This window comes from Pantoea sp. SGAir0175, from assembly GCF_043547855.1.
Genome location: NZ_CP028081.1, coordinates 3,316,137 through 3,546,822, shown reverse-complemented (window position 1 = coordinate 3,546,822; position 230,686 = coordinate 3,316,137). Strand labels below are relative to the sequence as shown.

General features: G+C 58.3%; 200 protein-coding genes, 1 tRNA gene, 2 pseudogenes and 1 riboswitch (2 of these 204 only partly in view). Of the genes and pseudogenes, 111 read left to right on the top strand and 92 right to left on the bottom strand.

The window, feature by feature from the left end; translation table 11 throughout:
• The 4 genes from pnp to C1N56_RS16640 form a co-directional block, all read left to right on the top strand.
• A protein-coding gene (pnp, locus tag C1N56_RS16655; protein WP_058770684.1) for a polyribonucleotide nucleotidyltransferase crosses the window boundary here: on the top strand, positions 1 to 584 show its 3' portion. 1,549 nt of this gene lie to the left of the window's left edge; 584 of the gene's 2,133 nt are visible here — the last part of the coding sequence; the start codon falls outside the window, past its left edge; it ends in the stop codon at positions 582 to 584.
• 192 nt (positions 585 to 776) lie between these two features.
• A complete protein-coding gene (nlpI, locus tag C1N56_RS16650) occupies positions 777 to 1,661 on the top strand; it encodes a lipoprotein NlpI (RefSeq protein WP_021507697.1) in 885 nt (294 codons plus the stop codon).
• Between the two features lie 105 nt (positions 1,662 to 1,766).
• Positions 1,767 to 1,823, top strand: a complete 57-nt coding sequence (yrbN, locus tag C1N56_RS16645; protein ID WP_098053093.1) for a protein YrbN — start codon at positions 1,767 to 1,769, stop codon at positions 1,821 to 1,823.
• 16 nt (positions 1,824 to 1,839) lie between these two features.
• Positions 1,840 to 3,735, top strand: coding sequence for a DEAD/DEAH family ATP-dependent RNA helicase (locus tag C1N56_RS16640; protein WP_058759574.1), 1,896 nt, complete (start codon positions 1,840 to 1,842; stop codon positions 3,733 to 3,735).
• Between the two features lie 65 nt (positions 3,736 to 3,800).
• On the opposite strand, the gene C1N56_RS16635 is transcribed toward C1N56_RS16640, so the two are convergent.
• The gene (locus tag C1N56_RS16635; RefSeq protein ID WP_394516886.1) at positions 3,801 to 4,547 is read right to left on the bottom strand and encodes an SDR family NAD(P)-dependent oxidoreductase; all 747 of its coding nucleotides are present in this window, start codon (positions 4,545 to 4,547) and stop codon (positions 3,801 to 3,803) included.
• 181 nt (positions 4,548 to 4,728) lie between these two features.
• On the opposite strand from C1N56_RS16635, the gene C1N56_RS16630 reads away from it, so the two are divergent.
• Positions 4,729 to 5,625 carry an AraC family transcriptional regulator gene (locus tag C1N56_RS16630; RefSeq protein ID WP_394516885.1) on the top strand — a complete coding sequence of 299 codons (897 nt, stop codon included), beginning with the start codon at positions 4,729 to 4,731 and terminating at the stop codon, positions 5,623 to 5,625.
• Positions 5,626 to 5,628: 3 nt separating this feature from the next.
• On the opposite strand, the gene C1N56_RS16625 is transcribed toward C1N56_RS16630, so the two are convergent.
• The 3 genes from C1N56_RS16625 to C1N56_RS16615 all read right to left on the bottom strand — a co-directional run bounded on the left by C1N56_RS16625 (position 5,629) and on the right by C1N56_RS16615 (position 8,645).
• Positions 5,629 to 6,639 carry a luciferase-like monooxygenase gene (locus C1N56_RS16625; RefSeq protein WP_211725286.1) on the bottom strand — a complete coding sequence of 337 codons (1,011 nt, stop codon included), beginning with the start codon at positions 6,637 to 6,639 and terminating at the stop codon, positions 5,629 to 5,631.
• A 116-nt stretch (positions 6,640 to 6,755) separates the two neighbouring features.
• A complete protein-coding gene (locus C1N56_RS16620; RefSeq protein WP_058770682.1) occupies positions 6,756 to 7,640 on the bottom strand; it encodes a U32 family peptidase in 885 nt (294 codons plus the stop codon).
• Positions 7,641 to 7,649: 9 nt separating this feature from the next.
• Positions 7,650 to 8,645 carry a ubiquinone anaerobic biosynthesis protein UbiU gene (locus C1N56_RS16615; RefSeq protein ID WP_058759571.1) on the bottom strand — a complete coding sequence of 332 codons (996 nt, stop codon included), beginning with the start codon at positions 8,643 to 8,645 and terminating at the stop codon, positions 7,650 to 7,652.
• Between the two features lie 205 nt (positions 8,646 to 8,850).
• Here C1N56_RS16615 and C1N56_RS16610 point away from each other — a divergent pair, with 205 nt between their 5' ends.
• Both C1N56_RS16610 and C1N56_RS16605 read left to right on the top strand, forming a co-directional pair.
• Entirely contained in the window at positions 8,851 to 9,375 is a 525-nt protein-coding gene (locus tag C1N56_RS16610; RefSeq protein WP_058759570.1) for a ubiquinone anaerobic biosynthesis accessory factor UbiT, read from the top strand.
• Positions 9,369 to 9,875: a GNAT family N-acetyltransferase gene (locus C1N56_RS16605; protein WP_021507689.1), complete on the top strand. Its 507-nt coding sequence runs from the start codon at positions 9,369 to 9,371 to the stop codon at positions 9,873 to 9,875. The genes C1N56_RS16610 and C1N56_RS16605 overlap by 7 nt, the downstream gene beginning before the upstream one ends.
• On the opposite strand, the gene C1N56_RS16600 is transcribed toward C1N56_RS16605, so the two are convergent.
• Positions 9,859 to 10,146: a GIY-YIG nuclease family protein gene (locus tag C1N56_RS16600; protein ID WP_021507688.1), complete on the bottom strand. Its 288-nt coding sequence runs from the start codon at positions 10,144 to 10,146 to the stop codon at positions 9,859 to 9,861. The genes C1N56_RS16605 and C1N56_RS16600 overlap by 17 nt on opposite strands.
• Positions 10,147 to 10,223: 77 nt before the next feature.
• Between C1N56_RS16600 and C1N56_RS16595 the strand changes: the two genes are divergently transcribed.
• Complete coding sequence (locus C1N56_RS16595; protein ID WP_058759569.1) at positions 10,224 to 10,637, top strand: YhbP family protein; 414 nt, start codon at positions 10,224 to 10,226, stop codon at positions 10,635 to 10,637.
• A gap of 34 nt (positions 10,638 to 10,671) precedes the next feature.
• On the opposite strand, the gene C1N56_RS16590 is transcribed toward C1N56_RS16595, so the two are convergent.
• Positions 10,672 to 11,193, bottom strand: a complete 522-nt coding sequence (locus C1N56_RS16590; RefSeq protein ID WP_021507686.1) for a type 1 glutamine amidotransferase domain-containing protein — start codon at positions 11,191 to 11,193, stop codon at positions 10,672 to 10,674.
• 237 nt (positions 11,194 to 11,430) lie between these two features.
• Between C1N56_RS16590 and C1N56_RS16585 the strand changes: the two genes are divergently transcribed.
• The gene (locus tag C1N56_RS16585) at positions 11,431 to 12,465 is read left to right on the top strand and encodes a permease (protein WP_394516884.1); all 1,035 of its coding nucleotides are present in this window, start codon (positions 11,431 to 11,433) and stop codon (positions 12,463 to 12,465) included.
• Here the strand turns inward: C1N56_RS16585 and nrdG are convergent.
• Together nrdG and nrdD are read right to left on the bottom strand one after the other, a co-directional pair.
• Positions 12,460 to 12,924: pseudogene (gene nrdG, locus C1N56_RS16580) on the bottom strand (anaerobic ribonucleoside-triphosphate reductase-activating protein); the annotation flags it as partial. The gene C1N56_RS16585 and the pseudogene nrdG sit on opposite strands and share 6 nt — an antisense overlap.
• Complete coding sequence (nrdD, locus tag C1N56_RS16575) at positions 12,921 to 15,059, bottom strand: anaerobic ribonucleoside-triphosphate reductase (RefSeq protein WP_394516883.1); 2,139 nt, start codon at positions 15,057 to 15,059, stop codon at positions 12,921 to 12,923. The gene nrdD and the pseudogene nrdG, both read right to left, overlap by 4 nt.
• Positions 15,060 to 15,337: 278 nt before the next feature.
• Between nrdD and C1N56_RS16570 the strand changes: the two genes are divergently transcribed.
• Positions 15,338 to 17,722 (top strand): beta-N-acetylhexosaminidase, encoded by a 2,385-nt coding sequence (locus C1N56_RS16570; protein WP_394516882.1) that lies wholly within the window; start codon positions 15,338 to 15,340, stop codon positions 17,720 to 17,722.
• 112 nt (positions 17,723 to 17,834) lie between these two features.
• Here C1N56_RS16570 and ridA read toward each other — a convergent pair whose 3' ends face one another.
• The 4 genes from ridA to argF all read right to left on the bottom strand — a co-directional run bounded on the left by ridA (position 17,835) and on the right by argF (position 20,959).
• Entirely contained in the window at positions 17,835 to 18,221 is a 387-nt protein-coding gene (gene ridA / locus C1N56_RS16565) for a 2-iminobutanoate/2-iminopropanoate deaminase (RefSeq protein WP_010615965.1), read from the bottom strand.
• Between the two features lie 78 nt (positions 18,222 to 18,299).
• The gene (pyrI, locus tag C1N56_RS16560) at positions 18,300 to 18,764 is read right to left on the bottom strand and encodes an aspartate carbamoyltransferase regulatory subunit (RefSeq protein ID WP_010615964.1); all 465 of its coding nucleotides are present in this window, start codon (positions 18,762 to 18,764) and stop codon (positions 18,300 to 18,302) included.
• An 11-nt stretch (positions 18,765 to 18,775) separates the two neighbouring features.
• Positions 18,776 to 19,711: an aspartate carbamoyltransferase gene (pyrB, locus tag C1N56_RS16555; protein WP_021507680.1), complete on the bottom strand. Its 936-nt coding sequence runs from the start codon at positions 19,709 to 19,711 to the stop codon at positions 18,776 to 18,778.
• A gap of 240 nt (positions 19,712 to 19,951) precedes the next feature.
• Entirely contained in the window at positions 19,952 to 20,959 is a 1,008-nt protein-coding gene (gene argF / locus C1N56_RS16550) for an ornithine carbamoyltransferase (protein WP_136545806.1), read from the bottom strand.
• A gap of 162 nt (positions 20,960 to 21,121) precedes the next feature.
• Between argF and rraB the strand changes: the two genes are divergently transcribed.
• Complete coding sequence (gene rraB, locus C1N56_RS16545; protein WP_010615961.1) at positions 21,122 to 21,541, top strand: ribonuclease E inhibitor RraB; 420 nt, start codon at positions 21,122 to 21,124, stop codon at positions 21,539 to 21,541.
• Positions 21,542 to 21,597: 56 nt separating this feature from the next.
• Positions 21,598 to 22,359, top strand: coding sequence for a tRNA isopentenyl-2-thiomethyl-A-37 hydroxylase MiaE (locus C1N56_RS16540; protein WP_394516881.1), 762 nt, complete (start codon positions 21,598 to 21,600; stop codon positions 22,357 to 22,359).
• Between the two features lie 162 nt (positions 22,360 to 22,521).
• Here C1N56_RS16540 and C1N56_RS16535 read toward each other — a convergent pair whose 3' ends face one another.
• Positions 22,522 to 23,004 (bottom strand): YlaC family protein, encoded by a 483-nt coding sequence (locus tag C1N56_RS16535; protein WP_021507677.1) that lies wholly within the window; start codon positions 23,002 to 23,004, stop codon positions 22,522 to 22,524.
• A 102-nt stretch (positions 23,005 to 23,106) separates the two neighbouring features.
• Positions 23,107 to 24,822, bottom strand: a pseudogene (locus C1N56_RS16530) (flagellar biosynthesis protein FlhA); the annotation flags it as partial.
• On the opposite strand from C1N56_RS16530, the gene C1N56_RS16525 reads away from it, so the two are divergent.
• The 6 genes from C1N56_RS16525 to C1N56_RS16500 all read left to right on the top strand — a co-directional run bounded on the left by C1N56_RS16525 (position 24,812) and on the right by C1N56_RS16500 (position 30,582).
• Positions 24,812 to 25,714: a flagellar motor protein MotB gene (locus C1N56_RS16525; RefSeq protein ID WP_236569444.1), complete on the top strand. Its 903-nt coding sequence runs from the start codon at positions 24,812 to 24,814 to the stop codon at positions 25,712 to 25,714. The pseudogene C1N56_RS16530 and the gene C1N56_RS16525 overlap by 11 nt on opposite strands.
• Before the next feature lie 258 nt (positions 25,715 to 25,972).
• A complete protein-coding gene (locus C1N56_RS16520; RefSeq protein ID WP_021507674.1) occupies positions 25,973 to 26,575 on the top strand; it encodes a hypothetical protein in 603 nt (200 codons plus the stop codon).
• Between the two features lie 125 nt (positions 26,576 to 26,700).
• Positions 26,701 to 28,140 (top strand): circularly permuted type 2 ATP-grasp protein, encoded by a 1,440-nt coding sequence (locus C1N56_RS16515; RefSeq protein WP_058770669.1) that lies wholly within the window; start codon positions 26,701 to 26,703, stop codon positions 28,138 to 28,140.
• Positions 28,134 to 29,063 carry an alpha-E domain-containing protein gene (locus C1N56_RS16510; RefSeq protein WP_394516880.1) on the top strand — a complete coding sequence of 310 codons (930 nt, stop codon included), beginning with the start codon at positions 28,134 to 28,136 and terminating at the stop codon, positions 29,061 to 29,063. Before C1N56_RS16515 ends, C1N56_RS16510 begins: the two co-directional genes overlap by 7 nt.
• Positions 29,060 to 29,860, top strand: a complete 801-nt coding sequence (locus C1N56_RS16505) for a transglutaminase family protein (RefSeq protein WP_058759558.1) — start codon at positions 29,060 to 29,062, stop codon at positions 29,858 to 29,860. Before C1N56_RS16510 ends, C1N56_RS16505 begins: the two co-directional genes overlap by 4 nt.
• A 17-nt stretch (positions 29,861 to 29,877) precedes the next feature.
• Positions 29,878 to 30,582 (top strand): proteasome-type protease, encoded by a 705-nt coding sequence (locus C1N56_RS16500; RefSeq protein ID WP_031279727.1) that lies wholly within the window; start codon positions 29,878 to 29,880, stop codon positions 30,580 to 30,582.
• A gap of 49 nt (positions 30,583 to 30,631) precedes the next feature.
• On the opposite strand, the gene C1N56_RS16495 is transcribed toward C1N56_RS16500, so the two are convergent.
• Positions 30,632 to 31,300, bottom strand: coding sequence for a response regulator transcription factor (locus C1N56_RS16495; protein ID WP_325925163.1), 669 nt, complete (start codon positions 31,298 to 31,300; stop codon positions 30,632 to 30,634).
• Between the two features lie 227 nt (positions 31,301 to 31,527).
• Here C1N56_RS16495 and C1N56_RS16490 point away from each other — a divergent pair, with 227 nt between their 5' ends.
• Together C1N56_RS16490 and C1N56_RS16485 are read left to right on the top strand one after the other, a co-directional pair.
• On the top strand, positions 31,528 to 33,231 hold the full coding sequence (locus C1N56_RS16490; RefSeq protein WP_058780393.1) for a lysophospholipid acyltransferase family protein: 1,704 nt from the start codon (positions 31,528 to 31,530) through the stop codon (positions 33,229 to 33,231).
• A 256-nt stretch (positions 33,232 to 33,487) separates the two neighbouring features.
• Complete coding sequence (locus C1N56_RS16485; protein WP_394516879.1) at positions 33,488 to 36,331, top strand: sensor domain-containing protein; 2,844 nt, start codon at positions 33,488 to 33,490, stop codon at positions 36,329 to 36,331.
• Between the two features lie 63 nt (positions 36,332 to 36,394).
• Here the strand turns inward: C1N56_RS16485 and ftnA are convergent, their stop codons facing one another.
• Positions 36,395 to 36,901: a non-heme ferritin gene (ftnA, locus tag C1N56_RS16480; protein ID WP_394516878.1), complete on the bottom strand. Its 507-nt coding sequence runs from the start codon at positions 36,899 to 36,901 to the stop codon at positions 36,395 to 36,397.
• Between the two features lie 457 nt (positions 36,902 to 37,358).
• Between ftnA and C1N56_RS16475 the strand changes: the two genes are divergently transcribed.
• From C1N56_RS16475 to C1N56_RS16465, 3 genes are read left to right on the top strand one after another with little or no spacing between them, the layout of a single operon-like run.
• Entirely contained in the window at positions 37,359 to 38,027 is a 669-nt protein-coding gene (locus C1N56_RS16475) for a nucleoside recognition domain-containing protein (RefSeq protein WP_021507665.1), read from the top strand.
• Entirely contained in the window at positions 38,017 to 38,490 is a 474-nt protein-coding gene (locus tag C1N56_RS16470; protein WP_021507664.1) for a YjiG family protein, read from the top strand. Before C1N56_RS16475 ends, C1N56_RS16470 begins: the two co-directional genes overlap by 11 nt.
• A gap of 10 nt (positions 38,491 to 38,500) precedes the next feature.
• Positions 38,501 to 39,604, top strand: coding sequence for a M20 peptidase aminoacylase family protein (locus C1N56_RS16465; protein WP_058759555.1), 1,104 nt, complete (start codon positions 38,501 to 38,503; stop codon positions 39,602 to 39,604).
• Between the two features lie 6 nt (positions 39,605 to 39,610).
• Here the strand turns inward: C1N56_RS16465 and C1N56_RS16460 are convergent, their stop codons facing one another.
• A complete protein-coding gene (locus C1N56_RS16460; RefSeq protein ID WP_336699601.1) occupies positions 39,611 to 40,225 on the bottom strand; it encodes a hypothetical protein in 615 nt (204 codons plus the stop codon).
• Positions 40,226 to 40,538: 313 nt separating this feature from the next.
• On the opposite strand from C1N56_RS16460, the gene prfC reads away from it, so the two are divergent.
• From prfC to mrdA, 10 genes are all read left to right on the top strand, one after another.
• Entirely contained in the window at positions 40,539 to 42,128 is a 1,590-nt protein-coding gene (gene prfC, locus C1N56_RS16455) for a peptide chain release factor 3 (protein WP_394516877.1), read from the top strand.
• A 259-nt stretch (positions 42,129 to 42,387) separates the two neighbouring features.
• On the top strand, positions 42,388 to 42,978 hold the full coding sequence (gene osmY, locus C1N56_RS16450; protein ID WP_021507660.1) for a molecular chaperone OsmY: 591 nt from the start codon (positions 42,388 to 42,390) through the stop codon (positions 42,976 to 42,978).
• A 98-nt stretch (positions 42,979 to 43,076) separates the two neighbouring features.
• Positions 43,077 to 43,238 (top strand): DUF1328 domain-containing protein, encoded by a 162-nt coding sequence (locus tag C1N56_RS16445; RefSeq protein WP_007893192.1) that lies wholly within the window; start codon positions 43,077 to 43,079, stop codon positions 43,236 to 43,238.
• 178 nt (positions 43,239 to 43,416) lie between these two features.
• Positions 43,417 to 44,469 (top strand): patatin-like phospholipase family protein, encoded by a 1,053-nt coding sequence (locus C1N56_RS16440; RefSeq protein WP_031279725.1) that lies wholly within the window; start codon positions 43,417 to 43,419, stop codon positions 44,467 to 44,469.
• Positions 44,466 to 45,242, top strand: coding sequence for a TatD family hydrolase (locus C1N56_RS16435; RefSeq protein WP_059009415.1), 777 nt, complete (start codon positions 44,466 to 44,468; stop codon positions 45,240 to 45,242). Before C1N56_RS16440 ends, C1N56_RS16435 begins: the two co-directional genes overlap by 4 nt.
• 413 nt (positions 45,243 to 45,655) lie before the next feature.
• The gene (gene deoC, locus C1N56_RS16430; RefSeq protein ID WP_058770662.1) at positions 45,656 to 46,435 is read left to right on the top strand and encodes a deoxyribose-phosphate aldolase; all 780 of its coding nucleotides are present in this window, start codon (positions 45,656 to 45,658) and stop codon (positions 46,433 to 46,435) included.
• 111 nt (positions 46,436 to 46,546) lie between these two features.
• Positions 46,547 to 47,869: a thymidine phosphorylase gene (gene deoA, locus C1N56_RS16425; RefSeq protein WP_394516876.1), complete on the top strand. Its 1,323-nt coding sequence runs from the start codon at positions 46,547 to 46,549 to the stop codon at positions 47,867 to 47,869.
• Between the two features lie 94 nt (positions 47,870 to 47,963).
• Positions 47,964 to 49,187 (top strand): phosphopentomutase, encoded by a 1,224-nt coding sequence (gene deoB, locus C1N56_RS16420; protein ID WP_159377338.1) that lies wholly within the window; start codon positions 47,964 to 47,966, stop codon positions 49,185 to 49,187.
• Between the two features lie 34 nt (positions 49,188 to 49,221).
• Positions 49,222 to 49,935 (top strand): purine-nucleoside phosphorylase, encoded by a 714-nt coding sequence (deoD, locus tag C1N56_RS16415; RefSeq protein WP_021507654.1) that lies wholly within the window; start codon positions 49,222 to 49,224, stop codon positions 49,933 to 49,935.
• A gap of 216 nt (positions 49,936 to 50,151) precedes the next feature.
• Positions 50,152 to 52,041: a penicillin-binding protein 2 gene (mrdA, locus tag C1N56_RS16410; protein ID WP_058759549.1), complete on the top strand. Its 1,890-nt coding sequence runs from the start codon at positions 50,152 to 50,154 to the stop codon at positions 52,039 to 52,041.
• Here the strand turns inward: mrdA and C1N56_RS16405 are convergent, their stop codons facing one another.
• From C1N56_RS16405 to C1N56_RS16385, 5 genes are all read right to left on the bottom strand, one after another.
• On the bottom strand, positions 52,042 to 52,752 hold the full coding sequence (locus tag C1N56_RS16405) for a GGDEF domain-containing protein (protein WP_021507652.1): 711 nt from the start codon (positions 52,750 to 52,752) through the stop codon (positions 52,042 to 52,044). It abuts the gene before it with no gap.
• A complete protein-coding gene (locus C1N56_RS16400) occupies positions 52,749 to 53,135 on the bottom strand; it encodes a DUF1987 domain-containing protein (RefSeq protein WP_394516875.1) in 387 nt (128 codons plus the stop codon). The genes C1N56_RS16405 and C1N56_RS16400 overlap by 4 nt, the downstream gene beginning before the upstream one ends.
• Positions 53,136 to 53,141: 6 nt before the next feature.
• A complete protein-coding gene (locus tag C1N56_RS16395; RefSeq protein ID WP_058774864.1) occupies positions 53,142 to 53,693 on the bottom strand; it encodes a SiaB family protein kinase in 552 nt (183 codons plus the stop codon).
• Positions 53,694 to 53,703: 10 nt separating this feature from the next.
• A complete protein-coding gene (locus C1N56_RS16390; protein ID WP_262256433.1) occupies positions 53,704 to 54,927 on the bottom strand; it encodes a SpoIIE family protein phosphatase in 1,224 nt (407 codons plus the stop codon).
• Between the two features lie 93 nt (positions 54,928 to 55,020).
• Positions 55,021 to 56,346 carry a methyl-accepting chemotaxis protein gene (locus C1N56_RS16385; RefSeq protein ID WP_058759546.1) on the bottom strand — a complete coding sequence of 442 codons (1,326 nt, stop codon included), beginning with the start codon at positions 56,344 to 56,346 and terminating at the stop codon, positions 55,021 to 55,023.
• Between the two features lie 193 nt (positions 56,347 to 56,539).
• On the opposite strand from C1N56_RS16385, the gene C1N56_RS16380 reads away from it, so the two are divergent.
• Positions 56,540 to 56,615 (top strand) — tRNA-Phe (locus tag C1N56_RS16380).
• A gap of 395 nt (positions 56,616 to 57,010) precedes the next feature.
• On the opposite strand, the gene C1N56_RS16375 is transcribed toward C1N56_RS16380, so the two are convergent.
• The gene (locus C1N56_RS16375; RefSeq protein WP_394517485.1) at positions 57,011 to 57,298 is read right to left on the bottom strand and encodes an integrative conjugative element protein, RAQPRD family; all 288 of its coding nucleotides are present in this window, start codon (positions 57,296 to 57,298) and stop codon (positions 57,011 to 57,013) included.
• 877 nt (positions 57,299 to 58,175) lie between these two features.
• On the opposite strand from C1N56_RS16375, the gene C1N56_RS16370 reads away from it, so the two are divergent.
• Entirely contained in the window at positions 58,176 to 59,522 is a 1,347-nt protein-coding gene (locus C1N56_RS16370) for a nuclease-related domain-containing protein (RefSeq protein WP_394516874.1), read from the top strand.
• A gap of 383 nt (positions 59,523 to 59,905) precedes the next feature.
• Here the strand turns inward: C1N56_RS16370 and C1N56_RS16365 are convergent, their stop codons facing one another.
• The 7 genes from C1N56_RS16365 to C1N56_RS16335 form a co-directional block, all read right to left on the bottom strand.
• Entirely contained in the window at positions 59,906 to 61,639 is a 1,734-nt protein-coding gene (locus C1N56_RS16365) for a retron Ec67 family RNA-directed DNA polymerase/endonuclease (protein WP_394516873.1), read from the bottom strand.
• 410 nt (positions 61,640 to 62,049) lie between these two features.
• A complete protein-coding gene (locus C1N56_RS16360; RefSeq protein WP_394516872.1) occupies positions 62,050 to 64,110 on the bottom strand; it encodes an FAD-binding oxidoreductase in 2,061 nt (686 codons plus the stop codon).
• A 14-nt stretch (positions 64,111 to 64,124) separates the two neighbouring features.
• Complete coding sequence (locus C1N56_RS16355) at positions 64,125 to 64,736, bottom strand: glutathione S-transferase family protein (protein WP_058759678.1); 612 nt, start codon at positions 64,734 to 64,736, stop codon at positions 64,125 to 64,127.
• 162 nt (positions 64,737 to 64,898) lie between these two features.
• Positions 64,899 to 66,254, bottom strand: a complete 1,356-nt coding sequence (celB, locus tag C1N56_RS16350) for a PTS cellobiose transporter subunit IIC (protein WP_021507630.1) — start codon at positions 66,252 to 66,254, stop codon at positions 64,899 to 64,901.
• A 153-nt stretch (positions 66,255 to 66,407) separates the two neighbouring features.
• A complete protein-coding gene (locus C1N56_RS16345; protein ID WP_394516871.1) occupies positions 66,408 to 67,715 on the bottom strand; it encodes a 6-phospho-beta-glucosidase in 1,308 nt (435 codons plus the stop codon).
• Positions 67,708 to 68,052: a PTS lactose/cellobiose transporter subunit IIA gene (locus C1N56_RS16340; protein ID WP_230201125.1), complete on the bottom strand. Its 345-nt coding sequence runs from the start codon at positions 68,050 to 68,052 to the stop codon at positions 67,708 to 67,710. Before C1N56_RS16340 ends, C1N56_RS16345 begins: the two co-directional genes overlap by 8 nt.
• A 59-nt stretch (positions 68,053 to 68,111) precedes the next feature.
• Positions 68,112 to 68,417, bottom strand: coding sequence for a PTS sugar transporter subunit IIB (locus C1N56_RS16335; protein WP_021507627.1), 306 nt, complete (start codon positions 68,415 to 68,417; stop codon positions 68,112 to 68,114).
• Between the two features lie 291 nt (positions 68,418 to 68,708).
• Here C1N56_RS16335 and C1N56_RS16330 point away from each other — a divergent pair, with 291 nt between their 5' ends.
• The gene (locus C1N56_RS16330; protein ID WP_127833648.1) at positions 68,709 to 69,653 is read left to right on the top strand and encodes a MurR/RpiR family transcriptional regulator; all 945 of its coding nucleotides are present in this window, start codon (positions 68,709 to 68,711) and stop codon (positions 69,651 to 69,653) included.
• 16 nt (positions 69,654 to 69,669) lie between these two features.
• Here C1N56_RS16330 and C1N56_RS16325 read toward each other — a convergent pair whose 3' ends face one another.
• Both C1N56_RS16325 and C1N56_RS16320 read right to left on the bottom strand, forming a co-directional pair.
• Positions 69,670 to 70,758, bottom strand: coding sequence for a tartrate dehydrogenase (locus C1N56_RS16325; protein ID WP_058774858.1), 1,089 nt, complete (start codon positions 70,756 to 70,758; stop codon positions 69,670 to 69,672).
• A gap of 16 nt (positions 70,759 to 70,774) precedes the next feature.
• Positions 70,775 to 72,085 carry an MFS transporter gene (locus tag C1N56_RS16320; RefSeq protein WP_394516870.1) on the bottom strand — a complete coding sequence of 437 codons (1,311 nt, stop codon included), beginning with the start codon at positions 72,083 to 72,085 and terminating at the stop codon, positions 70,775 to 70,777.
• A gap of 130 nt (positions 72,086 to 72,215) precedes the next feature.
• Here C1N56_RS16320 and C1N56_RS16315 point away from each other — a divergent pair, with 130 nt between their 5' ends.
• The 4 genes from C1N56_RS16315 to C1N56_RS16300 all read left to right on the top strand — a co-directional run bounded on the left by C1N56_RS16315 (position 72,216) and on the right by C1N56_RS16300 (position 76,378).
• The gene (locus C1N56_RS16315; RefSeq protein WP_031279716.1) at positions 72,216 to 73,124 is read left to right on the top strand and encodes a LysR family transcriptional regulator; all 909 of its coding nucleotides are present in this window, start codon (positions 72,216 to 72,218) and stop codon (positions 73,122 to 73,124) included.
• Positions 73,125 to 73,242: 118 nt separating this feature from the next.
• Positions 73,243 to 73,788 carry a winged helix-turn-helix transcriptional regulator gene (locus C1N56_RS16310; protein ID WP_058759668.1) on the top strand — a complete coding sequence of 182 codons (546 nt, stop codon included), beginning with the start codon at positions 73,243 to 73,245 and terminating at the stop codon, positions 73,786 to 73,788.
• Positions 73,785 to 74,825, top strand: coding sequence for an HlyD family secretion protein (locus C1N56_RS16305; protein WP_058759667.1), 1,041 nt, complete (start codon positions 73,785 to 73,787; stop codon positions 74,823 to 74,825). Before C1N56_RS16310 ends, C1N56_RS16305 begins: the two co-directional genes overlap by 4 nt.
• A complete protein-coding gene (locus C1N56_RS16300; RefSeq protein WP_394516869.1) occupies positions 74,822 to 76,378 on the top strand; it encodes a DHA2 family efflux MFS transporter permease subunit in 1,557 nt (518 codons plus the stop codon). The genes C1N56_RS16305 and C1N56_RS16300 overlap by 4 nt, the downstream gene beginning before the upstream one ends.
• Positions 76,379 to 76,396: 18 nt before the next feature.
• On the opposite strand, the gene uxuA is transcribed toward C1N56_RS16300, so the two are convergent.
• The 3 genes from uxuA to C1N56_RS16285 form a co-directional block, all read right to left on the bottom strand.
• Complete coding sequence (uxuA, locus tag C1N56_RS16295; RefSeq protein ID WP_371221718.1) at positions 76,397 to 77,461, bottom strand: mannonate dehydratase; 1,065 nt, start codon at positions 77,459 to 77,461, stop codon at positions 76,397 to 76,399.
• A gap of 132 nt (positions 77,462 to 77,593) precedes the next feature.
• On the bottom strand, positions 77,594 to 78,298 hold the full coding sequence (locus tag C1N56_RS16290; RefSeq protein WP_215786614.1) for a response regulator transcription factor: 705 nt from the start codon (positions 78,296 to 78,298) through the stop codon (positions 77,594 to 77,596).
• The gene (locus C1N56_RS16285; protein ID WP_394516868.1) at positions 78,298 to 81,549 is read right to left on the bottom strand and encodes a transporter substrate-binding domain-containing protein; all 3,252 of its coding nucleotides are present in this window, start codon (positions 81,547 to 81,549) and stop codon (positions 78,298 to 78,300) included. The genes C1N56_RS16290 and C1N56_RS16285 overlap by 1 nt, the downstream gene beginning before the upstream one ends.
• Before the next feature lie 370 nt (positions 81,550 to 81,919).
• Between C1N56_RS16285 and C1N56_RS16280 the strand changes: the two genes are divergently transcribed.
• The gene (locus tag C1N56_RS16280; RefSeq protein ID WP_288443857.1) at positions 81,920 to 82,882 is read left to right on the top strand and encodes a sensor domain-containing diguanylate cyclase; all 963 of its coding nucleotides are present in this window, start codon (positions 81,920 to 81,922) and stop codon (positions 82,880 to 82,882) included.
• Positions 82,883 to 82,909: 27 nt separating this feature from the next.
• On the opposite strand, the gene C1N56_RS16275 is transcribed toward C1N56_RS16280, so the two are convergent.
• Positions 82,910 to 84,778 carry an amidohydrolase gene (locus tag C1N56_RS16275; protein ID WP_288443856.1) on the bottom strand — a complete coding sequence of 623 codons (1,869 nt, stop codon included), beginning with the start codon at positions 84,776 to 84,778 and terminating at the stop codon, positions 82,910 to 82,912.
• A 162-nt stretch (positions 84,779 to 84,940) separates the two neighbouring features.
• On the opposite strand from C1N56_RS16275, the gene C1N56_RS16270 reads away from it, so the two are divergent.
• A complete protein-coding gene (locus tag C1N56_RS16270) occupies positions 84,941 to 85,849 on the top strand; it encodes a LysR family transcriptional regulator (protein ID WP_394516867.1) in 909 nt (302 codons plus the stop codon).
• On the opposite strand, the gene C1N56_RS16265 is transcribed toward C1N56_RS16270, so the two are convergent.
• Positions 85,850 to 87,439, bottom strand: coding sequence for an MFS transporter (locus C1N56_RS16265; protein WP_211724853.1), 1,590 nt, complete (start codon positions 87,437 to 87,439; stop codon positions 85,850 to 85,852).
• A 215-nt stretch (positions 87,440 to 87,654) separates the two neighbouring features.
• Here C1N56_RS16265 and C1N56_RS16260 point away from each other — a divergent pair, with 215 nt between their 5' ends.
• On the top strand, positions 87,655 to 88,476 hold the full coding sequence (locus C1N56_RS16260) for an alpha/beta fold hydrolase (RefSeq protein ID WP_010616452.1): 822 nt from the start codon (positions 87,655 to 87,657) through the stop codon (positions 88,474 to 88,476).
• Between the two features lie 156 nt (positions 88,477 to 88,632).
• On the opposite strand, the gene treF is transcribed toward C1N56_RS16260, so the two are convergent.
• Positions 88,633 to 90,291, bottom strand: a complete 1,659-nt coding sequence (gene treF, locus C1N56_RS16255; RefSeq protein ID WP_058759659.1) for an alpha,alpha-trehalase TreF — start codon at positions 90,289 to 90,291, stop codon at positions 88,633 to 88,635.
• Positions 90,292 to 90,639: 348 nt separating this feature from the next.
• Positions 90,640 to 91,494: an SDR family oxidoreductase gene (locus C1N56_RS16250; RefSeq protein WP_394516866.1), complete on the bottom strand. Its 855-nt coding sequence runs from the start codon at positions 91,492 to 91,494 to the stop codon at positions 90,640 to 90,642.
• Between the two features lie 101 nt (positions 91,495 to 91,595).
• Between C1N56_RS16250 and C1N56_RS16245 the strand changes: the two genes are divergently transcribed.
• The gene (locus tag C1N56_RS16245) at positions 91,596 to 91,967 is read left to right on the top strand and encodes a winged helix-turn-helix transcriptional regulator (protein ID WP_021507610.1); all 372 of its coding nucleotides are present in this window, start codon (positions 91,596 to 91,598) and stop codon (positions 91,965 to 91,967) included.
• Positions 91,968 to 91,989: 22 nt separating this feature from the next.
• Here the strand turns inward: C1N56_RS16245 and yghX are convergent, their stop codons facing one another.
• On the bottom strand, positions 91,990 to 92,880 hold the full coding sequence (gene yghX / locus C1N56_RS16240) for a YghX family hydrolase (protein WP_394516865.1): 891 nt from the start codon (positions 92,878 to 92,880) through the stop codon (positions 91,990 to 91,992).
• Positions 92,881 to 93,448: 568 nt separating this feature from the next.
• On the opposite strand from yghX, the gene C1N56_RS16235 reads away from it, so the two are divergent.
• The 7 genes from C1N56_RS16235 (at position 93,449) to nhaR (ending at position 99,904) form a co-directional block, all read left to right on the top strand.
• Positions 93,449 to 94,873 carry a cytochrome ubiquinol oxidase subunit I gene (locus tag C1N56_RS16235; protein ID WP_125308900.1) on the top strand — a complete coding sequence of 475 codons (1,425 nt, stop codon included), beginning with the start codon at positions 93,449 to 93,451 and terminating at the stop codon, positions 94,871 to 94,873.
• Positions 94,874 to 95,878: a cytochrome d ubiquinol oxidase subunit II gene (gene cydB, locus C1N56_RS16230; RefSeq protein ID WP_058759654.1), complete on the top strand. Its 1,005-nt coding sequence runs from the start codon at positions 94,874 to 94,876 to the stop codon at positions 95,876 to 95,878. It abuts the gene before it with no gap.
• A gap of 1 nt (position 95,879) precedes the next feature.
• On the top strand, positions 95,880 to 96,047 hold the full coding sequence (locus C1N56_RS16225; protein WP_021507606.1) for a DUF2474 domain-containing protein: 168 nt from the start codon (positions 95,880 to 95,882) through the stop codon (positions 96,045 to 96,047).
• Between the two features lie 296 nt (positions 96,048 to 96,343).
• Complete coding sequence (locus tag C1N56_RS16220) at positions 96,344 to 97,210, top strand: helix-turn-helix domain-containing protein (protein WP_021507605.1); 867 nt, start codon at positions 96,344 to 96,346, stop codon at positions 97,208 to 97,210.
• A 251-nt stretch (positions 97,211 to 97,461) separates the two neighbouring features.
• Entirely contained in the window at positions 97,462 to 97,605 is a 144-nt protein-coding gene (locus C1N56_RS16215) for a hypothetical protein (RefSeq protein ID WP_021507604.1), read from the top strand.
• A gap of 188 nt (positions 97,606 to 97,793) precedes the next feature.
• Positions 97,794 to 98,972, top strand: a complete 1,179-nt coding sequence (gene nhaA / locus C1N56_RS16210) for a Na+/H+ antiporter NhaA (protein ID WP_031279712.1) — start codon at positions 97,794 to 97,796, stop codon at positions 98,970 to 98,972.
• Between the two features lie 29 nt (positions 98,973 to 99,001).
• Positions 99,002 to 99,904 (top strand): transcriptional activator NhaR, encoded by a 903-nt coding sequence (nhaR, locus tag C1N56_RS16205; protein WP_104188083.1) that lies wholly within the window; start codon positions 99,002 to 99,004, stop codon positions 99,902 to 99,904.
• A 51-nt stretch (positions 99,905 to 99,955) separates the two neighbouring features.
• Here the strand turns inward: nhaR and rpsT are convergent, their stop codons facing one another.
• On the bottom strand, positions 99,956 to 100,219 hold the full coding sequence (gene rpsT, locus C1N56_RS16200) for a 30S ribosomal protein S20 (protein WP_013507813.1): 264 nt from the start codon (positions 100,217 to 100,219) through the stop codon (positions 99,956 to 99,958).
• Positions 100,220 to 100,538: 319 nt separating this feature from the next.
• On the opposite strand from rpsT, the gene ribF reads away from it, so the two are divergent.
• The 10 genes from ribF (at position 100,539) to folA (ending at position 114,281) form a co-directional block, all read left to right on the top strand.
• Positions 100,539 to 101,477 carry a bifunctional riboflavin kinase/FAD synthetase gene (gene ribF, locus C1N56_RS16195; protein ID WP_058774845.1) on the top strand — a complete coding sequence of 313 codons (939 nt, stop codon included), beginning with the start codon at positions 100,539 to 100,541 and terminating at the stop codon, positions 101,475 to 101,477.
• A gap of 27 nt (positions 101,478 to 101,504) precedes the next feature.
• Positions 101,505 to 104,324: an isoleucine--tRNA ligase gene (gene ileS, locus C1N56_RS16190; protein ID WP_088516070.1), complete on the top strand. Its 2,820-nt coding sequence runs from the start codon at positions 101,505 to 101,507 to the stop codon at positions 104,322 to 104,324.
• On the top strand, positions 104,324 to 104,824 hold the full coding sequence (lspA, locus tag C1N56_RS16185; protein ID WP_211726696.1) for a signal peptidase II: 501 nt from the start codon (positions 104,324 to 104,326) through the stop codon (positions 104,822 to 104,824). Before ileS ends, lspA begins: the two co-directional genes overlap by 1 nt.
• Before the next feature lie 9 nt (positions 104,825 to 104,833).
• Positions 104,834 to 105,304, top strand: coding sequence for an FKBP-type peptidyl-prolyl cis-trans isomerase (gene fkpB, locus C1N56_RS16180; protein ID WP_021507597.1), 471 nt, complete (start codon positions 104,834 to 104,836; stop codon positions 105,302 to 105,304).
• Positions 105,285 to 106,238, top strand: a complete 954-nt coding sequence (gene ispH, locus C1N56_RS16175; RefSeq protein ID WP_021507596.1) for a 4-hydroxy-3-methylbut-2-enyl diphosphate reductase — start codon at positions 105,285 to 105,287, stop codon at positions 106,236 to 106,238. Before fkpB ends, ispH begins: the two co-directional genes overlap by 20 nt.
• 223 nt (positions 106,239 to 106,461) lie before the next feature.
• Complete coding sequence (gene dapB / locus C1N56_RS16170; protein WP_021507594.1) at positions 106,462 to 107,277, top strand: 4-hydroxy-tetrahydrodipicolinate reductase; 816 nt, start codon at positions 106,462 to 106,464, stop codon at positions 107,275 to 107,277.
• A 470-nt stretch (positions 107,278 to 107,747) separates the two neighbouring features.
• Positions 107,748 to 108,896: a glutamine-hydrolyzing carbamoyl-phosphate synthase small subunit gene (carA, locus tag C1N56_RS16165; protein WP_031279710.1), complete on the top strand. Its 1,149-nt coding sequence runs from the start codon at positions 107,748 to 107,750 to the stop codon at positions 108,894 to 108,896.
• Between the two features lie 13 nt (positions 108,897 to 108,909).
• Positions 108,910 to 112,134, top strand: a complete 3,225-nt coding sequence (gene carB / locus C1N56_RS16160; RefSeq protein ID WP_021507592.1) for a carbamoyl-phosphate synthase large subunit — start codon at positions 108,910 to 108,912, stop codon at positions 112,132 to 112,134.
• 235 nt (positions 112,135 to 112,369) lie between these two features.
• The gene (locus C1N56_RS16155) at positions 112,370 to 113,512 is read left to right on the top strand and encodes a porin (protein WP_394516864.1); all 1,143 of its coding nucleotides are present in this window, start codon (positions 112,370 to 112,372) and stop codon (positions 113,510 to 113,512) included.
• Between the two features lie 286 nt (positions 113,513 to 113,798).
• Entirely contained in the window at positions 113,799 to 114,281 is a 483-nt protein-coding gene (gene folA, locus C1N56_RS16150; protein ID WP_031279709.1) for a type 3 dihydrofolate reductase, read from the top strand.
• Positions 114,282 to 114,488: 207 nt separating this feature from the next.
• Here folA and apaH read toward each other — a convergent pair whose 3' ends face one another.
• The 6 genes from apaH to lptD are packed head-to-tail and all read right to left on the bottom strand — an operon-like array spanning position 114,489 to position 121,335.
• Positions 114,489 to 115,358 carry a bis(5'-nucleosyl)-tetraphosphatase (symmetrical) ApaH gene (apaH, locus tag C1N56_RS16145; RefSeq protein ID WP_394516863.1) on the bottom strand — a complete coding sequence of 290 codons (870 nt, stop codon included), beginning with the start codon at positions 115,356 to 115,358 and terminating at the stop codon, positions 114,489 to 114,491.
• 52 nt (positions 115,359 to 115,410) lie between these two features.
• Complete coding sequence (gene apaG / locus C1N56_RS16140; protein WP_021507588.1) at positions 115,411 to 115,788, bottom strand: Co2+/Mg2+ efflux protein ApaG; 378 nt, start codon at positions 115,786 to 115,788, stop codon at positions 115,411 to 115,413.
• A gap of 4 nt (positions 115,789 to 115,792) precedes the next feature.
• Positions 115,793 to 116,617 carry a 16S rRNA (adenine(1518)-N(6)/adenine(1519)-N(6))-dimethyltransferase RsmA gene (gene rsmA, locus C1N56_RS16135; protein ID WP_021507587.1) on the bottom strand — a complete coding sequence of 275 codons (825 nt, stop codon included), beginning with the start codon at positions 116,615 to 116,617 and terminating at the stop codon, positions 115,793 to 115,795.
• Positions 116,610 to 117,602: a 4-hydroxythreonine-4-phosphate dehydrogenase PdxA gene (gene pdxA / locus C1N56_RS16130; RefSeq protein ID WP_058774961.1), complete on the bottom strand. Its 993-nt coding sequence runs from the start codon at positions 117,600 to 117,602 to the stop codon at positions 116,610 to 116,612. The genes rsmA and pdxA overlap by 8 nt, the downstream gene beginning before the upstream one ends.
• Positions 117,592 to 118,887, bottom strand: a complete 1,296-nt coding sequence (gene surA / locus C1N56_RS16125; protein ID WP_031279707.1) for a peptidylprolyl isomerase SurA — start codon at positions 118,885 to 118,887, stop codon at positions 117,592 to 117,594. The genes pdxA and surA overlap by 11 nt, the downstream gene beginning before the upstream one ends.
• A gap of 54 nt (positions 118,888 to 118,941) precedes the next feature.
• Entirely contained in the window at positions 118,942 to 121,335 is a 2,394-nt protein-coding gene (gene lptD / locus C1N56_RS16120; protein WP_236569440.1) for an LPS assembly protein LptD, read from the bottom strand.
• 182 nt (positions 121,336 to 121,517) lie between these two features.
• Between lptD and djlA the strand changes: the two genes are divergently transcribed.
• Positions 121,518 to 122,330, top strand: coding sequence for a co-chaperone DjlA (djlA, locus tag C1N56_RS16115; RefSeq protein ID WP_394516862.1), 813 nt, complete (start codon positions 121,518 to 121,520; stop codon positions 122,328 to 122,330).
• Positions 122,331 to 122,344: 14 nt separating this feature from the next.
• Here djlA and rluA read toward each other — a convergent pair whose 3' ends face one another.
• The 3 genes from rluA to polB all read right to left on the bottom strand — a co-directional run bounded on the left by rluA (position 122,345) and on the right by polB (position 128,444).
• A complete protein-coding gene (gene rluA, locus C1N56_RS16110; protein ID WP_021507583.1) occupies positions 122,345 to 123,004 on the bottom strand; it encodes a bifunctional tRNA pseudouridine(32) synthase/23S rRNA pseudouridine(746) synthase RluA in 660 nt (219 codons plus the stop codon).
• Between the two features lie 21 nt (positions 123,005 to 123,025).
• The gene (gene rapA, locus C1N56_RS16105) at positions 123,026 to 125,932 is read right to left on the bottom strand and encodes an RNA polymerase-associated protein RapA (protein ID WP_058774837.1); all 2,907 of its coding nucleotides are present in this window, start codon (positions 125,930 to 125,932) and stop codon (positions 123,026 to 123,028) included.
• A gap of 151 nt (positions 125,933 to 126,083) precedes the next feature.
• Complete coding sequence (gene polB, locus C1N56_RS16100) at positions 126,084 to 128,444, bottom strand: DNA polymerase II (RefSeq protein WP_394516861.1); 2,361 nt, start codon at positions 128,442 to 128,444, stop codon at positions 126,084 to 126,086.
• A 168-nt stretch (positions 128,445 to 128,612) separates the two neighbouring features.
• Between polB and C1N56_RS16095 the strand changes: the two genes are divergently transcribed.
• The gene (locus C1N56_RS16095) at positions 128,613 to 129,377 is read left to right on the top strand and encodes a DedA family protein (RefSeq protein WP_021507580.1); all 765 of its coding nucleotides are present in this window, start codon (positions 128,613 to 128,615) and stop codon (positions 129,375 to 129,377) included.
• Here C1N56_RS16095 and thiQ read toward each other — a convergent pair.
• The 4 genes from thiQ to sgrR all read right to left on the bottom strand — a co-directional run bounded on the left by thiQ (position 129,374) and on the right by sgrR (position 134,503).
• A complete protein-coding gene (thiQ, locus tag C1N56_RS16090; RefSeq protein ID WP_021507579.1) occupies positions 129,374 to 130,075 on the bottom strand; it encodes a thiamine ABC transporter ATP-binding protein ThiQ in 702 nt (233 codons plus the stop codon). The two genes, C1N56_RS16095 and thiQ, sit on opposite strands and share 4 nt — an antisense overlap.
• Entirely contained in the window at positions 130,059 to 131,669 is a 1,611-nt protein-coding gene (gene thiP, locus C1N56_RS16085) for a thiamine/thiamine pyrophosphate ABC transporter permease ThiP (RefSeq protein WP_282954738.1), read from the bottom strand. The genes thiQ and thiP overlap by 17 nt, the downstream gene beginning before the upstream one ends.
• The gene (thiB, locus tag C1N56_RS16080; RefSeq protein ID WP_159377314.1) at positions 131,645 to 132,631 is read right to left on the bottom strand and encodes a thiamine ABC transporter substrate binding subunit; all 987 of its coding nucleotides are present in this window, start codon (positions 132,629 to 132,631) and stop codon (positions 131,645 to 131,647) included. Before thiB ends, thiP begins: the two co-directional genes overlap by 25 nt.
• Positions 132,632 to 132,677: 46 nt before the next feature.
• Positions 132,678 to 132,771: riboswitch (TPP riboswitch) on the bottom strand.
• Between the two features lie 70 nt (positions 132,772 to 132,841).
• A complete protein-coding gene (sgrR, locus tag C1N56_RS16075; RefSeq protein WP_058774832.1) occupies positions 132,842 to 134,503 on the bottom strand; it encodes an HTH-type transcriptional regulator SgrR in 1,662 nt (553 codons plus the stop codon).
• Between the two features lie 254 nt (positions 134,504 to 134,757).
• Between sgrR and C1N56_RS16070 the strand changes: the two genes are divergently transcribed.
• Positions 134,758 to 135,939 carry an MFS transporter gene (locus C1N56_RS16070; RefSeq protein WP_021507575.1) on the top strand — a complete coding sequence of 394 codons (1,182 nt, stop codon included), beginning with the start codon at positions 134,758 to 134,760 and terminating at the stop codon, positions 135,937 to 135,939.
• 92 nt (positions 135,940 to 136,031) lie between these two features.
• Here the strand turns inward: C1N56_RS16070 and leuD are convergent, their stop codons facing one another.
• The 5 genes from leuD to leuL form a co-directional block, all read right to left on the bottom strand.
• A complete protein-coding gene (gene leuD / locus C1N56_RS16065) occupies positions 136,032 to 136,637 on the bottom strand; it encodes a 3-isopropylmalate dehydratase small subunit (protein ID WP_021507574.1) in 606 nt (201 codons plus the stop codon).
• Positions 136,638 to 136,640: 3 nt separating this feature from the next.
• On the bottom strand, positions 136,641 to 138,047 hold the full coding sequence (gene leuC / locus C1N56_RS16060; protein WP_058759634.1) for a 3-isopropylmalate dehydratase large subunit: 1,407 nt from the start codon (positions 138,045 to 138,047) through the stop codon (positions 136,641 to 136,643).
• Positions 138,048 to 138,051: 4 nt separating this feature from the next.
• Positions 138,052 to 139,143, bottom strand: coding sequence for a 3-isopropylmalate dehydrogenase (gene leuB, locus C1N56_RS16055; RefSeq protein WP_058759633.1), 1,092 nt, complete (start codon positions 139,141 to 139,143; stop codon positions 138,052 to 138,054).
• A 2-nt stretch (positions 139,144 to 139,145) separates the two neighbouring features.
• Positions 139,146 to 140,708 (bottom strand): 2-isopropylmalate synthase, encoded by a 1,563-nt coding sequence (leuA, locus tag C1N56_RS16050; RefSeq protein ID WP_021507571.1) that lies wholly within the window; start codon positions 140,706 to 140,708, stop codon positions 139,146 to 139,148.
• 93 nt (positions 140,709 to 140,801) lie between these two features.
• Positions 140,802 to 140,885 (bottom strand): leu operon leader peptide, encoded by an 84-nt coding sequence (leuL, locus tag C1N56_RS16045; RefSeq protein ID WP_125308910.1) that lies wholly within the window; start codon positions 140,883 to 140,885, stop codon positions 140,802 to 140,804.
• 72 nt (positions 140,886 to 140,957) lie between these two features.
• On the opposite strand from leuL, the gene C1N56_RS16040 reads away from it, so the two are divergent.
• From C1N56_RS16040 to secA, 22 genes are all read left to right on the top strand, one after another.
• The gene (locus tag C1N56_RS16040; RefSeq protein ID WP_394516860.1) at positions 140,958 to 141,197 is read left to right on the top strand and encodes a hypothetical protein; all 240 of its coding nucleotides are present in this window, start codon (positions 140,958 to 140,960) and stop codon (positions 141,195 to 141,197) included.
• 419 nt (positions 141,198 to 141,616) lie between these two features.
• The gene (gene ilvI, locus C1N56_RS16035; RefSeq protein ID WP_031279705.1) at positions 141,617 to 143,341 is read left to right on the top strand and encodes an acetolactate synthase 3 large subunit; all 1,725 of its coding nucleotides are present in this window, start codon (positions 141,617 to 141,619) and stop codon (positions 143,339 to 143,341) included.
• 2 nt (positions 143,342 to 143,343) lie between these two features.
• Positions 143,344 to 143,835: an acetolactate synthase small subunit gene (ilvN, locus tag C1N56_RS16030; protein WP_010615603.1), complete on the top strand. Its 492-nt coding sequence runs from the start codon at positions 143,344 to 143,346 to the stop codon at positions 143,833 to 143,835.
• A 197-nt stretch (positions 143,836 to 144,032) separates the two neighbouring features.
• A complete protein-coding gene (cra, locus tag C1N56_RS16025; RefSeq protein ID WP_010615604.1) occupies positions 144,033 to 145,043 on the top strand; it encodes a catabolite repressor/activator in 1,011 nt (336 codons plus the stop codon).
• 492 nt (positions 145,044 to 145,535) lie between these two features.
• Positions 145,536 to 145,994, top strand: coding sequence for a division/cell wall cluster transcriptional repressor MraZ (mraZ, locus tag C1N56_RS16020; protein ID WP_021507569.1), 459 nt, complete (start codon positions 145,536 to 145,538; stop codon positions 145,992 to 145,994).
• Positions 145,995 to 145,996: 2 nt separating this feature from the next.
• The gene (gene rsmH / locus C1N56_RS16015; protein ID WP_021507568.1) at positions 145,997 to 146,938 is read left to right on the top strand and encodes a 16S rRNA (cytosine(1402)-N(4))-methyltransferase RsmH; all 942 of its coding nucleotides are present in this window, start codon (positions 145,997 to 145,999) and stop codon (positions 146,936 to 146,938) included.
• Positions 146,935 to 147,255 (top strand): cell division protein FtsL, encoded by a 321-nt coding sequence (gene ftsL, locus C1N56_RS16010; protein WP_021507567.1) that lies wholly within the window; start codon positions 146,935 to 146,937, stop codon positions 147,253 to 147,255. Before rsmH ends, ftsL begins: the two co-directional genes overlap by 4 nt.
• A gap of 16 nt (positions 147,256 to 147,271) precedes the next feature.
• Positions 147,272 to 149,041, top strand: a complete 1,770-nt coding sequence (locus C1N56_RS16005; protein WP_021507566.1) for a peptidoglycan glycosyltransferase FtsI — start codon at positions 147,272 to 147,274, stop codon at positions 149,039 to 149,041.
• Entirely contained in the window at positions 149,028 to 150,515 is a 1,488-nt protein-coding gene (murE, locus tag C1N56_RS16000; protein ID WP_125308876.1) for a UDP-N-acetylmuramoyl-L-alanyl-D-glutamate--2,6-diaminopimelate ligase, read from the top strand. Before C1N56_RS16005 ends, murE begins: the two co-directional genes overlap by 14 nt.
• Positions 150,512 to 151,873 carry a UDP-N-acetylmuramoyl-tripeptide--D-alanyl-D-alanine ligase gene (gene murF, locus C1N56_RS15995; protein WP_058770623.1) on the top strand — a complete coding sequence of 454 codons (1,362 nt, stop codon included), beginning with the start codon at positions 150,512 to 150,514 and terminating at the stop codon, positions 151,871 to 151,873. The genes murE and murF overlap by 4 nt, the downstream gene beginning before the upstream one ends.
• Positions 151,867 to 152,949, top strand: a complete 1,083-nt coding sequence (gene mraY, locus C1N56_RS15990; RefSeq protein ID WP_021507563.1) for a phospho-N-acetylmuramoyl-pentapeptide-transferase — start codon at positions 151,867 to 151,869, stop codon at positions 152,947 to 152,949. Before murF ends, mraY begins: the two co-directional genes overlap by 7 nt.
• A gap of 2 nt (positions 152,950 to 152,951) precedes the next feature.
• Positions 152,952 to 154,268, top strand: coding sequence for a UDP-N-acetylmuramoyl-L-alanine--D-glutamate ligase (murD, locus tag C1N56_RS15985; RefSeq protein ID WP_059010290.1), 1,317 nt, complete (start codon positions 152,952 to 152,954; stop codon positions 154,266 to 154,268).
• Positions 154,268 to 155,482, top strand: coding sequence for a cell division protein FtsW (gene ftsW / locus C1N56_RS15980; protein ID WP_021507561.1), 1,215 nt, complete (start codon positions 154,268 to 154,270; stop codon positions 155,480 to 155,482). Before murD ends, ftsW begins: the two co-directional genes overlap by 1 nt.
• Positions 155,479 to 156,537: an undecaprenyldiphospho-muramoylpentapeptide beta-N-acetylglucosaminyltransferase gene (murG, locus tag C1N56_RS15975; protein WP_059010288.1), complete on the top strand. Its 1,059-nt coding sequence runs from the start codon at positions 155,479 to 155,481 to the stop codon at positions 156,535 to 156,537. The genes ftsW and murG overlap by 4 nt, the downstream gene beginning before the upstream one ends.
• Before the next feature lie 70 nt (positions 156,538 to 156,607).
• Positions 156,608 to 158,083, top strand: coding sequence for a UDP-N-acetylmuramate--L-alanine ligase (gene murC, locus C1N56_RS15970; protein WP_394516859.1), 1,476 nt, complete (start codon positions 156,608 to 156,610; stop codon positions 158,081 to 158,083).
• Entirely contained in the window at positions 158,076 to 158,996 is a 921-nt protein-coding gene (locus C1N56_RS15965; protein ID WP_127833676.1) for a D-alanine--D-alanine ligase, read from the top strand. Before murC ends, C1N56_RS15965 begins: the two co-directional genes overlap by 8 nt.
• 1 nt (position 158,997) lies before the next feature.
• The gene (gene ftsQ, locus C1N56_RS15960; RefSeq protein WP_021507557.1) at positions 158,998 to 159,837 is read left to right on the top strand and encodes a cell division protein FtsQ; all 840 of its coding nucleotides are present in this window, start codon (positions 158,998 to 159,000) and stop codon (positions 159,835 to 159,837) included.
• Positions 159,834 to 161,090: a cell division protein FtsA gene (ftsA, locus tag C1N56_RS15955; RefSeq protein WP_013507861.1), complete on the top strand. Its 1,257-nt coding sequence runs from the start codon at positions 159,834 to 159,836 to the stop codon at positions 161,088 to 161,090. Before ftsQ ends, ftsA begins: the two co-directional genes overlap by 4 nt.
• 71 nt (positions 161,091 to 161,161) lie before the next feature.
• Complete coding sequence (gene ftsZ / locus C1N56_RS15950) at positions 161,162 to 162,316, top strand: cell division protein FtsZ (protein WP_021507556.1); 1,155 nt, start codon at positions 161,162 to 161,164, stop codon at positions 162,314 to 162,316.
• A 101-nt stretch (positions 162,317 to 162,417) separates the two neighbouring features.
• A complete protein-coding gene (gene lpxC, locus C1N56_RS15945; protein WP_031279703.1) occupies positions 162,418 to 163,335 on the top strand; it encodes a UDP-3-O-acyl-N-acetylglucosamine deacetylase in 918 nt (305 codons plus the stop codon).
• Positions 163,336 to 163,607: 272 nt separating this feature from the next.
• Positions 163,608 to 164,114 carry a secA translation cis-regulator SecM gene (gene secM / locus C1N56_RS15940; RefSeq protein WP_058774823.1) on the top strand — a complete coding sequence of 169 codons (507 nt, stop codon included), beginning with the start codon at positions 163,608 to 163,610 and terminating at the stop codon, positions 164,112 to 164,114.
• Positions 164,115 to 164,185: 71 nt separating this feature from the next.
• Positions 164,186 to 166,891: a preprotein translocase subunit SecA gene (gene secA, locus C1N56_RS15935; protein ID WP_125308873.1), complete on the top strand. Its 2,706-nt coding sequence runs from the start codon at positions 164,186 to 164,188 to the stop codon at positions 166,889 to 166,891.
• A gap of 40 nt (positions 166,892 to 166,931) precedes the next feature.
• On the opposite strand, the gene C1N56_RS15930 is transcribed toward secA, so the two are convergent.
• Positions 166,932 to 167,270 carry a winged helix-turn-helix domain-containing protein gene (locus C1N56_RS15930; protein WP_227746431.1) on the bottom strand — a complete coding sequence of 113 codons (339 nt, stop codon included), beginning with the start codon at positions 167,268 to 167,270 and terminating at the stop codon, positions 166,932 to 166,934.
• Between the two features lie 233 nt (positions 167,271 to 167,503).
• On the opposite strand from C1N56_RS15930, the gene mutT reads away from it, so the two are divergent.
• Complete coding sequence (gene mutT, locus C1N56_RS15925; protein ID WP_394516858.1) at positions 167,504 to 167,899, top strand: 8-oxo-dGTP diphosphatase MutT; 396 nt, start codon at positions 167,504 to 167,506, stop codon at positions 167,897 to 167,899.
• A 26-nt stretch (positions 167,900 to 167,925) separates the two neighbouring features.
• On the opposite strand, the gene yacG is transcribed toward mutT, so the two are convergent.
• From yacG to coaE, 3 genes are read right to left on the bottom strand one after another with little or no spacing between them, the layout of a single operon-like run.
• On the bottom strand, positions 167,926 to 168,123 hold the full coding sequence (yacG, locus tag C1N56_RS15920; RefSeq protein ID WP_394516857.1) for a DNA gyrase inhibitor YacG: 198 nt from the start codon (positions 168,121 to 168,123) through the stop codon (positions 167,926 to 167,928).
• An 8-nt stretch (positions 168,124 to 168,131) separates the two neighbouring features.
• The gene (zapD, locus tag C1N56_RS15915; protein WP_394516856.1) at positions 168,132 to 168,875 is read right to left on the bottom strand and encodes a cell division protein ZapD; all 744 of its coding nucleotides are present in this window, start codon (positions 168,873 to 168,875) and stop codon (positions 168,132 to 168,134) included.
• Between the two features lie 4 nt (positions 168,876 to 168,879).
• Positions 168,880 to 169,488 carry a dephospho-CoA kinase gene (coaE, locus tag C1N56_RS15910; protein WP_088516649.1) on the bottom strand — a complete coding sequence of 203 codons (609 nt, stop codon included), beginning with the start codon at positions 169,486 to 169,488 and terminating at the stop codon, positions 168,880 to 168,882.
• 208 nt (positions 169,489 to 169,696) lie between these two features.
• Between coaE and C1N56_RS15905 the strand changes: the two genes are divergently transcribed.
• The gene (locus tag C1N56_RS15905) at positions 169,697 to 170,737 is read left to right on the top strand and encodes a GMP reductase (protein WP_021507548.1); all 1,041 of its coding nucleotides are present in this window, start codon (positions 169,697 to 169,699) and stop codon (positions 170,735 to 170,737) included.
• 30 nt (positions 170,738 to 170,767) lie between these two features.
• Here C1N56_RS15905 and hofC read toward each other — a convergent pair whose 3' ends face one another.
• From hofC to nadC, 4 genes are all read right to left on the bottom strand, one after another.
• On the bottom strand, positions 170,768 to 171,967 hold the full coding sequence (gene hofC / locus C1N56_RS15900; protein ID WP_394516855.1) for a protein transport protein HofC: 1,200 nt from the start codon (positions 171,965 to 171,967) through the stop codon (positions 170,768 to 170,770).
• A complete protein-coding gene (gene gspE / locus C1N56_RS15895) occupies positions 171,960 to 173,348 on the bottom strand; it encodes a type II secretion system protein GspE (RefSeq protein WP_211724832.1) in 1,389 nt (462 codons plus the stop codon). The genes hofC and gspE overlap by 8 nt, the downstream gene beginning before the upstream one ends.
• Positions 173,341 to 173,790, bottom strand: coding sequence for a prepilin peptidase-dependent pilin (gene ppdD, locus C1N56_RS15890; RefSeq protein WP_211724831.1), 450 nt, complete (start codon positions 173,788 to 173,790; stop codon positions 173,341 to 173,343). Before ppdD ends, gspE begins: the two co-directional genes overlap by 8 nt.
• Before the next feature lie 176 nt (positions 173,791 to 173,966).
• On the bottom strand, positions 173,967 to 174,863 hold the full coding sequence (nadC, locus tag C1N56_RS15885; protein ID WP_141496252.1) for a carboxylating nicotinate-nucleotide diphosphorylase: 897 nt from the start codon (positions 174,861 to 174,863) through the stop codon (positions 173,967 to 173,969).
• A 182-nt stretch (positions 174,864 to 175,045) separates the two neighbouring features.
• Here nadC and ampD point away from each other — a divergent pair, with 182 nt between their 5' ends.
• Together ampD and ampE are read left to right on the top strand one after the other, a co-directional pair.
• On the top strand, positions 175,046 to 175,597 hold the full coding sequence (gene ampD, locus C1N56_RS15880; protein ID WP_215800370.1) for a 1,6-anhydro-N-acetylmuramyl-L-alanine amidase AmpD: 552 nt from the start codon (positions 175,046 to 175,048) through the stop codon (positions 175,595 to 175,597).
• A 16-nt stretch (positions 175,598 to 175,613) separates the two neighbouring features.
• Complete coding sequence (gene ampE, locus C1N56_RS15875) at positions 175,614 to 176,468, top strand: beta-lactamase regulator AmpE (protein WP_394516854.1); 855 nt, start codon at positions 175,614 to 175,616, stop codon at positions 176,466 to 176,468.
• Here the strand turns inward: ampE and C1N56_RS15870 are convergent.
• From C1N56_RS15870 to aroP, 3 genes are all read right to left on the bottom strand, one after another.
• Complete coding sequence (locus C1N56_RS15870) at positions 176,450 to 177,403, bottom strand: glycoside hydrolase family 43 protein (protein WP_127833683.1); 954 nt, start codon at positions 177,401 to 177,403, stop codon at positions 176,450 to 176,452. The genes ampE and C1N56_RS15870 overlap by 19 nt on opposite strands.
• Complete coding sequence (locus C1N56_RS15865; RefSeq protein ID WP_394516853.1) at positions 177,400 to 178,806, bottom strand: glycoside-pentoside-hexuronide (GPH):cation symporter; 1,407 nt, start codon at positions 178,804 to 178,806, stop codon at positions 177,400 to 177,402. The genes C1N56_RS15870 and C1N56_RS15865 overlap by 4 nt, the downstream gene beginning before the upstream one ends.
• A gap of 154 nt (positions 178,807 to 178,960) precedes the next feature.
• A complete protein-coding gene (gene aroP, locus C1N56_RS15860; RefSeq protein ID WP_058759500.1) occupies positions 178,961 to 180,316 on the bottom strand; it encodes an aromatic amino acid transporter AroP in 1,356 nt (451 codons plus the stop codon).
• Positions 180,317 to 180,828: 512 nt separating this feature from the next.
• Between aroP and pdhR the strand changes: the two genes are divergently transcribed.
• The 4 genes from pdhR to lpdA all read left to right on the top strand — a co-directional run bounded on the left by pdhR (position 180,829) and on the right by lpdA (position 187,892).
• The gene (gene pdhR / locus C1N56_RS15855; RefSeq protein ID WP_021507539.1) at positions 180,829 to 181,593 is read left to right on the top strand and encodes a pyruvate dehydrogenase complex transcriptional repressor PdhR; all 765 of its coding nucleotides are present in this window, start codon (positions 180,829 to 180,831) and stop codon (positions 181,591 to 181,593) included.
• Positions 181,594 to 181,719: 126 nt separating this feature from the next.
• Positions 181,720 to 184,386 carry a pyruvate dehydrogenase (acetyl-transferring), homodimeric type gene (aceE, locus tag C1N56_RS15850; protein ID WP_021507538.1) on the top strand — a complete coding sequence of 889 codons (2,667 nt, stop codon included), beginning with the start codon at positions 181,720 to 181,722 and terminating at the stop codon, positions 184,384 to 184,386.
• A 14-nt stretch (positions 184,387 to 184,400) separates the two neighbouring features.
• Positions 184,401 to 186,293 (top strand): pyruvate dehydrogenase complex dihydrolipoyllysine-residue acetyltransferase, encoded by a 1,893-nt coding sequence (aceF, locus tag C1N56_RS15845; RefSeq protein ID WP_058770609.1) that lies wholly within the window; start codon positions 184,401 to 184,403, stop codon positions 186,291 to 186,293.
• Between the two features lie 174 nt (positions 186,294 to 186,467).
• A complete protein-coding gene (gene lpdA, locus C1N56_RS15840; protein ID WP_021507536.1) occupies positions 186,468 to 187,892 on the top strand; it encodes a dihydrolipoyl dehydrogenase in 1,425 nt (474 codons plus the stop codon).
• Between the two features lie 149 nt (positions 187,893 to 188,041).
• Here the strand turns inward: lpdA and C1N56_RS15835 are convergent, their stop codons facing one another.
• Complete coding sequence (locus tag C1N56_RS15835) at positions 188,042 to 188,188, bottom strand: Hok/Gef family protein (protein WP_021314460.1); 147 nt, start codon at positions 188,186 to 188,188, stop codon at positions 188,042 to 188,044.
• A gap of 763 nt (positions 188,189 to 188,951) precedes the next feature.
• Here C1N56_RS15835 and acnB point away from each other — a divergent pair.
• Both acnB and yacL read left to right on the top strand, forming a co-directional pair.
• Positions 188,952 to 191,549 carry a bifunctional aconitate hydratase 2/2-methylisocitrate dehydratase gene (gene acnB, locus C1N56_RS15830; RefSeq protein WP_152999258.1) on the top strand — a complete coding sequence of 866 codons (2,598 nt, stop codon included), beginning with the start codon at positions 188,952 to 188,954 and terminating at the stop codon, positions 191,547 to 191,549.
• A 168-nt stretch (positions 191,550 to 191,717) separates the two neighbouring features.
• Complete coding sequence (yacL, locus tag C1N56_RS15825; protein ID WP_031279698.1) at positions 191,718 to 192,080, top strand: protein YacL; 363 nt, start codon at positions 191,718 to 191,720, stop codon at positions 192,078 to 192,080.
• Between the two features lie 39 nt (positions 192,081 to 192,119).
• Here yacL and C1N56_RS15820 read toward each other — a convergent pair whose 3' ends face one another.
• From C1N56_RS15820 to C1N56_RS15805, 4 genes are all read right to left on the bottom strand, one after another.
• Entirely contained in the window at positions 192,120 to 193,439 is a 1,320-nt protein-coding gene (locus tag C1N56_RS15820; RefSeq protein ID WP_021507533.1) for an MFS transporter, read from the bottom strand.
• A 41-nt stretch (positions 193,440 to 193,480) separates the two neighbouring features.
• A complete protein-coding gene (locus C1N56_RS15815) occupies positions 193,481 to 194,434 on the bottom strand; it encodes a phosphoglycerate dehydrogenase (RefSeq protein WP_058770607.1) in 954 nt (317 codons plus the stop codon).
• A 171-nt stretch (positions 194,435 to 194,605) separates the two neighbouring features.
• On the bottom strand, positions 194,606 to 195,490 hold the full coding sequence (locus C1N56_RS15810) for a dihydrodipicolinate synthase family protein (protein WP_394516852.1): 885 nt from the start codon (positions 195,488 to 195,490) through the stop codon (positions 194,606 to 194,608).
• 11 nt (positions 195,491 to 195,501) lie between these two features.
• The gene (locus C1N56_RS15805) at positions 195,502 to 196,656 is read right to left on the bottom strand and encodes an iron-containing alcohol dehydrogenase (RefSeq protein ID WP_058780452.1); all 1,155 of its coding nucleotides are present in this window, start codon (positions 196,654 to 196,656) and stop codon (positions 195,502 to 195,504) included.
• Between the two features lie 188 nt (positions 196,657 to 196,844).
• On the opposite strand from C1N56_RS15805, the gene C1N56_RS15800 reads away from it, so the two are divergent.
• The 3 genes from C1N56_RS15800 to C1N56_RS15790 are packed head-to-tail and all read left to right on the top strand — an operon-like array spanning position 196,845 to position 199,857.
• Positions 196,845 to 198,116: a D-threonate kinase gene (locus C1N56_RS15800; RefSeq protein WP_238561175.1), complete on the top strand. Its 1,272-nt coding sequence runs from the start codon at positions 196,845 to 196,847 to the stop codon at positions 198,114 to 198,116.
• Entirely contained in the window at positions 198,061 to 199,089 is a 1,029-nt protein-coding gene (locus C1N56_RS15795) for a D-threonate 4-phosphate dehydrogenase (RefSeq protein WP_370515548.1), read from the top strand. The genes C1N56_RS15800 and C1N56_RS15795 overlap by 56 nt, the downstream gene beginning before the upstream one ends.
• Positions 199,090 to 199,095: 6 nt before the next feature.
• Positions 199,096 to 199,857, top strand: coding sequence for a DeoR/GlpR family DNA-binding transcription regulator (locus C1N56_RS15790; protein WP_022547144.1), 762 nt, complete (start codon positions 199,096 to 199,098; stop codon positions 199,855 to 199,857).
• Positions 199,858 to 199,935: 78 nt separating this feature from the next.
• Here C1N56_RS15790 and speD read toward each other — a convergent pair whose 3' ends face one another.
• From speD to C1N56_RS15775, 3 genes are all read right to left on the bottom strand, one after another.
• Positions 199,936 to 200,745, bottom strand: a complete 810-nt coding sequence (gene speD / locus C1N56_RS15785; RefSeq protein ID WP_058770602.1) for an adenosylmethionine decarboxylase — start codon at positions 200,743 to 200,745, stop codon at positions 199,936 to 199,938.
• A 19-nt stretch (positions 200,746 to 200,764) separates the two neighbouring features.
• A complete protein-coding gene (speE, locus tag C1N56_RS15780; protein WP_394516851.1) occupies positions 200,765 to 201,619 on the bottom strand; it encodes a polyamine aminopropyltransferase in 855 nt (284 codons plus the stop codon).
• 109 nt (positions 201,620 to 201,728) lie between these two features.
• A complete protein-coding gene (locus C1N56_RS15775) occupies positions 201,729 to 202,076 on the bottom strand; it encodes a YacC family pilotin-like protein (RefSeq protein WP_021507525.1) in 348 nt (115 codons plus the stop codon).
• 177 nt (positions 202,077 to 202,253) lie between these two features.
• Here C1N56_RS15775 and cueO point away from each other — a divergent pair, with 177 nt between their 5' ends.
• Positions 202,254 to 203,867, top strand: a complete 1,614-nt coding sequence (gene cueO, locus C1N56_RS15770; RefSeq protein WP_141496262.1) for a multicopper oxidase CueO — start codon at positions 202,254 to 202,256, stop codon at positions 203,865 to 203,867.
• Here the strand turns inward: cueO and C1N56_RS15765 are convergent.
• The gene (locus C1N56_RS15765) at positions 203,854 to 205,149 is read right to left on the bottom strand and encodes a cystathionine gamma-synthase family protein (RefSeq protein WP_058759511.1); all 1,296 of its coding nucleotides are present in this window, start codon (positions 205,147 to 205,149) and stop codon (positions 203,854 to 203,856) included. The two genes, cueO and C1N56_RS15765, sit on opposite strands and share 14 nt — an antisense overlap.
• A 154-nt stretch (positions 205,150 to 205,303) precedes the next feature.
• On the opposite strand from C1N56_RS15765, the gene hpt reads away from it, so the two are divergent.
• From hpt to C1N56_RS15745, 4 genes are all read left to right on the top strand, one after another.
• A complete protein-coding gene (gene hpt, locus C1N56_RS15760) occupies positions 205,304 to 205,840 on the top strand; it encodes a hypoxanthine phosphoribosyltransferase (protein WP_021507522.1) in 537 nt (178 codons plus the stop codon).
• Positions 205,841 to 206,085: 245 nt separating this feature from the next.
• Positions 206,086 to 207,012 (top strand): ABC transporter ATP-binding protein, encoded by a 927-nt coding sequence (locus tag C1N56_RS15755; RefSeq protein ID WP_021507521.1) that lies wholly within the window; start codon positions 206,086 to 206,088, stop codon positions 207,010 to 207,012.
• Positions 207,009 to 207,779 carry an ABC transporter permease gene (locus tag C1N56_RS15750; protein WP_021507520.1) on the top strand — a complete coding sequence of 257 codons (771 nt, stop codon included), beginning with the start codon at positions 207,009 to 207,011 and terminating at the stop codon, positions 207,777 to 207,779. Before C1N56_RS15755 ends, C1N56_RS15750 begins: the two co-directional genes overlap by 4 nt.
• A 151-nt stretch (positions 207,780 to 207,930) precedes the next feature.
• The gene (locus C1N56_RS15745; RefSeq protein ID WP_058780458.1) at positions 207,931 to 208,938 is read left to right on the top strand and encodes an acyltransferase family protein; all 1,008 of its coding nucleotides are present in this window, start codon (positions 207,931 to 207,933) and stop codon (positions 208,936 to 208,938) included.
• A gap of 36 nt (positions 208,939 to 208,974) precedes the next feature.
• On the opposite strand, the gene panD is transcribed toward C1N56_RS15745, so the two are convergent.
• The 9 genes from panD to thpR form a co-directional block, all read right to left on the bottom strand.
• The gene (panD, locus tag C1N56_RS15740) at positions 208,975 to 209,355 is read right to left on the bottom strand and encodes an aspartate 1-decarboxylase (RefSeq protein ID WP_021507518.1); all 381 of its coding nucleotides are present in this window, start codon (positions 209,353 to 209,355) and stop codon (positions 208,975 to 208,977) included.
• A gap of 85 nt (positions 209,356 to 209,440) precedes the next feature.
• Positions 209,441 to 210,295, bottom strand: a complete 855-nt coding sequence (gene panC, locus C1N56_RS15735) for a pantoate--beta-alanine ligase (protein ID WP_021507517.1) — start codon at positions 210,293 to 210,295, stop codon at positions 209,441 to 209,443.
• Between the two features lie 15 nt (positions 210,296 to 210,310).
• On the bottom strand, positions 210,311 to 211,105 hold the full coding sequence (panB, locus tag C1N56_RS15730; RefSeq protein WP_088516660.1) for a 3-methyl-2-oxobutanoate hydroxymethyltransferase: 795 nt from the start codon (positions 211,103 to 211,105) through the stop codon (positions 210,311 to 210,313).
• Between the two features lie 82 nt (positions 211,106 to 211,187).
• The gene (gene folK / locus C1N56_RS15725; protein ID WP_150360710.1) at positions 211,188 to 211,673 is read right to left on the bottom strand and encodes a 2-amino-4-hydroxy-6-hydroxymethyldihydropteridine diphosphokinase; all 486 of its coding nucleotides are present in this window, start codon (positions 211,671 to 211,673) and stop codon (positions 211,188 to 211,190) included.
• On the bottom strand, positions 211,670 to 213,085 hold the full coding sequence (gene pcnB, locus C1N56_RS15720) for a polynucleotide adenylyltransferase PcnB (RefSeq protein ID WP_206099480.1): 1,416 nt from the start codon (positions 213,083 to 213,085) through the stop codon (positions 211,670 to 211,672). The genes folK and pcnB overlap by 4 nt, the downstream gene beginning before the upstream one ends.
• 38 nt (positions 213,086 to 213,123) lie before the next feature.
• Positions 213,124 to 214,059 carry a tRNA glutamyl-Q(34) synthetase GluQRS gene (gene gluQRS, locus C1N56_RS15715; RefSeq protein ID WP_394516850.1) on the bottom strand — a complete coding sequence of 312 codons (936 nt, stop codon included), beginning with the start codon at positions 214,057 to 214,059 and terminating at the stop codon, positions 213,124 to 213,126.
• A 70-nt stretch (positions 214,060 to 214,129) separates the two neighbouring features.
• Entirely contained in the window at positions 214,130 to 214,585 is a 456-nt protein-coding gene (gene dksA / locus C1N56_RS15710) for an RNA polymerase-binding protein DksA (protein ID WP_021507512.1), read from the bottom strand.
• Between the two features lie 239 nt (positions 214,586 to 214,824).
• A complete protein-coding gene (gene sfsA, locus C1N56_RS15705; protein WP_058770595.1) occupies positions 214,825 to 215,541 on the bottom strand; it encodes a DNA/RNA nuclease SfsA in 717 nt (238 codons plus the stop codon).
• A complete protein-coding gene (gene thpR / locus C1N56_RS15700) occupies positions 215,542 to 216,081 on the bottom strand; it encodes an RNA 2',3'-cyclic phosphodiesterase (RefSeq protein WP_136547259.1) in 540 nt (179 codons plus the stop codon).
• 35 nt (positions 216,082 to 216,116) lie between these two features.
• On the opposite strand from thpR, the gene hrpB reads away from it, so the two are divergent.
• The 6 genes from hrpB to fhuB all read left to right on the top strand — a co-directional run bounded on the left by hrpB (position 216,117) and on the right by fhuB (position 227,454).
• Positions 216,117 to 218,594, top strand: a complete 2,478-nt coding sequence (hrpB, locus tag C1N56_RS15695) for an ATP-dependent helicase HrpB (RefSeq protein WP_394516849.1) — start codon at positions 216,117 to 216,119, stop codon at positions 218,592 to 218,594.
• 98 nt (positions 218,595 to 218,692) lie between these two features.
• Positions 218,693 to 221,224 (top strand): bifunctional glycosyl transferase/transpeptidase, encoded by a 2,532-nt coding sequence (mrcB, locus tag C1N56_RS15690; RefSeq protein ID WP_132466664.1) that lies wholly within the window; start codon positions 218,693 to 218,695, stop codon positions 221,222 to 221,224.
• 328 nt (positions 221,225 to 221,552) lie between these two features.
• Entirely contained in the window at positions 221,553 to 223,751 is a 2,199-nt protein-coding gene (fhuA, locus tag C1N56_RS15685) for a ferrichrome porin FhuA (protein ID WP_394515601.1), read from the top strand.
• Between the two features lie 44 nt (positions 223,752 to 223,795).
• Positions 223,796 to 224,590 (top strand): Fe3+-hydroxamate ABC transporter ATP-binding protein FhuC, encoded by a 795-nt coding sequence (gene fhuC / locus C1N56_RS15680; protein WP_088516628.1) that lies wholly within the window; start codon positions 223,796 to 223,798, stop codon positions 224,588 to 224,590.
• Between the two features lie 9 nt (positions 224,591 to 224,599).
• Positions 224,600 to 225,478, top strand: a complete 879-nt coding sequence (gene fhuD / locus C1N56_RS15675; protein WP_021507504.1) for a Fe(3+)-hydroxamate ABC transporter substrate-binding protein FhuD — start codon at positions 224,600 to 224,602, stop codon at positions 225,476 to 225,478.
• Complete coding sequence (fhuB, locus tag C1N56_RS15670) at positions 225,478 to 227,454, top strand: Fe(3+)-hydroxamate ABC transporter permease FhuB (RefSeq protein WP_211726669.1); 1,977 nt, start codon at positions 225,478 to 225,480, stop codon at positions 227,452 to 227,454. The genes fhuD and fhuB overlap by 1 nt, the downstream gene beginning before the upstream one ends.
• A 35-nt stretch (positions 227,455 to 227,489) precedes the next feature.
• On the opposite strand, the gene hemL is transcribed toward fhuB, so the two are convergent.
• Positions 227,490 to 228,770, bottom strand: a complete 1,281-nt coding sequence (hemL, locus tag C1N56_RS15665) for a glutamate-1-semialdehyde 2,1-aminomutase (protein ID WP_021507502.1) — start codon at positions 228,768 to 228,770, stop codon at positions 227,490 to 227,492.
• A 221-nt stretch (positions 228,771 to 228,991) separates the two neighbouring features.
• Between hemL and erpA the strand changes: the two genes are divergently transcribed.
• Positions 228,992 to 229,339: an iron-sulfur cluster insertion protein ErpA gene (erpA, locus tag C1N56_RS15660; protein WP_021507501.1), complete on the top strand. Its 348-nt coding sequence runs from the start codon at positions 228,992 to 228,994 to the stop codon at positions 229,337 to 229,339.
• A gap of 33 nt (positions 229,340 to 229,372) precedes the next feature.
• On the opposite strand, the gene C1N56_RS15655 is transcribed toward erpA, so the two are convergent.
• From C1N56_RS15655 to mtnN, 3 genes are all read right to left on the bottom strand, one after another.
• On the bottom strand, positions 229,373 to 229,624 hold the full coding sequence (locus tag C1N56_RS15655; RefSeq protein ID WP_021507500.1) for a hypothetical protein: 252 nt from the start codon (positions 229,622 to 229,624) through the stop codon (positions 229,373 to 229,375).
• A gap of 106 nt (positions 229,625 to 229,730) precedes the next feature.
• Positions 229,731 to 230,537 carry a vitamin B12 ABC transporter substrate-binding protein BtuF gene (gene btuF / locus C1N56_RS15650; RefSeq protein WP_150360719.1) on the bottom strand — a complete coding sequence of 269 codons (807 nt, stop codon included), beginning with the start codon at positions 230,535 to 230,537 and terminating at the stop codon, positions 229,731 to 229,733.
• Positions 230,530 to 230,686, bottom strand: the end of a protein-coding gene (mtnN, locus tag C1N56_RS15645) for a 5'-methylthioadenosine/S-adenosylhomocysteine nucleosidase (RefSeq protein ID WP_136546859.1). It continues 542 nt past the right edge of the window; the window shows 157 of its 699 coding nt (coding positions 543-699); the start codon falls outside the window, past its right edge; its stop codon occupies positions 230,530 to 230,532. The genes btuF and mtnN overlap by 8 nt, the downstream gene beginning before the upstream one ends.

The following is a 230,686-nucleotide window of genomic DNA, read 5'->3' as shown; positions in this document are numbered from 1 at the left end:
AAATCATGCAGGTGGCACTGAACCAGGCCAAGGGTGCGCGTCTGCACATCCTGAGCGTGATGGAACAGGCGATCAGCACGCCGCGTCAGGAGATCTCCGAGTTCGCGCCGCGCATCTACACCATCAAGATCAACTCAGACAAGATCAAAGACGTCATCGGTAAAGGCGGTTCGGTTATCCGTGCGCTGACCGAAGAGACCGGCACCACCATCGAAATCGAAGATGATGGCACCGTGAAGATCGCAGCGACCGACGGCCTGAAAGCCAAAGAAGCGATTCGTCGCATCGAAGAGATCACCGCTGAGATCGAAGTGGGCCGTATCTACGCCGGTAAAGTGACCCGTATCGTTGATTTCGGTGCCTTCGTGGCAATCGGCGGCGGTAAAGAAGGTCTGGTACACATTTCTCAGATCGCCGACAAGCGCGTAGAGAAAGTGACCGATTACCTGCAGATGGGTCAGGAAGTGCCAGTTAAAGTGATGGAAGTGGATCGTCAGGGCCGCGTTCGTCTCAGCATCAAAGAAGCGACAGAGCAGAAGCCAGCAGAAGAAACCGCTGCGGTGACGACGCCTGACGCCGAGTAAGCGTTTTTCCTGATAAGCCGCTCCCTGCCAGCTGGCGGGGAGCGGTGTTTGTATACCCGGAATGCGTGGCGCGCTGGTCAGCGTGTCAGTGCAACTGAAGCAGGACGGGTATCATCGCGAGGGCGGGAACCCTTGTGCATAGCAGGCGGATGACAGGATGGTTATCCCAATGTTTGTATTCGGGAGTGGGAAATGAAGCCTTTTTTGCGCTGGTGTTTTGTTGCGACAGCTATCACGCTGGCAGGATGCAGCAACTCCAATTGGCGTAAGAACGAAGTTCTGGCAGTACCTTTGCAGCCCACACTGCAGCAAGAGGTTATTCTGGCGCGAATGGAACAAATTCTTGCCAGTCGGGCCCTGACCGATGATGAACGCGCACAGCTGTTATATGAGCGCGGAGTGTTGTATGATAGTTTGGGTCTGAGGGCATTAGCGCGAAACGATTTCTCGCAAGCGCTGTCTATCAGACCGGATATGCCGGAAGTGTTTAACTATCTCGGCATTTACTTAACGCAGGCAGGCAATTTTGATGCTGCCTATGAAGCGTTTGATTCTGTACTTGAGCTTGATCCAACTTACAACTATGCGCATTTAAACCGTGGTATCGCCCTCTATTACGGCGGTCGATACAAGTTAGCGCAAGATGATCTGCTGGCGTTTTATCAAGACGATCCTAACGATCCGTTCCGCAGCCTGTGGCTCTACCTCGTTGAACGCGAGATGGATGCCGACAAGGCAAAAGTGACGCTACAACAGCGTTACGACAAGGCGGCTAAGGACCAATGGGGATGGAATATTGTCGAGTTCTACCTGGGCGACATCAGTGAAAAAACATTGATGGAACGTCTCAAGGCGGACGCAACGGATAACACCTCGCTCGCTGAACATCTCAGTGAAACCAACTTCTATTTAGGTAAGTACTACCTAAGTCTGGGGGAGAAGGACGACGCGAAAGCGTTGTTCAAACTGGCGGTGGCCAACAACGTCAATAACTTTGTTGAACACCGATACGCATTGTTGGAACTGGCGCAACTCGGCCAGACACAAGACGATTTATCAGAATCTGACCAGCAATAGCTGACGAACTTTTATTGCCTGATTTACCCGTAAAGTCATCGCCTGAACAGGTGAGGGCTTTTCTGTTCGTCAAAACTTCTAATTTGAGCCGGTTCACACTTTTTGATGAAAATGACTGAAAGTTTTCACGACGAGTTATGTAGACTGGCCGCCGCAATCTAAGAGGCACGTGTACTACATGACTGATATTCAAACCACTTTTGCTGATCTGGGCCTGAACGCCGACATCCTCGAATCACTGAACGGTATGGGCTACGTTAAGCCATCGCCAATCCAGGCTGAGTGTATTCCTCACCTGCTGGCGGGCCGTGACGTGCTGGGTATGGCGCAGACCGGTAGTGGTAAAACAGCAGCGTTCTCGCTGCCGCTGCTGAACAACGTTGATCCTTCTGTCCGCGCACCGCAAATCCTGGTGCTGGCGCCGACCCGCGAACTGGCGGTTCAGGTGGCTGAAGCGATGACAGAATTCTCTAAACACATGCGCGGTATTAACGTCGTGGCCCTGTACGGTGGCCAGCGTTATGACGTGCAGCTGCGCGCACTGCGCCAGGGTCCACAGATCGTGGTTGGTACCCCAGGCCGTCTGCTGGATCACCTGAAACGCGGTACCCTGGACCTGTCCAGCCTGCGTGGTCTGGTACTGGACGAAGCCGATGAAATGCTGCGTATGGGCTTCATCGAAGACGTTGAAACCATCATGGCGCAGATCCCGGAAGGTCATCAGACCGCACTGTTCTCTGCAACCATGCCGGAAGCGATTCGCCGTATCACTAAGCGTTTCATGAAGGATCCGCAGGAAGTGCGCATCCAGTCCAGCATCACTACACGCCCGGACATTTCTCAGTCTTACTGGACCGCTTACGGCCGTAAGTCTGACGCGCTGGTGCGCTTCCTCGAAGCGGAAGACTTCGATGCTGCCATCATCTTCGTGCGCACCAAAAATGCCACGCTGGAAGTTGCAGAAACGCTGGAGCGTAACGGCTACAACAGCGCCGCGCTGAACGGTGACATGAACCAGGCGCTGCGTGAGCAGACGCTGGAGCGCCTGAAAGACGGTCGTCTGGATATCCTGATCGCGACTGACGTTGCGGCCCGTGGTCTGGACGTTGAGCGTATTAGCCTGGTGGTTAACTACGACATCCCTATGGATGCCGAATCGTATGTGCACCGTATCGGCCGTACCGGTCGTGCGGGTCGTGCTGGCCGTGCGCTGCTGTTCGTTGAGAACCGCGAGCGTCGTCTGCTGCGCAACATCGAACGCACCATGAAGCTGACTATTCCGGAAGTTGAGCTGCCTAACGCCGAGCTGCTGAGTCAGCGTCGTCTGGCGCAGTTCGCTGCGAAAGTTCAGCAGCAGCTGGAAAGCAGCGATCTGGATCAGTACCGTGCGCTGCTGGCTAAAATGCAGCCAGAAGAAGAGCTGGATATGGAAACGCTGGCCGCTGCACTGCTGAAAATGGCGCAGGGCGAACGTCCACTGATTCTGCCACCGGATGCACCACGTCCACAGCGTCGTGAATTCCGCGATCGCGATGAGCGTGGCGGCGACCGTCCACGTCGTGACAGCCGTGACAGCCGCGAAGGTGGCGATCGTCCACGTCGCGAACGTCGTGACGTTGGCGAAATGCAGCTGTACCGCATTGAAGTGGGCCGTGACGACGGTGTTGAAGTGCGTCACATCGTGGGCGCGATTGCTAACGAAGGCGACATCAGCAGCCGTTACATCGGTAACATCAAGCTGTTTGGTACTCACTCCACTATCGAGCTGCCAAAAGGCATGCCGGGTGAAGTCCTGCAGCACTTCACGCGTACGCGTATTCTCAACAAGCCGATGAATATGCAGCTGCTGGGCGATGCACAGCCACATGAGCGCACCGAGCGTCGTAGCGGCGGTCGTGACTTCGGTGGTGAGCGTCGTGGTAACCGCGAGGGTGGCAACCGTGAAGGTGGCGCACCGCGTCGTTTCTCTGAGCGTCGCGAAGGCGGTCGTGAAGGCGGACGTTTCAGCCGTGAAGGTGGCCGTGGCCCACGTCGCGACGAAGGTGCAGCTGCACCACGTCGCCGTGATGCATAAGCGTTAATCGCTTAAAAATAAAAAGGACGCGCAAGCGTCCTTTTTTTATGTCTGTAACGCGGGCTTTACACGCCGCCGGCAATCAGCACCCGCTCACCGGTAACATAAGCCGACTCTTCCGACGCCAGAAACAGCGCCACCTGCGCCACATCCTCCGGCAGGCCAAAGCGTCCCAGCGGCGTGGCCGCGATCAGCTGCGCTTTAAATTCCGCATTCATTTTTTTCGCTGCCAGCAGCCCCTCGGTCAGGATTATTCCCGGCGCCAGCGCGTTGACGCGAATGTTGCGCGGACCCAGCTCACGTGCCAGCCCCTGCGTTAAGGTATCGATCGCGCCCTTGGTCGCTGACCACAGTACCGAGCCGGGCAGGCTGCGCTGGCTGTTCAGCGCGCTGAGGTTAATGATGCAGCCGCCGCGCGCCGGGAAATGCTGCGCCGCCTGCTGGCACACCAGCAGCGTACCGAGCAGATTGACGTTGAGCTGCTGTTGCATGTCGCTGACGCTGAGGCTGGCGAAGTCGCCATGGTGAAACATGCCGGCGTTGTTGACCACGATGTCTGGCGCGCCAAACTGCGCGATACTGCTGGCGAACAGGCGCTGCACGTCAGCTTCAAGGGATATATCGGCCTGAACGGCGATGGCGTCGCTTCCCAGCGCGCAAATATCGGTCACCACATCCGCCGCGCCCGCTTCATCCTGACGATAATTCACCACCACCCGGGCGCCGGCCGCGGCGAAAGTCATGGCGATGGCGGCGCCAATGCCTTTCGACGCGCCCGTCACCAGCGCAATTTTGCCTTCAAGTGCTTGCATTGTGTCTCTCCACCTGAGATTTCGGGTGAGTAAAGCATGCGCTGTTGCCGCTTTGTGCGGTAGCGCAATCCTGCAAGCTTTTTGCACGATCCTGCAAATCTGTGGCGCAGGGACTAGGCGCAACCGCATCGGCAGGTAAGAATGGGGATTCAGTGATTTTTCATCGCGGAGTGCATAACGCATGATTCATCAGGAACAGTGGCAGCAGCTGGTGGCGATGATTGCCCGTCACGCGCAGCAGGATGGGCGCACCGCCAGCGCGATTGATTTTCTCTCTTTTGGCCGCAGCTCGCACCCCTCCAGCCTGGCGCATATTGCCAGCTGGGCGGGTTTTGCGCTGATGGCCCAGGGCCAGAAAGCACTGCGCATGGGCGATGATGTGATGCATTACGGGCCGGGCGATCTGCTGCTGGTCACCATGGACATGCCGGTGCAGTCCTGCGTGGTGCTGGCGACGCCAGAGAAACCCTGTCTTGGCGTCGGCATCACCATCAACGAAGCGCGCCTGCTGCGCTATCTGGAGCATTTCCCGCCGCAGCAGATTGGCAGCGCCGCCCCCGAACGCAGCATTACCGTCCATAAAGTCGCGCCGCCGCTGGTGGATGCGGTGATGCGGCTGGTGGCGCTGCTGGATCAGCCGCAGGATATCGCCGCGCTGGCACCGCTGATTGAGCAGGAGATTTTCTATCGCCTGCTGACCGGGCCGGAAGGGCCGCGCATTCTGAACATGGCGCTGACCGAGCGCCCGGGCAACAAAGTGGCGCGCGAAAACTTTCATCAGCCGCTGAAGGTGGATCAGCTGGCCAGCAGCGTTGGTATGAGCATTTCATCGCTGCACCATCACTTTAAAGCGGTTACGGCGATGACGCCGATGCAGTATCAGAAGCAGCTGCGGCTCAACGAAGCGCGCCGGCTGATGATGATTGAGAAGCTGGATGCCGGGACGGCGGGCTATCGGGTGGGCTATCAGAGTGCGTCGCAGTTCAGCCGGGAGTACAGCCGTTTTTACGGCCAGTCACCGGCGCGCGATGTGCGCAAGATGGCGGTGGGGCCGGAAGGACTCTCCCCACCGCAGTAAGGCTTACAGCGTGCGTGCGGCTTCCATCGCCAGCGCGAACGAACGCAGGCGCGCCTGCGGATCGTAAATCTGGCCGTTGACCATGATCTCATCCGCCTGGGTTTCGCGCAGCAGCGCGGCAAGGCCGTGGCGCACTTTATCTTTATCGCCCACCACCGACATGCTCAGCGCCTGCTGCACGCCATACTGTTCGGACGGCGACCACAGGTTATCCATGTTCTCCACCGGCGCCGGCAGCGGGCCGGGCTTGCCGCGACGCAGATTAATGAACTGCTGCTGCATCGAGGTGAACAGGAAGCGCGCATCACGATCGCTGTCTGCCGCCACCACGTTGACACACACCATAGCGTAAGGTTTTGCCAGACGCGCAGAGGGCTGGAATTTTTCGCGATACAGGTGCAGCGCCTGCAACAGCAGGTCTGGCGCGAAGTGCGAAGCAAAGGCAAACGGCAGACCAAGCTGCGCCGCCAGCTGTGCGCTATACAGGCTGGAACCCAGCAGCCACACCGGAATTTTCAGCCCGAGGCCGGGCACCGGCTGCACCGGCGGATGTTCGCCCTCTTCGGCATCGAACCAGCGGATCAGATCGGCCACATCTTCCGGGAAGCTGTCGGCCTGGGCGCCCGAAAGATGACGGCGCAGCGCCAGCATGGTGCGCTGATCGGAGCCGGGCGCGCGGCCCAGTCCGAGATCGATACGGCCAGGGTAGAGGGATTCCAGGGTGCCAAACTGTTCGGCAATCACCAGCGGTGCGTGGTTAGGCAGCATGATCCCGCCGGAGCCGAGGCGCAGCGTTTCGGTGTTAGCGGCGAGATAGCCAATCAGCACCGACGTTGCGGCGCTGGCGATGCCGGTCATGTTGTGGTGTTCGGCCAGCCAGTAGCGATGAAAGCCAAGGGCTTCGGCCTGACGCGCCAGCGCCAGCGAATTATGGAAGGCATCGCGCGCAGACGAGCCTTGCGGAATGGGGGCCAGATCCAGCACGGACAGGCGAACAGTTTTCTTCTCAGACATGGGTACTCCAGCAAAGGATGGCGCAGGTGATAAGTAAACCTGCACCAGTCAGTATTACGCATCATTACCCATATTAAAACTGCTAATAACGGCAGGAATATAGCCGGAATGTGCCTTTAACCGCCGCTATCCAGCGCCATTCCGGCCAGGCGGCGCCAGTAACCGTTGCTGTCGCTGCCGCGCGCCATCATCAGCGGCGCTTCACCCGCTTCGTTAGCGCGGAAGCGATCAACCTGTGCCAGCGTGCTCTCATCCTGCGGCGACAGGCGCACAATATCGATCCAGCCATGCATACCGGCGAGATCGTTGCCAAGGTTGTAACAGTAGCCGCTCATGGTCTGAATGCCGTTCAGGACAAATACCTGCTGGCCCTCCTGCGACAGCACGCGGCGCCCGGTGGGATAATCAATACAGCAGGTCTGGCAATCATCTTTGGCACGGTTTTCGGAACGCGCGGTAAAGCAGCGCGCCGACAGTGCCAGCGGCAGATGGCCGTAGCCGAGCACTTCAACCTCAAACCGATCGCGCAGGCCAGCGTCATGGCACTGCTGCAACAGCTGAATCAGCCAGTCGCGTGACATCTCCACCGGCATGCACCAGCGCGTCATGCCCTCCTGCAGCAGCAGCTGGAGTGTCTGCGCGTTATAGACATTCAGGGTGGGACCGGCGACAAACGGCAGTTTGCGCTCTGCCGCCATGTTCACGGTGCCGATATCGTTGGCTTCCAGTAAGAACTCACCGTTTTCAACATAGCGGCGCAGCTCTTTGACTTCCGAAGGGGACTGCAGCAGCGCCAGCGTGCTCAGCACCACCTGTTTGCCGCTGGCCGCCAGCGTGCGGCCCATCTCCATCCACTGACTGAACGCAGTGGCGCGGCGTTTGCTGCACACCGCTTCGCCGAGGTAGACAATCTCTGCGCTGCTCTCTGCGGCGCGCTGGTAAAACTGCTCCAGCGTGGCGGTTGGCCAGTACCACAGCACCGGGCCGATGGCGTATTTCATACGGTCTCCTTATTGCCAGTCGCGGTGATAGGCGCCGAGGGTGGTCTGGCTGCCTTCAGAAAGTTCACCGAGCGCGCGCATCCACGGCGCCTGCACCGTGAACTGTTGCGGATCGGCCATGCAGCGATCGATCGCCTGACGCCACACTTTCGCCACCTGCGCCACATAGGCCGGGCTGCGCTGGCGTCCCTCAATTTTCACCGAGGCGATATTGGCGCGCAGCAGCTCTGGCAGCAGCGCCAGGGTATTGAGGCTGGTGGGCTCCTCCAGCACGTGATAGCGCTGGTTATCCACCTCGTAGCGTCCTTTACACAGCGTCGGATAGCCCGCGCTCTCATCGGCGGCGTAACGGTCAATCAGTACTTCGTTCAGGCGCGACTCCATGCCCTGTGCCGTCTGCTGCCAGCGCACAAATTTGGCCGGTGAACAGGCGCCCGCGCTGTTCGGCGACTCGCCGGTCAGCCACGACGAGAGATAGCAGCGGCCTTCGGCCATGATGCACAGGCTGCCAAAGGCGAATACTTCGAGCGGCACCGGCGTTTCGCGCGCCAGCTGCTTCACCTGGTGCATCGACAGCACGCGTGGCAGCACCACGCGACTCAGCGCAAAGTGGCGGTGATAAAACTGAATGGCCTGCAGATTGGTGGCGGACGCCTGCACTGACAGGTGACGTTCAACCTGCGGGTAGCGGCTGGCGGCGTACTCCAGCGTGGCGATATCGGCCAGAATCAGCGCATCGGCACCGTTCTGTGCGGCGACGTCAATGGCGCTTTGCCAGCGGTTAAGGCCGTCAGGATGGGCGAAGGTGTTGATCGCCACGTGCAGTTTACGCCGGTGCTGATGCAGGAAGCGCGCGGCTTCTGCCAGTTTCTTATCGGTAAAATTGAGGCCAGCAAAGTGGCGGGCGTTGGTGTCATCTTTCAGGCCGACGTACACCGCGTCAGCGCCGTGCTCCACCGCCGATTTCAGCGCAGGTAAATTCCCCGCCGGACACAGCAGTTCCATACAATTTCCTCCCCCGGATTCTGAACGCCGTTGAGTGTAAGGAAGCGCAGGTGCAGCAATGTTGATTTAAGGCAGTGAAAGCGGGATTGCCAGGGCGGAATGGAGAATTTTCGCACAGACACGGGGCGATTTCCTTGATCCCGGTTGAGGCGAAAGCCGACGGATGTGGCAATATAGATAAAATTTTCTCAAGGGAGTGCAGCGCATGTTCGCACGCTTACGCGGCCTGTTAATTGAAAAAGGGCCGGAATTCCTCGCTTTACCGGTGTCGCTAACACCATTCGCCGTGAAAAAAACGGTTTTGCAACAACTCCTAAACTGGCAATTTCGTCATGCTTTGGCTGAAGGTGAGTTAGACTTTCTGCAAGGGCGCTATCTCGGCATTGAGATCGCGGACGTCAATCTGCGCTGGATCACCACGCTGCAGGACGGGCGCCTGACCGTTTCGCGCGACGCCGAAGCAGATGTCTGGTTTCGTGGCGAAGCCAACGATCTGCTGCTGGTAGCAGCACGCAAAGCCGACCCCGATATGTTGTTCTTTCAGCGCCGTCTGGTGATTGAGGGCGACACGGAGCTGGGACTGGAGGTGAAGAATCTGATGGATGCCATAGAACTGGACGCCATGCCCACGCCATTGCGCACGGGGTTGCTGCAGCTGGCTGCTTTTGTTGAGGCAGGAATGACACAGGACGCGAAGGCCGCTGAGGCGCGCGCGGGGATCTCATGTTGATTCGTACTGAAATTGGTGTGGACGCGGCAGGCATCGACAGCCTGTTAAAGCGCAGTTTTGCCACCGCAGCCGAAGCGGAACTGGTACAGCAGCTGCGTGAAGACGGTTTACTCACGCTGGGCGTGGTGGCCACCGATGACGAAGGCCAGGTGCTGGGTTATGCCGCCTTCAGTCCGGTGACGTTGCAGGGCGAGGATCGTAACTGGGTGGCGCTGGCGCCGCTGGCGGTTGATGCCTCGGTGCGCAGTCAGGGCATTGCTAAACAGCTGGTGTATGAAGGGCTCGATTCGCTCAATGAGTTCAGCTACAGCGCCGTGGTGGTGCTGGGCGATCCGCAGTTTTACAATCCGCTCGGCTTTGAACCGGCGGCGCGTCACGGCCTGCACTGCCGCTGGCCCGGCAGCGAAGCGGCGTTTCAGGTGTATAAACTGGCGGACGATGCGTTCGATGGGGCAGAAGGGCTGATCGCCTTCTCGGCACCTTTCAATCGTATCGACTAAACCACGCCGTTAAGCAGGCCGGCTGCTGGGCAACCAGCAGCAGTTTCTGCGCCCGGCTCAGCTGTTTTACCTGATACTCCAGCCGGGAAGCCGCCGCGCGATCGCCAGCCGCGCAGTGAAACACCAGCGTCAGCGGACCTTTGCCGCGCAGCGCGCGGGCACCGCGCCCCTGCTGGTGCTGCTGCAGGCGGCGGTTGACGTCAGTGGTGATGCCGGTATAAAGCATCCCGGCGGCGGTTTGCAGCATATATAGCTGCCAGCCCTGTTCCATTTACAAACCTCGTTCATGTGCTGGCGGGCAGTGTAACGCGCCTGCGGCCGCATCGCTATCAACGCACGGAGTTGCTCTTGTCTGACCATTCTCATCTGATTCGCTATCTGAAAAAACAGCACGTGCTGTCGCTGTGTGCCAGCGACGGCGATGCGCTATGGTGCGCCAACTGTTTCTACGTGTTCGATGAAGCGCGTATGGCGTTCTGGCTGATGACCGAAGCCGATACGCGTCACGGCGCGCTGATGGCGCGTCATCCACGCGTTGCCGGCACGGTGAACGGCCAGCCGAAAACGGTGCTGCTGATTAAAGGCGTGCAGTATCGCGGGCGTATACAACTGACCGATGAGGCGCAGGCGCTGAAGGCCTATCAGTCGCGCTTTCCGGTGGCAAAAAAAGTCACCGCGCCGCTGTGGGAAATTACGCTGGATGAGTTGAAAATGACCGATAACGCGCTGGGGTTTGGCAAAAAGATTGTCTGGCAGCGTTAGCCCGGCACGCGCGCAGGCGCACCGGGCGACCGCCTTACGCTGCGTTCAGAATGCGCAGGGATTCGCGGTTAAACGCGGGCAGGTCTTCAGGCGTGCGGCTGGTAACCAGCTTGTCATCATCAACCACCACCTCTTTATCGTAAAAGTCCGCGCCGGCATTACGCAGATCGATGGCGATAGCTTTCACGCAGGTCATTTTGCGACCGCGCACGCCGTTCGCGCTGATCAGCAGCTGCGGACCGTGACAGATGGCGAAAATCGGTTTGCCGCTGGCAACAAACTCTTTGGTAAAGGTGACAAAGCGATCGTCACCGCGCAGCGCGTCAGGCGAATGACCACCGGGCAGCAGCAGCGCGTCGAACTCGGCCGGGCTGACATGGTCAATATCCTTGTCGATTTTGACTTCGGCTTTGCCCTGTTTTCCCTTCACGGTTTTGCCCGCCTGCATCTCAATGGTGACCACTTCATGGCCCGCTTTGGTGAAGGCCTCGGCCGGTGAGGTAAACTCTGAGTCTTCAAATTCATCGGTAATCAGAACCGCTATTTTCTTGCTCATCTTTCTCCTCCTTGCTGGTCACGCACCTGCTGTGCGTGACACGTTTCAACAGACAAGTCTGGACCCTGAGCGCGGAAACGCAAGCCAGCCGGCACAGGCGGGATTGGTTAAATTCCGGAGACAGATCAAGTTTAAGCGTGACGACGCTGGCACACGGGCATAACCTGAATAACACTGTGGGATCTGCGTCGCGCCCTCCGCGCGGCATACGTTATTCAGTTGAATACGGAACCGGTCATGACCCAATTCGCCTCACCTGCACCAGCGGCCCGCTTCGCCTGGTGGAAACCGCTGCTGTTCCTCGCCGTGGTGCTTATCGGCCTGTGGTACGTTAAATGGCAGCCTTACTATGGCAAAGCCTTCACCGCCGCAGAAACCCATTCCATCGGCCGCTCTATTCTTGCCAATGCCGCAGATTCGCCGTGGCGCGCCGCGCTGGATTACGCCATGGTCTATTTTCTCGCGGTGTGGAAAGCCGCGGTGCTCGGTGTGATGCTGGGCTCGCTGGTGCAGGTGCTGATTCCGCGCCGCTGGCTGCTGCGCCTGATGGGCAGCAACCGGCTGGGGGCCACGCTGGTCGGCACCGGTTTTGGCCTGCCGGGCATGATGTGCAGCTGCTGTGCCGCGCCGGTGACCGTCGGCCTGCGCCAGGCGCAGGTTTCAAGCGGCGCGGCGATGGCGTTCTGGCTGGCGAATCCGCTGCTTAATCCGGCAACGCTGGTGTTTATGGGCTTTGTGCTCGGCTGGCAGTTTGCCGCCATTCGGCTGGTGGCGGGTGGGGTGATGGTGCTGGGCATTGCCCTGCTGGTGCAGCGCAGCGTGCCGGAAACCGCCGTTGCCGCACCGCTGTTGCCGCACGAAAGCCATGAACGGTTTGTGACGCGCTGGCTGCGCGTGATGTGGCGGCTGTTCTGTAACACCATTCCGCTCTACATCGTGGCGGTGCTGCTGCTCGGCGCCGCGCGCGTCTGGCTGTTTCCGCACGCGGACGGCGCGGTGGGCAATACGCTGTTCTGGGTAATGCTGATGGCCATCGCCGGCTGCCTGTTTGTGATCCCGACCGCCGCAGAAATCCCCATTGTGCAAACCATGATGCTGGCGGGCATGGGCATCGCACCGGCGCTGGCGCTGCTGGTGACACTGCCCGCGGTCAGCGTGCCGTCGCTACTGATGCTGCATCGCGCGTTCCCGCCGCGCGCACTGTGGATCGCCTTCTGCGGCGTGGCCGTCAGCGGCATGCTGCTCGGCACCCTCGCGCTGTGGCTGGCGTAGATACCAGATAGTCTGATTGCGGCTGCCGCACCACAGCAGCCGCGCATCTTTTTCCGCTTCGATGAAACGTCCATCAATCAGCACGTCGATTTCCGCAATCACTTCGCGCTGCGCCGCCGTCAGTTCCGCCAGGGTGTAGCCGGTCCACAGCCAGATATCTTTATCCGGACAGTCGCGCCGCACGCGCTTCACCAGCCGGCGAATATGCGGCACATTGTGCGGATGCAGCGGATCGCCGCCGCTCAGCGACAGCCCCTGACGCGGAATGCGGCGATCCTGCAGATCGGCGATCAGCTGCTCCTCCATGGCCAGCGTAAACGGCACGCCGGAGTCATGCCGCCAGGTGCTTTGGTTGTAGCAACCGCGACACTGATGTTCACAGCCCGCGACAAACAGCGTGCAGCGCGTGCCGGGACCATTCACGATATCCACATCGTAGTAGCGATGAATGTGCATCATCCCAGCTGTCCGGTATCAAGGTGTTTGACGCGGCGCTGCACCTCTTCCTGCTTGCCGGCGTTGAACGGCCGCGCATCCGGGCTGCCAAGATAGCCGCAGACGCGGCGCGTGACCGAAACGCGCGCCGGATCGTGATTGCCGCAGCACGGACAGGTAAAGCCTTTGCTGGTACAGCTGAACTCGCCGCTGAAGCCGCACTCGTAGCACTCATCGATCGGCGTGTTGGTGCCGTAATAGGGCACGCGGTCGTAGCTGTAATCCCACACATCTTCCAGCGCCCGCAGGTTGTGCTGAATGTTGGGGTATTCGCCGTAACAGATGAAGCCGCCGTTAGCGATGGCCGGGTAGGGCGCTTCAAAATCGATTTTGTCGTACGGATTGACCCTTTTCTCTACGTCGAGATGGAAGCTGTTGGTGTAATAGCCCTTGTCGGTCACGCCCGGCACCACGCCAAATTCGGCGGCATCAAGGCGACAGAAGCGATCGCACAGGTTTTCACTGGGCGTACTGTACAGGCTAAAGCCGTAGCCGGTTTCCGCTTTCCACGCATCCACCGCCTGGCGCAGATGCGTCACAATCGCCACACCGGTTGCGCGCAGATGCGCGGCATCATACGGATGCACGGCGTTGCCGCTTAGCGCGTTAAGCGTTTCATGCAGACCGATATACCCCAGCGAGATCGAGGCGCGGCCGTTGCGAAAGATCTTGCCCACCTCGTCGTCCGGGTTGAGCCGTACGCCGCAGGCGCCTTCCATGTAAAGAATCGGTGCGACGCGCGCTTTGGTTTTTTCCAGCCGGGCAATGCGGGTCATCAGCGCCCGCTTCGCCAGCGCCAGGCGTGCATCCAGCAGCGTCCAGAAGCGGGCTTCGTCTCCCTCGGCTTCTAACGCAATGCGCGGCAGGTTGAGGCTGATCACGCCGATGTTGTTGCGGCCCTCATGAATCTGCTCGCCGTTTTCCTCGTATACGCCGAGGAAGCTGCGGCAGCCCATCGGCGTTTTAAACGAGCCGGTGACTTCCACCACTTTGTCGTAGTTGAGGATATCCGGATACATGCGCTTGCTGGCACACTCCAGCGCCAGCTGTTTGATGTCGTAATTGATGTCGCCGGCGCGGCGATTGACGCCTTCGCGAATGGCAAACACCAGCTTAGGAAACACTGCGGTTTTATGGTTTTTGCCCAGCCCGGCGATGCGGTTGCGCAGAATCGATTGCTGAATCAGGCGCGCCGCCCAGTCGGTGCCGAGGCCAAAGCCAAAAGTGACGAACGGCGTCTGGCCGTTGGCGGTGTGCAGCGTATTAACCTCGTACTCCAGCGACTGAAACGCGTCGTAGCACTCTTTTTCCGTGCGTGCGTGCGCGTAAGCTTCCACGTCAGCAATTTGCCATTCGCGGGCAATCTGGCGATGTTTTTCGAGGCTGAGGGTGACAAATGGCGCCAGCACTTCGTCAATGCGGTTAATGGTGGTGCCGCCGTAAATATGGCTGGCGACCTGCGCGATGATCTGCGCCGTCACCGCGGTGGCGGTGGCGATGGATTTTGGCGGTTCAATCTCGGCGTTACCCATTTTGAAGCCGTGCGTCAGCATGCCGTGCAGATCGATCAGCATGCAGTTAAACATCGGGAAGAAGGGGGAGTAGTCGAGGTCGTGATAGTGGATCTCACCGCGTTCGTGCGCCAGCACCACATCGCGCGGCAGCAACTGCTGCTGGGCATAATGTTTGGCCACGATGCCGGCCAGCAGGTCGCGCTGCGTCGGGATCACTTTGCTGTCTTTGTTGGCGTTTTCGTTGAGCAGCGCCGCGTTAGTCTGTTCCACCAGGCCGCGAATGGCATGGTGCAGCTTGCCGCGCTGCTCGCGCGCCAGATCGCGGTCGTGACGGTATTCAATATAGGCGCGCGCCAGCTGCGGCCAGCGTCCGCTCATCAGCGCCTCTTCCACGGCACACTGGATGTCGCGAATATCGACTTCAGCCTGGGTTGCCAGCTGCGCGCTGACCTGCTGAGCGACCGTCGTGCACCAGGCCAGGTCGTCAACCTGGGCGGCCTGCGCGGCGGCCCGCACTGCAGCTTCAATGCGCCGGGCATCAAACGGCACCCTGCAGCCGTCACGCTTAATCACTACCGTTGCCATCTTCCCTTTCTCCGCTGGAAACTACATGTAGATAATTTTAAGGAGTGTAATCGCAACATGTGGTGTTTCAGAGGGAATTAATCGCACTGTTTTTGACCTGTCGCAAAGAAGCGCGGCCAGCGCCTGAAAGCCGTGCAGTGGTCAACAGCCGCTACACTGAAAAGTTTTAAGCCGGACAAACTTCAGCCGGTTGCAACTTGCTTTGCGTTGCGAAACAGGTTTAATGAGCGTTTTGCGCCATTTTCGGCCCATCGTTTTGCCTTACAAGGATGCCCACCATGCTTCTGCCCCGTACGCTGCTGGCCGTTTTGTGTTCCCTGACGTTTTCCACGCAGGCCGCACCGGCAGGCGATCTGCCGCTGATGCCGTGGCCACAGCAGGTAACGCAGCCCGCAGGCGGTGGCGCGTTTACCCTGACGCCGCAATTTTCGCTGCACATCACCGGCGATCACCTGGAAGGGGCCGAAGCGCGCTGGCGCGCCCGCATTGCGCGGCAAACCGGCTGGGCGCTGCTGCCCGCCAGCCCGGCCAGCGATCGTCCCGCCATTCAGATCCGGATTGCCGACGCGGTCGATCCGCTACCGCAACCGGACAGCGACGAAAGCTACCGTCTGGAGGTCAGCAGCAGTGGCGTACTGCTGCAGGCACCTACCCGTTTTGGCGCGATGCGCGGCATGGAAACCCTGCTGCAGCTGATCGCTAACACCGCCAGCGGCACGCAAATTCCCTTTGTCACCATCGACGATCGGCCGCGCTTCCCGTGGCGCGGCGTGCTGATCGACCCGGTGCGCCACTTCCTGCCGCTGGAAACCCTCAAGCGGCAGATTGATGGTATCGCCGCGGCGCGCATGAACGTGTTTCACTGGCACCTGACCGACGATCAGGGCTGGCGCTTTGCTTCCAGTCACTATCCGCAGCTGCAGCAGCAGGCCAGTGATGGCCTGTTCTACAGCCAGCAGCAAATGCGCGAGCTGGTGCACTATGCCACTCTGCGCGGCGTGCGCGTGGTGCCGGAAATCGATCTGCCTGGCCATGCTTCCGCCCTGGCCGTAGCGATGCCGGAGCTGATGAGCGCGCCGGGTCCATATGCCATGGAGCGCGGCTGGGGGGTATTTAAACCCTTGCTCGATCCCAGCAATGAAGCGGTGTTTCGCTTTATCGACACGTTGATCGGCGAAGTCGCGGCGATCTTTCCCGATCCCTACATTCACATCGGCGGGGATGAAGTCGATCCCAGTCAGTGGAACGCCTCACTGAAGATTCAGCAGTTTATGCGCGACCACGGCCTGCAGGACGCCCATGCGCTGCAGGCGTGGTTCAACCAGCGGGTTGAGAAGATTCTCGCAGCGCATCAGCGGCGCATGCTTGGCTGGGATGAGGTGTACCATCCCGACCTGCCGAAAAGTATTGTGATTCAGTCATGGCAGGGGCAGGACGCGCTGAGCGAAGTAGTAAAGCAGGGGTATCGCGGCATTCTTTCCACCGGTTTTTATCTCGACCAGCCGCAGAGCGCCGCGTATCACTATCGCAACGAGCTCTGGCCGCAGGGGCTGAACGGCGTCGATCAACTGCGCGCCGACGATCAGGCGCAAAGCTGGCAGTTCACTATGCCGCGTCTGAAAGGCAGCGCGGTGCAGGGCAGTTTCACCCTGATTGAGAGCAAAAACGGCTGGCGCGGTTTTATCGATTTCAGCGGCAAGGCGCGACGTCAGGTCAGCGACATTCGCTGGCTGTCACCGACGCAGCTGACCTTCAGCGTCGATAGCTGGATGGGGCCGTTTCAGCCGGTGGTGACGCTGACGCGTGACAGCCTGACCGGCTACGTGCTGGTGGGCAACGTACGCTATCCGACCACAGGCAGTAGGCTGGCGCAGATACCGGCCGGTATTGCTCCGGTACTGCCCACGCCCGCTCAGCTGCAGCGTGATTTGCTGGGCGGTGAAGCGGCGCTGTGGGCGGAGAACGTGAATAGCCGGGTGATTGATACGCGGCTGTGGCCGCGCGCCTTTGTGGTGGCGGAGCGGCTGTGGTCGGCGCAGGATGTGACCGACAGCGAGAATATGTACCAGCGGCTCAGCGCGATTGATCGCTGGGGGACGGTGTCAGTCGGCCTGCAGCAGCATCAGCAGGCCGGGGTGCAGATGATGCGGCTGGCCAACAGCAGCGATATCACTCCTCTGCGCGTGCTGGCGGAGGTGCTGGAACCGGCGCAGTATTACACCCGCCAGCACCTGAAGTTTCAGGCCGGGCATTATGACTATTTCGAGCCGCTGAACCGGCTGGCGGACGTGCTGCCGGCCGAGAGCGAGCCGGTGCGGCTGCTGGATAAACAGGTGGATGCGCTGATTGCTAATCGCGGCGATCATGCTGCCGCCAGCGCCCTGCGCCATCAGCTGCAGCGCTGGCAGCGCAACAGCGATGCGGTGATGCCGCTGGTGCTGGGCAACTATCAGCTGAAAGCGCTGCAGCCGCAGGTGCGTCAGGTCGCTGAGCTGAGCCGGATGGGGCTGGATCTGGTGAACGCGCTGGAGCGCAATCAGGCCTACGGCGCAGGCGAGGTGGCGCAGATGCACGCCCAGCTGGATGCGGCGGCGCAGGTGCAGGATGAAACGGTGCTGGCGCTGGTGCGACCGCTGGAGAAACTGCTGCGATCGTCGAGATAGGGAAGATCGGAAGTCACGAACTATGCAGGGTCGTCATTGATGACGAACTGGCGATCTCGCCAGGTGCGCACGGATACGCCCCCTGCATGCTGTGTGATTGATGACAGCTAAATCAGCGACGTACCGCGATGGCTTCGATCTCAATCTTCACGTCTTTCGGCAGACGCGCCACTTCCACGCAGGAGCGCGCCGGGAAGCTGGCCTGATGCTCGGTGAAAAACGCTTCATAGGTGGCGTTGACCGTGGCGAAATCGTTCAGGTCTTTGACGAACACGGTGGTCTTCACAATGTCGCCCACCTGCAGGCCAGCGGCCAGCACAATCGCCTTCACATTCTCCAGCGATTGACGCGCCTGCGCGGCGATATCGTCCGGAACCGCACCGGTGGCCGGATCGACCGGGATCTGGCCGGAGGTGATGATCATGCTGCCGAGATCCACGCCCTGGACGTACGGGCCAATCGCTGCCGGGGCTTTTTCAGTACTGATTTCGCGAGACATTGTTTCTCCTTAGGCATGCGCGGCGAACCCTTGCCCGCCGCGAAAATGTTCGCCCCATTATAGGGAGGAAACGGGCGATTACCAGTGACCGAGCACCACGTGGCGCGCGAACTCTTTCTCGCAGTATTTACACTTCAGGTGCACATCGTCATCGCGCTGCTTCACCGCAAAGCTGGAGAACACCGGCTCGCTGCGGCTGATGCAGTTGCCGTTGGGGCAGGTCAGCACGCGCTCGATGCGTTCCGGCAGCGTTGGTGCAATCTTCGCCACCACTTCATACTCATCAATGCGATTCACCGTGGCGTGTGGCGCGTACACCGCCAGCTGATTGATCTGATCATCAGTCAGAAAAGTATTTTCGATTTTGATCAGATCCTTACGCCCCATCTCGCCCGACGGCAGATTAAGGCCGATGGTGATGCGCTGATCGGTTTCAGTGAGGCGGAACAGTGACAGTAGCTTAAAGCCGACCTGCGCCGGAATGTGGTCGATCACCGTGCCGCGTTTGATGGCTTCAACCTGCAGTTTGTTATCGTGGGTCATCGTTCTGCTCCTTACAGTGCCAGTTCGCTATTCAGTACCAGCGCCAGCAGGGCCTGGCGGGCATAGATGCCGTTGCCGGCCTGCTGGAAATACCAGGCGTGCGGCGTGCTGTCGACATCGGTGGTGATCTCATCAATGCGCGGCAGCGGATGCAGCACCTTCATGTTATCGCGCGCACCGGCCAGATCGGCTGCCCGCAGGATGAACTGCGCTTTCACGTTGGCATACTCTGAGGGATCGAGACGCTCTTTCTGTACGCGCGTCATGTAGAGAATATCCAGCTGCGGCATCACTTCTTCGATGCTGTCGTGGCGCGACCAGGCAATGTTCTGTTCATCCAGCATATCGGTGATGTAGGACGGCATCGCCAGCGCATCTGGTGCGATGAAGTAGAAGCGGTTGCCGCTGAACTTCGCCAGCGCCTGGGTCAGCGAATGCACGGTGCGGCCATATTTCAGGTCGCCAACCATCGCCACGTTGAGGTTATCGAGGCGGCTCTGGGTTTCCCGGATGGTGAACAGATCGAGCAGCGTCTGCGTCGGGTGCTGGTTGGCGCCGTCACCGGCGTTAAGGATCGGCACGCCGCCCGAGAACTCCGTGGCCAGCCGCGCCGCCCCTTCCTGCGGATGGCGCATCACGATGGCATCCACATAGGTGCCAATCACCGAGATGGTATCGGCGAGGGTTTCCCCTTTCTTGCCCAGCGAGGTGTTGCTGCCGTCGGCAAATCCCACCACCGACGCGCCCAGCCGGTGCATCGCGGTTTCAAACGACAGACGGGTGCGCGTTGAAGCCTCAAAGAAGCAGCTGGCGATAACGTTGTGTTTCAGCAGCTCCGGCTGCGGATGGGCTTTCAGCTGGGCGGCGGTATGCAGCACCAGCTCCAGCTCATCGCGGTTGAGGTCGTTGATGGAAATAATGTGCTTGCGATATAGCGGGTTGGCCATAGCTCTCTCCTCTGCGCTGCCGGATTGCGGACAAAAAAAAGCCCCTTTACAGGGGCTTTCTGGCGATCGATGAATGACGGAAAGAAACAGGTGCGCCGCCTGCATTCAGGCGTACGGGAGCGGCAAATTGTGCGCTGCGCTGTTGCATGTTTCCTCCGGCAAATTGTGGCGCATTATACGCATTCACTGAGCCGCATCAAGCAGAAATCACGCGCGAGGTAAACGTTTGCGCCGTGCAGGTTAGCGCTGACTCAGCGTCGCCACCATCACCGCTTTGATGGTGTGCATGCGGTTTTCCGCCTGGTCAAACACCACGCTATGGTCGGATTCAAACACCTCGTTGCTGACTTCCATGCCGTCGTGCAGACCATACTGTTCGGCCATCTGCCGTCCGAGCGTGGTTTGGTCATCATGAAACGCGGGCAGGCAGTGCAGGAATTTCACTTGCGGATTGCCGGTCAGCGCCAGCATCGCGCTGTTAACCTGATAAGGACGCAGCAGGGCGATGCGCTCTTCCCACACCGATTTCGCTTCGCCCATTGATACCCAGACGTCGGTATAGATGAAATCAGCACCCTGCACGCCTTCGGCAATCTCTTCTGTCAGGGTGATTTTGCCGCCGGTGTGCTGCGCTGCCGCGCGGCACTGCGCCACCAGCTCCTCTTCTGGCCAGCAGCCTTTCGGTGCCACCAGCCGCAGATCCAGCCCCACCAGCGCCGCCGCTTCCAGCATACTGTTGCCCATGTTGTTGCGCGCATCGCCGACGTACACCAGCGTCATCTGGTTCAGTGCTTTGCCCGGCAGATGCTCCTGCATAGTCAGCAGGTCAGCCAGCAGCTGCGTCGGATGGAACTCGGTGGTCAGGCCATTCCACACCGGCACGCCGGCATATTCGGCCAGCGTTTCCACCAGCGCCTGGCCGTAGCCGCGATACTGAATGCCGTCATACATGCGTCCCAGTACGCGCGCGGTATCTTTCATCGACTCTTTATGGCCGATCTGGCTGCCGCTCGGGCCGAGATAGGTGACGTTAGCGCCCTGATCGTAGGCGGCAACTTCGAAAGAGCATCGGGTACGGGTCGAGTCTTTTTCGAAGATGAGCGCGATGTTTTTGCCTTTCAGGTACTGGGTTTCGCTGGCGTTTTTCTTTGCCTGTTTTAATTCACTGGCGAGTGATAACAAACCGGTGATTTCGGCTGGGGTGAAATCCAGCAATCTCAGGAAATGTCTCGAATACAGCTGACTCATACTGCGCTCCGCATTACATCAATAATGAATTAAAATTCAATCTAACCGTATGAATATGCATTTTCAACCCCAGCGATAAGAAACTTTCTGTTTTGTGTAGTGGCGCGCGAGGCAGTGTGGGAAAATAATTGCATTCACTGCCACCATTTTGAGGACACGCCCATGGCATACGAAGCATTGCTGGAAGAACAGCGCGAAGAGACGCGCCTGATCATTGAAGAGTTGCTGGAAGACGGCAGCGATCCGGATGCGCTTTACACCATCGAGCATCATCTCTCCTGCAACAACTTCGACTCGCTGGAGAAGGCCGCGGTTGACGCTTTCAAGCTGGGCTATGAAGTCACCGAGCCGGAAGAGCTGGAGCTGGAAGACGGCAGCACCGTGATGTGCGTCGACATCCTGAGCGAATCGGCGCTGAAGCCGGAACTGATTGACGCGCAGGTTGAGCAGCTGGTGAATCTGGTCGGGAAATACAACGTCGATTACGACGGCTGGGGCACCTACTTTGAAGATCCGGATGCCGAAGATGAAGACGACGGCGAAGAGATCGACGACGAAGACGATGACGGTGTGCGTCACTAAGCCCTGACGGGCGGCACATGCCGCCCGGTAATTTTCCTGCCAGTTAAGAACCTCCGATGAATTACGCTTCGCTATTAGACCCCATTCACCAGTTTTTACAGTGCCGCACGCCGCAGGCGTGGATTGATGAAGCGCGCAAGCCGGAAAATCTCACGCTGCTGCTTACCGATCATATGGTATGCGAGTTGAAAGCGGCGCAGACCGCGGTGTGGCTGATCCGCAAATACGTCGCGGATAAACCCAGTGGCGACGCGATCCTGGCGTGGCTGCAGCCGTACGAAGATTTTATTTTCGGCGAGAATCACGACAGCGATTTTATCAATGCCCACAAGAATCTCAGCAAAAGCATTATTGTGCGTAATGAACTGCCGTGGGCTGATGAGATGGTGGAAAAGATGGTGCTGCTGATCAAAGAGGAGCTGCACCATTTTTATCAGGTGTGGGAAATCATGCAGGCGCGCGGTTTGCCCTATCGCAAGATCACCGCCAGCCGCTACGCCAAAGGGCTGCTGCGTGAAGTGACCACCCATGAACCGGAAACGCTGGTGGATAAACTGATTTGCGGGGCGTATATCGAAGCGCGTTCCTGCGAGCGCTTCGCCAGCCTGGCGCCGTACCTGGATGCGCAGCTGGAGAAGTTTTACATCTCGCTGCTGCGTTCCGAAGCGCGCCACTATCAGGATTACCTGACGCTGGCGGCACAGATTTCACCGAAGGATATCGCGCCGCGCGTGCGGGCGATCGGGGCAGCAGAAGCGCGCTTGATCAGCGAGCCGGACACTGAGCTGCGCTTTCACAGCGGCGTGCCGGCGTTTTGATTTGGTGCGCGCGGCGAAACTTCCTGACCCAGCCTTCAGGCGTTGTCTTACTAACCGCCTTATCTTTACATAACTTCTGTGTAAAGACGCTGGGGGTAGTAATTAAGCAGTGAGTCATTAAAGACTTATAAATACCATGGAAGCAGGAATGAATTTGCCCGATCAGATCTTCGCGGCGCGCTGATGGCCCCAGGTCAGGTAGTAGACATCATAAAAATCCACTTCTCCTTTCTGCTGCATCAGGCGATCGATGCCGCTGCGCACGCGCTCGGGCGTGCCTGGATTCTCCAGGATCTTGTCCAGCGCCTGCTGTGAGACCGGCTGCACGTAATACCACTCGCCGTTGTAGCACACGCGCAGATCCAGCGTATCGATGTCCTCGAAGCGGTATTTCGGGTTGATGTCCAGCAGCATCAGAAAACTCATCACCAGCACGAACACCGTGGCGAACCAGAAGGCCGGCCAGCCGAGCATCTCAGTCGAGAAAATCAGCGCCACGCACAGGCCGTAGCACAGGTACATCACGCCCCACAGCCCCGGATGGGTTTTCAGGAAGTTAAAGCTAAAACGCGGCAGATTATCGCGCCGCTCTTCGCGGTTGAGCGTGTCGATTTCATCGATCAGAATTTGTTTAATCGCGTCCATTATTCACCTCTGAATATCACTGCCTGCCAGTAAACCACATAACAGTGAAGGGCGGCAGAGACAGATCAGCGGTGTTTTTTTATAACAGTTTTCCGCAACGCATCAGCTCACCTGCCCGACAATCTGCAGATTGGCATCGTCCGGTACCTCGTTATACGACAGCACATTCAGCCCGCTGGCGAACAGCCGGGCGTAGCGCGCAATCAGCGGCCGCAGCTGCGGCGTCACCAGCAGCACCTGCGTCAGGTTCTGCGCTTTCAGCTGCTCCATCATCACCGGCAGCGTGCTCTGCAGCTGGGTGAGAATGTTAGGGTCGACCGGGAAACTGTCCAGCGCCACTTTGCCGCCCTGCTGCGCCTGATTGAGCGCTGCCAGCAGCAGGTTTTCCAGGCTGTTATCCAGCGTATAGGCCGACAGCGGTTTGTTGTCCGGCGCAATCGCCGCCACCATGGCGCGGCGCAGCGCATAACGCACGTCGGAGGTCAGCAGGATCGGATCTTTGGTGATCGCCACGCTCTCCAGCAGCGTGGTGGCGATGGTGGTGATGTCCTTGAGCGATACCTGATCGTTGAGCAGCAGACGATACACCTTGAGCTGCAGACTGTAGTTCACTGCCGCGTTGAGATCCTCCGACAGCTTCGGTGCCACGCTCGCCAGCCGCTGATGCAGCTGAGTAATATCATCGTAGTTGAACAGCTCTGGCAGGTTTTCGCGCACCACTTTGTTGACGTGCGTGGCCACCACGCTGGCGCAGTCGACTACCTGATAACCCAGATTCAGCGCTTTGGCTTTCTGCTCCGGCAGGATCCAGGTCACCGCCATACCGTACGCGGGATCGGTATCCAGCAGGCCGTCAATCTCACCGTACTGATCCGGCGTCGGCAGCGCCATCAGGCGGTCGGCGTGCACTTCACCCACCGCGGTGCGAACGCCGTTGATCTTGATGGCGTACTGCGACGGCTTTAAGTGGAAATCTTCACGCAGGGCGATCTCCGGCAGCAGCACGCCGCTGGTTTCTGACACCACCTGGCGCACGCCGCGCATACGCTGGGTCAGCGGCGCGCCTTTGCCTTTGTCCACCAGCGTGACCAGCTTGTAGCCCAGGTTAAGGCCGATGGGCTCGACCAGCGGAATATTGTCCCAGCTGATGGTCGGCTGTTCGTCCGGCTGCGCCAGCGCCTGATTGATCGCCTCCATGTCGACATGGCTTTGCGTCGGCTTCTGCACTACGCGGCTCTGGCGCCACGCGGCGAACAGCAGCAGGGCGGTGAAGACGAGGAACACCATGTGCGGCATGCCCGGCACAATCGCCAGCACAAACATCACGCCCGCGGCGGTATACAGCGTGGCCGGTTTCGCCAGCAGCTGCGACTTCACTTCCTCGCCCATGTCAGCGCCGTCGCTGATGCGCGTCACGATGATCGCCGCCGCCGTCGACAGCAACAGCGACGGGATCTGCGCCACCAGACCGTCACCGATGGTCAGCAGCACATACTGTTCGAACGCCTGGCCGGCCGGTAAACCGTGTTTGAATACGCCGATCAGGATGCCGCCCAGCACGTTGATCAGCAGGATCATGATGCCGGCGACGGCGTCACCGCGCACAAACTTGGAGGCGCCGTCCATCGCGCCGTAGAAGTCCGCCTCGTTGGCCACATCCTGACGCCGCACGCGCGCCTGTTCCTGATTGATCAGCCCGGCGTTGAGATCGGCGTCGATCGCCATCTGTTTGCCCGGCAGCGCGTCGAGGGTAAAGCGCGCCGACACCTCAGAAATACGCTCGGCCCCTTTGGTCACCACCACAAAGTTGATCATTAAACGCGGCGGCAGGAAAGCGCATCACGGGGCTCACGGCGGCGCATGGAAGGTGGCCTTTGCCGACTTCACGCTGGCGATGATGGCGCTGTTTATGGTGCTGTGGATCATGGGCGCCGTCACCGAAGACGAGCGTAAGGAGATTGTCGCGCAGCTCAACGGCACCTCGGTGTTTAACGGGTCCGGCTTTAATCCGTTCGATGTCGAAACCGGACGCGGCTCCGCCATCATTGGTGAAACGCTGGCGATTGCGCCGCCGACCGAGGGCGCCACCGTCAGTGACACCAGCGCGGAAAACAGCGACAGCAATAGCAATGCAAGCCAGCCGCAGGAAGATCTGGACAGCGTGCTGTCGCGCTCCGACGCCGAGCTGGCGCAGCTGCGTCAGCAGATCCAGAGCATCATCAACAGCTATCACGCTCAGAACCTGCTGACACTGGAAACCCTGCCGCAGGGGCTGCGTATCCTGATTCAGGATGACCAGGATCGCATGATGTTCCCGCGCGGCAGCGCGGTGCTGACGCCGTTTTACCAGCGTCTGCTGACCGAACTTGGTCCGGTGTTTAACCGTATCGACAACAAAATCATGATCAGCGGCCACACCGACGCCGCGCAGTACAGCGGCAACGCGGCGTACAACAACTGGAATCTCTCCGGTGACCGTGCGCTGGCGGCGCGGCGCGCGCTGGAGCGCGGCGGGCTGGAAAGCACGCGCGTGCTGCAGGTGAATGCCATGTCGTCCCGTATGCCGCTGGACAAAGCCGATCCGCTCAGCGCACGTAACCGCCGCATTGAAATCATGGTGCTCACCGAGGCGGCAGCCGAGACGCTGTTTCAGTTTTATGGTCGCGAAGGGGAGAACGTGGTGAAACCCATCGCTGACCGCCTGCGATAACCTGTCAGTGCCTTTGAATCAACTGTTGATTCTACCGGTGGCGAAATCCACCGGTTTTTTTTTGCCTGTTTTTAGCTGCGGCAGACGCCGGGTAAACGAGGCGCGCCATGGCATGCCACGAAATGTTAAATATGTTAATAAGTAATTTGGCTTTAGTAAGCTAAATCATTCTTTTATGTGAATTTTGCCGGTGTGCGCACATTGCAATGCCCGGTGGCTTTGCCACAATTAGGCAACGTGGCTATCCGGAGAAAGAGTATGTCTGCCCAATCTTCCAGTCTGCTGTTACTGATGTCTTTCGCCGCCGGTACCTTTTCCGCGGGATCGTCAGGTAACCCGCAGCATTTAATGTTATCGCTGCCGTCCGGCGGTGTACCCAATAATCCGCTGCCGCTGATCATCTGGCCGTGCGTGGTGCCGGAAGAGGAGGAGGACAGCGCGGCCTGGTTTGAAAAAACCTTTAGCGCCAGCGGCTGGCCTGCGGCGTGGCGCGCGCCAATTTTTCCTTACACCCACTATCATCCCAACACCCATGAGGTACTGGGCGTCGGCGCGGGCTGGGCGGAAGTGCTGTTTGGCGGCGACAGCGGCCGCATGGTGACGCTGCGTGAAGGGGATGCGGTGCTGATCCCGGCCGGCGTGGGCCATAAACAGGTGTTTGCCTCCGACGACTTTTTCACCGTTGGCGCCTATCCTGAAGGAATGTCACCGGAAACCGTGCGCGACGAACCCTCCCGGCTGCGCGCGTCGAAAGAGCAGATCCAGCGCGTGCCGCTGCCGGATCGCGATCCGTTTACCGGCGGCGAAGGAGCAATGACCGAAATCTGGCTGCCAGTGGCGCAGCAGCTGATGCACCAGTAAGGTGCAAGGCAAGGATTATCCGGCGCGGCTCCGCTTTCGGGGCGCGCGTGCCGTTGCGGCGGCGGGCCTCTGGCACACTTTGTGCAGGAGAGAAGTCAGGTCCTCTGACAAGCGCCGGGTAAATCATGAAAGCACGCGACCAGATAGCATCAACCTTCTACGATGAGATGTTGCAGAGCGACGGTCAGCACCGCGCTCACTATCAGCATTACTGGGAATGGTTACAACAGGCGGACAAAGAGGCGGTGGCGCGTAAACGTGAAGAGGCAGAACTGCTGTTTCATCGCGTTGGCATCACCTTCAACGTCTACGGTGACGATGGCGGTGCCGAGCGGCTGATCCCGTTCGACAGCGTGCCGCGCATCATTCCTGCCAGCGAGTGGGCGATGCTGGAACGCGGCATTCGCCAGCGCGTTCAGGCGCTCAACGCCTTCCTGCACGATATCTACCATCAGCAATATATTCTCAAAGCCGGCATCGTGCCGGCCGAGCAGGTGCTGGTTAACGATCAGTATCAGCCCTGTATGCAGGATGTCGATCTGCATCGCCAGATCTACGCGCACATTACCGGTGTCGATATGGTACGCAACAGCGACGGCGACTATTACGTGCTGGAGGATAATCTGCGCACGCCGTCCGGCGTCTCCTACATGCTGGAAAACCGCAAAATGATGATGCGCCTCTATCCGGAGCTGTTTGCCGCGCAGCATATCGCGCCGGTGGAGCGCTATCCGTCGCACCTGTTGCAGACGCTGCGCGAAAGCTCGCCGGTTAACGATCCGGTGGTGGTGGTGCTGACGCCGGGACGCTTCAACAGCGCCTACTTCGAACACAGTTTTCTCGCCCAGCAGATGGGCGTGGAGCTGGTGGAGAGCGCCGATCTGTTTGTCAAAGACGGCGCGGTGCTGATGCGTACCACCGCCGGGCCGTGCAAAGTGGATGTGATCTATCGCCGCGTGGATGACGCGTTTCTCGATCCGCTCGCCTTCCGGCCGGATTCGATGCTCGGCGTGCCGGGATTACTGTCGGTATACCGATCCGGCAATGTGGTGCTGGCCAATGCGATCGGCACCGGCGTCGCCGATGACAAGTCGATCTATCCGTACGTGCCGGAGATGATCCGCTACTACCTTGATGAAGATCCGATCCTCAACAATGTGCCTACCTGGCAGTGCCGCAAGCCGCAGGATCTGAGCTACGTGCTGGCCAATCTGGCGCAGATGGTGGTGAAAGAGGTGCACGGTGCCGGCGGTTACGGCATGTTGATTGGCCCGGTCGCCAGCCAGCAGCAGCTGAGTGAGTTCCGCGAACGGCTGCTGGCGCGGCCGGATAATTACATCGCGCAGGATACACTGTCGCTCTCCACCTGCCCGACCTTTATCGACAACGGTCTGGCGCCGCGCCATATCGATCTGCGGCCTTTTGCGCTGTACGGCGCGGATATCCGGCTGGTGCCGGGCGGCCTGACGCGCGTGGCGCTGACCGAAGGCTCGCTGGTGGTGAACTCGTCGCAGGGCGGCGGCACCAAGGACACGTGGGTGCTGGAGGATGACACATCATGCTAAGCCGGACGGCCAGTGGCCTTTACTGGATGGCGCGCTATCTGGAGCGCGCAGAACAACTTGCCCGGGTGCTGGATGTGACCCATCGCCTGTCGCTGATGCCGGTGCGCAATCGTCAGGGCGACGAACTACTGTTGCCGCTCAACCTGACCGGTACGCGTCAGCTGTTTGAAACCCTTAACGGGCGCTGCACCATGCCGCAGCTGTTCAACTTCTTCGCGCTGGATGAGCGTAACCCGAGCAGTATTTTCAGCTGCTGGCAGGCGGCGTGGAACAACGCGCACGCGGTGCGCGGCAGCCTCTCATCCGAAGTGTGGGAAAGCATTAACTCGACGTGGATTGAGATGCGCAACACGCGCCGCCGCGGCATCTCGCCGGCCGGTGCCGACAGCTTCTTTGACTGGGTGAAAGAGCGTTCGCATCTGTTTCGCGGCGCGATGTCCGGCACGCTGCTGCGCGGCGATGCGCTGCGTTTTATCCGGCTTGGCACGCTGATGGAGCGCAGCGACGGCACCGCGCGGCTGCTGAGCGTTAACCAGCAGCTGCTGGAGCAGCATCCCGACACGGTACGGGAATATTTCTGCCTCGACAGCCTGCTGCGCGCGGTGTCGGCGCGCGAGGCCTACAACGCCATCTTTAAGCAGCAGCTGATGCCGCCGCTGGTCAACGAAATGCTGATCCTGCGCAGCGAAAGTCCGCGCTCGCTGCACTCCTGCATTGAAGAGATCGCCAGCCAGCTGGAGCAGATTGGTAGCAGCGGCGAGGATCGTCCGCGCTATCTCAGTACGGTCCTGCTGGCGGAGATGCGCTTCAGCACCTGGGAAAGCCTGACGCGCGACGGCCTGCAGCCGTGGCTGGACCATTTTCTCAGCCGCATCAACGCGCTGGCGGAGAGCATCAATCACACCTATCTGGAGGCGAAATGAGACTGAACATTGAGCACAAAACCTGGTACGCCTATGAGCAGCAGGTAAAACTCAGCACCCAGTATCTGCGCCTGACGCCGCAGAATTCGGTGCACCAGCAGGTGCTGTCGTGGCAGCTCGATCTGCCGTGTGAGGCGACGCGCACGCTGGATGCTTACGGCAACGTGCTGCACGTGCTGACGCTGGACAGGCCGCATCAGCTGCTGGAGATTGCCGCGCGCGGCGTGGTCGAGATTCTGGATGCCAGCGAGCTGGCGCCGGATCCGCAGTCGACGCTGTCGCCGCTGGTTTTTCTGCGCGCTACGCCGCTGACCCAGCCGGACGGGGCAATCCGCGACTTCGCCCGGCGCTACTGGCAGGCGGAAAAACCGCTCGCCAGCCTGGAAAAACTGATGGACGAGCTGCTGCTGAAAATGCCGTACCAGCCCGGCAGCACGCAGGTAAGCGACAGCGCGGCGAAAGTGTTTGCTGCCGGCAGCGGCGTTTGCCAGGATCACAGCCACGTGTTTCTCGCCTGCTGTCGCAGCCTGGGGATCCCGGCGCGCTACGTCAGTGGCTATCTGTATACTGACAACGTTGAACACGTTGCTACCCATGCCTGGGTTGAAGCCTGGCTGGATGGCAGTTGGCACAGCTTTGATATCACCAATAACACGCGCAGTACGCGGCAGCATTTGCGGCTGGCGGTGGGCGTCGACTATCTCGATGCCTGTCCGGTGCGCGGCATTCGTCTGGGCGGCGGCGGTGAAGATATGCTGGCGGTGGCTGCGGTGCAACAGGTGCACGGGCAGCAGTAATCGGAACAGGCGTAACTATGACTTATTGTGTGGCAATGCGTTTATCGGCCGGGATGATTTTTGTCTCGGATTCACGCACCAATGCGGGCGTGGATCATATCTCCTCGTTTCGCAAACTGCATGTGTTTCAGGTGGACGATGAGCGCACGCTGGTGCTGCAAAGCGCCGGCAATCTGGCGACGACGCAGAGCGTGATGAGCCTGCTGCGGCGCAACTGCAACGACAGCGAGCAACCCAATCTGCTCAACGGGCGTTCGCTGTACGACATTGCGCTGCTGGTAGGCGCCACGCTGCGTGAAGTGATTGCGCGCGACGGCGAGGAGTTTGGCGGCACGCTGCTGCTGGGCGGGCAGATTCGCGGCGAAGAGCCGCGGCTGTTCCAGATCTATCCGCAGGGCAACTTTATTGAAGCCAGCGTCGACACGCCGTACTTCCAGATTGGTGAGAGCAAATACGGTAAGCCAATTATTGACCGCGTGCTGCGCTATGAGACCTCGCTCAGCCAGGCGATGCAGTGTGCGTTGATCTCCATGGATTCGACGCTGGCGAGTAACATCTCCGTCGGCCTGCCGCTCGACGCGATGGTTTACCACAGCGACAGCTTTAGCGACAGCGAGCAGTACCACATCACCGAACAGCATCCCTACTTTTCCCAGATCCGCCAGCTGTGGAGTAAAGGGTTGCTGAGCGTGTTCTCTCAGCTGCCGCCGCTCAAGCTCTGACCTGCTGCCCGGTCGTCACGCTGGCGGACCAGACCGGGCCGGGTTTGACTCACACCAGCTCATTGGCGCGCGCCGCCGTATTAATTCCGCTAATCCCTTTCAGGCCGAGCTTACGCAGAATTTTAATTTTATAAGTGCTGATGGTTTTACTGCTCAGCTGTAATTGTGAGGCGATCTCTTTATTACTCATCCCGGAGGCCAGTTTCACCAGCACAATCAATTCGCGGCGCGTTAAACTCATCAATTTCTCGCTTTCAATCAGCTCGGCGGCATCCGCCGCACTGTGCGTGACCGGATAAAAACGTTTTCCGCGCTCGACTTCTTTTATTGCTGTCAATAAAGTTTCCAAATCGCCGCGTTTACACACATAGCCTTCTACCCCTAACTGCAGGCAACAGCGTTGATAAAACAGGCTTTCTGAGGCGGTAAAAACAATGATTTTTTGCTGCGGCAAAATACGTTTAATGTCGGCAATCAGCGGAATGCCCGCGCGGCCGGGCATGGTCAGGTCCAGCAGCACCACGTCTGGCTGCGCATGATGTAATTCGCTAATCAATAAATCGCCTTTGTTGGCAATGCCTGCAACCGAATAGTCATAAGCGTGCAGCAGTGCCTGAATACCCGCACAGATTAATGGGTGGTCATCAACTATAAATACCGAATGAATCATATGTGTAGTCCAAAAATAAACAAAAAAAAGAATGCAAGGAATAAACACCGATGAAAATTCATTAGCAGAGGTGTGACCAGATTAATTCACGGGTCTTAAGAATAAGATTTAAGTCCTGTCTGGAAAATTCTCATTTAAGGTAAATTTGACTTTTTTATGCGCCAGCACAAAGCGCGCCGATACTTTTTCCTGTCCGCATCTGCCGTGGTCATAAATCTGAAAACAAGCCGTTTTAACGTCAGGGGAATAAACCGCTGCGTATAAAAAGGTGCACCATGTTTTCCGTTGATCAGCTTCTCAATACTTACTGGCCAGGCCAGCAGCCGGCGCACTGGCAGAAAAGCCTGCTGAAGTGGGCGGTGCGTGAACAGGAGTTTCAGGACTTTGCCCAGCGCTATCCGCATCTGAAAGGGGTGGATATGGTGGAGCAGGTGCTGGAACACCTGGATGTGCGCTGTGAGCTCAGCGAACGCGACCTTGAACAGATCCCGACGCACGGGCCGGTAGTGATCGTCGCCAACCATCCGCTTGGCGCGCTGGACGGCCTGGCGCTGCTGGCGGCGGTATCGCAGGTGCGGCGCGACGTGAAAATCGTTGCCAACCGCATGCTGATGATGCTGGAACCCATCAACAACCTGATGCTGCCGGTGGATAACATGGGCAACCGCACCAGCCGCGAGCAGCTGACGCGCATGCAGCAGCATCTCGACAACCAGGGCGCGCTGATTATCTTCCCGGCCGGTGAAGTCTCGCGCCTGTCCAGCCGCGGCGTGCGTGACCGTCACTGGCACCACAGTTTTCTGCGCCTGGCCGCCCGCGCCCGCGCGCCGCTGGTACCGGTGCACGTGGCAGGACGTAACAGCCTGGCGTTTTACGCCGCGGCGAAGGTGGCGGCACCGCTGGCGCTGCTGATGCTGGTGCGCGAAATGTTCCGCCAGCGCGGCACGCGCATCAAACTGCATATCGGCGAGCAGATTCCCTTCGCCAACTGGCACGATGGCCATACGCCGGGCAAAGAGCTGGCGAAGCGGCTGCGCAAGCATCTGTACCGCATCGGTCAGGGACGGCGCGGTCTGTTTCTTACCGAAGCCGCCATCGCCCGCCCGGAAGATCGCGCTGAGCTGAAAAAAGCGTTGCTGGAGAGTGAACGGCTCGGGACGCTGCCGGACGGCAAACAGATTTACCTGTGGCGGCGCAACGGGGCCAGCTGGGTGCCGCTGCTGCGTGAACTGGGCCGGCTGCGCGAAATCGCCTTCCGTGCGGTGGGCGAGGGCAGCGGCAGGCGGCGCGATCTCGACAAGTATGACGATGATTACTATCACCTGATTTTATGGGATGACGAGGCGCTGGAGATTGTCGGGGCCTACCGTTTTATTCCCGGCGCCGAGCAGCTGGCACGGCGCGGGCTGCAGGGCATCTACAGCGACAGCCTGTTCCACTATGACGAGCGCATGCTGCCGATTATTCAGCAGGGGCTGGAACTGGGGCGCAGCTTCATTCAGCCGGCCTACTGGGGCAAGCGCGGGCTGGATTATTTATGGATGGGCATCGGCGCTTACATTGCGCGCTATCCGCAGACGCGCTACCTGTTCGGTCCGGTATCAATCTCCGGCACCATGCCGCTGGCGGCGCGCGATCTGCTGGTGGCATTTTACCGTCTCTACTTTCCGACCGACCTGCCGCTGGCGAAGTCGCGCCGCCCTTATCCGGCGTCGCTGCCGGAGGTGCTGGCGCAGTTCACCGGCGATAACTACGCCGACGATTTGCGGCGTCTCAAGCATTTGCTGGCTAATCTCGGTACCGCGATTCCGACGCTGTACAAACAGTATTCGGAAGTGTGCGAGCCGGGCGGCGTGCAGTTTATCGATTTCGGCAGCGATCCGGATTTCAATCACTGCATTGATGGTCTGGTGCTGGTCGATCTGTCACGCGTGAAACCCGCACGTTATGAGCGCTATATCGGCATGCATTTAACCTGAACGCGCCAGATGACGTCAGTTAATGCCACCTGACAGCACGCCGCCGGAGAATCTCCGCGCGGCGTGCTGTCAACTTTGCGCAATAAATCCACTATCCCACTGAACATTTTCTCGCCACTGCCGATAACCACACTACCAACTTTTGTCTGCGGATGATTTGCGCTTGTAAGCGATGCGCTTTTGCGTTTAAGTCTGCCTGAAGATTAAGAATTATCTTAACTGCGCATCGAGACCAGGCCAGCATAGGCGAACAACAATGAACAATAACTCAGACGTAATGTACCGGCTACTGGTGCAGAGCGTGGTGGATTACGCCATCTACATGATTAAGCCGGATGGCACGGTGGCTAACTGGAACATCGGGGCGCAACGCGCCAAAGGCTATACCCCCGAAGAGATTGTCGGGAAGAATTTTGCGCTGTTTTACAGTGAAGAGGATCGGCGCAACGGCGCGCCGCAGCGCGGTCTGGCCATCGCCACCGCCACCGGGCGCTATGAAACCGAAGGCTGGCGCTATCGCAAGGACGGCAGCGCCTTCTGGGCGCACGTGGTGATCGACGCCATCCGCGATGAGTACGGCGAATTGCTGGGCTTTGCCAAAATCACCCGCGACTGCACCGAACAGCAGGCGCAGCAGCGTAAACAACAGGAACAGGAGCAGCGTTTCCGTTTATTGGTTGAAGGCGTAACGGACTACGCCATCTACATGCTCGACCTTGACGGCAACGTCGAAAACTGGAACGCCGGCGCGCAGCGCGCCAAAGGCTACGTGGCCGAAGAAATTGTCGGCCAGCACTTCTCGCGCTTCTACAGCGCACAGGATCGCCTGAACCATATCCCGGAACGCAACCTGACCACCGCGTTTAAAACCGGTCGCTTTGAAGACGAAGGCTGGCGCTATCGCAAAGATGGCAGCGCCTTCTGGGCGCATGTGATCATCGACGCGATTCGCGATGACGCCGGCAAACTGATCGGCTATGCCAAAATCACCCGCGACTGCACCGAACAGCAGGCGCTGCTGCGCAAACAGCGTGAATACGAGAAAACCTTCCGCCTGTTAGTGGAAGGCGTGACTGATTACGCCATCTACATGCTGGATTTACAGGGCCGGGTGGTGAACTGGAACGCCGGCGCGCAGCGCGCCAAAGGCTACATGGCTGACGAGATCGTGGGCCAGCACTTCTCCGTGTTCTACGGCTCACCGGAACGTCAGGCGCGTACGCCGGATGCCAATCTGGGCATCGCGCTGAAAACCGGTCGCTTTGAGGACGAGGGCTGGCGCTACCGCAAAGACGGCTCCGCCTTCTGGGCGCATGTGGTGATTGACGCGATTCATGATGAAGAGGGCAAAATGATCGGCTTTGCCAAGATCACCCGCGACGTCACCGAGCGGCGTGAGCACGAGCAGCAGCTGCTGCGCGCGCGCGATCTGGCGCAGGCGCAGAGCGCCAAAATGTCGGAGCTTTCCGGCTTCCTCGACACCATCATCAGCAATATTCCCTCCTGCGTGATCGTCGAAGACGCCATCAGCCGCGAAATCCTGATGGTGAATGACAAAGCCGAGCAGCTGTTTGGCTTCAGTAAGTCGCTGATTATGCATAAGCGGCCGCACGAATGTATGTCGGCGGAACTGAGTGACTACTTCAACAGCCTGGCGGATATCGCACTGCGCAGCGAAGGCATCCACGCGCGCGAGCAGCTGTTACTGACCGCTGGCGGTGAGCGGGTGCTGCACACGCGCGCCACCACCATCAGCGGCAAAGACATGCGGCAGAATTACGTGATGCTGATTGTGGAAGATGTCACCGATCAGCGCGAAGCCGATGCGCGCATTCGTCACATGGCGCATCACGATAATCTTACCAGCCTGCCGAACCGCATCCTGTTTCGCCAGAAGCTGAGCGAGGCGCTGCGCGTCGATCAGCAGCAGGGCCAGACCAGCGCCACGCTGTGCCTCGATCTGGATAACTTCAAGAACGTGAACGATGCGCTGGGGCATCAGATCGGTGACGATCTGCTGCGGGTAGTGGCGAAGCGGCTGCGCAGCGTACTGCGCGATCAGGACACGCTGGCGCGCATCGGCGGCGATGAGTTTGCCATCGTGCTGCCGAACGTGCGTAACGCCGATGAGGCTGCGATCGTGGCGCAGCGCCTGATCGAGGCGATCTGCCCGCCGGTGAATGTTGAAGGCCACAACCTGTCGGTCGGGCTGAGCGTCGGCATCGCGCTGACTTCGCAGGCCACCAATACGCCGGAACACATGCTGCGCTGCGCCGACATGGCGCTGTATGAAGCCAAGCGTAACGGCCGTAACCGCTATGAGCACTTTACGCTGGAGATGGATAATGTGGCGCGCAGCCGCCGGGTGATCGAGAACGATCTGCGCGAGGCGATCACCGGACGGCAGCTCAAGCTCTACTATCAGCCGATCACCAACGAAACCGGCATCATTGGCTATGAGGCGCTGATGCGCTGGCATCATCCGATCAAAGGATTGATCATGCCGAATGACTTCATTCCGATTGCCGAAGAGACCGGGCTGATCCATATGCTCGGCGCCTATGCGCTGTACGAAGCCTGCCGCGAGGCGCAGAGCTGGGAAACCGAACAGTCGGTGTCGGTGAATCTGTCGCCGCTGCAGTTTAAGAACAGCTCGCTGGTGTCGGTGGTGGAGGGCGCGCTGCGCGAATCCGGCCTGGCGCCGCATCGGCTGGAGGTGGAGATCACCGAATCGGTGCTGCTGGATGATACGCTCGGCAATATCCGTACGCTGCAGAGCCTGAAAACGCTGGGCGTGCAGATTGCGCTCGACGACTTCGGCACCGGCTACTCGTCGCTCAGCTATCTGCGTTCGTTCCCGTTCGATAAGATCAAAATCGACAAGTCATTTATCAATGATATGGGCGACAGCCGCGAGGCGCTGGCGATCATCCGCGCGATTACCGGCATGAGCCGCAGCCTGGATATTCAGATCACCGCAGAGGGCGTGGAGAGTAATGAGCAGTTTGTCCGGCTGCGCGAAGAGGGCTGTACGCTGTTCCAGGGCTACCTGTTTGGCCGGCCACAGCCGTCGGAGCTCAGACTGAAGGCGCTGGAGTAAGCACAAAAAACGCCCGACAGGGTCGGGCGTAGTGCATGCTGCTGTGCATAATCTTTATTATTTTTACTGGCTGTGGCCTTCGACGTTCATGCGGCCCAGATCTTTGTCCACCAGGAACAGACCTTCGCCTTTGTTGCCCACCAGCGCCAGCTTGTCCAGCACGGTTTTGAACAGCTTCTCTTCTTCGTGCTGCTCGGCAACGTACCACTGCAGGAAGTTAAAGGTGGAGTAATCCTGCGAAGTCAGCGCGGCGTGCACCAGTTCATTGATTTTGCTGGTGATCAGCTGCTCGTGCTTCAGCGCTTCTTCCAGTACGTCATTCAGCGAGGTCCAGCTCACCGCCGGCGCGGCGATGCTGCCCAGCACCGGCAGTGAACCGGCATCGCTGACGTAATCGAACAGCTTCTGCATATGCTGCATCTCTTCGCGCGAGTGCATTTTCAGGAACGAGGCGGCACCTTCGAAGCCTTTGTCGCTGCACCAGGCGCTCATCTGCAGATAGAGGTTGGCGGAGAAGAATTCGAGATTGAGCTGGTCGTTCAGGCGTGAGGTCATTTCAGCGGTTAACATGGCTGAGTCCTTTTTAATTTGTCAGGTGAAGTACGGCGAATTATGCATCAATCTATACTTTTTTGTGAAGGTTTTTTCGTAAAAAAGTTGAATTTATCTTATTGATTATAAATGGAATTATTCCGCTAGTTGAATGCGAAGAATTCTCAATTTTGACTAATTTTCATTCACAGTCCGCAGCACTGTTTTAGTGCAGCTGCGTTGCCTGCTGGCGGTGCAGCGCACAACTGCACCGATCACTTCTTCGCCAGTCACCCCGCCGATAAAATAAGCACTGGCGCAACCAGCAATAAACCTGACACGGCGATTTAAACGCTTATTCTGGCTGCTGCTTGTTACTGAACAAAATTAGCCATAGCGAAATTAAAGAAAGTACGCATTGGCATAAATCCTGCTTGGTTAATAGTTCCGTATATTGCAACCACGTCTGGCAGAAATAGGGCCAGCAGGAGAAAAGATGTCTGAAGAAAAAATCATGGCCGCGCCACAAACGGTCACGGCAAGCGCCGGAAATTATCTCGCGCTGATACTGGCAATACTGTTTTTTTCCGGTTTGCTTTATAAGGTCGAAGGCTTTAGCTGGCTGGGCGCGTTTGATTTCACCACGCTGGGTGGCAGCTTTGGCACCATCAAAGAGTCAGGTTCCACCTTTCTCGGTGCCGGCGGCATCAGCGCCAAAGCCGGCTTTCTGTTCGCGCTGTCGCTGGCACCTACTGTAATGCTGGCGCTGGGCGTGCTGGAGATTTTCACCCACTACGGCGCGATTCGTGCCGCCCACACGCTGCTGACGCCACTGCTGAAACCGCTGATGGGGTTGCCGGGACGCTGCGGCCTGGCGCTGATTACCGATCTGCAAAGTACCGATGCCGGTGCGGCGCTCACCAAAGAGATGGCGGATCAGCAGCAAATCGGTAAAAAAGAGCTGGTGGTGATGAGCGCCTGGCAATATTCCGGTGCCGGACTGATCAATAATTATTTTGCCATTGGCTCGGCGCTATTTGCGTCCATGAGTGCACCAATCATTATTCCGCTGCTGTTAATGTTTGTGCTGAAATTCGTCGGTGCGGCATTTGTCCGTTTTGTGTTAAACAGTGTTTATAAGAAGGATTTTGCTGATGTCAAATAACGTACAGACGCGGGTCAATAATAATCCGTTTGATATTTTTATTGTCGGCGCGCGTAAAGGCTTCCATATTGCTATTCACAATCTGATGCCCAATGTGGTGATGGCCTACGTACTGGCGGAAGTGCTGAATCTGCTCGGCATCATGCAGTTTCTTGGCCACGCGTTTGCACCGCTGATGGGAATTTTCGGTTTGCCCGGCGAGGCGATCACCGTGCTGCTGACTGCGTGGCTGTCATCCTCGGCCAGCGTCGGGGTGGCGGTAAGCCTGATGGCGAAAGGCCTGCTGAGCGGTACCGACATCACTATCCTCGCACCGGCGATTTTTCTTATGGGTTCGCAGTTGCAGTACATGGGCCGCCTGCTGGGCGTCGCCGATGTGCCGAAAAAATACTGGCCGCTGCTGATGCTCACCAGCATTATCAATGCGGTTATCGCTATGTTCGTGATGCGTTTTTTTGTTTAGGAGCGAAACGGTGTCCAGAGTTCTCGATCACTACCATTTTCTGCATGAAATCCCCGAGCTGGGGTTTCAGGAAGTTAAAACCTCGGCCTACATCGCCGGCCAGCTGGAACAGGCTGGCATTAAGGTCACGCGCGGCATCAACCAGACCACCGGCATCGTGGCAGAAATCGACAGCGGCGTGCCGGGCCCGGTGCTGGCATTGCGCGCCGACATGGATGCGCTCGGGCATGTGATCGACGGCGTTGCCTGCGCCCGCCATACCTGCGGCCATGACGGCCACTCGTCGGTGGTGCTGACCGCCGCACAGGAGCTGCTGCAGGAAGGCGCTATTAAAAAAGGGCGGCTGAAGCTGCTGTTCCAGCCGGCTGAAGAGCTGGGGGCCGGCGCGCTGGCAATGATTGAGGGCGGCGCGCTGGATGACGTAGAGATGATTCTTGGCTTCCATTTGCGCCCGCTGGAGGAGTGCCAGGTCGGGCAGGCGACGCCTGCGGTGATCTATTCAGCGTGCAGCACGCTGGAGGCCACCATTAAAGGTGTTCCGGCCCATGCCGCACGACCGCATCTGGGCGTCAATGCGCTTGATGCAGCAGTCCAGGCGGTGCAGGCGGTGAACAGCATTCATCTGGCACCGGGCCTCACCTGGAGCGTAAAAGCGACGCGCTTCCTGTGCGACGCCGGCGTGACCAACTCGGTGCCGGACGAGGCGCGCGTGGTGTGGGATCTGCGTTCGCAGGAGAACGCGCCGATGGAACTGCTCAAAGAGAAAGTCAGCCAGGCGATTCAGCACAGCGTGGCCGCGCTGGGCGCAACCGCTGAAGTGGTGGTGCTGAAAGAGATGCCGGCGGCGGAAATTGATGCCGATGCCACCGCGCTGCTGAGCGCCGCGATTGTCGATGTGCTCGGCGAGCAGGGATTACTGGCGGCGAAAACCACGCCGGGCAGCGAGGATTTCTTCTACTATCCGGTGAAAAATCCGCAGGTGAAAGCCGGTTTCTGGGGGCTGGGAACCAATCTGGTGCCAGGACTGCACCATCCGCAGATGCGCTTTGAGCTGAGTTCGCTAGAGATCGGCGTGAAGATCTTCAAGGCGGCGGTGGTGCGCATGCTGGGATAACGCGCCTCAGCGCGCGCCCGCGCCTACGGTCTGGTTCCACACCATCTCATCAAGCAAAATCGAGCTGTGCTGGCTGGTCTCAATCACCAGTGAGACCGGCTTCATGCCAGCGAAGCAGAACACTTCGTGGCGCTTTTTGCTGGCGTTCAGGCGACGAAACGCCACGATGCGTCCGGCACGGTTGTAGAAGCGCACTTCGCTAAAGTAGGTGTTGAGACCGATGTAGCTCAGCACTAAGTCGTGCAGCGGCGGCAGATCAAACTTCACCAGCGTCTGCCGCTCAATCACCAGCGCGCACTTGTCACTGTCGGCGTGATACGGTGCTAACGACACCGCGCCCCGGCGGGCGGTGACCGACAGCGCGGCGTCCAGCATGTACGGATACTCCGGGACAAAATGCTGACCGGCAGAAAAACCGGGGCGCGGCGTGAGCAGATAATGCAGGTGCGCCGGCAGGCTGCTGCGGGAAAAATCAGCGCGGCCGGTGGCAGGCAGCACTGGGTTATCCGGCGCGTTGATCAGCAGCATCTCGCCGGGTTTGCAGTACATCTGCGCGGGCGACGACAGGGCGGCGTTTCGGTGCGACGGGCTGTAGGTATGTGGGTTAAGCTGTAGAGTCATTTTGCTGTCCTTGCCGGGGTGACGGTTACGGACAGGCATTCTCAGTCAGACATCGCTTAGTGTTTACAAGACATGTCCTGAACTGCGCGAGCATCGTCTCATCCTGCCGCAGATTCCCCCGCCTGCTGAAATATTGTATGCTATGCCGCCTCAATGCTGATGGGATCCGGACTGCCGCCAATGTAGATCGCACACACCCTGCTGTGACCCGACGCGCATGCGTCGCCATTGGCACCGTTATCCGCCGGACTGGCTCCGGAATGATTTATTCGCAGCGCGCCGCTCGCGCGTTGCCCTGAAGAAGAATTCACTCATGTCTATTGCTCCCTTTTTAGAAGAAGTGGCGCGCCGCCGTACCTTTGCGATCATCTCGCACCCGGACGCCGGTAAAACCACAATCACCGAAAAAGTCCTGCTGTTCGGACAGGCGATCCAGACCGCCGGTACCGTTAAAGGTCGCGGCTCCAGCCAGCATGCCAAATCAGACTGGATGGAGATGGAGAAGCAGCGCGGTATCTCCATCACCACCTCGGTGATGCAGTTCCCCTATCGCGACAGCCTGGTTAATCTGCTGGATACCCCCGGGCACGAAGACTTCTCGGAAGATACCTACCGTACGCTGACGGCGGTGGACTGCTGCCTGATGGTGATCGACGCCGCGAAAGGGGTTGAGGATCGTACCCGCAAGCTGATGGAAGTGACCCGTCTGCGCGACACGCCGATCATCACCTTTATGAACAAACTGGACCGCGACATTCGCGATCCGATGGAACTGCTGGATGAGGTCGAGAGCGAGCTGAAAATCGCCTGTGCGCCGATCACCTGGCCGATTGGCTGCGGCAAGCTGTTCAAAGGCGTGTATCACCTCTACAACGATGAAACTTACCTGTATCAGAGCGGCAAAGGCCACACGATTCAGGAAGTGCGCGTGGTAAAAGGGCTGGCGAACCCGGAACTGGACGCGGCCGTCGGCGAAGAGCTGGCGCAGCAGCTGCGCGACGAGCTGGAGCTGGTGCAGGGCGCATCGCACGAGTTCGACAAAGAGCTGTTCCTGAGCGGCGAAATTACGCCGGTGTTCTTTGGTACCGCGCTGGGCAACTTTGGTGTCGATCACATGCTGGATGGTCTGGTTGCCTGGGCGCCGACGCCAATGCCGCGCCAGACCGATACCCGCAAAGTCGAAGCCAAAGAGGAGAAGTTCAGCGGCTTCGTGTTTAAGATTCAGGCCAACATGGACCCGAAACACCGTGACCGCGTGGCCTTTATGCGCGTGGTGTCCGGCAAATATGAGAAGGGCATGAAGCTGCGTCAGGTGCGTACCGGTAAAGATGTGGTGATTTCCGACGCGCTGACCTTCATGGCGGGCGACCGTTCGCACGTTGAGGAAGCTTATCCGGGCGATATCATCGGCCTGCATAACCACGGCACCATCCAGATTGGCGACACCTTCACCCAGGGCGAAACCATGAAGTTCACCGGTATTCCGAACTTCGCTCCGGAACTGTTCCGTCGCATTCGCCTGCGCGATCCGCTGAAGCAGAAACAGCTGCTGAAAGGGCTGGTCCAGCTGTCGGAAGAGGGCGCCGTGCAGGTGTTCCGTCCGGTGCACAACAACGATCTGATCGTGGGTGCGGTGGGCGTGCTGCAGTTTGATGTGGTCGTGGCGCGTCTCAAGAGCGAGTACAACGTTGAGGCGATTTACGAGGCCATCAACGTGTCGACCGCCCGCTGGGTTGAGTGCAGCGACGCGAAGAAGTTCGACGACTTCCAGCGCAAAAACGAGATCAACCTGGCGCTCGATGGCGGTGACAACCTCACCTATATCGCCCCGACCATGGTCAACCTCAACATCACGCAGGAGCGCTATCCTGACGTGACCTTCCGTAAAACGCGCGAGCACTAAGTTCGCCGTCTTCACCGGGCTGCAGCTTTCTGCCGCCCGGTTTTCTCCGATACAGACTCCTCTTAATTGCGCTGCGGTTATCGCTTTTTGGCGAGATATCAACCACAAAAGCCAGCAAAAGCTGTAATCCCTACTATGATTATTCTGTCGGACGAGAAAACGGACCTGTGGGTCTGATTACGTCCATCACGCAGCAACGTGGTGTGTTGCTGGCGCATTCGCGGTTGCGAGTGGGTTAACTGATAGAAGGATGATATCGATGAATAAGACTAAGATTGCTAAAACCCTGATTGCTGCACTGGCCGGTACTGCGCTGTTAAGCGGCGCGGCAATGGCGGCTGATACCAGCAGCAGCGCGGGTTCCAAAATCGATAGTTCTATGAAAAAAGTCGATGGCTTTATGGATGACAGCGGCATCACCGCCAAAGCCAAAGCCGCACTGGTGGATGATGAAGCAATTAAAAGTACGGATATCTCAGTAAAAACGCAGCAAGGCGTGGTTACGCTGAGCGGTTTTGTCACCTCGCAGGACCAGGCCGAGAAGGCTGTGGCGCTGGTGCAGAAGGTGGAAGGGGTTAAATCCGTCAGCGACAAACTACACGTCAGAGACAGCAAACAGAGTTCATTGAAAGGTTATGCAGGTGATGCAGCAACCACCAGTGAAATAAAAGCTAAACTTTTAGCAGATGACATTGTGCCATCGCGCAACGTGAAGGTGGAAACCACCGATGGTGTGGTACAGCTGTCCGGGGAAGTGGCGAATCAGGCCCAGTCCGATCGGGCTGAGAAGATCGCCAAAGCCATTGAAGGCGTGAAAAGCGTGAAGAATGACCTCAAGGTGAAATCTTAACGCAACCGGAACGGCATCACCAACGGTGCCGTTCCGTATTAAAAACAGTGATGTGAAGAATAAGCAGTTCGATTTTCACTATGGTAAAGGAGAGGCTTATGTTTCGTTGGGGTATTATCTTTCTGGTCATCGCTCTGATTGCTGCAGCATTAGGTTTTGGCGGTCTGGCGGGTACGGCAGCATGGGCAGCTAAAATTGTCTTTATTGTCGGTATTATTCTGTTCCTCGTGAGCCTGTTTACCGGGCGCAAACGACCCTGACCCACTGCGTTAACCATGTTAACCCGCTAGTCACATAAAGCGGAGGCCAGTCATTGCCACCATTGAAGGTGCGCCGCGACGATTGCAGGATGCGGTTGGTCAGGGAACGACAATGACTGGTTCTCCGGGATGCTGATTGAGCGCCTCCCTCAGAGCAGCAAACACTGAGGGACATCCATTGGGAATACGCATCCCGGTGTCGCTGGACACCTTTGAGCCACTGGCACTCACGCCATTCAAATCCAAAAAAATCGCGCTGGTCTGCGAAGGCGGCGGGCAACGCGGCATCTTCACGGCGGGCGTACTGGATGAATTTCAGCGCGCAGGCTTTAACCCCTTTCAGTTAATGCTCGGCACCTCAGCCGGTGCACAAAACCTCTCAGCCTTTGTCTGTGCTCAGCCCGGTTATGCGCGGCGCGTGATTACCCGTTACACCACCAGTAAACTGTTTTTCGATCCGCTGCGTTTTGTGCGCGGTGGCCACCTGATCGATCTTGACTGGCTGGTGGATATTACTAAACAGGAGTTCCCGCTGGCGCTGAGCAGCGCCGAAAGCCTGTTTGCCAAAGGCAGCGAATTTTACATGTGCGCCTGCCGCAGCGATGATTACAGCGCGCAGTACTTCAATCCCACCAACCTGACCTGGCATGACATCATTAAGGCTTCCAGCGCGATCCCCGGTTTCTACCGCAGCGGCGTGTTGATGGATGGCGTGAGCTATCTCGACGGTGGCATCAGCGACGCCATTCCGGTGCGCGAAGCGGCGCGGCGTGGCGCCGATACCATTGTGGTGATCCGTACCGTGCCGTCACAGATGGCGTATACGCCGAAGTGGTTTAAACGCATGGAGCGCTGGCTGAGCGACAGCGCCCTGCAGCCGATGATCAATATCCTGCATCAGCACGAAGAGAGCTACCGCCAGATTCAGCAGTTTATTGAACAGCCGCCGGATAATCTGCGCATTATTGAAATCTTTCCGCCAAAGCCGCTGGCCAGCATGGCGCTGGGCAGTCGTCTGGCGTCGCTGAATCAGGATTATCATCTGGGCCGCCGCAGCGGGCGCTATTTCCTGGCGACGCTGGGCCAGTGGCTGAGCGATGCTGAACCGCTGGCGCGACCGATTGCCGTGACGCCGCCCGCCGCCGTCGCCAACGCGCCAGATAACCGGCCGGTCAGCACGCCGCCGCTGGCGGGCAATGACGCCGACTACGATGCAGGATCGCTGGCATGAGATTTATCGACACCCACTGCCACTTTGATTTTCCGCCATTCGTCACCGCTGCCGAACACAGTATCGCGCAGGCGGCGCAGGCGGGCGTGGAACGCATCATCGTGCCGTGCGTGGATGCCAGCCGTTTTGCCGTGGTGAGCCAGCTGGCGCAGCAGCATCCGGCGCTGTATAGCGCGCTCGGGCTGCACCCGATCAATATTGCGCAACATCAGGATGACGATCTCGATCGCCTTGAGCAGTACCTGCAAACGCCGGATGCAAAACGCGTGGCGATGGGGGAAATCGGGCTGGATCTGTATATGGAAGCGCCGGATTTTGCGCGGCAAACCCGGCTGCTGGAGGCGCAGCTGAAGCTGGCAAGGCGCTATGATTTGCCGGTGATCCTGCATTCGCGACGTACGCACGATCAGCTGGCGCAGCATCTGCGCCGTCACGACGTGCCGCGACGCGGCGTGGTGCACGGCTTTGCCGGTAGCCAGCAGCAGGCGGAGCGTTTCATCGCCCTTGGCTACGCGATTGGTGTCGGCGGCACCATTACCTATACGCGCGCCAGCAAAACCCGCCACACCATCGCCAGCCTGCCATTGCAGGCGCTGCTGCTGGAAACCGATGCGCCGGATATGCCGCTGCACGGTTTTCAGGGCCAGCCAAATCGCCCGGAGCGCGCGCGTAATGTGTTCGAAGTATTGTGCCAGCTGCGCCCGGAACCGCCCGATGAGATCGCCGATGCGCTGTGGCACAACAGCCTGCGTTTGTTCGCCCTGCCGGATTGAGTATTGATCCTGCGCCTGCCGCCCTCTCACTTTATCTAATAGCGCCATCACGGTTAATGGCCGTTGCAATTGTGCCAGCGGCGCAATTTCTTGCGCGATGAATCGCGTCGCTGCAACGCCTCTGCCACTTCTGATGATGTGCTGACAACTCCCGCTCTGTCGCAAATTAACTACGCTTTAACGATATCCGATACCTTTTTGCGGCAACATTTGTGATAATAATCACAATCGCATCATGCCGCGCTGTTCGGCAAAATAGCGATTTAATGTGATTAAAATCGCTAAATGCATGTATATCAGAGCGCGGCTTCCTTTTCCTTGTGACAAACCTCGCAATTCCACGCGGCGTGGGTTGTTATAATTATCACATTCTCCGGTGAGCAGATTTCACCGGCCTGACTTTGGAGAGCACCATGACCGATCTGAACGCGGCCGCGCAGCGCGCGCTGCAACTGATGGACCTGACCACCCTGAACGAAGACGACACCGATGAAAAAGTGATCGCGCTGTGCCATCAGGCGAAATCACCGGCCGGTAACACGGCGGCGATCTGTATCTATCCGCGCTTTATCCCGATTGCACGTAAGACGCTGCGCGAGCAGGGCACGCCGGAAATTCGTATCGCGACCGTCACTAACTTCCCGCACGGTAACGACGACATCGACATCGCGCTGGCGGAAACCCGTGCGGCAATCGCCTATGGCGCGGATGAAGTTGACGTGGTGTTCCCGTACCGTGCGCTGATTGCCGGTAATCGTGACGTCGGCTTTGCGCTGGTAAAAGCCTGTAAAGAGGCCTGCGCGGCGGCGAACGTGCTGCTGAAAGTGATCATCGAAACCGGCGAGCTGAAAGAGGAAGCGCTGATTCGTGCAGCGTCCGAAATCGCGATCGATGCCGGCGCGGATTTCATCAAAACCTCTACCGGTAAAGTGCCGGTCAACGCCACGCCAGAGGTGGCGGCGATCATGATGCAGGTAATCCGTGACAAAGGCGTGCAGCAGCAGGTGGGCTTCAAACCGGCTGGCGGCGTGCGCACGGCGGAAGATGCCGCTATCTACCTGCAGCTGGCCGACGACATCCTCGGCAGCGGCTGGGCGGATGCGCGTCATTTCCGCTTCGGCGCTTCCAGCCTGTTAGCCAGCCTGCTGAATACCCTGGGTCACGCTACGGCGACCAGCAAAGCCGGTTATTGATCCACGCGGTCGCTAAAATGGCGGCCCACGGTGTCACTGCCGTCAGGTGCGTATTGCTGCGCATCTGGCGGCTGTCATTCAGCGATAGATCGCTTTTCCGGGGAGGCAACCTTGTTCCTGCCACAAGAAATTATTCGTAAAAAACGCGACGGCCAGCCGCTGAGCGAAGCGGAAATCCGCTTTTTCATCAACGGCGTGCGTGATAACAGCGTATCTGAAGGGCAAATCGCCGCGCTGGCGATGACGATTTATTTTCACGACATGAACCTGGAAGAACGCGTGGCGCTGACCATGGCGATGCGCGATTCCGGCACGGTGCTCAACTGGCAGGCGCTGAATCTCAACGGACCGATTGTTGATAAACACTCGACCGGCGGCGTGGGCGATGTCACTTCGCTGATGCTGGGTCCGATGGTGGCGGCCTGCGGCGGCTACGTGCCAATGATTTCCGGGCGCGGCCTCGGTCACACCGGCGGCACGCTGGATAAGCTGGAAGCCATTCCCGGCTTCGATATCTTCCCCAGCGACGATCGCTTCCGCCAGATCATCAAACAGGTCGGCGTTGCCATTATCGGTCAGACCAATTCGCTGGCGCCGGCGGACAAGCGGTTCTATGCCACGCGCGATATCACCGCCACCGTGGATTCTATTCCGCTGATCACCGCCTCGATCCTCGCCAAAAAATTAGCCGAAGGATTAGACGCGCTGGTGATGGATGTCAAAGTCGGATCCGGGGCGTTTATGCCAACCTTTGAGGCCTCGCAGCAGCTGGCGCAGGCGATTGTCGGCGTCGCTAACGGTGCGGGATGCAAAACCACCGCGCTGCTCACCGACATGAACCAGGTGCTGGCGTCGAGCGCCGGTAATGCGCTGGAAGTGCGCGAAGCGGTGCATTTCCTTACCGGCGAGGCGCGCAATCCGCGGCTGCTGGAGGTTACGCTGGCGCTGTGCGCCGAGATGCTGATCTCCGGCAAGCTGGCGGCGAACGAAGTGGAAGCGCGGCAAAAACTGCAGCAGGTGCTGGACAACGGTAAAGCGGCTGAGGTGTTTGCCCGCATGGTGGCGGCGCAGAACGGCCCGACGGATTTCATCGAGCAGATGGACCGCTACCTGCCGGCACCGATGCTGAGCAAAGCGGTGTACGCCGATCGTCCCGGCATCGTCAGCGCCATGGACACGCGGGCGCTGGGCATGGCGGTGGTGGCGCTGGGCGGTGGTCGTCAGCGCGCCAGCGACAGCATTGATTACAGCGTGGGCCTCAGCGACATGATTACGCTGGGCAGTGAGGTCAATGCACAGCAGCCGCTGGCGGTGATTCATGCCGCATCGGAAGCGCAGTGGCAGCAGGCCGCTGCGGCAGTGAAAGCGGCGATAACGCTCAGCGACCATGCTCCGCAGGCCACGCCGGTGGTGTATCGCCGCATCAGCGAATAGTGGCGTAACTGCGTGCCAGGTAGCGGCCGTTCGGGTATACTGATCTGATCGCTTTTTTTTGACTTGTCATCGCGCTATGGCGCAGGAGACTTGCATGAAACGTGCTTTTATTATGGTTCTCGACTCCTTCGGGATTGGTTCCAGCAAAGACGCCGATAAATTCGGTGATGAAGGATCGGATACGCTCGGCCATATCGCCGAAGCGTGCTTTGAAGGCCGCGCCAATGAAGGCCGCGAAGGTCCGCTGCATCTGCCCAATATGACCGCGCTCGGCCTTGGCAAAGCGGCGGAACTCTCTACCGGCCGCTTCCCGCCGGGACTGGATCCGCAGGCGGAAATTATCGGCGCTTACGCTTACGCCAGCGAACTCTCTTCGGGCAAAGATACGCCGTCCGGCCACTGGGAAATCGCCGGGGTGCCGGTGCTGTTTGACTGGGGCTACTTCAGCGACAAAGAGAACAGCTTCCCGCAGGAGCTGCTGGATACGCTGGTAAAACGCGCCGATCTGCCGGGCTACCTCGGCAACTGCCACTCCTCCGGCACGGTAATTCTTGACCAGCTGGGCGAGGAGCACATGAAAAGCGGCAAGCCGATTTTCTATACCTCGGCAGATTCGGTGTTCCAGATTGCCTGTCATGAAGAGACCTTTGGCCTCGATCGCCTGTACGCGCTGTGTGAAATTGCGCGTGAAGAGCTGACCAACGGCGGCTATAACATTGGCCGCGTAATCGCGCGTCCGTTTGTCGGCGATAAAGCCGGTAACTTCCAGCGCACCGGTAACCGTCACGATCTGGCGGTCGAACCACCGGCACCAACCATGCTGAAAAAGCTGGTGGATGAGAAGGGCGGCGAAGTGATTTCAGTGGGTAAAATCGCTGATATCTACGCGGAGCAGGGCATCACGCAAAAGGTCAAAGCCACCGGTCTGGATGCGCTGTTTGATGCCACCATTGAGCAGATGAAGAAGGCGCCGGACAACTCGATAGTGTTCACCAACTTCGTCGATTTTGACTCGACCTGGGGCCATCGCCGCGATATCGCCGGTTATGCCGGAGGGCTGGAGCTGTTTGACCGCCGTCTGCCGGAGCTGATGGCGCTGGTGAAAGAGGGCGATATCCTGATCCTCACCGCTGACCACGGCTGCGATCCGAGCTGGCATGGCACCGAGCACACGCGCGAGCACATCCCGATTCTGATCTATGGCCCAAAAGTAAAACCGGGCTCGCTGGGTTACCGCGATACCTTCGCCGATATCGGCCAGACCATCGCCAGCTATTTTGGCCTGTCCAGCATGGACTACGGCAAAAGCTTGCTGTAAAACAGCCACCACTTTTTGATAAGGAAGAACAACAATGGCAACTCCTCATATTAATGCCGAAATGGGCGATTTCGCGGACGTGGTGCTGATGCCAGGCGATCCGCTGCGTGCAAAACACATTGCCGAGACTTTCCTCGACGATGTGGTCGAAGTGAATAACGTACGCGGCATGCTGGGCTTCACCGGGACTTACAAAGGCCGCAAAATCTCCGTCATGGGCCACGGTATGGGTATTCCATCCTGCTCGATCTACACCAAAGAGCTGATCACCGATTTCGGCGTGAAGAAGATCATTCGTGTGGGTTCCTGCGGTGCCGTGCGTGCAGACGTGAAACTGCGTGATGTGGTGATTGGTATGGGTGCCTGCACCGACTCAAAAGTTAACCGCATGCGTTTCAAAGATCACGATTTTGCCGCCATCGCGGATTTCGATATGGTGCGTAACGCGGTTGACGCGGCTAAAGCGCTGGGCGTGGACGCGCGCGTCGGTAACATCTTCTCCGCTGATTTGTTCTATACGCCGGACCCGCAGATGTTCGACGTGATGGAGAAGTACGGCATCCTCGGTGTGGAGATGGAAGCGGCCGGCATCTATGGTGTGGCGGCAGAGTTTGGTGCCAAAGCGCTGACCATCTGTACCGTGTCGGATCACATCCGTACGCACGAGCAAACCACCGCGGCAGAGCGTCAGACGACGTTCAACGATATGATTAAGATCGCGCTGGAGTCGGTGCTGCTGGGGGATTGATTTTCCTGGGTTTTTCTTCGCCCTCACCCTAACCCTCTCCCGCCCGCGGGAGAGGGGACCGATCGCGCTACGATCAACGCCCTGTTGCGCATTCCCCACGCGCCAGCCCCACCGTAAACATCTGACACACTTTTACCCAGGCTTGTGCATCTTCCTGCTGGCTCTGCGGCGATCTCTCCCTATCATTAGCGTGATAATGAAGAGACTAAACCCCTGATGAATTTCCGCAATTTCGAAGCCGAAGAGAAACTGTTTGTGCGCCGCGCGCTGGTGGCGTTTGCCCTGGTTGTTATCTGCTTCACCATTCTTGGCATCAACCTGTATCGCTTACAGGTGGATCAGCACAGCTATTACCAGACACGTTCCAACGAGAACGACATCAAAATGATCCCCATCGCGCCGACGCGCGGGCTGATTTTCGATCGCAACGGCATCCCGCTGGTGCGCAACGTCACCTGGTACGACATCCTCGTCACGCCGTACAAAATCGACAACATGCAGGCGACGCTGAAGGCGCTGACGCCCATCGTCGATCTGACACCGGATGATATCGAAACCTTTGAGCATGAACTGAAGCAGAGCAGCCGCTATAAACCGGTGGAGCTGAAGGCCGAGCTCACCGACGAAGAGGTGGCGCGCTTCTCGGTCAATCAGTTCCGCTTCACCGGCGTCACCATCGATACCTATCAGGATCGGGAATACCCGTACGGCGCCGATCTGGCGCACGTGGTCGGCTACGTGTCGAAGATTAACGACAATGATTACAAGCGGCTCAATGCCGAGGGCGTGGGCGAAAACTATGCCGCCGACCATAACATCGGCAAGCAGGGTATTGAGGGCTACTATGAATCCCTGCTGCACGGCAAGACCGGCTATCAGGAAGTGGAAGTGGATAATCACGGCCGTATCGTGCGCGTGCTGAAAGAGGTGCCGCCGGTGGCGGGCAAAAACATCTGGCTGACGCTGGATCTGCATCTGCAGCAGTATGTGGAGAGCCAGCTGGCCGGGCAGCGTGCGGCGGTGCTGATTGAGGATCCGCACGATGGCGGCGTGCTGGCGATGGTCTCCAGCCCGAGCTACGATCCCAACCCGTTCGTGAAGGGCATCAGCTACAAAGCCTATAAAACGCTGCTGCAGGATAAAAACCTGCCGCTGATCAATCGCGTCACCCAGGGGCTGTATCCACCGGCATCGACGGTAAAACCCTACATGGCGATGTCGGCGCTGCTGAGCAAAGTGATTACGCCGGGCACCACCTTCTTTGGTGCGCCGACCTGGACGCTGCCGGGCACCGATCGCAAATACCGTGACTGGAAAAAGTCCGGCCACGGCATGCTCGACGTCACCAAAGCGATTGAAGAGTCCGCCGACACCTTCTTCTATCAGGTGGCGTTCATGATGGGTATTGACCGCATCCACAGCATGCTCAGCCAGTTCGGCTACGGCAAACCTACCGGTATCGATTTGAATGAAGAGTACGCCGGGCTGCTGCCAAGCCGCGAATGGAAGCAGAAAGTGCATAAGCATACGTGGTATCAGGGCGATACGGTATCGGTGGGCATCGGCCAGGGCTACTGGATTGCCACGCCGATTCAGATGGTGAAAGCCATGGTGGCGCTGATCAATAACGGCCGGGTGATTAATCCGCACCTGCTGGCTAAAGCACAGCGCGGCACCTGGCAGCAGGTTTATCAGCCGACCGCGCCGCAGCCGCAGATTGGCGATGCGAAATCACCGTACTGGTCGCTGGTGCGGCATGCCATGTTTGGTATGGCTAACGCGCCTAACGGCACCGGTTATAAATATTTCCATACCGCGCCGTACGGCATCGCCGCCAAGTCCGGTACGTCGCAGGTGTTTAGCCTGAAGCAGAACCAGACTTACAACGCGAAGATGATCCCGGTGCGCCTGCGCGACCACATTTTCTATACCGCCTTTGCGCCGTTTAACAACCCGCAGGTGGCGGTGGCGCTGATTCTGGAAAACGGCGGTAACGAAGGCATTACGGCCGCGCCGGTGATGCGCAATATCCTCGACCACATTTTCCTGCCGCCGCCGGATAGCAGCGTGCCGATGCAGACGGCCAGCACCGCGCAGGCGCGCTGATCAGCGGAAAAATACCCGGTTGCGGCCGTGGTGTTTGGCATCGTAGAGCGCGGCATCGGCATTGCTGTACAGCGTGTCGAAATCGGAGCCCGGCTTGCCGTAGCTCACGCCGAGGCTGGCGGTCACCAGCTGCTGCGGCAGCACCGCCAGCGGCGAGGCGTTAAGCGAGGCGTGGATCGCACCGGCGACAATCACCGCGTCGGACAGACGATAGTGCGGCAGCAGCACGGTAAACTCTTCGCCGCCGATGCGACCAATGCTGGCACCGGCCGGGCAGTGCGCCTGAATGCGCGTCACCAGTCCGCAAATCACCTTATCGCCCATCGGATGGCCGTATTCGTCGTTGATCTTCTTGAAGTGATCGATATCCAGAATGATCAGCGCCGCCGGACCGCTCTCCAGCGTCTGGCTGATGCGCTGAATAATCGCGCCGCGATTCCACACCGCCGTTAGCGGATCGTGGCTGGCTTTGTACTCCAGCTCCTGCGCCAGCTGGTTTAACTGCTCATTCACGCGGTTCAGCTCGCGCTCCGCGCGATCGCTGCGGGAGATCAGCCGCCAGGTTTCGCGCATCAGGCGCTGATAGTGGCGATTCAGGTGCAGCAGCGCCTCGCGGTAATCCTGCGCGCTCAGCGTGTTTTGCGCCGCCACATGCTGTGAGCGATTCAGCACCTCGCTCTCTTCACGGAACAGCTCATTGAGGTCCATCATGACGCCAGTTCCGCCTGCAGATTAACCTGCAGATCGGTAAAATCCAGCGCCAGTTCCTGACCAAACTCTTCCGCGATGTCATCTTCCGCATCAAACAGCCAGTTCAGCGTAACGCCTTGACCGCGCTGCGCCAGCTGGTTGAACAGATCGAACAGGCTGAACAGCATTTTGGTGCTGGAGCTGTTGAAGTAGCGCAGCGCGATAGTGACGACCACGGCGTCGTTGTCGGTGGGTTGCCACTGCTCAAGGGCATCCAGCAGCGGGCGATAAAACGCCGCCGCGTTCTCCGGCCACGACTCGCCGCGCAGCGCAAACTGGCGGATGGCAAAATCAAAACTCACTTCGGGCGTGCTCTCAGTGGCAGCGATAATCAGGTTTTGCATACAACCTCAATCCTGGTGAATGGTGGCTTTAAGCCAAAACGTGGCGTAGCCGCTGGCGGGCAGCGGACGCAGTTCATACTCCAGCGGCTCACTGACATCACGGGCAAGCGTCAGCAAACCGATATTGGCCCCTTTGCTGGTGGCGGGGCTCTCGGTGCGCAGACCGACACGGTAGGCCTGCTTAATTTCGTCGTTACTCATGGTACGCAGCAGATCGAGCCAGTCGCGCAGCTGCTCGCAGGCGGCCTGTTCGACCTGATTACTGCTCTCCAGCACGTAGTTATCGCCATCCACGTGCAGCGTTACGGTGCCAAAGCGAAAGTGCTGTTCGGCGTGGCTCAGGGTACGGCTGTCCTGCGAATAGCGCAGGATATTCTGCACAATCTCGACAAAGCTGGAGAACAGCCGGCGGCGCACTTTCAGCGGGGCCTGCTGGTTTTCCAGAAACACTTTGATCACTTCACCCATCGCGGTAATGTTCTGCGGCGAAAAGAAGCCGGTATAGTGCAGCGCAACGCTGTCGGGCGGCAGGTGTGTGCCGGTGGAAGCTGGATGCATAAGAGGCTCGTTAATAACGCAGGCCAAACCAGGTGACGTCATCGCGTCGCGGCTGGTTGCCCTGCCAGTGAAGAAATGCCTGCGCAAACGCCATGGAGAGCTCGGCCATCGGCAGGGTTTTATGTTGTGCAATGACCGTCTGAATCCGCTTTCTACCGAACATGATCTGCCGCGCGCCGCCGGGTTGATCGGTCACGCCGTCGCTCATCACCAGCAGCACATCGCCGGGCTGCAGCCTGCGCTGCTGCTGCGGCCAGCAATAGTCGTGCGGCGTATCGGTGTAGCCAACGCCGACGCGATCGGCCTGCAGCGTGGCTGCTTCACCCTGAACCGGCTGAAGCACCGCGTGCATGCGCGCGCTGGCCCAGCTCAGTTGATGGCTGGCCGTCTCCAGCCGCAGCGCAATCGCATCGCAGCCGTCGTTGGACAGCGAAGTCTGCTGCGAGGCGTTAAGCTGGCCCAGGGTTTGTTTGATGTGGCGGTTAAGCGCCTGCAGCAGGGCAGACGGCGTACGATGGTTGTGCTGCAGCGCACGCTCCAGCGCCGCATGCAGAATCACCGTCATAAACGCGCCGGGAATGCCGTGACCGGTGCAGTCGGCAATCAGCGCCAGCCAGCCGTGCTCGTCGCGGTGAAAGGCGTAATAGTCGCCGCCCACGCCATCGCGCGGCTGCCAGTGCAGGCACCAGTCGCTTAGTTGCTGCGCCATCTGCTGCCGCGAGCGGTCCAGCATCGCGTCCTGAATCACCCGCGCGTAATCGATGCTCTGTAAAATTTGCTGATGCTGCTGCGCCTGCAAATCGGAGACGGTACGAATCAGGTCGATACCCAGACCGATGCCAATATAGCGGCCCTGTTCAGTCACGATAAAGCCATCGGTTACTGATTTATCCCCGCTGGCGACCACCTGCTGCGCGACCCGATCGAGTTCGGTTTCGGCATCGATCACCAGCGGTTGTTTGTCCATAAAGGCGATACAGCTTTTACGATCGTACAGCTCGCGGAAGAACGGGCGCGTCATTTGCGACAGAAAGATGTGGCGGTTAATCATGCCGAACGGCGTGCCGTTTTCCACCACCGGCAGGCCAATCAAATCTTTGTGTTCGCTAAACAGCGCCATTACCGCCGTGTTGTCCATCGCTGGCGTGACGAACGGCACCGCAATACACAGCGAACGCGCGCGGGCACGACCCGTCAGGGCGCTAAGCCCGGTGCGGAAATCAGGCTGCTGCATGAGAAAGAGTCTGGCGTTGATTAGGAATAATCTTAGGTTACGGCACGGCGATGACACTTTTATGTCACCGCCGGCCAGCGCTCGCTGCTGCGCTTACTGCGGGGCTTTTAGTGTATCGGCGACGTGGCTGATGGCGCGCACCACCTCACTGGAGCTGCCGCGAATTTCGGCAATCACGCCGCCCGCCTGCTGCGCGAGCACTACGCCCTGATCGGCACGTTTCAGGTTCGACGCGATGCCTTTCTGCGCCTTATCCGCCAGCAGATGGTTATGCCTCACCCGATTCTCGATTTCGCTGGTGGCGCGATTGATGTTTGCCGCGAGGGTGCGCACTTCACTGGCGACCACCGCAAAGCTGCGGCCGTGCTGACCGGCGCGCGCGGCTTCCACTGCCGCATTGAGTGCCAGCAGATTGGTTTGGTCGGCAATGCGGCGGATGCTCTCCACGATGGCGCCGATGCGATCGGAAGAGTCGCTCAGATCATTGATATCACCAGAAATACCGTGCAGTTCGCTGGCCAGCGCATTGATATTCTGCACGCTGTTCTCAATGACCGCCGCACCCTGTTGTGTGCTTTCGCTGGTGTGCAGCGCGGTTTGCCAGGCCTGCTGCGCTGCTTCGCGCTCCAGCTGGTTCTTTTCCACCTGCGCGGTAACGTCGGTGGCGAACTTCACCACTTTGTACAGCTCGCCGGCGCTGTTAAACACCGGATTATAGGTGGCGCGCAGCCAGACGGTATTGCCCTGCTTATTGACGCGCTCGAACTGGCCGGAGATGTATTCACCCTGATTGAGCTTGTGCCAGAAGCGGCGATAGGCCTCGCTGGTGCGCATTTCGGGCGGACAGAACAGGCTGTGATGGCGACCGATGATCTCATCAGCGCGATAGCCCATGGTATTGAAGAAGTTATCGTTGGCCATCAGCACTTCACCTTTGAGGTTGAAGGCAATCACCGCCATCGAGCGCTCAATGGCGGTGGTCATGGCGCGCTGCTCCTGCGCATCCATGATGCGCGCGGTGATATCACTCGCCAGCTTGACGATTTTGATCACCCGGCCGTGGCGATCCTGCACCGGTACGTAGTTGGCTTCCAGCCAGATTGGACGGCTGTGCTTCGCCACGCGCAAAAACTTATCGCTGAAGCCTTCGCCGCGATTCAGACGCTGCCAGAACTCGCGATACTGCGGTGACTGCACCATATCCGGCGTGCAGAACAGGCTGTGATGCTGGCCGACAATTTCTGCCAGCGTGTAGCCCATGCGCTCCAGAAACAGCGCGTTAGCGGTGAGGATGTGACCATCAGGCGTAAACTCGACCATGGCGATGGCCTCCTGCAGCGAACTGAGCGTTGCGCTGCTGTGACTGCGTTTCTGCCACGCGAGGCGCGACAGGATTCCCGATGTAATAGTGCTGAACATGGTGGACCTTATTATGGTTATGGGATGTCAGCACGGTTATCGGCGTGAGTGGATAAAAATTCACCACTAAATAACCCGGTTGCGCAGGTTTTTACCATCGGGTCCGGCGGTTGCTGCAAAAGGCAGCAGTCAGCTGATTTTTACCGAAAAGCGTTTGACGGTACGGCGCGAGTAAGGTTTAATGCGCCCCGTTGCCCGGATAGCTCAGTCGGTAGAGCAGGGGATTGAAAATCCCCGTGTCCGTGGTTCGATTCCGCGTCCGGGCACCAACATTCTGAAAACCCAGCCTTTATGGCTGGGTTTTTGCTTTTTGAAGCACCTATGAATTCTGGTCACTTTGACTGCTGAGGTCACTGTACTGCTTCAGCTATCCAGTATGAGTCTTCCCCTTAAGTAACCTGACGGATAAAAGCACTTCAAAAATGACTGCGTTAACTGGCGAACATCCAGATGCAGACGATCAGTAAAGCCGTTGAGCGGATAACAAATCGGACTAGCGCGGCATCCCTGGCTTAGGTATTTTCCCGTCCATGCCTGACATTCGCTGCAGCCCAGGCTGCCCAGAGAAACAGCACGCACAGCAGTAGACCAACGGTCACCCGTTACAAAACGCCAATATCGATTTTGCCGGATGCCGTTTTAAATGCGTTGATCTGCGCGGCAGTCATCGCCATAACGGACGGCCTCGCATGTAATCGCCGCTGACCTTGCCGTAATCCAGCGGTTGCGCACGCGAAGGCTGCGTGTAGCGGTCGAGGCCAGCACGTATGGTGTTGAGGTCTTCATTGGCTTTCTTGTAGTCGAACAGGTAACGGCGGCTGTTGTTAGGATCGGACTGCGCGGCGACGGTGCGGGCGCGGTCGAGGGAGAGCTGGACTTGGTCTAGTAGGCGTTGGGTGGTGGCGAGTTCGTCAAGTTCAGAAGCAAATAAAACAGTATTACTAAAGAATATTGACTTAAGGACGATACAAGCTAAGAGTGATTTTTAGTAAAATTACATCTGGACATATCATAACTCCTCATTGTTTTTTTTAATGTCCTTTAATCCTCTCTGATATTTGAAGGCTAAAATGAAATCAGATTTTGAGACATTAAATTTTAGCAATGCAGAGTGATGAATGGGATTTATCAAACTAAGGATAAGAAATGACAATTGACTTTGAATCATTGCAGACAGAGGCTGATTTATTTGAGTTATCAGGGATTTCCAAAGCAATCGAAGATGTCGGAATAAACGATGAGATACTCACATTCATAAAATTCAATGCTGAAAGAGTTGGTAACTTATTGATTCATTCGAAATCAAAAAGAAAAAAAAGAAATAAATACTTTAATGGATTAGTAAGTATCCTTAAAGGTGATGAATACACAGAGACAATTAATGACATATTATATTGTTGCGAAAGTAGTGAAATTCTATTCGATGAGGTTGGAAACTTTTTATCATCCTTGGATATTAGCAAAAAAAGCGTAGCAACTCAGGTTTGGTCAGCTTTAAAACTATCACAATCTGAGTCATCTTACCTAATGAGTAAAGTTAATGAAAAAATGGAGTCTCTGAGAGAAACAGACAGTTTTCTGGTAAGTAGTAATTTTATATTGGAGAATGAAGAAGGCCGATCATATAATCCGGATGATGCTAATAACAAAAATGTTAATTTCGCATCACTCACCCTTTCCATGATTGCCTTCAACAACAAGTTGTACAATCACGATGAGGAGATAGTTGTTCCTGATGAAACTCCTGTTGAAGATGCAGATCTTGATGGCACACAATTAGTAATGTTGAATTCAATCTATTGGAAAGATCTTGAAAGCGCCTCTCATAAATGCATGCTTTTCGGCAAAAAAATAAAATTTTCAATAAAACTGAATTATCTGACGATTATTCCTCAAAAGGGATTGAAGAAGCATTTATATATGATGCAACCAATGACTATTTATATATAGATAGTATAGCAAATGAAAGGATGTCTAGGAAAATTCATCAAAATCAAACTTCAATGATGTACGAAAGTGATATGTTAAAAAAAGTCATTGTTGATATCGATGAAGTTACTAATCTCGACGATGGACGATTTATATTCCATGATGAGTTGCCATCCTACATTACACTGTTAGAAATATTTTGTTTAGAAGAAAAGAAAATCAATCATTTATTTTATGGGTTAACTCTCAGAGAATGGACGCGTGGTTTTGCGACTTTAAAATATCTTTGCGATAGAGACGGCACAATTCGCACATATAGTAATCATGAAATGAGAGGGTGGTTTTCCAAAGCTGGTTTAACTGATATTGCTATCGATAAATTCATATCCGCTATAACATTCAAAAAGAACTCAAAAGATTTATATGATGCCCCGCTAATAAAAACCAGTGGGGGTAATTACATATTTTATACTCCAGCGTATTTTTCCGCCAGCATAGTACATATATTATTATCTCTTTTCTCTACTTATAAGATTGACATGTCTGAAAAAGGCTTAGGTTTTGAAAGGTTAGTTTTACGGCTCCTCAGTAATAAGAACATTAGAAGTGGTGGGTTGAAGTTTAAAGAGGGTGGTGATGAATATGAGTATGATGCTCTATTTATACTTGATAATAAGGTTTTTTTACTTGAATGTAAAAATACAATGCTATCATTTGGTTCTGTTAAAACTGCCAAGCGTAAAAATCAATTTTTCCACTCTACAGCCAAGCAAGTTAAACGCTTAGTTTATGGATTAAAGAAACATCCTAGTCACTTCAATAAGAAGTTCATGGTTAACATCGATGATTATGATATTGTTCCAGTAATTATGAATAGACTTCCTTTTTCATGGCCAGGTGAATTTGAAGGTGTTTATATATCAGACTTCTCTTCTTTTGATAAGTTGCTAAGCACGCCAGTGTTAACAGGACATACTTACCAAAAAAATGACGAATCAGATGACTACACAATTGATAACTTAAAAGTCATGCATAGGCAATGGAAAAGTGATGTTCTTACCGCTGAGGATATCCTGAACCATTTTAAAATGCCTTATCAAGTCAAAGAGTATTTAGATGTCAAAAAGACTAGTGAGCATTGGATTCAACCTTCTGAAAGTAAAGTATATTGCCACATCTGCTATGAAGTGGATTATGAGCAATTATTAATAAATCAGACTTCAGTGTTTGGATTGATTAATTACTAAACTGCCCTGCCGCTTTGGCAGCTTGACTGCTGACAACAGCGCACAAAGCCAAGCTTTGTGCGCTGTTGTCCGGCTTATAAACAATGGAATGAGCACGTCCCAATCTAAAATTTACTCTGCGTGACTGTCCGCTCATGCCAGAAACGGACATTACTATCGTTCGATCTGCGTCAACCAGTTGGGCAAGGTCAGCAGATATTGCTGAAATCGTATGTATTAATTTATCGGGAATAGGTCAGTCAGTTCGTGAAAGCAATGAGTTGTCAAAAGTTATCACCCAACATCGCCGCCAGCGGGATTCTTGAGTATTTATACTCTAAGTTACAGTTGCTTCGATCAAAAAATAATAATCATCATTAGCAACCTAATGAATATTAAAAAAATTAACCTTGATTTGTTGTTCTGGAATTATTATGGGAAATTACTTCTGAAATTGATTCAAAAATGCAATCAAAATTTGAAAAGTCTATTGTTTTACGCAGTTTTAACACAACACCTTTAGCAAAAAAATCTTTGCCGTATTCATTATCCTTACATTTAGAATTAGTTCGGTTAAATACTTTGCCGCCAAGTTTTGTTTGCAATACTGAACTGTGGAATAGATCTTCCATAGAGCTATCTTTTAAACCATTAAGAGGGGTGAAAATTATATATAAGTTTTTTGTAAGCCACGTCCACTTCTGATTTCTCAGTTCATCTCTTGTAAGAGTAATGTTAGGGAAAGATTTTCCAATCAAAGTTTGGAAGATGCCATTAGCACCACCGCTGCCTGAATCATTGTCTAAAATTACAATCACAGGCTTTTGGTTGGCGATTTCTTTAAATGCATCTGTCTTTTTTTCAAAGCCAACAATGAAGTCTTTGAGATGTGAAGACCCTCCGTCTAAGTTTAAAAGATATTTTGTTTTAGATGTGTTTTTGAAGAATTTAACCCCATAATCTCGTACTGTTTCATTGCCCATTTTTTTACTTCCAATTAAATTGGGATGGTTTACTGATAACGCATCCAGAGCTACTCTCAGGTACGTAATGTCTGTTTTGCCCTCAGTCAATATCGTTGGCTTTGTATTTGCCCAAAAAGCAGAGTAATAAAGAAAATCCGAATATAATTTTTCACGCTTGTTATGTGAGGATTTGAACACGTGCGATAATTTGTTGTTGTATTTATCCACAAAATCAATAAAACTCAGCATGCCACCTAACTCATTGAGAGTACCAGATCTTTTGTTGCGTGTTTTTTTATCAATTAATGTATATTCCCCTTTATTAAATAGACTGTGTGCCATTGCGCGAACTTTTTTTGCATATTTACTATCTACATTAACAAACCGATTAACAGTTAATCCTGTAACCTCTTGGCGAAATTTACTGTCAAGTAGTCTTAATTTGTTGTGATTAATTTTGAAGCCTGCAGATGTTATTTCCTTAATGAATTTTTTATCTAAGGTAATGTTTTTTTTATCTTGGTCTCTGATGATTTCTTTAGGAAACTCCTTTTTATTAGTTGAGATGGTTATATCATCAGCATATCGTGTGTATGTACAGCCAACGCTATTACATAAATTACTCAGCCGCCTATCTAAAGAAACTAGGATTAAGTTCGTTATTACGGGGGAGCAGGGACTACCTTGGGGTAGTTTATCCTGGTGACACGCGATTTTGGCTATTAATGTGGAAAGCTCTGTGTTGAGAGAAAAGTTATTATTTTTTAAAAAGTAACCTCTTACCCTTCCAAAATTAAACTCATCAAAGAAATTAAAAAGATCTATGTTAAGAACCCACTTCTTTGATTTATGCTTTTCTGCGTTTGTAATAATACTGCGGTTTCGCTCGAATCCATGTGAGAAATGGTTCTTTTCTTTTAAATTATCCCGGAGGTTATTTAAACAGTCTTGAAGTAAATCGGCAAGCTTACTTTGTATTTCTTTGAGCTCAGGATCTGGGGCTGATATAATTCTATCAGAACCATTCTTTTTTTTAATAGGAAACTGTGAATATAAATTGTCAGTGTTTCTTAAATATATAACACGGGTCATGAAAACCGGGTCAACTCCTAAAACTCGAGCGAAATCTGGTTTGGAATTACATGCTTTTAGTTTTTCTAGGCGGGTAGTCATCACAGCTCCATGAATAGCGGTGTGCAGGCACTCTTACGCACTTTTATGGTAATCCCAGCAAATCCTGCTATGAGCATCATAGCAGCGAGAGCTTGAGCCCTTGAAATCAAGAATTGCGAAACACAATTCAAAATTCTGCCTGCACACCAGTTTTAAATATTTCACACATTTCAAGTATTTTCAACATGATTAGCCATTAACTGAATACTGTCAAATTACTGGAGGCGGCACCTGAACGTTCCTTGTTGTTTAAGCCTTTTGCTGAGTTAAAGAGGTTCACAAGCTGGGGTTCCAACTGACCTGCTCCCCGTTTACTAATACGCTGCGATGTTAGTAATGTTTCAATTTCACCCTGACCCCGAATATGATCCATGCATAACCAGGAATAACCGGCTTGCCGGGCACTCACCTCACAACGCCAGCTGCACCGCCGCGTCCCCGTCTTCGAGCTGCGCCGGCACCGCGCAGCAGATCAGCACCTCATCCTGCGCCAGCGTGATGCCTGGCGGGGTAGGGTAAGTCACCGCACCTTTCACCAGTTTTGTCTTACAGCTGCCGCAATGTCCGGCGCGACAGCTGTAGGCCGGGCTCAGGCCGCGCGCTTCGGCCAGCTCCAGTAGCGTGCCGGACTGCGGCGTCCAGCGCGCTTCTTTCAGTGACTCTGTAAACATCACCGGCACCGCTTCGGTCGCCACCGGCGGCAGCGCGGCGGGCTCTGGCACATCCTCCTGCTGACGCTGCAGCGACGACGGACCAAACGCTTCGGCGTGAATACGCGCGTCGGCAATATTCAGGCCGCGCAATCCGTCATACATCGCCTGGGTAAATGACGGCGGGCCGCACAGATAGAAATCGTAATCGTTGAAGGGCAGCACCTGCGACAGCAGCGCCATATCGATGCGTCCGGCAACGTCGTAATCCACGCCCGCTTCGGCTTCGCCCGGCTGGCTGAGCACCCGCACCAGTTTCAACGCACCTTCGCTGGCTGCCAGCAGCGCATCAAGCTCACGCGCAAACGGGCGTTCTGCCGGGTTACGCGCCGACTGCAGCAAATACACCGGACGCATCCTGCGTTGGCGTCGGCCTTCATAAATCAGGTGACGCAGCATCGCCAGCAGCGGCGTGATGCCGACGCCCGCCGCCAGCAGCACCGCTGGCCGCGTTTCGTGTGCATCAATAGTGAAGTCGCCGGCCGGTGCGCGCACCTCCAGCCGATCGCCGACGCGCAGGGCATCGTGCAGATACTGTGATACGACGCCTTCACGCTTCACGCTGATGCGGTAATAACCATCCGACGGCGCAACTGACAGCGTATATTGCCGAATCAGTGGTTTAGTGCTGCCCGGCAGCGTCAGGCGGATCGGCAGATGCTGGCCTGCCAGATGCGGCAGCACGCCAGCGCCATCATCCGGCATAAGATGAAACGAGCGAATCTGCGCGCTCTCATCGACGATCCGCGTGATGCGGAAGGGGCGCCACTGCGCCGCCAGCTGCTGCGCCTGCAGGCGTTCGCTGGCGGACGGCCAGTCGCCGGTCATCAGCGAGGCGGGCGATATGCCGTCTGGCTGAACGGTCCAGCGCAGGGCGAGGGCAGCGCGCCGGCGCACGATGCGGCGCGCACTAAAGCGCCACAGGCGCTCGGCACCCTGAAAGGCCGCGATTTCGGCGGAATCGGTTATCACCGTGGCATCGCCGCTCATCTGCAATACATCGCCGCTGGCGTAGTCGATAAACAGCAGCCCGGCCTTGCCGTTGAGTACGATATTGCCGAGGGTGGAGAAGAACAGGTTGCCGTTGAAGTCCGGAATGGTCAGTACATCATCGGCAGCGATGCGCACAAAACCGGCTTTGCCGCCGCGATGCGAAACGTCCACCTGACGGCGCGCCTGGTCGGCATAAGTGGTGACATAAAACGTGTCCGCCTGCCCGATGGCGGCGCGCGCGGCGTCATCCAGCGCGCTGAGCGTCTCAACCTCGCCCTGATAAGCCCTGCCGGGCGCATGATCGAAGCGGAAGTCGCGCAGCTGAATATAGCGCGGGCAGTTGCCAAAGCTCTGGTCGACCTGCACGCGCAGGCCGCCGCCAATCGCCGTCAGCACGCCGTTCATGCGGTTGCGCCGCCGCGTGTGCAGCTCGATGCCGAGCAGGCCCACCGGCGCGCCATCGGTCATCCCGCCGGCCGCCGGATCGCTGGCGTCAGGACAGGCCGCGATATCCAGCGTGGTGGCGTTGGGCGAGAAGATAAAACCGGGCTGGCCTTCCAGCAGCGTGGCCCAGGCATCACCCTGTGCATCAACGCTGCCGGCAACGATAAACGGCAGTTGCGCGTAAAAGTCACGATGCTGATCGGGCATGTAATCGCGAATCACGCGCTGCCCGACATCGGCCATACGTTCCGCTACGCCCGCCTGCTGCTGCAGCGCAATTTCGCCGTCATGCCATACCGGCAGCGTAATCAGTTTCTCGCCCATGATGCTGGCTCCTGTCAGGCGCGCAGGCCGGCGGCGGTCTGCGGAAAAGGCACAAAGCCGGGCAGCGCTTCAATCCGACGCAGCAGCTGATTCACCGCAGGGTAACCGGACATCTCGACGTTGCCTTCCGGCGCACCGGCCAGGTAGCTATATAAAGCGATGTCAGCAATGGTGGGATGGTCGCCCACCAGCCACTCACGCTGGCTGAGATGGCTTTCCAGCCGTGAAAGAATCAGATGCGCGCGCGCCAGCACCTCTTCAGCATTAAATTTGGCACCAAACACGGTAATCAGGCGCGCCGCCGCCGGACCGTAAGCCAGTTCACCGGCCGCCACCGACAGCCAGCGCTGCACCTGGGCGGCGCCCAGCGCATCTTCCGGCAGCCAGTCGCTGCGGTTAAATTTCTTCGCCAGGTACACCAGAATGGCGTTGGAATCCGCGATGTAAACGCCTTCGTCTTCCAGCACCGGCACCTGACCGAACGGGTTGATGGCGAGAAACGCCGGGGTTTTATGTTCGCCGCCAGGCAGGTCAACTTCGACCGTTTCATGCGCTATGCCGAGCAGTGACAGCGCCAGCAGTGCGCGGTGAGCGTGGCCGGAGAGCGCTAAATTGTACAGTTTCATCATGCGATTCCTCAGGTAGTGGCCGGGGTGATCCCGAGCCGTGGCCTAAGGTTCGCACAGCCGTATTGCTGGCAGAATAGCCAGATCTGCGAAGTCATTATTGCAAAAAGTGGAAGGATGCGGCCGGGTGCGCAGCAGGGCGCACCCGGTAGAGGGGGTGATTCAGGAAGGTACGACGGCACTGCCGCTGGCGGCCTGCGCCTGCTGTTCGTTCTGCTGCTCTTCGCGCAGTTTCAGGCGATCCCACACGCGGAAAAACGGATAGTAGACCACCAGCGAAATCGTCAGGTTGACCACCTGCAACACCGTGCCGGAAATATGGCCGCCGGTGGCGAGATAGCCGCTGACGAAGATTGGCGTGGTGAAGGGCAGGGCGATGCCGGCTGGCGGCGCCACCAGACCACTGCTCATTGCCGCCCACGAGACAATCACCAGCAGCACCGGCGTCAGGATAAACGGCAGGAACAGGTACGGGTTCATCACCAGCGGAATGCCGAACACCAGTGGCTCGCTGATGTTGAACAGCGCCGCCGGCGCGGCGATTTTCCCCAGCTGTTTCATCTGGCGGCTGCGCGCGCGGATCAGCATAAAGATCACCAGCCCAAGCAGCGCGCCGGTGCCGCCGGGCGCAATCCATAAATCGTAAAACTGCTGGGTAAAGATGTGCGGAATCGGCTGGTTATGCTGAAAGGCTTCGAGGTTTTCACTCATGTTCGACAGCCATACCGGCTGAATGAACACCAGCACGATGGCATCGCCGTGCAGGCCGAGCGTCCACAGAATGCCAATCAGCAGCACCGAGAAAATCATCCCCGGCAGCGTGCCGCCGACGTGGTGCATCGGCAAACCAATCACCGTGGCAATCAGGTTGTTGATGTCATGGAATGGTGAGGCTTCAACTGCCAGGCGCAGCAGCAGCACCACGGCCAGCACGCAGAAGCCGGGAACCAGTGCGAGGAACGATTTCGCCACCGCCGGCGGCACGCCTTCCGGCATCTTAATCACCAGGTTACGGCTGTGCACAAAGCGGTAGATTTCGGTGGAGAGCAGCGCAATCACAATCGCCACGAACAGGCCCTGACTGCCGATCAGCGAAATTGGCAGCACGCCAGTGACCAACTGCGCGGGCGCGCCTTCAACCGGGGCGAACAGCGTCTGCTGCGGAATGGTCATCACAAACGCCACCAGCGCCATCGCGCCGCTGGTCAGCGGGTCGAGCGTGCGGTATTTCTCCGCCAGCCGGTAAGCGATGCCGAAGCTGGAGATCAGCGCCATGATGTCGTAGGTGGCACGCACCGGATAGAGCAGTTTATTGCGCCAGCTGTCGCCGAACAGGTCGGCCATCAGATGGCCCCACGCCGGGATCGGCAGGTAGGCGAAGATCAGAAAAAAGCTGCCGATCAGCATGAACGGCATGTTGAGAATGATGCCGTCCCGCACGGACAGCACATGCTTCTGCCCGGCCACCTTGAGCGCGGCGGGCAGCACATAACGTTCGATGATATTACGGTTGGACATAGGGCCTCCTCGGGCACAATGGCGCAACAAATTAACAGGTCAATGCGTGTCACTTCGGCGCGGCAGCGGATACCTGCACCCGGCCCTCGCGGCGCAATTTATTGCGCGATGAAGCGCGCCTCGATGGCCAGAATGCGGTTTGCCACAGGGATATTACGCAAACTGCGGTAGCCACGGTTGATTCAGCGTCAGCACTTCGTCCAGCAGCGCTTCGGCGCTGGCGACGTCGCCGACCAGCGGATTGCCGACCAGCGCCAGCAGCGCGGCACCGCGATCGCCGTGCACCGCCGCGTCGATGGTCAATCGCTCGAAGGATTTGATCTGCTGCGTCAGCCCGTGCATCAGCGGTGGCAGCGCGCCAAACACCAGCGGGTGCGCGCCCTGCGCATCGACCACACAGTTCACTTCCACCACTGCGTCGTCCGGCAGACCGTGAATCGCCCCGTGGTTCTGGCAGTTCACCACCAGATTTTGCCCGCTATTGTTATGGATGGCGCTGATGAGCTCAACGGCCACTTCAGAGTAATATGCGCCGCCGCGAAAACTCAGCTGCTCCGGCTTGTGCGCCAGCTGCGGATCGGCATACAGTGCGAACAGCTCGGCTTCCACCTTCATCACCTGTTCGGCGCGCGTTCCGGCCTGGCCGTGCTGCGCTTTCTCCTGCTCTTCGGCCAGCATCTGCGGTGTTTGCCAGTAGTAGCGGTGATAAGGGCAGGGAATCGCCTGCAGCGCCCGCAGAAACGCCGGCGACCACGGCATCTCTTTGATGTTATTCATGGTCAGCGACTGGCCTTCGCACAGCTGTTCGATCACCCCGGCGGTCACGTCCTCGCCGCGGCACAGCACCTGATGCACCCACACCAGATGGTTCAGCCCGGCAAAGCGCAGCGCCACCTCGTCAAACGGCGCCTGTAACATGCCGGCGATCATATGGTGCATATTCACCGGCACGTTACACAGGCCGATGATCTTCGCGTTGCTGTAGCGCGCCACGGCTTCGGTAACGATGCCCGCCGGATTGGTGAAGTTGATGATGAAGGCGTCCGGTGCCAGCTGTTCCACTTTGCGCGCAATCTCCAGCATCACCGGAATGGTGCGCAGCGCTTTGGCGAAGCCGCCGACGCCGGTGGTTTCCTGGCCGAGACGACCATACTTCAGGCCCAGCCGTTCATCGGCGGCGCGTGCCGCCAGCTGGCCGACGCGCAGCTGTGTCAGCACAAAGCGCGCACCGCGAATCGCCTCATCCAGCACGAAGTGCACGCTGACCTTAACCTGCTCCAGCCCGTTCTTTTGCAGCATGCGGCGCGTGAGATCGGCGATGATCTGCACCTTTTCGCGTCCTGCCGCCACATCCACCAGCGCCAGTTCGGTTACCGGCAGCTGCGCATAACGGTTGATGATTCCCTCCACCAGCTCCGGCGAATAGCTGCTGCCGCCGCCAATGATTGCTATCTTAAGCATCGTTTTCTCCTGCCGTGGTACGGCGATAGAGTTCAATGATTTCGCCCGCTAAATCCTGAATCAGCATGGCGTTCATCAGGTGATCCTGGGCATGAACCAGAATCAGGGTAACCGGCAACCGGCCGCTGCCTTCGTCCAGGCTAATTAGTGCCGTCTGCTGCTGGTGCGCGCTGCTCACGTTTTCCCGCGCCGCCGCCAGCTGCTGCTGTGCCGCATCAAACTGGCCGGCGCGCGCCAGCCGCAGGGCGCTGAGAGCGGCGCTGCGCGCGGCACCGGCCTGCACCAGCAGCAGCATGATCTCCTCTTCCGGAACCACCATTACGTCATCTTCAGGCATGCAGAATCTCCCACAGCGCAACGCCGTGTGTTATCAGTCAGATTGGGGGAAACGAAGAATCAGGAAGCGCGCAGCGCCAGCGCTTTATCCAGCACCTGTTCGCCGCGCATCATGCCGTAATCCATCATGTCGATAACGGCGACCGCCTTGCCCTGCGGGGCTGCGATGGCGGTGAGGCGGGCAGCTTCAAACTGCACCTGCGGGCCGAGCAGCACCACGTCTGCGTCCGGCAGGATACGTTCGAAATCGGCCACCGGGACGGCCTGAATGTTGATCGCCAGCCCGCGCGCTTGTGCGGCGTGCTGCATTTTATTCACCAGCATGCTGGTAGACATGCCGGCGGCACAGCAAAGAACAATGCGCATAATTTATCCTCCTGTGAATTGACTCCGGCATTTAAGACCTGTCTCAGCCGCACTGTAAATACCCTGCAGCCAGATGATTTTGTGATGAAAGTTATTTAAAATATTATTTATCAATAGATTAATCATCAAACCGTCATGAAAATAATTTTCATTGGTGTGATCGGCACGATGATTTTCTGTTGCGAGTGCTTTAATTCCAGGAAAATTCAGTGCGCTCAGCTGAAAAAAATCTCACCATGAAAAATATTTTCATGCATCATGAGAGTTCGTTACTGAGGATGTGATGAGCTAATGGATATTGTCTGGCAACTGCAGCAGCAGTCGGCGCGTTTTGATGCGCAGGAATCAAAGCTGGCGCGATTTATTCTGGATAACCTGCACGCCAGCGCGCAGGCCACTATGGAGAGTCTGGCGACGCAGGCGGGTGTCAGCCCGGCTGTACTCCAGCGCTTTGCTGCCTCGGCGGGCTACCGCGATCTGGATGATTTTCTGCACCAGGTGCGCCAGGCCGGCCAGCAGGAAAGTGCGTTTATGACGGTGATTCGTCAGCGGCAGGCTTCCCTCAGCCAGCAGGAGCAGCGGGTGGCGCGCGCCATCCTGCGTGACGCCGCGTTCGCGGCCTCGGCCACCATTGAACAACTGGCCAGCCGGGCGGAAGTCAGTGCGGCGACCATTACCCGCTTTGCCCGTTCGGTCGGCTGCGACGATATTCGCGATCTGCGTATGCGGCTGGCACGCGCCAGCGCCGAACCGGCTACTGCCAGCCACGGTGCGGTGCCGCAGCTGGTGAGTCTGCATCAGGCGCTGACCCAGCAGTGGCAGCAGCTGGATGACAGCCGCTGGCAGCAGGCGGCGCAGGCGCTGCGTCAGGCACGCAGCGTGTTGCTGATCGGTGCCGCCGGCCAGCACACGCCGCTGGTGGCGGAAGTGCAGCAGCGGTTGAGTGAATCCGGGCTGGCGCTGGCGTGGATCCAGGACGACAACCTGCTGCGCCTGACGCTCAGCCGTTTGCAGCCGGACGATCTGCTGCTGATCCTCGCGCCGGATACCATCAACAGCAGCGTGCTCAGCGCGGTGCATCACGCTCACATCCAGCAGACCCCAGTGATGGCGCTGTGCCCGGCGGCGCTGGATCTCGCCAGCCAGGCCAACTACTGGCTGCCGCTGCCGGATGCAGCACCGGCGCGGCGTTATGGCATCCTGCTGGCGCTGGACCGGCTGGCGGCGACGCTGTAACACCCCGCCTTTCGACTCAGGCGGTTGCCGCCACCTGAGATTTGGCTTCAATAAACTGCACCAGCGCGCGCGTCACGTCAGCGGTGGTGGCGCTGCCGCCGACGTCCGGCGTCAGAATGCCCGCCGCGCACACGTGCTCAATGCCCTGCATTATCAGCGCGGCCGCGTTGCGTTCGCCCAGATGCTCCAGCATCTGCACCGCAGTCCAGAAGGTGGCGATCGGGTTAGCGATGCCTTTGCCGGTGATATCAAACGCCGAGCCGTGAATCGGTTCGAACATCGAAGGAAAACGCCGCTCCGGATCGATATTGGCGGTTGGCGCGACGCCGAGACTGCCGGCCAGCGCGCCGGCGAGGTCGGAGAGAATATCCGCATGCAGGTTAGTGGCGACAATGGTGTCCAGCGATTGCGGGTGGAGCGTCATGCGGTGCGTCATGGCATCCACCAGCATCTTGTCCCACTGCACATCCGGGAACTCCTGCGCCACTTCCGCCGCAATTTCATCCCACATCACCATGCCGTGCCGCTGGGCATTGGATTTGGTCACCACCGTCAGCAGTTTGCGCGGTCGCGACTGCGCCAGTTTAAAGGCGTAGCGCATGATGCGCGTCACGCCGACGCGGGTGAAAATTGCTACTTCAGTGCCCACCTCTTCTGGCAGGCCGCGGTGCGCACGGCCACCGTTGCCGGAGTATTCCCCTTCCGAGTTCTCGCGCACGATGACCCAGTCAAGATCGCCCGGTCCACGGTTGCGCAGCGGCGAGGTCACGCCCGGCAGAATTTTGGTGGGCCGCACGTTGGCGTACTGATCGAAGCCCTGACAAATCGGCAGGCGCAGCCCCCACAGCGTGATGTGATCCGGCACGTCCGGCGCGCCCACCGCACCAAAGTAGATGGCATCAAACTGCTTCAGCGTCTGCAGGCCATCTTCCGGCATCATCACGCCGTGCTGTTTGTAGTAATCCGAGCCCCAGTCAAAGGTCTGCACGTCAAACGTCAGCTGTTCATCGTGCCGCGTCAGCGCCTGCAGCACCTCAACGCCAGCCGAAATCACTTCCGGGCCAATACCGTCTGCCGGAATCGCGGCAATTTTGTAGTTACGCATAGTCTTCTCCAGTCAATTAATGGGTATGAGGATGAGGCAGATCGGCGCTTTGCGGTTTTGGCGTGTGCGCGGCGAGAATCAGCACGATGAGCGCGGACAACGCCAGCAGCGAGGCGACGAAATAGAGTCCCCAGGTGTAGCTGCCGGTTTGCTGGCGGATCACGCCAATCATCATCGGGCCGACAAAACCGCCGAGGTTGCCGATGGAATTAATGGTGGCGATGCCGGCGGCTGCAGCCGGCCCGCTGAGAAACAGCGTCGGCATGCTCCATAGCGGCGGCTTGGAGGCGCTGATGCCGACCGTGACCAGCGTCAGCGCAATAATCACCGCCAGCAGCGTGCTGACGTTACCGGCATAAATCAGCCCGGCGGCAGCCAGTAAACAGGCGCCAATGACGTGCCAGCTGCGCTCGCCACGACGATCGGAGTGACGTGCCCACAGGATCATGCCAATCACGCCGATCACCGCCGGGAAAGCATTGAGGAAGCCGATTTCCAGCGAGGAGGCGCCGAAGCTGCGGATGATTTGCGGTGACCAGATCCCCAGCGTGTACAGCCCGGCCGACGTGCCGAAGTACACCAGCGCCAGGGCCAGTACGCGCTTGTCCGCCAGCCCGCGCCAGGCGCTGCTGTGGCCGTGCTGCGTCGACCGCGCCTGCTCTTCAGCCTGCATGGTCTCCTGCAGCCAGCGCCGCTCTTCTGCGTTCAGCCATTTAGCCTGCGCCGGACGGTCGGTGAGGAAAAACAGCACTACGATGCCCAGCAGCAACGCCGGAATCGCTTCTAATACAAACATCCACTGCCAGCCGGCGTAGCCCAGCAGACCATGCATCTCCAGCAGCGCGGCAGAGACCGGCGAGCCGAGCGCGGTAGAGAGCGGGGCGGCAGCCATGAAGATGGCGGTAACCTGCGCGCGCTTCGCCGCCGGAAACCAGTAGCTGAGGTAGAGAATGATGCCAGGAAAGAAACCGGCTTCCGCCACGCCGAGCAGAAAGCGCAGGAGGTAGAAGCTGGTGGTGCCCTGCACCAGCGCCATGCAGCCGGAGACCAATCCCCAGCTGATCATCACGCGGGCGATCCAGATGCGTGCGCCCACTTTGTGCAAAATTAAATTCGACGGGACTTCAAACAGAAAATAGCCGAGGAAAAAGATCCCGGCGCCAAAACCAAATACCGTGGGCGAGAAACCTAAATCCTGATTCATGGTTAACGCGGCAAAACCAATATTGACGCGATCGAGAAATGCGATGAAATAGAGCAGCATGATGAAGGGCACAATGCGCAACGTCACTTTACGCATCACCCTTTTTTCGAGGTGAGATTTCATATTAAAGTGCTCCAGATTGTGTAGGGTAGTATTATTTTCTGGTTGTCGAATGCAGTATGCAGGTTTGTATTGCGCGATCATCAGGCGTGGATTATATAAACTATTTGAATAATCGTGCGGTGAGGGAAATGTGGATATAAATCAATTGCGTTGTTTTGTCGCGGTGGGTAAAGAACTGCATTTCGGTCGGGCGGCACAAAGTATGGAAATGATGCCTGCATCACTTTCCCGCTTTATTCGCCTGCTGGAGGAGGATCTCGGCGTGCGCCTGTTAAACCGCTCAACGCGCAATGTTTCATTAACCGCCGAGGGAGCCCTGTTTTTTGACGAAGCGGGAAAACTGATCGATCAGTTTGATGCGCTGGCGCTGCGTTTTAAAGGCGGATTAAAAGATGAACGCCGGACATTACGCATTGGCGCTATCGATAGCGCCGCGCGCGGTTTAGTTCCGGCACTGCTGAATTTATTTGTGCCGCGTCATCCGCTGAGCGATATCCATATTATCGAAGATAAAACCCTTAACCTGATTCCTAAATTAAAATCCGGCTGGCTGGATATGATTATTATCCGCGCGCCGCAGCGCATGGATGCGTCACTGGCGCTGCGTTTTATTACCCGCGAAAGTTGCGTGCTGGCAGTGCCGCTGACGCATCCGCTGGCGGATAAAGCGCAGGTGACGGTGGCGGATTTTCAGCATGAAGCCATGATCATTCCGGACCGCCGCACCCGGCCGCACAGCCACGATCTCACCATCAGCCTGTTTAAGCAGGCCGGCCTGACGCCACATATCGCGCAATATGCCGAAGAGAAGCAAACCATTCTCAGCCTGGTGTCCGCCGGCCTCGGTCTGGCGGTGGTACCAGCCTCTTATCGCACCATGAACAGCGACAGCGTGCGCTATATCGCGCTGACGTTACCTGAGCAGATCAAAGGCTTGCCGCTGAGTATTGCGTGGCAGAAGGGCAACGAAGATCCGCTGTTGCGTGAAATGCTGCGTCTGCTGCATGACCACCGGCAGGAATTGATCGACAGGCTGTGAGGCTGCGCCAGAACGCGCGCTGACGTTCTGTTTATTACTTTCATTATGCAAGTGACTTGCAAAATGAAAGTTACCCTGCCACAGTATCCCGCATCGACTTCACATCGGGAACTGGCCCATGAAAAACCAACCTCTGTGTAATATGCCGTGCCCTATCGCACGCAGCCTTGGACGCGTCGGCGACGGCTGGAGCATGCTGATCATGCGCGATGCGCTGGCCGGCTTTACCCGCTTTGATGAATTTCAGAAAAGCAGCGGCGTGGCACCCAATATTCTGTCGCGCCGGCTGAAAGAGCTGGTAGAGGATGGATTGCTGGAAAAGGTGTGTTACAGCGACACTCCGGCACGCTACGAGTACCAGCTCACTGCGGCGGGCCGCGATTTTCGTACGGTAATACTGGCGCTGGCCGAGTGGGGTAGCACCCACTTCTCACCGGAAGGACGGCAGATGCAGCTGGTTGAAAGCGCCACTCAGCGCCCGGTGACGCCGCAAATGGTCGACAGCGCCACCGGCCAGCCGCTCTCCAGTGACAAATACCAGATGGTGCCTGGCCCGGCGGCCAGCCCGATGATGCACTACCGCCAGCAGTATCTGGCGAGAAAGCGCGCAGGCGATACGGCGCAAAAATTCGCCCCGCAGACGGTGGCCGGGAACGAACCATGAGCCTGACGCGGAAAAAAGCGGCACTGCTGCTGATGCTGGCCTGCGGCGGCGTGGCGCTGGCCGGCTATGGCTATTACTGGTGGCACAGCGCGCGCTTTATGCCTTCGACCGATGATGCTTACGTCGGCGCGGATATCAGTGCGATTTCGGCCAAAGTGTCCGGCTATGTTCAGACCCTGGCGGTGCAGGATAATGCGGCGGTTAAAAAGGGCGACCTGCTGGTACAGCTGGATAACCGCGACTATCGGGCGGCGGTTGACCGTGCGGCGGGCGAAGTCGCCGCGCAGCAGGCGGCGCTGCAGGATATTGCCGCCACGCGCCAGCTCCAGCTGGCCACCATCGACGGCGCGCGTGCTGCGCTGCTGGCGGCGCAGGCGGTAACGCAGAAAACCACCGCCGACCAGCGCCGCTATGACGCGCTGGTGAGCAGCGCTGCGGTGTCGCAGCAGATTCGCGATCATGCGCAGGCCGATTACCATCAGGCGCTGGCGCAGGAGGGCAAAACCCGTGCCGATCGCGCGGTCGCCGAACGTCAGTTGCAGGTGCTGGATGCGCGTGAGCAGCAGACGCACGCCGCGCTGGCACAGGCGCAGGCCGACCTGGCACTGGCACAGCTCAATCTGGAATACACCGCTATCCGCGCGCCGTTTGATGGCGTAATCGGCAATCGCCGCGCCTGGGCTGGTTCGTATGTCAGCAGCGGCACGCAGCTGCTGTCGCTGGTGCCGGCGCAGGGGCTGTGGATTGACGCCAACTTTAAAGAGAGCCAGCTGGCACACATGCGGCCAGGTCAGACGGCAACGATTGTGGCGGACGTGCTGCCAGGCCGCACCTTCAGCGGGCATGTCGCCAGCCTGTCGCCTGCGACCGGTTCGCGCTTCAGCATTCTGCCGGCGGAAAACGCCACCGGTAACTTCACCAAAATTGTCCAGCGCGTGCCGGTGCGCATTGCGCTGGACGGCGATGCGGCCACGCTCGGGCTGTTGCGTCCGGGACTGTCGGTGACTGTTACCGTCGATGAGCGCAGCGCGCAATGAGCCGTGTGGTCGCCGCGCCGATCGCGCCCGCGCAGATGCCGGTCAGCCGGAAAGTCTTCGCCTTTTCCACCCTGTGCATCGGTATGTTTATCGCGCTGCTGGATATCCAGATTGTCTCAGCTTCGCTGCGCGACATTGGCGGTGGCCTGTCGGCGGGCGATGATGAAACCGTGTGGGTGCAGACCAGCTACCTGATCGCCGAAATCATCATTATTCCGCTCTCCGGCTGGCTGGCCAGCGTGCTGTCTACGCGCTGGCTGTTCGCCGCCTCGGCCTGTGGCTTTACGCTGATGAGCCTGCTGTGCGGCTGGGCGTGGAACATTCAGAGCATGATCGCGTTCCGTGCGCTGCAGGGGCTGGCGGGTGGCTCGATGATCCCGCTGGTGTTCACCACCGCCTTCGCCTTTTTCCAGGGCCGGCAGCGGGTGATTGCTGCCGCGACCGTCGGCGCGCTGGCGTCGCTGGCGCCGACGCTCGGCCCGACCGTTGGCGGCTGGATCACCGATAACTTCAGCTGGCACTGGCTGTTTTTTATCAACATCATTCCCGGTATTTACATCACCATTGCGGTTCCGCTGCTGGTGAACATCGACGCGCCCAACCGCGAACTGCTGCGCGGTGCGGATTATCTCAGCATCGTGCTGCTGGCGCTGGCGCTCGGCTGTCTGGAATATACGCTGGAAGAGGGGCCGCGCTGGGGCTGGTTTGATGATGACACCATTGCCACCACCGGCTGGATTGCGCTGGCGGCGGGCGTGTTGTTTGTGATCCGCACGCTGCGGCATGCCAAACCGATCGTCGATTTACGCGCGCTCAAGGACCGCGACTTTAGCCTCGGCTGCTACTTCTCGTTTATGGCGGGCGTGGGGATCTTCGCCACCATTTACCTTACGCCACTGTTTCTCAGCCAGGTGCGCGGCTTCAGCGCACTGGAGACCGGACTGGCGATCTTCTCCACCGGGGTGTTTCAGATTCTGTCGATCCCGCTGTATGCCTGGCTGGCGAACCGCGTCGATCTGCGTATTTTGCTGGCGGCGGGGCTGATCTGTTTTGCGCTGTCGATGCATTTCTTCGTGCCGATTACCCATGACTGGGGGGCGAAGGAGTTGCTGTTCCCGCAGGCGTTTCGCGGTATGGCGCAGCAGTTTGCCGTAGCACCGACGGTGACGCTGACGCTGGGCAGTTTGCCACCGGCCCGCCTGAAGCTCGCGTCTGGCCTGTTTAATCTGATGCGCAACCTTGGCGGTGCGATTGGCATTGCCCTGTGCGGTACGGTGCTCAACGACCGCACCAACCTGCACTTTAGCCGGCTGGCGGATCATCTCAACAGCGCCAGCCTGACGCTGGGTGATTTTCTGCAGGGGCGCGCTCAGGCGCTGATGGCCAGCGGCCTGAGCCCGGATGCCGCGCATACGGCCGCGCTGCAGTCGCTGGCGGCGCTGACGCTGCGTGAAGCGCGCACCCAGGCCTTTTCCGACGCGTTCTGGCTGATCATGACAGGCTTTTTCGTCGCGGCGCTGCTGGTGCCGTTACTGAAAAAGCCGCAAGGGTGAGCGCCAGATCGTAGCCCATTAACGTTTACTCAGCGCTTCCCACAGGCCCAGCAGATAGGTGGTGCCCAGCGCGCGGTCGTACAAACCGTAGCCTGGGCGCCCGGTTTCACCCCAGATAAAGCGGCCGTGATCCGAACGGATATAGCCGTCAAAGCCGTTGTCATACATCGACTGCAGCACTTTATACATATCCAGCGAGCCATATTCCGTCGGATGCGCGCACTCGTAGAAATCTTTATCGCGGATGATCCTGATGTTGCGCACGTGGGCAAACGGGATGCGCTTGCGGCGCGAGAATTCGGCCAGAATGGCATAGACATCGTTCTGCGGATCCTCGGCAATCGATCCGGTACACAGCGTGATGCCGTTGGCTTCAGAATCGACGACGTTACAGATCCAGTCGAGATCGTCGCGGTTCTTCACCACGCGCGGCAGACCGAAGATCGAATACGGCGGATCGTCCGGGTGGATCGCCATCTTCACGCCCACCTCTTCGCACACCGGGATCACCGCTTTGAGGAAATAGGCGAGGTTTTCACGCAGCTTCGCGTCATCAACGTCCTGATATTTGGCAAACAGCTCCTGAACTTTTGCCAGCCGTTCCGGCTCCCAGCCCGGCAGCGCGAAGCCGTTAGCGCTGCCCAGCACCTCTTTCACCACTTCATCGAGGCTTTTATCGATGCCCTGTTTCTCGAAGGCCATGGTGATGGAGCCATCCGGCAGCACATAATTCATATCCGTCTTCATCCAGTCGAACACCGGCATGAAGTTGTAGCAGATCACTTTTACCCCGGCGGCCGCCAGGTTGCGGATGCTTTGCTGATAATTGGCGATGTAGCGATCGCGGCTCGGCAGGCCGATCTTGATGTCGTCGTGAATATTAACACTCTCAATCACTTCAACCGTCAGTCCGGCTGCGTGCACCTGATCGACCAGCGCCTGGATCTTCTCCTGCGGCCAGGTTTCGCCCACCGGCACATCGTAAAGTGCGCCCACCACGCCGCGTACGCCCGGCACCTGGCGAATATATTCCAGCGAAACCTTGTCTTCCTTCGGCCCAAACCACCGCATTGTCAGCTGCATTATGTCATCCACCGTCATCGTGTCTGTATGATAATGGCTAAACTACCATACTAGAATTCATGAGGGCAGCATTGCGCGGCGATTAAGCCTTGATCCGCGTCACAGAACCGGTTTTATCCGCAGCGCAGTCGCTTACTGGGTGGTCACCAGTTCGGTGAAATACTGCTTGTACTTAAACAGTTCGAGATCCGAGCGCAGCCCCAGTTTGCGCAGCGCGGTCTGCTTCTGACCGCTGATGGTTTTGCGGCTGCGCGCGTATTTACCGGCGATCTGCGTAATGCTCAACCCGTCGAGATAACAGCGAATCACCTCGATTTCGCGCGGGCTCAGCTCGCGCAGCAGCAGCGTGATGTCGTCGCCCGCCTGGCGCGGTGTCAGGTAGTCGTGCATCTCGCGATCGCTCTCCTGGAATTTATCCAGCTCCAGCATCATGTCCGGCGTCAGGAAGCGCTTGCCGCGACAGATTTGATGGATGGCATCGATCAGCACCTCCTGATCGTGGCTTTTGCCGACAAATCCCTGGACGCCGGCTTTCAGCAATAGCTGGACAATTGCCGGTTTTTCCACCGCGGACGACACCAGAATCTTCAGCTGCGGGTAGTGCAGGCGCAGCTGTTTCACCATTTGCAGCCCGTCGAGCTGGTCTTCACCCAGCATGTAATCCAGCACCAGGATATCGAGCGGGTGGCGCTGCAGGAAGGCCATCAGCTGCTGGCGCTGGGCAAAGGCCCCGGCCAGATCGAGCTGCGGCTCCTGCGCTAAACGGTACTGCATGGCTTTACCAATCAGCGGATGATCGTCCAGCACGGCAATCTGCCAGATTGCGCTCTCTTTCATTACATCACCTCTTCAGGAATAGGTGTTTCCAGGGCACGCAGGAACAGTGCGTCCAGCTCGGCCACCGCCCCGGCGACCTCCGGCAGCAGCTGCTGTAATAGCGCACCATCTTCATGCTCCGCCGCCTGTTCGGCGGCGCGGCAGCGATGTTGCAGCGCGTCGGCGCGCAGCATTCGGGCACTGCCGAGTAGCTGATGCGCGGCGTGACGCGCCGAAGCAAAATTGTTCGCAGCCACCGCCTGCGTCAGCTGGGCGAGATCGTAACTGTTCTGCTGGCGCGCGGTGGTCACCAGGTCGCGCCACGCCTGCGGGTTGTTTGCCGCCAGATTTTCCAGCGTCAGCAGGGTATCGTCGCGCGTCGGGTTCATCGGTGCGCCGGTGATCACCTGCAGCAGCTGCGCGCGCTCCAGCGGTTTAAACAGACAACCGTTCATTCCGGCGTCCTGCGCCAGCTGCGCCACGCGCTCCTCCGCCATCGCCGTCAGGCCGTAAACCGGCACCGCGCGTCGCACCAGGCGCTTCTCTTCGGCGCGCAGCTGGCGGGTGAATTCGAAGCCGTCCATCTCCGGCATGTTGCAGTCGGTAATTACGCGGTCCGGCTGATTTTCGCGCCACAGCGCCAGTGCCGCTGTACCGCTGTCGGCCACCAGCACATGGTGCCCGGCGTAGCGCAGCTGCTGGGCCAGCAGCAGGCGGTTGGTGGCGTTGTCATCGACAATCAGAATGCGCAGTGCAGCCTGTTTGGCGGGCACCACCGGCTGTGGCAGGGCGGGTTGCTCATGCTCAATACGCGCCGCTTCTGCGCGGAAGCGCAGCATAAACACGCTGCCGTCACCCGGTTCACTCTCGACGTGCAGTTCGGTGCCGAGCATCACCGCCAGCCGGCGGCAGATATTCAGGCCTAACCCGGTGCCGCTGGCGCGATTACTGCCCTGACCGACCTGGATAAACGGTTCGAAGATCGCCTGTTGCTGTTCTGCCGACAGGCCAACCCCGCTGTCGCTCACCTCCAGCACATACTCCGGCCGCGTGCTCTCTGCCTGATACAGCGCCACTTCCACTGCGCCGTGCGAGGTAAACTTGATGGCGTTGCTCACCAGATTGGAGAGAATTTGCTTCAGCGCCACCGGGTCAAACAGCACCTGATCCTGCGTCAGCTCCAGTACAATATTCAGCTCAAGGCCTTTATTCAGCGCCACCTGGCGGAACAGCGCTTCGCAGTCATGCACCACTTCGCTGAGCGACATCGGCTGCAGCTGCACGCTAAAATGCCCGGATTCGATTTTTGCCAGGTCGAGAATATCGCCCACCAGCGACAGCAGCGAACGCGACGACTCCCAGGCGACATCAATGTTTTTCTGCCGCTGCTGTTCATTACTCTGGCCGAGATGCTCGATTTCCAGCAGGCCAATCAGCGCCGCCAGCGGCGTGCGGATTTCATGGCTCATGTGCGACAGGAAGGTGCTTTTCGCTTCGCTGGCGCGCACCGCAACTTCGTTGGCTTTACGCAGGTCGGCCATCAGCGCTTCGATATGCGCCAGCTGCTCGCTGATTTCACGCTCATGCTCGCGCTGTTTCGCCAGCGAGGCTTTCAGCAGATGGTTACGCCACAGGAAAAACAGCAGACCCAGCCCGGCTACGGCGACGATGCGCAATATATAGCTGCGATAGCTTTGCCATGAGGTGCTGGTAGCGGGCGGCGTGTATTTAATCCAGCGCTCCATCAGCGACTGCATGGTTGGCTGCGGAATATCAGACAGCGCTTTGTTAAGGATCGACAGCAGCACCTGATCCTGCCCATTGACCGCCATCGCCATACGGAACATCGGCAGCGGCGCGACAAAGGCCACTTTGAAGCTGTCACTGAAATGGTTGTTGAGCAGAAACAGCGACGACTCGTACGGCACGATAAAGCCATCCAGCTGCTTATCCAGCAACTGACCGAGCGAATCAATCGATACGCCATTTTCAACGAAGTTAATGCCCGGCCAGCGCTCACGTAAATCATAACGATAGTAGGCGCGTTCATAGATACCAATGCGTTTGCCCGCCATCTCATCAAAGCTTTTCCACGGGCTGTCTTTGCGCGTGACGACTACCCACGACGAGTAGATATAAGAGCGGGTGTAACGGATTTTGTCATCCTGCTGTGCGGTGGCGTCGCTGACGGCGATAATCGCATCGCGCTGGCGGTTGAGCGTATCGCGCATGTTGCTCAACCCCTGAATCGGGTTATAGCGAAAGCGAATGCCGGTGCGCTGTGAAACCATTTTCAGCAGGTCAACGCTCAGCCCGACCACGCGCTGGCGGTTATCAGTAAAGGTAAACGGCGTATGCGAAGGATCGTAGTTAACGGTGATCTCGCGGTGCTCTGCCAGCCACGCGGCCTCTTTGTCGCTGAGATCCAGCGGATGATTTTTAACCACCGACTGATAATCCAGGCTCCAGGCTTCCGCGATCTGTACCGCGTTGCGCAGCGGAATGTTTTTCAGGATTTCATCGATGGCTGCGATCAGCGGCAGATTGGCACTGTTGCTGGCAAAGCGCGCGTCGACATCGTTGGTGTACGGCGTGCTGTGCGCTTCAATCACATTCTGCAGGCCGCGATGCGAAAGAAAGCGCTGAGTGGCGCTGTTGCTCCAGAACAGGGTGTTTTCGCTAAACGCGGTGTCGGTGTAGGCCCACAGCGGCGGCGCGGCCGGGGCCAGCGTGGCGCGCGGATAGCGCTTGTGCAGCAGTGCTTTGAGTTCCGCATCACCGTAATAGAGCAGACGATAGCGGCTATTTTTCAGCTCACTGTCGAAGGTCGCGTTACGTTTGCTGATTAATACGCTGCGCGCCAGTGAATACGGCAGGCTTAGCGCCAGCTGCGTATCCTGATTGGCGGCCAGCGTGTAGTAAGGAATCAGATCGACTTCACCGTCGTTGAGCGCATCCACCAGCTCCAGCCGGGTTTTATACACCTTGATTTTCACCGGCAGATTTAACGCCTTCGCCACGATGGCCAGATAATCGGCCGAGAGTCCTTCGTAGGTATTGGCTTCAAACGACACGGAATAGGGCGGCAGCGGGTTGTTCCACACGCCGACGCGCAGTACAGAGTGCTGTTTCAGCCACTGCTGGCTCTGCGGCGACAGCGTGACTTCCGGTGCTACCAGACCATAGCGCGGTGAGAAATTTAACGTGGTTGCACCCCAGGCAGACAGGCAAAAGCCCAGTAACAGAAGGAGGCTGAGGATGCGTTTACTCACGGATGATTTCACTCGCTGGACCGGTTGCGCGCGCCGCCACCATGACGGCACTTCTTCTCTGACGGCACGTTGCGCGTCAGGCATCCTTCAACAGCGACTTAATACAAGTGGACTTAAATCGCGCTTAAGAAATTTCTTAAAAACAGGAGAGAAAATTCCTGGTGAAAGCCAGGTTCCGCCGGCGCGCCGAAGCGAAGCGCGCTGCTATTTTTAGTAAGTGTAAGTTTTGTTTGCTGAAATTACCGCGTTGCTTCGCCATTCCTGCTGAACCCGGCGCAATTTTCCGACGCTAATCGCCTTTTCATTTGTTTTATTTACAGAATCTATCGTGCAGGCAAAATAGCCCTTATTTTCTCTCCAGCGATCAACCATGTCCGAAGAAGCGCTGCGCCAGCAGATTCAGAACCTGAAAAAGCACAATGCGCGCCTCAAGCGCCTGGCGCACGACGCGCGTAATAAGCTGAACGCGGCGCTGGACGGCACCGGCTTGTGCCTGTGGCAGCTGGATATTCCCAGCGGCAAGCTGGTGATTTTTAACCGGCGCTGGGGCGCGATGCTCGGCTTTCAGGCGAAAGAGACCAAAGCGCGCTTTGATGCCTGGCGCGAGTGCCTGCATCCGGAAGATGCCGATGAGGTGCTGCGCGCCTTTTACGATCATATTGAAGGACGCGCGCCCTATTACGAGGCGCTGCACCGTATGATCGGCAAGAACGGCAAAATCACCTGGGTGCTGGATCGCGGACGCGTCAGCGAGTGGGACGAGCAAGGTAATCCGCTCAAAGTGACCGGCACCCATATCGACATGACCAAAGAGAAGAATTACGAAGCCCAGCTCTCCCTGCTGGCGCATCACGACCCGTTAACCGCGTTGCCCAACCGCCACGCGCTGCAGGCGCATTTTAGTCAGCTGCAACGCGCCGGGCCGCTGTGCGTGGCGTTTATCGACCTCGACAACTTCAAGCACGTCAATGACACGCTCGGCCATCGCAGCGGTGACGAGGTGCTGATTCAGCTCAGCCAGCGCATCCGCGATTTGCTGCCGTCAGAGGCCATCGTCGGGCGGCTTGGCGGCGATGAGTTCGTGCTGCTGCTGCCGTTTTTGATTGACTACCCGAAGGTGCGCATTCTGGCGCAGGCGGTGCTGGATGCGGCGCTGACGCCGTTTGATATCGACAATGGTCATGCGCGGATTGGTGCTTCGATCGGTATCGCCCCGGTACACCGGCGCGACAGCTTCGACGACGCGCTGACCCGGGCAGATGGCGCGATGTACCAGATTAAGAAGAACGGTAAGCAGGGCTTTGGCCTGGCAGGCAATATATCGGTGGGGTGAGGGCCAGCGCCCGCACCCCTTGATCACTTAAAACGCAAAACAGGAACAGCCCAGCGCACCCCAGAACGCGTTATTGTCTGACACCGGCACCGATGACTGGCGCGCGACATCATGGGCGTGGCTGTGCACGCCACAAGGGCCGCTGCACTGGTGTACCTGCGGCATCCGCGCGGCGTGGCCGCTGGTCTGCGGCGGGGCGCTGCGGTAGTGGCCAGGCACGGTAACTACCGGCGACCACTCCGGCAACACCGGCACCGGCGGCGGTGCCAGCGGCGTGAAGCTGCCGGCGGCATACACCACGTTGCCATCCACCAGCGTCAGCACTGATTCAATGCCTTTGATCTCCTCTTCCGGCACGCTGAAGAAATCTTTCGACAGCAGCACCAGATCCGCCAGCTGGCCGACTTTGATCTCACCTTTGGCGCTCTGCTCGCTGGAGAACCAGGCACTGCCTTTGGTCCACAGCATCAGCGCGGTTTCACGGTCGATGCGTGCATTGTCATCGTACAGCTGCATCCCACCGACGGTACGGCCTGAAACCAGCCAGTACAGTGCGGTCCACGGGTTATAGCTGGCGACGCGGGTGGCATCGGTACCGAGGCCGACCGGCACGCCGGCCTCCAGCATGCGCGCCACCGGTGGCGTCTGCTTCGCGGCCTCTTTACCGTAGCGATCGACAAAGTATTCTCCCTGGAAAGCCATGCGATGCTGCACCGCCAGGCCGCCGCCGAGCGCTTTTACCCGCTCAATATTGGCTTCAGTGATGGTTTCCGCATGGTCGAAGAACCAGTGCAGGCCATTGAACGGAATGTCGCGGTTCACCTTCTCAAACACATCCAGCATGCGGCTGATTGATTCGTTATAGGTGGCGTGCAAGCGGAACGGCCAGCGATGCTCCACCAGGTGACGCACCACGCGCTCCAGCTCATCTTCCATGCCGGGTGCCAGATCCGGGCGCGGTTCGAGGAAATCTTCGAAGTCCGCCGCCGAGAACACCAGCATTTCACCGGCACCGTTGTGGCGCAGGAAATTGGTGCCCTGGCCCGGCTTCAGCATATCGGTCCACTTCTCAAAGTCTTCCAGCTCGTGGCCGGGCCGCTGGGTGAACAGGTTATAGGCGATGCGTACCGTCAGCTGCTTTTTCGCGTGCAGTTCGGCGATCACGTCGTAATCGTCCGGGTAATTCTGGAAGCCGCCGCCAGCGTCGATGGCGCTGGTCAGACCGAGGCGGTTCAGCTCGCGCATAAACTGACGCGTCGAGTTAACCTGCTGTTCCAGCGGCAGTTTGGGCCCTTTCGCCAGCGTGGCGTACAGCAGCATGGCATTAGGACGGGCGATCAGCATGCCGGTCGGATTGCCATTGCTGTCGCGCTGGATTTCGCCGCCCGGCGGGTTGGGGGTCTCTTTGGTGTAGCCCACCACTTTCAGCGCGGCGCGATTGAGCAGCGCGCGGTCATACAGATGCAGAATGAAGACCGGCGTATCGGGCGCGGCGGCGTTGATTTCGTCCAGCGTCGGCATGCGGCGCTCTGCAAACTGGAACTCGCTCCAGCCCCCGACCACGCGCACCCACTGCGGTGACGGCGTACGCAGTGCCTGTTCGCGCAGCATACGCAGCGCATCGGCCAGCGACGGCACGCCTTCCCAGCGCAGCTCAAGGTTGTAGTTGAGGCCACCGCGAATCAGATGCAGGTGGGAATCGTTCAGGCCGGGAATGCCGGTGTGCCCTTTGGCGTCGATGATTTGCGTGTCGCTGCCGGCAAAGCGCATGACGTCCGCTTCGCTACCTACGGCGAGGAACTTGCCGTCTTTGATGGCTACGGCGGTGGCCAGCGGGTTTGCGCGGTCGACGGTATGAAACTTACCGTTGGTAAAAATCAGGGATGCGGTCGTCATTCTGTTCTCTCCGTTAAATTAAGCGTAGCGGCCCTCAGCCACCGTGTTAATGCGCGGTTAAAAATGCTTGCGCCGATGAGGAAAAAAATACGAAATGACAGCAGTTATTGATAACGGATTGTTTTTACGTTGTCGTTCAACTTTTTTTACGGAGGGTAGGGAATGCGTTTAAATCTGGAGGCGCTGCTGATTCTGGATGCGCTCGATCGTCATGGCACCTTTGCCGCTGCGGCCGCGCGACTGTTCAAAACCGCGTCGGCGTTGAGCTATACCGTGCAGAAGATGGAGAGCGATTTAAAAATCACGCTGCTCGATCGCTCCGGCCATCGCGCCACGTTCACGCCGACCGGCCGTCTGATGCTGGAAAAAGGGCGAACGCTGCTGCGTGCGGTGAACGAGCTGGAGCAGCAGGCGCGCTACGTGGAGAGCGGCTGGGAGAGTCTGCTGACCATCAGCGTGGATGCTTCGCTGCCGTTCAGCATCCTCACGCCGCTGATTGACGAATTTTATCAGCAGCACCCGCACACCCAGCTGCAGTTCCGTCAGGACGTGCTGGCCGGCTGCTGGGAAGCGCTGCACTACGGCGAAGCGGACATTGTCTTTGGCGCGGTTCAGGAACCCGCCACGCGCAAAGAGATTGTCTGCGAGCCGCTGGGCTGGCTGGAGTATGTGTTCGCTGTCGCTCCTGACCATCCGCTGGCGGCGGAGCCCGAACCGCTGCTGCGTGAACAGATTCGCCAGTATCGCGCGGTCACGGTGCATGATTCATCCCGCCACGGTGCCGGGATGGATTTACGCGTGCTGGATGAGCAGAAGACGCTGAGCGTGCATGATTTCCCGGCCAAACTGCAGGCGCATCTCGCCGGGCTCGGCTGTGGTTATCTGCCGCTTTACCTGGCGCGCCCGCACCTGGCGAGCGGTGCGCTGGTGGCGCGCCAGCTGGACAGCGAGTGCCGGCGCGATATCGCCTATCTGGCGTGGAATGAGAGCGCCTGCGGCAACGCGGCTATCTGGTGGCGCGAGCGCCTGCCGACGCTGCCCGGCCTGAGTGACATCTACGCGCCAGCCTGATCACAGCGCAATATGATGGCTGACCTGCGGGGGTTCATCACCCTGATGGTACTGCAGTACCGCCTGCTGTAACTCAGCATCGGCGCGCGAGACGCGCTGGTGCTGACGCAAATGCTCCTGCCATGACTCCACCATAAACCACTCCAGCAGCGCCCCGGCATCGTCGGTCTGCTCCATTAATCCCCACGCATAGGCACCGTCACGGCGTCGCGCCTGCGCCAGTTTGTGCATGGCGTGCTGGAAAGCGGCGCGATCGGCCTGGGGAACACGGTAGCGAATCTGGATCAGTACGGCGCCACGGCGGATATCCACCGCATCGCTCACCACCGGTTCAGCCCAGTGCTGCGCCGGCTGCAGATCCGCTTCGCCCGCCGGCAGTGCCAGCCGTTTTGCCAGCAGCGCCGTGATGAGCAGCGCAGCGCCGGCCAGCATCAGCGTTGACGCCAGACCCATGTGCTGGGCGATCAGCCCCCAGGCCAGACTGCCACCCGCCAGCGTGCCGTTGAACACCATCAGATAGACCGCCAGCCCGCGACCGCGCACCCAGTCGGGCAGCACCGCCTGCGCCACGCCGTTGAGGGTCGTCAGCGCGATGATCCAGCCGGTGCCCAGTACCAGCATCAGCAGCAGCGCCAGCCACTGCGGCGGACTGAGCGCCAGCGCTACCATGACCAGCGCGCTGAGCACGGCGGAGAGCAGCATCAGTCCATCATGGCTCAGCCGGGCACGCAGGCGCGGCAGCAGCAGCGCGCCGGCAATGGCACCGGCACCGACGGCCCCAAGCAGCAAGCCATAAAAGCCCGCGCTGCCGTGCAGCATGGTACGCGCCACCAGCGGCAGCAGTGCCCAGATGGCACTGGCGAAGGCAAAATACAGCGCGGCGCGCAACAGTACGCGGTGCAGTTCGCGGCTGGCTTTCACATAGCGCAGCCCGGCGCGGAAAGCGCCAAAGAAGTGCTCATTCAGCGCGGTAGCGGCTTTCGCCGGGCGTTTCCACCACAGCAGCGCGGCGATGACGAAAAAATAACTGGCGACATCGGCACCGTAAGCGGCCATAGCACCTAAACTTGCCAGCAGCAGGCCGCCGGTAGCCGGTCCAATCGCCCGGGCGATATTGATGCCCAGCGAGTTGAGCGCTACGGCATTTTTCAGCTCATGGCGGGGTACCAGTTCCGGCACGATGGCCTGCCATGCCGGACCGAACAGCGCCGCGCCGACGCCGCCGACAAAGGTCAGGCCGATCAGCCATTCAACGGTGAGCCAGTGGTTGTGCGACAGCAGCAGTAGCGTGCCACTGACGCTGGCCATCAGCAGCTGCACCACAATTAGCAGGCGGCGGCGGTCAACAATATCCGATAGCACGCCGGCCGGCAGCGCCAGCAGGAACACTGGCAGGGTGGCGGCGGTTTGCATCAGCGCGACGGCGGTTGGGTTATCCGACAGTCCGGTAATCAGCCAGGCGCTGGCGACGTCACGGATAAAGCTACCGGTATTGCCGAGCACCGAAGCGGTCCAGATCACGGCGAAAAGCCCGTAGGCGAAAGGGGAAAACGCGCCGCTGCGCGCTGTTTGTGGATTTGGCTGGTTCATCAGGCTGTTCCTGTCAGTGTGCGATGAGAGCACGATACGAAGCTCGCCCGTCAGGAGATAGCGGAAAAAATCGGCCAACTTGTACAAGGATTTTTGACGGCAGGGCTTAGCAAAAATCTTTGCACAAGTTGTCAAAATCTCTGCTTTAGGTTTTTCCAGCATCCCGCGCTAGTTTGATTGCCAGACACAACATCACTGACTAACGGAGAAAAAACATGAGCACATTCAAGACTAAAGACGGCGTAAACCTGTACTTCAAAGACTGGGGCAAGGGGCAGCCGGTGCTGTTCAGCCACGGCTGGCCGCTGGATGCCGATATGTGGGACAGCCAGCTCAATTTCCTCGCCGAGCGCGGCTATCGCGTCATCGCGTTTGACCGCCGCGGCTTTGGTCGCTCCGATCAGCCGTGGGAAGGCTACGATTACGACACTTTTGCCGACGATATTCACGGCCTGATCGAGCACCTGCAGCTGGATGAGGTGACGCTGGTGGGCTTCTCGATGGGCGGTGGGGATGTGTCGCGCTACATTGGTCGTTATGGTACCGCGAAAGTGAAAGGACTGGTGCTGCTGGGCGCCGTTACCCCGATTTTTGGTAAAACCGACGATCACCCGGAAGGGGTGGAATCAGCGGTGTTTGACGGGATCAAAGCGGGTTTGCTGAAGGATCGTGCGCAGTTTATCAAAGAGTTCGCCACGCCGTTTTACGGCACCAACGCGGGCCAGACGGTTTCCGATGGGGTGCTGACGCAGACGCTGAACATTGCGCTGCTGGCGTCGCTGAAAGGTACGCTGGATTGCGTGACCGCGTTCTCTGAGACGGATTTCCGTGCGGATATTGCCAAAGTGGATGTGCCGACGCTGGTGATCCACGGCAGTAATGACCAGGTGGTGCCGTTTGAAGCCACCGGTAAGCTGGTGCACGAGATGATTGCGGGTTCGCAGCTGAAAGTGTATGAGAATGGCCCGCACGGTTTTGCGGTGACGCATCAGGACCAGCTGAATGCGGATCTGCTGGCGTTTTTGCAGGGGAATTAAGGGGGAGTGCGTTTTTTCCCTCACCCTAACCCTCTCCCGCCCGCGGGAGAGGGGACCGATCGAGTGAACAATTAATTCATTAATCACATATGGCAGCGTTTCCCTCTCCCTGTGGGAGAGGGCCAGGGTGAGGGCATCAGGCCGCAGTATCCCGCGTCAGTCCGCCAGCAAATGCCCGTACATCGCCAGCAGGCGACGGGTGACGCCGTTGGTCCAGCCGAAGCCGTCCTGCAGCGGATACTCACCGCCGCCGCCCGGGCGGGCGCGATCGCCGCTGATATCGTACTTCTCTACCAGCTTATGGTGCAGCGAATAGAAATTCTTCACCGTGGTAAGCCAGTTGACCGCAATCTCGGTTGCCAGCGTCTCTTCACCGTAGTTATTCAGTCCGACCACCGCCATCCACTGCAGCGGTGCCCAGCCGTTGGGTTTATCCCACTGCTCCCCGCTCTCCACCATGGAGGTCACCAGCCCGCCCTGCGTCAGCAGCAGCTGGCGCAGCGCCACCGCCTGCAGATGCGCCTGTTCCGGTGATGCCAGCCCGAGGAACAGCGGTACCACCGCCGCTGCGGTAAAGGCACCAAAGCGTTCACGTCGCCAGTCGTAGTCGCGGTACACGCCAGCGGTGTTGTCCCACAGATAGCGATGAATCGCCTGCTTGCGCGCATCCGCCTTCTTCTGCCACGCCAGGCCGGTGAGCTCTTCGCCCTTCGCGTGCGCCAGCGTCGAGATCATCAGCTCCAGCTTGTAGAGAAACGCATTCAGATCCACCGGAATAAACTGGGTGGTGCGAATACTGGCCAGACGCTGTGGATCGCGCAACCAGCGCGAGGAGTAATCCCAGCCGGAAGCGGCACCGGCGCGCAGATCGCGATAGACCTCGCTGGCCGGCCGACGCGATTTGCTGGCGGTTTCCACATCTTCCATCCACGACTCATCGCGCGGCGTGTCGCGATCGTCCCAGTAGCGGTTGAGCAGCGAACCATCCGGCATGCGCACCACGTGACGATAGGCCTGATGCGGCATCAGTTCGCCGGCTCCGTCCATCCAGAACTGATACTCTTTCATCAGCTGGTCAAGATAGCGCTTCGCGCCGCGAATGCCGTCCTCTTCAAACAGCTCGACCATCAGCGCGAACACCGGCGGCTGTGAGCGGCTGAGGTAATAGGTACGGTTGCCATTCGGCACGTGACCGTAGTTATCAATCAGCCAGGCGAAGTTGTCCGCCATATGACGCAGCAGATCGTCGCGGCCCGCTTCGGCCAGTCCCAGCATGCTGAAGTAGGAGTCCCAGTAATACGTTTCACCAAAACGCCCGCCGGGCACCACGTAGGGCTTCGGCAGCGGCAGCAATGACGAATGCGGTAAATGCTGCTGCGGCATTTTGGTTAACACTGGCCATAGATCGTCAATATGTTCCGTCAGGGTTTTATCCGGATTGGAAACATAAAAACTCTCATTGACCTGCGGTAAATAAAAATGCTCGTGGACAAATTTTTCCAGGTCGAACTCCGCCGAGCGTTTGCGGCGGCGATAGCGGATTAAAATATCCAGCGGATCGAATTTAGGCGCGCAGTCCGGAAACGTTTTGCTGTCGGCAAAAATACGTGACGTCTGCACGTGCTCAAACAGCTCCAGATAACGATCGGCAGGCGTCAGCGCATCAGGCGCAGGCAGGCCTTCAATCAGCTCGGGTTCCGGCTCCGAATCCTGCATACCTTCGCGGATAAACTCGTGAGGATCGTATTGATACCCCAGATCAGCATGGGCTTCGTGTTCTCCGAAAGCTTGACGTTGCTGGTGGTTAGTATTAATAGCGGCCTCCTGAAATTGCCTGGTTGCTCAAAGGACAAATTATAGATCTCTGACCCGATGAGACAACAATGCGAAATATCTATGAACGTAATAAATCTTGTCGATTGATCGGCTATTTAAGGCTTTTTTCAGCGAATACAACGTCCTATATTTCAGGAATTGAAAGCAGTGTTTCAGATGAAGCTTTAAATAAGTGAACAGAATTATCTGTAAATAAGAAAATCGTCAGTGATGACGGCAAAAAAGCGGGAAGAGGTTGATCATTTGATGGCAAACGAGACGGGGAAAAAAGGGCTTTTCGTCGCCCTCACCCCGGATTTCACCGCAGGTGAGGGCGCCATCAGCGCCTTACTTTGCCAGCGTGGCCTTAATTACCGCGGCGAACGGTGTGGTCGGGCGGCCAATGAGTTTGCTGAGCGTGTGGCTGTCGTCGAACAGGGCACCCTGAGCGGCACCGGCGTCGGAATCCGCCAGCAGTTCGGCCAGCGGCGCGGGTAAGCCGGCTCCGATTAGCGCCGCGCTGAATTCCGCAGGCGGCAGGTTAACGTACTCCACCTGTTCGCCGGACTGGCGGGTGATCTCCGCACTGAATTCTGCCAGCGTATAGGTGTCATCGCCGGCCAGTTCGTACACTTTGCCGGCCTGATCGTCACGGCTGATCACCTCTGCCGCCGCGGCAGCATAATCCTCGCGCGCCGCCGACGCGATGCGCCCGTTGCCCGCCGCGCCGATAAAGGCATGATGCGCTAACGCCGGTGCGATGCTGGCCGCATAGTTTTCGCTGTACCAGCCGTTACGCAGCAGGGCATAAGGGATGCCTGAAGCCTGCAGCAGCGCTTCGGTGGCGCGGTGTTCGACGCCCAGACCCAGCGGCGAGGTATCGGCATGCAGCAGACTGGTATACGCGATAAATGACACGCCTGCCGCTTTGGCGGCATCAATCACCGCCCGGTGCTGGGCTTCGCGCTGGCCCACTTCGCTGGAGGAGATCTGCAGCACTTTCTGCACGCCGGCAAAGGCGCCCTGCAGCGTCTGTGGCTGGTTGTAATCTGCGGTACGCAGCGCGACGCCGAGCGCCTGCAGGTCCTGCGCCTTTTCCGGTGAACGTACTACCGCGATGATCTCGCTGGCCGGTACTTTCTTCAGCAAGGCATTAATCACTAAACGGCCCAGTTGGCCAGTGGCTCCGGTAATCGCAATCATGGTGTTTTTCCTCAGGTTGAACTGGTATGGAAACAGCCTACGAGATAAACTAACTTTTAGTAAGTACTTACAGATTTGTTAGTTTGAGCGGAGTGATGTAAATGGCTGAAAACCTGAGTGATAAATTTTCCCGTGGTGAATTGCTCAATGTGAACTGCCCGTCACGTGAAGTGTTAAAACGGATTACCAGCCGCTGGAGTGTGCTGGTGTTACTGGCGCTGCGTGCTGAGACGCTGCGCTTCAGCGAACTGCGCCGCCGGATTGGTGGCATCAGTGAACGCATGCTGGCGCAGACGCTGCGCTACATGGAAGAGGATGGCTTCATTGAGCGTATCGCTTATGAAGTGGTGCCGCCGCACGTGGAGTACCGGCTGACGGCGCTGGGCCATGAGGTGGAAGGGCAGGTCATCGGCCTCGCCGACTGGCTGGAAAGCAATGTCCACCGCATCATTAAAGCGCCGCAGACGGCGTGAGTGCCGTCGCGGCGCGCCAGGCTCAGGCGTGCAAATATTTCTCAAACCAGCCGAGTGTGCGACCCCATGCCAGGTCGGCGGCAGCTTTGTCATAGCGTGGCGTTGAGTCGTTGTGAAAGCCGTGATTCACGCCGGGATAAATATACGCTTCATAGGTTTTGTGGCTGGCTTGCAGGGCGGCTTCATAGGCTGGCCAGCCTTCGTTGATGCCTTTATCCAGCGCGGCATAGTGCAGCAGCAGCGGCGCCTGAATGCGCGCCACATCTTCCGCTTTTGGCTGGCGGCCGTAGAACGGCACGGCGCAGGCCAGCTCAGGAAACGCCACTGCCGCCGCATTTGCCACGCCGCCGCCATAACAGAAGCCAGTGATGCCGACTTTGCCGTTCCCCTCGGGATGCTGCATCAGGAAATCGACCGCCGCGAAGAAATCGTTCATCAGTTTGGCCGGGTCGACTTTGGCCTGCATCGCGCGGCCCTCTTCATCATTGCCCGGATAGCCGCCCAGCGAACTTAAGCCATCCGGCGCCAGCGCGACATAGCCCGCTTTGGCGACCCGTCTCGCCACGTCTTCAATGTAAGGATTCAGGCCGCGATTCTCGTGTACCACCACCACGGCACCCAGCTTGCCGCTGGCGTGAGTCGGGCGCACCCGATAAGCGCGTACCTCGCCATGTCCCTGGGGCGACGGGTAGTGAATGTATTCGGCGTTGATATCAGGATCGGTAAACGACACCTGCTCTGCCAGCGCATAATTGGGGCTCATGGCGCTGAGCAGGGTGGTTCCGGTCATGCCGGCGATGGTGAACTTCGCGGCCAGCGAGAGAAACTCGCGCTTGCTGATGCGACCGTGTGCATAGTAGTCATAAAGCTCAAGCAGTTCCTGGGGAAAATCCTGGGCGGTAAGACGGGTCATAACCTCTCCTTCGCTGATTAACCGGACTGTGCTGCTTTAACAAAGCACAGCCTGACGCCGCTGGCAAATGCCATGCCCCAGCGGGTTAATGCGCGATGGCTCACAGAATGTCACCGAAAGACAGCAAATTAATTTCTTTTTGGTCTATAAAAATTATCTTTTAATTAACAAACTTTCTTTCTGGCGACTGTGCAGGAAATTTTACAGCGTAACGTGAAGGTGCGGTCCTCTGCCGTTTTGTCTGGCGCAGTAATTAACAGCTAAATTAGCCAGTTACCAGATTAACGCCTTTTCCTCTCGCTCTGCTTAATAACAAGATTGTCACAATAAATCACGGGCTTTAACCTTAACTTAGTGATTTTAAACAAGTAGTTTCTGGTGAAAACAATGATCGAAATCAAAAAATACTGTTATAGTTTTAGCCATTCCCACTGTTTCTTTTTGTTCTCGCCGCTTGCCTTACAATTGGCGTGAATCTCTTTCGACGTCACGAATTAATAATTTTGTGCGTCAAACTTGTTAATTATAAGTAAAAATTCGGTGCAATCTTGTGGCAAAGAGGTAAGCAATGTTTGGATTAGATGCCTTCCACCTGGCCAGGATTCAGTTCGCCTTTACTGTTTCCTTCCATATTATTTTCCCGGCCATCACCATCGGTCTCGCCAGTTTCCTGGCGGTGCTCGAAGGCATGTGGCTGAAAACCCGTAACGAGACCTATCGCGATCTCTACCACTTCTGGTCCAAAGTCTTTGCCGTTAACTTCGGTATGGGCGTGGTGTCCGGGCTGGTGATGGCGTATCAGTTTGGTACCAACTGGAGTGGCTTCTCGCAGTTTGCCGGCAGTATTACCGGTCCGCTGCTGACGTATGAAGTGCTCACCGCCTTCTTCCTTGAAGCGGGCTTCCTCGGCGTGATGCTGTTTGGCTGGAACCGTGTTGGACCGGGCCTGCACTTCTTTGCCACCTGCATGGTTGCGCTCGGCACTATCATCTCGACCTTCTGGATCCTCGCGTCCAACAGCTGGATGCATACCCCGCAGGGCTACATCATAGAGAATGGCATCGTGGTGCCGCAGGACTGGTTTAAGATTGTCTTCAACCCGTCGTTCCCGTACCGCCTGTTCCATATGTCGGTGGCGGCCTTCCTCGCCAGCGCCTTCTTTGTTGGCGCGTCTGGCGCGTGGCATCTGCTGCGCGGTAACGATAACCCGGCAATCCGCAAAATGTTCTCCATGGCACTGTGGATGGCACTGATCGTGGCGCCGATTCAGGCGATGATCGGCGATGCGCACGGCCTGAATACCCTTGAGCATCAGCCAGCAAAAATTGCGGCGATTGAAGGCCACTGGGAAAACCCGCCGGGGGAAGCGACGCCGCTGATTCTGTTCGGTATTCCGGATATGGATGAAGAGCGCACCAAATATGCGCTGGAAGTGCCGTACCTCGGCAGCCTGATTTTGACCCACAGCCTGGACAAACAGGTCCCGGCGCTGAAGAGCTTCCCGAAAGAGGACCGTCCGAATTCGCTGGTGATCTTCTGGTCGTTCCGCGTCATGGTGGCGATGGGCCTGCTGATGATCACCCTCGGCGTGCTGAGCCTGTGGCTGCGTTACAAAAAGCGGCTGTATAACTCCCGGCCGTTCCTGTGGTTCGCCCTGCTGATGGGGCCGTCCGGCCTGATCGCCATTCTTGCCGGCTGGTTTACCACGGAAATTGGTCGTCAGCCATGGGTGGTGTACGGCGTGCAGCGCACCATTGATGCGGTGTCGGCGCACGGCGATTTGCATATGAGCATCAGCCTGCTGGCCTTCATCCTCGTCTATTCGTCGGTGTTTGGTGTCGGCTACGTTTACATGATGCGCCTGATCAAGAAAGGTCCGCTGACCGGCGAGGGTAAAGATGTGCGCCACGGTGGTCCGGGGCAGGGCAAAACACCTGCGCGTCCGCTTTCTGCGGCCCATGAGAGTCTGAACGAACCGCAGGAGGGTAAATAAATGATCGATTTCTCCATTATCTGGTTCGCCATTATCGTGTTCGCCACCCTGATGTATATCGTGATGGATGGCTTCGATCTTGGCATCGGTATCCTGTTCCCGTTCAATAAAGATGCAGTTGAGCGCGACATGATGGTGAATACCGTTGCGCCGGTCTGGGATGGTAACGAAACCTGGCTGGTGCTGGGCGGTGCCGGTCTGTACGGTGCGTTCCCGCTGGCCTATTCGGTGATTGCCGATGCGCTGGCCATTCCGCTCACCGCGATGCTGATTGGCCTGATTTTCCGTGGCGTAGCGTTTGAGTTCCGCTTTAAGGCCACTGAAGAGCACCGCGCGTTCTGGGATAAATCGTTTATTGCCGGCTCGCTGCTGGCGACCTTCAGCCAGGGCGTTGCGGTCGGTGCGATTATCGACGGCTTCCCGGTGAAAGGGCGCGAGTTTGCTGGCTCGGCGATGGACTGGCTGGCGCCGTTCCCGCTGTTCTGCGGCGTCGGTCTGGTGGTGGCATATGCGCTGCTGGGCTGTACCTGGCTGATCATGAAAACCGAACATGAACTGCACCGTAAGATGTCCGCGCTGGCGACACCGCTGGTGATCGCGCTGCTGCTGATTGTCGGCATCATCAGCCTGTGGACGCCGTTCACCCACGATGCGATTGCACACCGCTGGTTCAGCCGTCCTAACCTGTTCTGGTTCCTGCCGGTACCGGTGCTGGTGCTGCTGTGTTCGTGGGGAATCGTGCGCGCCATCAAGCGTGAGGCGCACTACTCGCCGTTCCTGCTGACGCTGGCGCTGGTGTTTCTCGGCTTCTCCGGCCTCGGTATTAGCGTGTGGCCGCACATTATTCCGCCGTCGATCACCATCTGGGACGCCGCGTCACCGCCGCAGAGTCAGGCCTTTATGCTGGTCGGTAGCTTACTGATTATTCCGGTGATTCTGGGTTACACCTTCTGGAGTTACTACGTGTTCCGCGGAAAAATCAAAGCCGACGAAGGATACCACTGAGATGCAAACCGAGGTCAGCAATATGAACAACCCCACTGAAACGAAAGCCCCCTGGTGGAAGCGCGTGCTGTGGTTAGTAATCATCTACGGCGCAAGCGTGCTGGCACTGGGCGTGGTGGCATCACTGTTTCGTATGATGATGACGGCAGCGGGCATGCGTTCGCACTGAGTGGTCGAAGAGGGCAGGCACGCCTGCCCGGTGTTATCGGTCGCCATTAATGGCGACCCTGCAAGGCGATGCACGATTTTCACAGGGTGCGCATTAATGCGCACCGCTACGCGCAGGCACATCACTGCTCAACGATGCGATGCCGTTAAGACGATAAAAGGTTAGTTACCTAAGCAATTAATGCTTTTCCCGTCTCGCTGTCTTTACTCTTCCTTACGTTATCCATACGATTTTGTTATATTTATGTGACGGATTACGCAAAAGCACCGCCTTTCCCAACCCATTCAATTAAAAAAATGCTCAGCCTGAATCTGAAAAAACAGTACATCAACGATCTGGTGGACTGGATCGAAGCCAATCTGACCGACGAGCTCAACATCGATCTGATTACCCTGAAATCCGGTTACTCCAAGTGGCACATGCAGCGCATGTTTAAAGAGATGACCGGCCAGACGCTGGCCTCGTACACGCGCAAACGTCGTCTGACGCTCGCTGCCATGGCGCTGCGCCTGACCAGCATGCCGCTTATCGATATCGCCGTGCGGTTTGGCTTTGATAATCAGCAAAACTTTACCCGGGTGTTTAAAAGCCACTTCGCCATGACGCCAGGCGCTTATCGCCGCATTCCTGAGATGCAGATGAAAGACTTCCACAGCCGCATCTCAACCCAGCGGCAGTGGGTGAGTGCGCGCCTGGCAGAGAAGCCGGAGCTGAAGCTGTGCGGAGAAGTGATCGAGTGGGAGTGCCGCTTCGGCGAATACATTGACCACCACAATCACGTGGTGGCGCAGCATACGCGTGATTTCATCGCCTTCGCCGGCCAGCACGTGCAGCGTGGCTGGCTGGGTTTCCAGTTCAGTCCGGGCGTCAACTCCAGCGATCAGCAGCATATCAGCCTGTTTCAGGCGCTGGAGAGCCAGTACGCCGACGTGCTGACCGGCAATGTACAGAACTGGACCGGTGAAAGCGGACTGTATGCGGAGATTGACTGGCACGGCGCGCCGGAAGAGATCAATGCGTTCACCGCAGAGGTGTACTACAACCATCTGCCTGCGCTCGGCGTGGCGCGGCGGTCGGGCAAGGACCTGATTAAGCTCGATCTCCGCTACAGCACGCCGGATCTGCTGCAGGGCACCTTTTACATTCCGGTCAAAGTCGGATAATGCATAAATCGTGCGGTAAACTGTGATAAACCGCACGATTTTATAAATTCCTGCGCCTGAGTGGCGTAAAATCCTTCACTGAAACCTGACTGACCGTGGAAAACACTGTTTGCCACCTCTCAGGCTGGATTATCACCTGCATGCCTGGTCCATTCCGGACCGTTATAGTGAAAAGACAAAAAATTATGCGACTTCTACCGTTGTTACTTTCAACAGCGCTTGTGGCGTTTTCCGCGCTGGCAAGTGCCCAGATGGCTGAGCCTTTCTCACCGCCAGGCGGCCTGCATCCGCATCAGCCGCATTGCGCCCAGCACGAGATTGCCGGCGACAATGCGCTGCCCCAGCAGCATAGCGATGACGTGACGCTGCTGACCTGCACCAACCATCAGGCCTGATGGCGCGCCTGGCTTAGTGACCAGCGCCGTATTGCGTCCGTCCGCTTTCAGCCTCTCCCTCCGCTGCAATACGCCCGGCCTGGCGAATAACTCGAAAATCCCGAGCAATAAACGAGACATAAGCTGCTTTTAACGAGGTGTTACAGCGGCTAAACTTCTCCACCAAATGTCTCTGCTCAGGAGGAGTTGTGAACAAACCCCGTAGTATTCGAAGCTTGCTGAAAAGCTTTATCGAAAGTGACGCCAGCAACGGCATGGTGCTGATTCTGGCGGCGGTGGCGGCGATGGTGCTGGCCAATAATGCCGCCACCGCGCAGGGCTATCAAAACCTGCTGGCGGAGCCGGTACAGATTCGCTTCGGCGCGCTGGATATCAGCAAAAACCTGCTGCTGTGGATTAACGATGCGCTGATGGCGCTGTTCTTTCTGCTGATAGGCCTCGAAGTGAAGCGCGAACTGATCAGCGGCGAGCTGGCCAGTCGCGATCGCGCGATCTTCCCGGTGATTGCTGCGCTGGGCGGCATGGTTGCGCCGGCGCTCATTTTCCTGCTGTTCAATCATGATAACGAGGTTGCCCGCAACGGCTGGGCAATTCCCACGGCCACCGATATCGCCTTTGCGCTCGGCGTGCTGGCGCTGCTCGGCAGCCGGGTACCGGCGGCGCTGAAAGTGTTCCTGATGGCGCTGGCGATCATTGATGACCTCGGTGCCATCGTGATTATTGCGCTGTTCTATACCAGCGATCTGTCAGTGCTGTCGCTGAGCGTGGCGGGCGGCGCTATCGTGCTGCTGGCGATCCTCAATCGCTGCGGCGTGCGCAACATCGCGGTGTATATGCTGGTGGGCGTGGTGCTGTGGACCGCGGTACTGAAGTCCGGCGTGCATGCCACGCTGGCGGGCGTCGTGGTGGGCTTCTTTGTGCCGCTGGAGGAAAAAGAGGGACACTCACCGGCTGAGCACCTGGCGCACGGACTGATGCCGTGGGTGAACTGGCTGATCCTGCCGCTGTTCGCGTTCGCCAACGCCGGCATCTCGCTCAGCGGCATCACCTTTGGCGATGTGCTGTCGCCGGAGCCGCTTGGCATTATCCTCGGTCTGCTGATTGGTAAACCGTTAGGTATCACGCTGTTCTGCTGGCTGGCGGTGAAGCTGCGGCTGGCGGCGTTGCCAGGCAGTACCACCATTCGCGACATTATGGCAATCGGCGTGCTGTGCGGTATCGGCTTTACCATGTCGATCTTCATCAGTTCGCTGGCGTTTGACGCCGCGCATGAACAGCTGGTGACGTTCTCGAAGCTGGGCATTCTTAGCGGTTCACTGCTGTCGGCGGTGATAGGTTATACGCTGCTGCGCATCAAACTGCGCTAATAAGGAGAGGCGCAAGCCTCCTTTATGGTATGAATCAGCTCAATTTTAATCATCTCTACTACTTCTGGCAGGTGTGCAAAACCGGTTCGGTGGTGCGCGCCGCTGAAGTGCTGTGCCTCACGCCGCAGACCGTAACCGGCCAGATCAAAGCGCTGGAAGAGCAGTTGGATGGCGTGCTGTTTCGCCGTCAGGGGCGTGGTCTGGTGCCCACCGAGCTGGGGCAACTGGTGTTCCGCTATGCCGATCGCATGTTTATGCTCAGCCAGGAAATGCTTGATATCGTTAACTACCGCAAGGAGTCACATCTGCTGTTTGATGTTGGCGTGGCGGATGCGCTGTCAAAACAGCTGGTGAGCAAGGTGCTGGAAACGGTGGTGATGGCCGGCGAGAAAATTCAGCTGCGCTGCTTTGAATCAACGCATGAAATGCTGCTGGAGCAGCTCAGCCAGCATAAGCTGGATATGATCCTCTCCGACTGCCCGATAGATTCAACCCAGCAGGCCGGGCTGTTTTCGGTCAAGCTCGGCGAATGTCCGGTTAGCTTCTGGTGTAATGCGCCACTGCCTGAGCTGCCGTTTCCGGCCTGTCTGGAGCAGCGGCGCCTGCTGTTGCCCGGCCGGCGTTCGATGCTGGGGCGCAAGCTGCTGAACTGGATCCACAGCCAGGGGTTACAGGTTGAGATTCTCGGTGAATTTGATGATGCGGCGCTGATGAAGGCGTTTGGCGCGCAGAATAATGCGATCTTTGTCGCACCGACGCTGTACGGGGATGATGTCTATCGTGACGATAGCGTGCGCGAGATCGGCAGGCTGGAGACGGTGATGGAGGAGTATCACGTTATTTTTGCCGGGCGCATGATTCAGCATCCGGCGGTGCAGCGCATTTGCCATCGCGACTTCAGCGCGCTGTTCAGCCACGGATCGCAGGCATAAAAAAACCGGCGAAGCGCCGGTTCTTTTAACAAAGCGATAAACAGACGGCGATTAAGCCAGTTTGTTGATCTGAGCAGTCAGGTTTGCTTTATGACGTGCAGCTTTGTTTTTGTGGATCAGACCTTTAGCAGCCTGACGGTCCACGATTGGTTGCATTTCGTTGAATGCGTTCTGCGCAGCAGCTTTGTCGCCGGTTGCGATAGCCGCGTATACTTTCTTGATGAAAGTACGCATCATAGAACGATTGCTCGCGTTATGCTTGCGACGTTTCTCAGATGTTACGGCGCGTTTCTTAGCTGATTTGATATTAGCCAAGGTCCAACTCCCAAATGTGTTCTATATGGACAAATCAAAGGCCGAGGACTATGCCTTTTGCGCCTTCTTTTGTCAATGGATTTGTGCAATAAAGCGTCGTTTTAACCACGACACCCGCTTACGTAATTGATGGCGCAAGATTCTACCAGCAACACCGCGCTGAATACAGTATTTCGCAACAAAATTGTTGTGATGGGGCCGGAGCCGCCAGCCAGCGGGCGCCTGACGCTGAATCAGGCGCAGGAAAGGCACGCAGACGGGTTAACCTGAACGCTATTCAAGGGTATAATCCGCCGATTTCCACCGGTTTGAGTCAGCCATGAAGTTTATCCGCGGTATTTACAATCTGAAAGAGCAGCATCGCGGCTGCGTCCTGACCATTGGTAATTTTGACGGCGTGCATCGCGGCCACCAGGCGCTGATGGCGGAGTTAATTGCCGAAGGACGTAAACGCAACCTGCCGGTGGTGGTGATGCTGTTTGAGCCACAGCCGCTGGAGCTGTTTGCCGGCGACAAAGCGCCGGCGCGCCTGACGCGTCTGCGTGAAAAGCTCAAATACCTCGCACTGGCCGGCGTTGATGCCGTGGTGTGCGTGCGCTTCGATCGCCGTTTTGCGGCACACTCAGCACAAAGCTTTATCAGCGAACTGCTGGTCGACAAGCTCAATGTGAAATTCCTCGCAGTGGGGGATGATTTCCGCTTTGGCGCTGGTCGCCAGGGGGATTTCCTGTTATTACAGAAAGCCGGTGCGGAGTATGGCTTTGAGGTCATCAGCACCCAGACCTATTGTGATGGCGGCAAACGTATCAGCAGTACGGCGGTACGTCAGGCGCTGGCGCAGGACGATTTTGCTCAGGCGCAGCAGCTGCTCGGTCATCCGTTCAGTATTTCTGGCCGCGTGGTGCACGGTGATGCACTGGGACGCACCATTGGTTTCCCGACCGCCAATCTCCCGCTTCGACGCACCGTGACGCCGGTAAAAGGTGTCTTTGCGGTTGAAGTGCTGGGGCTGGGCGAGCAGCCGATTCCCGGCGTGGCAAACATTGGTACGCGCCCGACGGTAAAAGGTCTGCGTCAGCAGCTTGAAGTTCACCTGCTCGACACACATATGAATCTTTATGGGCGCCACATTGAGGTGGTGCTGAAGCAGAAGATTCGCGACGAACAGCGTTTCGCTTCGCTGGACGCGCTGAAAGAACAAATTGCGAAAGATGTGGTGACGGCCCGCCAATTTTTTGGGCTAAAAACACCGGTTTAATGACCGAAATACGGAACCGAGAATCTGATGAGTGACTATAAATCTACCCTGAATTTGCCGGAAACGGGGTTCCCGATGCGTGGCGATCTGGCCAAACGCGAACCGGGAATGCTGCAACGTTGGTATGATGACAACCTGTACGGCATCATCCGCGCAGCCAAAAAAGGGAAAAAAACCTTTATCCTGCATGATGGCCCTCCATATGCGAACGGCAGCATTCATATTGGTCACTCAGTTAACAAGATTCTGAAAGATATTATCGTTAAGTCGAAAGGCATGGCGGGCTTTGACTCGCCGTATGTTCCCGGCTGGGACTGCCACGGCTTACCGATTGAGCACAAAGTTGAGCAGATGATTGGCAAGCCGGGCGAGAAAGTCAGCGCAGCTGAATTCCGCGCAGCCTGCCGCAACTACGCGGCGGAGCAGGTTGAAGGCCAGAAGAAGGACTTCATCCGCCTTGGCGTGCTCGGTGACTGGGATCGTCCTTATCTGACCATGAATTTCCAGACCGAAGCCAACATCATTCGCGCGCTGGGCAAGATTATCGGTAATGGCCATCTGCACAAAGGCGCCAAGCCGGTGCACTGGTGCATGGACTGCCGTTCCGCGCTGGCGGAAGCGGAAGTGGAGTATTACGACAAAACCTCACCTTCTATCGACGTGATGTTTAACGCGCTGGACGCCGATGCGGTACGCGCGAAGTTTGGCGTTGCGGCGTCAGAAGGCCCGGTTTCACTGGTTATCTGGACCACCACGCCGTGGACCATGCCGGCAAACCGCGCCATCTCGCTGCATCCGGAATTCGACTACCAGCTGGTGCAGATTGCCGGCCGCAGCCTGATCCTCGCGAAAGATCTGGTGGAATCGGTGCTGAAACGCGCAGGCATCAGTGAGTGGCAGGTGCTGGGCGAATGCAAAGGCGCCGCGCTGGAGCTGCAGCTGTTCCAGCATCCGTTCCTTGAGCAGATCCAGTCGAAAGTGGTGCTGGGCGAGCACGTCACGCTGGACGCCGGTACCGGTGCGGTGCACACCGCGCCAGGCCACGGTCCGGATGACTATGTGATCGGCCAGAAGTACGGCATCGAAACCGCTAACCCGGTCGGACCGGACGGCGCGTATCTGCCGGGCACCTATCCAACCCTGGATGGCGTTAACGTATTTAAAGCCAACGACATGATCGTTGCGCTGCTGCAGGAGAAAGGCGCGCTGCTGCACGTGGAAAAACTGCTGCACAGCTATCCGCACTGCTGGCGTCATAAAACGCCGATCATCTTCCGTGCTACGCCGCAGTGGTTTATCAGCATGGATCAGAAAGGCCTGCGTGCGCAGTCGCTGAAAGAGATCAAAGGCGTGCAGTGGATCCCGGACTGGGGCCAGGCGCGTATCGAAGCGATGGTCGCTAACCGTCCGGACTGGTGCATCTCGCGTCAGCGCACCTGGGGCGTGCCGATGGCGCTGTTCGTCCATAAAGAGAGCGAGCAGCTGCACCCGGATACGCTGGAGCTGATGGAGAAAGTGGCGCAGCGCGTCGAGCAGGACGGTATTCAGGCGTGGTGGGATCTCGATCCGCGCGATCTGATGGGCGATGACGCCGATCACTACGTCAAAGTGCCGGATACCCTCGACGTCTGGTTTGACTCCGGATCGACCAGCTTCTCGGTGGTGGATGCGCGTCCGGAATTTGACGGGCACGCACCGGATATGTATCTGGAAGGCTCGGATCAGCATCGCGGCTGGTTCATGTCGTCGCTGATGATCTCCACGGCGATGAAAGGCAAAGCGCCTTACCGTCAGGTACTGACCCACGGCTTCACCGTCGACGGTCAGGGCCGCAAAATGTCGAAATCAATCGGCAACACCGTGGCACCGCAGGATGTGATGGACAAGCTGGGCGCGGATATTCTGCGTCTGTGGGTGGCCTCAACCGACTACTCCGGTGAGATGGCAGTATCTGACGAAATCCTGAAACGGGCCGCCGACAGCTATCGCCGTATCCGTAACACTGCGCGCTTCCTGCTGGCGAACCTTGCTGGCTTCAACCCGGCGACCGACTGCGTCAGTCCGGAAGAGATGGTAGTGGTGGATCGCTGGGCCGTAGGCCGTGCGCTGGCGGCGCAGCAGGACATTGTGCAGTCGTACGAGAACTACGATTTCCACGAAGTGGTGCAGCGTCTGATGCACTTCTGCTCCATCGAGATGGGCTCGTTCTACCTCGACGTGATCAAAGATCGTCAGTACACCGCGAAGGGCGACAGCCTGGCGCGTCGCAGCTGTCAGACCGCGCTGTGGCATATCGCTGAAGCGCTGGTGCGCTGGATGGCGCCGATCATGTCGTTCACCGCGGATGAGATCTGGGGCTATCTGCCTGGCGAGCGTCCACAGTACGTGTTCACCGAAGAGTGGTATCAGGGCCTGTTTGGTCTGGCGCAGGATGAAGCGCTGAATGATGCTTACTGGGCAGAACTGCTGAAAGTGCGCGGTGAAGTGAATAAGGTGATCGAGCAGGCGCGCAGCGACAAGCGCATCGGCGGCGCACTCGAAGCCACCGTCACGCTGTACGCGGATCCGGAACTGGCGGCGAAGCTGCAGGCGCTGGGCGATGAGCTGCGTTTCGTGCTGCTGACTTCGGGCGCGACCGTGGCGGATTACGTGACGGCCAGCGACGAAGCGCAGCAGAGCGAACTGTTAAAAGGTCTGAAAATCGCGCTGCACAAAGCAGAAGGCGAGAAATGTCCGCGCTGCTGGCATTACACTACTGACGTCGGCCAGAATCCGGAGCATGCTGCGGTGTGTGGACGTTGCTACACCAACGTAGCCGGAAACGGTGAAGTGCGGAAATTTGCCTGATGAGTAAACTGTGCTCAACCGGACTGCGCTGGATATGGCTGGTTCTGGTGGTGATCGTGGTCGATTTTGCCAGCAAGCAGTGGGTCATGAACAACATGATGCTGCATGAAACCCAGCCGCTGATGCCGTTCCTGAACCTGTTCTATGCGCACAACTATGGCGCGGCGTTCAGCTTCCTGGCAGACAAAGGCGGCTGGCAGCGCTGGTTCTTTGCCGGTATCGCCATCGCCATTGTGGTGTCGCTGCTGGTGATGATGTATCGCAATCGCGCCAGCAATAAATTAACCAATATTGCCTACGCGCTGATTATCGGCGGGGCGCTGGGTAACCTGTTTGATCGTGCCTGGCACGGCTTTGTGGTCGACTTTATCGACTTCTATGTCGGTGACTGGCACTTCGCCACCTTTAACATTGCCGATTGCGGTATCTGCATCGGTGCGGCGCTGGTGGTGCTGGAGGGCTTTCTGAGCCCGAAAGGCAAACAGGTCACGAATAAATAAGGGTAACAGATGACAGACATCGTTCAGCGCGACAGCGCGCTGCTGGTGCATTTTACACTGAAGCTGGAGGATGGCTCGACGGCTGAATCCACGCGCGCCAACGGCAAGCCTGCGCTGTTCCGTCTGGGAGATGGCAGCCTGTCGGCGGCGCTGGAGCAGGAGCTGGTCGGTCGTAAAGTGGGCGATCAGCACGCCTTTACGCTGGAGCCGGAAGACGCCTTTGGCGCTGCCAGCCCGGATCTGATCCAGTACTTCTCGCGCCGTGATTTCATCGACGCGGGCGAGCCGGAAGTCGGTGCCATCATGCTGTTCAGCGGCATGGGCGGCAGCGAGATGCCGGGCGTGATTCGTGAAATTTCCGGTGACTCGATTACCGTCGATTTCAACCATCCGCTGGCGGGTCAGCGCATTAAATTTGAGATTGAAGTGCTGGAGATCGATCCGGTGCTGGAGGCCAGCGATGCAAATCCTGTTAGCTAACCCACGCGGTTTCTGTGCAGGCGTCGACCGCGCTATCAGCATTGTCGAGCGGGCGCTGGAGATGTATGGCGCGCCAATTTACGTGCGCCATGAAGTGGTGCATAACCGCTACGTGGTCAGCAGTCTGCGCGAGCGCGGTGCGATCTTCATTGAAGAGATCAGTGAAGTTCCGGACAACGCCATCCTGATTTTCTCGGCACACGGCGTTTCCCAGGCCGTGCGGGCCGAAGCGAAAGCGCGCAGCCTCACCATGCTGTTTGACGCCACCTGTCCGCTGGTGACCAAGGTGCATATGGAAGTGGCGCGTGCCAGCCGTAAAGGCGTGGAAGCGATCCTCATCGGCCACGCCGGCCATCCGGAAGTGGAAGGCACCATGGGTCAGTACAGCAATCCGAACGGCGGCATGTATCTGGTGGAGTCGCCAGAGGATGTGTTTAAGCTGCAGGTAAAAGATGAAAACAACCTGTGCTTTATGACGCAGACCACGCTGTCGGTGGATGATACCTCGGACGTGATCGATGCGCTGCGTCAGCGCTTCCCGGCAATCATTGGACCGCGTAAGGATGATATCTGCTACGCCACCACCAACCGCCAGGAAGCGGTGCGCGTGCTGGCGCAGGATGCGGAGGTGGTTCTGGTGGTCGGCTCGAAAAACTCCTCCAACTCGAATCGTCTGGCGGAGCTGGCGCAGCGTGCCGGCAAGCTGGCGAAGCTGATTGATTCTGCGGATGATATTCAGGAAGAGTGGGTCAAAGGCGTGCAGTGTATCGGCGTTACCGCCGGCGCTTCGGCTCCGGATATTCTGGTGCAGCAGGTGATTCAGCGCCTGCGTGAGCTGGGCGGCGAAGCGGCGATTGAGCTGATTGGCCGTGAAGAGAATATCGTGTTTGAAGTGCCGAAAGAGCTGCGCGTCGACGTACGCAACGTGCAGTAAGCACTTCAATTTGCTGACAGAAACAGGCCGACAATGTTCGGCCTTTTCTTTATCCTTTATCACCTCAGCCGTGACTTCCAGCGGGCGGGATTGCTTTTACTGATAATCTATCGCGGCTGGCCTAAAATTCTTATTATCCCGTTATTATTGTGGCGTGACTGTTATCTGACCGTTAACCTGTTTACGCTTTGCATGCATAGTTTTGTATCAGGAATGAATAAATATGAGTGAAATCCGCATTGCTATTGTTGGTGCGCCGGGTCGCATGGGACGCAATCTGATTCAGGCCGCACAGCAGGCGGAAGGCGTGGTGTTAGGCGCGGCGCTGGCGCGCAGCGGTTCCTCGCTGCTGGGGGCGGATGCCGGTGAACTGGCGGGAATCGGCAAAACCGGCGTACGGGTGACCGACGATCTGCGGCAGGTGGTGAATGATTTCGATGTGCTGATCGATTTCACCCGTCCGGAAGGCACGCTGGAATATCTGGCGTTCTGCCGTCAGCATCAAAAAGCGATGGTGATTGGCACCACCGGTTTTGATGAAGCCGGTAAGGCAGCCATCCGTGAAGCGGCTGAAGAGATTGGCATCGTGTTTGCCGCGAACTTCAGCGTAGGCGTCAATCTGGTGCTTAACCTGTTACAGCAGGCGGCAAAAGTGATGGGCGACTATGCGGATATCGAGATTGTGGAAGCGCATCACCGCCACAAAGTGGATGCGCCATCAGGCACGGCGCTGGCGATGGGAGAGGCGATTGCCGACGCCATGCACTGGAAGCTGGATGAGCACGCGGTTTACGCGCGCGAAGGCCATACCGGCGAGCGCAAGGCGCAAACCATCGGCTTTGCCACCGTGCGCGCGGGCGATATTGTCGGTGAGCACACCGCGATGTTTGCGGATATCGGCGAGCGCGTAGAGATTACGCACAAGGCTTCCAGCCGCATGACCTTCGCCAATGGGGCCGTTAAAGCCGCTGCATGGTTGAAAGATAAAAAATCCGGCCTTTATGATATGCGTGATGTGCTGGATTTATCGATGTTGTGAGTGTTGTGAACCATCGTGATGTGGTTATTTCAATCGGTAAGATATTGATTGAACAGGGCAATGTTTTCATTGCCCTTTATTTTGTCTGTAAAATGGCAAGCTGAAAGTGATTTTTGTTTATGATGGTTATTTTTGTGATTTATCTGCACGTTTTTTCATGTTGAGTGGCTTTTTTTGACCATTTGGTCAAAAATTTACGCAGTTAGCCGGTGTTTTGCCATTAATTGCGTCAGGCAACCGATTATTTATCGGAGATCTCTCACTATTTTGTCGCCTTGCTTCACTTTTAACATTCAGTAGCCCAAAATATACAAAAAAATAACCGCTCAGGGTAGACAATCACCAGGTCGATCATTAGAATGCGCGCAATTTGCCAAAAATCGAGCGGTCAGGCGGTTTTTGCATTGATTCAGCGCATCATTTTGAATTAATATGCAGATATTGTGACTGTTTATTCCCTGGAGGATGTTTTGATTAAGTCAGCGCTCTTGGTTCTGGAAGACGGAACCCAATTCCACGGTCGGGCCATCGGGGCAACGGGATCGGCAGTGGGGGAGGTCGTTTTCAATACGTCAATGACCGGTTATCAAGAAATCCTCACTGATCCCTCCTATTCCCGCCAGATCGTCACCCTCACTTATCCTCATATCGGCAACGTTGGTGCCAATGCCGCCGATGAAGAATCCAGTCAAATCCATGCTCAGGGCCTCGTCATCCGCGATCTGCCGCTGATTACCAGCAACTTCCGTAGCGAAGAGAGCCTGTCAGCCTATCTGCAGCGCAACAATATTGTCGGTATCGCCGATATCGATACGCGCAAACTGACGCGCCTGCTGCGTGAGAAAGGGGCGCTGAACGGCTGCATCATCGCTGGCGACAGCCCGGATGCGGCGCTGGCGCTGCAGAAAGCCCAGGCGTTTCCGGGCCTGAAAGGCATGGACCTGGCGAAAGAAGTGACCACGGCGGAAACCTACGCGTGGCAGCAGGGGAGCTGGGCGCTGAAAGGCGGCCTGCCTGAGCAGCAAAGCGCTGACGCGCTGCCGTTCCACGTGGTGGCTTATGACTACGGCGCCAAGCGCAACATTCTGCGCATGCTGGTGGATCGCGGCTGTCGCCTGACGGTTGTCCCGGCGCAAACGCCGGCTGATGAGGTGCTGGCGCTGAATCCGGACGGGATTTTCCTGTCGAATGGCCCTGGCGACCCGGAGCCGTGCGACTACGCCATCAGCGCGATTCAGGCTTTCCTGAAAACCGACATTCCGGTGTTTGGTATCTGTCTTGGCCATCAGCTGCTGGCGCTGGCCAGCGGTGCGAAAACCGTGAAGATGAAACTTGGCCATCACGGTGGCAACCATCCGGTGAAAGACCTCGATAACAATACTGTGATGATCACCGCGCAGAACCACGGTTTTGCCGTCGATGAAACCAACCTGCCGGCTAACCTGCGCGTGACCCATGTTTCCCTGTTTGACCAGACCGTACAGGGTATTCACCGCACCGACAAACCGGCGTTCAGCTTCCAGGGACATCCGGAAGCCAGCCCAGGCCCGCACGATGCGGCGCCGCTGTTCGATCACTTTATCGAACTGATCGAAGCTTACCGTTCTAACGCGAAGTAATCAGGAGCCCACGATGCCAAAACGTACTGACATAAAATCTATCCTGATCCTTGGCGCTGGCCCGATTGTGATTGGCCAGGCATGTGAATTCGACTATTCAGGTGCGCAGGCGTGTAAAGCGCTGCGTGAAGAGGGTTACCGCGTCATTCTGGTGAACTCTAACCCGGCCACCATTATGACTGACCCGGAAATGGCGGATGCGACCTACATCGAGCCTATCCACTGGGAAGTAGTGCGTAAAATCATTGAAAAAGAGCGCCCGGATGCGGTGCTGCCGACCATGGGTGGCCAGACCGCGCTGAACTGTGCGCTGGAGCTGGAGCGCCAGGGCGTGCTGGCCGAGTTTGGCGTGACCATGATTGGTGCCACCGCCGATGCGATTGATAAAGCCGAAGACCGTCGCCGCTTCGACGTGGCGATGAAGAGCATCGGCCTGGATACCGCACGTTCCGGTATCGCGCACACCATGGAAGAAGCGCTGGCGGTAGCGGAGGAGGTCGGTTTCCCGTGCATCATTCGTCCGTCGTTTACCATGGGCGGCACCGGTGGCGGTATCGCTTACAACCGCGAAGAGTTTGAAGAGATTTGCGAGCGCGGCCTCGATCTGTCGCCAACCAATGAGCTGCTGATTGATGAGTCGCTGATTGGCTGGAAAGAGTACGAGATGGAAGTGGTGCGTGATAAAAACGACAACTGCATCATCGTCTGCTCGATCGAAAACTTTGACGCCATGGGGATTCACACCGGTGACTCCATCACCGTGGCGCCTGCCCAAACGCTGACCGACAAAGAGTATCAAATCATGCGTAACGCCTCGCTGGCGGTACTGCGTGAAATCGGTGTCGAAACCGGCGGTTCCAACGTCCAGTTCTCGGTGAACCCGAAAGATGGCCGCCTGATCGTTATTGAGATGAACCCGCGCGTGTCGCGTTCTTCAGCGCTGGCCTCGAAAGCGACCGGCTTCCCGATTGCCAAAGTCGCGGCCAAGCTGGCGGTGGGCTTCACCCTCGATGAACTGATGAACGACATCACCGGTGGCCGTACGCCGGCCTCGTTCGAGCCGTCCATCGACTACGTCGTCACCAAGATTCCCCGCTTCAACTTCGAGAAGTTTGCCGGTGCCAATGACCGTCTGACCACGCAGATGAAGTCGGTTGGTGAAGTGATGGCGATTGGCCGCACGTTCCAGGAGTCGATGCAGAAAGCGCTGCGCGGTCTGGAAGTGGGCGCCAGCGGTTTCGACCCGAAAGTGGATCTGGATGATGGCGAAGCCCTGACCCGTATCCGCCGCGAGCTGAAAGATGCCGGTTCTGACCGCATCTGGTATATCGCTGATGCGTTCCGTGCCGGCATGTCAGTCGACGGCGTGTTCAACCTGACCAACGTTGACCGCTGGTTCCTGGTGCAGATTGAAGAGCTGGTGCGCCTGGAAGAGCAGGTGGCGCGCGAAGGTGTCAACTCGCTGAGCGCGGATTTCCTGCGTGCGCTGAAGCGTAAAGGCTTTGCCGATGTGCGCCTGGCAACGCTGGCGGGCGTGGCGGAGAGTGAAATCCGCAAGCTGCGTCATCAGTTCAACCTGCATCCGGTTTACAAGCGCGTGGATACCTGTGCGGCAGAGTTCGCCACGGACACCGCCTACATGTACTCCACCTATGAAGAAGAGTGCGAAGCCAATCCTAATCAGGATCGCGACAAAATCATGATTCTGGGCGGCGGGCCAAACCGTATCGGTCAGGGCATTGAGTTCGATTACTGCTGCGTGCATGCAGCGCTGGCGCTGCGTGAAGACGGTTACGAAACCATTATGGTCAACTGTAACCCGGAAACCGTGTCAACCGATTACGACACCTCAGACCGTCTCTACTTCGAGCCGGTAACGCTGGAAGACGTGCTGGAGATCGTGCGCATCGAGCAGCCAAAAGGCGTTATCGTGCAGTACGGTGGCCAGACGCCGCTGAAGCTGGCGCGCGCGCTGGAAGCGGCTGGCGTGCCGGTAATTGGTACCAGTCCGGATGCCATTGACCGCGCGGAAGACCGTGAGCGTTTCCAGCAGGCAGTGGATCGCCTGAAACTGAAACAGCCAGCTAACGCCACGGTGGCGACGCTGGAACAGGCGGTAGAGAAAGCCGCAGGGATTGGCTATCCGCTGGTGGTGCGTCCTTCTTATGTGCTGGGCGGCCGGGCGATGGAAATCGTCTATGACGAAGTGGATCTTAAGCGCTACTTCCAGACTGCGGTGTCCGTGTCCAACGATGCGCCAGTGCTGCTGGATCGCTTCCTTGATGACGCGGTGGAAGTGGACGTCGATGCGATTTGCGACGGCGAACGCGTGCTGATTGGTGGCATCATGGAACACATTGAGCAGGCGGGCGTGCACTCCGGTGACTCGGCCTGTTCGCTGCCAGCGTACACCCTGAGCACTGAGATTCAGAACGTGATGCGCCAGCAGGTGGAAAAGCTGGCTTTCGAACTCAACGTACGTGGTCTGATGAACGTGCAGTTTGCGGTCAAGGACAACGAAGTTTACCTGATTGAGGTGAACCCACGTGCCGCGCGTACCGTGCCGTTTGTCTCCAAAGCCACCGGCGTGCCGCTGGCGAAAGTGGCTGCGCGCGTGATGGCTGGCAAAACCCTGGCTGAACAGGGCGTGACCGAAGAGGTGATTCCGCCGTACTACTCGGTGAAAGAAGTGGTGCTGCCGTTCAACAAATTCCCGGGCGTGGACCCGATTCTTGGTCCGGAAATGCGTTCGACCGGTGAAGTGATGGGCGTGGGCCGCACCTTCGCGGAAGCATTCAGCAAAGCTATGCTCGGCGCGCAGAGCAATATGAAGAAGCAGGGGCGTGCGCTGCTGTCGGTGCGTGAAGGCGACAAGAAACGTATTGTTGACCTGGCCGCGAAGCTGCAGAAGTTTGGCTTCGAGCTGGATGCGACGCACGGTACCGCCGTGGTGCTGGGTGAAGCCGGCATCAATCCGCGCCTGGTGAACAAGGTGCACGAAGGGCGTCCGCACATTCAGGATCGCCTGAAGAACGGTGAGTACACCTACATCGTCAACACCACCGCAGGACGTCAGGCGATTGAGGATTCGAAACTGATTCGCCGCAGCGCGCTGCAGTACAAAGTGCATTACGACACCACGCTGAACGGTGGTTTTGCTACCGCGATGGCGCTGAATGCGGATCCGACCGAAAAAGTAATTTCGGTGCAGGAAATGCACGCGCAGATCAAAGGCTAAACCGACTGCTCTGTAACTAAACGGCCCCGCGCGGGCCGTTTTTTTTGGCCTGTTTTGCCTGTGCTGCATAAGGTTATACGTTACAAATCTATTGATTTGACATAATTTTTATCAGTTGATGCGAAACCAGTTACATTCAGGCGCATCCGCACAAAATTATAAATACCTCTCCGCTAAGCGCACCGTACTATTCCGCAGCTCAATCATAGAGCGCTCACCTTTACGGGATATAAAAATGAAAATGCGTGCTTTCACTCTCAGCGCAGTGGCTGCGTTACTTGTTGCTGCACCTCTCGCCAGTCAGGCGGAAATCACCCTGCTGAAGCAGGATCCGCAGGCCGGCGATCCGCTTAGCCGTCTCGATTTCAAAGTGGGCGGCAGTATTCGTCCGCAGTATCTGCATCAGAACGGGGTTAACGATAAATCTTATAAGCGTAACGGCTACGACGGCGGTTCACGTTTCCGCTTCAGCGCCAACTACTACCTGTTTGACGATGTCAGCTGGGTGGGTTACTACGAGCTGGGCGTTAACTTCCCTGCCTGGTGGGGCTGGGATAACCACTATGCGGACGGTGCCCATAACACCACGCGTCGCCAGCTGTATACCGGTTTCAAAAGCGCATCGCTTGGCGAGCTCTATTTTGGCCAGCAGAACAGCGTTTATTACGATGTCGTCGGCGCTAAAACCGATATCTGGGACTACGATATGCTGGCCCAGGCACCGGGTAACGGCATCAACGGTGACTACGACGGATCTTACCGCTCGCGCAAGATGCTGAAGTATAAAAACACCTTTGGCGATGCGGATGTCTATGCCGCTTATCTGTTTGAAGATGACGACTATCTGCCGGGCAACGGCCTGCGCTACAAGCGCAAGGGCGGCGGTTCGCTGGGCGTGAACTATCACATCACCAAAGATCTGGCGTGGGGCACCGCGTGGAACTACACCCGCGCGGATATCCGCAATCAGGGCAATGGTGACAGCAAGCGTTACGACCAGAATATCTACGGCACCGCGCTGAGCTGGACGCCGGACAACTGGACGCTGTCCGCCGGTGCGGGCTGGTATGAGAACTTCTCGCCAACTAAACGCAACACCGTTAACAACTACTTCGCGGATGATGCGTGGGGCGTTGAATACTTCGCCGGTTATAAATTCCCGATCGGCCAGTATGCTGTAAAGAGCATCCAGCCTTACTTCATGGGCGATCGCCTGGAGTTCGTCAACGGACGTAACTACAAGCGTATCGATAACGGCGTGGGCGTCAGCGCGCAGCTCGACTACGGTTTCCGCGTCGACTACGAGTACGTGATCACCTCCAGTACCGATAAATCTCTGGGCAACGTTAATCTGGTGCGCCTGCGCTACGATTTCTGATGCGTAAATCAACGGCTCCTGCGGGAGCTGTTTTTTTTGGCGGGCACAGTGCGCTTTTCTTTACACAGCGCACGGTCAGCGCGGAGCATCACCCTGAGTTGTAGCGCCTTCACCGCGAATTCTGGCGGCTCTTTCCGCTAACGGCCGCAAAGCCGGAGTAAAACTCTGTCGCTCAGACAAAACGCCGAGCCAAGCGGGCTTTACGTAAATAGCACGGTCGTCCTATCGACGAAAGTTTCACCTTTACGTATCATTGCGCCAATTTTTTTCCTGTAGGTCTTTTAACATGATTAGTTTGATCGCGGCACTGGCAGCAGATCGTATTATTGGCATGGAAAACGCCATGCCATGGCACCTGCCTGCCGACCTCGCGTGGTTCAAGCGCAACACGCTGAACAAACCGGTGATTATGGGCCGTCTGACCTTTGAATCGATTGGTCGTCCGTTACCGGGACGTCTGAATATTGTGGTCAGCAGCCAGCCCGGCAACCATGACGGCGTGACCTGGGTGACGTCGCCGGAAGAAGCGATTGCCGCAGCGGGTGAGGCAGAAGAGATCATGGTGATTGGCGGTGGCCGGATTTATGCGCAGATGCTGGCGCGCGCCGATCGTCTCTATCTGACGCATATCGATGCGGAAGTGGAAGGCGACACCCAGTTCCCGGATTACGAGCCGGACGAGTGGCAGTCGACGTTCAGTGAGTTCCACGATGCCGATGCGCAGAATTCGCACAGTTACTGCTTTGAGATTCTGGATCGCCGCCGTTGAGAGTGGCCAGGTGCGCATGAATGCGCAGCCTGTAAAAACGGTGCAATATGAATGCGCACCCTACAACGGCAGGGATCAAGCGCTGTTTTTGACGCGATAAACCCGTGCAATATCAGGCTGATGGCTGTCACGGTACAGATGGTCGTTGTAGGGTCGCCATTTATGGTGACCAAAAAAAAGCCCCGCTAACATCGCGGGGCTTTTTGTTTACTGCATATCGCTCAGGGGGGAGGGCGCATTCACCGCGCTTTCCGCCATGGCCTTGTCACGGTTCGAGACCTGGGTGTAATACTGGCCGCTCTCCCAGTGCAGCAGGGTCAGCGTTCCGCCCCAGCAGCAGCCGGTGTCGAGCCCGATCACATGCTCTGGCGTGCCTTTTCCTTCCAGCGAAGCCCAGTGACCAAAGATTTGCGTATAATCGCTGCTGATTTTGCCGGGCACCTGGAACCACGGTTTCAGCGGCGGCGGCGCTGAGGCGGGCGCCTCTTTGCAGATCATATCGAGCTGACCATTGGGGAAACAGAAGCGCATGCGCGTCAGCGCATTGGTGCTGAAACGCAGGCGCGCCAGTCCGCTCAGCTCCGGTGTCCAGTTGTTCGGCATGTCGCCATACATGGCATCGAGAAACAGCGGATAGCTGTCGCTGGACAAGACCGCCTCAACTTCACGCGCGCACTGCTGTGCCGTCTCCAGATCCCACTGCGGCGTAATGCCAGCATGCGCCATCAGCAGCTTTTTCTCTTCATCCACCTGCAGCAGCGGCTGGCGACGCAGCCAGTTAATCAGCTCGTCGGCATCGTCCGCTTCCAGCAGGGGCGTCAGGCGATCCTTGGGCTTGTTACGGCTGATACCGGCATACACTGCCAGCAAATGCAGGTCATGATTGCCCAGCACCATGCGCACACAGTCTCCGAGCGACCTGAGGTAGCGCAGTACCTCAAGCGAACCCGGACCGCGCGCCACCAGGTCGCCGGTCAGCCATAGCTCGTCCTGCTGCGCATCGAAATTGACCTGCGCCAGCAGCGCACGTAACTCGTCATAACAGCCGTGAATATCGCCAATCAGGTATGTACTCATTAAGTCAGTCCGATGAAAACGCGCCGCCCGGACTGGCCGGGCGGAGGAGGAATTAGTGAATGTGGGTTTGCACCGCGAGGCGGAACACCGGGATCTCCACGTGGAAGGTCTCGCCCTCTTCGTCGATCATCACATAGTGTCCCTGCATGGTGCCCATCGGCGTTTCCAGAACCGCACCGCTGGTGTACTGAAACTCATTGCCGGGCGCGATATGCGGCTGCTCACCGACCACGCCTTCACCCTGCACTTCGGTCTCGCGCCCGTTGCCATTAGTGATCAGCCAGTAGCGACTGCGCAGCTGCACGCTGTTGCGCCCGAGGTTACGGATGGTGATGGTGTAGGCGAACACGTAGCGATCCTCATCGGGAGAGGATTGCGATTCCACATACTGACTCAGTACCTGAACACAAACGCGGGCCAGTTCACTCATGCACTCAGTTCTCCGCAGATTCAGCCTGATGATTGCCCAGCCAGTTTGCCAGCTGGCAATACTGCGCCACGGTGACATTTTCTGCCCGCAGCGAGGCGTCGATGTTGAGTTCATCCAGCGCACCGGCCGTGAACAGGTGTCCCAGGCTGTTACGCAGGGTTTTGCGTCGCTGACCAAACGCTTCGGTGGTGATGCGGCTCAGTAAACGCACATCGCTGACCGGATACGGTGGCTGGGTAAAGGGCACCAGACGCACTACCGCCGAATCCACTTTCGGTGGCGGGGTGAACGATTGTGGTGGCACTTCCAGCACCGGAATCACCTGACAATAATATTGCGCCATCACGCTGAGACGCCCGTAAGCTTTGCTGCCCGGGCCGGCTACCAGACGGTTAACCACCTCTTTCTGCAGCATGAAGTGCATATCTTTAATCGAACCAGTATAGCTGAAAAGGTGGAACATCAGCGGCGTCGAGATGTTGTACGGCAGGTTGCCAAACACGCGCAGCGGCTGACCCTGCTCCTTCGACAGCGCGGAGAAGTCGAAGGTCATCGCATCCTGCTGATAAATCGTCAGCTTAGGGCCGAGGAACGGATGCGTCTGCAAACGCGCGGCAAGGTCGCGGTCCAGCTCGACGACAGTCAGCGCATCAAGACGCTCGCCCACCGGCTCGGTTAACGCACCCAGCCCTGGGCCAATCTCCACCATGGCTTCACCCTTTTGCGGATGAATAGCGGAGACGATGCTGTCGATAATGTACTGATCGTTCAGGAAGTTCTGCCCGAAACGTTTACGGGCGTAGTGCCCCTGATGGACGCGATTATTCATTACTGCTCTTGATCATAGTGATGGCGAGGTTAAGCGCCGTAATAAAGCTGCCCGGCTCTGCGCTGCCCAGACCGGCGAGTTCCAGCGCGGTGCCGTGGTCAACAGAGGTACGGATAAATGGCAGGCCGAGGGTGATATTCACCGCGCGACCAAATCCCTGAAATTTTAGCACCGGCAGGCCCTGGTCGTGATACATCGCCAGCACCGCATCAGCGTGCTGCAGATATTTCGGCTGAAACAGTGTATCCGCCGGTAACGGACCGGTGAGCTGCAGGCCCTGCTGGCGCAGTTCGTCGAGCGCCGGAATGATGGTATCGATCTCTTCCCGGCCCATGTGGCCGCTTTCGCCGGCATGCGGGTTGAGCCCGCAGACAAAGATATGCGGCTGCGGAATGCCAAACTTACGCTGCAAATCCTGATGCAGGATGGTGATCACTTCATGCAGGCTGTCACGGGTGATGGCGTCCGCGACATCTTTCAGCGGCAGATGCGTGGTGGCCAGCGCCACGCGCAACGCTTCGGTCGCCAGCATCATCACCACGCGATCGCCACCGGCGCGCTCAGCAAAGAACTCGGTGTGGCCGGTGAAGGGGATGCCGGCGTCATTGATCACGCCTTTGTGCACCGGACCGGTTACCAGCGCGGCAAACTCGCCGCTGAGGCAGCCGTCGCAGGCGCGGGCCAGCGTCTCCAGTACGTAATGACCGTTGGCGACCGTCAGTTCGCCGGCGGTCACCGGCTGCGCCGTCGCGATGGACAGCAGCGTCAGCGTACCGGCCTGCTGCGGCTGTGGTGCCACGCCGGGCTGATAGTCACGCAGCGTCAGCGGCAAACCCAGTTGAGCCGCGCGCTGGCGCAGCACGTCGCCGTCTGCGCACACCACCAGCTCCACCGGCCAGTCACGCTGAGCCAGCGCAACGGCGAGATCGGGACCAATCCCGGCGGGTTCGCCGGGCGTGATCGCCACACGATAATTACTGACCATTGCCATCCAGAATCTTCACGTAAGCACTGGCGCGCTGTTCCTGCATCCAGGTTTGCGCTTCTTCGGCAAACTTACGGTTGAACAGCAGACGGTACGCGCGCTCTTTCTGCGCGGCATCGGTTTTATCCACCTGACGGGTATCCAGCAGCTGAATCAGGTGCCAGCCGAAGGAGGAGTGCACCGGCGCACTGACCTGGCCTTTCTGCAGCTTCAGCAGCGCATCACGGAACGCCGGATCGTAGATTTCCGGTGACGCCCAGCCGAGGTCGCCGCCCTGGTTCGCGGAACCCGGATCGTCGGAGAACTGTTTCGCGGCAGCGGCGAAGGTGGTTTTGCCACTCTTGATGTCTGCGGCGATCTGTTCAATCTTCTGACGTGCCTGATCGTCGGTAAGGATCGGTGACGGCTTCAGCAGAATGTGGCGGGCATGCACTTCGGTGACCGAAATGTTTTTGCTCTCACCGCGCAGGTCGTTCACTTTCAGGATATGGAAGCCAACGCCGGAGCGGATTGGGCCGACGATGTCGCCTTTCTTCGCGCTGCTCAGCGCCTGCGAGAACAGCGTTGGCAGCTCTTCAATTTTGCCCCAGCCCATGTTGCCGCCTTTCAGCGCCTGCGGATCGGCAGAGTAGGTCACGGCCAGTTTACCGAAATCGGCACCGCCTTTCAGTTCACCCACCAGCTGACGCGCCAGCGCTTCCTGGTCATCAACCTGCTGCTGGGTTGGATTTTCCGGCAGCGGCAGCAGAATCTGACTGATGTTAAGTTCGGTGCCCTGGGTATTCTGCGAGCCAATCTGCTTAGCCAGCGTATCCACTTCCTGCGGCAGAATGGTGACACGACGGCGCACTTCATTGTTACGCACTTCAGAGATCAGCATCTCTTTGCGGATCTGCGCGCGATAATCGTTGTAGTTCATCCCGTCATAGGCCAGACGGCTGCGCAGCTGATCAACGCTCATGCGGTTCTGCGCGGCGATATTCTGGATCGCCTGATCCAGTTGCTGATCGCTCACCTGCAGACCGGCTTTTTCGCCCATCTGCAGAATGATGGCGTCCATGACCTGGCGTTCAAGGATCTGATGACGCAGGGTTTTGTCATCCGGCAGCTGCTGACCAGCCTGCTGCGCCTGTGACTTCACCGTGCGCAGCATGTTGTCTACGTCACTTTCCAGCACCACGCCGTTGTTCACGACTGCGGCAACTTTATCGACCATCTGTGGGGCTGCGAACGCAGTGTTAGCGGTGATCGCCACACCAAGAATCAGCATTCTCCAGTTCTTCATACTTTATCCATTGTTGTTTCCGCACTGCGGGATAGCCTGTCAAATATCACAACATCAGAAAGCGCGCTGATAAGGGATGATGCCCTGACGCAGCATTTCATTGGTGCCTAAGCCATAGTTAGAACTCAGACCACGCAGCTCAATGTTGAATGAGATTTGGTTGTCATACTTGCTGTCGTTGTTTTCCCAACCGTTGATCTTGCGTTCGTAACCCAGACGAATGGCGTAGCAGCAGGAGCTGTACTGCAGACCGACTAACTGCTCGGCCGGACGGCTGTTGCGGGTGTCATAGTAGTAACCACCCACCAGCGACCAGGCATCGGCAATCGGCCAGCTGGCCGTGGCGCCCACCTGCGAAATACCGTTTTTGTAGATCTTCTGGTAGCTAGGGTTGTCAATCAAACCAGAATCACTCAACGCCTGCGCCACATACTCCGGGCTGCTGTAGCGGTAGCTCAGCTGCACCATACGGTCGGCATCACGACGGTATTCCACAATGGCATTGCCCTGGGAAACGTTGTCCAGCCGCGTATCGTATTGCAGGCCGCCGCGCACGCCCCAGCGATCGCTGACTTTCCAGTAAGTATCACCCGCCCACACCAGGCTACCGGTATCATCTTCTTTATTCGTCTGGTTTACGCCGGTACGAGACGGGGTAAACGAGTAGATTTGACCCACGGAAACGTTAAAACGTTCAACCAGATCGTTATCATAAATACGCGTGGTCACGCCGGTCGCCACTTCGTTAGACGAAGCGATACGATCGAGGCCGCTGTAGGTGCGATCGCGGAACAGGCCGGTGTAGTCGGTCTGCAGCAGCGTGGAGTCGTACGGATAGATGTTGCTCTGGTCGCGATACGGGATATAAAGGTACTGTACGCGCGGTTCCAGCGTCTGGGTGTAGCCTTCAGCCCAGTCCATATTGCGGTCAAATACCAGGCGACCATCAACTTTAAATTGAGGAAGAGTACGGTTTACAGAATCATCAAGTCGTCCGCTTATTCCGTTAGGATTGGCGTCCCAACGGGTGTTATAGCGGTCGATATTGTCTTGCTGATAATGTGTTGCGAGCAGTTTTGCTTCTGTGTCCAGACTCGCCCAGCCATTTGATATAGGCAGGTTCAATGTTGGCTCGATGTGTAGACGAGTCGCTTCTGGCATATCGTTACTAACACTGGTGAATTTCACGGCTTGTGCATAGATTCTGCCGTCAAATGGCCCAATATCATTTTGGTAGAGATTGACGTCGAGCTGTGGCATTGCACGATAGACGTTGCTGCCACTGGTGCTTCCGAATACCTGGAAATCCTTCGTTGAAAGCGTCGCATCCCAGTTGGTGTCAGCGTAGCCTACGCTGAATTTCTGCGTGGCGTAGCCGTCAGTCGAGCTGTAGTACTTCGAATCAAGATCGTTGAAATAATAAGGATCGCTGACTTTGGTGTAGTCGGCGTTGAAGCGCCAGTGCTGATCGTAGACGCCGGAGTGACGCCAGTAGAACAGCCAGCGGTCGTCGTTGCTGTCGTTCTGCACCGACGGTCGCGCGGCTTTATCTTTGTTGTACTGATTGTCAGACGGCAGATAGTCCAGCTCTAACAGGCCGGCACCAAACTGCGTCAGGTAGCGGAACTCGTTCTGCAACTGCAGACCGCGCTTGCTCATGTAGTGCGGCGTAATGGTGGCGTCGGCCTGAGGCGCGATGTTCCAGTAGTACGGCAGCATGAATTCGAAGCCGTTGTTGCTGCCGTATTTCGCGTTGGGGATCAGGAAGCCGGAGCGGCGGCGGTCGCCAATCGGCAACTGCAGATACGGGCTGTAAAACACCGGCACGTTGCCGAGCTTGAAGCGCGCATTCCAGATCTCCGCCACTTCTTCTTCACGGTCCTGAATCACTTCCGAACCGACCACGCTCCAGCTGTTGGAGCCCGGCAGACAGGAGGTAAAGCTGCCGTTTTCCAGAATGGTATAGCGGTTATTACCGCGCAGTTTCATCTGGTCAGCATCACCGCGACCCTGACGGCCGACCATCTGATAATTACCGTTCCACACGTTGGTGTCTTTGGTGTTCAGATTGGACCAGGCTTTCGGACCTTTCAGGATGACCTGGTTGTCGTCATAGTGCACATTACCCAGCGCATCGACGGTACGCACCGGCGTCGTTTGTCCGTCCTGCTGACGCTGATGCAGCTGCATCTCGTCGGCAACCAGACGGCTGTTCCCCTGCTGCACATCAACATTACCGGTGAACACCGCGTCGTTCGGATAGTTCCCTTTTGCTGAGTCAGAGTTGATGGTTACCGGCAGCGAATTCGCGTCGCCACTGACCAGCGGACGATTGTAGCTCGGCACGCCCAGCATACACTGCGACATCAGATCGTCGGCCAGTGCATGCTGACTATAAAGCGCTGCACCAATCATGGTAGCCAGCAGGGTAGGTATACGTTTTTTCATACGCGGTTTCGATAATTCCATGAAAACTGGCATCATGCCGACAATCCGGACAGAGACTAACGTACCGCCCGGCGTTGCGCCAGTGTTAATCCTGCTCTGCCTGCGTTGCCGTTAGGCGCGGAGATAAATGACAGGTATGATAATGCAATTTTCAGCCGCAAGCATGGCGAATTGAGGAGTTTATGCGCTACTGGGGAAAAGTTATTGGTCTGGCTCTCGGCTTACTTTCCGGAGCAGGCTTTTGGGGCATCGTACTGGGTCTGATCATTGGTCATCTGTTTGACAAAGTGCGCAGCGTAAAAGGACAGGCCTACTTCGCCAATAATCAGGCGCGTCAGACGCTGTTCTTCAGCACCACGTTCCAGGTGATGGGCCATCTGACCAAGTCAAAAGGGCGCGTCACCGAAGCGGATATCCAGATTGCCTCTTTATTTATGGATCGCATGCAGCTGCATGGCGAGGCGCGTACCGCGGCGCAGCGTGCGTTTCGTGAAGGTAAGCAGAGCGAATATCCGTTACGTAATAAACTGCGCGAGCTGCGCAGCGCCTGCTTTGGCCGTTTCGATCTGATTCGGATGTTTCTGGAAATTCAAATCCAGGCGGCGTTTGCTGATGGTTCGCTGCATCCCAACGAGCGTCAGGTGCTATACGTCATCGCGGAAGAGCTGGGGATTTCCCGCGCGCAGTTCGACCAGTTCCTGCGCATGATGGAGGGCGGTCAGCAGTTTGGTGGCGGTTCGTCGTACGGCGGCGGCGCTTATCAGCAGGCGAAACGTGGCCCGACGCTGGAAGATGCCTGCAGCGTGCTGGGGGTGAAAAGCAGCGACGACAGCACCACCATCAAGCGCGCTTACCGCAAGCTGATGGCCGAGCACCATCCGGATAAGCTGGTGGCGAAAGGTCTGCCGCCGGAGATGATGGAGATGGCGAAGCAGAAAGCGCAGGAGATTCAGGCCGCGTACGACCTGATTCGCAAAGAGAAGGGCTTTAAATAAGGGGCTGCGGCCCCTTAAAAATCGGCCGGCTGGCGAAACGTCATGCTGTTGCCAAACGCCGGATGGGTAATGGTCAGCGATTCGGCGTGCAGCTGCAGGCGTGGCGCCATGGCTAACGCCTCGGGATGGGCATAGAAGCGATCGCCGAGAATCGGATGCCCCAGCGCCAGCAAATGCACGCGCAGCTGGTGGGAACGGCCGGTGATCGGCTTCAGCTGCACCCGCGCGCTGTTATCGGCGTCATACGCCAGCACCTGATACTCCGTCTGCGCCGGCTTACCCAGCTCTACACTCACCATCTGCTTCGGCCGGTTAGGCCAGTCGCAAATCAGCGGCAGATCGATCATGCCCTGTTCCGCCGCCGGATGTCCCCAGACGCGCGCCACGTACTGCTTCGCGGGCTCGCGCTCGCGAAACTGCCGCTTCAGCTCGCGCTCGGCCGCCTTGGTCAGCGCCACCACAATCACACCGCTGGTGGCCATATCGAGCCGGTGCACCGACTCCGCCTGCGGAAAGTCACGCTGGATGCGCGTCATCACGCTATCCTTGTGCTCCTCAAGGCGGCCGGGCACCGACAGCAAACCGCTCGGCTTGTTAACCACCATGATGTGCTCGTCCTGATACAGAATATGCAGCCAGGGGTCGAGCGGCGGATTGTAGGGTTCCATCAGCATGATTCAGCGCGGCCTCAGCGATTATTGGTGTGTCACAACGATCAGACGCAGCGCATCCAGCCGCCAGCCGGCTTCACCGAGGCTGGCCAGCACCTGCTCGCGGTTGCTCTCCAGCGCATCAACCTCATCATCACGGATGTTGGGGTTGACCGCTTTCAGCGCTTCGAGGCGCGACAGCTCGGCGCTCAGCTTCTCATCGGCTTCGGCTTTGGCCGCCGCAATCAGCGCCTGCGCTTCCGGCACGATGACTTTTTCCGCCTGCGTCAGAATGTGATGCACATCCTGCTGCACCGCGTTCACCAGCTTGCTGCCGGTATGGCGATTGACTGCGTTGAGCTGACGGTTAAAGCTTTCGAACTCCACCTTGCCGGCGAGGTTATTTCCGGCGCGATCCATCAGCAGGCGGACCGGCGTGGGCGGCAGGAAGCGGGTAAGCTGCAGGTGCTTCGGCGCCTGTGCTTCGACCACATAGATCATCTCTACCAGCAGCGTGCCCACCGGCAGCGCCTTGTTCTTCAGCAGCGACAGCGCACAGCTGCCGGTATCGCCGGAGAGAATCAGGTCGAGGCCGTTGCGAATCAGCGGATGTTCCCAGGTAATGAACTGGGTATCTTCGCGTGAAAGCGCCTGGTTACGGTTAAAGGTTACGGTGCAGCCATCTTCCGGCAGGCCGGGGAAATCAGGCACCAGCATGTGGTCAGACGGCGTCAGGACGATCAGGTTATCGCTGCGATCTTCCTGGTTGATGCCGACGATATCAAACAGGTTGAGCGCAAAGTTCACCAGCTCGGTGTCGTTATCCTGCTCGCCGATGGCATCAGCCAGCGCCTGGGCGGCTTCGCCGCCGTTCGAGTTCAGCTCCAGCAGACGGTCGCGCCCCTGCTCCAGCTGCGCCTTCAGCGTGTCATGCTGTTTGCGGCTCTGGGCGATAAAGTCGTCCAGCCCCTGCGGGTTGTCCGGTGCGGCCAGATACTCAATCAGCTGCGGGTAGGCGCTGTCGTAGATGGTGCGGCCGGTCGGGCAGGTGTGCTCAAACGCGTCCAGCCCTTCGTGGTACCAGCGCAGCAGCACCGCCTGGGCGGTTTTCTCCAGCCACGGCACCAGAATCTGGATGTCATGCAGCTGGCCGATACGATCGAGACGGCCGATACGCTGCTCGAGCAGATCCGGGTTAAACGGTAAATCGAACATCACCAGCCGGCTGGCGAACTGGAAGTTACGCCCTTCCGAGCCGATCTCCGAACACAGCAGCACCTGGGCGCCATCTTCCTGCGAAGCGAAGAAGGCGGCCGCGCGGTCGCGTTCGATAATCGATAGCCCTTCATGGAACACCGCGGCGCGGATGCCTTCACGCTCGCGCAGCACCTGCTCCAGCTGCAGCGCAGTGGCCGCTTTGGCGCAAATCACCAGCACTTTCTCTTTACGGTTGCTGGTGAGGTAGCCCATCAGCCACTCAACGCGCGGGTCGAAGTTCCACCAGGTGCCGCTGTCGCCTTCAAATTCCTGATAAATCTGCTCGGGATACAGCATGTCGCGCGCGCGCTCTTCCGCCGTTTTGCGCGCCGCCATGATGCCGGAGACTTTAATCGCCGTCTGATACTGCGCTGGCAGCGGCAGGCGAATCTGATGCAGTTCGCGTTTCGGGAAGCCCTTCACGCCGTTACGTGTGTTACGGAACAGCACGCGGCTGGTGCCGTGGCGATCCATCAGCATCGAAATCAGCTCTTTACGCGCGTCGTCTTTGCCGTCGCGATCGCTGTTCGCCACCTGCAGCAGCGGCTCAATATCCTGCTCACCGACCAGATCGTTGATCAGGTTCATCTCGTCTTTGCTGATGGCGTGATCGGCCAGCAGCGTACTGACGGCGTCAGCCACCGGGCGATAGTGCTGCTGCTCGGCCACGAACTGCGCGAAATCGTGGAAACGATTCGGGTCCAGCAGGCGCAGACGGGCAAAGTGGCTCTCCATGCCGAGCTGTTCCGGCGTCGCGGTCAGCAGCAGCACGCCGGCGGTCTTTTCCGCCAGCTGTTCGATAACCTGATATTCGCGGCTCGGCGCGGCTTCGCTCCACGCCAGATGGTGCGCTTCGTCGACCACCAGCAGGTCCCAGTCAGCTTCGGCCAGCAGCTCCAGCCGCTGTTTGTTGCGGCGGACAAAATCCAGCGAGCAGATAATCAGCTGCTCGGTATCAAACGGATTGTCGCTGTCGTGCTGCGCTTCGGTGTAGCGATCGTCGTCAAACAGGGCAAAGCGCAGGTTGAAGCGGCGCAGCATTTCCACCAGCCACTGGTGCTGCAGGGTTTCCGGCACCACGATCAGCACGCGCTCGGCGCGTCCGGCCAGCAGCTGCTGCTGAATAATCATCCCGGCTTCAATGGTTTTACCCAGGCCGACTTCATCGGCCAGCAGCACGCGCGGCGCATGACGGCGACCGACGTCATGTGCGATGTGCAGCTGGTGCGGAATCAGGTTGGTGCGCATACCGCGCAGGCCGCTGATCGGCAGGCGATACTGTTCGCTCTGGTATTTGCGTGCGCGGAAGCGCAGGGCAAAGCGATCCATGCGGTCCAGCTGGCCGGCAAACAGGCGATCCTGTGGCTTGCTGAACACCAGTTTGCTGTCGAGCATCACTTCGCGCAGCACCACGTTGCTTTCGTCGGTATCAAGACGCGTGCCGATGTAAGTCACTAAATCGTTTTCGTTGCGGACTTCATCAACCTGCATCTGCCAGCCTTCGTGGCTGGTGACGGTATCACCCGGATTAAAAATCACGCGGGTGACCGGAGAATCATTACGGGCATAGAGGCGGTTTTCGCCGGTGGCGGGAAACATCAGTGTGACCATGCGCGTATCCAGCGCCACGACTGTCCCCAGTCCCAGCTCACTTTCCGTATCACTAATCCAGCGTTGACCCAGTGTAAAAACCATATATTTTTTGCTCGATTCTCTAAAAGATAGAAAGACGTTCACCTGCTCTCAGACAATACCCCACCGCCAGACAGTTATCTGGTCAGCTGGTGCACGCGGTGAGAATCAGGAAGGGCGCTATGGTACTGGATGGCAGGGCATTCGTCACCTGTCAAAAAAGCCCCAGTTGCCCGGTGATCAGTGTAGCAAAGTCATCGCCGACAAACGGTAAAATCCCTTCGGCGATCGGCTGCAGCTGCTTGCTAACGTAGTGATCGTAATCCAGCGGCGTGCTGCGTGCTTCCAGCGGCTCCGGTCCGGCGGTGGCGATCACATAGCGGATCGATCCGCCGTTCTGATACTGCAGCGGACGCTGCAATTTACGATTATGTTCATCGGCGAGACGCGCGGCGCGCACGTGGGGCGGTACGTTGCGTTCGTAATCTTTCAGCGGCCGGCGCAGGCGCTTTTTATATACCAGCAGATCGTCCAGCTCACCGGCCAGCAGCTGTGCCACGGTGTCGCGAATGTAATCCTGCCAGGGTTCACCGCGGAAGATGCGGCCATATAGCGTCTGCTGGAACTGCTGCGCCAGCGGCGTCCAGTCGGTGCGCACCGATTCTAGTCCCTTAAACACCAGCCGCTCGTCGCCGTCGCGGCGAATCAGTCCGGCATAGCGCTTTTTACTGCCCTGTTCGGCGCCGCGTATGGTTGGCATCAGGAAGCGGCTGAAGTGGGTTTCATACTCCAGCTCCAGCGCGCTGTCGAGACCGTAAGTCTGCTGCAGATGCTGTTGCCACCAGCGATTGACCACCCCGGCCAGCCGCTGGCCGATCGCGGCGGCATCGGCTTCGCTGTGGGCGCTTTTCAGCCAGACAAAAGTAGAATCGGTGTCACCGTAAATCACGTCAAAACCTTCGGCTTCAATCAGCTCACGCGTTTGCTGCATGATGGCGTGACCGCGCAGGGTGATCGACGAGGCGAGGCGCGGATCGAAAAAGCGACAGGCGCTGGTGCCAAGTACGCCATAAAAAGCGTTCATGATGATCTTCAGCGCCTGCGACAGCGGCTGGTTGCCGTCGCGTTTGGCGGCCTCGCGCCCCTGCCAGATCTGCCCGACAATCGCCGGTAAACAGTGGGTGCGGCGCGAAAAGCGCGCGTGGCGAAAACCGGGAACCGAATCGGCGTCGTCCGGATGCGCCAGGCCTTCCACCAGCCCGACCGGATCAATCAGAAAGGTGCGGATGATCGACGGATAGAGGCTTTTATAATCCAGCACCAGCACCGAATCATACAGTCCGGGGCGCGAATCCATCACGTAGCCGCCGGGGCTGGCTTCCGGCGCCACTTCGCCGAGGTTGGGCGCGACGAAGCCGGCGCGGTGCATGCGCGGAATATACAGGTGGCTGAACGCCGCCACCGATCCGCCGTGGCGATCCACCGCCAGGCCATTGACGGTGGCGCGTTCCAGCAAAAACGGCATGATAGCGGTGTGCTGGAAGATGCGCGTGACCAGCTCACAATCCTTCAGATTGTAGGTGGCCAGCGCCGGTTTATCGTGGGCAAAGCGCCAGTTGATCTCTTCCATGCGCTGCCACGGATTGTTGATGGCTTTGCCTTCACCCAGCAGCTCGCGCGACACCGCCTCCAGGCTAAATGAGGCGAAGTCCCAGAACGCCGATTTCAGCGCCTCGATCCCGTCAATCACCAGCCGGCCGCTGGCCTGAGCAAAGAACACGCCGGGCTTAAAGCCGTGCTCGCGCCACTCCAGCGGCTGCTGCTGACGGCCAAGACGCAGCGGAATACCGTAGCGGTCGGCATGTTTTTGCAGCACGCGCAGGTCAAACTGCACCACGTTCCAGCCGATAATGACATCGGGATCGTGACGGGCGAACCAGGCGTTAAGCTGCTCCAGCAGCTGTGGCCGGCTGTCGAGGTAGATCAGCTCAAAATCCAGCTGGCTGGCATCACCGTTCGGCGGGCCGAGCATATACACCTGGCGCTGGCCGCAGCCCTCCAGCCCGATGCAGTACAGCTCGCCGTGCTCGGTGGTTTCGATGTCGAGCGACACCCATTTCAGCTGCGGACGGTAATCGGGATGCGGCTTGAGGCGCGCGTTGACGAGGCTGTCGCCGCGCGGCTCGCCGCTGAACCACACCGGCGCCGTGATAAAGCGCTCCATCAGGTAGCGTTCCGGCGGGCGGATATCTGCTTCATACACCGCAATGCCGTTTTCACGCAGGCGTTTTTCGATGCTTTGCAGCTGTCGGTGGCTGCGGCAATAGAGTCCCAGCACCGGTCGGCGACGAAAATCTTTCAGATCCAGCGGTTGCAGGCGCGTATGGCGCTCGTCGCGAAGCAGCGCTTCGGTTTGCGCCTGGAACTCCCGGGGAATAAACGCCACTGACTCCTGCGCAGGCAGTACCAGGCGCTGCGGGCCCTGGTCGGTGGCCAGCCACAGCACCACTTCGCTGCCGGTCGGGGTATCCCGCCAGTGGCGAGTCAGCAAAAATCCTGCGCGCGGTTCGGTCACGTTAACTCCGGAGAATGAATTCATTTCAGTATATCATGGATGTTTATACAGTGTACTGCGGTGGTGCCGTCGTCTGCGCGGCGCGGGCGTGCGGCAGCGCGGGGAATTGCTTGACGCTGTGGGGCTGTCTCAGGACAATCCAGCCTCTATATTCCGCAGAGGATAGTTATGGAAGCCTGGATCCAACACCTGTTTACGCAATCGCTGGAGTACGCGCTGATTGCCGTGGCGCTGGTGACCTTTCTTGAGTCGCTGGCGTTTGTCGGCCTGCTGCTGCCGGGAACGGTCTTGATGGCCAGCCTCGGCGCGCTGGTGGGCAGCGGACAAATCGGGCTCTATCCGGCGTGGGCCGCCGGGCTGGCCGGCTGTCTGATTGGCGACTGGGTGTCGTACGGCATTGGCTGGAAATTCCAGGGACCGCTGCACCGCTGGAAATACCTGCAAAAATACAAAGGGCTGCTGGATAAAACCGAGCACGCGCTGCATCAGCACAGCATGTTTACCATCCTCGTGGGGCGCTTTGTCGGACCGACGCGTCCGCTGATTCCGCTGGCGGCCGGCATGCTGGAGCTGCCGGTGCGTAAATTCCTGCCGCCGAACATTATCGGCTGCATCCTGTGGCCGCCGGCCTACCTGATGCCGGGCATTCTGGCGGGCGTGGCGATCGACGTGCCGCAGGCGGCGCAGGGCGACAGCTTCAAATGGCTGCTGCTGGCGGTGGCGCTGCTGCTGTGGATCGGCGGCTGGCTGCTGTGGCGCTGGTGGCGCAGCGGCAAAAGCGTCGACTGGGCCACGCCTTATCTGCCACTGGCGCGGCTGCGCTGGCTGGCTCCGCTGATGGCGCTCATCGGCGTGGGTGCCTTTATTGCGCTGTTGTTCCACCCGATGATGCCGATTTTCCTGCAGCTGCTGTGGAAAGTGTTCTTCGCTTAACGCGGTGATACGCCAAGGATGGCGGCCGCCGGGCTTTCTCCGCGCAGCAGGCTGGCGGTGCTGCCATCCCAGTACACCCGACCGTCAACAATCACCAGGCTGCGTGACGCAATCTGCTGCGCATCCTCCAGACTGTGCGACACCATCAGCAGCGTGATAGTGCGCGCCTCGCACACCGCGCGCACCAGCTGTAACATCTCGCTGCGCAGCGCCGGATCGAGTGCCGAAAACGGTTCATCCAGCAGCAGTACCGGCTGATTGCGCAGCAGGCAGCGCGCCAGTGCCACGCGCTGGCGCTGGCCGCCGGAGAGCTGGCCGGGCAGACGCGTCAGCATCGATTCCAGCCCGGTTTGCTCCGCAATCTGTTGTACCTGCTGCTGCTGTTCGCGCGTCAGCTTCAGGCCGGGATGCAGGCCCAGCCCCAGATTTTGCTGCACCGTCAGGTGCGGAAACAGATTGTTCTCCTGAAACAGCATCGATACCGGTCGCGCGGAAGGCACGCTACGAGTGTGGTCGACGCCATCGATCAGCAGGCTGCCCTGACTCACCGGCAGAAAGCCGCCGAGCAGGCTCAGCAGGGTACTTTTGCCCGCGCCGCTCGGGCCGAGAATGGCGAGACGTTCACCGGCCTGTGCGCTAAAGCTGAAGCGCATCGGCAGATGCTGGTAGAGATAAGTAAGGTTATTCAGTGTCAGCATGGCGACCCGGTAATTTTTCCATCAGCGTAAACAGCAGCAGGCATAACAGCAGCAGTAGCAGCGCGGTCACCGCGCCATCGGCACCGCGATAGGCGCCAATCTGCTGGAACAGATAAAACGGCAGGGTGCGGAAATCGGCGCTGCCAAACAGCGCCACCACGCCGAAATCCCCAATCGACAGCACACAGGCAAATGCCAGCGCCTGTGCCAGCGGACGTTTCAGCGCCCGCAGTTCAATCAGCCGCAGGCGAGTAAACCCACTGATGCCCAGCGAGGCGCACAGCTGAGCGTAGCGCGCGCTGAGATCGCGCATCGGATTTTCCAGCACTTTCATGGCGTAGGGGATGGCGATCAGCGCGTTGGTAAAGATCACCAGCGCATCGGCACGCTGCGGCAGGCCAACGGTGGCGTTGAACAGCAGAAAGAACCCGCTCGCCAGCACGATGCCCGGCATTGCCAGAATTAGCATTCCGCTGAGTTCCATGGCCTGCGCGGCGAAGCGCTGCTGACGCTGGCGCAGTTCGCGACTGCTCCACAGCAGCATCATGGTCAGCAGCACGCACAGCACACCGGCACCGAGTGCGATACGCAGCGACGTCCATGTGGCCTGCCATAGCGCGGGCTGTTGCAGCGCGCCGGCAATGCCGCCGCGTAAGCCGTCGACCAGCACCGCCGCCAGCGGTGGCAGCAGTAACAGCAGCGCCAGCGTAATCAGCAGCGTATCCGCGACGCGTGCGCGCCAGGAATCCTGCGGATCGCGCCAGCCGCGCACCGTCTGGCTACCGGCCGGAATCGCTTTACTGAAGCGCTGGCTGAGCAGCACCAGCAGCAGACAGCAGCCGAGCTGCAGCAGTGCCAGCAGCGCGGCGCGGCCAGGATCGTAATCAAAGCTAAGCGCCTGATAAATGGCCAGCTCCAGCGTGGTGGCCTGCGGACCGCCGCCCAGTGCCAGCACGGTGGCAAAACTGGCGAAGCACAGCATAAAGATCAGCGCCGCCGTTGGCAGCAGCGGACGGCGCAGCCACGGCCACTCCAGCAGGCGAAACAGCGACCAGCCGCGCAGACCGAGCTGCGCCGCCAGCTGGCGCTGCTCGCCGGGAATGCTCTCCAGCGCCTGCAGCAGCATGCGCGTCGCCAGTGGCAGATTAAAGAACACGTGCGCCAGCAAAATACCCTGCAGGCCATAGGGCGAGAAGTGATAGTCGATACCGACTGTGGCACACAGCTGCGCCAGCCAGCCGCTGCGCCCATAGACGCTCAGCAGACCGAATACGGCGACCAGCACCGGCAGCACCAGCGTCATGGCGCACAGGCGCAGCAGCAGCGTGCGGCCGCTAAAGCGGCGGCGATAAAGCGCGCGGGCCAGCAGAATGGCCGGCAGCACCGAAAGCAGCGCTGATAGCAGCGCCTGCTCAAAGGAAAACGCCAGCACATGGTGCAGATAGCTATCGCTGAGCAGTGCGCGCCAGTCGGTGGCCGGCGCAGTCAGCAGCAGGGCACCGAGCGCCAGCAGCGCGACCGCACACAAGAGCAGCGCGCTGAACGCGCCGGGCAGCAGCCAGCCGGGCATCAGCGGCTGACGGCGCGCTGCCACGCGCTAATCCACGCCGCGCGATGGTCAGCCACCTCTGTCGGGGTGTATTGCAGCGCATTCGCGGGCACCGGTAACGCCTGATAACCGGCGGGCAAATCGCTTTTGATCACCGGATACATCCAGTTGCCGGTGGGAATGGTGCTCTGAAACGCTGGCGACACCATAAACTGCATGAACTGCTGCGCCAGCTGCGGCTGTTTGCTGCTGGCGAGCTGCGCGCCCACTTCTACCTGCAGATAGTGGCCTTCGCTGAACGGCGCGGCGGCGTAGTTATCCTTTTTCTCTTCAATAATGTGATAAGCCGGCGAGGTGGTATAGCTCAGCACCAGATCGCTTTCGCCTTTGAGGAACAGACCATAAGCTTCGCTCCAGCCTTTGGTGACGGTCACGGTTTTGCTGGCCAGCTTCTGCCAGGCCGCCGGCGCGTCATCGCCGTACACTTTCTGCATCCACAGCAGCAGACCGAGCCCCGGCGTGCTGGTGCGCGGGTCTTCATAAATCACCCGCCATTTTTCCGGGCTTTCGACCAGCTCCTTCAGGCTGTGCGGCGGATTCTTCAGCTTGTTTTTGTCGTAAACGAACGCGAAGTAGCCGTAATCAAACGGGATAAAAGTGTCATTGTGCCAGCCGTCCGGCAGTTGTAGCCCGCGGGTATCCACCGTACTTTTGCTGAACAGGCCGGTTTTTTCCGCCGCCTGAATCAGGTTATTGTCCAGCCCCAGCACCACGTCGGCCTTGCTGTTCTTTCCTTCCATGCGCAGGCGATTAAGCAGCGATACGCCATCCTCCAGCGCCACATAGTTCAGCTCACAGCCGCACCGGGCCTCAAAGGCTTTTTTCACTGCCGGACCGGGGCCCCAGTCGGCGGCGAACGAGTCGTAGGTATACACGGTGAGGACGGGTTTGGCCGCCAGAGCCGGCGCCGCGATCAGCAGCAACAGGGGCAGAACTTTATTTAACACTTTGCGTTCCTTAAGGAGAAGGTAAGGTTGCGTCGCAAAGGATCTGAGGGCGGAGCATCTCAAATCCCTACGCCGGTACGAGCCGGATCAGGTTCGACGGGTCTCTCTCAGCCAGTTAACCGGCACCCCGTTGAGAACGACATATTCTAGACATTTACAGGACAACGCGAAAGGTTCACCTGCTGGTCGTGTTGTCCGATGCTGCCCTTTTTACAGCTCCGGCGGGGCGAACCAGGCGGACTTGAAGTCAAACCAGCCGAGCGTGTTCAGCCGCACGCCACGCATGCTGCGCTGGCCCTCCAGCAGCAGCCAGTGATGAAACAGCGGATGCAGATAGTCGCTGTTTACCAGCTGTTTGCTCCACTCCGCTAGCGGCAGCGCTTTCTCTCGCCAGCGCGCGGCGTCGGCCTGCCAGTCCAGCGGGATACAGTGATGCATCAGCGGTAGCTCGTAGAGCTGAGCGAACAGGGCGTAGTCGAGCGGCAGGGTAAAGTTGACGCTGCCCAGCCAGATGTCACTCTCGCCCGCGCCGTCGAACCAGCTTTCGTAGCTCACTTCGCGGGTAATCAGCTCGACGCCCTGCTGCGCCAGCAGCGGCCGCAGCGCATTGGCGATGCCCTCGTGTTCGACATGGTGGCTGTACCAGCTGAGCGTCAGCTGGGTCACGCCGTCGGGCTTGTGGGCTGGGGTGATATCGCGCCGATGGTGCCAGCGCGGCAGCAGGCCATAAGCCGGGAACCAGTAGCGCTGATAGCCGACGCCGGCATGATTGAGCAGCGCGATAGGGTTAAGCAGATCGCTCACCCAGCGGCGGAAACCGGCATCGCGCCCGCGTTCAGAGCGCTGATCGAACAGCAGAAAATAGCAGCCCTCTTCGAGACGACTCTCTTCCGATTTTTCGTCGTCGTTTTCGCCTTCCAGTTTTACACCGGCGTAGACCAGCTCATCGCTGATCTCCGGCAGCACCCAGATCGAGACATCATCAATCAGCGCGCGGTAGCCGAAGTAGTCATCAAACGCGGCGATTTTCAGCTGGGTTTGCTGATTGCGCACCACGCTGTACGGACCGGTGCCAATGGGCTGACGGGCGAAGTGGCGCAGTGTCGGCCATTCACGCGGCAGAATCATGGCGCTGACGCTGGCCAGCAGCCACGGCAGCCAGCAGTCCGGCTGGCTGAGATGGATATCCAGCGTCCACGGTGCCGGCGAGTGCAACTGGTCGATGTGCGAAAACAGCGGCTGGCTGCGCACCCGGTCCAGCGAGGCGATGACATCCTCCATCTCCAGCTCGCGGCCATGATGAAAGCGGATTGCCGGCCGCAGGAAGAAGCGCCAGTGCAGCGGAGAGGTTTGCTGCCAGTGATGGGCAATGTCGGCGGCGATTTCCCCCTTTTCCTCATTTATACGCGTCAGGCCGCTGAATATCTGCCGCGCCAGATGGGTTTCTGAACGGCGCAGCGGCGAGCCGGGCAGCAGGTTAGGCAGGGGCCGGTAGTAGAGCACGCGCAATATATGCTTGCCCTGGCGAAAGCTGCGGCCAAGGTGCGCGGCAATCATCTGTCGCACCTGGTTTTTATCGCCCACCAGCTGCACCAGCTGGTCGATGCGATCCTGCTCCAGTAGGTCTTCGGCGCGCTGCTGCTGTAGCGCCAGTCCGGTGTAGCAGAAGCTCAGCAGCGAGCGTTTACCGCGGCCAGCTTCAGCCTGCCAGATCAGCCAGCCCGCCGCCTGCATGGCGTTCAGCAGGTTACGCATGTGGCGGCGTGAGCAGTGCAGCAGTTCGGCCAGCTCGCTCAGCGTGGTTTCCTGATCCTGGCCCTGACAGTGTTGCCACAGGCGAATGAATTGCTGTTGCAGACGCGCAGAGGACATAAAAGGGGAACTCCTTCTCGACTTCGCTCAGTTTTTCCTGCCCCATATTAGAGGCATACTGGCGGGCAATGGAAGAGCGGGAGGCATTCAGCAATGAATGGCGCTCTGCCAGCGGTTCCGCCGACGTGGAACCTTTTCTGAGTAGGGTGCAATTTCACCGCCAGCGGAGTTTTTCTCTGCTGGCTTTTTTCGTTTTGCTGTGGAATCTTCTACGCTGTTTTTTTTCCGGTCTTTTTCCTCAAAGGGATTTCTGCATGAAATCGCTGTTACCGCGGCCGCGCCGCCTGAATCCGGTTTACCTCTCCTTTATGGCGGTGTCGTTTATGGTCGGCGTGGCGGGGGCGTTACAGGCGCCGACGCTCAGCCTGTTTTTGACGCGCGAGGTGCAGGTGCGACCGTTCTGGGTCGGCCTGTTCTTTACCATCAACGCCGTCGCCGGGATCGTGATCAGCCTGCTGATGGCGAAGCGTTCGGATAACCGTGGCGATCGCCGTCATTTGATCCTGTTTTGCTGCCTGATGGCGGTGGCCAACGCGCTACTGTTTGCCTTTAACCGTCACTATCTGACGCTCATCACCCTCGGCGTGCTGTTGTCGGCGCTGGCCAGCGTGGCGATTCCGCAGATCTTCGCGCTGGCGCGTGAATATGCCGATCAGTCAGCGCGGGAAGTGGTGATGTTCAGTTCGGTGATGCGCGCGCAGCTGTCGCTGGCGTGGGTGATTGGGCCGCCGCTGTCGTTCGCGCTGGCGCTCAACTACGGCTTCGTTACGCTGTTCTGCGTGGCGGCGGTGATTTTTCTGCTGAGTATGCTGCTGATCTGGCGCACGCTGCCCTCGGTGCCGCGCATCGCCGCCACGCCGGAGCAGGTGCTGATGCAGCTCAGCCCGTGGAAAGACAGCCAGGTGCGGCTGCTGTTTATCGCCTCGGTGGTGATGTGGGCGTGTAATACCATGTATATCATTGATATGCCGCTGTACATCAGCGCAACCCTTGGCCTGCCGGAGAAGCTGGCGGGTCTGCTGATGGGCACCGCCGCCGGGCTAGAGATCCCGATCATGCTGCTGGCCGGCCATTACGCGAAGCGCTACGGCAAGCGCAAGCTGATGCTGCTGGCGCTGGTAGCAGCGATTGTGTTTTATCTCGGGCTGGTGCTGTTCCGTTCTCAAACCGCGCTGATGGTGCTGCAGCTGTTTAACGCCGCGTTTATCGGCATCATCGCCGGCATTGGTATGCTGTGGTTTCAGGATTTGATGCCGGGCCGTGCCGGTGCGGCGACCACCATGTTCACCACCTCGATTTCAACCGGGTTGATTATCGCCGGCCTGATTCAGGGGATACTGAGTGAGCGCTTTGGTCATGAGTCGGTGTATTGGCTGGCGCTGGTGATGGCGGTGGTGGCGCTGGTGCTGGCGGCGCGGGTACGCGATGCGCGGTGAGGGCGATTTGGAGATTGAAGGTCGCCATCAATGGCGACCAAATTACTGACGCGTTTGCTGTAGGGTGCGCATTGATGCGCACCGGGTAAACCTTAACGCAGAAACGCTGGCTGGCTGGATTCGTAGCTGGCGATGGACGCTTCATGCTGCAGCGTCAGGCCAATGCTGTCGAGGCCGTTGATCATGCAGTGACGGCGGAAGCTGTCGATTTCAAAGTGGTAAACCTTGTCGCCGGCGGTGACGGTCTGCGCTTCGAGATCGACGGTGAAGCGGATGCCCGGCTGCGCGGCCACCAGTTTGAACATCTCATCGACCTGCTCTTCGCTCAGCTTCACCGGCAGCAGCTGGTTGTTGAAGCTGTTACCGTAGAAGATGTCGGCGAAACTCGGCGCAATCACCACGTGAAAACCGAAGTCGGTCAGCGCCCACGGCGCGTGTTCACGCGAGGAGCCGCAGCCAAAGTTCTCGCGCGCCAGCAGGATGCTGGTGCCTTTGAACTCCGGCTTATTCAGCACGAAGCTGGCGGTTGGCTGGGTGCCGGCATCATCATCAAAACGCCAGTCGTGGAACAGGTGCGCGCCAAAGCCGGTGCGCGTCACTTTCTGCAAAAACTGCTTCGGGATGATGGCATCGGTGTCGACGTTTGCGGCATCCAGCGGGGCCACAATCCCGGTGTGTTGGGTAAATTTGTTCGCCATGGCTTAAGCTCCCTGAGTCAATTCACGAATGTCGGCAAAACGACCGGTTACCGCCGCCGCAGCAGCCATCGCCGGGCTCACCAGATGGGTGCGACCGCCGCGACCCTGGCGACCTTCAAAGTTACGGTTACTGGTTGAGGCACAGCGCTCGCCCGGATTCAGACGGTCGTTATTCATTGCCAGGCACATCGAACAGCCCGGCAGACGCCACTCAAAACCGGCTTCGAGGAAGATTTTGTCCAGGCCTTCGGCTTCAGCCTGCGCTTTCACCGGACCAGAACCTGGCACCACCATCGCAACCACACCCGGCGCCACTTTGCGGCCTTTGGCGATCGCGGCAGCCGCGCGCAGATCTTCGATACGTGAGTTGGTGCAGGAACCGATAAACACTTTATCGATCGCTACCTCAGTCAGTTTGATGCCCGGCTGCAGATCCATATAGGCCAGCGCTTTCTCGGCGGAAGCGCGTTCAACCGGATCGGCAAACGAGGCCGGATTCGGGATGGCCTGATCCACGGCCATCACCTGGCCCGGATTGGTGCCCCAGGTGACCTGCGGCGCGATATCGGCAGCATTCAGCGTCACGACGGCGTCAAACTGCGCGTCGCTGTCGGACTTCAGGGTGCGCCAGTAAGCCACCGCCTGCTCCCACTGCTCGCCCTTCGGCGCAAACTGCTTGTCTTTCAGATAGGCAAACGTGGTGTCATCCGGTGCCACCAGGCCCGCTTTGGCGCCCATCTCAATCGCCATGTTGCACAGCGTCATGCGGCCTTCCATGCTCAGCGCTTCAATCGCCGGGCCACAGAATTCAACCACGTGACCGGTGCCGCCGGCGCTGCCGGTTTTACCGATGATCGCCAGTACGATGTCTTTGGCGGTGATGCCCGGCGCAGCTTCGCCCAGCACTTCAATCTTCATGGTTTTCGCCCGGCCCTGTTTCAGAGTCTGGGTGGCGAACACGTGCTCCACTTCGGAGGTGCCGATACCGAACGCCAGGGAACCGAAGGCGCCGTGCGTTGCGGTGTGCGAGTCGCCGCAAACGATGGTCATGCCCGGCAGCGTCATGCCCTGCTCAGGACCGATCACGTGCACAATGCCCTGGAACGGGTGGTTCAGGTCATACAGCTGAATGCCGAACTCAGCACAGTTCTTCATCAGCTCCTGCATCTGAATACGCGCCATCTCACCCGAGGCGTTGATGTCTTTGGTCTGGGTGGAAACGTTGTGGTCCATGGTGGCAAAGGTCTTCGACGGCTGGCGCACTTTACGGCCGTGCGCACGCAGACCGTCAAACGCCTGCGGCGAGGTGACTTCGTGAATCAGGTGACGATCGATATACAGTAACGGCGTTTCGTCTGGCGCTTCGTGAACGACATGTGCATCAAATAACTTCTGGTATAAGCTTTTCATTTTGTTATTTTTCCTCGCTGATGTAACCGGCAATGATGCTGCCCATTTCATCGGTGCTCACGGCAGGGCCGTCACCGGCCAAATCACGGGTGCGATGGCCCGCTTCCAGCGCACGGCTTACCGCGCGCTCAATGCTATCCGCAGCGGCGTCAGCGTTCAGGCTGAAACGCAGCAGCATCGCCAGCGACAGAATCTGCGCAATCGGGTTGGCGATGTTCTGGCCGGCGATATCCGGTGCGGAACCGCCCGCCGGTTCGAACAGGCCGAATCCCTCTTCATTCAGGCTGGCCGAAGGCAGCATGCCCATCGAGCCGGTAATCATCGCGCACTCGTCCGACAGAATGTCACCAAACAGATTCGAGCAGAGTAAAACGTCAAACTGCGACGGATCCTTAATCAGCTGCATGGTGGCGTTGTCGATGTACATATGGCTCAGCTGCACATCCGGATAATCTTTTGCCACTTCGTTGACGATTTCACGCCACATCACCGAGGTCGCCAGCACGTTAGCTTTATCAACGGAAGTCACTTTGTTACGACGCTTGCGCGCAGCTTCAAAGGCGTTGCGGGCAATACGTTCGATTTCAAAACGGTGATAGACCTCGGTATCAAAAGCGCGTTCATGCGCGCCGCTGCCTTCGCGGCCTTTCGGCTGGCCGAAATAGATGCCACCGGTCAGCTCACGCACGCACAGGATATCGAAGCCGCGGGCGGCGATGTCACTGCGCAGCGGGCAAAATGCTTCCAGACCTTTGTACAGTGCCGCCGGGCGCAGGTTGCTGAACAGTTTGAAGTGTTTACGCAGCGGCAGCAGCGCACCGCGCTCAGGCTGGCCGGCCGGCGGCAGGTGTTCCCATTTTGGACCGCCGACCGAGCCGAACAGAATGGCATCGGCCTGCTCAGCACCGGCCACGGTGGCGGCGGGTAAAGGTTCACCGTGACGATCGATGGCGATACCGCCGACATCATATTCGCTGGTGGTGATGCGCATATCGAAGCGCGCGCGAATCGCGTCGAGAACTTTCATGGCCTGCGCCATCACTTCCGGACCGATTCCGTCGCCTGGCATTACCGCAATATGATAAGACTGAGTCATAGTTACACCGTTTCCTTCTGATCTTTAAATTTACGCTGCAATTCTTTTTCGACCTGCTTTGCCCGCCAGATGTTGTTCAGGGCATTCACCATCGCTTTCGCCGAGGATTCGACGATATCGGTCGCCAGGCCCACGCCGTGGAATTTACGCCCGTTGTAGTTGACCACGATATCGACCTGACCCAGCGCGTTTTCGCCGTGGCCTTTCGCGGTCAGCTTGTAGTTCACCAGCTCAGCATCGAAGCCGGTGATACGGTTAATGGCCTGGTAGACGGCATCAACCGGACCGTTACCGGTGGCGGCGTCGGCTTTGGCCTCTTCGCCGCAGCCCAGCTGCACTGACGCCGTTGCGGTGACGCTGGAGCCGGTCTGCACGTTGAATTCGTTCAGCTGGAAGTACTCCGGCTCTTCATTCTGCTTATTAATGAAGGCCAGCGCTTCCAGGTCGTAATCGAACACCTGGCCTTTCTTGTCCGCCAACTTCAGGAAGGCGTCGTACAGCGTATCCAGGTTGTAATCGGACTCTTTATAACCCATCTCTTCCATACGGTGCTTCACGGCGGCACGGCCGGAGCGGGACGTCAGGTTCAGCTGAATTTTGTGCAGGCCAATCGATTCTGGCGTCAGGATTTCGTAGTTTTCGCGGTTCTTCAGCACGCCATCCTGATGAATGCCGGAGGAGTGGGCGAAGGCGTTGGAACCGACCACCGCTTTATTGGCCGGGATCGGCATGTTGCAGATCTGGCTGACAATCTGGCTGGTGCGGTAGATTTCCTGATGATTGATATTGGTGTGCACGTTCATGATCTGCTGACGGGTTTTAATCGCCATGATCACCTCTTCCAGCGCACAGTTACCGGCGCGCTCGCCCAGGCCGTTCAGCGTGCCTTCGACCTGACGCGCACCGGCCAGTACCGCCGCAATAGCGTTACCGGTCGCCATGCCCAGATCGTCATGGGTGTGAACGGACAGAATCGCTTTGTCGATGTTGGGTACGCGCTGTACCAGCTGACCAATGATGTTGGCGTACTCGCCCGGCAGGGTATAGCCCACGGTGTCCGGAATATTAATGGTGGTCGCGCCGGCATTGATCGCGGCTTCTACCATGCGGCACAGATCGTCAATCGGCGTACGGCCACCGTCTTCGCAGGAGAACTCAACGTCATCAGTATAGTTGCGCGCCCGCTTAATCATGTGTACCGCGCGTTCAATCACTTCCGGCAGCGTGCTGCGCAGTTTAGTGGCGATGTGCATCGGCGAAGTGGCGATAAAGGTGTGAATACGGAAGGCATCGGCCACGCGCAGCGATTCGTAAGCCGCGTCGATATCTTTCTCGACACAGCGCGCCAGACCACACACGCGGCTGTTTTTGATGGTCCGGGCAATGGTCTGCACGGATTCGAAATCACCCGGCGAAGAGACCGGAAAACCGACTTCCATTACATCCACGCCCATCCGTTCCAGCGCCAGGGCGATCTGCAGTTTTTCTTTAACACTCAGGCTGGCCTGTAAAGCCTGTTCGCCGTCGCGCAGAGTGGTATCGAAAATTATTACTTGCTGGCTCATGGTCATCTTCCTTTTGCATTGACTTCGCCGGTGCTACGAGCATAAAAAAACCCGCGCAGTGGCGCGGGTTTTTTAACTTTCAGCAGGTTCGAATCAGTTGTTGATTTCGCCCACGAGTCTACCGCGCAAACTGGATGCGTTGAGTAGTAGACCGAGTAGACGAAAAGAACGTGACATGAATCAAACCTCGTAAAATGAGTGCTGCACATATTGGTACTGGATTCGCCTGGCGATGTCAACCCTAAGTGAATGGGTATTTCTCTGGCCGGAAAAGGGCGATGTGCTGGGATTATCGGTCATCACAGAGCATTGCCATTAATTAACGGTGGCTTAGCGCGTTATGCCACTTTAAAAAATCTTTTAAAAAAGGCGGGTAATTTTAAGTTGCTGAACTATATGTTTTTAGTAAGGATTATTCGTCAGGTGGAAAAACAAGATAAAGCTTGTTGCTTAGCAGATTGTGATGTGGAAGAGGGATTTAAGAGTTAATCACGCCAGAAACGCGGTAACGGAAAAAATTGTGGGCTAAACACGCTGGCAATATGAAAATCATATTTCTTACAACACGCTGTAAATAATCTGCAAACCAGCATTTTCCTCTGTCCATATGCCATCGCATTAGTTTATTCCTCCCGGGCTATAATCACGCGTCAGTGCCTTTTTTGCCACTGACAGCGCCGTGCCGCCTTATGACGTTTGCAGGCCGGGTTTTCTGCGGTTATGGTAATCGACCTACTCTCAAAAGAATCCACGCAGGTAGATTCCCTGTACCTGGAAGACGAAATGAATGGCGTCTTCTGAGCATAAACATAAGGTTTTGATCTTAATTGGCAATAAAGGGACAGATGCGAGCGGCACGCAGGATAGCGTTTGCTGGCGCAGCTGGCTCTCAAGCCTGGAGGCAGAAAATGGAGATGTTGTCAGGAGCCGAAATGGTCGTCCGTTCGTTAATCGATCAGGGCGTTAAGCAGGTATTCGGTTATCCGGGCGGTGCGGTGCTCGATATTTATGATGCGCTGCAAACGGTCGGTGGTATTGACCACGTGCTGGTGCGTCACGAGCAGGGCGCCGTACATATGGCGGATGGCCTGGCGCGCGCGACCGGCGAAGTCGGCGTGGTGCTGGTCACCTCAGGTCCTGGCGCCACCAACGCTATCACCGGTATTGCGACCGCTTATATGGATTCCATTCCGCTGGTGATCCTCTCCGGTCAGGTGCCGTCCTCGCTGATTGGCTATGACGCCTTCCAGGAGTGCGACATGGTGGGGATTTCGCGTCCGGTGGTGAAGCACAGCTTCCTGGTGAAAAGCACCGAAGAGATTCCGACAGTGCTGAAAAAAGCCTTCTGGCTGGCGGCCAGCGGTCGTCCGGGACCAGTGGTGATCGATCTGCCAAAAGATATTCTGAATCCGGCCAATAAGCTGCCGTACGTGTGGCCGGAAACCGTCAGCATGCGCTCTTACAATCCGACGCTGCAGGGCCACAAAGGCCAGATCAAGCGCGCGCTGCAGACGCTGCTGGCGGCGCACAAGCCGGTAATTTACGTCGGCGGCGGGGCCATTACTTCAGGCTGCGAGGCGGAACTGCTGCAACTGGCAGAGCAGCTGAATATTCCGGTCACCACCTCGCTGATGGGGCTGGGCGCGTTCCCGGGCACGCATCGCCAGTGTGTGGGCATGCTCGGTATGCACGGCACCTATGAAGCCAACATGACCATGCACAATGCCGATCTGATCTTTGGTATCGGCGTACGCTTTGACGACCGCACCACCAACAATCTGGCGAAGTATTGCCCGAATGCCACCGTGATGCACATTGACGTCGATCCGACCTCGATCTCCAAAACCGTCAGCGCCGATATTCCGATTGTCGGCGATGCCAGACAGACGCTGACGCAGATGCTGGAGCTGCTGGCGCAGAGTGAGGCGAAGCAGGAGCTCGACAGCCTGCGTGACTGGTGGCAGAGCATTGAAGGCTGGCGCAGCCGCAAGTGCCTGGAATTTGACCGTACCAGCGACAAAATCAAACCGCAGGCGGTGATCGAAACCATTTGTCGTCTGACGCACGGTGAGGCGTATGTGACCTCGGACGTCGGCCAGCACCAGATGTTCGCCGCGCTTTACTATCAGTTCGATAAACCGCGTCGCTGGATCAACTCCGGCGGCCTCGGCACCATGGGCTTTGGCCTGCCGGCGGCACTCGGCGTGAAGATGGCGCTGCCGCAGGAGACCGTAATTTGCGTGACCGGCGACGGCAGTATCCAGATGAACATTCAGGAGCTGTCGACCGCGCTGCAGTATGACCTGCCGGTGCTGGTGCTGAACCTGAACAACCGCTTCCTCGGCATGGTGAAACAGTGGCAGGACATGATTTACTCCGGCCGCCATTCACAATCCTATATGGAATCGCTGCCGGACTTCGTGCGCCTGGCGGAAGCCTATGGCCACGTGGGCATCGCGATTCAGCATCCGGCTGAGCTGGAAGAGAAGCTGCAGCTGGCGCTTGATACGCTGGCGAAAGGGCGTCTGGTGTTTGTGGATGTCACGGTGGACGGCAGCGAGCACGTCTACCCGATGCAGATTCGCGGTGGCGCGATGGATGAGATGTGGTTGAGCAAAACGGAGAGGACTTAATTATGCGTCGTATTTTATCAGTTCTGCTGGAGAACGAATCCGGCGCATTGTCGCGCGTGGTGGGGCTGTTTTCCCAGCGCGGCTATAACATTGAGAGCCTGACCGTCGCACCGACCGACGATCCTACCCTGTCGCGCATGACCATTCAGACCGTGGGCGACCAGAAAGTACTGGAGCAGATCGAAAAGCAGCTGCACAAGCTGGTGGACGTGTTACGCGTCAGCGAACTGGGGCAGGGCGCTTACGTCGAGCGTGAAATCATGCTGGTGAAGATTCAGGCCAGCGGGTACGGTCGCGAAGAGGTAAAACGCAGTGCGGAAATTTTCCGTGGGCAGATCATCGATGTGACGCCGACGCTGTACACGGTTCAGCTGGCCGGCACCAGCGATAAACTCGACGCGTTCCTCAACACCGTGCGCGAAGTGGCGGAAATCGTTGAAGTGGCGCGTTCCGGCATCGTCGGGGTATCACGCGGCGATCGCGTAATGCGTTAATACCGCAAAGTTATCATCGGTTTTCAAGCTAACCCGGCGGAATGCCGGGTTTTTTTATTTTATGCGCTTCGGCCGCTTGTGCATGAAAAGCGGTTGCTCAGCGTACTGTTCTGCGGTTAGATGTTACAAATGTTTTACCCTTAGCTACTCTGCGGACATTTTCGCCAGCCCTGGCTTATCAGAATTAAGGTGTCATCGTGAAACTGGATGAAATTGCGCGCCTGGCGGGCGTGTCGCGCACCACGGCGAGCTATGTCATCAATGGCAAAGCGCGGCAGTATCGTGTCAGCGACAAAACCGTTGAGAAAGTCATGGCGGTGGTGCGTGAGTACAACTATCACCCCAACGCGGTGGCTGCGGGCCTGCGCGCCGGACGCACCCGTTCGATTGGTCTGGTGATCCCCGATCTGGAAAACACCAGTTATACCCGCATCGCCAACTATCTCGAACGCCAGGCGCGTCAGCGCGGCTATCAGCTGCTGATTGCCTGTTCCGAAGATCAGCCGGATAACGAAATGCGCTGCATTGAGCACCTGCTGCAGCGTCAGGTGGATGCGATCATTGTCTCCACGTCGCTGCCGCCGGAACATCCGTTCTATCAGCGCTGGGTCAACGATCCGCTGCCGATTATCGCGCTGGACCGCGCGCTGGATCGTGAACACTTCACCAGCGTGGTCGGTGCCGATCAGGATGACGCGCAGGCGCTGGCGGCTGAATTGCGTCAGCTGCCGGTGAAAAACGTGCTGTTTCTCGGCGCGCTGCCGGAGCTGTCGGTCAGCTTCCTGCGTGAAATGGGGTTCCGCGAGGCGTGGCAGGGCGATGAGCGCCCGATCGATTTCATCTATTGCAACAGCTTTGACCGCGCCGCTGCGGCGACGCTGTTTGAAAAATACCTTGAAGACCACGCGATGCCCGAAGCGCTGTTTACCACCTCGTTTGGCCTGTTGCAGGGGGTGATGGACGTGACGCTGAAGCGTGACGGCCGCTTGCCAACTGACCTGGCTATTGCAACTTTCGGCGACCACGAATTATTAGACTTTCTGGAGTGCCCGGTGCTGGCGGTAGGGCAGCGCCATCGCGATGTTGCTGAGCGTGTGCTGGAGCTGGTGCTGGCTTCGCTGGATGAGCCACGCAAACCGAAGCCAGGTTTAACCCGTATTCGCCGTAATTTATTCCGCCGCGGACAATTAAGTCGTCGCGCTAAATGAAGCGTCGGGCGAGACGTCGCCCGCGCTAATTTCTCTCATCCATATTTAACCAGACGCACACGGGCGTAAAAAAGCGTAAATTATCATCGCCCCGGCTAACGAATTATCGGCGCTGGATTTTCTTATTTGTTTACATCTTCAGCAATCGCGCATAGCAGAGCTGACGCGATGGTGCTGGGCTTCCTTTCAGAAATCCCCTAAAATGCCGCCGCCGTCGCAGATTGGGGCAGAATAATCGCAGCGGTAAAATTGCGCTAATTTTCACCGATAAATCTGACGCAAATTTTTTTTATACTGTTATTCATCAGGTTAATTTTAAATTGACCATTCATTCTCCTCTTATTCTTCTCTCCGGTTAATTTCATTCGGTGTAAAGAGTGATATTCACTTGCCGTTGCGGCTTGACAAGGATTTCATCGGCTCCGTAAACTCGTTTCGTGGTAAAAAGTGGGATAAAGTGGTGAAAACGGGTAACTGAGGGGTAGGGCTGGCATGTTCCGTGGAGCAACGTTAGTCAATCTCGACAGCAAAGGGCGCCTGGCGGTGCCGACGCGTTATCGCGAATTGCTGCTCGCAGAGTCTCAGGGTCAAATGGTTTGCACCATTGACCTCCATCAGCCCTGCCTGCTGCTTTATACCCTGCCCGAATGGGAAATTATTGAGAAAAAACTGGCCCGGTTATCCAGTATGAATCCGAACGAGCGTCGCGTGCAGCGTCTGCTGTTAGGTCATGCCAGCGAGTGCCAGATGGATAATGCAGGCCGTTTACTGCTGGCGAATACGTTGCGCCAGCATGCGAGCCTGACCAAAGAAGTGATGCTGGTTGGACAGTTCAACAAGTTTGAGCTGTGGGATGAACAGACCTGGTATCAACAAGTTAAGGACGATATTGACGCAGAACAGTCAGCTCAGGAGCCTTTATCTGAGCGGTTGCAGGACTTGTCGCTATAGCTATGCAGGAAAATTTTAAACACACCACGGTGCTGCTGGATGAGGCGGTTAACGGCCTTAATATCAGGGAAGACGGCATTTATATTGACGGCACCTTTGGTCGCGGCGGTCACTCACGCCTGATCCTGTCGCAGCTTGGCGCGCACGGACAGTTACTGGCGATCGATCGCGATCCGCAAGCCATAGCCGCAGCCGCTGAGATAAAAGATCCACGTTTTTCGATTGTGCACGGGCCGTTTTCAGCGCTGGCTGAGTATGTCGAAGAGCGCGGGCTGACCGGCAAAATCGACGGCGTACTGCTGGATTTGGGCGTCTCTTCGCCTCAGCTGGATGACGCCGAGCGCGGTTTCTCCTTTATGCGCGACGGGCCGCTGGATATGCGTATGGATCCGACGCGCGGTCAGTCGGCAGCCGAGTGGTTGCAGAGCGCGGAAGAGGCAGACATTGCGTTTGTGCTGAAAACCTACGGCGAAGAGCGCTTCGCGAAACGCATCGCCCGTGCCATCGTCGAGCGCAACCGGGAACAGCCGATGACGCGCACCAAAGAGCTGGCCGATCTGATTGCGGCGGCAACGCCAGTAAAAGACAAGTTTAAGCATCCGGCGACGCGCAGCTTCCAGGCGATACGCATCTGGATCAACAGTGAGCTGGAAGAGATCGATATCGCGCTGAAAGGGGCATTAACGGTGCTGGCACCGGGCGGGCGTTTATCCATCATCAGCTTCCACTCGCTGGAGGATCGGCTGGTGAAGCGCTTTATGCGTGATCAGAGCCGCGGACCGCAGGTGCCGGCCGGGATTCCGATGACCGAGAGCCAGCTGAAAGCGCTGGGCGGACGTGAACTGAAAACCCTCGGCAAGCTGATTCCTGGCGAAGCCGAAGTCAAAGACAACCCGCGCGCGCGCAGTTCGGTCCTGCGTATCGCTGAGAGAACCGCATCGTGATTGGCAATGAGCGTCACAGCCTGCCCGGCGTCATTGGTGGCGATCTGCTGCGTTTTGGCAAGATCCCGCTGCTGCTGCTGATCGCCGTGCTGGTTTCTTCGGTGCTGGTGGTGACCACCACGCATAAGACCCGTCTGCTGACGGCGCAGCGTGAGCAGCTGGTGCTGGAGCGTGATGCGCTGGATATCGAATGGCGCAACCTGATCCTCGAAGAGAATGCGCTGGGCGATCACAGCCGGGTAGAACGGATAGCAACCGATAAGCTGCAGTTGCAGCATGTTGATCCTTCACAGGAAAATATTGTGGTGCAGAAATAAGGAATCGCAGACCTCAATGAGCGGCGCAGGCAAAACGCTGAAGTTAAGAAAACAAGAAGATAAGGCCAGCTTTGTAAGCTGGCGTTTTGCGTTGCTGTGCGGCTGTATTCTTCTGGCGCTGGGCGGATTGCTGTCGCGCGTGGCGTGGCTGCAGGTCATCAGCCCTGATAAGCTGGTCAAAGAGGGCGATTTACGTTCGCTGCGCGTGCAGGAAGTGCCTACCGCACGCGGCATGATCAGCGATCGCGCCGGACGCCCGCTGGCGGTAAGCGTGCCGGTTAACGCCATCTGGGCCGATCCCAAAGAGCTGACCGAGCACGGCGGCGTCACCGTCGATAGTCGCTGGAAAGCGCTGTCGGATGCGCTGTCGATCCCGCTGGATCAGCTGGCGGCGCGCGTCAATGCCAACCCAAAAGGGCGCTTTATTTACCTCGCCCGTCAGGTTAACCCGGCGATTGGCGAATACGTGAAAAAGCTCAAGCTGCCCGGTATTTACCTGCGTCAGGAGTCGCGCCGCTACTATCCGGCCGGCCAGGTCACTGCCCACCTGATTGGCTTCACCAACATTGACGGCCAGGGCATTGAAGGCATCGAGAAGAGCTTCGATAAATGGCTGACCGGTGAGCCGGGCGAACGTACCGTGCGCAAAGACCGCTACGGGCGGGTGATTGAGGATATCTCCTCGGTCGATAGCCGCGCCGCGCACAACCTGACGCTGAGCATCGACGAGCGCCTGCAGGCGCTGGTGTACCGCGAACTGAACAATGCTGTTGCCTTCAACAAAGCCGAATCGGGCACTGCGGTGCTGGTGGACGTGAACACCGGCGAAGTGCTGGCGATGGCCAACAGCCCGGCTTACAACCCCAATAATCTCAGCAACACGCCGAAAGACGTCATGCGTAACCGCGCTATTACCGACATCTTCGAGCCAGGTTCCACCGTGAAGCCAATGGTGGTGATGACCGCACTGCAGCGCGGCGTGGTGAAAGAGAACAGCGTTCTGAACACCGTGCCGTATCGCGTCAATGGTCATGAGATCAAAGACGTGGCGCGCTATAACGAATTGACCCTTACCGGGGTTCTGCAGAAGTCGAGTAACGTCGGGGTTTCGCGCCTCGCGTTAGCGATGCCCTCCTCAGCGCTGGTAGAAACTTACGCGCGCTTTGGCCTGGGTAAACCGACCAATTTGGGGCTGGTCGGGGAAAGTAGTGGCTTATACCCTCAAAAACAACGGTGGTCTGACATAGAGAGGGCCACCTTCTCTTTCGGCTATGGGCTAATGGTAACGCCGTTACAGTTAGCGCGAGTCTACGCAACCATTGGCAGCTACGGCATCAATCGCCCGCTGTCGATTACCAAAGTTGACCCGCCGGTGGCGGGCGAGCGCGTTTTCCCGGAAGACCTGGTGAAAACCGTGATGCACATGATGGAAAGCGTGGCGCTGCCGGGTGGCGGTGGTGTTAAAGCCGCCATCAAGGGCTATCGCATCGCGATCAAAACCGGTACCGCGAAAAAAGTCGGGCCGGACGGACGCTACGTCAATAAATACATTGCTTACACCGCGGGCGTTGCGCCTGCCAGTCGCCCGCGTTTTGCGCTGGTGGTGGTGATCAACGATCCCCAGGCCGGTAAATATTATGGTGGTGCGGTTTCTGCACCGGTATTTGGCGCCATCATGGGCGGTGTGCTGCGCACCATGAACATTGAACCGGATGCGCTGCCAACGGTGGATAAAAACGAGTTGGTGAAGAATAAGAGAAGTGAGGAATCAAGTGACAGATCGTAACCTGCGCGACTTGCTGGCCCCGTGGGTGCCTGGCGCGCCGGCGCGTCCACTCCGTGACATGACACTGGACAGCCGCGCTGCGGCTGCTGGCGATCTGTTTATCGCCGTGGCGGGCCATCATGCTGATGGACGTCGATTTATTCCACAGGCCATCGCCCAGGGTGTGGCGGCGGTCATTGCCGAGGCTGAAGGTGAAGCCAGCGATGGTGATATCCGCGAGATGCACGGCGTCCCGGTCATCTATCTGGCCCAACTGCCGCAGCGCCTCTCCGCGCTGGCCGGGCGTTTCTACCAGCAGCCGGCTGACAAACTGAAGCTGATTGGTGTGACCGGCACTAACGGTAAAACCACCACCACGCAGCTGATTGCGCAGTGGGCCAACCTGCTGGGCGAAACCGGCGCGGTGATGGGCACGGTGGGCAATGGCCTGTTCGGTCAGCTGGTGCCGAGTGAAAATACCACCGGTTCGGCGGTGGATGTACAGCATATTCTGCACGACCTGGTCGGGCAGGGGGCTACCGTGGCAGCGATGGAAGTCTCTTCGCACGGACTGGTGCAGCATCGCGTGGCCGCGCTGCCGTTTGCCGCCGCGGTATTTACCAATCTGAGCCGCGATCACCTTGATTATCATGGTGATATGCAGGGCTACGAATCGGCCAAGTGGCTGCTGTTCTCTGAGCATCAGGTAGGCGAGGCCATCATCAACGCTGATGATGAAGTGGGCCGCCGCTGGCTGGAAAAATTACCGGATGCCGTGGCCGTTACGCTGGGCAACAATCTGCAGCCCGGCTGTCGTGGCCGCTGGCTGCAGGCGACGGCGATCGATTATCACGACGGCGGCGCACACGTGCAGTTCAGTTCGAGCTGGGGCAACGGCGAGTTTGACAGCCGCCTGATGGGCGCCTTTAACGTCAGCAATCTGCTGCTGGCGCTGGCGACGCTACTGACGCTGGATTATCCGCTCGACACGCTGGTGGCCAGTGCCAGCCAGCTGCAGCCGGTGTGTGGGCGTATGGAAGTGTTCACCGCCGCGCACAAGCCGACGGTGGTGGTGGATTACGCACATACGCCAGACGCGCTGGAAAAAGCGCTGGAAGCGGCCCGGTTGCACTGCAAGGGCCAGCTGTGGTGCGTGTTTGGCTGCGGTGGCGACCGTGACAAAGGCAAACGTCCGCTGATGGGCGCGATTGCCGAACAGTTTGCCGATATCGTGGTGATCACCGATGACAATCCGCGTAGCGAAGAGCCGACGGCGATTGTTAACGACATTCTCACCGGCCTGCTCGATCCGGGCCGGGCCCGCGTCATTGCAGGACGAGCGCAGGCGGTCACCCATGCGGTGATGCAGGCCAGCGCCGACGACATCGTGCTGGTGGCCGGTAAAGGCCATGAAGATTATCAAATCATCGGCAACCGCCGCCTTGACTACTCTGACCGCGACACCGTCGCCCGTTTGCTGGGGGTAATGGCATGATTCCGGTTACGCTGAAAACCCTGGCAGAGATTAGCGGTGGGCAGCTGCACGGCAGCGATCTCACTATTGCGGATGTCACCACGGATACCCGTAAAGTTACCCCAGGCAGCCTGTTTGTCGCGCTGGTGGGTGAACGTTTTGATGCGCACGATTTTGCCGCCGACGCTATCGCCAGTGGCGCACAGGCGCTGCTGGTGAATCGTCGTTTAGCGGTTGACGTGCCGCAGGTGGTGGTCGCTGACACGCGTATCGCTTTTGGGCAGCTCGGCGCCTGGGTGCGTCAGCAGGCGAAAGCGCGCGTGGTGGGGCTGACCGGCTCCTCCGGGAAAACCTCTGTGAAAGAGATGACCGCGGCGATTCTGCGCCAGTGCGGTGAAACGCTGTATACCGCCGGCAATCTCAACAACGATTACGGCGTGCCGATGACGCTGCTGCGTCTTACGCCGCAACACGCGTATGCCGTGATTGAAATGGGCGCGAACCATCAGGGTGAAATCGCCTACACCACCAATCTGGTGCGTCCGGAAACCGCGCTGGTCAACAATCTGGCGGCGGCGCATCTGGAAGGCTTCGGTTCACTGGCGGGCGTGGCAAAAGCCAAAGGCGAAATCTTTGGCGGCTTACCGGTGCACGGCACCGCAATCATCAACGCTGACAGCAACGATCTGCCCAACTGGCAGCCGCAGTTTGCTGACAAAACCCTGTGGCGCTTTTCGCCGCAGCCGATGGCAGACGCGGAGTTCCGCGCCAGCGATATCGTACTGCGCGCTGACGCCACGCTGTTTACCCTGCACACGCCGCGCGGCGACATCGCCGTCGAGCTGCCGCTGCCGGGTCGGCACAATATCGCTAATGCGCTGGCTGCTGCCGCGCTGGCGCTGTCGGTTGACGCGCCGTTAACCGCTATCCAGTCTGGCCTTAAAACCTTACAGCCCGTTCCTGGGCGCCTGTTCCCGATTCGCCTCGCCGGTAATCAGCTGCTGCTGGATGACAGCTACAACGCTAACGTTGGCTCGATGACCGCCGCTGCGCAGGTGCTGGGCGATATGCCGGGCTTCCGCGTCATGGTGGTCGGCGACATGGGCGAGCTGGGCGACGAAGCCGAAGCCTGTCATCGTCAGGTGGGTGAAGCGGCGAAAGCCGCTGGTATTGATTGTGTGCTGAGCACCGGCAGGTTCAGCCATTTGATTAGTGAAAGCAGCGGCCGGGGCGAACATTTCGCCAGTAAAGCTGAACTGACTGAACGTTTACGCACGCTGCTGTCCCAACATGCGGACATCACTATTTTGGTTAAAGGTTCACGTAGTGCCGCCATGGAGCAGGTAGTACAGAGCTTACAGGAGAAAGGAACATGCTAGTCTGGCTGGCCGAACATCTGGTCGCATTTTATTCCGGCTTTAACGTCTTTTCCTATCTGACGTTTCGCGCCATTGTCAGCCTGCTGACCGCTCTGTTCATCTCTTTATGGATGGGCCCGCGCCTAATCGCCTGGCTGCAGAAACTGCAGATTGGCCAGGTGGTACGTAACGATGGTCCGGAGTCGCACTTCAGCAAGCGCGGCACGCCGACCATGGGCGGCATAATGATTCTGACCTCCATCACGGTTTCGGTGCTGATGTGGGCTTATCCGTCCAATCCTTACGTCTGGTGCGTGCTGGTGGTGCTGGTCGGTTTTGGCGTAATTGGCTTTGTTGATGACTATCGCAAAGTGGTGCGTAAAGACACTAAGGGCCTGATCGCGCGCTGGAAATATTTCTGGATGTCGGTGATTTCGCTCGGCGTGGCGTTCGCGCTGTTCATCGCCGGTAAAGATACGCCTGCCACACAGCTGGTGGTGCCGTTCTTCAAAGATGTTATGCCGCAGCTCGGCCTGTTCTATGTGGTGCTGGCCTACTTTGTGATTGTCGGAACCGGTAATGCGGTCAACCTGACAGACGGTCTGGATGGTCTGGCCATCATGCCGACGGTGTTTGTCGCGGCGGGATTTGCGCTGGTGGCCTGGGCGACCGGTAACGTGAAATTTGCCGAGTACCTGCACATTCCGTATCTGCGTCACGCCGGTGAGCTGGTGATTGTCTGTACCGCGATTGTCGGGGCCGGTCTCGGCTTCCTGTGGTTCAACACCTATCCGGCGCAGGTCTTTATGGGCGACGTGGGTTCGCTGGCGCTGGGTGGCGCACTGGGCACGCTGGCAGTGCTGCTGCGTCAGGAATTTTTGCTGGTGATCATGGGCGGCGTATTTGTGGTCGAGACGCTGTCGGTGATTCTGCAGGTGGGTTCGTTCAAGCTGCGCGGTCAGCGTATTTTCCGCATGGCACCGATTCACCACCACTATGAACTGAAAGGCTGGCCGGAGCCGCGCGTGATCGTGCGCTTCTGGATTATTTCGCTGATGCTGGTGCTGATTGGCCTGGCAACGCTCAAGGTACGTTAATCATGGCTGACTATCGGGGCAGAAAAGTCGTCATCATTGGATTAGGCATTACCGGCCTGTCCTGTGTTGATTTCTTCCTCGCGCAGGGCGTGACGCCCCGCGTGATGGATACCCGTGTGTCACCGCCGGGGCTGGACAAACTGCCAGAGCAGGTGGAGCGCCACGTTGGCGGTATCAACAGCGACTGGCTGCTGGCATGCGATCTGATCATCGCCAGCCCGGGCATCGCGCTGGCGCACCCGGCGCTGAGCGAAGCGGCTGACGCCGGCATTGAAATTGTCGGCGATATCGAACTGTTCTGCCGTGAAGCGCAGGCGCCGATTGTGGCGATCACCGGTTCCAATGGCAAAAGTACCGTCACCACGCTGGTGGGCGAAATGGCGCGCGCCGCGGGCTGGCAGGTGGGCGTAGGCGGCAACATTGGGCTGCCAGCGCTGACACTGCTCAAATCGCCGGCGCAGCTGTATGTGCTGGAGCTCTCCAGCTTCCAGCTGGAAACCACCTACAGCCTGAAAGCGGCGGCGGCAACCATCCTCAACGTCACTGAGGATCATATGGATCGCTATCCGCTCGGCATGCAGCAGTACCGCGCCGCTAAATTACGCATCTATGAAAACGCGGATATCTGCGTGGTGAATGCCGACGATGGCATGACCATGCCGGTGCGCGGCGCCGATCGCCGCTGCGTCAGCTTTGGCATCGACGTGGGCGATTATCACCTCAACCAGCAGCAGGGCAGTACCTGGCTGCGGGTGAAGGGCGAGAAAGTCCTTAATACCGACGAGATGAAGCTGGTCGGGCAGCACAATTACACCAATGCGCTGGCCGCGCTGGCGCTGGCCGATGCGGTGAATATCCCGCGCGCCTCCAGCCTGAAAGCGTTAACCACCTACAGCGGCCTGCCGCATCGCTTCCAGCTGGTGCACGAAGCGCATGGCGTGCGCTGGATTAATGATTCGAAAGCCACCAACGTGGGCAGCACCGAAGCCGCGCTTAACGGCCTGCAGGTGAAAGGTACGCTGTGGCTGCTGCTGGGTGGCGATGGCAAAGGGGCGGACTTTACGCCGCTGGCGCGCTATCTGCAGGGCGACAACGTGCGGCTGTTCTGCTTTGGCCGCGACGGCGACGCGCTGGCCGCGCTGCGTCCGGCAGTGGCGACGCGCACCGACACGCTCGAACAGGCGATGACGCAGATTGCCGCGCAGGTGCAGGCGGGCGACCTGGTGCTGCTGTCACCGGCGTGCGCCAGCCTCGACCAGTTCCGTAATTTTGAACAGCGTGGCGATCGCTTCGCGCAACTGGCGAAGGAGCTGAGCTGATGCGTATTCCCGGAGCCAGTATCGCCAGTTTTATTTCGCTGCGCCTGCGTGATTGGGTGATGGGCGCGCGCGACAACGACGACGCGCCGGTGGTGCTGTATGACCGCACGCTGCTATGGCTGACATTTGGCCTGGCGATTATCGGTTTTGTCATGGTCACCTCGGCGTCGATGCCGGTTGGACAGCGTCTTAACGACGATCCGTTCTACTTTGCCAAGCGAGATGCCTTTTATATCGCACTGGCGCTGGGGATGGCGTTAGTGACGCTGCGCGTACCGATGGATTTCTGGCAGCGCTACAGTAACGCGATGCTGATGGCTTCGGTGGCGATGCTGCTGATCGTACTGGTGGTCGGTAGCTCGGTTAACGGCGCATCGCGCTGGATCGCGCTCGGGCCGCTGCGTATTCAGCCGGCGGAGTTATCCAAGCTGTCGCTGTTCTGCTATCTCGCCAGTTATCTGGTGCGCAAAGTGGAAGAGGTGCGGAACAACTTCTGGGGCTTCTGTAAGCCGATGGGCGTGATGGTGGTGCTGGCGGTGCTGCTGCTGGCCCAGCCGGACCTCGGCACTGTGGTGGTGCTGTTTGTTACCACGCTGGCGATGCTGTTCCTGGCGGGCGCCAAACTGTGGCAGTTCCTGGCGATTATCGGCTCGGGCATTTTCGCCGTGGTGCTGCTGATTATCGCGGAACCTTACCGTATGCGCCGCGTGACCTCCTTCTGGAACCCGTGGGAAGATCCATTCGGCAGCGGCTACCAGCTGACCCAGTCGCTGATGGCGTTTGGCCGCGGTGAGTTCTGGGGACAGGGCCTGGGCAACTCGGTGCAGAAACTGGAGTATCTGCCGGAAGCGCATACCGACTTTATCTTCTCAATTATCGGTGAAGAGTTGGGTTATGTCGGTGTGGTTTTGGCGCTGTTGATGGTATTCTTCGTCGCTTTTCGCGCAATGTCGATTGGCCGTCGCGCGCTGGAGATCGACCAGCGTTTTTCCGGCTTCCTCGCCTGTTCCATTGGGGTGTGGTTTAGCTTCCAGGCGCTGGTTAACGTTGGTGCGGCGGCGGGTATGCTGCCGACCAAGGGCCTGACGCTGCCGCTGATCAGTTACGGTGGATCGAGTCTGATCATTATGTCGACCGCCATCGTGTTTTTATTGCGCATAGATTATGAAACACGTCTGGCAAAAGCCCAGGCGTTTACCCGAGGTGCCCGATGAGTGGTAAACGGCTGATGGTCATGGCAGGGGGTACCGGCGGACATGTGTTCCCCGGACTGGCCGTGGCGCATCATCTGATCGAACAAGGCTGGCAGGTGCGCTGGCTGGGAACCGCAGACCGGATGGAAGCCGATCTGGTGCCAAAGCATGGCATCGATATCGACTTCATTCGCATCAGCGGACTGCGCGGTAAAGGCGTAAAGGCCCTGCTGCTGGCACCGGTGCGCATTTTCAATGCGTGGCGCCAGGCGCGCCGCATCATGAAAAACTGGCAGCCGGATGTGGTGCTGGGCATGGGCGGTTATGTTTCCGGTCCGGGCGGCCTTGCGGCGTGGAGTTGCGGCATCCCGGTGGTGCTGCACGAGCAGAACGGTATTGCCGGCCTGACCAATAAGTGGCTGGCGAAGATCGCCACCACAGTGATGCAGGCCTTTCCGGGCGCGTTCCCCACTGCCGAGGTGGTGGGCAACCCGGTGCGTAATGATGTGCTGGCGCTGCCGCTTCCGGCGCAGCGTCTGGCACACCGCAGCGGGCCGATTCGCGTGCTGGTGATTGGCGGTAGTCAGGGGGCGCGCATCCTCAATCAGATCGTGCCGCAGGTCGCCGCCGAACTGGGTGACGCCATCACGTTGTGGCATCAGACCGGCAAAGGTGCACGGGAGACCGTGCAGCAGGCGTATCAGGCCGCTGGCCAGCCGCAGCACAAGGTCACCGAGTTTATCGATGACATGGCGCAAGCCTATGCGTGGGCCGATGTGGTGGTGTGCCGCTCCGGCGCGCTGACCGTCAGTGAAGTGGCGGCGGCGGGTTTACCGGCGATTTTCGTGCCGTTCCAGCACAAAGATCGTCAGCAGTACTGGAATGCGCTGCCGCTGGAAAAAGCCGGCGCGGCCAAAATTTTCGAGCAGCCGCAGTTTACTGCTGCGGCCGTCGCAGACACGCTGCGCCACTGGGATCGCGCCACGCTGCTGGCGATGGCGGAAAAAGCCCGCCAGGTCGCGATTCCTGATGCGACCGAACGGGTGGCACAAGAGGTTGCGCGCGTCGCGAAGTAAGTTAACCGGTCAGTTTGACTGGCCCGCATCTGAATGCAGGTGCAAACGGGAAAACAGGTAACAGAGACAGATGAATACACAACAATTGGCAAAACTGCGTTCTATTGTGCCCGAGATGCGTCGCGTCCGGCACATCCACTTTGTCGGCATCGGCGGTGCCGGCATGGGCGGTATTGCCGAGGTGTTGGCGAACGAAGGCTATCACATTAGCGGCTCCGATCTGGCGCCCAATCCGGTTACGCAGCATCTGGCCTCGCTGGGCGCGACCATTTACTTCAACCATCGCCCGGAAAATGTTACCGACGCCAGCGTCGTCGTGGTTTCCACCGCCGTGGCGCAGGATAACCCGGAGCTGGTGGCGGCGCGTGAGCAGCGTATCCCGGTGATCCGCCGGGCGGAGATGCTGGCTGAGCTGATGCGTTTCCGTCACGGCATCGCGATTGCCGGCACGCACGGCAAAACCACCACCACCGCGATGGTGACCAGTATTTATGCGGAAGGCGGTCTCGATCCGACGTTCGTCAATGGCGGTCTGGTTAAAGCGGCGGGTACGCACGCGCGCCTCGGCAGCAGCCGTTATCTGATTGCGGAAGCGGACGAAAGCGACGCCTCTTTCCTGCATCTGCAACCGATGGTGGCGATTGTCACCAACATCGAAGCGGATCACATGGATACCTATCAGGGCGATTTTGAGAACCTGAAGCAGACGTTTATTAACTTCCTGCACAACCTGCCGTTCTACGGGCGCGCGGTGATGTGCGTGGACGATGTGGTGATTCGCGACCTGATTCCGCGCGTGGGCCGTCAGGTCACCACCTATGGTTTCAGCGACGATGCGGATGTGCGGGTCGAAAACTACGAACAGCGCGGCGCGCAGGGCCACTTCACCCTGATTCGTCAGGACAAACCGGTGCTGCACGTGACGCTGAATGCGCCGGGTCGCCATAACGCGCTGAACGCCGCGGCAGCCGTGGCGGTTGCCAGCGAAGAGGGTATTGACGACAACGCCATTCTGGCGGCGCTGGAGAGTTTCCAGGGCACCGGTCGCCGTTTCGACGTGCTGGGCGAGTTCGACACTGCGGCGGTTAACGGCAAAGCGGGCAGCGCGATGCTGGTCGACGATTATGGTCATCATCCGACCGAAGTGGATGTCACCATCAAAGCGGCGCGCGCCGGCTGGCCAGAGAAAAAGCTGGTGATGGTGTTTCAGCCGCATCGCTACACGCGCACCCGCGACCTGTTCGATGATTTCGCCAATGTGCTGTCACAGGTGGATGTGTTACTGATGCTGGATGTCTACCCGGCGGGCGAAGCCGCTATTCCGGGCGCGGACAGTCGTTCACTGTGCCGTGCCATCCGCAATCGCGGCAAGGTCGATCCGATTCTGGTCTCCGAGCACGAAGCGCTGCCGGATGCGCTGGCACCGCTGCTGTCCGGCGACGATCTGGTGATTGTGCAGGGCGCCGGCAACATCGGCAAAATTGCCCGCAAGCTGGCTGAGATTCAGCTGCAGCCGGCTCTGAACACGGAGGCGCGCCATGGCTGAGAAAGTCGCGGTATTGATGGGCGGTACCTCCGCCGAGCGCGAGGTGTCACTGATGTCCGGCAGCGCGGTGCTGGCGGGACTGCGTGAGATGGGCATTGATGCGCACGGTGTCGACACCCGTGACGTCTCAGTGCTGGACCTCCCGCAGCAGGGCTTTGCAAAAGCGTTTATCGCGCTGCACGGTCGCGGTGGCGAAGACGGCACGCTGCAGGCGCTGCTGGAGTTTCTGCAACTGCCCTACACCGGCAGCGGCGTCATGGCGTCGGCCATCACCATGGATAAACTGCGCAGCAAACTGCTGTGGCAGGGCAGGGGATTGCCGGCGGGCAAATTTGTCTGGCTGACGCGCCAGCAGTATGAGCAGGGGCTGGATGCTGCAGCGCAGGCGTCGATTGCCGCGCTCGGACTGCCGCTATTTGTGAAGCCAAGCTGTGAAGGTTCCAGTGTCGGTATCAGCCGCGTGAACCAGGCGGAAGCGCTGCCAGCCGCGCTGCAGGAGGCGTTTCGCCATGATGATGACGTGCTGGTGGAAGCTTTTCTCAGCGGCGCCGAATACACCGTGGGCATCGTCGGCGACGAAATTCTGCCGTCAATCAGAATTCAGACCGCCAGCGAGTTCTATGACTATGAAGCAAAATACATTTCTGACGATACTCAATACTTCTGCCCGAGCGGCCTGAGTGCGGAGAAAGAGGCGGAACTGCAGACATTAGTGCTGGCCGCGTGGCGCGCGTTAGGCTGCAGCGGCTGGGGACGGGTTGATGTGATGGTCGACGGTGACGGCAATTTCCAGCTGCTGGAAGTGAACACCTCGCCAGGCATGACCAGCCACAGCCTGGTGCCGATGGCGGCAAAGCAGGCGGGATACAGCTTCCCGCAACTGGTGGCGCGCATTCTGGAGCTGGCTGACTGATATGTCTCAGGCGGCACTGCGCGTTAGAAATCGCGAACCTCAGGAGCGTGCGCGCTCCGGACGGAGCAACGGAGCACGGCTGTTTGGCATCGTGTTCCTGCTGCTGGTGATGGGCATCATGGTGGCTGGCGGCCTCGTGGTGCTGAAGTGGATGAATGATGCGTCGCGTCTGCCGCTGTCGAAGCTGGTGGTGACGGGCGAAACCCACTACACCACGCACGATGATATTCGTCAGGCGATTTTATCGCTCGGCGCGCCGGGAACGTTCATGTCGCAGAACGTGGATATTATCCAGCAGCAGATCGAGCGTTTACCGTGGATTAAACAGGTTAGCGTGCGCAAGCAGTGGCCTGATGAGCTGAAGATAAACCTGGTGGAGTACGTCCCGGTGGCACGCTGGAATGACTCGCACATGGTGGACGCCGATGGCGTCTCCTTCAGCGTCCCGGCCAGCCACATCGGCAAAGAGACGTTGCCGATGCTGTATGGGCCGGAAGGCAGTGAGAAAGAGGTATTGGCCGGCTATCACACCATGAGTGATGTGCTGCGGGCCAGTAAGTTTACCCTGAAGGTCGCGTCGATGACGGCGCGGCGCTCGTGGCAGCTGGTGACCAGCGACGATGTGCGCATCGAACTGGGGCGCAGCGATACCATGAAGCGTCTGAACCGTTTTATTGAGCTCTATCCGGAGTTGCAGCAGCAGGGCCAGAGTCAGAACCAGCGCATCAGCTATGTTGATCTACGCTATGACTCCGGCGCCGCAGTAGGCTGGGCACCGGCACCGATTGAGCCACAGGACAGTAATCAGCAACAAAACCAGGCACAGGCTAAACCACAATGATCAAGGCAACGGACAGAAAACTGGTAGTAGGACTTGAAATCGGCACTGCGAAGGTCGCCGCCCTGGTTGGGGAAATTCTGCCCGATGGTATGGTCAACATTATTGGCGTCGGCAGCTGCCCGTCCCGCGGTATGGACAAAGGCGGCGTGAACGATCTGGAGTCGGTGGTGAAGTGCGTTCAGCGCGCCATCGACCAGGCGGAATTGATGGCAGACTGCCAGATTTCGTCGGTATACCTTGCTTTATCGGGCAAACATATTAGTTGTCAGAACGAAATCGGGATGGTTCCGATTTCCGAAGAGGAAGTCACTCAGGATGATGTGGAAAACGTGGTGCATACGGCGAAATCCGTTCGCGTGCGCGACGAACATCGTATTCTGCATGTGATTCCACAGGAATACGCCATCGATTATCAGGAAGGCATTAAAAATCCGGTTGGCCTTTCCGGCGTGCGTATGCAGGCCAAGGTGCATCTCATCACCTGCCACAACGATATGGCAAAAAATATCGTGAAAGCCGTTGAACGTTGTGGCCTGAAAGTTGACCAACTGATTTTTGCCGGACTGGCATCCAGTTTTTCGGTGCTGACCGAAGATGAACGTGAGCTGGGAGTCTGTGTTGTTGACATCGGTGGCGGTACAATGGATATCGCGGTGTACACCGGCGGCGCGCTGCGTCATACCAAAGTGATTCCCTATGCCGGGAACGTGGTGACCAGCGACATCGCCTATGCCTTTGGCACACCGCCAACCGACGCCGAAGCGATTAAAGTGCGTCATGGTTGTGCGCTGGGTTCGATTGTCGGCAAAGACGAAAACGTCGAGGTGCCGAGCGTGGGTGGACGTCCGCCGCGCAGCCTGCAGCGCCAGACGCTGGCAGAAGTGATTGAGCCGCGTTACACCGAACTGCTGAATCTGGTGAACGACGAGATTCTGCAACTGCAGGAGCAACTGCGCCAGCAGGGCGTTAAGCACCATCTGGCAGCCGGTATTGTGCTGACCGGCGGTGCGGCGCAGATTGAAGGTCTGGCGGCCTGTGCACAGCGGGTGTTCCACACCCAGGTGCGCATCGGTCAGCCGCTTAACATCACCGGCCTGACGGATTATGCGCAGGAGCCGTACTACTCGACGGCGGTTGGCCTGCTGCATTACGGCAAAGAGTCACACATGAACGGTGATGCAGAAACGGAAAAACGTGCTTCAGTGGGCAATTGGTTTAAACGCATCAACAGCTGGCTGAAGAAAGAGTTTTAATTTTTTGAAAAAGGAGATCATCAGGCAATGTTTATGATCTCCAGGCGACAGGCACATAACGGAGAGAAATCATGTTTGAACCTATGGAATTAACCAATGACGCGGTGATTAAAGTCATCGGCGTCGGCGGTGGCGGTGGCAACGCCGTAGAGCACATGGTACGCGAGCGTATCGAAGGTGTGGAATTCTTCGCTGTGAATACCGACGCGCAGGCGTTGCGTAAAACGGCGGTCGGCCAGACGATTCAGATCGGGACCAATATCACCAAAGGTCTCGGTGCGGGTGCTAACCCGGAAGTCGGTCGTACCTCGGCGGAAGAGGATCGCGAAGCACTGCGTTCTGCGCTGGAAGGGGCAGACATGGTGTTTATCGCCGCGGGCATGGGTGGCGGTACTGGTACCGGTGCAGCTCCTGTGGTGGCTGAAGTAGCCAAAGATTTAGGTATCCTGACGGTTGCGGTGGTGACGAAGCCCTTCAACTTCGAAGGGAAAAAACGCATGGCGTTTGCTGAGCAGGGTATCGCAGAGCTGTCCAAGCATGTTGATTCACTGATCACCATTCCTAACGACAAGCTGCTGAAAGTGCTGGGCCGTGGTATCTCTCTGCTGGATGCCTTCGGTGCGGCTAACGACGTGCTGAAAGGTGCGGTGCAGGGTATCGCAGAACTGATTACCCGTCCGGGTCTGATGAACGTCGACTTCGCCGACGTGCGTACCGTGATGTCAGAAATGGGTTACGCGATGATGGGTTCTGGCGTTGCCTGTGGTGAGGACCGTGCTGAAGAAGCGGCCGAAATGGCGATCTCCAGCCCGCTGCTGGAAGATATCGATCTGTCGGGTGCGCGTGGCGTGCTGGTCAACATCACGGCGGGCTTCGACCTGCGTCTGGATGAGTTCGAAACCGTGGGTAACACCATCCGCGCCTTCGCCTCGGACAACGCGACCGTGGTTATCGGTACCTCGCTGGATCCAGAGATGAACGACGAGCTGCGCGTCACCGTGGTGGCGACCGGTATCGGCATGGACAAACGTCCGGAAATCACCCTGGTGACTAACAAGCCTGCGACTCAGCCGGTCATGGATCATCGCTACCAGCAGCACGGCATGGCGCCGCTGCCGCAGGAGCAGAAACCGGCCGCGAAAGTGGTGAATGACCAGCCAGCGTCATCCAGCAAAGAGCCTGACTATCTTGATATTCCAGCCTTCCTGCGTAAACAGGCAGACTAAGAATATCCTGAGAATTGGGATTCTCCGCTCTTTGTGCTAAAGTATTCGCCCGCCGGTAATTTATACTGGCGGTCGGATGGGTAATATTGCGAGATAATGCGATGATCAAACAAAGGACATTAAAACGTATTGTTCAGGCGACTGGCGTCGGTTTGCATACCGGCAAAAAAGTCACGCTGACTTTACGCCCTGCGTCGGCTAATACCGGGGTCATCTATCGTCGCACTGACTTGAATCCACCGGTTGATTTCCCGGCTGATGCAAAATACGTGCGCGACACCATGCTGAGTACCTGCCTGGTGAATGATGAAGGCGTGCGTATTTCGACGGTTGAACACCTGAATGCTGCATTGGCAGGTCTGGGTATCGACAACATTATTGTTGAAGTTGATGCGCCAGAAATTCCGATCATGGATGGCAGTGCCGCGCCTTTTGTTTATTTGCTGATGGATGCCGGTGTCGAAGAGCTGAACAGTGCGAAGAAATTCGTGCGCGTGAAGCAAACGGTACGGGTAGAAGATGGCGATAAGTGGGCCGAGATCAAACCGTACAACGGTTTTTCACTCGACTTCACCATCGACTTCAAACATCCGGCGATCGACTCAAGCTCGCAGCGTTACCAGCTCAATTTCTCGGCTGAATCCTTTGTGCGTCAGATTAGCCGTGCGCGCACCTTCGGCTTTATGCGTGAAATCGAATATCTGCAGTCTAAAGGCCTGTGCCTGGGCGGTAGTTTAGATTGTGCGATTGGCCTCGATGACTTCCGCGTATTGAATGAAGATGGCCTGCGCTTTGAAGATGAGTTCGTGCGTCACAAAATGCTGGACGCCATCGGCGACCTGTTCATGTGTGGTCATAACGTGATTGGCGCATTCTCTGCGTTCAAGTCCGGCCATGCGCTGAACAACAAACTGTTGCAGGCGGTGCTGGCGAAACAGGAAGCCTGGGAATGGGCGACCTTCGAAGACGAAGCTGAACTGCCACTGGCCTTCAAAGCGCCAAATTTAGTGCTGGCTTAATAAGTCAGCCATCAAACGGCGGGCTTCCCTGACACCCTCTCCGGTCAGTGGAACCCGCCGTTTTTTATTGCCCGCCGCTGAGGCTGTAATCCCGCTCGCAAAACCCTTTTGTCAGCGACCAAACCCTGCGCAAAAAAACGTGAAATCCGCCGTAAGCCCTTTAATCCCTGATGTCGAAGCCCCACATAAGTGCTATTATCTGGCGCTCATGTAAGCAGGGTACGTAACGCAACTCTGGCTTAGCGCTTAATGACTGGCATGATGGACGAAAGGTGATCGGGATTTTCTCACGCTGGCGACAACTCGGCAGACGCTATTTCTGGCCTCATCTCCTGTTGGGAATGGTGGCGGCCAGTCTCGGCCTGCCTGCCTGTGCACAAAGCGCAGAGCCCACCAGCAGCGATTCGCCGGTCAGCAGCCTGTTTACCGGCAAGGTGGTGCGGTTTGATCACCTGATTCGCCTGCAGGAAAGCGCGCGTCGCCCCAGTTTCAACGTTGACTACTGGCATCAGCACGCCATCCGCACCGTTATTCGCCATCTCTCATTCAGCATGACGCCGCCCGCGACCGCGGAAGCGGAGCATGCATTGCCGCTGGCGGCGCAAAAGCTGGCGCTGATTGACTCGCTGCAGGCGCTGCTGACTTCACCCGCGCAACCTTTAGCCACGATGGCACCGCCGTCGCGAGCGCATCATGTTTCGCCCAACGTTCACTCTTCTGCTGACTGGCAGGCTGCTATTCATGGCATCCGCGCCGGACCTTTCATTGCTCAAAGCTAACGTTATTTTCCTGTTTCTGTTTTTTGCCTTTGCAGCCCGTATTGTTACGGCTGAATTGAGATAAATTTATTATGTTAATCAAATTGTTAACGAAAGTTTTTGGTAGCAGCAATGATCGTACTCTGCGCCGCATGCGTAAAGTGGTCGATGTCATCAACAAGATGGAGCCGGAGTTCGTCAAACTGTCTGACGACGAACTGAAAGCGAAAACCGATCAATTCCGCGAGCGCCTGAAAAAAGGTGAAACGCTGGAGAGCCTGATTCCCGAAGCCTTCGCCACCGTGCGTGAAGCCAGTAAGCGCGTGTTTGGCATGCGCCACTTTGATGTGCAGCTGATCGGCGGCATGGTGCTCAACGAACGCTGCATCGCGGAGATGCGCACCGGTGAGGGTAAAACCCTGACTGCGACGCTGCCAGCCTACCTGAACGCGCTGAGCGGCAAGGGCGTGCACGTTGTGACCGTCAACGACTATCTGGCGCAGCGTGACGCCGAAAACAACCGTCCGCTGTTTGAGTTCCTCGGTCTGACAGTCGGTATTAACCTGCCGGGCATGCCGGCGGTGGCTAAGCGCGCTGCCTATGCAGCCGATATCACCTACGGCACCAACAACGAATACGGCTTCGATTATCTGCGCGATAACATGGCCTTCAGTCCGGAAGAGCGCGTACAGCGTAAACTGCACTATGCGCTGGTGGATGAGGTGGACTCGATCCTGATCGATGAAGCGCGTACGCCGCTGATTATCTCGGGTCCGGCCGAAGACAGCTCCGATCTCTACATCAAGGTCAACAAAATCATTCCACACCTGGTGCGCCAGGAAAAAGAAGACTCGGATAACTTCCAGGGCGAAGGTGACTTCTGGGTGGATGAAAAAGCCCGTCAGGCGCACATGACCGAGCGCGGTCTGGTGAAAGTGGAAGAGCTGCTGGTCAGTCAGGGCATCATGGATGAGGGCGAATCACTCTACTCGCCGACCAACATCATGCTGATGCACCACGTGACGGCAGCACTGCGCGCCCATGCACTGTTCACCCGCGACGTTGACTACATCGTGAAGGACGGCGAGGTGATCATTGTTGATGAACACACCGGCCGTACCATGCAGGGACGTCGCTGGTCTGATGGCCTGCATCAGGCGGTCGAAGCCAAAGAAGGTGTGGAGATCCAGAATGAAAACCAGACGCTGGCTTCCATCACCTTCCAGAACTACTTCCGTATCTACGAGAAACTGGCCGGTATGACCGGTACCGCTGATACTGAAGCGTTTGAATTCAGCTCCATCTACAAACTCGATACCATCGTGGTGCCGACCAACCGTCCGATGGTGCGTAAAGATATGGCCGATCTGGTCTACATGACCGAGAAAGAGAAGATCGACGCCATTATCGAAGATATTCGTACCTGTACGGCTAACGGTCAGCCGGTACTGGTGGGCACCATCTCGATTGAAAAATCGGAAGTGGTATCTCAGGAGCTGACGCGCGCGGGTATTAAGCACAGCGTACTGAACGCCAAGTTCCACGCCAGCGAAGCGGATATCGTGGCACAGGCAGGTCAGCCAGCCGCGGTAACCATCGCGACCAACATGGCCGGTCGTGGTACGGACATCATGCTCGGCGGTAGCTGGCAGGCGGAAGTGGCCGCGCTGGAAAACCCGACGGAAGAGCAGATTGAAGCCATCAAGGCGGCGTGGAAATTGCGCCATGATGCGGTGCTGGCGGCAGGCGGTCTGCACATTATCGGTACCGAACGCCACGAATCACGCCGTATCGATAACCAGCTGCGCGGCCGTGCGGGCCGTCAGGGTGACGCCGGTTCTTCGCGCTTCTATCTGTCGATGGAAGATGCGCTGATGCGTATCTTTGCCTCCGATCGTGTGTCCAACATGATGCGTAAGCTGGGTATGAAGCCGGGTGAAGCGATTGAGCATCCGTGGGTAACCAAAGCGATTGCTAATGCGCAGCGCAAAGTTGAAAGCCGCAACTTCGATATCCGTAAACAGCTGCTGGAATACGACGACGTGGCTAACGATCAGCGCCGCGCCATTTACAGCCAGCGTAACGAACTGCTGGATGTCTCTGACGTTTCGGACACCATCAACAGCATCCGTGAAGATGTGTTCAAAGCCACTATCGACACTTACATTCCGCCGCAGTCGCTGGAAGAGATGTGGGACGTCCCGGGGCTGGAAGAGCGTCTGCGCAATGATTTCGATCTGGATCTGCCGATTGCCGAGTGGCTGGATAAAGAGCCGGATCTGCATGAAGAGACGCTGCGTGAGCGCATCATGAGCCGCGCCAGCGAAGACTATGCGGCGAAAGAAGAAGTGGTCGGCGCAGAAATGATGCGCAACTTCGAAAAAGGCGTGATGCTGCAAACGCTTGACTCGCTTTGGAAAGAGCATCTGGCGGCGATGGACTATCTGCGTCAGGGTATCCATCTGCGTGGCTATGCGCAGAAAGATCCGAAGCAGGAGTACAAACGTGAATCTTTCGCCATGTTTGCCGCGATGCTGGAGTCGCTGAAGTACGAAGTGATCAGCACCCTGAGCAAAGTGCAGGTGCGGATGCCGGAAGAAGTAGAAGCGATGGAGCAGCAGCGTCGTGAAGAAGCAGAGCGTCTGGCACAGCAGCAGCAGCTCAGTCACGTCGATGACGACACCGCAGCGGCCGCTGCACTGGCGGCACAGGGCGGTGAGCGGAAAGTGGGACGTAACGATCCGTGCCCATGCGGCTCAGGTAAAAAATACAAACAGTGTCACGGTCGTCTGGCCTGATAACAAAAAGGAGCCCGCGGGCTCCTTTTTCTTTGGCTGATTAGCGGGTAATCGCCATCAGCTTCTCCTCATTCAGCCGCACGCCATGATAGGGCAGCGTAACCAGCAGCCCATCCGGCAAACCATAGCGTTTCAGCAACGCCCGGCTCTGAAACAGCAATTGGTGATAGTTGTTGTCGCTGATCCCCGGATAGCTCTCATTCCATACCGTGGCAATAATCTGCCGTTTCGACGTGATGCGCAGCAGCAGGCAGGAGAAGAAGCGCTTCTGCGCTTCATTAAGCGGGATGGTCTTCTGTTCTGGCCACCAGGTTAAGGTGTTTTGCGCGCTGTCGAGCGTCAGGATGTCGTGAAAAACCAAATGGCGTAAGGTATTCATCTGTTTCTGTGCGTCTTGCGCCAGAAACGTTGTTAGTTTGCGTTCCATGTGTAGTCGGCCTGGCTAGAGTAAAGTGGCTGCGAGTATTCCCAACATGGCGCCGTGCGATCATTACGACCTGTCTTAATAACTGGAATCTGTGCGACAGGATCGCGGTGAAGCCGACAGCAGTTAACATCGTCCGGCGTCTGCTTTAAAATCAGCGCTCACTCACTACAAGCGGAATCCAGCTTATGAAACACCTGCAGGTGGCGGTGGGCATCATTCGCAATGCCAGTCGTCAGATCTTTCTTGCCCAGCGCGCAGCAAGCTCGCACATGGCCAACAAATGGGAGTTCCCGGGCGGAAAAATTGAACAGCACGAAAGCGCTGAACAGGCGTTAAAACGTGAGCTGATGGAAGAAACCGGTATTGAGGTGACGGCGGCGAAAGCGATTGGTCAGGCCGACCACAGTTACGATGACCTGCATGTTACGCTGCATTTCTTCCTGGTGGAGGGCTGGCAGGGTGAGCCGTGGGGACGCGAAGGTCAGCCGCAGCGTTGGGTCGAGCAGCGTGATTTAGTGGCCGATGAATTTCCACCGGCCAACCACGCCCTGATTGCCCGCTTAGTGGCGGGCGAGATTTAAACTCAGGGGCCGCGTGCCCCTGCCGATCACGACTGCTCTTCACTCCAGTCGTCACTCTCCGTCATGTCTCCGCTGCTGGGAATGCGTTTCTCCTCAGAGGCCCACTCGCCCAGGTCGATCAACTGACAGCGTTTGCTGCAAAACGGGCGCCACGGGCTGAGTTCATCCCACATCACGGCTTTACCGCAGTTGGGGCAAGGTACGGTAATCATCTCTTCCTGCATAACATCCTCTAACAACAGGCTAATTCAAAATTCAGTCGCGCCGGCACTTCACCGCGTTCGCTATCGAGCGGTAAAAAGCGGATGGCATAGCGGCTTTTATGACCAGAGACCTGCGGATAGAGCGCATCTTCCAGCGTCAGCTGCAGGCGCAGCAGGTCGGACCCCTCGGCATTATCCTGATAAAAGCCGTTGAGGCTGGTCTGATGGCGAAACACGCTCGACTGACGAATCAGGTTGAGGATCATCGTCAGGCTGTTGCGCAGCGGATCGAGCGAGGCCAGCCAGCTATTCACCAGAGTATCGCGCAGCGCCTGTGGCTGGTGCAGCCAGATGTGTAAACCCGGCAGATCAAAACTGCAGCAGCCGCCGGGAATGCTCAGGCGCTGACGTACGGAGGCAATCAGCCGGTCTTCGCGCAGCTGCTGACCCATGCGCGGCGCGGCCATCAGCTCGCTGGATTGTTGCTTCAGCTGTTCACGCAGCTGGCTAACGGTGTGTTCATCGACACCCGGCACATCCAGCCAGGCACGCAGTTTTTGCTGCTGACGCTCCAGCTCTTTTAACAGCTCGGTGCGCATATCGCCGCGTTCGAAGATATCCAGCAGGTCGCCAATAATACGAAACACACCCAGTGCGGCAACCGAGCTGTTGACCGGCAGCGTTTCGTGCAGCTGGTTGATCAAAAACTCCACGCGCAGCCAGGTGCGCATTTTCTCATTCAATGGGTGTTCAAACAGAACCACTGTGCTCATGATATTAATCCCGTCCGGTTGCTGCCAGGCGTAAATAGCGCTGGTGAAGTTCAGCAACGCGCGGCAAAGCCTGTTCCGGCGTGCCGCTGTTATCAATGATGTCATCCGCGCAGGCTAAACGCTGCTGACGGCTGGCCTGCGCGGCAAGAATCCGTTGCGCCTGGCTGAGAGAGATACCATCACGCTGGCGGGTGCGCTGCAGCTGCGTGGCCTCATCGACATCCACGACTAATACCCGATCGGCCTGATGCTGCAGACCATTTTCTACCAGCAGCGGCACTACCCACATGACGTAAGGCGAAGCTGCCTGCGCCTTCAGCTGCTGGGTACGGGCGTTAATCAGCGGGTGCAGCAGTTGATTGAGCCAGTTTTTCTCTTGCGGCTGCTGGAAAATAATTTCCCGCAGCCGCGCGCGATAAAGCGTGCCTTCTGCGGTCAGAATCGATTCTCCATGGCGTTTCACAATCGCATTGAGCGCAGGTGTGCCCGGTTCAACCACCTCGCGGGCAATCACATCGGCATCAATGATGTCGACGTTCAGCGCGGCAAAAGCGTTAGCAATGGTGCTCTTACCACTACCAATGCCGCCGGTCAGTGCAACGGTAAAAGGCATAGCGTTCTCTCAACATTTTTCTCATCTGCCGCAGCGTGATGAGAGCCCGATCACAATCGGTTTTCTCAGCTAAATTTAACGGATTGTAGCTTAAATAAAGTGAAATTCGCAGTCTTGTCGCGGAACGAATGGCGCGTATGATAACGACACTGGAGCCGTGAGCGCTACCCGAACTGCGGTTCGTCGTCACTAACCAGGACACTCTGCTATGCGTATCGAAGAAGATGTAAAACTGGGCTTTAAAGATGTATTGATCCGCCCGAAACGCTCCACGCTGAAAAGCCGTTCCGAGGTTGAGCTGGAACGTACGTTCACCTTCAAACATTCAGGCCTCGCCTGGTCCGGCGTTCCGGTGATTGCCGCCAACATGGATACCGTCGGCACCTTTACCATGGCCGAAGCGCTGGCTGGCTTTAACGTGCTGACCGCCGTTCACAAGCACTACAGTGTTGAAGCGTGGCAGACTTTTATCCAGCGCGTACCGGCCACGGTGCTCAGCCACGTAATGGTCTCTACCGGCACCTCAGAAGCAGATTTCACAAAGTTAAGCGCGATCCTCGCGCTGTCGCCCCAACTCAATTTTATCTGTATTGATGTGGCAAACGGCTACTCCGAGCACTTTGTTGCCTTCCTGCAGCGTGCGCGGGAAAGCTTCCCGGGGAAAACCATTTGTGCCGGGAATGTGGTGACCGGTGAAATGGTCGAAGAGCTGATTCTGTCCGGTGCCGACATTGTGAAGGTGGGAATCGGCCCGGGATCGGTCTGCACCACGCGCGTCAAAACCGGCGTTGGCTACCCGCAACTCTCCGCGGTGATTGAGTGTGCTGATGCGGCGCACGGCCTCGGTGGGCAGATTGTCAGCGATGGCGGTTGCGCCGTGCCGGGCGATATCGCCAAGGCGTTCGGCGGCGGCGCTGACTTCGTGATGCTCGGCGGCATGCTGGCGGCACACGATGAGTGCGAAGGCACTCTTGTTGAAGAGCAGGGCGAGCAGTTCATGCTGTTCTACGGCATGAGCTCCGAATCCGCGATGAAACGTCATGTAGGCGGTGTGGCGGGCTACCGCGCCGCAGAAGGTAAAACCGTTCGTCTGCCGCTGCGTGGACCGGTCGCGGAGACGGTGAAGGATATCCTCGGCGGGCTGCGTTCGGCCTGTACTTACGTCGGCGCAGAGCGCCTGAAAGAGCTGACCAAACGCACCACCTTTATTCGTGTGGCAGAGCAGGAAAACCGCGTCTTTAACCGCTGATGTGCCGCAACGGGCGCCGCGTGCGCCCGTTTAACGTATGGCGTCTCCCAGACCAAATACCGGCAGATACATGGCAATCACCAGCGTGCCGACAATGCCGCCAATCACCACCATCATTAATGGCTCCAGCGAAGCGGCGAGGCTGTCTGCGCGCGTCAGCGTTTGCGCTTCGTGCCACTCCGCCAGCCGCGCCAGCATCACATCCAGCGCACCGGCCTCTTCACCGACGCGGATCAGCTGAGCGCACAGCGGCGTAAACAGCGGATGTCCCTGTAGAGCCTGGTGCAGCGGCGCGCCAGCGGCAATATGCTGCTGTAACGCCACGACGGCATCGCGCCACAGTCGCGCGGCCAGTGTCACTTCCACCGCCTGCAGGCTTTGCAGCAGCGTCAGCCCGGCCTGCTGCGTCAGTTGCAGAATCGCGTAGATCTGGCTGAGCTGACCGCCGCGCCACAACGGGGCCAGCAGCGGAAGCCGCAGCAGCCACTGCTGGCTGCGCTTTTGCCACGCAACGGATCGCCGATAGGCCAGACGCGCCAGCCACCCGGACACCACACCGCACAACAGCAGCGGCAGCGCCGCCTGCTGCAACAGTGCCGACAGCGCCATCACGCCGGCGGTAAAGGCTGGCAGCGGTGCGTCAAAGCTGGCGTACACCGCAACAAATTCCGGCAGCACAAACAGCAGCATCCCGGCGCTGACCGCCAGCGCCACCAGCAGGATAAACAGTGGATAGCGCAACGCTTTCACCACCTTCTGGCGCAGAAACTGTTGCCTGCTCTGCTGTAGTGCCAGCTGGCGGCAGCATTCGTCCAGTTGCCCGGTCAGCTCACCCACCTGCATCAGTGCAGGAAACAGCGGCGGGAAAATATCCGGCCAGGCGCGCAGCGCCTGAGAAAACGGCTCTCCGGCCATGACCCGCTGTTGCAGAAGGCTCAGCAGCACGCGCCAGCCTGCGTGGGGATGGCCGCTGGCCAGCAATGTCAGACTCTCCGCCAGCGGCAGCCCGGCTTTCAGCAACGTCGCCAGCTGGCGCATCAGGTCAATTTTCTGCTGCCACTTCCAGTCGCGCGCGCGCCAGCATTTCCCGCGCTGCCAGCTCACCACCAGCATGCCGCGATCGCCCAGCTGGCCGAGCAGGGCATCCTGGGTGGGCTGCAGCGACTCGCCCTCCTGCAGCAGGCCCATGCTGTCCAGTGCCTGCCAGTGAAACTGGTAGCGATTAGCCATTGCCAAGGCCCACCACGCGCTGCATCTCCTCGAAAGAGGTGTCGCCGCGGCTCACCGCCTCCAGCCCGGCGGTCAGCAGTGTTTTCATTCCCTGCTCCGCAGCCAGCGTCAGCAGGTGCTCCAGCGGCATATCAGCCGAGATAGCGTTCTGCAACCTGCTGCTCATCGGCAGGATTTCAAACAGCGCCAGGCGGCCGTAATAACCCGAGAAGCAGTGATCGCAGCCGGGGGCACGCCAGGTTTGCAGCGTGCCGGGCCACATGTCGCCGGGCAGATGGGCAATCGCCTGGCCCGGCTGACGGCAGTGCACGCACAAACGGCGCACCAGCCGCTGCGCCACCACCAGCTGTAGCGCCGGGCCAAGCAGATAGCCGGGAATGTCCATCTGCCGTAAGCGGGTCAGGGTTTCGGCCGTCGAGTTGGTATGCAAGGTTGAGAGCACCAGATGTCCGGTCTGCGCCGCTTTTACGGCGATGCTGGCGGTTTCAGCATCACGGATTTCACCGATCATTATGACGTCCGGATCCTGCCGCAGCAGCGCGCGCAATACGCGGTTAAAATCGAGACCGCTCCGTGGCTGTACCTGCGTCTGGTTAATCCCCTGTAGCGGAATTTCCAGCGGGTCCTCCACGCTGCAGACGTTTTTCTCTGGCACGTTGAGGGCGCTCAGGCTGCTGTACAGCGTAAAGGTTTTACCGCTGCCGGTTGGGCCGGTGACCAGAATCAGCCCCTGCGGTTTGGCCAGCGCGTTTTTCAGCAGGCGCAGCTGTGGTAGCGGCATGCCCAGCTTATCGAGCGCAATGGCGCTGTTTTCGCTTTGCAGCAGGCGTACCACCGCTTTTTCACCCTGGCTGACCGGCAGGGTCGACAGGCGGAACGCCGCCGGTTTGTCATCCATCTCCAGACTGAACTGGCCATCCTGCGGCAGCCGACGCTCCGCGATATCCAGACCACCAAGGATTTTCAACCGTGCCAGCACGGCGGCGGGTGGGGCATCCGGTAACTGCGGCAGCGGATGCAACACGCCGTCAATCCGCAGCCGTACGCGCAGCCCGTGACGCTGCGGTTCAAAGTGCACATCGGAGGCGCGTCGCTGTATGGCCTGGCGCAGAATCTGATCCACCGCGTGGATGGCGGACTCGGCGCTGGCCTGTTCGCGCGGTGCCGCACTGCTTTCTGGCTGGTGCAGCAACTGTTCCAGCCGTGCGGCGGGCCAGCACTCGATCTCGACTGCGCACTGGCTGGCAAACTGTAGCGCCTCCAACAACAGCGGGTCTGGCGCGTCCGCGACCGCCACGCGCAATTGCGTGGCGTCATGATGCAGTATCACGGCCTGATAGCGGGCACACAGTGCCTGCAGGGTGCTATCCGGCTTATCCATTGTTTTCTTCCTTGTCGGCAAAGCGGAACTGCTCAAGGCAGCTGTCGCGCAGGCTGGCGTTGTCGCTGGTGCAGCTGCGTTGCCAGCTGAGTGCGCCTTCCGCCGCATTCCATATCGGCAACATTGCAACGGTTAACCCCGTCAGGCTCTCCTGGCCGGTCAGCGTAATGGCACCATTCACCACACTCAGGCTCGCCACATAGCGTGAGCCTTTGGCGGAGGGAATACCGCGCTCGCCGGCCTGACACTGCGCCGGTCCGCCGCGCTCAATGGCGCACAGCTCCACGGCAGTTTTATAGGGCACCATGGTTTGCAGCATGTCGGTCAGCGCGGCACGTTGCAGATAATTTTGATAAGCGGGCAGGCCAATGGCGCTGAGGATGGCGACAATACCGATGACAATCATCAGCTCGATCAGGGTAAAACCGCGTTGTTTATCCATAATGAGGCTCCTTGTTGTGGAGCCGCAACGGTAAAAAAGGGCGGGGAAAAGCGGAAGGGGGCGCGTTTCAATCCCGGAAAGGGGCGCGCAGACAATGTAGCGCGTTACAGGCGAAGCCACATGATGATGGAAGCCGGCTCGCATTTTGCCGCCAGCACCGGCGGCGTAGCTATACGTCAGACTTCGCGAAAACGCATCGACAGATCGAGCGCCTGCACGTGCTTAGTCAGCGCGCCTACCGAGACATAATCCACTCCGGTGGCGGCGATCTGCGGCAGCGTCATCTCCGTCACGTTGCCGGACACCTCCAGCAGCGCGCGCTTCGCCGTCAGCGTAACCGCCTGCTGCATCATCGCCAGCGTGAAGTTATCCAGCATGATGATGTCGGCACCGGCCGCCAGCGCCAGTTGCAGTTCGCTGAGACTTTCCACTTCCACCTCGACCGGCACATCCGGGTGCAGCCACAGGGCTTTCTCCACCGCTTTACTGACAGAACCGCTGGCAATAATGTGGTTTTCTTTGATCAGGAAAGCGTCGGACAGGCCCAGGCGATGATTCTGCCCGCCGCCGCACAGCACCGCATACTTGAGCGCGGTGCGCAGCCCGGGCAGGGTTTTGCGCGTATCCAGCAGCTGGGTATTACTGCCAGACAAGAGCGCCACATAGCGGTTCACGGCTGTCGCCACGCCAGAGAGCGTCTGCACAAAGTTTAACGCGGTGCGTTCTGCGGTCAGCAGCAACCGTGCCGGTCCCTGTAATTCAAACAGCAGCTGATCGGCCACCAGCGGTTGGCCGTCTTCGACGTGCCAGGTAATGGAAACGTTATTGCCCAGCTGGATAAACACTTCTTCCACCCAGCGTTTACCACAGAAAACACCGGCTTCGCGGGTGATAACGCGCGCTTCAGCCTGCGCCGCCTGCGGCAACAGCTGGGCGGTGATGTCGCGGTCAGCGTCAACGTCACCGCCTAAATCCTCCTGAAGCGCGCGCGCCACGGTTTCCGGGATATCCAGCTGAATACGTTTAAGCAGTTCCTGACGACGATGTTCGGGATTATAACGACGCGACACCATGATTTTGCGACTCCACCCTGCGGATTACGTGCGCTCACCTTAGCCTGATTTTGCAGCTATTGCCAGCCACGTCAGGTGAAATGTTTAGTATCCTTAACTTGCTGATGCCATAACGCATTAAGTCACAAGCAGCGAGGTGGAATCATGGTATTCTCAGCCAGATTTTGTTCAGGATAACAGGCATGAAACTGGAACACGGCTGGATCACGAGCGCACGCAAGGTGCCGTCGCCGCACTTCAATGCGCGGCCGGATAACGAAGCGCCATCGCTGCTGATCATTCATAACATCAGTCTGCCGCCGGGCGAATTTGGCGGTCCGTGGATCGACCGGCTGTTCACCGGGACGCTACCCGCCGATGCGCATCCCTATTTTGCGGATATCGCCCAGTTACGCGTGGCGGCGCACTGTCTGATTCGCCGTGACGGTGAGCTGGTACAGTATGTTTCCTTTGACCAGCGCGCCTGGCATGCCGGCATTTCGCAGTTTGACGGACGGGAAAACTGCAACGATTTTTCTATGGGCATTGAGCTGGAAGGCACTGACACGCTGCCCTATACCGATGCTCAGTACGCTACGCTGCAGCAGGTTACCCGCCTGCTGATGCAGCATTATCCGCTGACGCCGCAGCGTATCACCGGTCACAGCGATGTTGCGCCGGAACGCAAGACCGATCCCGGTCCGGCATTTGACTGGATACGCTATAAACAGGCTATCGGGCAGGAGCACCCCTGACACCGCAGGAGCAGGTATGACGTTGTTTAGTTTGTTGTTAGTTTTGGGTTGGGAACGCCTTTTTAAATTAGGTGAACACTGGCAGCTGGATCATCGGCTTGAGCCGCTGTTTCGCGGTCGCCAGCGCTTCTCGTTGCTGCGTACGCTGCTGATGACCGTGATCGCCATGCTGCTGGTCTGGCTGGTGGTGTTGAGCCTGAAGGGCATTCTGTTTGGCGTGGCGCAGCTGCTGTTCTGGATTGTGGTCGGTTTGCTGTGCATTGGTGCCGGCTCGGTGCGGCTGCATTATCATCAGTATCTTAAAGCGGCGAGCCACGATGATGAAGCGGCCCATCAGGCGATGGCGGCAGAGCTGACGCTGATTCACGGCGTGCCGGTTGACTGTAGCGAGCGCGAATTTCTGCAGGCGCTGCAAAACGCGCTGATCTGGATTAACTTCCGCTTCTATCTTGCGCCGCTGTTCTGGTTTGTCGTGGGTGGCCCTTACGGGCCAGTGTTGCTGGTGGGGTATGCGTTTCTGCGTGCCTGGCAGAGCTGGCTGGCGAAACACCGTTCACCGCTGGAACGCGCACAGTCCGGCATCGATCGCATTCTGCACGTGCTGGACTGGATTCCGGTGCGGCTAGCCGGTGTGGCTTATGCGCTGCTCGGCCACGGCGAGCGTGCGCTGCCGGCATGGTTTGCTGCGCTCAGCGATGTGCATCGTCCACAGTATCAGGTGCTGACCAGCCTGGCGCAGTTCTCGCTGGCGCGCGATCCGCATCTGGATAAAGTGGAAACGCCACGGGTTGCCGTGGCGCTGGCCAAACGCGTTTCGCTGGTGCTGGTCGTGGTAGTGGCGCTGCTGACTATCTACGGCACGTTAGTGTGATCGGCAGGCGGCACGCCGAAATCCGGTGTGCCGTCTTCGCGCCAGGCAAAATATTTAAGCCGCGTATGGCGGTTGGGATCCCACAGCGGATCGCCCTCAATTTCGGTGTAATTCCGTGCGTGATACACCAGCACGTCCCGTCCTGCTTCATCCACGGTAAAACTGTTATGCCCCGGACCGTACTGGTGATTATCCCAGCTGGTGGCAAATACCGGCCGCGCCGATTTGTGCCATGCGCTGATGTCGAGCGGATCGGCCTGCGCGTCAATACTCAGTATGCCGAGGCAGTAATTTTCATCCGTGGCGCTGGCTGAGTAGGTGACAAACAGCCGCTCGCCATGGCGAATCACCGCCGGTCCCTCATTGACGCTAAAGCCGGCACACTCCCACTCATACTCCGGCCGGCTGAGCATCAGCGGCTGGGTTTTCAGCGTCCACGGATTCAGTAATTCCGCCAGATACAGGTTGGAGTTACCGGGAATCGCCGGGTCTTTTTGCGCCCACAGATACCAGTTTTTACCCTGATGCACGAAGTGGGTGGCGTCGAGGGCGAAGGTATCGAGGTGGGTTTGCACGCGGCGGCACGGCTGCCAGTGACCGCTGAGCGGATCGGCATCATCACATACCAGCGCGTACATACGGTGCTGAAACAGCCCCTCTTTGATTTCGCGGGACGGCGCGGCAGCAAAGTAAATCACCCACTGGCCATTGATCACGTGCAGTTCCGGTGCCCAGATCAGGGCGCTGCAGGGACCGCTGTCCGGTTTATGCCACACGGTAGTGGCCGGGGCGGTAATCAGGCCGTTAAGCGTGCTGGCATAGCGCAGCTCCAGCCGATCGTACTCGGGCACCGATGCGATAAAATAGTAGCCATCGCCGTGGCGCAATATAAACGGATCGGCACGTTGCGTAATAAACGGGTTAGGCCAGCTCATTTAATTTCTCCTGGTTGTGAGGTTGCGGGGCGAACGGGGGCAGATAAGTCATGGAAGTTGGCGCGACGCAGGGCGAGATCCTGCTGGATGGTGCGCATCAGCGCGCGGTCCACTTTCAGCAGGCGCACCACGCCGGCGGTGATCAGATAGCCGACGCCGGGGATCAGGGTAAACAGCAGCACAATGCCGTTGAGCGCGCTGGCAGACTGCTGTTTCGCCGCTGCGTCATAGCCATACATCGACAATAAAAACCCGACCATGGCACCCGCTACCGCCAGTCCGACCTTGAGGAAAAACAGGTTGCCGGAGAAGCTGATCCCGGTGATGCGTTTACCGGTTTTCCATTCGCCGTAGTCATCGACATCGGCCATCAGCGACCAGTGCAGCGGCGACGGGATTTGGTGCAGGATGTTCAGCAGGAAATAAGCAATTACCACGGTGACGGTGGCGTGCGGATCGATCCAGTAAAAGCCGCTGGAGAACAGCGCCAGTGCAATGTTGGTCCAGAAAAACACCTTCAGCTTGCACCAGCGATCGGTGAGGACTTTCGCCAGTGTGCTGCCCAGCATCATGCCGATGACGCCCAGGCTGATAAACAGCGTCGCAAAGTGCGTCGACTGGCCCATCACCCAGGTGACGTAATACATGGTGGCGGCCATGCGAATAAAACCGGGACAGACATTACAGAACGTCAGCAGCAGAATGCGCACCCACTGATCGTTCTTCCATACATCGCGCAAATCTTTCTTCAGATCATCGTTGCTCGGTACCGCCGGGCGAATACGCTCGCGCACCGTGGCAAAACAGAACAGAAACATCACCAGGCCAATCAGCGCCAGCACGCTCATCGCCAGCTGATAGCCGCGCGCTTTGTTGTCGCCGCCAAACCACTCGGCCATCGGCAGCAGCGACAGCGAGAGGATCAGCGTGGCGATGCCCACCATGACAAAGCGGTATGACTGGCAGGAGACGCGTTCACCGGGATCGTTAGTGATGACGCCGCCCAGCGAGCAGTAAGGAATATTGATGGCGGTGTAGGTCAGCGACATCAGGAAATAGGTGACAAATGCCCAGATCACCTTGTTTTCATAACTCCAGTCCGGGGTGGTAAACATCAGCACGCTGAACAGCACGTAGGGCAGCGATATCCACAGCAGCCATGGGCGAAAGCGTCCCCAGCGGCTCTGTGTGCGGTCGGCAATCGCGCCCATTATCGGGTCGGTCACCGCATCCAGCACCCGTACTGACAGCAACAGCGTGCCGACCAGCGCCGGAGCAAGGCCAAATACGTCGGTGTAGAAGTAGTTGAGGAACAGCATGATGGCACCGCCGATCATGTTGCATCCGGCGTCACCCATGCCGTATCCCAGTTTTTCTCTGAACGAGAGGGCTGCTCCTTTCATTAGTCGTCTCCTGCGACAAGTGGAGCAAAAATTATCAGCGTTAAATCAGTAACCTGGTGGGGAACAATCGGTCAGGATGATGGACAAAATACGCGGGCGGGGAAAAGTGTGAAGCGGATCGGCCCGGCAGCAGCGTGCCGGGCCCGGTGAAGCATCAGGCTTTCTGTACCCGATTTTTAACGGTATAACCCACGGCCAGCACCAGCAGCCACACCGGAATCAGCCACACTGAAATCGCCATGCCCGGCGTCATCAGCATGATCACCAGAATGGCCGCCAGGAACAGCAGGCAGATCCAGTTACCCAGCGGATACAGCACCGCCCTGAAACGGGTTGTCACGCCCTGCTGGTCTTTTTTCTTGCGGAATTTCAGGTGCGCGAGGCTGATCATCGCCCAGTTGATGACCAGCGCGGAGACCACCAGCGACATCAGCAGGCCGAAGGCTTCGCCCGGCATCAGATAGTTAATCAACACGCACAGCGCAGTGGCTACCGCCGAGACCAGAATAGTCGCCACCGGCACACCACGACGGTCCACTTTCAGCAGCGCTTTTGGCGCGTTGCCCTGCTGCGCGAGGCCGAACAGCATGCGGCTGTTACAGTAAACGCAGCTGTTATACACCGACAGCGCGGCGGTCAGGATCACCACGTTGAGCGCATTTGCCACCAGCGCATCACCCAGTTCGTGGAAGATCAGTACAAACGGGCTGGTCTCTTCGGTGACGCGCGTCCATGGCAGCAGGGACAGCAGCACCGCCAGTGAGCCGATGTAGAAAATCAGGATACGCCACAGCACCTGGTTGGTGGCTTTAGGGATGCTCTCTTGTGGATTGTCGGCTTCTGCGGCGGTGATCCCCACCAGTTCAAGGCCGCCGAAGGAGAACATGATGATCGCCATCATCATCACCAGCCCGCTGACGCCGTGCGGCAGGAAACCGCCCTGGTTCCACAGGTTGCTGACGCTGGCCTGTGGGCCGCCGTTGCCGCTAAACAGCAGCCAGCCGCCAAACAGGATCATGCCGATGACCGCCACCACTTTGATAATCGCGAACCAGAACTCCATCTCACCGAACACTTTAACGTTGGTCAGGTTGATGGCGTTGATCACCACAAAGAAGATAGCCGCAGTGGCCCAGGTAGGGAATTCCGGCCACCAGAACTGAATATATTTGCCGACGGCGGTGAGTTCAGCCATCGCCACCAGCACATACAGCACCCAGTAGTTCCAGCCGGAGGCAAAGCCGGCAAAGTTGCCCCAGTATTTATAGGCGAAGTGGCTAAAGCTGCCGGCCACCGGCTCTTCCACCACCATTTCGCCGAGCTGGCGCATGATCAGGAAGGCAATAAAACCGGCGATGGCATAGCCGAGAATCACGGCCGGACCGGCCGATTTAATCACTGATGCGCTACCCAGAAACAGACCGGTACCGACGGCACCGCCCAGCGCAATCAGCTGAATATGGCGATTTTTCAGGCCGCGATGCAGCGTTTCGCCATGCTGTTGTTCCATACAAACCTCATGATGTTGTTATTGTGCACCTGCAGTGCGCGCACTGTAAGGCTGTTCTATCTGTGTACGTTTTTCTTTACGGTATCCGGCGGGCTGTGTGCAAGCCTGAGCTACCCTGGCGACCAGAATAGTGATAAGCGCGCCGCTTTGCACCTGCTTTTGCTTTTTGTGCTGAGAGATGGCTGAAAAAGCAGCAGCATCCTCTGCGCTTCCCTTGCGCTATTTCTGCCATGAATAAGGCTTAAACACGAATAGCATTCGCTTATGGCTACGCAGCCTGGTGTGCGCTAATGCAGTGTAAGGTTTGGTAAAAGTGAAATCTGTTAACATTTGCCGGGCTGAGACGCTTTTCTGCCAGATCCCGGTAAGTTAGCGCACGGTAACCGGTGTCTGCGGTGAAAGTGTGCGGGGGGCCATATAGACACAAGGTGAATACTTTGTTACTTTACGGGCACCATTTTTCAATTGGTATTACCAATTTACTCCGGACGTTTGGCTCATAAGAAGGGATGATGGCCTACAGTAAAATTCGCCAACCCAAGCTCTCCGATGCAATCGAGCAGCAGCTGGAATCCCTGATTATGGAAGGGACGCTCCAGCCGGGTGAAAAACTGCTTCCCGAGCGTGAACTGGCCAAACAGTTTGATGTCTCACGTCCATCGCTGCGCGAAGCGATCCAGAGTCTGGAAGCCAAAGGCCTGCTGCTGCGCCGTCAGGGTGGTGGCACCTTCGTACAGCAGAATCTCTGGCAAAGCCTGAGCGACCCGCTGGTCGGCCTGCTTGCTGAACATCCTGAATCCCAGTTTGACCTGCTGGAAACCCGCCACGCGCTGGAAGGCGTTGCGGCCTACTACGCTGCGCTGCGCGGCACCGACGAAGACCTGCAGCGGATTCGCGACTGTCACGTCAACATCCAGCAGGCGCAGGACAGTGGCGATTTAGATGCTGAGGCCGATGCGGTCATGAAGTATCAGATCGCTGTCACAGAAGCAGCCCATAATGTGGTGCTGCTGCATTTGCTGCGTTCGATGGGCCCTATGCTGGAACAGAACGTCCGTCAGAATTTCGAATTGCTCTACGCTCGCCGCGAAATGCTGGCGAAAGTGAGCGGTCACCGCGCCAGTATCTTTGAGGCGATTGTGGCTCGTGAGCCAGAACAAGCACGCGAGGCATCCCATCGTCACCTGGCGTTCATTGAGGAAATCTTGCTGGACAGAAGTCGGGAGCAGAGCCGTCGTGAACGCTCCCTGCGTCGTTTACAGCAACGTAAGGAATAACGCACGGCAATGAACGTGCGACATAAACGACGGGCCTGTCTTCTTGTGCTGTGAATCAGAAGCAAAGCACAAGCAGACAGGCTCCTGATAATTCAACGTATTAGACACAGATAAGGAATACACCCCATGTCAGAACGTTTACAGAATGACGTGGATCCGATCGAAACTCGTGACTGGCTACAGGCGATCGAATCGGTCATCCGTGAAGAAGGTGTTGAGCGCGCGCAGTATCTGATTGATCAGGTATTGAGTGCTGCACGCAAAGGCGGTGTGAAAGTGGCAGCGGGCGGCAACGCCGTCAGCAACTACATCAACTCCATTGCGGTCGAAGATGAGCCGGAATATCCGGGGAACACCTCTCTTGAACGTCGTATCCGTTCCGCAATCCGCTGGAACGCCATTATGTCGGTTCTGCGTGCGTCGAAGAAAGATCTGGAGCTGGGTGGTCACCTGTCGTCTTTCCAGTCTTCTGCCACCATTTATGAAGTGTGCTTCAACCACTTCTTCCGCGCGCGTAGCGAGCAGGATGGCGGCGATCTGGTCTATTTCCAGGGCCACATTTCTCCGGGCATCTACTCGCGTGCGTTCCTTGAAGGACGCCTGACTGAAGAGCAGATGAACAACTTCCGTCAGGAAGTCCACGGCAACGGTCTCTCTTCCTATCCGCATCCAAAACTGATGCCGGACTTCTGGCAGTTCCCGACCGTGTCGATGGGGCTCGGCCCACTGAACGCCATCTATCAGGCGAAGTTCCTGAAATATCTGGAACACCGCGGCCTGAAAGATACCTCTAAGCAGACCGTTTACGCCTTCCTTGGCGATGGCGAGATGGACGAACCAGAATCCAAAGGTGCGATCACCATCGCTACCCGTGAGAAGCTGGATAACCTGGTGTTCATCATCAACTGTAACCTGCAGCGTCTCGACGGTCCGGTCACCGGTAACGGTAAGATCATCAACGAGCTGGAAGGCATCTTTGCCGGTGCTGGCTGGAACGTGATCAAAGTGATCTGGGGCGGACGCTGGGACGAGCTGCTGAAGAAAGATACCAGCGGCAAGCTGATTCAGCTGATGAACGAAACCGTTGACGGCGACTATCAGACCTTCAAATCACGCGACGGTGCGTACGTGCGCGAGCACTTCTTCGGTAAATACCCGGAGACCGCAGCGCTGGTGAAAGACTGGTCAGACGAAGAGATCTTCGCCCTGAACCGTGGTGGTCACGATCCGAAGAAAATCTACGCGGCACTGAAGAAAGCGCAAGAGACCAAAGGTCAGCCAACGCTGATCCTGGCGCATACCATCAAAGGCTATGGTATGGGTGACACTGCGGAAGGTAAAAACATCGCGCACCAGGTTAAGAAGATGAACATGGATGGTGTTCGCTACATCCGCGATCGCTTCAACGTGCCAGTGGCTGACGACAAGATCGAACAGCTGCCGTATGTGACCTTCGAAAAAGGCTCAGAAGAGTACAACTACCTGCACGGCCAGCGCGAGAAGCTGGGTGGCTATCTGCCAACCCGTCAGGCTGAGTTCAGCGAAAAGCTGGAAATGCCGGCGCTGGAAGAGTTCAGTGCGCTGCTGGAAGAGCAGAGCAAAGAGATCTCTACCACCATCGCCTTCGTGCGTGCGCTGAATGTGATGCTGAAGAACAAGTCGATCAAAGATCGTCTGGTGCCGATCCTCGCGGACGAAGCGCGTACCTTTGGTATGGAAGGTCTGTTCCGTCAGATTGGTATCTACAGCCCGAACGGCCAGCAGTATACGCCGCAGGACCGTGAGCAGGTTGCTTACTATAAAGAAGACGAGAAAGGCCAGATTCTGCAGGAAGGGATCAACGAGCTGGGCGCAGGGTCTTCCTGGCTGGCGGCGGCGACCTCTTACAGCACCAACAACCTGCCGATGATTCCGTTCTACATCTACTATTCGATGTTTGGTTTCCAGCGCATCGGCGATCTGATGTGGCTGGCAGGCGACCAGCAGGCGCGCGGCTTCCTGGTGGGCGGCACGTCCGGTCGTACCACGCTGAACGGCGAAGGTCTGCAGCACGAAGATGGTCACAGCCACATTCAGTCGCTGACTATCCCGAACTGTATCTCTTACGATCCGTCTTACGCGTACGAAGTGGCAGTCATCATGCATGACGGTCTGGTACGTATGTACGGCGAAGCGCAGGAAAATATTTACTACTACATCACCACGCTGAACGAAAACTACCACATGCCTGCGATGCCGCAGGGTGCGGAAGAGGGTATCCGTAAGGGTATCTACAAGCTGGAGACGGTAGAAGGCAGCAAAGGCAAAGTGCAGCTGCTGGGCTCAGGTTCTATCCTGCGTCACGTGCGCGAAGCGGCACAGATCCTGGCGAAGGATTACGGCATCGGTTCTGACGTCTACAGCGTGACCTCGTTCACCGAGCTGGCACGCGACGGTCAGGATTGTGAGCGCTGGAACATGCTGCACCCAACGGAAACTCCACGCGTACCGTACATCGCTCAGGTGATGAACGACGCGCCGGCGGTGGCATCGACCGACTACATGAAGCTGTTCGCAGAGCAGGTTCGCAGCTACGTGCCAGCCAGCGATTATCGCGTGCTGGGTACCGATGGTTTCGGCCGTTCAGACAGCCGCGAAAACCTGCGTCACCACTTCGAAGTGGATGCGTCATACGTAGTGGTTGCAGCCCTGGGTGAACTGGCTAAACGCGGCGAAATCGAGAAGAAAGTGGTGGCGGATGCGATCGCGAAATTCAACATCGATGCCGATAAAGTTAACCCGCGTCTGGCTTAAGAGGTAAGAGAGTAATGGCTATCGAAATTAACGTACCGGATATCGGGTCAGACGAAGTTGAAGTCACCGAGATTCTGGTCAAGGTGGGCGACAAGGTTGAAGCCGAACAGTCGCTGATCACCGTGGAAGGCGATAAAGCCTCGATGGAAGTGCCTTCGCCGCAGGCCGGCGTGGTCAAAGAGATCAAAATCGCGACCGGTGACAAAGTGAATACCGGTTCACTGATCATGATTTTCGACGCCGAAGGTGCAGCTGCTGCGGCACCGGCCGCCGAAGAGAAACCAGCGGAAGCCGCACCTGCTGCGGCTGCCGCCAGCGAAGCGAAAGACGTTAACGTACCGGATATCGGCGGCGATGAAGTCGAAGTCACCGAAATTCTGGTTAAAGTGGGCGACAAAGTGGCGGCCGAGCAATCGCTGATCACCGTCGAAGGCGACAAAGCGTCCATGGAAGTGCCTGCACCGTTTGCCGGTGTGGTGAAAGAGATCAAAATCGCCACGGGCGACAAGGTGAACACCGGTTCACTGATCATGATCTTTGAAGCCGAAGGCGCGGCGCCAGCAGCGGCTGCCAAACCTGCCGTGAAAGAAGCGGCGGCCTCCGCGCCAGCCGCGGCTGCGGGTGCCAAAGACGTTAACGTCCCGGATATCGGCGGCGACGAAGTGGAAGTCACCGAAGTGCTGGTCAAAGTAGGCGATAAAGTTGAGGCTGAGCAGTCACTGATCGTGGTGGAAGGCGATAAAGCGTCAATGGAAGTTCCGGCGCCGTTTGCCGGTACGGTTAAAGCGCTGAAAGTGGCTACCGGCGATAAAGTCAGCACCGGTTCGCTTATCATGGTGTTCGAAGTAGAAGGCGCTGCGCCGGCTGCTGCGGCACCGGCAGCGAAACAGGAAGCCGCACCAGCTGCAGAAGCCAAACCGGCTGCTGCACCTGCGCCAGCAGCGGCGAAAGCCGATGCGAAGAGCGAATTTGCTGAAAACGATGCTTACGTGCACGCCACGCCGGTGATTCGTCGCCTGGCGCGCGAGTTCGGTGTTAACCTGGCGAAAGTCAAAGGCACCGGCCGTAAAGGTCGCATCCTCAAAGAGGACGTGCAGGCTTACGTGAAAGATGCGGTGAAACGCGCTGAAGCGGCACCGGCTGCGGCCGCAGGCGGCGGTATTCCGGGCATGCTGCCATGGCCGAAAGTGGACTTCAGCAAGTTCGGTGAAATCGAAGAAGTGGAACTGGGTCGTATCCAGAAAATCTCGGGCGCTAACCTGAGCCGTAACTGGGTAATGATTCCGCATGTGACCCACTTCGACAAAACCGATATCACCGATCTGGAAGCGTTCCGTAAGCAGCAGAATGCGGAAGCCGAGAAGCGCAAGCTGGATGTGAAGTTCACCCCGGTGGTGTTCATCATGAAAGCGGTCGCCGCGGCACTGGAGCAGATGCCACGTTTCAACAGCTCGCTGTCGGAAGATGGCCAGAAGCTGACACTGAAAAAGTACATCAACATCGGTGTGGCGGTCGATACGCCAAACGGTCTGGTGGTTCCGGTGTTCAAAGACGTGAACAAGAAAGGCATCACTGAGCTGTCGCGTGAGCTGATGGCGACGTCGAAGAAAGCGCGTGATGGCAAACTGACCGCCAGCGATATGCAGGGCGGCTGCTTCACCATCTCCAGCCTTGGCGGCCTCGGCACCACGCACTTCGCGCCAATCGTTAACGCGCCGGAAGTGGCTATCCTCGGGGTGTCTAAGTCGGCGATGGAGCCGGTGTGGAACGGCAAAGAGTTCGCTCCGCGCCTGATGATGCCGATTTCGCTGTCGTTCGACCACCGCGTCATCGACGGTGCGGATGGTGCGCGCTTCATCACCATCATTAACAATATGCTGTCTGATATTCGCCGTCTGGTGATGTGACGTTAATCAAGGCCGGCAAATGCCGGCCTTGTTGTAAGCATTCGGAGTTGCCGCGGTTGGCAGTTTGTTAACAATTCTGTAAACTCTCGCGGTGAAATGTCCCGGTGGAGATAGGGCATCAAGAGCCTGGGAAAGGGTCGCTTTTGACCGCCGGCAATCTAACAAGAGGTCATGATGAGTACAGAGATTAAAACTCAAGTCGTGGTACTTGGGGCAGGTCCTGCAGGTTACTCTGCAGCCTTCCGTTGCGCTGATTTAGGTCTGGAAACCGTACTGGTAGAGCGCTACAGCACCCTCGGCGGTGTCTGTCTGAACGTCGGCTGTATCCCGTCAAAAGCGCTGCTGCACGTGGCGAAAGTCATCGAAGAAGCTAAAGCTCTGGAAGAGCACGGTATCGTGTTTGGCCAGCCGCAGACTGACATCAACAAAATCCGTACCTGGAAAGAGAAAGTCATCACTCAGCTGACCGGCGGTCTGGCTGGCATGGCAAAAGGCCGCAAAGTGAAAGTGGTCAACGGTCTGGGTAAATTCACCGGCGCCAATACGCTGGTGGTAGAAGGGGAAGGTGGCGCAACCACCATCAACTTCGATAACGCCATCATCGCTGCAGGCTCGCGTCCTATCGAACTGCCTTTCATTCCACATAACGATCCGCGCGTGTGGGACTCTACCGATGCGCTGGAGCTGAAAGAAGTTCCGAAGCGTCTGCTGGTTATGGGCGGTGGCATCATCGGTCTGGAGATGGGTACCGTCTACCATGCGCTGGGTTCAGAGATCGACGTGGTCGAGATGTTTGACCAGGTGATCCCGGCCGCCGATAAAGATGTGGTGAAAGTGTTCACCAAGCGTATCAGCAAGAAATTCAACCTGATGCTGGAAACCAAAGTCACCGCGGTAGAAGCGAAAGACGACGGTATCTACGTATCAATGGAAGGTAAAAAAGCGCCGGCTGAACCACAGCGTTACGACGCAGTGCTGGTGGCGATTGGCCGTGTACCGAACGGTAAAGGTCTGGATGCTGGTAAAGCAGGCGTGGAAGTGGACGATCGCGGCTTTATCCGCGTCGACAAACAGATGCGCACCAACGTGCCACACATCTATGCTATCGGTGACATCGTCGGTCAGCCAATGCTGGCGCACAAAGGCGTGCACGAAGGTCACGTGGCGGCAGAAGTGATTTCCGGTCTGAAGCACTACTTCGACCCGAAAGTGATCCCTTCTATCGCTTATACCGAGCCAGAAGTGGCCTGGGTGGGTCTGACCGAGAAAGAAGCCAAAGAGAAAGGCATCAGCTACGAAGTGTCCACCTTCCCGTGGGCGGCATCGGGCCGTGCTATCGCGTCTGACTGTGCAGACGGTATGACCAAACTGATCTTCGACAAAGAGACGCACCGTGTTATTGGTGGCGCGATTGTCGGTACCAACGGCGGCGAGCTGCTGGGTGAAATCGGTCTGGCTATCGAGATGGGTTGTGATGCCGAAGATATCGCGCTGACCATCCACGCGCACCCAACCCTGCACGAATCGGTTGGCCTGGCGGCGGAAGTGTTTGAAGGTAGCATTACTGACCTGCCAAATCCAAAAGCGAAAAAGAAATAATTTCGCCTGAGGCTTAGGTTTATTAACGGCTCCTGTAAGGAGCCGTTTTTTTATTAATTGAAAAAGTAAGTTGAATAGATAAAAGCGGGCGCAGGAGCAACACGTTAAACGTTGCCGGAATAGCGGAGGAAACCCTCCGCTATTGAAGTTTACTGTTGTGCTTCGTAAGCCATGACAGCCGATAATTCAGCCGCGAATATCCGCAATCGTAATTCACACAGTGAACTGCGATTTGCCAGGCATAAACCTAACAGGATGAGCCCGCTGATAATCAGCGTGCTGAATTTCACCTTCATAATCACTTACTCCTTGCATTAGCACGAGCAAGCCATTACCCTGACACTGTCTGGGTGTAGGGTAGTGGCTCACCCGTGCGGTTAATGAAAATTAATCGCACGGTTCACCTTCCACCATCCACCTCAATTTCTTTTGCAGATCTTAAGGCAGATAGCCTCAAGCGCCCGCAGGCAGTCTACGCTATTTATTTATCATTTCCTCTTTTATTTTTTATCTCTTTTTTAAATCGCAGTTATTTTTTAAGGGTTTATTTTAATTGAATGACTAAGTTTAAAGATTCATTTAAACCGGCACTGCGTTGATAATTAATTAGATGTGCGCAAGGCATTGCGTTCAATATTTATCAGGTGATGTGGTATTAATTTTTCCTCAGGAAAACGTATGGGAAGCTGAACGGTAGCCGTTTAGTGCAAGCGCATTAGCACATAACCAAAAGTGAATGAACCGGCCTGAAAGGGGATTGCAGGTTATGGATTCGCTGCGTGAAGGCCGGATGCAACAAATTACGCGCTACACCCTGGCTCCGCTGGCTATCGGCACAGGCGCGAACAGCCGCTGTCACGGCCATTCTGGCGTCTCTCCTGGCGCAAAGCGCAGACAAATCTGCTAAATAACGCGCGGATGTTGCTTTTTTGTAAACGGATTAACAATCAGCCGAAATCCTGCTATGCTGGCCGACGCAGAACCGGGCACCTCACCCTACTGTTTGACAGCATCAACAGGTGCACCGGAAAGCTATACAATGAGAGCGAGGAGAACGTCGTGCTAGAAGAATACCGTAAGCACGTTGCCGAGCGTGCTGCCCAGGGAATCGTACCTAAGCCGTTAGATGCTTCCCAGATGGCCGCGCTGGTTGAACTGCTGAAAAACCCGCCAGCGGGTGAAGAAGAATTCCTGACTGACCTGCTGGTCAACCGTGTCCCGCCGGGTGTTGATGAAGCGGCGTATGTAAAAGCCGGATTCCTGGCAGCTATCGCAAAGGGCGAAGCCCACTCTCCTCTGGTCACTCGTGAAAAAGCAGTCGAACTGCTGGGCACCATGCAGGGCGGCTACAATATCCATGCGCTGATCGAGGCGCTTGACGATGAGGCTCTGGCACCGATTGCCGCTGAAGCACTGTCCCACACGCTGCTGATGTTCGATAACTTCTACGACGTCGAAGAGAAAGCCAAAGCGGGTAATCCCCACGCGAAGAAAATCCTCCAGTCCTGGGCTGATGCAGAATGGTTCCTCAAGCGTCCTAAGCTGGCAGAAAAAATCACCACCACCGTGTTCAAAGTGACCGGCGAAACCAACACCGACGACCTCTCTCCGGCGCCGGATGCATGGTCACGTCCGGATATTCCACTGCACGCGCTGGCGATGCTGAAAAACCCACGTGACGGCATCGAACCCGACGATGCTGGCAACATTGGCCCGATCAAACAAATTGAAGCTCTGCAGCAGAAAGGCTTCCCGCTGACCTACGTCGGTGACGTGGTTGGTACCGGTTCTTCACGTAAGTCCGCGACCAACTCAGTGCTGTGGTTCATGGGTGACGACATTCCGTATGTGCCGAACAAAAAAGGCGGCGGTCTGTGCCTCGGCGGTAAAATCGCGCCGATCTTCTTCAACACCATGGAAGATGCCGGCGCGCTGCCGATCGAACTCGACGTCGAGCGCCTGAACATGGGCGATGTGATTGACGTTTACCCATACAAAGGTGAAGTACGCAATCACGAGACCAATGAACTGCTGGCGACCTTTGCGCTGAAAACTGACGTGCTGCTGGATGAAGTGCGCGCCGGTGGCCGTATTCCGCTGATTATCGGTCGCGGCCTGACCACCAAAGCGCGTGAGTCGCTGGGTCTGCCGCACAGCGATGTGTTCACCAAAGCCAAAGATGTGGCCGAAAGCAACCGTGGTTACTCGCTGGCGCAGAAAATGGTGGGCCGCGCCTGCGGCGTGGCAGGGATTCGTCCTGGCGCCTACTGTGAACCGAAAATGACCTCGGTCGGCTCTCAGGACACCACCGGTCCAATGACCCGTGATGAACTGAAAGATCTGGCGTGTCTGGGCTTCTCCTCCGATCTGGTGATGCAGTCCTTCTGTCACACCGCCGCTTATCCGAAGCCGGTCGATGTCACTACACACCACACGCTGCCGGACTTCATCATGAACCGTGGCGGTGTTTCGCTGCGTCCAGGCGATGGCGTGATTCACAGCTGGCTGAACCGTATGCTGCTGCCGGATACCGTCGGCACTGGCGGTGACTCACACACCCGCTTCCCGATTGGCATCTCGTTCCCGGCCGGTTCTGGTCTGGTGGCGTTTGCCGCGGCGACGGGCGTAATGCCTCTGGATATGCCGGAGTCAGTGCTGGTGCGCTTCAAAGGCGAAATGCAGCCGGGCATCACGCTGCGCGATCTGGTGCATGCGATTCCGCTGTACGCCATCAAGCAGGGCCTGCTGACCGTTGAGAAGAAAGGCAAGAAAAACATCTTCTCCGGTCGCGTGCTGGAAATCGAAGGTCTGCCGAAGCTGAAAGTTGAGCAGGCGTTTGAGCTGACCGATGCCTCGGCCGAGCGTTCTGCTGCGGGTTGTACCATCAAGCTGGATAAAGAGCCGATCATCGAGTATCTGAACTCCAACATCGTACTGCTGAAGTGGATGATCTCCGAAGGCTACGGCGACCGTCGTACGCTGGAGCGCCGTATCCAGGGCATGGAAAAATGGCTGGCCGATCCGCAACTGCTGGAAGCCGATGCCGATGCGGAATACGCAGCGGTAATCGAAATCGATCTGGCGGAAATCAAAGAGCCAATCCTGTGTGCGCCGAACGATCCGGACGACGCACGCTGGCTGTCTGACGTGCAGGGCGAGAAGATCGACGAAGTGTTCATCGGTTCGTGCATGACCAACATCGGTCACTTCCGTGCGGCAGGTAAACTGCTGGACGCGCACAAAGGCCAGCTGCCGACCCGCCTGTGGGTAGCGCCGCCAACCAAGATGGATGCCGCGCAGCTGACAGAAGAGGGCTACTACAGCGTCTTTGGTAAGAGCGGTGCGCGTATCGAGATTCCGGGCTGTTCACTGTGCATGGGTAACCAGGCGCGCGTGAAAGACGGCGCGACGGTGGTTTCCACCTCCACCCGTAACTTCCCGAACCGTCTGGGTACCGGTGCCAATGTGTTCCTGGCATCAGCCGAGCTGGCCGCGGTCGCTTCCCTGCTGGGTAAACTGCCTACGCCGGACGAGTATCAGCAGTTTATGGTGCAGGTGGATAAAACCGCTGCCGACACCTACCGCTACCTGAACTTCGATCAGCTGGGCCAGTACACCGAAAAAGCGGATGGAGTGATTTTCCAGACCGCGGTGTAAAATACGCCTGCCAGTGAAAAAGGGACGAGCGCATCGTCCCTTTTTTTATGCGCTTTTTTCCCTCGCCGTCTCCAGGCATAATGCGAGCGCGATCCCACTTTCTTGCGCGCGCTGCGCACAAAATGCACGAAAGCGTGCCGTCTGGCGCGCCACTGGTATGAGGCCAACATGGAATATGAATTTCTGCGTGACGTGACCGGTCAGGTCCGGGTACGCATGTCGATGGACCACGAAGCGGTGGGGCACTGGTTCAATGAAGAGGTGAAAGAGAACTTTGCGCTGCTGGATGAAGTCGAAGCCGCGGTGCGTGCAGTCAAAGGCACGCAGCAGCAGTGGCAGCGCGTCGGGCACGAATATACGCTGTGGCTGGATGAGGAAGAGGTGATGATCCGCGCCAATCAGCTGGCGTTAGAGGATGACGGCCTGGAAGAGGGCATGACTTATTACGATGAGGAGAGCCTGTCGTTCTGCGGCGTGGAGGATTTTCTCGCGGTGATTGCTGCTTATCGCCGGTTTATGGCCGGCCGCTAACGGGCGCCCGCAGCCGGGGCGCCACTGCCGTTGCGCAGTTTACACGCCGTTAATGGCGGAACGGGCGTGGGATAAAGGTTCCTCATCCACAATCGGTTCGACCTTACCGAGCAGGAACAGATAGTTAAGGATTCCGATCACCACCAGCACCGCCGAGAACACCAGCGCCCAGGTAAAGTGGCCGGTGGCACCGACGATAGCGCCGGTAATGATTGGCCCGACCGCGCCGCCCATATTGGAGACGGTATTCTGCAGCCCGGCAACAATTGACACGCTGTTGGTGGGCGCAACATCGCCCGGCAGCGCCCACACCTGAGAGGCCGCGACGGTGGTGCCGGACTTAGCAATACACAGCAGCAGTACCGTCATGAACACGGAATCGGTGAACGGCGCGAACCCGATGCACAGCGCCATCAGCAGGCCAATCGTCAGGAACAGCTTGCGCGTGGCGGTCAGCGACAGCACTTTTTTATGCACCATACGGTCCGACGCCCAGCCCGCCAGCACCTCAATCACCATGCCGCAGATCAGCGGCAGCGCCGCCACCATGCCCATTTTCAGGAAATCCATCCCTTTGTCTTTCACCAGGTAGGTTGGCAGCCAGGTGATAAAGAAGTAGGAGGTGTAATTGATGGTGAAGAAGCCAATACACATCGCCCAGATGTTGCGGTAGCGCAGCAGCTTGTACCACTTCATCGGCCGCACGTTCTTATCGCCGTGCTTCTGCGCCTGGCCATCGCGGATCAGGCGCACTTCATCGGCGCTGATCGCTTTATGGTCTTCCGGGTTCTCGGCATAAATGAAATACCAGGCGATGACCCAGATCAGCCCGACGGCACCAATCGCCAGAAAGGTCAGACGCCAGTCGAACAGCGCGATCATAAAGACGATCAGCGGCATGGCGACGGCCCCGCCAAATTTTGATGCGCTGTCGAACAGGCCTGAGACGGTGGCGCGCTCGCGATCCGGGAACCAGCGCGCGGTAATACCGGCGTTGCTGGGATAAGCCGCTGCTTCACCCACGCCGAGCGCCAGACGCAGCGCCAGCAGCGATTTAAAGCCGGTGGCGAGCCCCATCGCCATGGTGGCAATCGACCACCAGCCGACAGCGATACCGAGGCCTTTTTTCTGGCCGAAGCGGTCGGCAAACCAGCCTGCCGGGATCTGCAACAGCGCGTAGGACCAGAAAAATGCTGCCATGATAAAGCCCATCATCTCCGGATTGATGTCGAGCTCGGTGATCAGGTGCGGTGCGGCGGCAGAGAGTACGGTACGATCAATATAGTTAATGGCAATGGCCAGCCACATCAGGCCGGCGATCCACCATCTGATGCGTGTTGAGCGTGCGGTGTTGGTCATAATCATTATCCACGCGAAAAGGGTGACAGAGGAGGGCGGCGTCAGGCCAGCCCGTTCATGACATTCATCGGGCGTTCGCCCTGTTTGATACACTGCACAATCTGCGTCACGCAGCGTTCGCCGATGGCGCTGATAGCACCGTCGGTATAACCGGCAAGGTGCGCCGTGGGGATAAAGTTGCTCAGGGTGAACAGCGGATGCTGCGCCAGCGGCTCCTGCACAAAGACATCCGCCGCCGCACCGGCAATCACGTTATCCTGCAATGCCTGGTAGAGATCCTGCTCATTCACTACGCCACCGCGTGACGCGTTGATGAGAAACGCGCTCTTCTTCATGCGCTTCAGGCGCGCGGCGTCGAACAGGTTTTGCGTCTGGTCGGTGAGCGGCATATGTAAGGTGATGAAGTCGCTGTGCTCCGTCAGCTGATCGAGGCTGACAAACGTCACGCCGTGTTCGGCGGCGAAGGCGTCATCGGGATAAAAATCGAAGGCGAGGATGCGCATATTGAAGCCTTTAGCGCGCAGTGCCACCTGCTTACCGATATTGCCCAGGCCGATGATGCCGAGCGTTTTGCCGTAGACGTCGGTGGCAAAAATGCGTGGCCAGTGGCCGGCGCGGGTCTCTATTGCGGCGGTGGTGATCTGGCGCGCGCTATTGAGAATCAGCGCAAAGGCGAAATCGGCAACCGCGTGTTTGTTCGCGTCCGGCACGTTTGTCACGTAAATACCGCGCGCACGCGTCGCGTCGAGGTCGATGTTATCGACGCCTACGCCGTGCTTGCAGACAATTTTCAGCTGCGGTGCCAGCGACAGCAGCGCATCGTTGACCTCGGTAAAGGCCACGATCAGGGCGACGGTGTCGGCGAGATGCGGCGCCAGCGCGCTGAGCGGCGCGTCGGCGGGCAGCGTAATCAGCTCAAAGCCCTGCTGGCGCAGTGTGTCGATCGGCGCGGCGTCATAGCGGGCGAACGAAGGTGAAGTACAGATGACTTTCATAGCAAATGCGTCCCGGTGTTAATAACGGCAGCCATCGCTGCCTGAATCCGCCCCGCCACCGTCAGATTAACCCTAACCCTGATGGCGGCAGGGGGGAGCGGCGCCTGTATTGCGCGATGAATCGCGCCGCTACCACAGCTGCGTGCGGTAAGTGCTTTGAATTTACTGGCTTTACTGCAAATACTGATTCACGATCTGGCGGATCTTCTGCTCTTCCTCCGCAGAGAAGCGCACCGCATAGCGGCTGTCGCCAACCTCATAGCCGAGCAGCGCCACGGCTTTTTTCACCGCCGCCGGGGAGAAACCGATGCTGTAGAGATCGGTACGCAGGCCGGTGACGTTCTCCTGAGCGGCGCGCGATCCGGCGATGTCGCCGGCATGGAAGCGCGCCCAGATGGCGTTAATCTCTTTCGGTGCCACGTTAGCCAGCCCGGAAATACAGGCGGAGCAGCCATCGACGAAGCCCTGATGAATCAGTGAATCCGGCCCGTTCAGTACATTGAAATGCGCAATACCTGCCGCTGCCTGCAGAAAGCCGCTCAGACTTTCGTAGCTGCCGGCGCTGTCTTTGATGCCAATGATGTTGGGATGCGCTGCCAGCGTACGCACGGTTTCCGGCTGCAGCGTATTACCGGTGCGCGCCGGAATGTTGTAGAGAAACAGCGGGACGTCGAGGGCGTCGGCCACGGCGCGGTAGTGATCAATCAGCTCTTCCTGTTTAAGCGGGACAAAGTAAGGGGTGATCACCGAGACGGCATCCACACCCAGCTTTGCTACCTGCCTGCCCAGCCGGATAGTCTCACGCGTCGAGATCTCGCCAATGTGCGCCACCACCGGTGCAGTGCCGTTTACTTCGTCGACGCAGGTCTCGGTCACCGCCAGCTTTTCCTGCTCGTTCAGCACGAAAAACTCCCCGTTGGTGCCGCCGCAGAAAATACCGTTGCCGGCGCTCAGCTGACGCTGAATCTGTTCACGCTGCGCGGCAGGATTGTAGGCTCCGTCGCGATCAAAAGTGGTGACGATGGCGGTCAGTACGCCCTGAATATTTTTGCTCATGATTTCCCCGCTCATGCTGAGTGATTTAACGCCGGAAACAGCGTCAGGTAGACGTTGCGCACATCGTCGGCGCTGACTTTCATCGGTACATTCTTCATCAGGCGCTGCACGTCCAGCGCGGCTTCGACCAGATACGGCAGATGATCCGGCCCGATACCCAGTGCTTCCAGGCTGGCCGGCAGTTTAAGGCGCTGCACCAGCGCGGCGAAATAGGCCACCAGCGCGTGCGATTTGGCCTCTTCATCCAGTGCACTATCGGCATCCGGCAGCAGATCGTAGGCCTGCGCGAACTTGCTCACCGCCGCCGGACGCACAAACTGCATGCACGGCGCCAGCAGAATGGCGTTGGCCACGCCGTGTGGCAGATGATACTTGCCGCCCAGCGGATACGACATGGCGTGCACCAGGTGTGTCCCGGCATGGGCGATCGCCGCTCCGCCGTAGTAGGACGCCCACAACATATTCAGCCGTGCTTCCAGGTTGTCCGGTTCGGCAAGGGTCTTTTCGAGGCTGGCGAACAGCTTTTTCATGCCGATCAGCGCATAGTTATCACTCACCGGATTGGCCACGGTGGCGGTAAAGCACTCAATCAGGTGGCACAGCGCATCAATTCCGGTCGACGAGGCGATGTGCGCCGGCATGCTGGTGGTAAGTTCCGGAATCAGCGCCACGTAGTCCGGCAGCATCACCGGCGAAATAATACCGACTTTGGTCTCTTTCTCCGGAATGGCAAGGATGGCGTTGGGCGTGGCTTCCGAGCCGGTGCCGGCCGTGGTTGGGATCAGTAAAGAAGCGGTACGCGTGTGCGGCTTCTCACCGGCCAGCAGCGCCGTCAGGGTTGGCGCATCGGCCACGCATAGCACGGACAGCAGCTTCGCCACATCCAGTACGCTGCCGCCGCCAATGCCTATCACCAGATCGACGTCGCCGTGCGGCAGCGCCGCAACAATCGCCGCCACATCATGCTGGCTCGGCTCGGGCGGCACCGTATCAACCAGGCTCAGGCTGGCGATCTGCTGCTGCAGCCGGGCGACAAGCGCCTGCACCGCCGGAATACCCAGAATGTTTTTATCCGTGACCAGCAACGCCTTCTGCTTATCCTGCAGTAAATAGCTGAGATCGTTCAGAGCCTGATAGCCACTGATCACGGTGCTGTTGATATTCATGTCATGCCCTTATAACGGTTTTGCACATTATGATTAGGTTTGCTCAATGCTGTGCGAGGTGTATCTCTTTCTGAGGCTAAATTTATAGGCGATATCGATTTCAATTAATTTGATCTTGCTCACATATAATCAATCATGATTGAATATAATCAAATGCAGCACGGCAAGGGGCCGTGACAGGAGAGAGAATGACTTCATCGCCATGGAAAACGCCCGTTCTGGTGATTGCCGACGATTTTACCGGCGCCAACGACGCAGGCAGCGGCTTCGCACTGGCCGGCGCACGCGTCCACGTGCTGTTCAATAACCTGACGCCCCCGGATGCCGGCGCAGCGGATGTGCTGGTGATCAGTACCGATAGCCGTGCGGTCAGCGCAGCGGAAGCCGCCAGCCGTACACATGCCGCCATGCAGCCGCATCAGCAGATAGCGCAACACGGCTGGCTGTTTAAGAAGATTGACTCAACGCTGCGCGGCAATCCAGGCGCTGAGGTGGCGGCCGCGCTGCAGGTCAGCGCGAAACGGCTGGCGCTGGTGGTGCCGGCGGTGCCTAAGCTGGGCCGCATCACGCGCGGCGGGGAAGTGTGGATCCATCAGCAGCGCCTGACTGACACCGAATTTGCCAGCGATCCTAAAACCCCGGTGACCAGCAGTAACGTGCTGACGCGCCTGCAGATGCAATGCGACCTGCCAGGCGAGCAGATCGATCTTGCCACGGTACGCAGCGGCACGCTGGCCGCACGGCTGGTGACCAGTCAGGGCCTGCTGGTACTGGACGCGGAACAGCAGGCGGATATCAACGCCATTATCGCGGCTGCCGCGACGCTGCCGGAACGTCCGCTGCTGGTCGGCGCGTCCGGGTTAAGCGATGCGCTGGGTGCGCATCTTGCTGCGCGGCCCTCTCGCCCGGTGCTGGCGATAGTCGGTTCGATGAGCGCCATGGCGCAGCAGCAAATCGCCCGGCTCGCCAGCCAGCGTGACATCTGCTTGATTGATATTGATATTTGCCAGCTGTTTGCCACACCGGCATGGCCGCAGGCGGCAGCCTGGCAGCAGGCGATGGTCCAGGCGCTGCGCGAGGGCGTGCACTGTGTGGTGCGCACCACGCAACAGGCTGATCAGCGCCACGCGATTGCGCAGCTGTGTCAGCAGCAGCAGATTACGCGCCAGCAGCTCGGCGAGCGCATCTGCCAGTTTCTGGCGCAGCTGACGCGCGCCGTCTGCGCACACATTCAGCCTGCCGGCCTGTTTCTTTCCGGCGGTGACGTGGCCATCGCGGTGGCGCAGGCATTCGGGGCCAGCGGCTTTCAGATTCAGGGCCAGGTGGCGGGCTGTGTGCCGCACGGGGTTCTGCTTAACAGTGAATTACACCTGCCGGTGATGACCAAAGCGGGTGGCTTTGGTGATGAAAACACCCTGGCAGAAGCCATTCGTTTTATTGAGGAGAAGTCGAGTGAATAACACTATTGCGGTGACCATGGGCGATCCGGCGGGCATCAGCCCGGAAATCATCATTAAAGCGCTGGCGGAAGGGGAGCTGGCGGGCATTCCGGCGGTGGTGGTCGGCTGTGCCGCGACGCTGCGTCGGGTGCTGGCGCTGAACATTACGCCGCAGGCCGAGCTGCGCGTGCTGGACAGCGTGCAGGATGCGCATTTCGCACCGGGCATCATTAACGTCATCGATGAGCCGCTGGCCGATCCTGACGCGCTGCAGCCGGGCAAGGTACAGAAGCAGGCCGGCGATCTGGCCTGGCGCTGCGTGAAGCGCGCCACCGAACTGGCGCTGGCGGGCGACGTGCAGGCGATTGCCACCGCCCCGCTGAACAAAGAGGCGCTGCACGCGGCGGGCCACCTTTATCCCGGTCACACTGAACTGCTGGCACAGCTGACCCAGACCAAAAATTACGCCATGGTGCTGTATACCGACCATCTGAAAGTGATCCACGTGACCACGCACATCGCGCTGCGTAAGTTCCTCGACACGCTGAACGGCGAACGTATTCAGACGGTGATCGGCATGGCTGACAGCTTCCTGCGCCGCGTGGGCTATGACCAACCGCGCATCGCCGTCGCCGGGGTCAATCCGCACGCGGGCGAGAATGGCCTGTTTGGGGATGAAGAGATCACCACGGTGACGCCAGCGATCCAGGCAATGAAGCAGCAGGGCATTGATGTCCATGGCCCGTGCCCGCCGGATACGGTGTTTTTACAGTGCCAGCAGGGGCAGTACGATATGGTGGTGGCGATGTACCACGATCAGGGACATATCCCGTTGAAACTGCTTGGCTTTTACGATGGCGTCAACATCACGGCGGGACTGCCGTTTATCCGCACTTCCGCCGACCACGGCACGGCATTTGATATCGCCTGGACAGGTAAAGCGAACTCTGCGAGCATGGCGATCTCGATAAAACTCGCGATGCAGCTTGCATAGGGAAATATGAAGGGACAAAGCCGTCTCGACCAGATTATGGACTATCTCAAAAGTCATAATCTGGTCACTGTTGAACAGCTGGTGAGCGCCATTTCTGCTTCGCCAGCCACCATTCGCCGCGATCTGATTAAGCTGGACAAGGAAGGGGTGATTAGCCGCAGCCACGGCGGCGTCACGCTGAACCGCTTTATCCCGACGCAGCCGACCACGCTGGAGAAGATGCAGCGTAACCTGGCGGAGAAGCAGGCCATCGCCCAGTTCGCCGCCAGCTATGTGCAGTCCGGCGATGCGGTAGTGCTGGATGCCGGCACCACCATGCTGGAACTGGCACGACAGCTGACCCATTTGCAGCTGCGGGTGATCACCGCCGATCTGCACATTGCGTTGTTTTTGTCGGAGTTTAAACAGATTGAGACCACCATCATCGGCGGCCGCATCGACGACTCCAGCCAGTCGTGCATTGGTGAGCACGGCCGGCGCCTGCTGCGCAGCATCAATCCGGACATTGCGTTTGTCAGCTGTAACTCATGGAGCATTGAGCGCGGTATTACCACGCCGACGGAAGACAAAGCCGGGCTGAAGATGGATCTGCTGGCCAACGCGCGCCGGCGTATTCTGCTGGCCGACAGCAGCAAATATGGTTCATGGTCGCTGTACTGCGCGGCACCGATTGATAGCCTGACCGATGTGGTGACCGATTCCCGCCTTGATGAAGCGGTATGCCGTGATTTGCGCGAGCGCGGCATTGGCCTGCAGCTGACCGCGTAAATGTGCCGCCCGCATCAGCGGGTGAATGACGTGCGCTGCGCTACCGCGGCGCAGCCTTCACCCACTGCTGGCGCTGAGTTATAACAACTTCAATCCCGTCGCCGGAATATTGCGTCCGTAGTAAATCTCACGCATCTCCTTCCACAGCAGATTGGTGATGCGCTTGTGCTCCTGCGGGCTCAGCTCTTCAGGTTTGGTGTTGAACAGGTAATACTTCAGATCAAATTCTTTCAGCAACATCTTGGTATGAAAGATGTTTTCCTGATAAACGTTAACGTCCACCATGTCGTACATCGCTTTCATATCCTCGGACATGAAGTTCTGAATAGAATTGATCTCATGGTCGATGAAATGCTTCACGCCATTGACGTCGCGGGTGAAGCCGCGCACGCGGTAATCCACGGTCACGATATCCGACTCCAGTTGGTGGATGAGATAATTCAGCGCCTTCAGGGGCGAAATCACGCCGCAGGTCGAGACTTCAATGTCGGCGCGGAAGGTACATAAACCGCCTTCCGGGTGACTTTCCGGATAGGTGTGCACGCAGATGTGACTCTTGTCGAGGTGCGCGACCACCGAATTGGGCAGCGGGCCGGGATGCTCGGAATTATCGATATCCTGCGGATTGATCGGCTCCTCGCTGACCAGAATCGTCACGCTGGCACCCTGCGGCTCATAATCCTGGCGCGCGATATTCAGCACGTTAGCACCGATAATCGAACAGGTCTCGGTGAGGATTTCCGTCAGGCGGTTGGCGTTATATTGCTCATCAATATAGGCGATATAGCCATCACGTTCGGCTTCGCTATTGGCATAGCAAATGTCGTAGATACAAAAACTCAGGCTTTTGGTCAGATTATTGAAGCCATGTAGTTTTAGCTTTTGCAATTGGGTTCACCTCCTGAGATCAGCTGAGCGCGTTTAAAAGATATTGCGGCAGGGCAAAGCTGCCGATGTGCAGCTGTGGCGTGTAGTAACGGCAGGGCAGTCCGGCCGCGGCAAAACGTGACTGCAGCGTCGCAAGGTCCGGCTGGCGCAGCGCCGGATCGTCGCTCGCCCAGGCGAAGGTCATGATGCCGCCGTAGTAAGTCGGAATCGCCGCCTGGTAAAAGCTGACGTCAGCGAAATAGTGGCTGAGTTTGCGGTGGCTGTTGACCGCTTCATCCTGCTGCAGGAAGCAGACGCCGTTCTGCGCGACAAACACGCCACCGTGATTGAGCGCCTGTTTGCAGCCGGCATAAAACGCCGAGGTGAACAGACTCTCGCCGGGACCGATTGGATCGGTACAGTCGGAGATGATCACATCAAACCGTTCCTGCGTCTGGCTGACGAAGTTAACGCCATCGTCGATTACCAGCTGCAGACGCGGATCGTCAAAGGCGCCGGCGCTGTGATTAGGCAGATAGGTTTGGCAGAAATTCACCACGCCGGCATCAATTTCCACCATGGTGATGTGCTCAACGCGCTGATGCCGGGCGACCTCGCGCAGCATCGCGCCGTCACCGCCGCCGATAATCAATACGCGCCGGGCATTGCCGTGCGCCAGAATCGGCACGTGCGTCATCATTTCGTGATAGATAAACTCATCGCGCTCGGTGGTTTGCACCACGCCGTCCAGCGCCATCACGCGGCCAAACGCGGCGTTCTCAAAGATCACCAGATCCTGATGCGCGGTTTTATCGTGGTATAGCAGATTGTCTACGCTGAAATATTGGCCAAAGCCGCTATGCAGCGTCTCATGCCAGGTCTCTTTGTCGGCCATGCCGGAGCGCTCCTTATGCTGTTAACGCGCAATAATGCCAGAAAAAAGCATAACGAATTATGACCGTGCTTGCACGGTCAGGGCGTTAACAGCAGCGCAGGGCGGAGGATTATTTCACGTAGGCAAGCAGGCTGAGGGAATCGCGCGCCAGCGACTTACACTTTTTGTCGTTGGTAATGGCGATACCGCTCAAATCTTTGTAGCTCTCTTCACCGAGGGATTTCATGTTGTAAGCGCTGTAATTGCTCAGATCCCAGCGGTTTTGCTGGGCAAAAAACACCAGTGCTTTACGAATCTGCGCGTCGGGCAGATCCTGATAGCCGCAATCATTTTTCAGATAGACAAACACGGCGGTGAGGTCAGCCAGATCTTCTGCTTCGGATTCGCTCAGGGCAAAACTGGTGGAGGAGAAGCCAAGGAGTCCCGCCAGCAGCAGGATCTTGATGCTTTTCGTCATAATCGTTCTCAACAAGGGACAATTTAATGACGTTAGCACAGTTATTGCCGGGATTCCGCTAAATTTGGCTAAATGGGCCACTGGCGCGTTTTTTATCCCGGCGGGCGCTTTCATCGCTTGACCCTCCCGCAGGGGAAAGGTTTACGCTGTGCCCCTATTCACGATAAGGATATGAATATGCAACGTCGTCATTTTCTCAAGCTGACTGCCGCCCTCAGTGCAGCCGGCGCGCTGCCCTTCTGGAGCCGCTCGCTGATGGCCGCTACGCGCCCGCTGTTGCCCATCCCGTCGCTGCTGGAGCCCGATGCACACGGCCAGTACACGCTGACCGCCATGACCGGCAGCAGCCAGTGGAACGGCAAATCCGTCCCAACCTGGGGTTACAACGGTAGCCTGCTCGGCCCGGCGCTGCGGCTGCAGCGTGAGAAAAGCGTCACCGTCAATATTCATAATCGCCTGCCGGAAGCCACCACGCTGCACTGGCACGGGCTGGAAATTCCCGGCGCGGTGGATGGCGGTCCGCAGGCGCTGATTGCGCCCGGCGCCACGCGTCAGGTGAGTTTTACCCCCGATCAACCGGCGGCGACCTGCTGGTTCCATCCGCATCAGCACGGCAAAACCGGCTATCAGGTGGCGCAGGGGCTGGCGGGGCTGGTACTGCTGGAAGATGAGGCGTCCGGCAAGCTGCGGCTGCCGATGCAGTGGGGCGAAGATGATGTGCCGCTGATTTTCCAGGATAAGCAGCTCACTCAGGACGGCACGCGTATCGATTATCAGCTGGATATCATGCGCGCCGCCGTGGGCTGGTTTGGCGATTTGATGCTGACCAACGGCGTGCCGTATCCGCAGCACGCGGTGCCGCGCGGCTGGCTGCGGCTGCGCCTGCTCAACGGCTGCAACGCGCGCTCGCTGCACATCGCCGCCAGCGATAAACGTCCGCTGTACGTGGTGGCGAGCGACGGTGGCCTGCTGGCTGAACCGGTGAAGGTGGAGAGCCTGCCGCTGCTGCCGGGCGAGCGCTTTGAAGTGCTGGTGGATACTTCAGACGGCAAAACCTTCGATATCGTAACGCTGCCGGTCACGCAGATGGGCATGACGCTGGCGCCGTTCGATCAGCCGCTGCCGCTGGTGCAGATTCTGCCGCTGCGCGTGATGGCCAGCGGTACGCTGCCGGACCAGCTGGTGGATGTGCCGCCGCTGCCGGCAACGGAAGGGCTGCAGAGCCGCTGGCTGCAGCTAATGATGGATCCGCAGCTGGATCAGCAGGGCATGCAGGCGCTGCAGCAGCGCTACGGTGCCAAAGCGATGGGCAGCCAGCACGGCGCGGGCAAAGCGATGGATCATGGCAGCATGAACATGGACCATGGCGCGATGGATCATGGCAACATGGATCACGGCGATATGGCGATGGATCAGGGTAACCACGCCAGCAGCGCCGCATATGATTTCCACAACGGCAACAAAATCAACGGCCAGGCCTTCAACATGGAAAAGCCCATGTTTGCCGTGCCGCTGGGCAAATATGAAAAATGGACCATCTCCGGCGAAGGCGACGCCATGCTGCACCCGTTCCACATTCACGGCACGCAGTTCCGCATTCTGTCCGAAAACGGCAAGCCGCCTGCGGCGCATCGCGCCGGCTGGAAAGACATGGTCAGCGTCAACGGCTGGCGCAGTGAAGTGCTGGTGCGCTTCAACTACGTCGCCGATACTGAAAATGCCTATATGGCGCACTGCCATCTGCTGGAGCATGAAGATACCGGCATGATGCTGGGCTTTACGGTGAGCTGACGGCCGCTTCCAGCGCCAGGCGGATATCCTCAATCAAATCATCGGCATGTTCGATGCCGATCGACAGGCGCACCGTCGCGTCGGTGATGCCGATGCGCTCCCGCACCTCCTGCGGCACGCCGGAATGGGTGGTGCTGGCGGGATGGCTGGCGAGCGACTCGGTGCCGCCGAGGCTCACCGCCAGTTTGAACAGCGCCAGCGCGTTGAGAAAGCGGAATGCCGCAGCCTGGCCGCCCTCGATATCAAAGGAGAAGGTGGAACCGGCACCGCTGCACTGGCGCTGCCAGGTTTCGCCTGCCGGACTGCTGGCGTCGAGATAGGGCAACCAGTGCAGTTTCGCCACCTGCGCGTGATCGCGTAAAAATGCCGCGACCTGTTCCGCATTGCTGGCGGCTTTCTCCATGCGCAGCGACAGCGTTTCCAGCGAGCGGCCAATCATCCAGCTGGAGTGCGGATCGAGCTGGGTGCCAATCGCGCTGCGCAGCGAACGCACTTTGTTGATTAACGCCCGGCTGCCCAGCGCGGCGCCGGCAATCAAATCGGAATGACCGCCGACATATTTGGTCAGCGAGTAGAGCGAGATATCCGCGCCGTGCTGCAGCGGACGCTGAAACAGCGGGCCGAGCAGGGTGTTGTCGCAGGCGAGAATCGGCCGGGAGCCCTGCTGCTGGGTGATCACCTCTGCCACCTGACGCATCAGTTGGATATCTACCAGACTGTTGGTGGGGTTGGCCGGCGTTTCAATCAGAATCATCGCGACGCGCCCGCGCTGCCACGCCAGCTTCGCGGCCTCATACACTTTATCTTCGTCGGTGCCGTCGCTGAACCCCACCGCTTTGATCTCCAGATCGTGCAGCGTTTTGCTCAGCAGCGTTTCGGTGCCGCCGTACAGCGGCTGCGAGTGCAGGATCACTTCGCCGGGACGGGCAAAGGTCAGCAGCGTGGTGGCAATCGCCGACATGCCGGAAGAGAACAGCGCGGCGCTTTCGGCACCTTCATAAATGGCCAGCCGATCTTCGACGATCTCGCTGTTAGGGTGGTTGAAGCGGGAATAGACCAGCCCGCCGCTTTTGCCCGCCGGCGGTTGCTGGCGGCCGGCAACGAAATCGAAAAATTCTTTGCCCTCTTCGGCGCTGTTAAACACAAAGGTTGACGTCAGAAACACCGGCGGCTTCACCGCACCTTCTGACAGGCGCGGATCGTAACCGTAGTTGAGCATCTGCGTTTCCGGATGCAGTTCACGCGTGCCGATCTGCGTTTTTTTACCTGATGAAGCGGCCATAGGGATCTCCAGAGAGAGCGGGCAGGATGCTTACAGTTAACGCCAGCGCAATAAATTTCGCCACGATAACGTTTGCGTTCTGTGCGCGGCGTTAGCCTGTGCGTCGACTATGATAGAATGCGCGGCTTTCTGAAAACCTTCTTAGGCGAATGCAATGAAACACACCGTCGACGTGATGATCTCTGAGCAGGAGATCGCAACCCGTATTGCCGAACTGGGCAAGCAGATCAGCGAGCACTACCGCAACAGCGGCAGCGAAATGGTGCTGGTCGGCCTGCTGCGTGGCTCCTTCATGTTTATGGCAGACCTGTGCCGCGCCATTGATGTCGCGCACGAAGTCGACTTCATGACCGCCTCCAGCTACGGCAGCGGCATGTCTTCCACGCGCGACGTGAAAATCCTCAAAGATCTCGATGAAGACATTCGCGGCAAAGATGTGCTGATCGTCGAAGACATCATCGACTCCGGTAACACCCTGAGCAAAGTGCGTGAAATTCTGCAGCTGCGTGAGCCAAAATCGCTGGCGATCTGCACGCTGCTGGATAAGCCGGAGCGTCGTGAAGTTGAGGTGCCGGTCGAGTTTGTCGGCTTTACCATTCCGGATGAGTTCGTGGTCGGCTTCGGTATCGACTACGCACAGCGCTATCGTCATTTGCCGTATATCGGCAAAGTTACGCTGCTGGACGAATAACCGCACAATCTTCCAAGGCTGATTCCCTCCGCCTGCGATAAGATGCGCAGCCCGTAACTCAATGACTTACGGGCTCGGCACGCGTTTTCCTGCGGTACGCAGAGTGGTAGAGTGTGGTGGGTTATCACTCTGCGCAATTCCTTTGATTTCACAACCGTTATCGCTGAATAACCCCGCACGCTCGACGCGAGCGCACTATCATTTCATATGGCTATGATGTCACTACAACAGGGTACGGACTCGCAATGACTTATGCACTGGAACTTTCCGGGCTGACCAAGACCTATCCCGGCGGCGTACAGGCGCTGAAAGGCCTCGATCTCAACGTGGAAGCAGGCGACTTTTATGCCTTACTGGGCCCTAACGGTGCCGGTAAGTCCACCACCATTGGCATTATCAGCTCGCTGGTAAACAAATCCAGCGGCAGCGTGCGCGTGTTTGGCTACGACCTGCAGAAAGATGTGGTCAACGCCAAGCGGCAGCTTGGGCTGGTGCCACAGGAATTCAACTTTAACCCGTTTGAAACCGTGATGCAGATTGTGGTTAATCAGGCCGGTTATTACGGCGTGGAACGCGCCGAAGCGAACAAGCGCGCGGAAAAATACCTCAATCAGCTCGACCTGTGGGGCAAGCGTAACGAACGGGCGCGCATGTTGTCCGGCGGCATGAAGCGCCGGCTGATGATTGCCCGTGCGCTGATGCATGAACCGAAACTACTGATTCTTGATGAGCCGACGGCTGGTGTGGATATCGAACTGCGCCGCTCAATGTGGGTGTTCCTGAAAGAGCTGAACGCCAAAGGCACCACCATCATCCTGACTACCCACTATCTGGAAGAGGCGGAAATGCTGTGCCGTAACATCGGCATCATCCAGAGCGGCGAGCTGGTGGAGAACACCTCAATGAAAGGGCTGCTGTCCAAGCTGCAGTCGGAAACCTTTATCCTCGACCTGGCGCCGCGCAGCCCGCTGCCGCAGCTGGAGGGCTTCCAGTATCGTCTGGTTGATACCTCAACGCTGGAAGTGGAAGTGATGCGTGAACAGGGGCTGAATAGCGTATTCAGCCAGCTGAGCGCGCAGGGCGTGCAGGTGCTCAGCATGCGCAATAAAGCGAATCGTCTGGAAGAGCTGTTCGTCAGCCTGACGCAGGGAAAAACAGGAGTAACCGCATGACGCATCTGTACTGGGTGGCGCTCAAGAGTATCTGGAGCAAAGAGATCAACCGTTTTGCCCGCATCTGGATTCAGACGCTGGTGCCGCCGGTGATCACCATGACGCTGTACTTCATTATCTTTGGCAATCTGATCGGCTCACGCATCGGCGATATGCACGGCTTCAGCTATATGCAGTTTATCGTGCCGGGCCTGATTATGATGGCGGTAATCACCAACGCTTACGCCAACGTCGCCTCGTCATTCTTCAGCGCCAAGTTCCAGCGCAACATTGAAGAGCTGCTGGTGGCGCCGGTGCCGACGCACATCATTATCGCCGGTTATGTCGGCGGCGGCGTAGCGCGCGGCGTGTGCGTGGGCGTGCTGGTGACGGCGGTGTCGCTGTTTTTCGTGCCGTTCCACGTATTCTCGTGGCCGATGGTGGCGATCACGCTGCTGCTGACGGCGATTCTGTTCTCGCTGGCGGGCCTGCTGAATGCGGTGTTTGCGCGCACCTTTGACGATATCAGCCTGATCCCGACCTTCGTGCTGACGCCGTTAACTTACCTCGGTGGCGTATTCTACTCGCTGGCGCTGCTGCCGCCGTTCTGGCAGGCGGTGTCGAAGCTCAATCCGGTGGTGTACATGATCAGCGGGTTCCGCTATGGCTTCCTTGGTATCAATGATGTTCCGCTGGTGTTGACGCTGTCAGTGCTGGTGGCGTTTATCGTGGTGTTTTACGTGCTGGTGTATGCGCTGATTCAGCGCGGACGTGGCTTGCGCACCTGAGGCGCAGCTCCGAATAAGAAGCCTCTGCCGGCGTCGTCCGGCGGCGGCTTTTTTTTACCCACTCTTCGCAATTCCAGACGCGTCTTGTGCTTTCAGTCTGTGGCTTTCCCCATAGTGGCCGCTGACCAAAAAAGCAGCGGGGAAGCGAAGAGTGAATCGGGTATCATGGATTGATAATTTACGCGGCATGAGCATTCTGGCGGTGATTTTTTTGCACTGCATGATTGCAGTGAACCAGCAGGCCGGGCACTTCACTGCCTTTAACGAGCTGGTGAATCAGCTGCTGGCGCCGGTGCGTATGGGGCTGATGTGCTTTGTCTCCGGACTGTTCGTCGCCAGCGGTTTACGCCACGGGCAGGCGCGCTATCTGCGAAACAAAGTCAGCAGCATTCTCTATCCGTTTGCCGTCTGGGCGCTGATCTACGGCGGGCTGAAGTGGACCTTCAGCGCGATGGCCAATCACCCACAGTCGCCGCTGGCCATCGCGCTCGGCCATCTGAGCGGCGGCGATATCACCTGGTTTCTGCACTCGCTGTTTCTGTTCTTTGTGCTGATTATCCCGGCGCGCCGCCTGCCCGCGGCGCTGGTGCTGACATTGTGCGTTGCCGGTGCGGTGCTGCTGCCGCCGGTGCCGCCTGACTCGCTGTTTGCCAGTTTCGACAACCTGCATCTGAACAAGTCGCTGGTGCTGTTTGCCTTCTTCTACAGCGCCGACTGGCTGGTGCGCCAGGATATTGATATTGCCGCGTTCGCGCAGCGTCGTACGCCGCTGCTGCTGTCGCTGATCGCCTTTATGCTGCTCGCGGCGTTCAGCCTGTGGGGCGGGCTGCGTCAGCATTCGCCGTGGCTGCTGCCGCTGGCGCTGCCCTCAATCCCGCTGTTCGTTGCGCTGGCCTGCCGTATCAATCTGCGGGCGGTTAACTACGTTGGCCGCCATTCGATTGTGTTTTATCTGTCGCACTATCTGGCGATTCAGGTGTGCAGTAAATTGCTGCGCCACGACGGCCACTCTGCGTGGCTGGCTGACCTGCATTTTGTGCTGGCGTTCAGCGTCGCGCTGGCGTTGCCAACGGCGCTGTGCGTACTGCGGGCAAAAGGATGGTTTGACTGGTTGTTTACGCTGAAGCGCAAAGGGCAGCCGCAGCTGGCGGGCGTATAAGGAAAAGGCGCGCTGTCCGTACAGCGCGCGGGATGATCAGGCCACCTGCACCGGTAGCGCTTTAGCGATACGTTTCATCTCGTTATCGCCGTCGAAGTAGGCCACTTTGGGCTGCCAGCTGCGCGCCACTTCATCTTCCACCTGCACATAAGAACAGATGATCAGCAGATCGCCCTGACAGGCACAGCGCGCGGCTGCGCCGTTGACCGAAATGATTTTCGAGCCACGCTCGGCGGCAATGGCATAGGTAGAGAAGCGCTGGCCGTTGGTGACGTTATAGATGTCGATGGCTTCGTATTGCAGAATGCCGGAGGCATCAAGAAAATCCTGATCGATGGCGCAGGAGCCTTCATAATGCAAATCCGCCTGCGTCACTTTTACGCGGTGCAATTTGCCTTGTAATACGGTACGAATCATAGCGTGATACCTTTGTTATACCCGTGCGCGGCCGGTTTCTACCGCGCAGTGTGTAGCGGGTACATGCTGCCCATAAACGACGGCGTTAAACCGTCAGATCCACTTGCTGATTATCAATCAAACGCGCATTACCGAGCCAGGCGGCCATCAGAATCACTGCGCGCTGGCTGTCGACCGTCAGCGGCTGCAGCGTATCGGCATCGCAGATGGCCAGGCCGTCGGGGCGCAGGCCCTGATCGCGCAGCGTCTGTTCGGCGTGCTCAATAATCTCATCCACGTGCCGCTCGCCGTTGCTGAGGCGCTGCGCCATGCTGTTCATCACCTGGCTGAGCACCGGCGCCAGCTTGCGTTCATCGGCAGTAAGATAGCCGTTACGTGAGCTGAGCGCGAGACCGTCTTTGGCGCGCACCGTCGGCACGCCAACGATGTCAATGTCAAAGCCCATGTCCGCCACCATCTTGCGGATGATCGCCAGCTGCTGAAAATCCTTCTCGCCAAAACAGGCGATATCCGGCTGCACCAGATTAAACAGCTTGCTAACGATGGTGGCCACGCCGCGGAAATGACCGGGACGGCTGGCGCCCTCCAGCAGCGAGGAGAGGCCCGGGACTTCAACAAACGTCTGGCTGTCGAGACCCTGCGGATAGACATCGGCCGGCGCCGGGGCAAAGACCAGGTCGACGCTGTGGCGATTGAGTTTTTCACAATCGTCCTGCAGCGTGCGCGGATAGCGCGCCAGGTCGTCGGCGCGATCAAACTGCATCGGGTTAACGAAGATCGATACCACCACGATATCTGCGCGCTGGCGTGCTTCATCCACCAGCGTCAGATGCCCCTCATGCAGGTTACCCATAGTGGGCACCAGCGCGATGCGTTTACCTGCCTGGCGCCAGCGTCGAATCTCACGGCGCAGCAGCGGCAGCGTTTCAATGATCAGCACTGCAAATCTCCTGATTTACTGGAAACTGTGTTCGGCAGCAGGGTAGGTGCCTGCCTCAACGTCGGCCATATACTGGCGAATTGCCGCACGAATGTCGCCGGTTTCCGCAAGGAAATTTTTGGCAAATTTTGGAATGTGGCCGCCGGTAATACCAAACGCGTCGTGCATCACCAGAATCTGGCCGTCGGTGACGTTACCGGCACCGATGCCGATCACCGGTACCGATAACGCTTTTGTGACGCGCTCAGCCAGCGCGACCGGCACGCACTCCAGCACCAGCAGCTGCATGCCGGCCGCTTCCAGCGCCAGCGCATCCGCCAGCAGGCGCTCGGCTGCCGCTTCATCGCGCCCCTGCACCTTGTAGCCACCGAAGATATTAACCGACTGCGGCGTCAATCCCAGATGACCACACACCGGCACGGCGCGCTCGGTCAGCATGCGCACGGTCTCTGCCAGCCAGGCGCCGCCTTCCAGTTTTACCAGGTTGGCACCGGCGCGCATCAGCTGCGCGGCACTGTCAAAGGTTTGCTGCGGCGTGGCGTAACTCATAAACGGCAGGTCGGCCATCACCAGCGCGTTGGGCGCACCGCGCCGCACGGCGGCGGTGTGATAAGCAATATCGTCGACCGTCACCGGCAGCGTGGAATCATGGCCCTGCACGGTCATGCCGAGCGAATCGCCAATCAGCAGCAGCGGAATGCCCTGGTCGGCAAACAGGCGCGCGAAGCTGAAATCGTAGGCGGTCAGCGTGGCGAACTTGCGGCCGCTGGCTTTCAGCTGGCGTAAGTGAGAGAGGGTGGTGGGTTTCATCGCAATCTCCAGCATTTTCTGATGCGCGCAGTGTACTGGATTGATTGCAAAGGCGATACGACGGGCGTGCGATTCTGCCGCGTCAGGCAGACCACAAGCGGATGCTGCTGCGGTCCAGCGTCGCCAGAATGCCGGCCAGCGGCTGACCGTTCGGCAGGCGCAGCGCTGGCGCAATCTCCAGCAGCGGCACCAGCATGAAGGCGCGGTTGTGCATATCGTAGTGCGGCACCGTCAGGCGAGGCGTGTGGATCACTGCATTGCCGAAAAGCATAATATCGAGGTCCAGCGTGCGCGGGCCCCAGCGTTCGGCTTTGCGCACCCGGCCATGCTCCAGCTCAATGCGCTGGGTGTGATCGAGCAGCGTTTCCGCGGCCAGTGTGGTCTCCAGCGACACCACGGCGTTGAGGTAATCCGGCTGATCCGGCGGGCCGTACGGTGGCGTGCGATAAAACGCGGAGGTGGCGACGCGGTGGGTATCGGGAATGGCATCCAGCGCGGCCAGCGCTGCATCAACCTGATGCAGCGGATCGGCGAGATTACTGCCTAAGGCGAGATAGACCCGCGTCATGACGCGCTGTGGTTGCTGTCGCGGCGCGGGCCAGCAGGACGACGGCGTGGACGGCGCGGTTTACGGCGCGGAGCCGGATCGTCACCCAGGGTGTTGAGCATGGTTTTCTGCTGTGTCGGCACCGCCGACTGGAACTCGCCCCACCACTGGCTGAGGCGCAGCAGCTCGGCGTTGTTCTCGACTTCTGCACGCAGCGCCAGCAGGTCGTAGGCGGCGCGGAATTTAGGATGCTCCATCAGCTTCCATGCGCGCTTACCGTGACGGCGCGACATGCGCAACTGCAGCTGCCAGATATCGCGAATCAGCGTGGTGATACGTTTCGGAATCGCCAGCGCACGGCAGGCTTCATCCAGCGTTTCGTTCATGGACAGCGCAAAGGCGTCGAAATAGGTCAGGCCGCTCTCCTGCGCAATCTGCTCGGCTGACTCCAGCTGCGGATACCAGAACATCGCCGCAAACAGGAACGCCGGATTCACGCGCATGTCGTTGTGCAGGCGGGTATCGGTGTTTTTCAGCACCTGGGCCAGCATGCGTTCCATCGGGCTGTCGCCCTGTTCGGTGAAGTTGCGCGCCAGCGTCGGGAACAGCGGCTGGAACAGCTGGTATTCGCGCATCATCAGATAGGTGCGATAACCGTAACCGGCCTGCAGCAGCTTCAGCGACTCCTCAAACAGGCGCGCCGGCGGAATGTCATTCAGCAGCGTGGCGAGGCGGGGAATCGGCTCGGCGGTTTCCGCCGCAATGCTCATGTCCAGCTTGGCGGCGAAGCGCACCACGCGCAGCATACGCACCGGATCTTCGCGGTAGCGCGTTTCCGGATCGCCAATCATGCGGATGATGCCTTCCTGCAGATCCTGCAGGCCACCGACGTAATCGCGTACGGTGAAATCAGCCACGCTGTAATAGAGGCTGTTGATGGTTAAATCGCGGCGCTGCGCATCATCTTCAATGTTGCCAAAAATGTTGTCGCGCAGCAGCATGCCGTTCTGACCGCGCTGCGAACCGTTGCGATCGTCGACGCTCTCTTCCTGATGATGGCCGCGGAACGTGGCGACTTCGATCACTTCCGGACCGAACATCACATGCGCCAGACGGAAGCGACGCCCGACCAGGCGGCAGTTGCGGAATAGCTTACGCATCTGCTCCGGCGTGGCGTTGGTGGTCACGTCAAAGTCCTTCGGCTTTTTACCCAGCAGCAAATCGCGCACGCCGCCGCCAACCAGATAGGCTTCGTATCCGGCTTTGTTCAGGCGATACAGCACTTTGAGAGCGTTTTCGCTGATATCTTTGCGTGAGATATTGTGGCTTTCCCGGGGGATAACGGTCATCAGACTTACGGTTTCCACCTCTTCAGGGGCCTCCTCATCACGCTTGAGGACTCTCCGGCAAAAATTAGCGACTCGGGTAAAAATGGGACACCTCGACAGTGAGAAAATGGGTGTGAATAAAATCAGCGGCTAATCATAGCCTGTTGCGAACCATTTAGGAATGGCGTTGTCGTCTCATCCGGTTGTTGCGCATCATGCCGCGGAATCGATGCGCTATCCCAGTGTGTAACGGCATGGTCCAGCAACGCCTCCAGCCCATGGTCCTGCCAGCCCGGCAAAACCGACTGCCCCAGGAAGCTCAGCGCCTGCACCAGCACCGGTCGCGGATCGCCGTCCGGTAAGGCCGGCGCGTGGTTCTGCTTCGACAATTTATTACCGTCCGGGTTAATTGCCAGCGGCAGATGCAGATAAGCCGGCACCGGCCAGCCAAACTGCTGATACAGCGCAATCTGGCGCACCGTTGGCTCAATCAAATCCGCACCGCGCACAATCTCCGTCACGCCCTGAAAATGGTCATCGACCACCACCGCAAGGTTATAGGCGAACAGGCCGTCACGACGGTGAATAATAAAGTCTTCCTGCGCCAGACGCGGCTCCGCCTGCAGATGGCCGCGCAGGCGATCGTCAAAACCGTACACCGGCGCATGCTGACGCAGCCGCAGCGCGGCGCCGGCCGGCGGCAGATGTAAATCGCGGCAGTGACCGTCGTAAAAGCCGCCCAACTGCTGAATGCGGCTGCGCGGGCAGGTACAGAAGTAGCTTCGACGATGTTCGCGCAGCCAACTCAGCGCCGCGCGATAAGCCTCGTGGCGCTGCGACTGCCACAGCACGTCGCCGTCCCAGTGCAGCCCATAATGGGTCAGCTGACGCAGGATGCGCGTTGCGGCACCGGCGACTTCACGTGGCGGATCAATATCTTCAATGCGCACAAGCCAGCGGCCCTGCTGCGCACGCGCGCTCAGGTAGCTGCCTAATGCGGCTATCAGCGAACCGAAATGAAGATCACCGGAAGGAGAGGGGGCGAAACGCCCGATGCAGGGAAGCGTGGCGGACATCATGCTGTGGTACACCGCACGGCGGGAAAACAGTGGTTTTCCCGGCTGTGCGGCGACAGTCTGTTAACGGCCATTAGCCTGCCATCTGCTTCTCGCGGATTTCTGCCAGCGTTTTGCAGTCAATGCAGAGATCGGCGGTCGGACGCGCTTCGAGACGGCGGATACCAATTTCGACCCCACAGGATTCGCAGTAGCCAAAGTCGTCGTCTTCCACTTTCTTGAGCGTTTTCTCAATCTTTTTAATGAGTTTGCGCTCACGATCGCGGTTACGCAGCTCCAGGCTGAATTCCTCTTCCTGGGCGGCACGGTCAACCGGATCCGGGAAGTTGGCAGCTTCGTCCTGCATATGCGACACAGTACGGTCTACTTCATCCCTGAGTTGGTTGCGCCAGGCTTCCAGAATCTTGCGGAAATGGCTCAGCTGGGCGTCATTCATATACTCTTCGCCCGGTTTCTCCTGATACGGCTCCACCCCAGCGATGGCGAGGATACTCAGGGACGATGTTTTACGGTTTTGCCCTTCTTGCATGTTGTTTCTCCTGGATAACACGCACTACCCGTTCTGTTTCAGATTGCGAAAGCCTTTGCCTGCAACCCGACGCATGCGGGGCATATCGATTCCCATCAGGGAAAAAAACAGGCCGCTATAAATAGCAGAAGCAATCAAGGTTGGCAATTATTCATGAACGCACCTTGACAAGCCTGTGAGGAACAGCGTATTTAGCGCACCGCTCAGAACATTCTTATCACAGCAAATAACGTTAAATATTACAACTGTGCGTTAATCGTTACCGTTAACGGCCGGGTAAGTAACATTTCTGCCGGTGAAATCTGAGCCTGATACGCCAACACTTCCACACCGCAGCGCTGCGCCTGTACCAGTAGTTCTGCGTATTGCGCATCGATATGGTGCGCCGGGGAAACGTCCTCAATCCCCGTGTGCAGAACAGCAAACAACAAAACGGCCCGGTGGCCTTCTGCCGCGATAGTGCTTAATTCGCGCAGATGTTTCTGTCCACGAGCCGTCACCGCATCCGGAAAATAGCCTTTACCATTTTGTAAAAGGGTGACGGACTTGACTTCAATATAGCAGTTGGCTTTGCCCTCCGCTTGCAACAGGAAGTCAATTCGGCTTTTTTCCGTGCCGTATTTCACCTCAGCCTGGCAGTGGCTATAAGCGGATAATTCCGGAATTGCGTCGCGCAGCAGCGCCTCGCGCACCAGTTGGTTAGCGCGCAGAGTATTGACGCAAATCCAGTGACCCTGCGCGGTTTGCGTTATTTCCCAGCTGTGCGGATATTTGCGCGTCGCGCTGGCCGAGGTGGAGTACCACACCGTATCGCCTGGCGTGGCGCAGCCGGTCATCGCGCCGGTATTGGCGCAGTGCAGGGTAAAGGTGTCACCTTGCGGCGTAATGACATCGGCTAAAAAACGTTTATAGCGGGTGATTAAGCGGGCTGATTGTAACGGCGGATCGAACTGCATTTATGCTCCTGCGGCAGATAACAGTGGCCAGCGCGCCAGCCGGCGATAGCGCGTGCGTCCCTGCGTGAAGCTGGACGCAAACAGCGCGAAATGACTCACCTCAATGCGCCAGTGAAAACCGCGCGGCGGCAGCGCCACGGCCTGCGCAGCGTGGCGCAGCAGGGTGATGTGGGGATGGAACGGCTGCGTACTCTGCGCACAGCCATGACGCGCGGCCTGGGCGCGCAGCAGATTGGCCAGCTGCAGTAAACCGCGCGGCGCGCGCTGGCAGCCAAGCCACACCACGCCGGGACGCGGCCAGTGACCGGCGTCATCGAGATCCAGCGTAAAGCCCGGCTGGCGGATGCGTGCCGCCAGCTGCTGCAGCTGCTCCGCCGTTTCCGTGCTGACCTCACCGAGAAACGCCAGCGTCAGGTGCAGATTCGCCGCCGCCACCGGTTTACCCGCGTCTGCGGCGAAGCAATCGGCCCGCCATTGCACCAGCTGTTGCTGGAGGGCATCAGGCAATTCGAGGGCAAAAAACAGTCGTTGCGTGGCCATGCTGAACTCCGGTAATTGGCGCCGGGTGGTGTACAATGCGCGCCATCTTAGCACAGGCAGAGTGGGAGTTGAGTGTGAGTGAGTTACCGGTAAGCGAGGTACTGCCTGCATTGCTGGCCGCGCTGGCGCAGTCGCCACAGGTGCTGCTGGCGGCCCCGACCGGCGCCGGGAAATCCACCTGGCTGCCGCTACAGCTGCTGCAACAGGCGCAGCTGTCAGGGCAAATCATCATGCTGGAGCCGCGCCGGCTGGCGGCACGCAACGTGGCACAGCGGCTGGCGGAACAGCTGGGTGAACAGCCAGGCGAGACGGTAGGCTATCGGCTGCGCGGGGAAAACTGCAGCAGCGCAGCGACGCGTCTGCTGGTGGTCACCGAAGGCATTCTGACGCGCATGCTGCAGCGCGATCCGCTGCTGGAGGGCGTATCGCTGGTGATCCTCGACGAATTCCATGAGCGCAGCCTGCAGGCAGACCTGGCGCTGGCGCTGCTGCTTGATGTGCAGCAGGGATTGCGCGACGACCTGAAAATTCTGCTGATGTCGGCAACGCTGGATAATCAGCAGCTACGCACGCTACTGCCCGACGCGCCGTTTATTGCGTCACAGGGGCGCAGCTTTCCGGTGATCCGACGTTACGCTTCGCTCAATCCGCAGCAGCGGTTTGAAGAGGCAGTGGCGCGCGAGGTTGCACAGTTGCTGCGGGATGAGCCCGGTTCGCTGCTGCTGTTTCTGCCCGGTGTGGCGGAGATTGAACGGGTGAAGCGTGAACTGGCGTCGCGCGTCAGTGATGAGGTGGATTTATCTCCTTTATATGGTGCGCTGTCGCTGGAGGCGCAGCGGCGGGCTATTCTGCCGGCCGCGCCGGGCCGGCGTAAAGTGGTGCTCGCCACCAACATCGCTGAAACCAGCCTGACGATTGAAGGTATTCGCCTGGTGGTGGACAGCGCGCTGGAGCGCGCGGCGCAGTTTGACGTGCGCAGCGGCGTGACGCGTTTGCTGACCCAGCGCATCAGCCAGGCATCAATGACGCAGCGCGCTGGCCGCGCCGGTCGCCTGGCGCCGGGGATCTGTCTGCATCTGCTGCCGCAGGAGCAGGCGCTGCGTGCGGCGGCGCAGAGTGAGCCGGAGATACTCACCAGCGATCTGGCCTCGCTGCAGCTGGATTTACTGCAGTGGGGCTGTCAGGACGCGGCTCAGCTGCAATGGCTGGATAGTCCACCGGCGCGCAGCCTGCAGGCGGCACGTCAACAGCTGCAGCGGCTCGGCGCACTGGATAGCGAAGGGCGGCTCAGCGCGCGCGGCCGTAAAATGGCGCAGCTCGGCAGCGATCCGCGTCTCACGGCGATGCTGTGCGCCGCCGGCGACGATGTGCACGCCATCGCCAGCGCGGCGCAGCTGGTGGCGATTCTGGAGGATCCGCCGCGCAGCGGCAGTGTCGATCTGCGCGATGCGCTCAACCAGCCACAACCGCAGTGGCTGCGGCGCGCGCGCCACTGGCAGCAGCGCCTGAATGCAGGTCAGGGGCGTGTTGACGCCGATCGCTTCCCGGCGCTGCTGGCCGCCGGATTTGCTGACCGGCTGGCGCAGCGTCGCGGTCACAGCGCGCGCTATCAGCTCGCCAATGGTATCGGCGCGATGCTGGATGAGCACGACGGCCTGAGCCGCTATGAGTGGCTGATTGCACCGAGCCTGCTGCAGGGGGCCAGCAGCGCTGATGCGCGCATGCTGCTGGCGCTGCCGGTAGAGATGGATGCGTTACGCCAGCAGTGCCCGCAGCTGGTGGAGCAGCGTACCGATGTGGACTGGGATGAAGACAAAGGCACGCTGCGCGCGTGGAAGCGGGAAGCGATTGGCGCGCTGATCCTGCGGGCCCAGCCGCAGGCGCGGCCCGAGCCGGAGATCCTGCATCCGGCGATGCTGCGCTGGATCCGCGAAAAAGGGCTGGCGGTGCTCGTCTGGACGCCAGAGGCAGAGCAGCTGCGTGTGCGCCTGCAGTGCGCCGCGCAGTGGCTGCCGGAAGAGGCGTGGCCGACGCTGGATGATGACACGCTGCTGGCCTCGCTGGAGCACTGGCTGTTGCCGGAGATGGGCGCAGTACGCGATTTGAAAGGGCTGCAGAGCGTTAATCTTGTCAGCGCTTTATTACATTTGCTGACATGGTCACAGCGGCAGCGGCTGGATACTGTGCTGCCAACTCATTACACTGTGCCGACCGGAAGTCGCCTGCCGATTCGCTACGACGCGGAAAAGCCCCCCGCGCTGGCGGTGCGTATGCAGGAGATGTTTGGCGAGGCGCAGAACCCGGCGGTTGCCGATGGGCGCGTTCCGCTGGTGCTGGAGCTGCTTTCGCCGGCGCACCGTCCGCTGCAGATCACCCGTGACCTCGCGGCGTTCTGGCGCGGTGCGTATCCTGAAGTGCAGAAAGAGATGAAAGGGCGCTATCCCAAACATCCGTGGCCGGACGATCCGGCCAGCGCCTTGCCGACGAGGCGTACCAAAAAATATTCCTCGTAGCCCGCAGTGGATCGAATTCAGAGGGTTCTGCCATGCGCGGCACGAGAAAGCAGTTAGAGTAGCGGCGCTGCCGTAGCTATGCCTGGAGAAAACAAAGCATGTCTGGGAACGATCGCGAACCTATTGGGCGCAAAGGAAAAGCGCCAAAGCCGCCGCGTAACGTTACGCGCCGGGGTCGCCGCAGGGAGCCTGAAGATGATATCGATCAGGACGATTTTGACGAAGATGATGAGGAGAGTGCGCCGGTGCCACCCAAAGGTAAAGGAAAACGACCCGCGCGTGGCAAACGCCGCTGGTTAGGCTGGTTGATTAAACTCTTCCTGGTGTTTGTCGTGGTGATGGCCGCCTGGGGCGTCTATCTCGATTCGGAAATCCGCAGCCGCATTGACGGTAAAGTGTGGCAGCTGCCAGCGGCCGTATACGGGCGCATGGTCAGCCTCGAACCGGGCATGGCTTACGACAAGAAAGAGATGATTGCGCTGCTGGAAGGCACGCAGTATCGCGAAGTGTCGCGCATTACCCGTCCGGGTGAGTTCAGCGTGAAAGGCAACACCATCGACCTGCTGCGCCGTCCGTTTGATTTTCCGGACAGCAAAGAGGGCCAGATTAACGCGCGTCTCACCTTCAGCAACAACGAGCTGAGCGAGATTAAAAACCTCGATACCGGACGCGACTTTGGCTTCTTCCGCCTCGATCCGCGGCTGATCACCATGTTGCAGTCGCCAAACGGCGAGCAGCGTCTGTTTGTGCCGCGCGCCGGGTTCCCGGATCTGCTGGTCGATACGCTGATCGCCACCGAAGACCGCCACTTCTACGAGCATGACGGCATCAGCCCGTACTCGATTGGTCGCGCCTTCCTCGCCAATATCACCGCCGGTAAAGCGGTGCAGGGCGGCAGTACGCTGACGCAGCAACTGGTGAAAAACCTGTTCCTCACCAACGAACGCTCGCTGTGGCGTAAAGCGCGTGAAGCCTATATGGCGGTGATCATGGATGCGCGCTACAGCAAAGATCGCATTCTTGAGCTCTACCTGAACGAGGTGTATCTCGGCCAGGCGGGCAACGACCAAATCCGCGGTTTCCCGCTGGCCAGCCTGTACTACTTTGGCCGCCCGGTGGACGAACTGAGCCTTGATCAGCAGGCGATGCTGGTCGGCATGGTTAAAGGTGCGTCGCTGTACAATCCGTGGCGTAATCCGCAGCTGGCGCTGGAGCGACGTAACCTGGTGCTGCGTCTGCTGCAACAGCAGAAAGTGATCGACCAGGAGCTGTACGACATGCTGTCGGCGCGGCCGCTTGGCGTTCAGCCGAAAGGTGGGGTGATCACGCCGCAGCCGGCATTTATGCAGATGGTGCGTAATGAGCTGCAGGCGAAGCTGGGCGATAAGGTCAAAGATCTCTCCGGCGTGAAGATCTTCACCACGCTCGATCCGATTTCGCAGGATGCGGCGGAAAAAGCGGTTGAAGACGGCATTCCCACGCTGAAGAAACAGCGCGGGCTGAAAGATCTGGAAACCGCGATGGTGGTGGTCGACCGCTTCAGTGGTGAAGTGCGCGCGATGGTCGGCGGTGCCGATCCGCAGTTTGCCGGCTATAACCGCGCGCTGCAGGCGCGTCGCTCGATTGGCTCACTGGCAAAACCGGCGACCTATCTGACCGCCCTCAGCCAGCCAAACAGCTATCGCCTGAACAGCTGGATCGCCGACGAACCGATCGCGCTGAAACAGCCAAACGGTTCGGTGTGGAAGCCGATGAACGACGATCGTCGCTTCAGCGGTAAAGTGATGCTGGTGGATGCGCTGACTAACTCGATGAACGTGCCAACCGTTAACCTCGGTATGACGCTGGGACTCGACGCGGTAGTGGATACCTGGACCAAACTGGGCGTGCCAAAAGATCAGCTGCATCCGGTACCGGCGATGCTGCTGGGGGCGCTTAATCTGACGCCGATTGAAGTGGCGCAGGCGTTCCAGTCAATTGCCAGCGGCGGTAACCGCGCTGCGCTGTCGGCGGTGCGCTCGGTAATTGCGGAAGATGGCACGGTGCTGTATCAGAGCTTCCCGCAGGCGCAGCGCGTTGAGCCGGCGCAGGCGGCGTATCTGACGCTGTATACCATGCAGCAGGTGGCCGATCACGGTACGGCGCGGGCGCTGGGCGCACGCTTCCCGGGTGCGCATCTGGCGGCGAAAACCGGTACCACCAATGACCTGATCGACAGCTGGTTTGCCGGTATTGATGGCAAAGAAGTGGCGATCACCTGGGTTGGCCGCGACAACAACCAGACCTCGAAGCTGTACGGTGCCAGTGGTGCGATGCAGATCTATCGTCGCTACCTCGACAATCAGGCGCCGATGCCACTGGTCCTGACGCCACCGGAAGATATCACTCAGATGAATATCGATTCGGCCGGTAACTTTGTCTGCGGCAGCGGCAGCAGCACCTGGCGTTCGCTGCCGGTGTGGGCGCTGGATCCGAACGCGCTGTGCCAGCAGCAACAGCAGCAGATTCAGCAACAGCAACAGCAAGAACAGCAACAACAGCAACAACAGCAACAGCAGCAGCCGCAGGGCGAGCAGAAGGACTCTGACGGCGTCGCGGGCTGGATTAAAGATATGTTTGGCAGTAAATAAGCCATCCGGCACTGCACCGGCTTTATACCTTCAGAGCCTGTGCAGTGCCGGCGTTTTACCACCACGTGGCGGTGCCAGATACATGGCGGCGCTCCAGCCTGAGTCTTGCATAAAAGCTGAATTTAACTCCCTCTGGCGCTGCGGCGCCTTTTTCTTTGCCCGCCATTTTTTTAGCCGCGATCATGGATATGTGCGATCCGCTGGCAAACTCACCGCCAGCAGGCATTACATCTTGCGGTGCTTGCCGGGTTTCGCCTAAAATCCGTGCGTCTAATAATCATTCTCGTTTCCATTCGCCTGCATTGTTCTATTTTCATGAGATCCCACTATGAATGCGCGAAACACTTTTCCTTGTTCTCTGCGCGCGGTGACCACCCGTCGACCGCTCGCGTTATTGATTTCCCTGACTCTGGGCACACTCAGCATGCAGGCGCTGGCCGAAGATACCGTGGTAGTGACGGCTGATGGCGGCAGCGGCGTCGCGCAGGAGAGCGCATGGGGACCATCGCCGACCATCGCCGCTAAACACAGCGCGACCGGCACCAAAACCGATACGCCAATCGAGAAGAATCCGCAGTCGGTGTCGGTGGTGACGCAGGAAGAGATGTCAATGCATGCGGTGACCAGCGTCAAAGGTGCGTTCAATTACACGCCAGGCGTGCTGACCGGTAACCGCGGCAGCTCGGACGTTATCGACGCGCTGTCGATTCGCGGCTTCAGCGAAACCAACACCAACCAGTATCTGGATGGCCTGAAGCTACAGGGTGACAACTACTCCGAATTCGCTATCGATCCTTACTTCCTTGAGCGCGCGGAGCTGCTGCGCGGCCCGGTGTCGGTGCTGTACGGTAAGAGCAACCCGGGCGGTGTGGTGTCACTGGTGAGCAAGCGGCCGACCCAGGAGACGCTGCGTGAAGTCCAGTTCCAGATGGGCACCGACAACCTGTTCTCCACCGGCTTCGATTTTGGCGGCTCACTGGATGATGACGGCGTTTACAGCTATCGCCTGACCGGCCTGGCGCGCAGCGCCGATGCGCAACAGGAGATGAACAAAGAGAAGCGCTATACCCTTGCGCCTTCGTTCAGCTGGCGTCCCGATGCCAATACCCGCTTTGACCTGCTGACCTACTTCCAGAACGAACCGGAAACCGGCTATTACGGCTGGCTGCCGCGTGAAGGCACCGTGGTGGGCATCACCCGGCCGGACGGCAGCAGCTATAAGCTGCCCACCAATTTTGATGAAGGCGAAGACAGCAATAAGATCTCGCGCAACACCAAAATGGTTGGCTATAACTTTGAGCACAGCTTTAACGACACCTGGACGGTGCGCCAGAATCTGCGCTATGCGGAGCTGAAAACGAATTATCGTAGTATTTATGGCAACGGCTATTTGCCTGAGTCACAAGAGATTACACGTGGTTCAGCCATTTCCGATGAGAAACTGAATCAGTTTGCTGTCGATAATCAGGTGCAGGCAAAATTTGCTACCGGTGCGGTCGATCATACGCTGCTGATGGGGGTTGATTATCAGCGCACCCGTAATGATATTGATGCTGCATTTGCCTCCGCAGCGCCAATCAATGCGATCGATCCGCAGTACGGTAATGATGCTGTGGGTGCCGCCTTCCCCTATCAATATCTGAACCGTCAGGAACAAACTGGCCTGTATACGCAGGATCAGATGGAATGGAATAAATGGGTGCTGACGCTGGGCGGGCGATACGATTATGCGATGACCTCCGCACTGAACCGTAACGGTAACAGCGAAGTAAAAAACCACGACCAGGCATTTACCTGGCGCGGTGGTGTGAACTATGTGTTTGATAATGGTATCGCGCCGTATTTCAGCTACAGCGAATCCTTTATCCCAACGGCTGGCACCACGGTTGATGGGAAACCTTTTGACCCATCCCGCGCGAAGCAGTATGAGGCTGGCGTAAAATACGTACCAAAAGATCGCCCGATTGTGGTCACCGCAGCGGTTTATCAGCTGACTAAAACCAAAAACCTGACGGCAGATCCGAACAGCCTGCAGTTTAGTGTGCAGGGAGGGGAGATTCGCTCACGTGGCGTCGAGCTGGAAGCCAAAGCGGCGCTTAACGCCAACATCAACCTGACGGCGGCTTACTCATATACCGATGCGGAATACACCGAAGACACCTTGCTGAAAGGCCGTACGCCGGTGCAGGTGCCGAAGCACATGGCCTCGCTGTGGGGCGATTACACCTTCCATGAAACCGCACTGTCGGGCTTCACCGTGGGTGCCGGGGTACGCTACGTGGGGGAAAGCAAAGGCCTGTACGCCAGCGGCGCAAATGCCAACCAGAACTTTGACGTCGCCGCGTACACCACTGTAGATGCCGCACTGAAATACGATCTGGGCCGCTTCGGCTTGCCGGGCTCAACCGTCGGCGTCAACATCAACAACCTGTTCGATCGCGAATACGTTGCCAGCTGCTACCGCGACTACGCCTGCTACTGGGGCGCAGAGCGCCAGATCGTCGGTACCGCCACCTTCCGCTTCTGATACTGAACACAGGGCGCTGCGGCGCCCGTTAACCAGGGATTATCATGCAGCATCCGCACCACGCAGAAACCACCTTTTCACTGGAAAACGTCAGCTTCCGTGTACCGGGCCGCACGCTGCTGCATCCGCTGTCGCTGACTTTCGCCCCGGGCAAAGTCACCGCGCTGATCGGGCATAACGGTTCCGGTAAATCCACGCTGCTGAAGATGCTCGGCCGTCACCATGCCGCCAGCGAAGGGCGCGTGATGTTGAACGGTGAGGCGGTTGATACCTGGAGCAGTAAAGCTTTTGCACGTCAGGTAGCCTATCTGCCGCAGCAGCTGCCTGCGGCGGAGGGCATGACGGTGCGCGAGCTGGTGGCGATTGGGCGCTATCCGTGGCACGGTGCGCTGGGGCGCTACGGCCAGGAAGATCGCGATCGGGTAGACGAGGCGATTGCGCTGGTTGGACTGAAACCCTTCGCCGGGCGGCTGGTGGACAGCCTGTCCGGCGGCGAGCGGCAGCGTGCGTGGCTGGCAATGCTGGTGGCACAGAACAGCCGCTGCCTGCTGCTGGACGAACCCACGTCGGCGCTGGATATCGCCCATCAGGTTGATGTGCTGGCGCTGATTCAGCGTCTCAGCCACGAACGCGGCCTGACGGTGATAGCGGTACTGCACGATCTCAACATGGCGGCTCGCTACTGTGACCGGCTGGTGGCGCTGCGCGCGGGCGAAGTGATCGCGCAAGGCGGACCGGAAGCGATTATGCAGGCCGGGGTGCTGGGTGATATTTATGGCATTCCGATGGGCATTCTGCCGCATCCGCAGGGCGGCGCGCCCGTCAGCTTTGTCTACTGAGGCCTCGTGATGTTCGACCTTTCCCGTCGCCGTCTGCTGACCGCGCTGGCGCTCTCACCGCTGATGAACCTTGCACCGCTGCGCGCCGCGCCGCCGGACAGCCAGCGCATCCTGGCGCTGGAGTGGCTGCCGGTGGAGCTGCTGATGGCGCTCGGCGTCGCCCCGCTCGGCGTGGCCGATCTGCATAACTACGCCATCTGGGTGGGCGACCCGGTCTTGCCAGCCGGCACCCTCGATCTCGGCTTACGCACCGAACCCAATCTGGAACTGATGACCCAGCTGGCACCGTCACTGATCCTGCACTCCAACGGTTACGGCCCGGCGGTCGACAAGCTGGAGCGCATTGCGCCGACGATGGGCTTTGACCTCAACAGCGGCGATGGCAAACCGTTCACCACCGCGCGCACATCGCTGCATGCGCTGGGTGCCCGGCTTGGCCTTGAAGCGCAGGCACAGGCCCATTTGCACTGGGTGGATGGTGAAGTGGCGGCCGCGCGTGAGCGGTTACGTCCGTGGGCGCAACGTCCGCTGCTGCTGATGTCGCTGATGGATCCGCGTCACGCCATTACCTTCGGTAAAGGCAGCCTGTTCCTCGAGGTGATGGAGCAGCTTGGCCTGCGCAATGCCTGGCAGGGCGAAACCAACTTCTGGGGCAGTGCGGTGGTCGGGCTGGAGCGGCTGGCGGAGGTCGGTGACGTTGAGGTGATCTGCTTCGATCACGATAACGAACGCGATATGCAGCAGGTGACGCAAAGCGCACTGTGGCAGGCGCTGCCGTTTGTCCGTTCCGGCCGTTTCCGGCGGGTGCCTGCGGTGTGGTACTACGGCGCCACTTACTCAGCCATCAAATTTATTCGCGTGCTGGAACGCGCGCTGGAGTCGCACTGATGCGCAACCGTCTGTTTCCCGTCGCGCTGCTCAGCGTGCTCAGTTTACTGGCGCTGGCGCTCACGTTTATCAACCTGCGCCAGGCGCTGCCGCTGGCGCAGTGGCAGCAGGCGATGTTCGCGCCGGATATCGATAACATCCGTCAGGTGGTGTTCCACTACAGCCTGCTGTCGCGGCTGGCGCTGGCGCTGCTGGTCGGGGCCGGACTTGGCCTCGCGGGCCTGCTGTTTCAGCAGGTGCTGCGCAATCCGCTGGCGGAGCCGACCACGCTGGGCGTCTCTTCCGGCGCGCAGCTTGGCCTGACCGTCGCCACTCTGTGGCAGCTGCCGGGCGGGGAGCTGACGCAGCAGTTTGCTGCGATGGGCGGGGCGGTGCTGGTCGGCGTGCTGGTGTTTGGTATCGCCTGGGGCAAGCGTCTGTCGCCGGTGACGCTGATCCTGGCCGGTCTGGTACTGAGCCTGTATGCCGGCGCGGTTAATCAAATCTTTGCCATCTTCAATCACGATCAGCTGCAAAACATGTTTCTGTGGAGCACCGGCGCGCTGAACCAGCTCGACGGCCACAACGTGGCGCTGCTGTGGCCGCGCCTGCTGCTGGCGTTCGCACTGGCGCTGGCGCTGTTGCGTCCGCTGACGTTGATGGGGCTGGATGATGGCGTGGCAAAAAACCTCGGTCTGGCGCTGTCGGCGGCGCGCATTGCCGCGCTGGCGCTGGCGATCCTGCTCAGTGCGCAGCTGGTTAACGTCGCCGGTATCATCGGCTTTATCGGGCTGTTCGCGCCGCTGCTGGCGAAGATGCTGGGGGCGCGTCGTCTGCTGAGCCGCTTGCTGCTGGCGCCGCTGATTGGCGCACTTCTGCTGTGGCTGGCCGATCAGTGCGTGCTGTGGCTGACTGCGCACTGGCGTGAAGTGTCAACCGGGACGGCTACCGCGCTGATTGGCGTGCCGATTCTGCTGTGGCTGCTGCCGCGTCTGCGCACGGGCTCGCTGCCGCCGGCGATGAATGCCGGCGACACAGTGCCGCAGGAGCGACAGGCCGTGCTGCGCTGGTGCCTGGCGGGCGTGATGATTCTGGCGCTGTGCAGTCTGGCAGGCATCGCGTTTGGGCGCGACGCACACGGCTGGACGTGGGTCAGCGGCGATATGCTGCAACAGCTGCTGCCGTGGCGTGTGCCGCGCGTGCTGGCGGCACTGGTGGTCGGCACGATGCTGGGCGTCGCCGGGGTGCTGATTCAGCGCCTGACTGGTAATCCGATGGCCAGTCCGGAAGTGCTGGGCATCAGCTCCGGGGCGGCCTGCGGGGTGGTGGTGATGCTGTTCTTTGTGCCCGGCAACGCGGTCGCCTGGCTGTTGCCTGCGGGCGTGCTGGGTGCCGCGCTGACGCTGCTGGTGATTATGCTGGTGGCCAGCCGCGGCGGTTTTGCACCGGAACGCATGCTGCTGGCCGGAATGGCGCTGAACAGTGCGTTTGTCACGTTACTGATGGTGTTGCTGGCGAGCGGCGATCCGCGCATGGCCGGGCTGCTGAGCTGGATTTCCGGTTCGACGTACAATATCTCAATGACGCAGGCGCTGCAGAGTGCTGTCGTGGGCATGATACTGGTGGCGCTGGCACCGCTGGCCAGCCGCTGGCTGACGCTGCTGCCGCTCGGCAGTGCCACGGCGCGCTCAGCCGGCATGGCGCTGAACCGATCGCGCTTCGGCCTGCTGTTGCTGGCGGCCGCGCTGACCGCCACCGCGACGCTCACTATCGGTCCGCTGAGTTTTATTGGCCTGATGGCGCCACATATTGTGCGCATGCTCGGCTTCCGTCGCGCGCTGCCGCAATTGCTGATGGCTGGCCTGCTCGGCGGGGGCCTGCTGGTGTTCGCCGACTGGTGCGGCCGCATGCTGGCCTTCCCGGATCAAATCCCGGCGGGTCTGATGGCGACCTTCTTCGGCGCGCCGTATTTTATCTGGCTGCTAAGGCGCGCTTAGTGAAGCGGGGCGCTATGAATGGCGCCCCGGCAGGTTTACAGCTGCGCGAAGCAGCGGCGGGCGGCATCGACGGTGCGCTGAATATCTTCCTGGCTGTGCGCCAGTGACATAAAGCCGGCCTCATAGGCCGATGGCGCGAGGTAAACACCTTCCTGCAGCATCAGATGGAAGAAACGCTTAAAGCGCTCCACATCGCACTTTGTCACGTCGGCGTAGCAGGTCACGCTGTCGGCGTCGGTGAAGAAAATACCGAACATGCCACCGACGTGGTTTACCACCAGCGGGATATTTTCCGCCTCAGCTGCCGCCAGCAGGCCAGCACACAGCTGGTCGGTGAGCGCGGTTAAGGTCGCATGGGTGCCAGGCTGCGCAATCTGCGACAGGCAGGCAAAACCGGCGGCCATGGCAATCGGGTTGCCGGACAGCGTGCCCGCCTGATAAACCGGGCCGGTGGGGGCCAGCGCGGCCATCACTTCGCGGCGGCCGCCAAAGGCACCAACCGGCATACCGCCGCCGATGATCTTGCCGAGGCAGGTCAGGTCTGGCGTAACGTCGTAATAAGCCTGGGCACCGCCCAGCGCCACGCGGAAGCCGGTCATCACTTCATCAATAATCAGCAGCGCGCCAAACTCATCACACAGCGCACGCAGGCCCGGCAGGAATTCCGGCTGCGGCGGGATGCAGTTCATGTTGCCTGCCACCGGTTCGACGATGATACAGGCGATCTCTTGCGGATACTGCTCAAACGCCGCGCGCACCGAGTCGAGATCGTTATAGGTGCAGGTCAGGGTGTGACGGGCGAAATCCGCCGGCACGCCCGGCGAGTTGGGCTGGCCGAGGGTCAGCGCACCGGAACCGGCTTTCACCAGCAGGCAGTCAGCGTGGCCGTGGTAGCAGCCCTCAAATTTGATGATTTTGTCACGCTGGGTGAAACCGCGCGCCAGGCGGATGGCGCTCATGGTGGCTTCGGTGCCGGAGTTAACCATACGCACCATGTCCATGCTCGGCACCAGCTCGCACACCAGCTCGGCCATCTTCACTTCCATCTCGGTCGGCGCGCCAAAACTCAGGCCGCGCGCGGCGGCTTCGATCACCGCATTGCGTATGGTGGCGTTATTGTGGCCCAGCACCATCGGTCCCCAGGAGCCGACGTAATCAATATAGGCTTTGCCATCGGCATCATACAGATAGGCACCGTCGGCGCGTTCGATGAACAGCGGCACGCCGCCCACACCGGTAAAGGCACGCACCGGGGAGTTCACGCCGCCCGGGATCAGGCGTTGTGCTTCGGCATACAGGTTTTCTGACTTACTCATGGTTCGGCTCCTGCTGTTCTGGAAAAAATCTGGCGCCATTCTACGGAAGAGCGGCCGGTGAAGAAAGGCGCGCGGCCGCTTGCGCCTGCGACATTGCTATACTTTATGCCATAACTGGCGGCACACAGTGTCAAGGGCGCTACTTGATTGCACTGGACGGCTGGCAGATAATAGCGAAATTGAGGTCGTTTTCTGACCTGGACGTTTACCCGGAGTAAAAGATGAGTGACGACGTAGCCGCGCTGCCTCTGCAGTTCACCGATGCAGCAGCGAAAAAAGTAAAAAACCTGATTGCGGATGAAGAGAATCCGGCGCTGAAACTGCGCGTATATATCACCGGCGGGGGCTGCAGTGGCTTCCAGTATGGTTTTACTTTTGACGATCAAATGAATGACGGCGACATGACCATCGAGAAGCAGGGTGTGGCGCTGGTGGTTGACCCGATGAGCCTGCAGTATCTGGTGGGTGGATCGGTTGACTACACCGAAGGTCTGGAAGGTTCCCGCTTTATCGTGACCAATCCCAACGCCAAAACCACCTGCGGCTGCGGCTCCTCTTTCAGCATCTGATGCTGGGCTGGCTGCCGTTCTGGCAGCCATGATTTACCACTCAATTGTCACTAAGCGAGCCGTTTCACGGCGCAACGCATCGCGGTTCAGTACGCTTTGTGTCACGCGCGGCTGCGCGCTGAAATGCCGGCCGCAGTCAACAGACGGCAGCGTCTGCTCACTCGGGCGTGAGATATCGCAGCGGGAGAAAATCGTTAGCGAGACGGCGATAGAGCCTGTGGTGGTTGCCGCACCGATCGGTGCAGCCACGATCAGCCCTATGGCCAGCAGCAGCGCTCTGGTCATGGTGAAATCCTGGTGATGTCAAAAGTGCGCTACGCGCTAAAAGGGCACAGAGCATACGTGGCCGCTGTGCCTTGTTATTTGATTTTCGACATGAATCGTCGAATCTTTAGTCTGGTAATGCTTTATTTTTCGTCGGATGTAAAGCTTCGCACAATTGTTTTGCCGCCAGCAGCAGGCGCGGACCCGGCCGGCTCAGCCAGTCATCGTTAAGCGCAATCACCGGCACGTTAAGCTGCGGCTGCCAGAAGCGCGCGACGCTGGCGGCGCGGCTGGCATCACCGCCAGTGACAATCGCCTGCGGATGCCGCATCAGCACCTGCTCCCGGCTCACCTGAGGCCAGCTCACACTGCTGTCAGCAAAGATATTGCGACCGCCGCACAGGGTGATAACCTCATTCTGCAGCGTGCTGCGCGCGGCGGTAAACAGCGGCTGCTGGCCAAACTGCAGAAACAGCGGCACCGGCGTTTGCTGCTGATAGCGCTGACGCAGCGTCTGCAGCTGCTGGTGTAACGCCTGTGCGGCCGCGGTGGCCCGCTGGGGCTGTGGGCTCCAGCGCTGCAGCGCTGCCAGCGCGTCAATCATCTGATCGAGTGATTGCGGATCGATCCATTCCACATGGATGCCCAGACGCTGTAGCTGCTCCACCTGGCGTAGCGGATTGCCGCCGCGCCAGGCCAGCACCACATCCGGCCTGAGCTGCACAATGCGTTCAACGCGAATGCCCTGCCAGTTCGCCACCTGCTCCAGCTGGCGAGCAGCGGCGGGATAGTCTGACCAGGCGCTCACCGCCACTGGCGTGATGCCGGCGGCAAACGCCAGTTCGGTGAGATGCGGCGACAGGGTAATGACGCGCGGTGCGGCCAGCAGACTGTGGCACAGCAGCCACAGCCCGAGCAGCAGATATTTAGCCACGCGCCAGCTGAGCCAGCAGGTTTTCCACCATCAGTGACGACTGTTTAGCCGCCACGCTGAGGAACTCTTCGAAACTCAGATGCGACGCTTTATCGGCCACGTCAGAAATAGCGCGTACCACCACGAACGGCACCTTAAACTGATGGCAA

What these genes read in the sequence shown, in the direction of transcription:
- C1N56_RS16370 (WP_394516874.1), top strand. Translation starts at nt 58,176, where the DNA reads ATGCATGCTTTTCGGCAAAAAAATAAAATTTTCAATAAAACTGAATTA.
- djlA (WP_394516862.1), top strand. Translation starts at nt 121,518, where the DNA reads ATGCGCTACTGGGGAAAAGTTATTGGTCTGGCTCTCGGCTTACTTTCC.
- C1N56_RS16470 (WP_021507664.1), top strand. Translation starts at nt 38,017, where the DNA reads ATGTCAAATAACGTACAGACGCGGGTCAATAATAATCCGTTTGATATT.
- C1N56_RS16505 (WP_058759558.1), top strand. Translation starts at nt 29,060, where the DNA reads ATGAGACTGAACATTGAGCACAAAACCTGGTACGCCTATGAGCAGCAG.
- C1N56_RS16235 (WP_125308900.1), top strand. Translation starts at nt 93,449, where the DNA reads ATGTTTGGATTAGATGCCTTCCACCTGGCCAGGATTCAGTTCGCCTTT.
- C1N56_RS16535 (WP_021507677.1), bottom strand. Translation starts at nt 23,004, where the DNA reads ATGGACGCGATTAAACAAATTCTGATCGATGAAATCGACACGCTCAAC.
- C1N56_RS16620 (WP_058770682.1), bottom strand. Translation starts at nt 7,640, where the DNA reads ATGAAATACGCCATCGGCCCGGTGCTGTGGTACTGGCCAACCGCCACG.
- speE (WP_394516851.1), bottom strand. Translation starts at nt 201,619, where the DNA reads ATGGCCGACAAAGAGACCTGGCATGAGACGCTGCATAGCGGCTTTGGC.
- C1N56_RS15865 (WP_394516853.1), bottom strand. Translation starts at nt 178,806, where the DNA reads ATGAAAGGAGCAGCCCTCTCGTTCAGAGAAAAACTGGGATACGGCATG.
- C1N56_RS16260 (WP_010616452.1), top strand. Translation starts at nt 87,655, where the DNA reads ATGAGCACATTCAAGACTAAAGACGGCGTAAACCTGTACTTCAAAGAC.
- C1N56_RS16290 (WP_215786614.1), bottom strand. Translation starts at nt 78,298, where the DNA reads ATGAAAGAGAGCGCAATCTGGCAGATTGCCGTGCTGGACGATCATCCG.
- C1N56_RS15655 (WP_021507500.1), bottom strand. Translation starts at nt 229,624, where the DNA reads ATGACCAGAGCGCTGCTGCTGGCCATAGGGCTGATCGTGGCTGCACCG.
- pyrB (WP_021507680.1), bottom strand. Translation starts at nt 19,711, where the DNA reads ATGGCCAACCCGCTATATCGCAAGCACATTATTTCCATCAACGACCTC.
- C1N56_RS16500 (WP_031279727.1), top strand. Translation starts at nt 29,878, where the DNA reads ATGACTTATTGTGTGGCAATGCGTTTATCGGCCGGGATGATTTTTGTC.
- ftsW (WP_021507561.1), top strand. Translation starts at nt 154,268, where the DNA reads ATGCGTATTCCCGGAGCCAGTATCGCCAGTTTTATTTCGCTGCGCCTG.
- hemL (WP_021507502.1), bottom strand. Translation starts at nt 228,770, where the DNA reads ATGAGTAAGTCAGAAAACCTGTATGCCGAAGCACAACGCCTGATCCCG.
- C1N56_RS16385 (WP_058759546.1), bottom strand. Translation starts at nt 56,346, where the DNA reads ATGTTCAGCACTATTACATCGGGAATCCTGTCGCGCCTCGCGTGGCAG.
- fhuC (WP_088516628.1), top strand. Translation starts at nt 223,796, where the DNA reads ATGCAGCATCCGCACCACGCAGAAACCACCTTTTCACTGGAAAACGTC.
- C1N56_RS15905 (WP_021507548.1), top strand. Translation starts at nt 169,697, where the DNA reads ATGCGTATCGAAGAAGATGTAAAACTGGGCTTTAAAGATGTATTGATC.
- C1N56_RS15815 (WP_058770607.1), bottom strand. Translation starts at nt 194,434, where the DNA reads ATGAAAGTCATCTGTACTTCACCTTCGTTCGCCCGCTATGACGCCGCG.
- C1N56_RS16490 (WP_058780393.1), top strand. Translation starts at nt 31,528, where the DNA reads ATGTTTTCCGTTGATCAGCTTCTCAATACTTACTGGCCAGGCCAGCAG.
- C1N56_RS16215 (WP_021507604.1), top strand. Translation starts at nt 97,462, where the DNA reads ATGGCTGAGCCTTTCTCACCGCCAGGCGGCCTGCATCCGCATCAGCCG.
- ftnA (WP_394516878.1), bottom strand. Translation starts at nt 36,901, where the DNA reads ATGTTAACCGCTGAAATGACCTCACGCCTGAACGACCAGCTCAATCTC.
- fhuA (WP_394515601.1), top strand. Translation starts at nt 221,553, where the DNA reads ATGAATGCGCGAAACACTTTTCCTTGTTCTCTGCGCGCGGTGACCACC.
- ileS (WP_088516070.1), top strand. Translation starts at nt 101,505, where the DNA reads ATGAGTGACTATAAATCTACCCTGAATTTGCCGGAAACGGGGTTCCCG.
- C1N56_RS16365 (WP_394516873.1), bottom strand. Translation starts at nt 61,639, where the DNA reads ATGACTACCCGCCTAGAAAAACTAAAAGCATGTAATTCCAAACCAGAT.
- ftsQ (WP_021507557.1), top strand. Translation starts at nt 158,998, where the DNA reads ATGTCTCAGGCGGCACTGCGCGTTAGAAATCGCGAACCTCAGGAGCGT.
- gluQRS (WP_394516850.1), bottom strand. Translation starts at nt 214,059, where the DNA reads ATGATGTCCGCCACGCTTCCCTGCATCGGGCGTTTCGCCCCCTCTCCT.
- ilvN (WP_010615603.1), top strand. Translation starts at nt 143,344, where the DNA reads ATGCGTCGTATTTTATCAGTTCTGCTGGAGAACGAATCCGGCGCATTG.
- surA (WP_031279707.1), bottom strand. Translation starts at nt 118,887, where the DNA reads ATGAAGAACTGGAGAATGCTGATTCTTGGTGTGGCGATCACCGCTAAC.
- C1N56_RS16095 (WP_021507580.1), top strand. Translation starts at nt 128,613, where the DNA reads ATGGAAGCCTGGATCCAACACCTGTTTACGCAATCGCTGGAGTACGCG.
- deoB (WP_159377338.1), top strand. Translation starts at nt 47,964, where the DNA reads ATGAAACGTGCTTTTATTATGGTTCTCGACTCCTTCGGGATTGGTTCC.
- folK (WP_150360710.1), bottom strand. Translation starts at nt 211,673, where the DNA reads ATGACGCGGGTCTATCTCGCCTTAGGCAGTAATCTCGCCGATCCGCTG.
- murD (WP_059010290.1), top strand. Translation starts at nt 152,952, where the DNA reads ATGGCTGACTATCGGGGCAGAAAAGTCGTCATCATTGGATTAGGCATT.
- leuA (WP_021507571.1), bottom strand. Translation starts at nt 140,708, where the DNA reads ATGAGCCAGCAAGTAATAATTTTCGATACCACTCTGCGCGACGGCGAA.
- C1N56_RS16245 (WP_021507610.1), top strand. Translation starts at nt 91,596, where the DNA reads ATGGCTGAAAACCTGAGTGATAAATTTTCCCGTGGTGAATTGCTCAAT.
- ridA (WP_010615965.1), bottom strand. Translation starts at nt 18,221, where the DNA reads ATGTCTCGCGAAATCAGTACTGAAAAAGCCCCGGCAGCGATTGGCCCG.
- C1N56_RS16540 (WP_394516881.1), top strand. Translation starts at nt 21,598, where the DNA reads ATGAATTACGCTTCGCTATTAGACCCCATTCACCAGTTTTTACAGTGC.
- C1N56_RS16395 (WP_058774864.1), bottom strand. Translation starts at nt 53,693, where the DNA reads ATGCATCCAGCTTCCACCGGCACACACCTGCCGCCCGACAGCGTTGCG.
- C1N56_RS16635 (WP_394516886.1), bottom strand. Translation starts at nt 4,547, where the DNA reads ATGCAAGCACTTGAAGGCAAAATTGCGCTGGTGACGGGCGCGTCGAAA.
- C1N56_RS16400 (WP_394516875.1), bottom strand. Translation starts at nt 53,135, where the DNA reads ATGCAAAACCTGATTATCGCTGCCACTGAGAGCACGCCCGAAGTGAGT.
- nadC (WP_141496252.1), bottom strand. Translation starts at nt 174,863, where the DNA reads ATGGTGTCGCGTCGTTATAATCCCGAACATCGTCGTCAGGAACTGCTT.
- leuB (WP_058759633.1), bottom strand. Translation starts at nt 139,143, where the DNA reads ATGACTCAGTCTTATCATATTGCGGTAATGCCAGGCGACGGAATCGGT.
- C1N56_RS16435 (WP_059009415.1), top strand. Translation starts at nt 44,466, where the DNA reads ATGAGATTTATCGACACCCACTGCCACTTTGATTTTCCGCCATTCGTC.
- nhaR (WP_104188083.1), top strand. Translation starts at nt 99,002, where the DNA reads ATGAATCAGCTCAATTTTAATCATCTCTACTACTTCTGGCAGGTGTGC.
- folA (WP_031279709.1), top strand. Translation starts at nt 113,799, where the DNA reads ATGATTAGTTTGATCGCGGCACTGGCAGCAGATCGTATTATTGGCATG.
- C1N56_RS16390 (WP_262256433.1), bottom strand. Translation starts at nt 54,927, where the DNA reads ATGCAGCAGCCTGATTTCCGCACCGGGCTTAGCGCCCTGACGGGTCGT.
- ppdD (WP_211724831.1), bottom strand. Translation starts at nt 173,790, where the DNA reads ATGGATAAACAACGCGGTTTTACCCTGATCGAGCTGATGATTGTCATC.
- coaE (WP_088516649.1), bottom strand. Translation starts at nt 169,488, where the DNA reads ATGCCTTTTACCGTTGCACTGACCGGCGGCATTGGTAGTGGTAAGAGC.
- C1N56_RS16460 (WP_336699601.1), bottom strand. Translation starts at nt 40,225, where the DNA reads ATGACTCTACAGCTTAACCCACATACCTACAGCCCGTCGCACCGAAAC.
- gspE (WP_211724832.1), bottom strand. Translation starts at nt 173,348, where the DNA reads ATGGATAAGCCGGATAGCACCCTGCAGGCACTGTGTGCCCGCTATCAG.
- fhuD (WP_021507504.1), top strand. Translation starts at nt 224,600, where the DNA reads ATGTTCGACCTTTCCCGTCGCCGTCTGCTGACCGCGCTGGCGCTCTCA.
- C1N56_RS16265 (WP_211724853.1), bottom strand. Translation starts at nt 87,439, where the DNA reads ATGAACCAGCCAAATCCACAAACAGCGCGCAGCGGCGCGTTTTCCCCT.
- secA (WP_125308873.1), top strand. Translation starts at nt 164,186, where the DNA reads ATGTTAATCAAATTGTTAACGAAAGTTTTTGGTAGCAGCAATGATCGT.
- C1N56_RS16510 (WP_394516880.1), top strand. Translation starts at nt 28,134, where the DNA reads ATGCTAAGCCGGACGGCCAGTGGCCTTTACTGGATGGCGCGCTATCTG.
- C1N56_RS16345 (WP_394516871.1), bottom strand. Translation starts at nt 67,715, where the DNA reads ATGCTTAAGATAGCAATCATTGGCGGCGGCAGCAGCTATTCGCCGGAG.
- deoD (WP_021507654.1), top strand. Translation starts at nt 49,222, where the DNA reads ATGGCAACTCCTCATATTAATGCCGAAATGGGCGATTTCGCGGACGTG.
- C1N56_RS16070 (WP_021507575.1), top strand. Translation starts at nt 134,758, where the DNA reads ATGAAATCGCTGTTACCGCGGCCGCGCCGCCTGAATCCGGTTTACCTC.
- C1N56_RS15750 (WP_021507520.1), top strand. Translation starts at nt 207,009, where the DNA reads ATGACGCATCTGTACTGGGTGGCGCTCAAGAGTATCTGGAGCAAAGAG.
- aceE (WP_021507538.1), top strand. Translation starts at nt 181,720, where the DNA reads ATGTCAGAACGTTTACAGAATGACGTGGATCCGATCGAAACTCGTGAC.
- ampD (WP_215800370.1), top strand. Translation starts at nt 175,046, where the DNA reads ATGAAACTGGAACACGGCTGGATCACGAGCGCACGCAAGGTGCCGTCG.
- lptD (WP_236569440.1), bottom strand. Translation starts at nt 121,335, where the DNA reads ATGAAAAAACGTATACCTACCCTGCTGGCTACCATGATTGGTGCAGCG.
- C1N56_RS16270 (WP_394516867.1), top strand. Translation starts at nt 84,941, where the DNA reads ATGCGTTTAAATCTGGAGGCGCTGCTGATTCTGGATGCGCTCGATCGT.
- C1N56_RS15805 (WP_058780452.1), bottom strand. Translation starts at nt 196,656, where the DNA reads ATGAATATCAACAGCACCGTGATCAGTGGCTATCAGGCTCTGAACGAT.
- murF (WP_058770623.1), top strand. Translation starts at nt 150,512, where the DNA reads ATGATTCCGGTTACGCTGAAAACCCTGGCAGAGATTAGCGGTGGGCAG.
- rapA (WP_058774837.1), bottom strand. Translation starts at nt 125,932, where the DNA reads ATGGTTTTTACACTGGGTCAACGCTGGATTAGTGATACGGAAAGTGAG.
- C1N56_RS16220 (WP_021507605.1), top strand. Translation starts at nt 96,344, where the DNA reads ATGCTCAGCCTGAATCTGAAAAAACAGTACATCAACGATCTGGTGGAC.
- thpR (WP_136547259.1), bottom strand. Translation starts at nt 216,081, where the DNA reads ATGGCCACGCAACGACTGTTTTTTGCCCTCGAATTGCCTGATGCCCTC.
- C1N56_RS16280 (WP_288443857.1), top strand. Translation starts at nt 81,920, where the DNA reads ATGTCCGAAGAAGCGCTGCGCCAGCAGATTCAGAACCTGAAAAAGCAC.
- sgrR (WP_058774832.1), bottom strand. Translation starts at nt 134,503, where the DNA reads ATGTCCTCTGCGCGTCTGCAACAGCAATTCATTCGCCTGTGGCAACAC.
- murG (WP_059010288.1), top strand. Translation starts at nt 155,479, where the DNA reads ATGAGTGGTAAACGGCTGATGGTCATGGCAGGGGGTACCGGCGGACAT.
- ribF (WP_058774845.1), top strand. Translation starts at nt 100,539, where the DNA reads ATGAAGTTTATCCGCGGTATTTACAATCTGAAAGAGCAGCATCGCGGC.
- C1N56_RS16360 (WP_394516872.1), bottom strand. Translation starts at nt 64,110, where the DNA reads ATGGGCGAGAAACTGATTACGCTGCCGGTATGGCATGACGGCGAAATT.
- C1N56_RS15755 (WP_021507521.1), top strand. Translation starts at nt 206,086, where the DNA reads ATGACTTATGCACTGGAACTTTCCGGGCTGACCAAGACCTATCCCGGC.
- C1N56_RS15765 (WP_058759511.1), bottom strand. Translation starts at nt 205,149, where the DNA reads ATGGCCGCTTCATCAGGTAAAAAAACGCAGATCGGCACGCGTGAACTG.
- mraY (WP_021507563.1), top strand. Translation starts at nt 151,867, where the DNA reads ATGCTAGTCTGGCTGGCCGAACATCTGGTCGCATTTTATTCCGGCTTT.
- fkpB (WP_021507597.1), top strand. Translation starts at nt 104,834, where the DNA reads ATGACAGACATCGTTCAGCGCGACAGCGCGCTGCTGGTGCATTTTACA.
- panB (WP_088516660.1), bottom strand. Translation starts at nt 211,105, where the DNA reads ATGAAACCCACCACCCTCTCTCACTTACGCCAGCTGAAAGCCAGCGGC.
- C1N56_RS16600 (WP_021507688.1), bottom strand. Translation starts at nt 10,146, where the DNA reads ATGGAACAGGGCTGGCAGCTATATATGCTGCAAACCGCCGCCGGGATG.
- C1N56_RS16335 (WP_021507627.1), bottom strand. Translation starts at nt 68,417, where the DNA reads ATGCGCATTGTTCTTTGCTGTGCCGCCGGCATGTCTACCAGCATGCTG.
- C1N56_RS16325 (WP_058774858.1), bottom strand. Translation starts at nt 70,758, where the DNA reads ATGCGTAACTACAAAATTGCCGCGATTCCGGCAGACGGTATTGGCCCG.
- ftsA (WP_013507861.1), top strand. Translation starts at nt 159,834, where the DNA reads ATGATCAAGGCAACGGACAGAAAACTGGTAGTAGGACTTGAAATCGGC.
- C1N56_RS16155 (WP_394516864.1), top strand. Translation starts at nt 112,370, where the DNA reads ATGAAAATGCGTGCTTTCACTCTCAGCGCAGTGGCTGCGTTACTTGTT.
- dapB (WP_021507594.1), top strand. Translation starts at nt 106,462, where the DNA reads ATGAGTGAAATCCGCATTGCTATTGTTGGTGCGCCGGGTCGCATGGGA.
- leuC (WP_058759634.1), bottom strand. Translation starts at nt 138,047, where the DNA reads ATGAAAAGCTTATACCAGAAGTTATTTGATGCACATGTCGTTCACGAA.
- C1N56_RS16640 (WP_058759574.1), top strand. Translation starts at nt 1,840, where the DNA reads ATGACTGATATTCAAACCACTTTTGCTGATCTGGGCCTGAACGCCGAC.
- murC (WP_394516859.1), top strand. Translation starts at nt 156,608, where the DNA reads ATGAATACACAACAATTGGCAAAACTGCGTTCTATTGTGCCCGAGATG.
- C1N56_RS16340 (WP_230201125.1), bottom strand. Translation starts at nt 68,052, where the DNA reads ATGCCTGAAGATGACGTAATGGTGGTTCCGGAAGAGGAGATCATGCTG.
- apaH (WP_394516863.1), bottom strand. Translation starts at nt 115,358, where the DNA reads ATGAGTACATACCTGATTGGCGATATTCACGGCTGTTATGACGAGTTA.
- C1N56_RS15790 (WP_022547144.1), top strand. Translation starts at nt 199,096, where the DNA reads ATGAAGGGACAAAGCCGTCTCGACCAGATTATGGACTATCTCAAAAGT.
- celB (WP_021507630.1), bottom strand. Translation starts at nt 66,254, where the DNA reads ATGTCCAACCGTAATATCATCGAACGTTATGTGCTGCCCGCCGCGCTC.
- lpdA (WP_021507536.1), top strand. Translation starts at nt 186,468, where the DNA reads ATGAGTACAGAGATTAAAACTCAAGTCGTGGTACTTGGGGCAGGTCCT.
- mrcB (WP_132466664.1), top strand. Translation starts at nt 218,693, where the DNA reads ATGTCTGGGAACGATCGCGAACCTATTGGGCGCAAAGGAAAAGCGCCA.
- thiQ (WP_021507579.1), bottom strand. Translation starts at nt 130,075, where the DNA reads ATGCTGACACTGAATAACCTTACTTATCTCTACCAGCATCTGCCGATG.
- C1N56_RS16275 (WP_288443856.1), bottom strand. Translation starts at nt 84,778, where the DNA reads ATGACGACCGCATCCCTGATTTTTACCAACGGTAAGTTTCATACCGTC.
- lpxC (WP_031279703.1), top strand. Translation starts at nt 162,418, where the DNA reads ATGATCAAACAAAGGACATTAAAACGTATTGTTCAGGCGACTGGCGTC.
- dksA (WP_021507512.1), bottom strand. Translation starts at nt 214,585, where the DNA reads ATGCAAGAAGGGCAAAACCGTAAAACATCGTCCCTGAGTATCCTCGCC.
- C1N56_RS16330 (WP_127833648.1), top strand. Translation starts at nt 68,709, where the DNA reads ATGGATATTGTCTGGCAACTGCAGCAGCAGTCGGCGCGTTTTGATGCG.
- C1N56_RS16520 (WP_021507674.1), top strand. Translation starts at nt 25,973, where the DNA reads ATGTCTGCCCAATCTTCCAGTCTGCTGTTACTGATGTCTTTCGCCGCC.
- C1N56_RS16615 (WP_058759571.1), bottom strand. Translation starts at nt 8,645, where the DNA reads ATGGAACTGCTGTGTCCGGCGGGGAATTTACCTGCGCTGAAATCGGCG.
- pyrI (WP_010615964.1), bottom strand. Translation starts at nt 18,764, where the DNA reads ATGACCCACGATAACAAACTGCAGGTTGAAGCCATCAAACGCGGCACG.
- C1N56_RS16310 (WP_058759668.1), top strand. Translation starts at nt 73,243, where the DNA reads ATGAAAAACCAACCTCTGTGTAATATGCCGTGCCCTATCGCACGCAGC.
- rsmA (WP_021507587.1), bottom strand. Translation starts at nt 116,617, where the DNA reads ATGAATAATCGCGTCCATCAGGGGCACTACGCCCGTAAACGTTTCGGG.
- nrdD (WP_394516883.1), bottom strand. Translation starts at nt 15,059, where the DNA reads ATGGCAACGGTAGTGATTAAGCGTGACGGCTGCAGGGTGCCGTTTGAT.
- hrpB (WP_394516849.1), top strand. Translation starts at nt 216,117, where the DNA reads ATGCGCGCCATCTTAGCACAGGCAGAGTGGGAGTTGAGTGTGAGTGAG.
- C1N56_RS16515 (WP_058770669.1), top strand. Translation starts at nt 26,701, where the DNA reads ATGAAAGCACGCGACCAGATAGCATCAACCTTCTACGATGAGATGTTG.
- hofC (WP_394516855.1), bottom strand. Translation starts at nt 171,967, where the DNA reads ATGGCTAATCGCTACCAGTTTCACTGGCAGGCACTGGACAGCATGGGC.
- C1N56_RS16590 (WP_021507686.1), bottom strand. Translation starts at nt 11,193, where the DNA reads ATGAGCAAGAAAATAGCGGTTCTGATTACCGATGAATTTGAAGACTCA.
- C1N56_RS16630 (WP_394516885.1), top strand. Translation starts at nt 4,729, where the DNA reads ATGATTCATCAGGAACAGTGGCAGCAGCTGGTGGCGATGATTGCCCGT.
- C1N56_RS15870 (WP_127833683.1), bottom strand. Translation starts at nt 177,403, where the DNA reads ATGAGCTGGCCTAACCCGTTTATTACGCAACGTGCCGATCCGTTTATA.
- C1N56_RS15775 (WP_021507525.1), bottom strand. Translation starts at nt 202,076, where the DNA reads ATGACGAAAAGCATCAAGATCCTGCTGCTGGCGGGACTCCTTGGCTTC.
- leuD (WP_021507574.1), bottom strand. Translation starts at nt 136,637, where the DNA reads ATGGCGAACAAATTTACCCAACACACCGGGATTGTGGCCCCGCTGGAT.
- C1N56_RS16445 (WP_007893192.1), top strand. Translation starts at nt 43,077, where the DNA reads ATGTTTCGTTGGGGTATTATCTTTCTGGTCATCGCTCTGATTGCTGCA.
- C1N56_RS16040 (WP_394516860.1), top strand. Translation starts at nt 140,958, where the DNA reads ATGGGTATTTCTCTGGCCGGAAAAGGGCGATGTGCTGGGATTATCGGT.
- C1N56_RS16585 (WP_394516884.1), top strand. Translation starts at nt 11,431, where the DNA reads ATGACCCAATTCGCCTCACCTGCACCAGCGGCCCGCTTCGCCTGGTGG.
- mraZ (WP_021507569.1), top strand. Translation starts at nt 145,536, where the DNA reads ATGTTCCGTGGAGCAACGTTAGTCAATCTCGACAGCAAAGGGCGCCTG.
- lspA (WP_211726696.1), top strand. Translation starts at nt 104,324, where the DNA reads ATGAGTAAACTGTGCTCAACCGGACTGCGCTGGATATGGCTGGTTCTG.
- sfsA (WP_058770595.1), bottom strand. Translation starts at nt 215,541, where the DNA reads ATGCAGTTCGATCCGCCGTTACAATCAGCCCGCTTAATCACCCGCTAT.
- C1N56_RS16570 (WP_394516882.1), top strand. Translation starts at nt 15,338, where the DNA reads ATGCTTCTGCCCCGTACGCTGCTGGCCGTTTTGTGTTCCCTGACGTTT.
- osmY (WP_021507660.1), top strand. Translation starts at nt 42,388, where the DNA reads ATGAATAAGACTAAGATTGCTAAAACCCTGATTGCTGCACTGGCCGGT.
- pdhR (WP_021507539.1), top strand. Translation starts at nt 180,829, where the DNA reads ATGGCCTACAGTAAAATTCGCCAACCCAAGCTCTCCGATGCAATCGAG.
- C1N56_RS16475 (WP_021507665.1), top strand. Translation starts at nt 37,359, where the DNA reads ATGTCTGAAGAAAAAATCATGGCCGCGCCACAAACGGTCACGGCAAGC.
- panD (WP_021507518.1), bottom strand. Translation starts at nt 209,355, where the DNA reads ATGATTCGTACCGTATTACAAGGCAAATTGCACCGCGTAAAAGTGACG.
- yacG (WP_394516857.1), bottom strand. Translation starts at nt 168,123, where the DNA reads ATGCAGGAAGAGATGATTACCGTACCTTGCCCCAACTGCGGTAAAGCC.
- C1N56_RS15820 (WP_021507533.1), bottom strand. Translation starts at nt 193,439, where the DNA reads ATGACCAACACCGCACGCTCAACACGCATCAGATGGTGGATCGCCGGC.
- yghX (WP_394516865.1), bottom strand. Translation starts at nt 92,880, where the DNA reads ATGACCCGTCTTACCGCCCAGGATTTTCCCCAGGAACTGCTTGAGCTT.
- C1N56_RS16355 (WP_058759678.1), bottom strand. Translation starts at nt 64,736, where the DNA reads ATGAAACTGTACAATTTAGCGCTCTCCGGCCACGCTCACCGCGCACTG.
- C1N56_RS16225 (WP_021507606.1), top strand. Translation starts at nt 95,880, where the DNA reads ATGCAAACCGAGGTCAGCAATATGAACAACCCCACTGAAACGAAAGCC.
- erpA (WP_021507501.1), top strand. Translation starts at nt 228,992, where the DNA reads ATGAGTGACGACGTAGCCGCGCTGCCTCTGCAGTTCACCGATGCAGCA.
- C1N56_RS16610 (WP_058759570.1), top strand. Translation starts at nt 8,851, where the DNA reads ATGTTCGCACGCTTACGCGGCCTGTTAATTGAAAAAGGGCCGGAATTC.
- C1N56_RS16405 (WP_021507652.1), bottom strand. Translation starts at nt 52,752, where the DNA reads ATGATGGACCTCAATGAGCTGTTCCGTGAAGAGAGCGAGGTGCTGAAT.
- ilvI (WP_031279705.1), top strand. Translation starts at nt 141,617, where the DNA reads ATGGAGATGTTGTCAGGAGCCGAAATGGTCGTCCGTTCGTTAATCGAT.
- C1N56_RS15965 (WP_127833676.1), top strand. Translation starts at nt 158,076, where the DNA reads ATGGCTGAGAAAGTCGCGGTATTGATGGGCGGTACCTCCGCCGAGCGC.
- C1N56_RS15810 (WP_394516852.1), bottom strand. Translation starts at nt 195,490, where the DNA reads ATGAGCAAAAATATTCAGGGCGTACTGACCGCCATCGTCACCACTTTT.
- mutT (WP_394516858.1), top strand. Translation starts at nt 167,504, where the DNA reads ATGAAACACCTGCAGGTGGCGGTGGGCATCATTCGCAATGCCAGTCGT.
- C1N56_RS16320 (WP_394516870.1), bottom strand. Translation starts at nt 72,085, where the DNA reads ATGAAATCTCACCTCGAAAAAAGGGTGATGCGTAAAGTGACGTTGCGC.
- hpt (WP_021507522.1), top strand. Translation starts at nt 205,304, where the DNA reads ATGAAACACACCGTCGACGTGATGATCTCTGAGCAGGAGATCGCAACC.
- ampE (WP_394516854.1), top strand. Translation starts at nt 175,614, where the DNA reads ATGACGTTGTTTAGTTTGTTGTTAGTTTTGGGTTGGGAACGCCTTTTT.
- prfC (WP_394516877.1), top strand. Translation starts at nt 40,539, where the DNA reads ATGTCTATTGCTCCCTTTTTAGAAGAAGTGGCGCGCCGCCGTACCTTT.
- leuL (WP_125308910.1), bottom strand. Translation starts at nt 140,885, where the DNA reads ATGTCACGTTCTTTTCGTCTACTCGGTCTACTACTCAACGCATCCAGT.
- C1N56_RS16250 (WP_394516866.1), bottom strand. Translation starts at nt 91,494, where the DNA reads ATGATTGCGATTACCGGAGCCACTGGCCAACTGGGCCGTTTAGTGATT.
- aroP (WP_058759500.1), bottom strand. Translation starts at nt 180,316, where the DNA reads ATGGAACAACAGCATGGCGAAACGCTGCATCGCGGCCTGAAAAATCGC.
- apaG (WP_021507588.1), bottom strand. Translation starts at nt 115,788, where the DNA reads ATGAGTGAACTGGCCCGCGTTTGTGTTCAGGTACTGAGTCAGTATGTG.
- ftsZ (WP_021507556.1), top strand. Translation starts at nt 161,162, where the DNA reads ATGTTTGAACCTATGGAATTAACCAATGACGCGGTGATTAAAGTCATC.
- zapD (WP_394516856.1), bottom strand. Translation starts at nt 168,875, where the DNA reads ATGAGCACAGTGGTTCTGTTTGAACACCCATTGAATGAGAAAATGCGC.
- cueO (WP_141496262.1), top strand. Translation starts at nt 202,254, where the DNA reads ATGCAACGTCGTCATTTTCTCAAGCTGACTGCCGCCCTCAGTGCAGCC.
- deoC (WP_058770662.1), top strand. Translation starts at nt 45,656, where the DNA reads ATGACCGATCTGAACGCGGCCGCGCAGCGCGCGCTGCAACTGATGGAC.
- pdxA (WP_058774961.1), bottom strand. Translation starts at nt 117,602, where the DNA reads ATGGTCAGTAATTATCGTGTGGCGATCACGCCCGGCGAACCCGCCGGG.
- C1N56_RS16300 (WP_394516869.1), top strand. Translation starts at nt 74,822, where the DNA reads ATGAGCCGTGTGGTCGCCGCGCCGATCGCGCCCGCGCAGATGCCGGTC.
- mrdA (WP_058759549.1), top strand. Translation starts at nt 50,152, where the DNA reads ATGAATTTCCGCAATTTCGAAGCCGAAGAGAAACTGTTTGTGCGCCGC.
- fhuB (WP_211726669.1), top strand. Translation starts at nt 225,478, where the DNA reads ATGCGCAACCGTCTGTTTCCCGTCGCGCTGCTCAGCGTGCTCAGTTTA.
- carB (WP_021507592.1), top strand. Translation starts at nt 108,910, where the DNA reads ATGCCAAAACGTACTGACATAAAATCTATCCTGATCCTTGGCGCTGGC.
- rluA (WP_021507583.1), bottom strand. Translation starts at nt 123,004, where the DNA reads ATGCTGATGGAACCCTACAATCCGCCGCTCGACCCCTGGCTGCATATT.
- C1N56_RS15800 (WP_238561175.1), top strand. Translation starts at nt 196,845, where the DNA reads ATGACTTCATCGCCATGGAAAACGCCCGTTCTGGTGATTGCCGACGAT.
- C1N56_RS16605 (WP_021507689.1), top strand. Translation starts at nt 9,369, where the DNA reads ATGTTGATTCGTACTGAAATTGGTGTGGACGCGGCAGGCATCGACAGC.
- rraB (WP_010615961.1), top strand. Translation starts at nt 21,122, where the DNA reads ATGGCATACGAAGCATTGCTGGAAGAACAGCGCGAAGAGACGCGCCTG.
- C1N56_RS15835 (WP_021314460.1), bottom strand. Translation starts at nt 188,188, where the DNA reads ATGAAGGTGAAATTCAGCACGCTGATTATCAGCGGGCTCATCCTGTTA.
- uxuA (WP_371221718.1), bottom strand. Translation starts at nt 77,461, where the DNA reads ATGCAGCTGACAATGCGGTGGTTTGGGCCGAAGGAAGACAAGGTTTCG.
- rsmH (WP_021507568.1), top strand. Translation starts at nt 145,997, where the DNA reads ATGCAGGAAAATTTTAAACACACCACGGTGCTGCTGGATGAGGCGGTT.
- C1N56_RS16485 (WP_394516879.1), top strand. Translation starts at nt 33,488, where the DNA reads ATGAACAATAACTCAGACGTAATGTACCGGCTACTGGTGCAGAGCGTG.
- ispH (WP_021507596.1), top strand. Translation starts at nt 105,285, where the DNA reads ATGCAAATCCTGTTAGCTAACCCACGCGGTTTCTGTGCAGGCGTCGAC.
- C1N56_RS15930 (WP_227746431.1), bottom strand. Translation starts at nt 167,270, where the DNA reads ATGAATACCTTACGCCATTTGGTTTTTCACGACATCCTGACGCTCGAC.
- nlpI (WP_021507697.1), top strand. Translation starts at nt 777, where the DNA reads ATGAAGCCTTTTTTGCGCTGGTGTTTTGTTGCGACAGCTATCACGCTG.
- cydB (WP_058759654.1), top strand. Translation starts at nt 94,874, where the DNA reads ATGATCGATTTCTCCATTATCTGGTTCGCCATTATCGTGTTCGCCACC.
- C1N56_RS16005 (WP_021507566.1), top strand. Translation starts at nt 147,272, where the DNA reads ATGAGCGGCGCAGGCAAAACGCTGAAGTTAAGAAAACAAGAAGATAAG.
- aceF (WP_058770609.1), top strand. Translation starts at nt 184,401, where the DNA reads ATGGCTATCGAAATTAACGTACCGGATATCGGGTCAGACGAAGTTGAA.
- argF (WP_136545806.1), bottom strand. Translation starts at nt 20,959, where the DNA reads ATGAGTCAGCTGTATTCGAGACATTTCCTGAGATTGCTGGATTTCACC.
- C1N56_RS15795 (WP_370515548.1), top strand. Translation starts at nt 198,061, where the DNA reads ATGAAAACACCCTGGCAGAAGCCATTCGTTTTATTGAGGAGAAGTCGA.
- yacL (WP_031279698.1), top strand. Translation starts at nt 191,718, where the DNA reads ATGGAATATGAATTTCTGCGTGACGTGACCGGTCAGGTCCGGGTACGC.
- C1N56_RS16625 (WP_211725286.1), bottom strand. Translation starts at nt 6,639, where the DNA reads ATGTCTGAGAAGAAAACTGTTCGCCTGTCCGTGCTGGATCTGGCCCCC.
- C1N56_RS16305 (WP_058759667.1), top strand. Translation starts at nt 73,785, where the DNA reads ATGAGCCTGACGCGGAAAAAAGCGGCACTGCTGCTGATGCTGGCCTGC.